Raw genomic sequence first — 225,686 nt, 5'->3', positions numbered from 1 at the left:
GGCCCGCGCTGGAAGACTGGCTGGGCGTGCAAGCCGTCAACAGACAAGCGCCAGCGGCCCATGCCATGACCAACCAACGCAGGGGCTTTGAAACAATCGTGCGGTTCATGGTCATGTCCTCAATGCGGGAAGGGCTTGGCCTTCGGGCACAAACGCCAAGGCCACGCCGTTGTTGCAAAAGCGCTGGCCCGTGGGTTTGGGTCCGTCATCGAACACATGGCCGTGGTGCCCGCCACAGCGCGAGCAGTGGTATTCGGTGCGCGGGTAGATGAGCTTGAAATCGGTGGACGTGCCCAAAGCACCCGGCAAGGCTTGGAAAAAACTGGGCCAACCCGTGCCGCTCTCGTATTTGTGGGCCGCGCTGAACAAGGGCAAGTTGCAGGCCACGCACACAAAGGTGCCGGGCCGTTTCTCGGCATTGAGCGGGCTGCTGCCTGGGCGCTCGGTGCCGTGCTCGAACAACACCGCATACGCACCCGGCGCAAGCAACTTGCGCCACTCGGCTTTGGTTTTTGTCAATGGAAAAGCGGCAGCCACCGCCCTCATGGGCACCAAGGCGCTGGCCAGCCAAGCTGAAATGATTTTGAACATGTGGCGTCGTTTCATGGGAGTGTCCTGGTGGGTTGCTGAAACACGGGGCTTCATGAAGCTATTCGTGCGGCCAGCCGAAAAGTTACAGCACCATCCGCATGGATGGGCTTGATTGTCCTGGTTTTGGACACAAGAAACATCGGTTGATGTGCCATAAACCCCCAATGGTTCAACTGCTCCCAGGCCTTATCCAGCAGCTTCATGCACACAATCTGTAGGAATGCAGTTTTTCAAGTAAAAACGCAGCCCCAGTCTCCCGAGTGCTGCGTTTTGACTTGCAAGCCCTTCCGGGCCTGTGCCTCAATACACCGGCTGATGCTGCTTCAAACTCGCGATCACATCGGCTGTCAGCGCAAAGCCCTGACCGTATGCGGCAGCCAATTCAGCACACCGCTTGGCAAACGCATCCACGCCCTGGCCATAGATGAATTGCAGCGCACCGCCCGTCCAGGCCGGGAAGCCGATGCCGAAGATCGAGCCGATGTTGCCGTCGTGCACCGAGGTCAGCACGCCTTCTTGCAGGCAGCGGGCGGTTTCCACGGCTTGGCGGTACAGCAGGCGGTCTTTGATGTCTTGCTGGCTGTAGGCCACGTCGGCTTTTTCAAAGTGGGTTTTCAGTTCAGGCCACAGCGTCTTTTTCTGGCCTGCGGGGTAGTCGTAAAAACCACCGCCTGCGGCGCGACCAGGGCGCTTGAGTTCTTTGACCATGCGCTCGACCAGCAACTCGCCGGGCGTGGCGGTGTGGGCCCGGCCTTCTTTGGCGAAGTCCTCGCGGGTTTGGTCCAGCACATGCACCGACAGCGACAGCGCGGTTTCGTCCAGCACGGCCAGCGGGCCGACTGGCATGCCCACTTGCATGGCCAGATTTTCGATCACGGGGGCTGGGATGCCCTCGCCCAGCATGGCCGCGCCTTCCATCACAAAGGTGCCAAAAGTGCGGCTGGTGTAAAAGCCGCGCGAGTCGTTCACCACAATCGGCAGCTTGCCCAGCGCCTGCACATAGTCGTACGCACGGGCAATGGTCTCGTCGTCGGTCTGTGCACCGCGAATGATCTCCACCAGCTGCATCTTGTCTACGGGGCTGAAGAAATGGATGCCGACGAATTTGTTGGCATTGGCGCTGGCCGTGGCCAAGCCGCTGATGGGCAAGGTGGAGGTGTTGCTGGCAAAGAAGCCGCCTTCGGCCAGCATGGGCTCGGCCTCTTGCGTGACGCGGGCTTTGAGTTCGCGGTTTTCAAACACGGCTTCGATGATCAGGTCGCAGCCCTTCAGGTCTGCGGCGCTGGCCGTAGGCTGGATGAGTGACAACAATGCCGCTTGTTTGTCTGTGGTCATGCGGCCTTTGTCCACGCGCTTTTGCGTGAGCTTGTGGCTGTAGGCCTTGCCTTTTTCGGCGGCTTCTTGGCTCACGTCTTTGAGCACCGTGGCGATGCCCCGGCTGGCTTGTGAATACGCAATGCCCGAGCCCATCATGCCTGCGCCCAAGATGCCCACTTTTTTGGGCTTGTAGCGCGGTGCAGCCTTGGGTCGGCTTTGGCCACCCTTGATGCTGTTCATGTTGAAGAAGAAGGTGTTGATCATGTTGCGCGCCACCTGGCTGGTCATCAGACCCGCCAGATATCGGCTTTCGATGCGCATGGCGGTGTCAAAGTCCACCATCGCACCTTCGACCATGGCGGCCAACGCCGCTTCGGGCGCAGGGTACAGACCGCGTGTTTTTTGCTTGAGCACGGCCGGGGCCACGCTCAGCATGCCCGCGATCTTGGGGTTGCTCGGCGTGCCGCCGGGCATTTTGTAGTCCTTGCGGTCCCACAGGTGTTGGGCCGCTTCGGGCTGGCCTTGGCTTGCGGCAATGTGCGCCAGAGCGCGGGGGCGAAGCTGGTCGTCACTGGCCACGATCTCGTGCACCAGGCCCAGCTTTTGTGCTTCTTCGGGGCCAAAGAGTTTGCTCTCCAGCACATAGGGCTGCGCGGCCAGCAAGCCCAGTTGGCGCGTCATTTTGGTGATGCCACCACCACCGGGAATCAAGCCCAGCGTGACCTCGGGCAGGCCGAATTGTGTTTTGGGGTTGGCAGTGGCGATGCGGTGGTGGCCGATCAGCGCCACTTCCCAGCCACCCCCCAGGGCCGAGCCATTGAGGCAGCTGACCACGGGCACGCCTTGCGTCTCAATGGTGCGGAAAGCTTTCTTGATGCCTTCGATGTCGGCAAAGACACGCGGGCCGTCCGAGGCTTGTGAGCGCATCACGCCCTTGAGGTCGGCTCCTGCAAAAAAGGTGGACTTGGCCGAGGCCAGGACGATACCTTTCAAAGCCGCCTTGTCTTTGGCCACTTGCTCGGCCGCCTGAGTCAGGTCGGCCTGCCATTGCAGGCACATGGTGTTGACCGGCGAGCCCTGCTCGTCAAAGGTGATGGTGGCGATGCCGTCAGCCAGTTCGTAGCGCAGTGTTTTCAAAATCATGTTTTGTCTCCTTCAGGTCATTGGTGATTGCTCATGGCGGCTTCATTTTTTCCGTGATTGCGAGCTTGATACGTCATTGCGAACTTGAAACGTCATTGCGAACTTGAAACGTCATTGCGAGCGAAGCGCGGCAATCCAGTGCTTGAACGAGCGTTGCAGCTGGATTGCCGCGTCGCTGCTCTCCTCGCAATGACGGCGAGGGTGTGTTGTGCTTCGATTTCAATCCACAAAAAATTGGCTCCTCGCCATGACGGTATGAATAGCGACTGCTTGACTTAAACCCGCTCCACAATCGTGGCAATGCCCATGCCGCCACCCACACACAAAGTGGCCAAGCCGTAGCGCAAATTGCGGCGGTGCAGCTCGTCGATCAGGATGCCCAATATCATTGCGCCCGTGGCCCCCAGCGGGTGGCCCATGGCAATGGCGCCGCCGTTGACGTTCACCTTGTCGTGCGATACGCCCATCTCTTGCATGAACTTCATGGGCACGGCGGCAAAGGCTTCGTTCACCTCGAACAAATCGATCTGGTCAATGGTCAGGCCCGCCTTGGCCAGCGCTTTGCGTGCGGCGGGCATGGGGCCTGTGAGCATGATGGTGGGGTCAGCGCCCGACAAAGCCACCGACACGATGCGCGCACGCGGCGTGAGGCCGTGGGTTTTGCCTGCGGCCTCCGAGCCGATGAGCACCGCAGCCGCACCGTCCACAATGCCCGACGAGTTGCCCGCGTGGTGCACATGGTGGATGCGCTCAACCTGCGGGTAGCGCTGCAAGGCCACCGCGTCAAAGCCCATGCTGCCCAGTTGTTCAAACGAGGCTTTGAGGCCGCCCAGTGTTTCCACCGTGGTGCTGGGTTTGATGAATTCGTCTTGCGCCAGGATGACTTGGCCCAGCTTGTCTTTGACCGGCACGACCGAGCCATCGAAATAGCCCGCAGCACGCGCAGCCGTGGCGCGCTTTTGCGACTCGACTGCAAAAGCATCCACATCGTGGCGGCTAAAGCCATTCATGGTGGCGATCAGGTCGGCGCCAATGCCTTGCGGCACAAACAGCGTGGCGCTGTTGGTCTCGGGGTCTTGCGCCCACGCACCGCCGTCAGCACCAATGGGCACGCGGCTCATGCTTTCAACGCCGCCAGCGACGACCAGGTCTTCCCAACCGCTGCGCACTTTCATGGCGGCCATGTTGACCGCTTCCAGCCCCGAGGCGCAAAAGCGGTTGAGCTGCACACCCGAGCAGCGCCAGTCCCAACCGGCCGCCAGCGCCGCCACTTTGGGGATGACCGAGCCTTGCTCGCCAATGGGCGAGACCACGCCCATGACCACATCGTCCACCGCAGCGGTGTCGAACTGGTTGCGGCTTTGCAGCTCGCGCAGCACGCCTGAGAGCAGGCTAATGGGCTTGACCTCGTGCAAGCTGCCGTCTTTTTTGCCCTTGCCACGCGGGGTGCGTATGGCGTCATAAACAAATGCTTCGCTCATGCTGTCTCCTGGGGGTCATCAGGGGGTTTGCCCTGTGTTGCGGGGGTTTTTAAACAGTATAGACTTTTACCAAGCAACCGCTTTGTATAAATCAAACCCCACAGTCCAACAGGTGACAGCCATGATCGAACGCACCCTTTTCACCCCCGACCACGAAGCCTTCCGCGACAGTTTTCGCCGCTTCATGGACAAAGAAATTGCCCCCCACCACGACGCCTGGGAAGAGCAGGGCTTCGTGGACCGCGCCGTCTGGGACAAGGCCGGTGACAACAGCTTTTTGTGCATGACCCTGCCCGAGGCCTATGGCGGGTCAGACGCCGACAAGCTGTATTCGGTGGTGCAGATGGAAGAGTTGGCACGCGCCGGTTTCAGCGGCATTGGCTACGGCCTGCACAGCGAGATCGTGGCCCCTTACATCCTGCATTACGGCACCGAAGCGCAAAAGCAAAAATACCTGCCCATGCTGGCCAGCGGCGAGATGGTGGGCGCGATCGCCATGAGCGAACCAGCGGCGGGCTCTGACTTGCAGGGTGTGAAAACCACGGCCATGCTGCAAGCAGATGGCACGTATTTGATCAACGGCAGCAAGACCTTCATCACCAACGGCTGGCACGCCGATCTGGTGATCCTGGTGGCCAAGACCGACCCGGCCGCTGGTGCCAAAGGCACCAGCTTATTCCTGATTGAACGCGGCATGCCAGGCTTTGAAAAAGGCAAACGCCTCAAAAAATTGGGCCTCAAAGCGCAGGACACGTCCGAGCTGTTCTTTGACAACGTCAAGGTCAGCGCCGACCAGCTGCTGGGCGGCACGGCCATGCAAGGCAAAGGCTTCATTTGCCTGATGGAGCAGCTGCCCTGGGAGCGCCTGCAAATCGCGATTGGTGGCATTGCCGCAGCGCAAGCGGCCATCGACTGGACTGTGCAATACGTGAAAGACCGCAAGGTGTTTGGTCAGGCCGTGGGCAACTACCAAAACACCCGCTACACCCTGGCCGAATTGCAGACCGAGGTGCAGGTGGCCCGCGTGTTTGTGGACAAATGCTCAGAGCTGCTGCTGCAAGACAAACTCGACACCGCCACCGCCAGCATGGCCAAGTACTGGTGTTCGGATTTACAGTGCAAAGTGATGGACGAGTGCGTGCAGCTGCACGGCGGCTACGGCTACATGTGGGAATACCCCATCACCCGCGCCTATGCCGACGCGCGCGTGCAACGCATTTACGGCGGCACCAACGAAATCATGAAAGAAGTGATCTCGCGCAGCATGGGCTTGGCAGGACGCTGAGATTGATGGCACAGCGACCCTCCCCTGTAGGAGCCCACCCCTGTGGGCGATTGACCACGCAAGGGCGTGTTCCACGCCCATCGCCCACGGGGTGGGCTCCTACAAATGTGACTACACATGTCTGAGTTGGCTGAACCCAAGCGAGCACGGGGGCGGCCGCGCAAGACCGAGGGCGAGCGCGACGACGGCAACCGGCGTCAGGCGCTGATTACGGCGGCGGCGCAGCTGTTTCACCGCCAAGGCTATGACGCGACCAGCACGCGTGAGATCGCGGCGCAAGTGGGCATGCAACCGGGCTCACCGTTTTATCACTTCGGCAACAAACAAGACCTGTTGCTGGCGGTGATGGTCGAAGGCATGAAGCAAGCCAGCCAGCGCCAAGAAGCCGCCCGCGCGTGTCTGGCCGATGACCTGCCGCCACGAGAACAACTGCGTGCCCTGATCCGCAACCAGTTCGATGTGCTGCTCGGACCGGACAGCGACTTCATCCCGGTGATGCTTTACGAATGGCGCTCGCTGAGCGCAGAGCAGCGGCAGACCATCACACAAATCAAAGACGACTACGAAGCCGCGTGGACGCCTGTGCTGCAAGCGCTGCACGCCAGTGGCCAGTTGCAAGCCCCGGTGCAGCTGGCGCGTTTGATGATTTTTGGCGCGCTCAACTGGGCGGTGCAGTGGTACCAAGCGCCAACTCAAACACCTGTCAAACGTTCAGTTAAAGCAGCAACCCAAACAACACCCAAAAGCCCCGCTCGCGCATCGCTGGATGATTTGACCGATGCCGCACTGGCCTTGTTTTTGAGAGACCCGACATGACAACAACCACACCCTACCGTTCGGTCTTTTCCCCCGGCCTGCTGAGCGGTCAAGTCATCCTGGTCACCGGCGGTGGCTCGGGCATTGGCCGCTGCACCGCACACGAGCTGGCCAGCCTGGGCGCACATGTGGTGCTGGTGGGCCGCAACCCCGACAAGCTGACCGCCACCGCGCAAGAGATCACCGATGACGGCGGCCAGGCCAGCTGGCACAGCACCGACATCCGACGCGAGGACGATGTGAAAGCCATGGTCGCGCAGGTGGTGCAGAAGCACGGACGCATCAACGGCTTGGTCAACAACGCGGGCGGGCAATACATCTCGCCCCTGGCCAAGACCAGCGCCAAAGGCTGGCAAGCAGTCATCGACACCAACCTCACCGGTGGCTTTTTGGTGGCGCGTGAATGCTTCAACCAAAGCATGCAAGCGCACGGCGGCGCGGTGGTCAACATCGTGGCCGACATGTGGGGCTCGATGCCCGGCATGGGCCACAGCGGCGCAGCGCGGGCGGGCATGGTCAGCTTCACCGAGACCGCGGCACTCGAATGGGCGGCGCAAGGCGTGCGCGTGAATGCTGTCGCCCCGGGCTACATCGCCAGCAGCGGCATGGACCATTACCCACCCGAAGCCGGTCCCATGTTGCGCGAAATGCGCAACACGGTGCCGCAAGGCCGCTTTGGCACCGAAGCCGAAACCTCGGCGGCCATTGTGTTTTTGCTGTCACCCGCCGCCAGCTTCATCAGCGGCACCGTGCTGCGTGTGGACGGTGCACGCCCGCAAATGCGCATGGGCTGGCAGCAGGCCGTGGCCCAAGTCGATGTGCAAACACGCGACGCCGTCAAACCGTTTGACGGCTTTCACCGCGCCGTGACTCCCAAGGTATTCCAATGACTTTCGAATCCACCTGGAACCTGCACAGCCCTGTGGCGCAGCAAAGGCGCGAAGCCGCGCTGGCCCGACTGGCGCAGTGGCATGCCCTGCAAAACCGCGCAGCGCTTGCCTCTGCCCAGTCCAAACCCGTGTTTGACAAGCGCGGCCAGTTGCTGCCGCGTGAACGCGTGGCCTTGCTGCTGGACCCTGGCGCGCCTTTCTTGCCACTGTGCGCGCTGGCAGGCTTCATGCAAGACACGCCCGACCCGGCCAAGTCGGTGCCCGGCGGCGGCATGATCGCGGGCATTGGATTTGTCGAAGGCGTGCGCTGCATGGTGGTGGCCAGCGATTCGGGCATCGAGGCCGGGGCCATTCAGGCGCGGGGCCTGGAAAAGATCTTGCGGGTGCAAGAGCTGGCCCTTGAAAACAAACTCCCCTTTGTGCACCTGGTCGAAAGCGCTGGGGCCAACCTGATGCAGTACAAGGTCGAGGGCTTTGTGCTGGGCGGCAGTCTGTTTCGCAACCTCGCCCGCTTGTCGGCGGCGGGCTTGCCGGTGCTCACCGTGCAACACGGCTCGGGCACCGCAGGCGGGGCTTACATGCCGGGCTTGAGTGACACCGTCATCATGGTGCGCGGCAGGTCACGCGCCTTTCTGGCCGGGCCGCCATTGCTCAAAGCCGCCACCGGCGAAGTGGCCACCGAAGAAGAACTGGGCGGCGCCGAGATGCACACCAGTGTGTCGGGCCTGGGCGAATACCTGTGCGAAGACGACCGCCACGCGCTGGGCACGGCCCGCGATGTGGTGGCGCGTTGGGACTGGCCAGCACACAAGACACAGCGAGAGGCCAAGCCCCCGCGCTTTGACGCCGAAGAGCTGCTGGGCCTGATGCCCGCCCACCACCGCGAACCGATCGACATGCGCGAAATCATCTTGCGTCTGGTGGATGACTCAGACTTTCTGGAGTTCAAACCACTGTTCGGCTCGGCCACGGTGTGCGCACAGGCGCGCATCGGCGGGCACGCAGTCGGCATCATCAGCAACAACGGGCCGATTGACGTGGCCGGGGCCAACAAGGCCACGCACTTCATCCAGTGGATGTGCCAGTTGGGCCACCCCATCGTCTATTTGCAAAACACCACCGGCTACATGGTGGGCAAAGACAGCGAACAAGGCGGCATGATCAAACACGGCTCCAAGATGATACAGGCCGTGACCAATGCCACCGTGCCGCAGATCACCATCCAGTGCGGGGCATCGTTTGGTGCGGGCAACTACGGCATGTGCGGACGGGGTTATGCACCGCGCTTTTTGTTCAGCTGGCCAGGGGCCAAGACTGCGGTGATGGGCGGCGAGCAAGCGGCCCGCACCATGCAGATCGTGGCCGAAGCGGGCATGGCCCGCAAAGGCATCACGCCCGACCCCGACAAAATGCAAGCCCAGTTCGACAAGATCGTGGCCCTGTTTGAAGCGCAAGCCGACGCGTTCTACACCAGTGGCCTGGTGCTCGACGACGGCGTGATCGACCCGCGTGACACGCGCAGCGTGCTGAACTTTTGCCTCGACACCTGTGCTGAGAGTGCTGCCCGCCAACCCCGCGCCACGAGCTTTGGCGTGGCCCGCATGTGAAGGCGCAGACATGGCCACCGATTTGAAGCACATGCTCTCGCTGGACGCGGCCCACCAGTTGGCTGAGCAGCTGGCAGCCGCCGGTGCCACGGTGCATAGGGGCCAATGGCAAAAGGCCATGGGAGCCGACTTTGAAGCCCTGGGCCTGATGGACCGAGGCCGCCGCATGGCCCAAGTGATGGCGCAATTTATGCCGCCTGACTTTGCGCAGGCCGCCCCTTTGCTGGTGCGTGCCATGGGCCGCCCCATGGGGCTGGACAAACACGGCGAACCCACCGCCAGTGGCGATGTGCCCAGCAGCTTCTTTTACCTGCCGCACAGCATGTACATCGCCAGCCATGGCCTGCAGCATCTGCCCGAGGCCCTGCGCGCGCAACACGCACTGACCCAGCGCTTCACCGCCGAATTCAGCCTGCGGCCGTTTTTGCAGCAACACCCTGAGGCCACCTTAGGCCACCTGGCGCAGTGGGTTCAAGATGACAACGCGCATGTGCGCCGCGCCGTCAGTGAAGCCACACGCCCGCGCTTGCCCTGGGCTGCGCGTTTGCCTGATTTTGTGCGTAACCCCAAGCCCGTGCTGCCTTTGTTGGCCCGATTGCGTGACGACAGCTCGTCCTATGTGCGCCGCTCGGTGGCCAACCACCTGAATGACATTGGCAAAGACCACCCGGAGTTACTCACGGGCACGGCCCGCCAATGGCTGGACGATCCGCCGGTACCCGCCTCGCGGCAGGCCTTGCTGCGCCATGCCCTGCGCACCGCCATCAAGCGCGGCGATACACAGGCGCTGGCCTTGTTTGGGCATGGGCAAGTGAGCCCCTTACAGGTTCACAGCGCGAGCATCAGCCCTTCAACAGCCCGAATCGGCGAAAGCGTCACCCTGCACTGCACCTTGCACAACCCCAGTGCACAAGCGGCCAGCGCTCTGGCCGATTGGCGCGTGTTTTACGTCAAGGCCAACGGCACGCTCAGCCCCAAGGTATTCAAAGGCAGCACCGTGCAGATTGATGCACACGGCCGTGGCGTGCTCGAAAAAACTCTGTCCCTGCGCCAAATGAGCACACGCACCCACCACCCGGGCCGCCACACCGTCGAGATCGTCCTCAATGGACACGCCCACAGCATTGGCCACTTCGATCTGCACCCCTAGAACCACCCCACGGAGACACACCATGCAATACACCCACGAACACCGCGAAATCCAGAACACGCTCAAGCGCTTCATCGAGGCCGAGATCAACCCCCATGTGGACGAGTGGGAGGCGGCCGAGATCTTTCCGGCCCACGAGGTCTTTAAAAAAATGGGCAACTTGGGTCTGCTGGGCCTGACCAAGCCCGAGGCCTATGGCGGCGCGGGGCTGGACTATTCTTACGGCATGGCCATGGCAGAAGCGCTGGGGCACATCGACTGCGGCGGCATTCCCATGGCCATTGGCGTGCAAACCGACATGGCCACACCCGCATTGGCGCGCTTTGGCAGCGATGAATTGCGGGCACAGTTCTTGGCCCCGGCCATTGCGGGCGACATGGTGGGCTGCATCGGCGTGAGCGAACCGGGTGCGGGCAGCGATGTGGCAGGCATCAAGACCGTGGCGCGCAAGGACGGTGACGACTACGTGATCAGCGGCCAAAAAATGTGGATCACCAACAGCTTGCAGGCCGACTGGATGTGCATGCTGGTCAACACAGGCGAGGGGCCCATCCATAAAAACAAGAGCCTGGTCATGGTGCCCATGCGCGAAAACGGCAAGCTGCTGCCCGGCATCGAGGTGGGCAAGAAGATCAAAAAAATCGGCATGAACAGCAGCGACACCGGCCTGATTTATTTTGATGAGGTGCGTGTGCCGCAGCGCTACCGCATCGGGGCCGAGGGCCAGGGCTTCATCTACCAAATGCAGCAGTTCCAAGAAGAACGCCTGTGGTGCGCGGCCAGCACCCTGCAATCACTCACCAACTGCATCCAGTGGACCGTGGAATGGGCGCAAGAGCGCAAGCTCTTTGGTTCAACCTTGGCAGACCAGCAGTGGGTGCAGTTCAAGCTGGCCGAACTCAAGGCCGAGGTGGAAAGCCTGCGTGCCCTGACCTACCAGGCCTGCGAGCACTACATCGCGGGCGAAGACGTGACCGAATGGGCCACCATGGCCAAACTCAAAGCGGGCCGCCTGAACCGTACCGTGCCCGACACTTGCCTGCAATTCTGGGGCGGTATGGGCTTCACTTGGGAGAACAAAGTCTCGCGCATGTACCGCGATGGCAGGCTGGCCTCGATTGGCGGCGGTGCCGACGAGGTGATGCTGGGCATCTTGGCCAAGATGATGGGCATTGCCAAGCGGCCCCAAAAATGAGCAGCACTTTGTTGATCGAGCGCCAAGGCGCGATCGAAACTTGGACGATGAACGATCCGGCCACACGCAACGCCTTGAGCGATGCGGTGGTGGACGCCTTGCTGCAAGCCTGCGCGCGTGCCGCGCAAGACGCCACGCTGCGCATCGTGGTGCTGACCGGCGCAGGCGGTGCTTTTTGTGCGGGGGGCAGCTTGGGCGGCTTTGCCAACCTGATCGGCCAGCCTTTGCAAGAGGGGCAATCCGACCCGCTGCTGGCCATGAACAAAAGCTTCGGCGACCTGCTGCATGCCCTCTGCGCCCTGCCCCAGTTGCTGGTGTGCCGCGTCGATGGTGCGGCCATGGGCGGGGGCTTTGGCCTGGTGTGCTGCGCCGACCATGTGGTGGCCACAGCGCGTTCGGTGCTGGGCACGCCCGAAGTGACGTTGGGCCTGCCACCTGCACAGATCGCGCCATTCGTGTGGCAGCGCCTGGGCGAGAGCGCGGCACGCCAGTGTTTGCTGCAAGGGCTGAGCTACAACGCCACGCAAGCAATGCAAGTGGGCTTGGTCAACGAAGTGATCGAACACAACAGCGATGCGGCTTGGCAAGTGACACTCACGCGCCTCTTGCGTGCAGCGCCCGGCGCAGTGGCCAGCACCAAACAACTGCTGCGCAACTTGCGCAGCCCTGTGCCCGACTTGCGCGATGCTGCTGCACAAGCTTTTGCGCAAGGCTTGCGCAGCACTGAAGCCGCCCAAGGCCTGACTGCTTTTGCGCGCAAACAGCCCGCGCCCTGGACACTTTCTGGCAAGGACACCGCATGAACACCCAGGTCACCCGCCTGCTGATCGCCAACCGAGGCGAGATCACCCGCCGCGTGATCCGCACTGCACGCCACATGGGCATCCAAACGGTGGCCGTTTACTCAGACGCTGACCGCAACGCCCTGCATGTGCACGAAGCCGACACCGCCGTCGCATTGGGCGGCACCTTGTCGGCTGACTCGTATTTGCGCATCGACAAACTGCTGGCAGCCGCGCAGGCCAGCGGGGCCGATGCGGTGCACCCGGGTTATGGCTTCTTGAGCGAAAACGCCGAGTTCGCGCAAGCGGTGATCAATGCGGGCCTGACTTGGGTCGGACCACCGCCTTCGGCCATCCGCGCTCTGGGCAGCAAGTCGGCCGCCAAAGCGCTGGCATTGAAACACGGCGTGCCTTGCCTGCCGGGCTACTTTGGGGCTGACCAAAGCGATGCCACATTCACGGAACAAGCACAACGACTGGGCTTGCCTCTGATGGTGAAAGCCGTGGCCGGCGGCGGTGGGCGCGGCATGCGCCTGGTGACCGACATGGCGCAACTGCTGCCCGCCCTGCACAGTGCGCGCTCTGAAGCACTGGCGGGTTTTGGCAACGGCGACTTGCTGATGGAGCGCGCTTTACTGCGCCCCCGTCACATCGAGGTGCAGATCATGGCCGACACGCACGGCCAATGCATCCACTTGGGTGAGCGCGACTGCTCGGTACAACGCCGACACCAAAAGATCATCGAAGAATCGCCCAGCCCAGCGGTGAATGCTGCACTGCGCGCCCAGCTTGGGCAGGCAGCCATTGCGCTGGCCCAATCGGCCGGCTATGTGGGCGCAGGCACGGTGGAGTTTTTACTGGACGAAGCCCAAGCGGACAAGCCGTTTTATCTGATGGAGATGAACACCCGCTTGCAGGTGGAACACCCGGTGACCGAGATGCTCACGGGGCTGGACTTGGTGGAGTGGCAGCTGCGCATCGCACGGGGTGAGCCACTGCCGCTGGCGCAAGCCGATGTGCAGCTGCAAGGCCATGCCATCGAAGTTCGCCTGTGCGCCGAAGACGAACACTTCACACCGCAGACTGGCACGGTGCAAGCCTTTGCAGAACCCGAAGGGTTGCGCTTTGACCATGCGCTGCATGTGGGTGCGGTGGTCACGCCGCACTACGATTCGATGCTGGGCAAGCTGATCGCCCACGCGCCCACACGCCACGAAGCGATCGATCGCCTGTGCGCAGGCCTGCACCAAACCACGCTGCTGGGCTTGCCGACCAACCGGGCGTTTTTGGCCGCTTGTTTGCAACACCCCACGTTTACAGCAGGCGAGGCTCTGATTCCGTTTTTGGCCGAGCAAGCCGACATGGTGCGCAAACGCCTGCAAGCCCATGGCGACGCACGCACCGTGGCCGTGCTGGCTGTGCTCTACGCAATCCAAGCGCCCGCAGCCGCGATGCCCAATCCGTTCATGCGACCCGTGCGCATGGGTCTGGGTGAAGAGGTCTTGGCGCTGAGCTTGCAGGAGCTGGGCCAAGGGCAAGTGCGCGTCCAAATGGGCGACACCACACACGAGGCCCGCATGCACCGCTGCGGCGATCTGCTGCACATCACGCTGAACGGCCGCATCTGGCAAGCCCGCGCAGTAGCCTGCACGGGTGCGGTCCAGCGCTGGCATGTGCAACTGCAAGGCCCCGAATGCGTGGAACTATGGCTCACCGACCAGAGCCTCAACCAGCCCAGCACTGGTGCCAGCGCACAAGCTGCGCAGGCTTTGCGCGCACCCTTCAACGGCAAGCTGATCGCGCTGCATGTGCAAGAAGGTCAGCAGGTCAAGCAAGGCGAAGCCGTGCTGGTCATCGAGTCGATGAAGCTCGAACACATTTTGTGCGCACCACGCGATGCGGTGGTGCACAGCCTCTCGGCCAGCGTGGGCCAACAAGTGGGGCCCGGCCAGGTGCTGGTTCAATGGAAGGACGCAGCATGAGCACCGCTGGATTCACAACCGATTTCACCAACGAAGATCTGCTAAGCCTGCAGACCACGGTTGAGCGATTTGCCAAACAAGCCATCGCCCCGCATGTGCCCGCGTGGGAAGAAGCCGGTCAATTTGACCGATCGCTTTACACCCAGGCCGCCGAGCTGGGCCTGCTGGGCCTGGGCTACCCGGAACACCTGGGCGGCACACCCGCGCCCTGGCGTGCGCGCAACCTGCTTTCACAAACGCTGGCGCGTTACGGCGGCAGCGGCGGCGTGATGGCCAGCCTGTTCTCGCTCAACATCGGCCTGCCCCCAGTCATGGCCCATGGCAGTGCCGAGCTGCAGACCGAAGTGGTGCCCCTGGTGCTGCGCGGCGAACGCATTGCGGCCCTGGCCATCACCGAGCCCGGTGGCGGCTCAGACGTGGCCGACCTGCGCACCACAGCGCGTGCCGACGGCACGGACTACGTGATCGACGGTGAAAAAGTCTTCATCACCTCGGGCCTGCGTGCCGACTGGATCACGCTGGCCGTGCGCACCAACCCGTCCAGCAAAGGCGCCAGCGGCATCTCCATGGTCGTGGTGCCGGGTGACACGCCCGGCATTTCGCGCACGCGCCTGCACAAGATGGGCTGGCACAGCTCCGACACGGCGCAGCTGCACTTTAACGGCGTGCGCGTGCCGCAGCGTTACCGCCTGGGTGACGAAGGCGCGGGTTTCAAGATGATCATGGGCAACTTCAATGGCGAGCGCCTGGCCATGTCGGCCATGGCGCTGGGTTTTGCGCAGGCTTGTTTTGACGAAGCCCTGGACTGGGCACGCCAGCGCCAGACCTTTGGCGCAGCTTTGATCGAGCGGCAGGTGATTCGCCACAAACTGATGGACATGCAAATGCGCATCTCATCGACCCAAGCCTGGGTCGATGCCGTGACGCAACAAGCCGATGCAGGACAGACCGGTGCCGAGTGGGTGACACAAGTCTGCCTGCTCAAAAACCACGCCACCCAAACCATGCAGTTTTGCGCCGATGCCGCGGTGCAAATGCTGGGCGGCATGGGCTACATGCGCGGCACGGTGAGCGAGCGGGTTTACCGCGAAGTCAAGGTGATGATGATCGGCGGCGGGGCCGAAGAGATCATGAAAGAGTTGGCGGCCAAGCAGCTGGGGATTTAAAACCAGATCCGGGCAGACTCCATGGGCAAGCGTGTCAGGCAGGTCTGGGCTGACCTGGCGGCAACTCGGCGCGCAGCGCAAAGGCCATTTGCACCATGCCCGCCAATAGCCCCACCAGCACCCCCACCTGCACGGCCCGGTTGTACGAGCCCATGGCATCGAACACCAGCCCACCGCCCAAAGCCCCCAAGAAACTGCCCAACTGGTGGCTCATGAAGGCGATGCCGCCCAGCATGGCTTGCCAGCGCAGACCAAAGGTTTCGCCGATGTAGCCCGTCACCAAGGGTGCCACGCCCAGCCACAAAAAGCCCATGATGGCGGCGAACACCAAGGTGTTCTCGGGCGTTGGCACCGACAGAAAATACCAGGCCAGCCCGAATGAGCGCAGCACATAAATGCCCCCCAACAACAGCAGCTTGTTGCAACGCCCACCCGCCCATCCGAAAAACAAGCTGCCCAGGACGTTGAAGCCACCAATCATGCCCAGTGCTTGGGCACTGAGCATGGGGTCCATGCCGCACAAATCGAGGTAAGACGGCAGATGCGTGGTCAAAAAAACCAGCTGCATGCCGCACACAAAGTAGGCCAGTGTCATCACCGCAAAGGGGGGGTGCTTCAAGGCCAATCGGGCCATGTCCGGGGCATTGTCTTTTTCGCCCAAAGGGGAAGGCGGCACCGGCAAGGCGTCTACCCGCCCGGCATACCAAGCGGCGGGCAAGATGATCAGGGCCATGATGACAAAACCGCCCACACCCACGCGCCACCCGTGCGCCTGTGACAGCAGCTGGCCAATGGGCGCCGCCATCAAGGCACCCAAAGAGCCCGCGGCGGACACGATGCCCAGCACTGTGCTGCGCAAGGCCGGCGACACCGGCCGCGAAGCCACCGCCATGGCAATGGCCGATCCGTTGCAGGCCATGGCCGCGCCAATCGCCACCCCAGCCCCCAAGATCACGCCTAACAATCCCTGTGCCAGACAGAGCAAGCTCATGCCCAGGATGTACAGCACAGCACCGGTCATCATCAGGGGCCGGTAACCGATGCGCACCGCCAAAGCCCCCGCAAAGGGCTGCAAAAATCCCCAAGCCAGGTTTTGCACCGCAATGGCCAAGGTGAACTGGGACACCGAAATGCCGATGTCCTGGGTCAAGGCCGGCATGAACACACCCAGGCTTTGCCGCAAACCCATGCTGACCGACAACATCAGCGCAGCGCCGATCAGGATGGGCAAGCCCGGGCGCAGGGCAATCAATAAGTTCATGGTGTACTTCAGTGGTGCTTGAATACACTTTATCGACACCCACCCCAATAAGCTGGCCTTTGCGCGACAGGCTTCTCACAGCCCTGACCAGCCAGGACCCGTCGGCTCGCTGACCGGCATTGCCCAGGCCGCCAGCTGCAAAGCTCAGATCCACCTTGACTTCTAGCGCGGGCTTCATCCCAAAAAATCAGATAATCTTTGCCACATATTCTTGTAAATTCTGACTATGCGCACCACCTTCAACTACAAGCACCTGTATTACTTCTGGGTCGTGGCCAAAGAGGGCGGCATCACCCGCGCGGCCGACAAACTGGACATGGCGGTGCAAACCGTGAGCGCCCAGGTGCGTGAGCTGGAACGGTCGCTGGGTTATGCCCTGCTCAAGCCCGCAGGGCGCGGCCTGGTGCTGACCGATGCCGGGCTGGCGGCCATGCAGCAAGCCGACCAAATTTTTCAGTTGGGCGAAAACCTGCCCGCGCTGGTGCGCGATGCGGTGAGTTCCCCCACGGTGCGGCTGGCCGCAGGCATTTCGGACGGCTTGCCCAAACTGGTGGTACGCCGCCTCATGCAACCCGTCATGGGCGAGCCGCATTTGCGCTTGCTCTGCCACGAGGGCGAATTCGACGACCTGCTGGGTGACCTGGCCCTGCACCGCCTGGATGTGGTGCTCTCAGACCGCCCGGCGCCGGGCAACGCCAACATCAAGCTCTACAACCACGCGCTGGGCTCGTCTCCCGTGTCCTGGTACGGCACAGCGGCGTTGGTCAAGGCCGCCAAAAAGAAGTTCCCGGCCAGCCTGGCCGATGTGCCAGTGCTGCTGCCCACGGGCCACACCGCCGTGCGCGCCCGACTGGACCACTGGTTTGAACAGCAAGGCATTCGTCCACGTATCGTGGGCGAGTTCGAGGACAGCGCTTTGCTCAAGACCTTTGGCGAGAGCGGGATGGGTGTCTTCCCTGCCGCCGAGTGGGTCCACGACGAGCTGCTGGCGCACTACGACGTGCAGCGCCTGGGGCCTTGTGATGGCGTGAAGGAAAACTTTTTCGCGATTGGCACCGAAAAGAAAGTTCAACACCCCCTGGTGCAGCGGCTCTTGCAGGCCAGTGTCACGGCCCTTTAAGACACGGCCATACGGAGGCCAGCAAGCTGTGCAGTTTGAGAAGTCAAAAGCCCCCAAGGCTTGTGACCCTGGGGGCTTCTTCAAGAGCGCCGCGCGTCAGGCTTTGGCTGAGCGCACACTCAACAACATGGTCGCGGCCAAGATACCGACCACCACACCCAGCGAGAGGCCTACCGGAATCTTGAAGATATCGATCAGGCACATCTTGGTGCCGATGAACACCAAGATCACGGCCAGGCCGTAGTTGAGCAAGTGGAACTTGTTGGCCACCGCCGCCAGCAAGAAATACATGGCACGCAAACCCAGGATCGCGAACACGTTGCTGGTCAGCACAATGAAGGGGTCCGACGTGATCGCAAAAATCGCCGGAATCGAATCCACCGCAAAGATCACATCGGTCAAGGCGATCAGGCAGATCACCATGAACAGTGGCGTGGCGATCTTCTTGCCGTTTTCCACGGTCCAGAATTTTTCACCGTCGTAGTTTTTGCTGACGGGCAAGATCTTGCGCAGCAACTTGAGCGCGGGGTTGTCTTCCAGATCGGGCTCCTGGCCAGCAGCCCACCACATCTTCACACCCGTGAGGATCAAGAAAGCACCAAATACGTACAAGATCCAGTGGAACTCCGACAGCAACCAACCACCCACCAAAATCATGATGGTGCGCAGCACGATGGCCCCGATGATGCCGATCATCAACACGCGCTTTTGGAAGTGCGAGGGGACAGCAAAGTAGGTGAAGATCATCAGGAAGACAAAGATGTTGTCCACCGCCAATGATTTTTCGATCAGGTAACCGGTCAGAAACTCCAGCGATTTGGTGTTGGCGATCTCCACCGAGCCCGTGGTGTCGCGGATGGCGAACCAAAACAAACCGTTGAACAAAAAGCTCAAGGCAATCCAGATCAGCGACCAGTTGAGCGCCTCTTTAACGCCGATGTCATGTGCGCCCTGCTTTTTGAGCACCACAAAATCGACGAACAGCGACACCAGCACGATGGCCACAAAAGTGGCCCACAACCAAAGGGGGGCGACGGTTTCCATAAAGACCTTTCCAATCCAGCAAAAAATTCAAAGCACCGGGTCGACATGCCGCCTGAACAACAAGCCCGATGAGTGTTTGAAGTCTAGGGCAGAAGGCGCAATTTTTTTCTGATCGATAGGTCAATTTGCTTCGTAAAAAATGGAGTGTTTGGCTGAAAATTTCTGCTTCAAAATGCCTTTTCGCATGAAAAAACCGCCAGGCCCTTGCAGGCGCTGGCGGCTTTCATGCAGCAATTGCTGCTGTGTTTACTTCTTGTCGCTGAAGTAACCCGAGGTCACTTTCCAGCGGCCGTCGGTGATTTGTGACATGCGCGAAGCATTGCTGCCCAAGCGCTTGGTGGCAGTGAAGGTCATCTCGCCCGTACCGAAAATATCGGGTGGGATCACCATGGTGTCCATGGCCTTGATGATGCTCTCGGTGGTCACGTTGGCACCTGATTTCTCAACCGCACGCAGGAAAGAATCGATGGCGTTGTAACCATAAACCGAGAACACGGTCGGGTCTTCGTTGAACTTGGTCTTGTACTTGTTGGCCCAGAAACGAATAGGCTGAGCCGACTCGTCCAAGTAGGGGTGCTGGGTGGACATGGTGGCGTAAAAACCATTCATGGCAGGACCGCCCAACTTGTGGATCAAGTCGGTGTAAGACGCGCTTGAACCTAGGAAAGTGGGGTTAAAGCCCAAGCGGCGAGCGGTGGCAATGCCGCCAATGGTTTCACGAATGATGGTGCCCATGACCACAAAGTCGCACTTGGCCGAGGCCAGTTTTTGCATCTGAGAGGCAAAGTCTGTGGCACCACGTTTGTAGGTCGTGACTTCGGCGAATTTCATGCCCATGGTCTGCAGGCCGGCTGAGGCACCACGAAACACTTCCAGACCGAATTCATCGTCCTGGTGCATGGCGCAAATTTGCTTGGCGTTCTTTTCCTTCACCAAGATCGGCACACCCAGGCGCATCTGGTCGTAGTAGGTGGCGGCAAACGAGTACTTGAGCTTGTGGAAGGGCTCGTACATTTCACGTGCGGCCGTGACGGGGAAGAAGTTGATCACGTTCTTCTGGAACTGCACCGGCATGGCGGCCATGTTTTGTGCGGTGCCGATGTGACCGATCATGGCAAAAATCTTGTCCTGGTTGACCAGCTTCTGCGCGGCCAAAACGGCACGGCGTGGGTCATAGGCCGAGTCTTCGACCAGCAGTTTGAACTTGCGGCCGTTGATGCCGCCTTGCTCGTTGGCTTCATCCACGCGCAGCATCATGCCCAAGCGCACCTGTTTGCCAAAGCCCGCCAAGGGGCCCGACAAATCCTGGATCGAGCCAAGGGTGATTTCGGTTTTGGACACGCCTTGCGTCTGGGCCGTGGCCGCGCCAGCGGTCAAGGCCATCGCAGCGGCGATGAGGCTGAGTTTGATTTTCATGTTGCAGGTCTCCTGTTGTAGAAAAGGGTGAGTTGAATCAGCGGTACATCGCCTCGATCTGGGGCGTATATTTCTTCTCGACCAGTTTGCGCTTGAGCTTCATGGTCGGGGTCAGTTCTTCATCTTCGGCGCTCAGCTGCGTGTCGAGCAACCAGAATTTTTTGATTTGCTCGACGCGGGCAAACTTCTTGTTGACGCGGTCCACTTCGGCCTGGATCAAACCTTGCACCTCGGCGCTGTGCGTGAGGCTGGCGTAATTGGAGAAGGGCACGTCGTTGTCCTGGGCGTATTTCTCCACGTTTTCCTGGTCGATCATGATGATCACAGTCAGATAGGGCCGCTTGTCGCCAATCACCACCGCATCGGTGACATAGGGCGAGAATTTGAGTTCGTTTTCCAGCTCGCTCGGGGTGATGTTCTTGCCACCGGCTGTGATGATGATGTCTTTCATGCGATCGGTGATGCGGAAAAACCCTTCCTCGTCCACCACACCCACGTCGCCCGTGTGCAGCCAGCCGTCGGCGTCGATGGTCTCAGCGGTTTTTTCGGGCAAGTTCAGGTACCCCATGAACACGTTGGGGCCACGCACCAAAATCTCGCTGGTCACCGGATCCAGACGCATTTCGTTGTACTCGGCGGCGGGGCCAATCGAGCCGGGCTTGATGCGGTCAGCGGGCACGCCCGTGGCCGCACCGCAGGTCTCGGTCATGCCCCAGACCTCGAGCATGGGCAAGCCCAGCGCCAAATACCAGCGCACCAAATCGGGGGAGATGGGGGCTGCACCCGTCACCAAAAAGCGCGCACGGTGGATACCGATCATCTTGCGCACGTTGTTGAGTGCCAACAAACGCGCCACATGAAAGCGCAGCTTGAGACCGGCGGGCACCGGCTTTTGTGCCAGCACCAAATCGGCCACTTGCTGGCCCACGCCAATCGACCAGCCGTACACCGCTTGCTGCACGCCGCCCGCTTCCTTGAGCGCAATCATCACACCCGAGTAAAACTTTTCCCACACACGGGGCACGGCGGTGAACACGGTGGGCGCGATTTCACGCACGTTTTCGGGCACCGTTTCGGGGTTTTCAACAAAGTTGAGTTTGGCCCCGGTGTACATCGAAAAATACTCGCCCCCCATGCGCTCAGCGATGTGGCACAGCGGCAAAAAGCACATGCACTCGTCGCGCTCGTCGCGGGCAATCAAGGTGTTGTAGCCGCGCACGGTGTACACCAAGCCGTGGTGGCTGTGCATGCCTCCTTTGGGTTTACCGGTGGTGCCTGAGGTGTAGACCAAAATGGCCAAGTCTTCCGGTTTGCAGGCAGCGCTGCGCTGCGTGAGCATGTCGGGGTGTTGCTGGGCATGTTCGCGGCCCAAGGCTTGCAGCTGCTTCAAGCTGATCACCATCGGGTCATGGAAGTCACGCAAACCGTCCATGTCGAACACCACGATTTTTTGCAACAAGGGCAAAGTCTCGCGCACGGCCAGGGCCTTGTCGAGCTGCTCGTCGTCTTCGACAAACAGCACGCGGGTGCCCGAGTCTTCGCACAGGTAATGCACCTGCTCGGCCGCGTCGGTCGGGTAGATGCCGTTGGACACGCCGCCCGCACTGAGCACAGCCAGGTCGCACAGCACCCATTCGATGTTGGTGTTGGACAAGATGGAGGCGGTGTGGCGCGCCTCAAAGCCCAGCGCCATCAGGCCGTGGCCGATCTCGCGCACAGCCTGGGCGGTTTCGTTCCAGGTCCAGCTGCGCCAGATGCCCAGATCTTTTTGGCGCATCCACACGTTGGGTCCGCGTGCGGCCACTGCGTTCCAGAAAATGGCGGGGATGGTCTCGCCCGCCATGACGACATTTTTTTGCGGCACGATGCCGGAGGTGTCCCAGAGTTGGCTCATGTCTTATCTCCAGGTTTTCTTCTTTTTCCAGCGGCGATCGGCGCGCACGCCCTCTTCCTTCATACCCAAGTAGAACTCCTTGATGTCGTCCTTTTCACGCAAACGGGCGCAGGTGTCTTCCATCACAATGCGGCCGTTTTCCAGCACATAGCCGTAGTCGGAAGCGTTCAGCGCCATGTTGGCGTTTTGCTCCACCAGCAAGATGGTGGTGCCGCGTTCGCGGTTGATGCGCACTACGATTTCAAAAATCTCTTTGGTCAGCTTCGGGGACAGGCCCAAGCTGGGCTCGTCCAGCAAGATCAAATCGGGGTTGGCCATGAGGGCGCGGCTGATCGCCAGCATCTGCTGCTGCCCGCCCGAGAGCAAGCCCGCGTCTTGCGCCGCCCGCTCGCGCAGGATGGGGAAGTAGTTGTACACCGCTTCCATGTCGCGGGCCACGCCGTCACGGTCCTTGCGGGTGAAGGCGCCCATGAGCAGGTTGTCGCGAATCGACAGCAGCGGGAACACCTCGCGGCCTTCGGGCACATGCATCAGGCCGCTTTGCACAATGAAGGCCGGGTCTTGTGCGGTGATGCTCTGGCCCTTGAACTCGATCGAGCCCTTGCGCGGGTCGATGATGCCGCTGATGGTTTTGAGGATGGTGGTCTTGCCAGCGCCGTTGGAGCCGAGCACGGTGGCGATTTCGCCTTGGCGCACCTGCAGGCTCACGCCGCGGATCGCCTTGATCGGGCCGTAGGCGCTTTCGACGTTGAGCAGCTTGAGCATCACGTTGTCAGCGACCGGCGCTGCAGCAGCGTTCAGGATGGGGTTGGCTGCGCTCATGCGGCACCTCCGGGCACGTAGTTTTCGCGGCGCAGGCTGGAGACATCATCCACAGAGCCCAGATAGGCCTCGATCACGCCGGGGTCGCTTTGCACCTGGCTGGGCGTGCCGGTGGCGAGTTCTTCGCCCTGGCTCATGGCCAGCACACGGTCCGACACTTTGGACACCAGGCTCATGTCGTGCTCGACCATGAGCACGGTGATGCCCAGCTCGTTTTTGATGTCCGAAATCCAGAAGGCCATGTCTTCGGTTTCTTCGACGTTCAGGCCCGACGAGGGCTCGTCGAGCAGCAGCAATTTCGGCTCGGTGCACAGGGCCCGCGCCAGCTCGACCACTTTGCGCACGCCGTAAGGCAGGCCCGCCACCATCGAATCGCGGTGGTGTTGCAGGTCCAGAAAATCGATGACCTCTTCGACCTTTTCACGCGCCTCGATCTCGGCCGCGCGGGTTTTGGAAGAGAAAAACATCTCGCTCCAGACGCCCGTCTTGCGGTGCGTGTGGCGGCCAATCAGCAGGTTTTGCAGCACGGTGGCGTGCTCAAACAATTCAATGTTCTGAAACGTGCGGGCAATGCCCAGGCCTGCAATCTGGTGCGGCTGCTGGTCGGTCAGGCGCAGCGTGCCTTGTGGCCCGGCGTAGTCGATCACGCCCGTGGTGGGCGTGTAGATGCGGCTGATCAGGTTGAACACGGTGGTCTTGCCAGCGCCGTTGGGGCCGATCAGGGTGAAGACCTCGCCGCGCTTGACGTCGAAGCTGACCTTGTTCACGGCCAGCACACCGCCAAAGCGCACGCTCAGGTCTTGAGCGGATAAAAGGATGTCTGCGTTCATTTCAGGCGGTCCGATTTCTGGAACGATTTCTGGCGCTTGAACAGGCCACGGCGGTAAAACGGGAACAACTGGAACCAGGTGCGCACCTTGAGCCAGCGGCCATACAGACCCATGGGCTCGAACAACACAAACGCGATCAGCACCATGCCGTAAACCGTGCCCTGCAAGCCGGCAGCGCCACCAATGGCAGCTGGCAAAAAGTCCTTGCCCAAGGAGATCAGCTGCGGCATGACGATCAGGAAAATCGCGCCGAGGAAAGCCCCGTGGATCGAGCCCAAACCGCCGATCACCACCATCAAGAGCAAGTCAATCGACTGGATGATGCTGAACTGCTCGGGCGAGAGGAACTGGATCTTGTGCGCGTACAAAGCGCCGCCGATGCCCGCCAGTGCGGCCGACAAGGCGAACGACAAGGTCTTGTAACGCGCCAAGTGGATGCCCATGCTTTGCGCCGAAATTTCGGAATCACGAATGGCCACAAAAGCGCGGCCTGTAGACGAGCGCAGCAGGTTGACGATGGCCAGCGTGGCACCCACCGTCACCACCAAACAAAGGAAGTAGAACTCTTCGGTGCTGTCCAGTGTCCAGCCGCCCAGTGTGGGGTAGGTGACCATCAGGCCCGCATTGCCGCCCGTGACGCTTTCCCAGCGGGCCATGCCCTCTTCGACGATGAAGCCAAACGCCAGTGTGGCCATGCCGAGGTAAATGCCTTTGACGCGCAGCGCAGGCAAGCCCACGATCACGCCCGCGATGGCCGAGAACACACCCGCACAAACCAGCGCCAGCGGAAACGGCACCCCGGCATTGACCATGACGGCCTGGGTGTAAGCCCCCACGCCCAAAAATGCGGCGTGACCCAGAGAGAACAGACCCGTGAAACCCGCCAGCAGCATCAGGCCTAGGCCCACGACGGCGTAGATCAGCACAAAGGTCAGCTGCGCCAGCCAGTACTCGGGCACGGCCCAGGGTGCCACCACCAAAAAGATGGCGAGCAAGCTGTACCAGAACACATGGCCGCCGTGTTTGGCCAGCGTGATGTCCTGGTTGTATTCGGTTTTGAAGATGAATCGCATGCCGGAGCCTCAGACTTTCTTGCGCAGTTGCTCGCCGAACAAGCCATTGGGCTTGAGCACCAGCATGAGCAACACCACGATGTAGGGCGCGATGTCCTTGAAGCCTTCGGGCAAATAAAAGCCCGAGAGCGACTCGACAATGCCGATCACCAGACCGCCCACAATCGCGCCGGGCAAGCTGCCAAAGCCGCCCACCACCGCCGCGGGAAAGGCTTTGAGGCCAATGAAGCCCATGTTGGCGTGCACAAAGGTGATGGGCGCCAGGAGGAGACCGGCCACAGCCGCCACACCGGCCGCCAGGCCCCAGACCAGGCCGTTGATGCGCTTGACCGGGATGCCCATGTAATAAGCGGCCAACTGGTTTTGCGAGGCCGCTTGCATGGCGATGCCCAGCTTGCTGTACTTGAACATGGCAAACAGGCCCAGGCACAAGATGCCGGTGGCGCCGATCACCACCATTTGCTCGGCCGCGATCACCAAGCCACCCAGGCGAAACACCTCACCCGCATAAGGCACGGGCATGGTGTGGGTGTCGGTGCCCACATCGGGGATCATGGTGATCAGGCCGCGCAGCACATAGCCCACACCAATGGTCAGCATGACGATGGAAAAAGCCGGTTGCCCGAGGATGGGGCGAATGACCAGGCGCTCGACCAAGACACCAAAAATGCCCATGGCCACGATGGCTGCGGGCACCGCAATCCAGAACGGAAAACCCAAAAGGGTCATGGCGGCCAGGCCCGAAAAAGCCCCCACCATCATCAGGTCGCCCTGGGCAAAGCTCACCGTTTCGGTGGCCTTGTAAATCAGCACGAAACCCAGGGCAATGAGTCCGTAAATACAGCCCTGGGCCACACCGCTGATCAGCAGTTGCAGCAATTGCACGCCTATCTCCTCTTGGTTCTTTTTAGCCTTGTTCGCTCTGACTGGACACTGTGGGTGTGCCGCAAAAAGCATTTGCGAACGACCGTGCGATTGTGCATGTCTTACACGAGACTTTCCCTAGGGGTTGACCCCCATTCAAACTCACACACAAGGCTTCAATATCCCTTCATGACAAATGCCATTCGCATCGGATCGGGACTCGGTTTCTACGGTGACAACTGGGAGCCCGTGGCCGCCAGCATCGAACGCGGCCAAGTGCAATTCATCGCCAGTGACCACCTGGCCGAGTTGACGTTGGCCATCTTGCAAAAAGACCGGCAGCGCGACCCGGCTTTGGGCTATGCCCGCGATGTGGTGCCCATGCTGATGCGCCTGTGGCCCTTGATGCAACCGCGTGGCGTGCGCTTCGTTTGCAACGCAGGCGGTCTCAACCCCATGGGCGCGGCGCAGGCGGTGCAAAAAGCCTTGGCCACCGCAGACTGGCACCCGCGCATTGCGGTGGTGAGCGGCGACGATGTGCTGACGCTGCTGCAAGCGCCCGACACCGGCTTTGACCACATGATGAGCGGTGCGGATGTGACGAGCGTGCGCGAACGGCTGGTGTTTGGCAACGCTTATCTGGGCGCACAACCCATCGTGGAGGCGCTAGACCTTGGGGCTGACATCGTGATCACCGGGCGCGTGGCCGACGCCGCGCTGTTTCTGGGGCCGCTGGTGCATGGCTTGGGCTGGAAACTTGGTGACGCACAAACGACTGAAGACTTCAACCGCCTGGCTCAGGGCCTGACGGTGGGGCATCTGCTCGAATGCTCTGGCCAGGGCAGCGGCGGCAACTTTGGCAGCCAAGGCAGCTGGCAAAACATCCCGGATCTGGCGCACATCGGCTACCCGATCGCCGAAGTTTGGGCAGATGGCACGGCCTTCATCACCAAAGCCCCGGACACCGGGGGTCTGGTCAACTTCGACACCGTGCGCCAACAACTGCTGTACGAGGTGCACAACCCACATGCGTATTTTTCGCCCGACGTGGTGCTCGACATGGGCCAGATTCAGTTGCACGACGAGGGCCAAAACCGCGTGCGTTTAACGGGCGCAAAAGGCCACGCGCCGACCGACCAACTCAAGGTGGTGGCAGGCTTCAAGGATGGATTCAAGGCCGAGGTCACTTGGGGCTTTTCATGGCCCGACGCTTGGGACAAAGTGCAAGCGGCCGAGGCCATGATCCGACACCAACTGCAAGCGCGAAAGATGCCCTTTGACGAGCTCTTTGTCGAATACCCCGGCCTCAACTCGGCGCATGGCCCATTGGCCCCGCTGCCGCCTGAGGGCGAGCTGAATGAACGCGCCGAAATTTGGGTGCGCATGGTACTGCGCACGCCTGTGAAAGCGGTGGCCGATGGGTTCGGGCGACTGTTCCCGTGGATGGCGCTGAGTGGCCCCGCCTACACCTGTGGTTTTCAAGGCCTGAACAACACCAGTGAGTTGCTGGGCATTTGGCCCACCCTGATTCCGCGCAACCGGGTGCAAGCCCGCTTGGAAATGCTGGAGCCCAGCGCATGAACACCACACCGACCATCAAAATTCCTCTGGCCCGCATCGCCCACGCCCGCAGCGGCGACAAAGCCGACTGGGTGGACTTTGGGCTGTTCGCTTGGAACGAAGCGGGTTACCAAATCATGGCCCGCGAAGTGACCGCAGCCAAAGTCCAAGCCCACTTCGCCCCCTGGCTGCCGGGCCAGGTGGATGCTTGGCCTTTGCCGAACATTCTGGCCCTGAAGCTGGTGCTGCACGGCGCGCTGCAAGGCGGCGGTGCACGCAATCTGCGCTTGGACAACTTGGGCAAGGCCATGGGTGCAGCGCTCTTGCGCCTCGAAATCGAAGTCACTGAAGAAGAATTTGAGCAGGCACAAAAAAGCCCCCGAAGGGGCTGGTGGCCGGAGATGTCTGCCTAGAAACCTGAATGAATGGTCACCCCGGACTGGATCCGGGGCCACTGACTCACACGCGCTCGATGATCAACGCTATGCCTTGGCCCACGCCAATGCACATGGTGCACAGCGCATAACGACCTGCGGTTTGCTGCAGGCGGTTGATGGCCGTGGTGGCCAAACGGGCACCCGATGCACCCAGCGGGTGACCCAAGGCAATCGCACCACCCCAGGCATTCACACGGGCGTCGTCGTCTTTGAGGCCCAACATGCGCATCACGGCCAGGCCTTGCGCAGCAAAGGCTTCGTTCAGTTCGATCACGTCCATGTGGTCGATCGTCAGACCAGTTTGGGCCAACACCTTGAGTGTGGCCGGCGCAGGGCCAATGCCCATGACGCGCGGAGCCACACCGGCGGTGGCCATACCCACGATGCGTGCCTTGGGGGTCAGGCCGTTTTTGGCGGCCGTGGCTTCATCGGCCAACAACAAAGCGCAAGCGCCGTCGTTGACACCCGAAGCATTGCCTGCGGTCACGGTGCCGTCCGGGCGCACCACGCCTTTGAGCTTGGCCAACGCTTCCAGACTGGTTTCGCGGGGGTGCTCATCGGTGTCCACCATGATCGCATCGCCCTTTTTCTGGGGGATGCTCACGCCCACGATTTCACGTGCCAGGTGGCCGGCTTTGATGGCAGCGACAGCGCGCAGCTGGCTGTTGTAGGCCATCAGGTCTTGCGCTTCGCGCTCGATCTTGTAGTCGGTAGCGACGTTCTCGGCCGTCTCGGGCATGGAGTCCACGCCGTATTGGGCCTTCATCAGTTTGTTGACGAAGCGCCAGCCAATGGTGGTGTCGTACACGGCGTTGGCACGGCTAAAAGCCGTTTCCGCTTTGGGCATGACGAACGGCGCGCGGCTCATGCTTTCCACACCGCCAGCAATCATCAAACCGGCTTCACCCGCCTTGATGGCGCGCGCGGCGGTGCCAATGGCGTCCAGTCCCGAGCCGCACAGGCGGTTGATGGTGGCACCGGGCACATCAATGGGCAGACCGGCCAGCAAGCTGGCCATGTGGGCCACGTTGCGGTTGTCTTCACCCGCCTGGTTGGCACAGCCGTACAGCACGTCGGTCACTGCAGCCCAGTCCACGTTGGGATTGCGGGCCATCAGGGCACGCAGGGGCACCGCACCCAGGTCGTCGGTGCGCACGCTGGACAGGGCTCCGCCGTAGCGGCCAAAGGGGGTCCGGATCGCGTCGCAAATGTAGGCTTGGTTCATGTGACTGGTCTCTTGAGGGTTGTGAATGTGCATTATATTGCACACCATACAGGGATTGATGTCATTTTAGAGGTGGTCATTGGTCTGGCATGAGCGTTTGGCGACTGCCAAGTGAAAAGATCTCGGGTGTCTGTCCGCAAGGCGGGGCGGCTGCTCTGGTCGGGCTCCGGGGAAGTCTGTCCGTTGATCAAGTGCCTGGTGTCTGTCCGCAAGGCGGGACGGCGGCGCTGGCCGGGCTCAGAGGCGCTTCGCTTTGCCACATCGCCCGACCAGCGCCGACGTCCCGCCTTGCTCGGGTGTTGAGGGGCGCGACTTGCCGGTTTTTACACCCGAGTCAAACATTCCACGTTGAAATGGACCCGGGTGTTGCCGCCCGACGCGAAACGCCCACGTGAGAGGCCGGGGTGCGGGGCCGGGGCGATGTGGCAAAGCGAAGCGCCTCTGAGCCCCGGCCCCGCACCCCGGCCTTTCACTACCCCAAGCCACAACACCAAAGAACAAAAACAAAAGCAAGTCCACAAACACTTAAGAGACAATCCACCACATGCTGATACAACCCTCACAAGCCGATGTCCGGCGCTTTTTTTGTGGTGTCTACGCCAAAGCCCGCACGACTGCAACGCTCGAACCCATGGAAATGCTGGTCAGCCAATGGATCGACGAACACCCCGAATACCATGCCGAACTCGCCGACGTTGATGCCGCCCTGGCCAACATGCTGAACGACGACCCCAACCGGACCAACCCGTTTTTGCACCTCTCGATGCACCTGTCCATCAGCGAACAATGCAGCATCGACCAACCCCGGGGCATTCGCCAGGCGGTGGAACTGCTCACGCACCGGCTCAACTCGCTGCACGACGCGCACCACCAGGCCATGGAATGCCTGGGCCGCATGATTTTTGAAAGCCAGCGCTCGGGCCGCATGCCCGACGGCGAGTCCTACATCGCCTGCGTGCAGCGCAACGCCACCCAAGACTAAGACCCAGCGGCCCCAAAAATGGCCAACAGACAACAAAAACCCGCCGAAGCGGGTTTTTTGTTGTGTGGACTCAGAAGGATCGGATCAGCGGAAACGCGACTGAGGAATGACCTTCATCTCGCCGTCCAAAGAGGCGATGTAGGCCGAAATGGCCTTCAACTCGGCGTTGGTGAACTGCTTGGCAATGCCACCCATCACGCCATTGTTGCGGCCCCAAGTGGACTGGTTTTCCACTTTGTAGGACTTGAGGGCTACGAACAAAAAGTCTTTGTGCTGACCCGCCAGCTTAGGGTAGCTCGGGTCGATGGGCTTGCTGAAATTGTCACCGTGGCAGGAGAGGCAAGCACCTTTTTGCAGCAGGGCCGCGACTTTGGCATCCGGGGCTTTGGGCGTCTTGGTCACGGGCTGAATATTGCCATGCTGCTCGTAGTAGGCGCCCAGATCGGCCATGTCCTGCTCGGTCAGGGTGTCGGCAATGCCACGCATGGTGGGGTGCTTGCGCTCGCCTTTTTTGTAGGCGTTGAGCGAAGCCACGATGTACTTGCCGTTTTGGCCGGAGATCTTGGGAACGCTGTAGACCTCGGGGAAACTGGATTTGTAGCCGTGAATGCTGTGGCAACCAATGCACATGGCAATTTTTTGCTCACCAGCTTTGGCGTCGCCCTTGATTTCTTGGGCATGGACAGAAACAGCGGTCACAGAAGCGACAGCCAAGGCAAACATCGAGTTCAACAGCTTGTTCATTTTGCTCACACAATCCAAATGATTGATAAAAATCAACTGAGGATTATATCGGGCTGGCCCTCATAATCCTGACAAGCCCTTTTACCTTTTCAGAGAAGTTGTTGCCATGAAATTCCAAGGTACCGAAAACTACGTCGCCACACCCGACCTGATGCTGGCCGTGAATGCCGCCATGACCCTCAAGCGCCCCCTGTTGGTCAAGGGCGAACCCGGCACCGGCAAAACCATGTTGGCCGAAGAAGTGGCCGAGGCTTTGGGCTTGCCACTGCTGCAATGGCACATCAAATCGACCACCAAAGCCCAGCAAGGCCTGTACGAATACGACGCCGTCAGCCGACTGCGCGACAGCCAACTGGGGGATGAAAAGGTCAAGGACATCGAAAACTACATCATCAAGGGCGTGCTCTGGCAGGCTTTCACATCCGAGACGCCCGTGGCCATCCTGATCGACGAGATCGACAAGGCCGACATTGAATTCCCGAACGACCTGCTGCGCGAAATCGACCGCATGGAGTTCTATTGCTACGAAACGCGTCAGCTGATCAAAGCCAAAACCCGTCCACTGGTGTTCATCACCTCCAACAACGAAAAAGAACTGCCCGACGCCTTTTTGCGCCGCTGCTTCTTCCACTACATCAAGTTCCCCGAAGCGGACACCATGAAGCAGATCGTGGACGTGCACTTCCCCACGCTCAAAAAAGACCTGCTGGCCCTGGCGCTCAAGACCTTTTACGACGTGCGCGGCTTGCCCGGCCTGAAGAAAAAGCCCTCCACCAGCGAATTGCTCGATTGGCTCAAACTGTTGGTGGCCGAAGACATTCCGCTCGAAGCCCTGCAAAGCGCCGACCAAAAAGTGTCTGTGCCGCCGCTGGTGGGCGCCTTGCTCAAGAACGAGCAGGACGTGACTTTGTTCGAGAAGCTGGTGTTCATGAACCAGCGCAACCGCTGAAGCCATGACCGCCTTTGCCTCGCCTGTGACCCTGACTGGCGCACACGTGCGGCTGGAGCCCTTGCGGGCTGAGCACCACGACGCGCTGGTGCAGGCCGTGCGCGATGGCCAGTTGTGGCAGCTTTGGTACACAGCCATCCCTACGCCCGAAGGCATGGCAGCCGAAATTGAGCGACGCCTGGACCTGCAAGCCAAGGGCAGCATGTGCCCCTTCGTGGTGATCGATCCGGTGACCCACCAGGCCGCGGGCATGACCACATACATGAACATCGATGCCGCCAACCGCCGGGTGGAAATCGGCTCGACCTGGTACCGCCAAAGCGTACAGCGCACACCGCTCAACACCGAAGCCAAGCGGCTTTTGTTGGCCCATGCCTTTGAGCAACTGAACTGCATTGCGGTGGAGTTCCGCACGCATTTCTTCAACCAGCAAAGCCGCCGCGCCATCGAGCGCCTAGGGGCCAAGCTCGACGGCATCTTGCGTAGCCACCAAATCAACCCCCACCCTTTGGGCGCTGGCGCACTGCGCGACACCTGTGTTTACAGCATCATTGCCAGTGAATGGCCCAATGTACGCACCCACCTCGACTTTCAATTGAGCCGCAACAGAACCGAGGAACCCCGGTCATGCTGATCGACTTTTTCTACACCCTTCGCGCCGCCAAACTACCCGTCTCGGTGCGCGAGTACCTGACGCTGCTTGAGGCGCTGCAGGCCAATGTGGTGGGCCCGGCATCTGACGCCTGCAGCATCGACGATTTTTACCACCTGGCCCGCACCGTGATGGTCAAGGACGAAAAGCACTTCGACAAGTTCGACAAGGCTTTCGGCGCCTACTTCAAGGGCGTGGAGATGCTGACCGACTTCACCAAAGAGGTGCCCCTGGACTGGCTGGAAAAAATCCTGCAAAAGGAACTCACGCCCGAGCAAAAAGCTGCCATTGAGAAGATGGGCTGGGATGAGTTGATGGAGACGCTCAAAAAGCGTCTGGAAGAACAAAAAGAACGCCACGAAGGCGGCAACAAGTGGATCGGCACGGGCGGCACCTCGCCGTTTGGCAACGGGGGGTACAACCCGCAGGGTATCCGCATTGGTGGCAAAGGTGGCAACAAGAGCGCCGTCAAGGTCTGGGACCAGCGCGCTTACAAGGATTACGACGACAGCCAAGAGCTGGGCACACGCAACATCAAGGTGGCGCTGCGCCGCCTGCGCCGTTTTGCGCGTGAGGGCTCGCAAGAAGAGCTGGACCTGGACGGCACCATCCGCAAAACGGCGGCCAATGCCGGGTATCTGGACATTTTGATGCGCCCGGAGCGGCACAACAATGTGAAGGTGCTGCTGCTCATGGACGTGGGCGGCACGATGGACGAACACATCGCTCGGGTCGAGGAAATGTTCTCGGCCGTCAAGGCCGAGTTCAAGCACCTGGATTTTTATTACTTCCACAACTGCGTCTATGACTTCATGTGGAAGAACAACAAACGCCGCTATGCCGAGAAGTTCCCGACCTGGGACATCTTGCGCAAGTACAACAAGGACTACAAGCTGATCTTCATTGGCGACGCGACCATGAGCCCTTATGAGATTTTGCAAAAAGGCGGCAGCGTTGAATACAACAACGAAGAAGCTGGGGCCGAATGGCTGCAGCGCCTGACGCACACTTTTCCCAAGTTTGCCTGGATCAACCCCGAGCCTCAAGGCGTGTGGCAATACCGTCAGAGCATCTCCATCATCCAGCAGCTGATGAGCAACCGCATGTACCCGCTGACCCTCAAGGGGCTGGAAGATGCGATGCGTTTGCTGAGCAAATGAGGCGGCCCGCGCGGCCTGATGGTCGGCACTGCATGGCTGTGGCTGTGCTGATGGCTGCGCTCTGGTTTGCGGCCCTGGCGCCCACGTCGACTCTGGCACAGACCACCTCAACGCCCGCAAACCTCTCCGCCAACCCGTCCCCGGCCACCCCGCAGGCCTTTGGCTTGGAAGTACGCAGCAGCAACGAGGGCATCCGTGACTTTCTGACACAACATCTGAACCTGCAGCGCTACCGCAGCCTCAGTGATCTGGACGAGATGGAGCTGGCCCGGCTGCTGCGTGACGCCGATGTGCAGGCCCGCGAGCTGCTGGGCACACTGGGCTTTTTCAAGCCCACGCTGAGCTGGTCGCAAGACAAAAGCGGCAAAAACGCCAGCATCGGGAACTTGGGCCTGGTGCTGGTGGATGTGGACCCCGGACCCGCGGCCCGCGTCTCCGAACTGCAATGGCAGTGGCTGGGTGATGTGGCCGACGACACCGAGGCGCGAGCACAACTCAAAGCCATCGAACAGCAATGGGCTTTGCCCGTGGGTGCGACCTTCAGCCAAGACGCGTGGAGCCAGGCTAAAAACCAGGCACTGCGCCAGCTGCTGGCCGAGCGTTACCCATGGGGCCGCATCTTGCACAGCCTGGCATTGGTGGACGAGCCCAACAACCAGGTGCGCCTGTGGCTGACCCTGGAATCCGGCCCAGCCGTGCGTCTGGGGGCTTTGCAAATCTCCGGAGCAGAGAAATACAAGGTCACGCAGGTCGAGCGCTTGGCTCTTTTGCCGGTCGGCCAGGTCTACCGCCAAAACGATTTGCTCGAAGCACAGCAGCGCTTGGTCAGCAGTGGTTTTTACGATTCGGTGTTTGTCAGTCTGGATGCCGAGGGCAGTCCGGCGCAGGCACCGGTCAAGATTGAGCTCAAAGAAAGCCTGCGTCAGAAATGGGTGCTCGGCTTGGGTGTGCGCAGTGACAGCGGTGCCCGCGTCAGCGCGGAGCACACCCACCACAGCGTGCCGGGCCTGCGTTGGCGCTCGGTCAGCAAGCTGTCTGTGGACAAGGACTTGCAAAGCCTGAGCCTGGACCTGCTGGCCCCGCCCGACAGCAGCCTGTGGCGCTTGAACACCTCGGTGCAGTTTGAGCAGGAAAAGCGCGGCGATTTTCAAGTCAACAGCCAGCGTTGGAGAGCTGGCCGCATCCAATTGGGCGAGCGCATTGACCGCTCGTATTTCGCGCAATACGACGCAGCCCGACAACAGGGGGATGGGCAAGGTGCACTGGAGTCCGTCAGTGGCAACCTGGCCGGTACCTGGCGTAACTTTGACTCCCTGCCTTTCCCCAGCCGTGGCCAAGGTGTGGGCCTTGAACTGGGGGCAGGCGTGACCCTGGGCCCTGATCGCGAGCCCTATGTGCGTTGGAGAGCAAAAGGCCTGGCCCTGTTGCCCCTCGGGCGTACCAGCGGTCGCTTGGCCATGCGGGCCGAATTGGGCAGTGTGATCAGCCGAGACACCTCAAGCCTGCCGACCACTCAGTTGTTTTTGACGGGGGGGGACAACAGCGTGCGCGGCTATGCGCCCAACAGCATCGGCGTACAACAAGACGATGGACTGACGGTGGCAGGGCGTTACTTGGCCCTGGCCAGTTTGGAGTGGCAACAACCCATCCGCTGGCGCAGCCAACGCACAGACTGGGAAAGCGCCGTGTTTGTTGATGCGGGCGCGGTGGCCAATGACACGGGGCAACTTCAGCCTCAAATCGGCTATGGCGCGGGTGCCCGCTGGCGCAGTCCGGTCGGGCCGGTGCGCATCGATTTGGCTTATGCGCAAGCGCTGCACCAGCTGCGCCTGCACCTGAGTGTGGGATTCACATTTTGACGATGAACACCCACCCCGAGAACCCGAGCGACAAGGATGCCACGGCGCAGACCGTGGACGCGTCTTTCAACTCGACGGCGGATGACACCGCACCGGCGCACGCGCCTTCTCGCTCGCTCTTGCGGCGCATGCTTGCCGCCTTGGGGGCTTTGTCGGCCGTGAGCCTGTCGGCTTTGCTGGGGCCCTTGGTGCTGGCTGCAGCGATCTGGGGGTTGTGGGCCTGGACAGGCACCCCCGGGTCTTTGGGCACCGCCCTGAACATGCTCCACTGGGCCCTGCCCGCGGGTCAACAACTGCGCAGCACCGATGTGCAAGGCAACTTGCAGCAAGGCGGGCGCATTGGCCAAATCAGTTGGCAAAGCGATGGCTTGCAGGTGCAGGCCCAAGATGCACAACTGGTGCTGGACTGGTCGCAGCTGTGGCGCCAGGCCTGGCCCCTCAAGAGCATCCACATCAGGAGCCTTCGGGTGCAAGACCAGCGCCCCCCTCAGCCCCTCACACCCCTGACAGAGTTGCGCCTCCCACTGCCCTTGCAACTGGCGATGCAGGTGGACCAATTGAATTGGCAAGGCCGCACGGCGTTGACACTGTCCGATATTCGGGCCCAATACGCCTTTGACGGGCAGGAGCACCGCCTGGATGTCGAATCGCTCGCACTGGCCCAAGGCCGTTACACCTTACAAGCGCGTTTACAGGGCGCAGCGCCCATGGCCTTGCACATCACGGCCCAAGGCCAGGTGCAAACCCCAGCCAGTGGCCGCACACCAGCCCTGCAGTTGCAGGGGCAGTCCACGGTGCAAGGCCAGTTGTCAGGCCCTCTTGCCCAACTCGCGGTGCAGGCCGAGCTGGAACCCACACCCGGCCAAGGCGCTTTGGGTCGCGCTCAAGACAAGGTCCATCTGACGCTGCAGGCGCAAATCCGACCCTGGCAAAAACAAGCCGTGGTGCAAGCCGAGGGCCAGTGGCAAGCGCTGGACATGGCGCCGCTGTGGCCCGGTGCGCCGCAAACCCGCTTGCAAGGCCAAGCTCGGCTGTTGCCCGATGGCGCGGCCTGGCAACTCGAAGCGCAAGTGGCGAACCTGCTGCCCGGCCCCTGGGACCAGCAGCGTCTGCCCCTGGCGCAGCTGAGCCTGAAAGCCCGCCATGCACAAGGGCTGTGGCAAATCCAGCAAGCCGGGGCCCGCGTAGCCGCCGGCCAATTGCAAGGCCAAGGCCAGCAAACCCCCACAGGCTGGACAGGGCAGCTGGACATCCAGAACCTGCAGCCCGACTTGCTGCACAGCGCCTGGTCTGGGCCTGCCGTGCAAGGTCGCCTCAAAGCCGAGGCCTCAGGGGCAGACAGCATCGCGCTGAGCGCAGACTTGCAAGCGCTCAAGGCACAGGCCCCCGACCTACCCACCAGTCCTGCCGCTTTGCAATGGGAACAACTCCAGCTCTCTGGCCAATGGCACCCCGATCGCTGGGACATCGACAGCCTGCGGCTGCAGGCCGCTCAGGCCGCTTTACAGGCACAGTTCCAATGGAAGCCGGGCCAAGAGGCGGTGCAAGGGCGCATGACGCTGGCGCTGCCCGGCATGCAAGCCACCGCTCAAGGAACGCTGGCCCCCTCCTCCGGCTTAGGCCGTCTGGACGTGCAGATGCAAGACGCCGCCCTCAGCCAGGCTTGGCTGCAAGGCCTGCCGGGATGGGCCACACCACTGCAATCTTTCAAGGCCTTCAAAGTCAGCGGACCGGCCCAGTTGCAACTCCAATGGCAAGGGGGCTTCGCACAAGCCGATGCGCCGCTGTCCCTGCAGCTGCAATGGCCGCGCATCGAGTGGGCACAGTCCACCAGCCCCAGCAGCGCAGCCACAAGCCAACCCACCACCCGACCAGCACCCTGGTTCCTGGCGCCAGGTCAAATCCACATGCAAGGCACCCCCCTGGCGGTGCAGGCCGATTTGAAAGCCCAACTGGGCCAGGGCGCGCACATGGCCCAACTGCAAAGCACCTGGCGTGCCAGCCGCGAAGATGTCCGCAGCCCCATCTGGCAAGGCCGCATCGAACAGTTGGCGCTGAGCACGCCCAACACCCAAAGCCCAACGGCTGCGCCCTGGCGTCTGGCCTTGCAGTCCAAGCTCGACTGGCAAGCTCGGCTCGACCCGCTGGCCCTGACTTGGGAGCCATCGAACTGGTTGCTGCAAGGCCCCGGCCCAGGCCGCCCTCGCTTACAAGCCCAAGCCGGTGGCTGGACTGCGCCCAACGCGGGCCAACCCCAGCAAACACACGGCGCCCTGAATTGGTCAGACCTGCCCGTTTCCTGGGCGCAGGCCTGGCTGGGCACCGACCTGCTCAACGACATCACGCTTCAGGGCCAGGCCCTGTGGCGCATGGACCAAAACCTGAACTTGAGCGTGACGGCTGAGCGCAGCCAAGGCGATTTGCGCATCCAGACCGACAGCGCATCAGGCCAAAGCACGGCAGCAGGATTGCGCCAGGCCAAGGTCTTCTTGCAGGTACAAAACGAGCAAATGCTCACAGAGTTGAACTGGGACAGCGCCAAAATGGGCCAAGCCCAGGCCCAGCTGAAAAGCCAATTGCGTCGAACCGCTGACGGCTGGCAATGGGCCGAGCAGGCGCCTGTGAGCGGCAGCGTCAAAGCCAACTTACCGCAGATCGGGGCGTGGTCGGTGCTGGCCCCGCCCGGCTGGCGTGTGCAAGGCACGCTGGATGCAGACCTGGTGCTGAGCGGCACGCGCGGCCAACCCCAATGGCAGGGACGCTTGCAGGCAGATCAACTCGCTGCGCGTTCTGCCGTGCAAGGCCTCGAATTCAGCCAAGGGCAAATGCTGGCGCGCCTGCAGGGCCAAAGCTTGGTGCTGGAGCGCTTGAGCCTGCGCGGGGCCGGCGCACAAGGGGGAGAACTCCAGGCTCGGGGACAGATTCAATTCAATGCGGCACCGGGTGCCTCATCCAACAGCCTCAACAACCCATTGCGCAAAGCTGATTTGGCCTTGCAGATCGAGGCCAAAAACCTGCGCGTGAGCAACCGGGCCGATCGTCGATTGAGTGTGTCGGGTGATCTGACAGCACGCATGGCACAAGGCCAATTGCTGCTGCGCGGTAGCCTTAAAGCCGACCAAGCCCTGTTCATCTTGCCCGACGACAGCACGCCAAGTCTGGGCGACGATGTGGTGGTGTTCCGTCCAGGGATGGGCGAGCTGAACCTGAATATGCTCAGTGCCCCACCTGACCCCAATGCGCCCACTCGCTCATGGTTGGGCGTTCCGGATGTGCGCGTGATGCTCCATCTGGGGTCTGACTTTCAACTTCAAGGTCAGGGTCTTGTGACCCGTTTGAGCGGTCAGGTGGAACTGATCAGCAACGCATCCACGCGGGGCCTGCCACGCCTGAACGGACAGTTACGCACCGAGGGCGGTCGCTACAAAGCCTATGGCCAGCAGCTGAACATCGAGACCGGTGTGCTGCGCTTCACGGGCCCTTATGACAACCCCAGTCTGGACATCATTGCGCTGCGGCCCAACCTGCCCCAAAACGTGGGCGTGCAAATCACGGGCACCGCTTTGCTGCCACGCATCCGTTTGTATGCCGACCCAGACTTGCCCGATGCCGACAAACTCGCCTGGCTGGTGCTGGGCCGCTCAGCGGCCAACGGCGGTGCCGAATCGGTCGTGTTGCAACAAGCCGCCGTCGCCCTGTTCAGCGGCAACGGCAAAAGCCTCAGCGGCGAGTTGGCCAGCAGCCTGGGGCTGGACGAAATCTCGCTGGCCAGTGGCAGCCGCTCGGACGCCACCGCCACGGGCGCGGCCTTGACCCTGGGCAAACGCTTGTCCAAAGACTTTTACCTGGCCTATGAAACCAGCCTGAGTGGCGCTTTTGGCAGTTTGTACATTTTTTACGACCTCTCGCGCCGCCTGACTCTGCGGGCACAAGCTGGAGAGCAAAGTGCGCTGGACTTGATATTCACCTTACGGCGTGATTGAGCTGCTTGTCAAGTGAAGCGACCCCCGTGAAAACGATAGGTCCTCACCGTCAAAATCAATACTAAAATACCAATACAATAAACCAAAATACTTTCAATACTTTAAAAATGGCAATTGACAAGCACCCCACGGCTTGAAACTTGAAGCACCTGATGCCCGCACCTCTCAATCCGCCTCAAACTCAGCGCGACAAGGTCAGGGTTTCCAATCCGATAAAGCATCTGGCCTCTAACGGATCAAACAAGATCAGCTGCCTAACTGTTTTTATTTACAAATTTAGAAAAAATATATTAATATTTGAAAATGCCCTTTTTTGGGGCATGACAAAGACTAAAGTTGGCATTCACCTATGAACAAACCATCATGGCGTTCTGAAGATGGGCAACTCTTGCGAAGTTTGCGGGAAGCAGCAGGCATCGATGAACTGGTTTTTGCACGCCGCAATACGGTCTCCGTGGCCCAACTCAGAGAGCTTGAGATGGGAGGCAGCAGCAGTTTTTATAACCCCGCCATCAAACGCAGCACAGGCCTCAAGCTGCTGAAAAATCTTGGGCACGAGCTACCCTTGCCAGAGCCCGTCATGCTCGCCGACCCGCATGAGCCAGCGCCTGCCTCCACAGCCCCCACAAAACACGATGCGAGTTGGCCCGCCAATGTGACGGATGCACAGCCACACAGTATCGCGTTGCCATCTGTCACCGCTCGCCGTGGCATATTTCTGCAGCCTGTTTTTTGGTTGCTGTGCTTGCTCAGCTCGGTCGCTTTGGTCGCCTTCAAACCTTGGGCCGCAAAAGAAAATCCACCCACCTTGTTGGCCAGTGCAGCGCCTGCTGAAGCTAAAGCTCCATTGCTACAGTCCTCCACCCCGCCCTCACAAACCGAGCTGTTGGTCGCTGCCGCGCCCAAAACAGATCATTCCAATCTTCAAGCCAAAGGCTCCGCATCAGCCGTGTCCGACTCTTGCGATTGGCAGCACCGCGACAACAGCAAAACCCACACCCCCACTCAGCCTCTCAAACCCGGCAACTATGTCTATTTGGAGGCCCAAGCTGACACAGAAGTTTGTGTGCTGGACAGCCAAAACAAGAAAACTCTGCTGCAGCTGAAAGCGGGCATGACCAAAAGCGTTTACGGTTCGGGCCCCTTCCTGGTCCACAGCCAGGATTGGACCACTTTCAAACTTTTCTTTCAGGGCCGTCGCGTCCATGAGAAGCTGACCGATGTACATCACCTGCTGCTGAACAGCCAAGCTTTTTAAGGCCATCACCGCCTTGCACAGGAGGGGCTCGTTGCATTTCGGTGGGGGCTCTATTTAGAAAATCAAACAACCCCATGACTCAAGATTGTGGCCATTACAATCCTTGTCGTGTGCCACCGTAGTTCAATGGATAGAACTCTCCCCTCCTAAGGGAGTGATACAGGTTCGATTCCTGTCGGGGGCACCAATGCTGAATCCGCACACGTTCAAAACGGTGCGGATTTTTTGCTTTTAAAACGCGATTTTTTCAGCTTCCAAGTAAGCCAAGCTGATGTATTTGCCAATGTTGCCATCAAACCCATCCATGGTCTTGGCCCTTGAGGCCACACGCGGGTCTTTCATCACAGCAGCCTTGGCTTCGGCCTCAGACTTGCCGTCTTCGACCGCTTTGAGGCACGGCTCCCAGATGCCGGCCATGAATTCGCCATAGGTCTTGAGCAAGTCTTTACGGGCGTGGCCGTGACCGGGCACCCAGAGCTGATCGCCCGTAGCGGCTTGCAGGGCTTTGTAATATTTGAAGGTGCCGGGGTAGGAGCCTTCGTCCATGTTGGCGATGCGGTTGGTCATGGCGATGTCGCCCAACGCCGTCACCTTGTCCTGCACCACTTCGACACACAAATCCGAAGGGGTATGGGCTGTGCCGTAATGGTGAAGACGCAAACTCACGTCACCGAACTGCAGGACTTGACCATGCTGCACAGGCGTGTTGGGCAAGACCACCTGAGTGCCCAGTGTCGACTGGTTGGTCCAACGCTCCATCAGGCTGCGCCACAAGTTGCCTTCTGCGCCTTTGAGCTTTTCAATGGTGCTGGGCAGTGCGTAAATGGGCAGCTTGTCGCCGTAGGTTTTGACGAAGGCGTGGTTGCCCAGCCAATGGTCGCCGTGGTAGTGGCTGTTGAACACGGCCACCACGGGTTTGTCGGTCACCTTGCGGATCATGCGGATGGCCATTTGGCCAATTTGGAGCGAGGCCCCCGAATCGATCACCACCACCCCGGCCGTGGTGACCACAAAGATCACGTTGGCCATCATGCCCCGGTTTTCTGGGGTGGGAAATCCGTCTGGGGAGTAGATCATCCACACATGGGGAGACAGCTGTTGCGCCGCAATGTCGGCAACGGGTGGCCCTTGGATAAAGTCCTGCGCTTGCTGCGCCAACAATCGCGCCTCGGGCCACATGGCCACGCCACCGATGGCCGCACTGGCCCATAACAGTTGTCTTCTTTTCATGGTGATCCCTCCTCAAACAGTGCAGCGCCAAATGGCACTGCACGCCCTGTTCAAACCGCGTAGCCTTTGTTGGGCAAAGCGCCCATGATTTTGGGGGCGTTGAGCTGGCGTGGTTTGATACGGCCGCCTTGCGCCTTGAGCCAGGTCTCGACCACTTCCCAAACTTGCTTGTTGCCCTGGTTGCGGGCTTCTTCGGCCACAGGGGCCCAGCCAGCGACCTTGTACTTTTTGCCCGCCTCGATGAGCTGGCCTTTCAGGCGCAAATCACCAATGCGCTTGCCAGCGCTCTCCACAGGGTTACAGCTGTAGCTCAAGCCGCCCACACGCACCATGTCGCCACCTTGCTGGTAATAAGGGTCTGGGTTGAACAGGTTGTCGGCCACGTCTTCAAGCACGGTCTTGATGGTCTCGCCCGTCATCTCGGTCACGGTGGCATACGAGTAGGTGGTGGCAGTCATGTCGAGCAGCCATTCGCGCGTGATGGCCTGACCCGGCAAGAGCGTGGTGCCCCAACGGAAGCCGGGCGAGAACGCGATGTCAGCACCTTGCACGTCCAGCAGCGCATCAACCAGCAACTGGTCACCCGTGCCGTTGAAGTTGCCACGGCGATAGAGCAAGCCATCGGTCACGGCCAGTTTTTCGGCCAACTTGCTTTCGTAGGGTGCGCGGATCTTGGTGATCAAGGCGTCCATCTCTTTGTCGGCGGGCAGCATGTTGGAGAACACGGGCAGCAGTTTGTAGCGGAAGTCGCTGACTTTTTTATCCTTAACTTCAAAGTCGAGCACGCCCAGGAACTTGCCATTCGAGCCGGCATTGGTCACCAGGGTCTTGCCACCCTTGTTGGACACGATCGAGGCCACAGGCATACCGTCGTGTGTGTGGCCGCCCATGATGGCGTCGATGCCACTGACGCGGCTGGCCATTTTCAGGTCCACGTCCATGCCGTTGTGGCTGATGACGACCACGACCTGGGCACCTTTGCCACGGGCTTCGTCCACCATCTTTTGCATGTTCTCGTCCTGGATGCCGAACTCCCAATCGGCCACCATGTAACGTGGGTTGGCAATCGGGGTGTACGGGAAGGCCTGGCCAATGATGGCGCAAGGCACGCCGTTGATCTCGCGGATCACATAGGGCTTGAACACTGGATCGCCAAAGTCGTTGGTCTTGACGTTTTGGGCCACAAAGTCGACCTTGCCTGCAAAGTCCTTTTCAACGATTTCCTTGACGCGCTCCATGCCCAGGGTGAATTCCCAGTGGCCGGTCATCACGTCCACGCCCAGCAGTTTGCAGGCGTCAACCATGTCCTGGCCGTTGGTCCACAAGCTGGTGCCAGAGCCCTGCCAAGTGTCACCACCGTCCAGCAACAAAGCGCCTGGGCGGCTGGCCTTCATGCGCTTGACCAGTGTGGCCAAATGCGCAAAACCACCGACCTTGCCATAACGCTTGGCAGCTTTCTCATAATCCAAATAAGTCAGGGCATGAGCCTCTGCAGTGCCCGGGCGGATTTTGGCCACTTTCAACAAATACTCACCCACCAAATGCGGCAGGTTCCCCTGCATGGAGCCAATGCCCAAGTTGATGCTGGGCTCGCGGAAATAAATCGGCTTGAGCTGCGCATGGCAATCGGTCATGTGCAAAAAGGACACATTGCCGAACTTGGGAATGTCATACAGGCCGTTGGCTGCTGTGCTGGCACTGGATTGGGCATAAGCGCCCATGCTCATGCCAGCCATCGTGCCGGCGCCCATGACTTGGATAAATTCGCGTTTGGAGAGATTCATATTTGCAATCACTGATATATGTAAACCAAAAAAAGTCCAACCCCGAAAGGTTGGACTTGAGCAAGGTCAGTTGTTGACAGGTGACTTAGGGTCCATCAACAAAGCCATCACATCTTTCAACTGCGATTCGGTCAGGCCCTTCAAGTGGCCAAACCGTGGCATGTTGGTGCAAGCGTTATAGGCTTTGGCGTTGTACAACTTACCCCATGTGTATTTCACGATCGCTTCGGAATCTCCGCGCAATTTACCGTAGTGGTAAAGACTGGGACCCAAGGTGCCGTAAGAAATTTCCTTCTTGCTCAACTGGTGGCATGCGTAGCAATTGCCGCCATTGACCGTATCGGCCTTGTTTGACCAAGCCATGCCCCTACCGTTTTGGGCGATCTTCTCGCCCTTGGCCCAATCTCCAAAGTACTGACCGTTGGCAGGGTATTTGACCTTCGCCAACTCTTGCTCTTCAAGACGCTTGCGAGTGGCCTCGCTCAAGTCTTTGCCGGTCAACTCCGCTTCAGAGCAAGCTGCCTGGATTTCATCCTGATTGAGTCGATCAATCGTGGCAATGCCTTTGGTTTGAAACGACGAAAACAACATGTCTTTGGTCATTTTTTTGTAGTCAGTTGGCATCATGGATGCGCAACCAGCCAAAAAGACCGCTGCCACCGGCAGCAAAATGTAAGTGGATTTTTTCATGTGATTACTCCAGTCCTGATCAACGTTTGATGGCAGGGGCCAAAGACTTTACGCCTTTACCATTGACACCCATGTAAACAGACAATGCGATGGTGGCTTCCGAACCAAACTTTGGAGCAGGAAAACGCTGCAGACGCAAGCAATCATCAATTCGTTTCTGCATGGGCCACAACTGAGCGTTGCTGACACGGTATGCAGGCCACGAAGTGAATGCACGGCCAGCTGGCTCGTTCTTGGTCAGGTTAGGGAGGCCTTGAAGACGAATTCGCTTGTCATCTGCGTTGTGACAAGTGGCGCAGGAAAAGTCATAGGGGCCAGCGCGGTAGAAGAAAGCAATCTTGCCTGTTTCGTACATGCGCTTTTCTTCGGGGTGCGACTGAGGCACGTTGACTGGCATGCCTTGCGAAGCTGCCGCCACGTAGGTTGCCAGTGCAATGATGTTTTTGTGATCGCCTTTGTTGTAATCCTGATCTTTGACGTCAATGCCCTGCAAAGTCTTCATGCAGTAGGACAGTCGCACTTCCAAGTCCATGACTTTGTTGGCGTCGGCAAAATAACGAGGAAGACTGACATAAGCACCCTTGACAACACCTGGGCCAAGACCCAAGTCACATTGCTCAAGAGAAGCGTTCTTAGGGCCCGTTTTTTTCTTCCAGAGGGCCTCGCCTTTGGCGTCCCACAGATCAGCGGGATTTCCGTCCGCGATCATTTCACGGTATTTGTCAATGTCTTTCTCAGCCTGAGTTTGGGCCGAAGCCAAACTTGAAAACATCAAAGGCAAAGCAGCCAGAAGGACTGCTGTTTTGTTGTGCTTATTCATTGTCTTCCTCTTTTTAAAAATGAATAAACGCGGCATCTTACGATGACCGCGTTTGCTACCTGGTTCTAAACGATCACGACACCGTGGCTTCGTCTGTGCGGGTTTCGCCCTTGTTGTCTTTCCATGTCACTGCAATTTTGTCACCGGCTTTGGCGCCTTTGACTGCGAACTGCAGGAAAGGGTTCTTGGACACTGCGGGGCCCCACTCAGCCGAGAACACATCCTTGCCGTTGAGCTTGGCTGTGACTTCTTGGATGTACCATGCGGGCACGGTTTTGCCGGAAGCGTCTTTGCGCTGGCCGGATTCCATTTCGTGGCTCATGAGCACACGAACGGTTGCTTTTTCGCCCGATGCTTGGGCACGGATGCGCATTGGATCTGCCATTTTTTTCTCCTAAATCTTTCAATGAATCAATGTGGGTTCGAAGTGAATGTCGGGGATTAACCGCCGCAACCACCCAAAGTGACTTTGACTTCTTTCTTGGCCCACATGGCCTTGCCGTCGTTCATGATGGCCACGGCGTAGACATCAGAAGACTGGCCCATCTTGGCGCGGGTTGTGAAAGCGGCTTCCACAGCATCGGTCACATGGAACATGGCCACCAAAGCGGCTGGGTTCTTCTCGACCAAAATCAACATGTGCTTGACGCCTGCCATAGCTGTGCTGGCACCCAAAGGCACCACAGCACCGTTTTCAGCAATGTCTGGACCGGTGATGGTCACGTCTTTGCTCTCGACCAAGCTGCTGCCACCGGCTGCTTTGATCGCGTCTTGCACCGACTTGGCGTCGAATGCGGCTTTGTTGAATGCTGCGTGGGCGAACTGTGGGAAGCCCGCAGTGGCCAAGAGGCCAGCCACAACAGCTGTTTGCTTGAGTGTCTCGCGACGGTTTTGCATCTGATATCTCCTTGATGATTGATTGATGCTACAGAAACAGGTTCAGCGGTACAACGGGGAAACCCCGAATTACTTGCTGGCCCCCTTGGAAATCCATTCGGCAATTTGCTTGGCATCGGCGTCAGGCAGCGATTGTGCGGGCATAGGGATTTGACCATACACACCCACACCACCGGCCTTGATTTTGCCCACCAAGTAGTCGGTTTTTCCGGCTTGCTTTTTGGCAACTTCATTGAAGCCTGGGCCGACAATTTTCTTGTCCACGCCGTGGCAAGCGGTGCAACTGTACTTGTTCAGGAGTGCAATCGCAGCCTTGGCTTCGTTATTTTCAGGCTTGGCAGCAACCACCGCTGGGGCTGCGGCTGACACTGGCATTCCTGCTTTGGCTTCAGGCTTGGTGGTGTCAGCACCGCGTTGTGGACCCACGATGCGGTTTTGCTCTTGCAAATTGCCGTGGGCATTGCGCGCAAAGTCAGGCAAGAACGAGGCCACTTTTGGCTCTGGCGTGCAGTCCTTCATGCAAATCTTGTTGTTGGTGTCAATCTTTTTGACACCGCCAAATTCATTGCCTGGCCACATCGCATGGGCTGTGGTCATGCCATTGCGGTTGGGCATACGAGCCTGCACTTCAGCGATATTTTTGTCTGACAACACATAGTTCTCAGGCACGATATTCGCCAGGTTCAACAAGAACGCCGTAACGGCATAGACCTCTTCCGTGGTCAATGTCTTGGGGTTGGTCCAAGGCATGGCGCGGTTGATGTAGTCCCACAAAGTCGAGACTGTGGCCACCTTCATGATGGTGGTGCGGCCAGGGTAATCAGTACGGTTCAGATTGGCCACACGACCCGTTTTGATGTCTTCGGCAGTGACGCCACCAATCAAAGGGCTGAAAACTTCGCCAGACTCACCAAAAACACCGTGGCAATGGGCGCATTTGCCCTCCCACACGTCTTGGCCTTTGGCAACCGAACCAGAACCGGCAGGCAAACCCTTGAAGTCAGGGCGCACATCGATGTCCCACTTGGCCACTTCTTTGGGCGTGGCATCTCGGCCCACACCGGGGTATTTGGCGCTTTGTGCGGCGGCCACACCAGCCACCGCCAAGAGTGCAACCGTCAAAACGGCATTACGAAACCTGGACATTTTTCACCTCACCGTTTTCCTGCACCAACCACGACTGGATGGCGTTGTTGTGATAAATCGATCGTGTGCCACGAACACCACGCAGTTGCTGGTATGTGGGCTGCACATGGCCCGTGTCGTCTTGCGCACGGCTTTGAATGATGGCGGGCTTGCCGTCCCACACCCAATCGAGGTTGAAGCGCGACAATGCTTTGGACAACACAGGGGTTTCCAGACGCGCTTGACGCCAGTTGCGACCACCGTCAGTGGACACATCCACGCGCTTGATCTTGCCTTTGCCCGACCAAGCCAGACCGGTGATGTTGTAAAAACCTTTGTCGAGCAAAACTTGACCGCCGGAGGGCGTGGTCACCACACTCTTGACTTCTTGCAAGTTGGAGTACTGACGGTGCAGGCCGCCTGGCTGCAAGTCGATGTAGTGAATCGCTTCGTCTTTGGCGGCATAGGGTTTGTCACCCACTTCGACACGGCGCAGGTACTTGACCCAGCTCACGCCTTGCACGCCAGGCACCACCAAACGCAGGGGGTAGCCGTTTTCAGGGCGCAACATTTCACCGTTTTGACCATAGGCCACGATGACTTCACCCGATGTGATCAGGCTCATGGGGATGGTGCGGGTCATGGACGAACCGTCACCACCTTCGGCCAGCACAAACTTGCCGTTTTTCAGGTCAGCGCCAGCCAACTCGAGCAAGGTGATCAAGGGCACGCCCGTGAATTCGCTGCACGACAACATGCCGTGGGTGTATTGCACTGTTGGCACAGCCACGTTGCCCCACTCGGTAGCGCTGTTGGCGCCGCACTCAATGAAGTGGAAACGCGAGACCGAAGGCAAACGCATGATCTCGTCCATGGTGAACACCATGTTCTTTTTGACCATGCCGTTGATCATGAAACGGTGCTTGGACGGGTCGATGTCCCACCAGCCTTGGTGGTGACGCTCGAAGTGCAAACCGCTCGGGGTGACGATGCCAAACAAGGACTGCAGGGGCGCGAACGACACCGAAGCCTGTGTGGTTTGTGTCAGGCCGGGGCTTTGGCGGCGCTGCAAGTTCGCTTCGAACTTGGAGGGCTTGCCATAACCTTCAACGGCCACACCCTGACCCAGACCCACAGCATGCTCGGGCAAGTTCAGAATATTGGGATCGCCACCTTCGGTGGGCACCGGATTGCCCTGGGCCATGGCCATGGGGGCTGCGGCGCCTGCAGCAGCGGCTGCAAAGGCATTGCGAATGAAATCACGGCGACCTTTTTTGCCTTCGGCAAAGACCTCCTTGATGCCACTTTGGGTCAGGAAGTTTTCAGGTGCTTTTTGCACCCTTCCTGAGTTGATGCTGTCTTCTTTCACACAAACTCCTCGTTTTGAGTTGTCAATTCACGGCAGTGTCGATGGCGACTTGCGTGCACACGGCACGACACACCACCACGGCTGTTTGGTCTGCAATCCGGTAAAACATTTGGGCCCCTTGACGACGTTTACCCAAAATGCCCGACCTGTACATGATGTTCAGGTGCTGGGACATGTTCGGTTGAGCCACGTCAATTTGGTCCAACAATTGCCCTACATTTTTTTCCCCTTGGCACAACTCGCTGATGATTCGCAAGCGAATAGGCGTAGAAAGAACTGCAAACATTTCTGCTGCCTTCTCAAACACCGCTTCGGTCTCGTCACTCATGCGTGATTTGCTGTTAGGTTCGTATATTCGGATGTGCGAATATATACGATAAACAATGAACCTGAATCAGGGATTACACGGAGCATGCATCCTGATCAGGATAAACCCTGATCAGGAACACACTGGCATTGGGTTCAGAACTTCCAGCTGTACTGCACACCCAATGATTGCTGGGACATGCGGATGGTTTCGGTGATGACGTTCGTTTGCATTTGCATGTTGTACATCGATGGACCGGTGACAGTGTTTTTGGGCGCGTACATGTAGGCCCAGGTGAACTCGGCATCCTTGCTCAGGGCATAGGTACCCCCCACGGTGTAGTGCTGCTTGATCACACCGGGCGCCAGAATGTTGAAGGTCACGTTTTCGGGTTTGACCGGATTGGTGCTTTGGTTGTAACCCGCGCGCAACACCATGGTCGGTGTGGCTTGCCACTGCACACCCAGCTTGATCACACTGACGTCAGACCAGCCAAATCCGGGGCCATTGGGCGAGCCCATGGGGTTACCCGCCATCAAATTGCTCATGGGGTTGCCAATCGATGGCACGCCGCTGTAATTGATGCGTGAGTAATCAGCCGCCACCGACAAAGCGGGTGTGACCTGGACGTTCACGCCCAAGGCATAGTTTTCGGGAATGTCAAAAGAGCCCGCACCCGCAAACAAACCCGCGTACTCGTCAAATTTTCCCATCTTGATTTTGGGCGAATAGGTCGCACCGAACTTCAAGGTGTCGCTCAACTGCCCCAGGTAGCCCAAACGAACCCCCAAGCCTGTGCTGCGGTCGGTACCTGTGTTGGTAACTTTCGCTGGATTCACCGACATTTGTGACTGTGGATCAGTCGATGTAAATGCTTGAAGCCCTGTGGCCTTGAACTGCTGCACCACCAAGAGCGGCGACACACCCACAGAATGCTGCGCATCAAGTTTGTAAGCAAAGGTCGGCGCGATGATCAGCTGCATCAAATCGACACCCAACTTGCCCTGCCCACACAGCAAGTTACCTTGATAAGTCGTCACGCCACCGTCGGCAGAACAAGTCACATTGCTACCGGGGTATTCGGTGTTCATGCCGCCATTGCCATAAACAGTGACACCCCAACTTCTGCGGTCATCGATCCGAGCGTTATATGCAAATTCAGGCACCGCAAAGGCACTGCCATCGCTTTTCACGTCGCCTTCAAGCATGCCGCCAAAGCCGGGGGCCGAGCGTGCGGCGCTGCGCTTGGGCATGAATATGTCCACCCCCAGATCGGCGCGGTTACCCGCCCAAACAGACGCAGCCGGGTTGTTGATGCCTGCAAAAGCGTTGTCGGTTACGGCCACTGAAGCGCCGCCCATGCCCTTGGACTTCATGCCAAAGCCGTGCGGAAAGTAACCGTCGGTCGCCCACGCTGCAGAACCCGTGGCCAAAACAGCCGCCACCACGGTGGCGCGCAAAGTGTTGATTTTTTTCATTGATTTCTCCTGTTGATGCCGGATCAGAACTCACCCTTGTGACCGCGTTCCATCATTTCCCAGATGGTGTCGCGCACGGCTTTGGCTTCTTCTTTCAGGGGCGAGGGCAGCTTGCGGCCCATCTTGACCATCATGTCCATGTTGAGGGTGTAGAGCCAGAGGCCGTCCTCTTTTTCCACCATGGAAATGCGGCATGGCAGATAGGCGGCCATGTGAGGACTGAAGTCCACCATCTTGCGGGCCGTGGTGGGTGAGCAGAACGAATAGACCGTGAGGAGCTTTTCTTTTTTGCCGGAGCGGGCTTCAAGCTCTTTGGACAGGGGCAGCGTGCCGACATCCCGCATGTTGCGCTCAGTGGCAACTTGTTTGAGGACCTGTTCAACCTCTTGAGCCGTCACACCCTTCTTGACTTTGCGCTCCCAGGTGGTGGCCACGGCAATGTCACCCTCACCTTCCACCCAGCGGTCCCACATGCGGCTGGCTTCTGAACCTGCGCCCGATTCAAGTTTGCCGAGGGTGCTGATGGTGCCGCAACCGGTGAGCCAGATCGAGCTGGCGAGAACGGCCCATTTCATCCAAGTGAAAGATTTGCGCATTGGTTTTTCTCCTGAGTTCATGCATTGATGCAATCCAGCGAGACACACCATGTGTCGCGATGGATTGACAACCATCATCAATTCCCCAGGAGAAATAAGGAATTAGCAGATACCCTATACCCTATGGGGTAAGGTATTTGTCAGGCAAATCAGTCGCGAGTCCTAAAGACCTCACTTGAACTTGTAATGGTCACGGTTGAGCACCGCAGCGACCGAAGTAACGTCCTCTGGAAACATGCCCAAATTCAGTTCGGTGTTGCATTGCTCCACCATACCGCGCAGTAAGGAAGCATTATTGATGCGTCCCTGCGGTTTGTAGATGGCGCTACCGTTGCCACCGACCTTGGAGACATGGCAAGCCACACACTTGCTTTCGGCGATCAGTTCCTCGCCAAGTTTGTAATCCGCCTCTTTGAAAATAGTGGGCTGCGCATGGGCAAATGTTGCGAAAAAGAAACTGATCCAGACCGCTGCGATCTTGTGGGGGGTTTTCATACGAGTCTCCAATCAAAAAAGCCGCTCAAGGGCAGGCCCTTGAGCGGCAAACAAAAGCCACGAGTACCAATCGAGCTTTCTAAATCATGCCATGTTGTTCAAGTCAATGGGCTTGAAATTATTTGGCACCGGCCAAAATCCACTTGGCCAAAGTCAGGGCATCGGCTTCGCTCAAAGCGGCCTGAGCGGGCATAGGGATAGGACCCCACTTGCCCGAACCACCGGCCTTGATGCTCTTGGCCAAAGTCGCTGCGGCGTCTTTCTGGCTGCCATATTTCTTGGCTACGTCTTGGTAGGAAGGACCCACCACCTTTTTGTCCACGGCATGGCAGGCCATGCAGGCGTTCTTCTTGGCCATGTCCATGTTGGCGAAGGCAGGGGCTGACATCAGGGCGGAGACGGCAGCAGCAGCAAAAATCAGTTTCATGAGAGCTCCATGTGAGGGGGTTTAAATATAACCAGTCGCTAATTTAACCGAAATCAAGGCGCTTTTGTCAAAAAAACGCTTCAGTTCAGGCTCGGGGATTCTACTGAGGCTCAAGCCAATAAAGGCCCAAAGCCATCCCCAAAAAGCGGTCATCGGGCTCAGTCAAAGGTCGGCTGCTCAGGCTTGATCACCGCTTTGCCTGCAGCGGCCCAAGCATCAAAACCTCCTGCAATCGATGAAACGTTCAGATAACCCATGCTCTGCATGGCTTGCGCGGCCAAAGCTGCGCGGCCGCTGGTCTTGCAGTACAGCACCACCTTCAGGTCGCGCCCCGACAAGGCAGGTGTGCCGCTGAGCTTGAACTCCAGCAAACCACGGGGCACCAACACAGCACCCGGCAGGTGGCCAGCAGCAAACTCATCGGCTTCGCGCACATCCAACAAGACATCGGCTTGGCGAATGGCATCTTCGGCGTCTTGCAAGGGGATTTCGCGAACATTGGCCTTGGCTTGCAGGACCAGGTCGTGGGCTGTTTTCATGGTGTCTCCGTTAGGTTCAATCAAGGGGTCTCAGGGTGCCAATTGGGCGTTCAGGGCTTGCAGGCTTTGCACCGACATGCTGCCAGTCAAGGCGTCGAGCTGTAAGCGGGTGAGCAGCAACTCGGTTTGTGCGCGCAGCCAAGCCAGCTCAGCCTGCGCTGCATCGTTTTCGGCTTGCAACAACGCCAACGTGGTGCGGTCGCCCACTTGGCGCCCCAAACGGGTGGCCTCCAGACGTGCCGTACTCGCCTGCCATGAAGCTTTGAGGGCAGCCAAACGGGCGGGCCCGGTCTCCAGCGCCAGCCAAACCGAGCGGGCTTGCTGCTGCGCTTGTTGCACAGCCAAATCCACTTCGGCCGCAGCCCGCGTTTGGGCATCCACCGCTTCTTGCAGTTTGGCGCTGCGCCAGCCGCCCGTGTACAGAGGGACATTCAGGCTCAAGCCCACCATCTGCTGCTTTTGTGTGTTGGTCGATGGGCCAAAGTCACCGTCACCGCTCAAGCGGTCGCGTCCGGCCGAAGCCACCAAATCCAAGGTGACGCCGCCACTGCGTTCGTGCTTTCGCAGCTCCTGACGGGCCACGTCCTGTTGGGCTTTTTGCAAGCGCACGCCCGTATTGGCCTCGCGCACCTGCTCCAGCACTTGCGCCAAAGGGGGCACGGCGGTGACCGCCGCATCGCCCTTGGGTGAAAGTGGCTTCAAAACATCGGCAGCTAGGCGGGTGGAGTCGGTCAGCACACTGCGGGCCATTTGCACTTCGCTGACAGCAGCCAGCAACTGCGCCTTCAGGCCTTCGGCACGGGCAGCGGCCTCGTGCGTGTCGGTGACCGGCAAATCGCCCAAGGCAAAGCGGTCTTTGGCTTCAGTCAGTGAGCGACTCACAGCGGCGTACTGGTTTTTCAGCACCTGTTCCTGGCGCTCGGCCAGCAGCAGATTGAAATACCTTTGCGCTGTGAGCAGCATGAATTGTTGCTGGGCCAGGTCGGCACGCAGCTCGGCCACGCTTGCAGCGGTATTCAACTGCGCTTGCTGAGCCTGGCGCTCGGGACTGTAGAGCGGCTGCTTGGCCTGCAGCGACCAACGCGTGGAGGTGGCCGCATTGGCCGAGGTGGCGAATCCACCTGTACCGCCCATTGAAAACTGGGCTCCAGTCGTGCTGGTATCGGCCGACATGGCGCCCACGGTGGCGCTGCCCATCAGCACAGGTCGCCACAAAGCTTGGGCTTGCGCTTCAAAGGCTTGCACCGATGAGCGCGTGGCGGCCACCACCTGCATTTGCGGGTCGTGCGCACGCGCCAGCTCCCAGGTTTTCACCAAATCCAGAGCCTGCACAGAAGGGGTGGCCAGCAGGGCCGCCAGCACCCAGCCGCTCAGGGGCCGGGGTTTGAACAAGGGCGAACGCATGGTGGGCATGGCGGTCAGATCAGCAGCCGCACTCGACGCCGAATTTGCGCAAGATGGTCTCCATCAAGCACCACTTGGTCAGGGCGCTTTGCAGCAAATTCAAACCCACAAAAGCGGTGAAAGCCAACCACCACTCGTTCACAAAAACAGGGCTGGCCTGCACGCCCAAAGCCAAAGACAACAAGACAAAAAAGCCTGCGACCAAACGAACGATTTGCCAAGATTTCATGATGATTTACTCCAGTTGATGAACGAAAAAATAACTCAAGCGCCGAACTTTTTGCGGTACGCCACGTAATACAGAGTGGGGATGACGACCAGCGTCAGGACCGTGGACACAAAGATGCCAAAGATCAAGGAGATGGCCAAGCCATTGAAAATCGGATCATCCAAGATGAAGAAGGCACCGATCATGGCCGCCAGGCCTGTGAGCATGATGGGCTGGGCACGGGTGATGGCCGATTGCACAATCGCCCGCTTGAAGTCCATGCCGCTGTTCACTTGCAGGTTGATGAAGTCCACCAACAAGATCGAGTTGCGCACGATGATGCCCGCCAGCGCGATCATGCCGATCATGCTGGTGGCGGTGTATTGGGCGTGGAGCAAGGCGTGGCCTGGCATCACCCCAATGATGGTCAGCGGAATGGGCGCCATGATGATCAGCGGCGTGAGGTAGGAGCCAAACTGCGCGACCACCAGCAGATAGATCAGGATCAGGCCCACACCATAGGCTGCGCCCATGTCGCGGAAGGTCTCATAGGTGATTTGCGACTCGCCATCCCACTTGATGCTGTAGCCGCGCCAAGCGTCGTCGGGCTGGCTGATGAAGTACTCTTCAATCCGCTCACCGTCCGGGCCGATGATCTGGGTCACGTCACCACGCATCTTGAACAAACCGTACAAGGGACTGTCCACTTTGCCAGCCATGTCGGCGTTGACGAAGTTCACGGGCATCATGTCTTTGTGAATGATGGGCTGCTCGCGCAAGGTATCGCTCACCGTGACCAGCTCGCGCATGGCCACCACCTTGCCTGTGGCGCTTTTCACACCCAGCTGCAGCAAAGCGTCCAGATCGCCATGCAAGGTCTCAGGCAGCTGGATCAAGGCGGGCACCGGGTACTTGCTGCCGTCGTGCAAATAGGTCACCGACTCGCCCGCCAAACCGGCACGCAGTGTGGTCACGATGGCTTGTTGCGACACGCCCAACACGGCCGCTTTGCGGCGGTCAACCAGCAGCAGTTTGCGCGGCGCATCGGCAATCGAGCTGTCGTCGATGTCCACCACGCCTTCGGTCTTTTCAAACACGGCGCGCACCGACTGAGCCACCTGGCGGCGACCTTCGGCGTCAGGCCCATAAATCTCGGCCACGATGGGCGACATCACGGGGGGGCCCGGTGGCACTTCGACCACTTTGACATTGGCACCGTGTTTGCGACCGATCTCTTGCAAAGCCGGACGCACACGCGTGGCAATCACATGGCTCTTGTCGCTGCGCTCGGATTTGCCCACCAGATTCACCTGGATGTCACCCAGCTCAGCGCCTGCACGCAGGTAGTACTGGCGCACCAGACCGTTGAAGTTGATGGGCGAAGCCGTGCCCACATAGGCTTGGTAATGCCTGACCTCGGGCACGGTGGCCAAGTGGCCACCCAGCTCGCGCATCACAGCAGCGGTTTTCTCAAGCGGTGTGCCCGCAGGCATGTCCACCACCACCTGAAACTCCGACTTGTCGTCAAAGGGCAGCATCTTGAGCATGACCAGACCCGTGGCAGGCAAAACCAAAGACAAGGCAATCAGACCCGCCACACCCAGCCCCAGAAGCTTGCGGTTACGCCCACCCGATTGGGTGTCGAGCAAAGGCTTGAAGATTTTTTCGAACAGCGGTTCGAGCTTGGCGCTCAGACCGCTGTGGCCGCCACCCGTTGAATTCTCGTCGTGCGCATGGCCAGACGGCTTCATCCACATGCCCGACAACCAAGGCGTGATGACAAAGGCAATGGCCAACGACAACAACATGCCCAAGCTGGCATTGATTGGAATCGGGCTCATGTAAGGACCCATCAGGCCGCTCACAAAGGCCATGGGCAACAGGGCCGCAATCACGGTGAAGGTGGCCAAGATGGTGGGGCCACCGACTTCGTCCACCGCACCGGGGATGATCTCGCGGATGGTTTTGCCGGGGTACAGCTGCTGCTGGCGGTGGATGTTCTCCACCACCACGATCGCGTCGTCCACCAAAATGCCGATGGAAAAGATCAGGGCAAACAGCGACACACGGTTGAGCGTGAAGCCCCAGGCCCAAGAGGCGAACAAGGTCGCGGTCAGCGTCAAGACAACGGCCACGCCCACGATGGCAGCTTCGCGTCGGCCCAGCGCCATGAACACCAGCGCCACCACCGAAGCGGTGGCAAACAGCAGTTTCTGAATCAGTTTTTGTGCCTTGTCGTTGGCGGTTTCACCGTAGTTGCGGGTCTCCACCACCTGCACGTTGTCGGGGATCACCGTGCCTTGCAGCGTTTCGACACGGCTCTTGACGCCATTGGCCACATCGATGGCGTTTTCACCCGACTTTTTGGTGATCGACAGCGTCACGGCGGCGAACTCTTCGCCACCGTTTTGGGCATTGTTGCCGTGCCAGACATAACGCTCGGCGGGCATGGGGCCGTCTTTCACGTCTGCCACGTCTTTCAAGAAGACAGGCTTGCCCTGCACCACTTGCACGACCAGTTCGGCCACGTCGCTGGCTTGCGTCAGGTGTGGGCCGGCTTCGATGGCCACGCTCTGGTTGGCACCCAACAATTCACCCACGGGCAGGCCCAAATTGGCCGACTGCAAGGCCATGCGCAAGTCGTGCACCGTGACGCCCGAGCCGTTCATGCGCTGCGGGTCAATCTGCACCAACACCGCGCGGCGCGGGCCACCGATGGTGACCACATCGCGGGTGCCGGGCACGCGTTTGATGTCGGCCTCGATGCTGTGCGCCACGCGCTCCAGATCAAAGGCGCTCACGTCTGCGGTTTTTCCGTGCAAGGTCAGGGACAAGATGGGCACATCGTCGATGCCTTTGGGCTTGATCAAAGGCTCAGGCAGACCTAAGTTGGTGGGCAACCAGTCGGCGTTTTCGCGAATCGTGTCGTGCAACTTGACCAGCGCCTCGGTGCGCGGCACACCCACCTTGAACTGCACCGTCAGGATGGCCACGCCGGGGCGAGAGACCGAATACACATGCTCGACACCCGCGATCTTGGAGAGTACCTGCTCGGCCGGGATGGCCACCATTTGCTCCACTTCGCGCACCGACGCACCCGGGAAAGGCGCGATCACGTTGGCCATGGTCACGTTGATTTGCGGCTCTTCCTCGCGGGGCGTCACCATCACGGCAAACACGCCCAGCAAAAACGCCACCAGCGCCAGCAAGGGCGTGATCTGCGCACTCTGGAAGGCCGCTGCGATGCGGCCCGAAATGCCCATTTTTTGTTCGCTCATGGGTGTCGCTTTCAGAGTTTCTTGCCAAGGGTGGCGGGTTCGGTCACCACCTGCTCACCCGCGCTCACACCCGACAACACCTCGACGGTCTGCCCCGTGGTGCGACCCAAGCGAACCTGGCGCAAACGCGGTTGGCCTTGTGCATCCTTCACGTAAACCCCCGTCATCTCGGCGCGGCGCACGATGGCTGTGAGCGGCAAGAAGACGCGGCCCGCTGGGGCTGCATCCTTGGCACCGTTCTGAGCCGCAGCGCTGGCCGAGCTGCCAGGCACCCAAACCCGGGCGAACATGCCGGGCACCAAGCCCTCAACCCCTGCAGGCAAAGCCAAGCGCAACTGTGCGGTGTGCGTCACCGGGTCCACTGCGGGCAGCAATTGCACGCTGGCCGCGGCCACGCTGGTGTGGCCTGCGATCTCGTAACGCACAGCTTTCAACTGGTTGCGAACACCTGGAATCATCGACTGCGGCACGGCTGCACTCACGCGCAAAGCCGAGGGATCGTGCAAGGTCACCAAGGGGCGGCCCGGCATGGCCATGTCACCCAAAGTGACAGGCACATCGGTCACCACGCCATGAAAAGGGGCACGCACGCTGAAGAAACCCGTCTGGGTTTGGGCCGCGCGGGTTTGGGCTTGCTGGGCCTGCACCTGGGCCTGGGCTGCGTCGTACTGGGCTTGAGCGCGTTCGAGTGCGCCTTGGCTGATGTATTGCTTCTGGAAAAGTTGCTTTTGGCGGTCAAGCTCTTTACTGGCCACACGCAAATTGGCCTGTGCGGCTTCGAGCTGGGCAGTGCTGCCGACCACATTTTGCTGGGCGGCGCTGGCGTCGATGCGCAGCAATTCTTGGCCGGCACGCACCCTGTCACCGGCCTTCACGTTCAAACTGACGATGGCCCCTGGGACCTGGGCCGACAAAGTGGCTTGGCGCACCGCCTCGACCACCGCGTCCAAACTCGCCTCTTGGGCACCCGCCGCGCTGGCTTGAGCGGCCACACTTTTGACCGCTGCCGCATCGGCATTGGCCCAAACCGGGGCGCTGGTCAAGCCTGCAAAAGCCATGGCCGCAGCCAAAATTGATCGTCTGTTCATCCAAGCTTCTCCATCAAACCGTTGATTTTGCACATTTGGTTGTTTGCGCACATGCGCAATGATACAATTAATTCCATCACCACGTCAAACAGTGTTCGTCATTGTTGAGATTTGTTGTGTAATGGAGCGCCCATGAAAGACCTGCCAGCCAAAGCACTCGAACAGATTGCCGCCTATTTTCAGGCGCTGTCGGAGCCCACACGCCTGCAAATCCTGAACCTGCTGCGCGACGTCGAGCACAACGTGGGCGAATTGGCCCAACTGTCGGGTTACTCGTCAGCCAACGTGTCGCGCCACCTGTCTTACCTGGCGCAACACGGCATTGTCGAGCGCGAAAGCCGAGGCGCGAGTGTGTTTTACAAAGTGAGCGATCCGTCCATCTACGCCCTGTGCGATCTGGTCTGCGCCAACATCGCGCGGCAATACGAACAAACCTCTAGCGACCGGGCCCTGTTTACTCCGGGCTGAACCCATCGCCGCTCATGGCCAGGGCATTTGGGCCATTCGCCTGCCGGCCCGTCTCTTGCCCGCCAATTTCAAGCCTCATCGCAAAAAGCTATCATGATGCTCCAACGGCTCCGCCATCTCATCAGGGGCCAATCAGGAGACCTGCATGAGCCGCATCGTGAACGCCGAGAAAAAGAAAAACCTGTGCGCCCGCCTGGCCCGCATTGAGGGCCAACTGCGGGGTTTGCAAAAACTCATCGAAGGCGATGCCGATTGCGAGAAAATCGCCCAACAAATGGCCGCTGCCCGCAAGGCACTCGACAAATCCTTTTTCTCCATGGTCGGCTGCATGATCGAGCAGGGCGACCAGTCGCCCGAGCACGTGGCAGAAATGCTGACCAAGTTCGCCTGAAATCAGGGTGCAGTCCGCTCAGGACTTGAGCACCACCCCATCGGCATCGAGCACCCTGACCTGAATCGGGATGCCCTGCCCCACGCTTTGGGTCACCGTGCAAAAGCCTTCAAACTGACCCAGCACACGTTCGAGCTGCTCAAGTTGGGCGGCGCTTACCCCCAAGTGCAAAGTGGCCACCATCTCGAGCACGCGCATGCGGCCGTCTGCGTTGCGGCCCACTTGGGCTTGCACCTCGCAGCGCAAAGGCTCGGGCGCTTGCTTGAATTTGCGCAAGGCAAACAGCAGTGAATCGCTCAGGCAATTGCCCACTGCAGCACACAGCAACTGCACGGGCGATGGCCCCAAACCCGTGCCCAATGGCGCGGGCTCGTCGCTGGTCAGCACCGGCATGCTGTCGTCAAAACGGATGTCAAAACGGTAATCGTGCTGCTGGGTCAGCGTGACAGAGATCAGTTTTCACTCATGGTTCAGCCCTGCGGCACTTGCAGGTCATCCCAGGCCTTCACGGCTTCTGCGGCATACATCAAGGCCGGACCGCCGCCCATGTACACACAGACCGCCAGCATTTCCTCCAACTCGGCTCGTGTGGCCCCGAGTTTGATCAAGGCTTTGACGTGAAAACCGATGCAACCCGAGCAGCGCTGCGTCACACCAATGGCCAAAGCCATCAGTTCCTTGTGTTTGGTACTCAATGCGCCCTCGGCCATGGCCGCCTGGGCCAATTGGCCAAAACCTTTCATCGCATCGGGCTGGCTTTTGCGAAAAGGCACCAGGCACTCGTTGATGTCTTGCATCAAGCCGGGGTGGTCAAACGTACTCATGGGACTTACCTTTCAAACGGAGACGACAAACTGAACCCAGACCCGGTGCATTGGGATGCACCCAAAGGCCTTATATAAGTCTCAGTTTATATCCGCCACTGAAATCCCAATTTGCTCTACATCAAGATTTGGACGGTCCTACCAAATCTTGCGGCTTGACCATGGGCCAGCCGCGCTTGGCCCACTCGCTCATGCCGCCGTTGACATAACGGATGTTGGTGAAGCCTTGCTCTTGCAGGGCTTCGGTCACGGCACGCGAGCGGTTTTGGGTGTTGCAGATCAACAAAACTGGTTGGTCGGCTTGCTTCGGGATCTCGGCCACGCGCTGCGCCACCTGGCTCATCGGCAGCAAGACCACGCCTTGTGCCACACCCGTGGCGTGCTCTTGGGGCTCACGGATGTCGATCATCAACACCTTGCCCGCCTCGTACTCGGCACGGGCTTGCTCCAGAGATACGTTGGGTAGTGCCACTTCAGGGCTACAAGCTTGCAATCCCAGAACAATCGTGATCCCACACAAAAAACGCTTCAAGCTTGTAGACATTCAATGACCTTCGTTTATATCAGCGGCAAATTATATTTCCACCTCGGTTGACCCTCAGTGACCTCGAAAAGGCAAAACCTTTCGGGAAATCTCCGTTCCGATTCAACCCAATGGGCCCCAGTGGTCCAAGGTCACAGCTTGACCTATAGGATGCGATCCAGATCCAGATCCAGACAAGACCGACAACAAAGACATGCCGTGAATCTGCCAGCACACACTCAAGCACTCTCTAGCCAACTGTCTCGGCACATGGTGCGCGAACTGCGCTCCGATCACGCGGGCGAGACTGGGGCCGTCTACATCTACCAGGGCATCAGGGCCGTGGCCCGCTGGCGCAAAGATGCCGAGTTGCTGGCCTTTGCCAAAGAACACGGCGACACCGAAGCCGAACACCTGCGACTGCTCGAATCTTGGTTGCCCGCTTACTCCCCGAGTCGCTTGCTGCTGCCTTGGCGCTTGGCGGGTTGGCTGACCGGGGCGCTGCCCGCGCTGTTCGGCCGCCGCGCCGTGTACGGCACCATCGCCGCGGTCGAGACCTTTGTGGATGTGCATTACCAACAGCAAATAGACCACCTGCAGGTGCACGGCGGCCCCGAAGGCCTGCTCCCTTTACTGCTGCGCTGCCAAGCCGACGAACAGCACCACCGCGACGAAGCCGCAGCCCTGGCAGGCTCGCACACCCCCTGGCTGCTGCGCCTGTGGTGTGTGGTGGTCGGCTCGGGCTCAGCGGCTGCGGTGGTCTTGGCCCGGCGCGTTTAGCGGGGCGGCTTCACGCAAATCAATGCCCTCGTGTTGCGCGATTTTTTCGAGAGCGTTTTCAAACAAGCTGCGGGCGGAGCCGGAGATGGCGCGCAAATACGAATGCAGATGGGCGTCTTCGGTGTTCTTGTTCAGGCACTCCTGGCTGTAGGCCTCAAAACTGGCCAGCTGCGCGATCAGCTCGGCCACGTGCTTGGGGCACTCGCACAAGACATTGGTGGAAATGCCCGCCACGCGCCGCAAGGTGTCGTCCGAGTATTTACGTCCGGCAATCACCGAGCCCTGGTGACCATAAGCTTGGGCCCGGTCGCGGTCCACAAACAAAATCGACTGCAGCAATTCGGCCAGCTCGCTGTCCGAGATCGGGTCACGGCGGACCGTCAAACCCGCCAGCTTCATGTTTTGCACGATCTTGTCGGGTGCGAAGTGGTAGAGCACGATGGTCTGCGCAAACGGCTGGCGCTGCACCAGCGCCTGGATCGACTCGAACACCGAGTCTTGCAAGGAGTTGACCTTGATCAGCAGCACTTGCGGCTTGTCTGACAAAGGCGCTTGACGCGCAGCGGCCAAATCATCGAGCACATCGGTGACTTGGATGCGGTGCTGGCTCAACACGGCAGCAAATTGTCGTGACTCGATGCGGTTGGCCAAGCCCAAACCCACCACCGCCAAACACACGGGCTGGGCCAAGGCCTGAGGGGCCTGCGCTTGATGGTCAGGGTGGCACAACTGGCGCAACTGGGTCAGATCCAGACGGGCAATGCTGCCAATGCCATGCCCCGCAGCCGACAGCTGTTTGAGCAAAAGTGCCTTGGACACATCGTGTTCGGCAAACAGGCGCTGGTTGCCCTCGGACTTGACGGGGGTGAACGCCCCATACCGTGTTTGCCAAATGCGCAGGGTGGAGACCGGAATGTCGGTGGCCTTGGAGACGGCACCGATGCGGTAGAGCGGTGACTGAGCGCTGGGAATGTGGGGCACAGAGGCTTTCTTTGTTCAGGTATTGCGTAGATCTTATGTCGAAATACTCTAAAAAACCAAAAAACCATAGATCTGAGGAGTTATTGGCCGCAAAATTCTCCTCACTGGGGGTTCAACACATGATCTCAAACAAAACCATCAACGCCATGGATGTGTGCGTATTCATCGCTGCGCAGCAAAACTTGGGCCGCGTCTCCACGACCGAATTGGCCCAGCGGCTGCATCTGTCCGTCTCCAATTTGGAAAGCATCCTCAAACCGCTCAAAGACCATCAAATCGTGACGTCACGCAAAGGCCCGGGCGGCGGCTATGAAATCCGGGGCGACCTGGCGCTGATCACGATGTGGGACATCGCGTCTGTTTTTGAACCCACCCTGACTCAACAAGGCGGCGATGAACAAGCCATTGAGGCTGCTGACTACGAGTGGGGACTTGAAAAGGTGATCGTCGACACGCTGAGCCAGGCTGCTTTGTCCGATTTTGTACCTGTGCAGTCACTTCAAACACACGTTGAAACACCTGTCATCAACCGCTTCAAGTTCAAACCCCTGGCCACCCCCCTGCTGCCCAAGGCCCCCAACTCGGTGTTTCAGTGGCACATGGCGGTGTAGGTTCTGGTAGCCTTGCCGCAGGAAGGAAACCCCCATGAGTACATTCAACAACCCCCAACAAACCTGGAACCAACGCTTTGCTGCCGAGCACTATGTCTTTGGCGAAGCGCCCAATGCGTATTTGTTATCCCAAGCGGCGCACCTGTCACCCGGCAACGCGCTGGCCGTGGCCGATGGCGAGGGCCGAAACGGCGTGTGGTTGGCGCAACAAGGCCTGCAGGTCGACGCCTTTGATTTTTCGGACAATGCCATCCGCAAAGCCCATGCTTTGGCCCAAAACCGTCAAGTGGCCGTGAACTTTGTTTGCAGCGACTGGCAGTCGTTTGACTGGCAGCCTGCGCATTACGACAACTTGGTGGGCATCTTTTTTCAGTTCGCCACACCCGAGGAGCGGGCTGCCCTGTTTGCGCGCATGCTCAGCAGCCTCAAGCCCGGTGGCACCCTGATCATCCAGGGCTACACGCCGCGCCAGCTGGACTTCAACACGGGCGGCCCCGGCAAATTGGCGCACCTGTATGACGAATCCCTGATGCTGGACGCCTTTGGCGAACTGGACATCCTGGACCTGCGCACTTACGAGGCCGAGATCAACGAAGGCACAGGACACCAGGGCATGTCGGGTCTGCTGGGTCTGACCGCGCGCAAGCGCCTGGGTTGACTTGCTGCTGGCGGCATTGGGGACTTTGTAAAAAAAGGGGGCTCCTGTGACAGAGCCCCCCAATCAGGATGTGAGTACCAAACACACCCTTAACCACGATCATTTAACTGTATAAGAAATCACTTCATTCGCATTGATCTGTCTCATGCCGTGTAACGAGCGGCCATGGTATCGAGGTTGACAGGGCGGATTTTGTGGGCCTGGCCAGCGCAGCCAAAAGCCTCAAAACGGGCCTTCACAATGCCCGCTGCCGCTTTTTTCGCAGCGGCCAAAGCTTTGCGTGGATCGAACTCCGAAGGCTGTTGTGCAAACACCTGGCGCATGGCACCGGTCATGGCCAAACGGATGTCGGTGTCGATATTGACCTTGCGCACACCGCTTTGGATGCCACGCACGATCTCTTCAACTGGCACACCATAGGTTTCCTTGATGTCGCCGCCATATTGGCGAATGATCTGCAACCACTCTTGCGGCACGCTGGAGCTGCCGTGCATCACCAAGTGGGTGTTGGGAATGGCCGCGTGAATGGCAGCAATGCGGTCCATGGCCAAGATGTCGCCTGTAGGTGGTCGGGTGAACTTGTACGCGCCATGGCTGGTGCCAATCGCAATGGCCAACGCATCCACACCGGTTTGGGCCACAAAATCCTTGGCCTGTTCTGGGTCGGTCAGCATCTGGTCGTGGCTGAGTTTGCCTTCGGCACCCACACCGTCTTCCTCACCCGCTTCGCCGGTTTCCAAAGAGCCGAGGCATCCCAATTCGCCCTCGACCGACACGCCCACAGCATGGGCCATCTCGCAGACTTTTTGTGTCACACCCACGTTGTACTCGTAGCTGGCGGGCGTCTTGGCGTCGGCCATGAGCGAGCCGTCCATCATCACACTCGAAAAGCCCGAACGGATGGACTGCTGGCACTGCGCGGGCGTGGCGCCGTGGTCTTGGTGCAAGACCACCGGAATGTCAGGGTGCGTCTCAATGGCGGCCAGCACCAAATGGCGCAAATACGCCTCACCCGCGTATTTGCGGGCCCCGGCAGAAGCTTGCAAGATGACTGGACTGTCGGTGGCTTGCGCCGCCTCCATGATGGCCTGCACCTGTTCGAGGTTGTTGACGTTGAAAGCGGGAATGCCGTAGCCAAACTCGGCCGCGTGGTCGAGTACCTGGCGCAATGAAACCAATGCCATGAAAATTCTCCAAAAAAATAAAAACTACAGTGTTCAGCAACTCATTCTGCTGCCGTGCGCTGACTCAAAATCTCAAACGCAGGCAAGGTTTTGCCTTCGAGCACCTCGAGGAAAGCGCCGCCGCCCGTGGAGATGTAGCCCACGTCATTCTCGATGCCGTACTTGGCGATCGCCGCTAAGGTGTCGCCACCACCAGCAATGCTGAACGCACTGGACTGGGCCACGGCGTCTGCAATGGCTTTGGTGCCGCCTTCGAAGGCCGCGAACTCGAACACCCCCACGGGGCCGTTCCACACGATGGTGCCGGCCTTCATGAGTTGCGCGGCCAGTTTGGCGGCGGTCTCTGGGCCGATGTCCAGGATCAGATCGTCGTCGGCCACGTCCGTGGCGCGCTTGACCGTGGCCACCGCGTCGGGGCTGAAAGTCTTGGCCGTCACCACATCGGTCGGGATCGGCACCTCGGCACCGCGTGCCTTCATGGCGGCGATGACCGCTGTGGCCTCGCCCACCAAGTCGGGCTCGGCCAAGCTCTTGCCGATCTTCAGGCCGGCGGCCAGCATGAAGGTGTTGGCGATCCCGCCACCCACGATCAAACCGTCCACGTTCTTGGCCAGGCTTTGCAAAATGGTCAGCTTGGTGCTCACCTTGGAGCCCGCCACGATGGCAATCAGTGGGCGTTTGGGCGCGGCCAAAGCTTTGGAAATCGCGTCCATCTCAGCGGCCAGCAAAGGGCCGGCGCTGGCGATGGGCGCAAAGCGAGCGATGCCGTGGGTCGTGCCCTCGGCGCGGTGCGCGGTGCCAAAGGCATCGTTCACATAGATATCGCACAGCGCGGCCATTTGGCGCGACAGGGCTTCGTCGTTTTTCTTCTCGCCTTTGTTGACGCGGCAGTTCTCGAGCAAGACCACTTGGCCGGGCTGCACGTCCACACCGCCGACCCAGTTGGCCACCAGCGGCACGTCGCGGCCGAGCAACTCGCTCAGTCGCTTGGCCACAGGGGCCAGCGAATCTTCGGGCTTGAACTCACCCTCGGTCGGGCGGCCCAAGTGGCTCGTGACCATCACGGCCGCACCGGCATCCAATGCCATCTGGATGCAAGGCACGCTGGCGCGGATGCGGGTGTCTTCGGTGATGCTGCCGTCGTCGGCTTGCGGCACGTTCAGATCGGCTCGGATGAACACGCGCTTGCCGGCGGCAAAGCCGTTGGCGCACACATCAGAAAATCGCAGGAAATGCATGTCTGCCTCCCGATCAATGGGTGCCGACGTGCTTGACGAAGCGCATCATGTTGCAGGTGTAGCCGTACTCGTTGTCGTACCATGCCACAACCTTGACAAAGGTCTTGTCCAAAGCGATGCCCGCGTCGGCATCAAAAATGGAGGGCATGGAACAACCGCGAAAGTCGGTGGACACGACCTTGTCGGTGGTGTAACCCAACACGCCTTTGAGTGCACCTTCGGAGGCGGCTTTCATGGCCTTGCAGATGTCGTCGTAGCTGGCTTCTTTGTTCAGCTCGACCGTCAAGTCCACCACCGACACGTCGGAGGTCGGCACACGGAAGGCCATGCCGGTGAGCTTTTTGTTCAGCTCAGGCAAGACCACGCCCACAGCCTTGGCCGCACCAGTGCTGGAGGGAATGATGTTTTCCAAGATGCCGCGGCCACCGCGCCAGTCTTTGCTCGAAGGGCTGTCCACGGTTTTTTGGGTGGCAGTGGCGGCGTGTACCGTGGTCATCAAACCGCGTTTGATGCCGAAGTTGTCGTTGAGCACCTTGGCCACAGGAGCCAAACAGTTGGTGGTGCAAGACGCGGCCGACACAATGGCTTGGCCTGCGTAGCTGCTGTGGTTGACGCCGTAGACGAACATGGGGGTGTCGTCTTTGGAAGGCGCAGACTGCACCACTTTTTTCGCGCCCGCATTGATGTGTGCTTGGCAGGTGTCACCGGTCAAGAAGAAGCCAGTGGCTTCCACCACCACGTCTACACCCACGTCGCCCCACTTGAGGTTGGCGGGGTCACGCTCAGCGGTCAATCGGATCTTTTTGCCATTGACCACGAGGTCTTTGCCGTCAACGGCCACAGAGCCATCGAAGCGGCCGTGCACCGAGTCAAACTGCAACATGTAAGCCAAGTAGTCGGGCTCGAGCAAGTCGTTGATCGCAACGACTTCAATGTCTTTGAATTCAGCTTCTTGCGTGACGGCGCGAAACACCATGCGGCCGATGCGGCCAAATCCGTTGATACCGATGCGAATGGTCATGAAAAGTTCTCTCTTTCTCTGTCTTTCAGTTCAAAATAAAAATCAAGGCAAGATGGCCCGGCACATGCTTCACAACAGCGCCGAAAAATCCTCAATGACGCGGTCAGGTGAGCACGTGTGCACCGACTCGCCCATGTTGTAGCCATAGGGCAGCAACCAGACGGGCACACCCGCATTGCGAGCAGTTGCAGCGTCGATCGACGAGTCCCCCACAAACAGGGCTTGTGTGGCCTTCAGGTCCCAACGCTTCAAGCAGTCCACCACGCTGGTGGGATCGGGCTTTTTGACTGGGAAGGTGTCGCCGCTGACCACCACATCAAAGGCCTCATGAAGCCCGTGTACGCGCAGCACCGTGTCGGTGTAGCGGCCTTCCTTGTTGGTCACCACCGCCAGCTTGCAGCCTCGCGTACGCAGCGCCGCGAGCACTTCGCGCACCTGTGGGTACAGGTTGCTGCGTGTGCCACAACGGTCTTGGTAGTAGCGGTCAAAAATCGGCAGCGCCTGCTTCAGGTCAGCCCCTTGCCGCACGGCGGCCACCGGGGTCTGGGTGACGCTGGCCAGCGCCTGAATCAACAGCTCTTTGGTGCCGTGACCGATCCAGTCGTTGACTTGCTGTTGTGATACCTCGGGCCAATCGAAATAGCGCAAGGTGTCGTTCACTGCGTCGGCGATTTCGGGCGCGGTCTCGACCAAGGTGCCGTCGAGGTCAAAAAAATAGGCTTGTGGTGTTGGCATTTTTTCTCTTTCCAGTGGGCTGGCATCTCAATTGTCGGAAGGCACGATGTGCGCGGGCAGAGCTTGAGCCTGGCGGTGGGTGTGGCGATGCACCAGGGTGCGTACCGCTTCACACACGCGCTCGGTGGTGATGCCAAAGTGCGCATACAAAGCAGGGGCCGGAGCCGACTCACCAAAGCTGTTCATACCAATCACCATGCCGGTACGGCCCACGTATTTGCGCCAAAAATCCGGGTGCGCGGCTTCCACCGCCACGGTGGGCAAACCCAACGGCAAGACCATGTCCTGGTAAGCCTCGCTTTGCCGGTCAAACACATTGGTGCAGGGCATGGACACCACCCGTGTGGCCACGCCTTGGGTGGCCAGTTCGGCTTGCGCTTTCATGGCCAAAGAGGTCTCGGACCCTGTGGCCACGATGATGGCTTGGGCCCCCGGCATGTCGCTCAGGATGTAGCCGCCTTGGCGCACCTTGGCCGCATCGGCGGCGTCGGTCAACAACTGCGGCAGGTTCTGGCGCGACAGCGCCAAAGCGCTCGGGCCATCGCGGCGTTCCACCGAACAGGCCCAGGCCACAGCCGTTTCCAAGCCATCGGCGGGGCGCCACACATCCAGCCCCGGGATGATGCGCAAGCTGGGTACATGCTCCACGCTTTGGTGCGTGGGGCCGTCTTCGCCCAACCCAATCGAGTCGTGCGTGAAGACATGGATCACGCGCTTTTTCATGAGCGCTGCCATGCGGATGGCATTGCGCGAATAGTCCGAGAACGTCAGGAATGTGCCGCCATAAGGGATGTATCCCCCATGCAGCGCCATGCCGTTCATGATGGCGGCCATGCCAAACTCGCGCACGCCATACGAGAGGTGGTTGCCCCAGGTGTCGCGGCCCGCTTTGGTACAAGTTTTGAAGTTGGTCAGGTTGGAGCCCGTCAGGTCGGCGCTGCCGCCAAAAAACTCGGGCAACAAGGGGGCCAACACATCGAGCGCATTTTGGCTGGCTTTGCGGGTGGCCACGGCATCGGGTTTGGCCACGATGGCCGCCAAAGCTTTTGCCAGCCCCTGGGCGTAGGCCTCACCCAAGTCGCCTTTCATGCGACGCTCAAATTCAACCGCCTCTTCCGGGTAGCGACTTTGATAGGTGGCAAAGCGCTCCCGCCATTGGCTTTCGGCCCGTGTGCCACTGGCCCGGGCATCCCATGCAGTGGCCACATCGGCAGGCACTTCAAAGGGCGCGTAAGGCCAGTTCAGCGCTTCGCGGGTGGCGGCCACTTCGGCAGCGCCCAGCGCTGCGCCGTGCACATCGTGGGTGCCCGCTTTGTTGGGTGAACCCATGCCGATCACGGTTTGGCAGCAAATCAGCGTGGGTTTGCCGTTCGCACTGTGGGCTTGCGCCTTGGCCGCTTCGATGGCGGCGTTGACCGCTTGCGGGTCATGCCCATCCACCTTGGCGATCACGTTCCAGCCATAGGCCTCAAAGCGCTTGGGCGTGTCGTCCGTGAACCAGCCTTCCACATGGCCATCGATCGAGATGCCGTTGTCGTCGTACAGCGCCACCAGTTTGGACAGGCGCAAGGTGCCCGCCAGCGAACAAGCCTCGTGGCTGATGCCTTCCATCAGGCAGCCATCGCCCAGGAACACATAGGTCATGTGGTCCACGATGTCCAGGCGCTGACCGTCTTCTTCGCGGTTGAATTCATCGGCCAGCAGCTTTTCGGCCAGCGCCATGCCCACGGCGTTGGTGATGCCTTGGCCCAGTGGGCCGGTGGTGGTTTCCACGCCAGGCGTGATGTCCACTTCAGGGTGGCCAGGGGTCTTGCTGTGCAGTTGGCGGAACTTTTTCAGCTCATCCAAAGGCAGGTCGTAACCTGTCAGGTGCAGCAAGGCATAAATCAGCATGGAGCCGTGGCCGTTGGACAACACAAAACGGTCGCGGTCAGCCCATTGCGGGTTGAGTGGGTTGTGTTTCAGGTGCCGGTTCCACAGCACTTCGGCGATGTCGGCCATGCCCATAGGGGCACCGGGGTGGCCAGACTTGGCGGCTTCGACGGCGTCAACGGCCAGCATGCGCACGGCGTTGGCCATGCGGCGCGCCATCTCGGGAGTGGGGTGTTTTTCAACGGTGTTCATGGGCTTTTTCTCCGCTTCAAACCTGACCCAGCGCACGTTTACGGCGCTCCATCATCCGCCAGACAAAAGGCGTGAAGATCAGCTGCATGGCGATTTCCATCTTGCCCCCGGGCACCACGATGGTGTTGGCACGGCTCATCCAAGAGTCATTGATCATGTTGAGCAAGTAGGGAAAGTCGATGCCTTTGGGGTTGGCAAAACGGATCACCACCACGCTTTCATCGGCCGACGGAATGTCGCGCGAAATGAAGGGGTTGGAGGTGTCGACCAAAGGCACTCGTTGGAAATTGACATGCGTGTGCTCAAACTGCGGCACGATGTAGTTCACATAGTCGGGCATGCGGCGCAAGATGGTGTCGGTCACGGCCTCTGTGCTGTAGCCGCGCTGATGCTTGTCACGCCAGAGTTTCTGAATCCATTCGAGGTTGATGACGGGCACCACACCCACGCGCAAGTCGGGGTGCTGCGCGATGTTGTGCTCGGGCGTGACCACGGCGCCGTGCAAGCCCTCGTAAAACAGCATGTCGGTGTCGTTCGGCAAGTCTTCCCAGGGTGTGAACGTGCCGGGGTCTTGTTGATAAGGCGCGGCCTCTTCGGCGTTGTGCAGGTATTTGCGTGACTTGCCCTGACCCGTGGCGCCGTAGGTGCGAAACAGATTTTCAATTTCGCCAAACAGGTTGTTCTCGGCGCTGAAATGGCTGAAATGTTTGTTGCCATCTTTTTCAGCTTCAGCGCCACGTTGCTTCATTTCTTTGCGGTCAAAGCGGTGAAAGCTGTCGCCTTCGATGATGGCCGCTTTCACGCCTTCGCGGCGGAAGATGTTCGAGAACGTGCGTGTCACCGTTGAGGTGCCTGCGCCCGAAGAACCGGTGATGGCGATGATGGGGTGGCGTTCAGACATGGGAATCTCCTTGTTGTTTTTTCAATCGTTTTGAAATCGGGCTCAGTCCCGGAACAGGCTGCGTTCGGCAAACAGCGGTGCAAAACTGTCTTGCTTGGGCGGCTCGGCGTGGTAACGCTCGATGCGCTCGACCTCGTTTTTGGAGCCAAACACCAGGCCAATGCGCTGGTGCAAGCTGGTGGGCTGCACACTCAACATGGGCACCTGTCCCGTGCTGGCGCGTCCACCGGCTTGTTCCATGATGAAGCCGACTGGATTGGCCTCGTACAGCAGGCGCAGACGGCCGGGCTTGCTCGGATCTTTGGTGTCACGGGGGTACATGAACACACCGCCGCGCATCAGAATGCGGTGGGCTTCGGCCACCATGGAGGCGATCCAGCGCATGTTGAAGTCCTTGCCACGCGGGCCGGTTTTACCGGCCAGGCATTCGTCCACATAGCGCTTGACCGGGGCTTCCCAAAAGCGGCTGTTGGAGGCGTTGATGGCGAACTCTTGGGTGTCTTCGGGCACGCGCAATTCGGGGTGCGTCAGCATGAACTCGCCCATCACCGGGTCCAGCGTGAAACCCGCCACGCCATTGCCCACACTGAGCACCAACATGGTGGTGGGGCCATACAAGGCGTAACCGGCAGCAATCTGGCGGGTTCCCGGCTGGAAGAAATCAGCCTCGGTCAAAGGCCCGCCTTCGGCGGTGGCATCCGGTGCACGCAGCACACTGAAAATGCTACCCACCGACACGTTCACATCGATGTTGCTGGAGCCATCCAGCGGATCAAAAACCAGCAGGTATTTGCCCCGGGGGTGTTGCGCTGGAATGTCATAGGGCAAATCCATTTCTTCAGAGGCCATGCCCGCCAAATGACCGCCCCACTCGTTCATGCGAATGAACAATTCATTGCTCACCACGTCCAGCTTTTTCTGAGTCTCGCCTTGTACGTTGATGCTGCCGCCTGCATCAGCCGCGTGGTTGCCATACATGTCGGCCAAAGCGCCGTAGGCGACCGATTTGGCGATGGCTTTACAGGCCATGGCCACATCCAAAATCAGGGCATTGAAGTCACCACTGGCATCGGGATAACGGCGACGCTCTTCGATCAGGTACTGCGTCAAGGTGGGTGTGGTGCGGGGGCTCAAGGACATGGGGTCAACACTCTCTGAAGTTTTAAAAATTCTGGAATTCGGAATTCAATTCAAGGCACAGCGGCTTGCTTGAGGGCTTGCATCACACCCCGATAGCCCCCATCGGCGTCGGGCGCACCGAACACGGCGCTGCCCGCCACGCAGGTGTCGGCACCGGCCGCCACGATCTGGGCGATGTTGTCGGTCTTCACGCCGCCGTCCACCTCCAGCACGATGGGCTGACCACCCCGGGCCACATGGGTGTTGATGCGCTGGCGGGCCGCTTGCAGCTTGGGCAAGGTCGAGGGGATGAATTTTTGGCCACCAAAACCAGGGTTGACGCTCATGAGCAAGACCACGTCCAAGCGGTCCATCACATGGTCCATCCACTCCAGCGGCGTAGCCGGGTTGAACACCAGGCCCGCTTTGCAGCCGTGGTCGCGGATCATTTGCAAAGTGCGGTCCACATGGCGGCTGGCTTCGGGGTGAAAGGTGATGATGTTGGCCCCGGCCTTGGCAAACAAGGGCACCAGCGCATCTACGGGCTCGACCATCAAATGCACATCGATCGGGATCTGGACATGCGGGCGGATCGCCTCGCACACCAACGGGCCAATGGTGAGGTTGGGCACGTAATGGTTGTCCATTACGTCAAAGTGCACCCAATCCGCGCCTGCGGCTTCAATGGCGCGGACCTCTTCGCCCAAACGGGCAAAGTCGGCGGACAAGATGGAGGGGGCAATGCGGACGGTGCTCATGCGGTGGCCTTGAAAGCGGATTGGTGCCATTCACGCAACTGCGCCAGCCCCACGCCATCGAGGCTGGGGACAATGCGCAATGCGCCTTTGAAATCGTGATCGGCAGTGAAATCGTTGGGGGTGATGACCGTTGACAAACCTGCGGCCACAGCGGCGTGCAGACCGTTTTCGGAATCCTCAAACGCCAGGCAATGCTCTGGCGCAAGCCCAAGGCGGGACAGGGTTTGCTGGTAGACCATCGGATCGGGTTTTTTGCGCGGTGCAGTCGAAGCGTCTTCGATGACCGAGAAATTCAACTTCCAATCTGGACCGATGGCTTGTCGCAGCAAAGCCGCGATGTTGACGGGCGAGGTGGTGGTGGCAATGGCCAGCCTGAGCCCCGCCGCACTGGCCGCTGACAGCAGCGCCAGCACCCCGGGGCGCATCTGCACCGCACCGTCTTGCACGGCTTGCTCGTAAGCGGCGGTCTTGATCTCGTGCAGGTGATCAATCGTCTCCTGCATGCCCGCACCCGTGATGTCCTTGGGCTGGGTCCCCAGGGTTTGCCAATACGCCTTGATGCGCTCTTTGCCGCCTGAGACGGCCAACAAGCGGGTGTACAGCGGCACATCCCAGCGCCAGTCCATCCCCATCTCTGCAAAGGCGTGGTTGAACGCTGCCAAATGGGCCATTTCGGTGTCGGCCAAGGTGCCGTCGACATCAAAGATCAGTGCTTGGAGCATGGGGTGGAGCCCTTCGTGAGGAAGAAGGGCTCCACTTTAAAAAGGTCTGAGGCTCAGGACAATTCAATATTGGCAATCGATTAATTAAGCAATGGCTTAACGTATTCGGGTGCGAACCTCTCATTCAGATGAATATGCCAAAGTAACTGCCAAATCACCCAATTGACCGCCAATTTTGACAGTCAACCAACACGCCTACCCTTTGCGCGCTTGAGAAGGCAAGCTAAACGACTCGGCACGTTTAATGCTTCAACACGAGTACTCAACTTTGGGACGTCTCACACATGATCGGTCTTTACCCCACTTGGTTCGAACCGGGCGTGGGCAGTGGTTGGGTGGTGGGCTTGATTGCCACCATCCACGTGCTGTTCTCACACACCTCGGTCGGCGCGGCCATCTTCTTTGCTTGGTTGGCCAACCACGCACACCGCCACAACAAACCCGAGTTGCTCGAATTCATCAGGCGCTACGGCCTGTTCTTGCTGGTGTTCAGTTACGTCTTGGGCTCCATCACCGGCCCCGGCATTTGGTTCGCCACCACGGTGGCCAGCCCGCGCGGGATCTCGGCGCTGATCCACAGTTTTGTGTGGATGTGGGCCACCGAGTGGGTGTTCTTTGTGATCGAGGTGGTGGGCGTCTACATGCTGGTCTATTTGGCAGGTCGCATCGACGTCAAAACCCACACCCGCATCGCCGTGATCTTTGGCTTGACCTCCTACACCACCATGTTGGTGATCGTGGGCATCTTGAGCTTCATGATGTGGCCGGGCAACGCCAACTGGACCGAGACCGGTGGTGTGCTCAACGCCTTCTTTGGCCCCAACACCTTTGCGCAGCTGGGCATGCGCACGGCCTTTATGTTCACCATCACCGCCGTGGTGGGTGGCATTGTGGTCGGTAGCTTCAAAGACCTGGCGGTGAAAAAACAGATCGGCCGCCAGTTGGCCGTGCTGGGCATGGCCGCTGCGGTCATTGGCGCGCTCATGCTGCAGTGGTACTTGGCCACCTTGCCCGAAACCGCTGAAGTGGTGTTGGAAAACCGCTTGCCCGCGCACTTCCCCATGGCCTTGATGGCCGCAGTGGGCGGCACCATCGCTTACTTCTTGCTCACCTTGGTGCAGCCCCGGGCCATCGTCTCGGGCTTGGCCGGTGTGATGACGGTGGTGATTTTGGTCTTTGGCCTGTGGCCCGAAGAGGTGGCGCGCGAGTCCATCCGCAAGCCTTGGGTGGCCGGTCAGTACGTCTACTCCAACCAAGTCGTGGGTCGCGACGTGCCCGGCATGGGCGTGAAGTCCGAGATCCCGACCATCGAAGCCCACGGTTTCTTGAAGACCCATGTGTTCATGCCCGAGCACCTGCGCACCGTGACGGACGCCAACCGCGTGGAAGCCGGTCGTGCTTTGGCCTTGGCCACTTGCTCGAACTGCCACTCGCTTTCCAGCACCGGCATGCGTCCCTTGGCCCAATACTTTGTGGGCACCCACAGCGAAGCCGACGTCGCCACGTACTTGCAAGCCGCTTTGTCGGGTGGCAACACCTTGTACATGCCCCAGGTGCCGTTGAACGACGTCGAAGCGCGTGCCTTGGCCGCCTTCATCCAGTCCATTGCCAAGCCACTCGCCTCAGTGCAAGCGGTGCAGGCCAAGGAGTAAACCCATGACCCCTGAAATGCTCTACGCCTTGCGCGATCAAGCGGGTGTGCCTTCGCACCCGGTGATCTTCCTGATCTTGGGTGTGCTCACCTTCGCCCTGCACATCGCAGCGGTGCAGGTCATGCTCGGTGCGGCCACGTTGACCTTGCGCGGCGCCTTCCAAGCCGATGTGAAATGGCGCCGCTTGGCCAGCGCCATGCTCGTGACCGCCAAGATCGCCGTCTCGGTGGCCATCGTGATCGGTGTGGCCCCGCTGCTGTTCGTGCAGGTGGTCTACGACCCCTTCTGGTACACGTCCAACGTTTTGTCGGCTTGGTGGGTGATCGGCTTCATCGTCTTGCTCATCGGTGGCTACATCGCCATGTACGCCTTCTACTGGAAGAACCACGACATCGTGGCCGACGGTGGCCGTGGTGGCTATTGGATGGTCTTGTCCATCGTGCTCTTGTTGGCGGTGGGCTTCATCGTGCACAGCTTGAGCAACCAGATGTTCTACCCCGAGCGTTGGATCGAGTGGTACGCCCCCGGTGGTCAGATTGACCCCAGCGGCCACAGCTTGCACCAGTGGCACATGGCGCGTTTCTTGTTCTTCATCGCTTTGTCCGCGCCCGTCACCGGTGCCTGGTTGTTGGCCTACCGCCGCTACCTGCAAGGCGCCAAAGAAACCGACGCGGCGTATTTGGGTTTTGTGCTGAGCTTGGCCCAGCGCTTGATGGTCATCGGCGGTGTGGTCAGTGTGCTGATCGGCGCGGCTTGGATGATGACCCTGCCCGAAAAAATGCAGTGGTTCGCCGGCTCCGTGTGGATGTGGCTGGCCGTGGCGGCCTTGTTGGCCGTGGTGGCCATGCCCCTGGCTTTGCGCGCACGCCTGGACCGTGGTGTCTGGGGCTATGCCGTGTTTGGCGCCGGTGCGGTGGCTTTGATCGTGGTCGGTGCGGCGCGTGAAGTGCTGCGCTTCGTCACGCTCTTGGGCAGCCACGGTTACGACGCGATGGACTACCGCATCAACATGGACTGGTACAGCACGGTCTTGTTCTTCGTCACCTTTGCGGTGATCGGCGGCACCACGCTGGCTTACTTGCTCACCGTGGCGTGGCAAGCCGGTCAACACAAAGACGGTGTCTACACCCCCAGCCCCGCGGTGACCCGCATGGGCCAATGGTCGGTGAGTCTGTTGGTGGCCTGGACGGTGGCGTATTTCGCCATCGGTTTTTGGGTCTGGGCGCGTTGATCGCCCTGGAGTGAACACATGAACACAAAGCAAACCCCCGTCCGCGCCTTGCCGCGCGGCACGCGCCGCACCGTGGTGGCTTGGAGCGTGATGATCGCCCTGAGCGCCACCGTGGTGGCCTCTCTGACCGCGCGTGCCTTGGCACAAAACGCCGCCGCCCCTGCGCCAGCACCCGTGCCCAACAGCGCGCCCGTGCCGGCCAGCACCATGGCCCACAGCTGCGCGGCGTGCCACGGCACCAACGGCCAGTTGGGCGACGAATCGTTTGCGCCGCTTGCGGGCATGCCCGCTGGCCAATTCGTCAAGACCATGATCGATTTCCGCGAAGGCCGCCGCCCCGCGACCCTGATGGGCTACGTGGCCAAGGGCTTCAGTGATGAAGACCTCAAAGGCATGGGCGCGTTTTTTGAAGCACAAGGAGCGCAACGATGAACCCCACGCACGACACGTCTCGCCGAGAATGGCTCACCCAGGCCTTGGGCCTCTTGTCCGTGGCCGCTGCACCCAGCTTGGCATTTGCCAACAACGCCGCCCACATCGTCATCGTCGGTGGCGGTGTCGGTGGTGCCACCGCCGCCAAATACCTCAAGCTGTTCAACCCGCAACTGCGCGTGACCGTGATCGAAAAGAACCCGGTCTATGTGCGCCCCTACGGTTCATCCGAAGTGCTCAACCAGCACGCCAAGATGGACGATCTGAATGTGAGCTACGACGGCCTCAAGAGCCGCTATGGCATTGAGTTTGTGTTCGACACCGTGACTGGCCTCGACCCACAAGCGCGGGTAATCAGCACCCTGGGCAAGAAGAAAATCGGCTATGACCGCCTGATCGTTTCGCCTGGCATTCAGCTGATGTACAGCGCTTACGAAGGCTACAGCGAAGCCGTGGCCAACCAATCGGTGCCTTCGGGTTGGATCCCGGGTCAGCAAACCGCCTTGTTGGCCAAGCAGCTCCAAGGCATGCGCCAAGGCGGCACCTTTGTGCTGGCCGCGCCACCCAACCCCTACCGCTGCCCGCCCGGCCCCTACGAGCGCGCTGCGCTCATGACAGAGTGGTTTGCCAAGCACAACCCCACGGCCAAGGTCATCATCGTTGACCCCAAAGACAGCTTCGTCACCGACGAGACCATGATGCTGGGCTGGAACCGCTTGTACAACTTCAACCTGCCCGACGACTACGTGCAGAAAATGTCGAGCCAAGTCGAGATGACCCAACACAGCAAGCCCAGCATGCTGAGCTGGGTGCGCGGCAAAGACGGTGGCCGCACGCTCAAGATCGATGCCAAAAACATGCGCATCGAAACCGAAGGCGAGACCATCAAGGCCGACGTCATCAACGTCATTCCTCCCATGAAAGCCGGTCAAGTGGCCGCCACTTTGGGGCTGGCCGACAGCAGCGGTTTTTGCCCGGTACAGCGTCGCACCTTTGCCTCGACCTTGGTGCCCAACGTCTACGTCATTGGCGACGCGAGCATCGCCGACGCCATGCCCAAGAGCGGCTTCTCGGCCAACACCCAAGCCAAGGTGGTGGCACGCGCCATCGTGGAAGAGCTGGCTGGCAAAACCGCGCCCGAACCCCTGTGGGAAAACACCTGCTACGCCTTGGCCGGCAAAGACTACGGCCTGTTCGTGGCCGACGTCTTCAAGATCCAGGCCGACGGCAAGATCGGTCGCATCAACGGCAAAGGCCGTTACCTGCCCCTGAACGCCACCCCCGCGCAGATCAAGCTCGGTGCGCGCTACCAACAAGCTTGGTTGCGCACCTTCACCGCCGATTGCTTTGCCTGAGATGAAGATGCTGGAACGCAACATGACACAAGATCCTCATTCCCACGATCCTTACTTGCAAGAGCTCACCGCCGTGACCGACGGTTGGGCACGCCGTGCGCGCCAGGTGTTCACCGTGGCCGCGGCCGCGGCCTTGGTGGTCGGTGTGGTGGCCAGCCCCTCGCGCGCGTCTGAAACCCAGGCCCCAGCGGCGGCGGCTTGGACGCCCGCCACCTTGCGCACGGCCTTGACGGCCTTGCCCAAAGGCGACGCCGAACGTGGTCGTGTGGTCAACCAGCAGATGTTTTGTGCCTCGTGCCACGGCGAAACCGGCGTGGCCCCCACCCAAAACTGGCCCCACTTGGCCGGCCAAAAAGCCGCCTACACCGCCAAGATGTTGATGGACTACCGCGACCGCCGCCACGTCAACAACAAGGGCGCCGAGTTGATGCACGACATCGCTGTGATGATGACGCCGCAACAAATCGCCGATGTGGGTGCTTATTACGCGGTACAAAAAGCCCCACAAGGCGATGGCACCCCCCGCCCCGTGGCCAAGATCAACCCCGAACAACTGGTGCGCAAAGGCGATCCATCGCGCCTCATCACCCCCTGTGCCAGCTGCCACAGCACGCGTGGCCAGGGCGGCAAGCTGGAAGCGCCTGCGTTGGCTGGCCAAAACCCGCTGTACTTTGTGCGCACCATGCTCGACTACCAAACCGGCCACCGCACCAACGACGCCGCCCAAGGCATGCGCACGTTTGCCATGCGCTTGAGCCGCGAAGAAATCGAAGCCCTGGCCACCTACTACGCCGACTTGCCGGCGCAACGCTGAGGCGGCTGGCGTCATTCGACACAAGCTTTTTGATGGGAGGAATGCCACAGGCGAGCTCATCAGTTGTAGACCCCTCAACCCCATCGATAGAATGAACACCCGTCCCTGAACAGCCCACCAGAGCTTCCCATGAATACCCTGCCAGTAGATGATCCTTTGCGCATTGCGCTGCACAACGAGGTGCATGCCCGACCGAGCGCCCGCATCCGCTTGCCAGCTTTCATCGTCTTGGTGGGTGTGTTCAACAACGGGGTCAGCCGCGAGCAGGAGTGTGAGCACCTCAAGCGACTCCAACCCGATTTGAAGCTCGAGGACATGCAAGGCAACTTTGTTCGCTTGCGCCTGGGGGCCTACACACTCAAGTGGGAGCGGCACACCGAATTCACCCGCTACTCGCTGGTACAGCCGCTGCCTCAAGACGCGGGCCTCGAGGCACAGGACCCAGAACTGTTGTCCTTCCTGGCCTTGCCTGACGGTTGGCTGGCCGCCATTCCCGGGCGCACCTTCGCGGCTGTCAAGCTCATCATGCTGCACGATGACCTGATCGACCCCCAGAAATCCTTGCGCAAAGCTCGACATTGGTTTGGCGAACACACCGTGGTCGCCTCGCGCATGGGCAATCCCGCACACTCGCTGGTAGTGACGGATTTCCGTTTGCGCCCCAGTGGTTTTGAGCGCATCTTGGTGCTGGCCCCCGAATCCACCAGTGACACCCGTGGTGGCCGCATTTCCCAGCGCTTGCTTGAGCTGGAAACTTATCGCCTGATGGCCCTGCGAGGCTTGCCTGTGGCCAAAGCCGTGGGTGCGCAATTAGGTCAGGCTGAGCGCGAACTCGCCGACATCACCGCAGCCTTGCAAAACAAGGCCGCACAAGACCAAAACATGCTGGACCGCCTGATCGGTCTGGCCGCATCGGTCGAACTCATCACCGCCGAACATGCGTTTCGCTTTGCTGCCACCGCCGCTTACAACAAGTTGGTGCGCGAGCGCATTGCGGAGCTGCGCGAGTCGCCCATCAGCGGCACGCAGACCATCGGTGAATTCATGCAACGGCGCTTGTCGCCCGCCATGGCCACGGTGGCTGCCACGGGGCAGCGACTGTCCTCGCTGTCCGAGCGCATCAGTCGCACAAGTGCTTTGCTGCGAACGCGTGTGGACATCGCCACGGAAGAGCAAAACAGCCAATTGCTGGAAAAACTCACCAAAGGCCAGGCGCTTCAACTGCGCTTGCAAACCACAGTGGAAGGCCTGTCGATCGCGGCCATCTCGTATTACGTCATCAGCTTGTTGCTCTACCTGGGCAAAGCCGCCAAGGCCGCAGGCCTGCCCATCCATCCCGAAATGGCCGCAGGCGCATTTGTCCCCCTGGTGCTGTGGCTGGTCTGGCGCACCAACAAGCGCATCCACGACAAGCTGCACCAAGAGCACTGAAGCGAAGCCATTAGCCCAAAGACTTGAGCTTACGGTACAGCGTGCGCTCGCTCATGCCGAGTTGTGCAGCCAGTTCGGCGCGGCTGCCTTGATGGGCCGCAAGCAGTCGACGCAGCTCTGCAGCACTGGCTTCTTGCAAGCTGCGCATGGGCATGCCCAGAGGTGGTTCAGGAATGCGCTCGCGTTCGCTGCCCCCCGTACTCAGGGCCAAGGTGATGTGCTCAGCTTCCAGGGTTTGTCCATCACACAACAAGGCGCTGCGCTCGAGCAGGTTGCGCAATTCGCGCACATTGCCCCGAAAGTGTTGACACTCCAACACCGCCAAGCCCGCCGCTGACAAGCGCAAGCGCCGCTGTGGTGCCACACGTTCGAGCAAAGAAGGCACCAACAAGGCCAAGTCACCATGGCGCTCACGCAACGGCGGCACTGCAATCGGAAACACACTCAATCGGTAGTAAAGGTCTTCGCGGAAATCACCTTGTGCCACCATGCCCGCCAAATCACGGTGCGTGGCAGCCACTATGCGCAAATCGGTATGGCGTAACTCGGTGCTGCCCACGCGGCGGTGTGTACCAGACTCCAACAAACGCAAGAGCTTGACTTGCATGGCCAAAGGTATGTCGCCCACCTCGTCCAAAAACAAAGTGCCCCCATGCGCCACCTCCACCAAGCCGGGCTTGGCTTGGTTGGCACCGGTAAAGGCCCCTCGCTCGTGGCCAAACAGCTCAGACTCGAACAGGCTCTCGGTCAAACTGGCGCAGTCCACCACCACCAGGGGTTTTCGCGCGCGTGGACTGGCTTCGTGGAGGGCTCGGGCCAGAAGTTCTTTGCCCGTTCCGGATTCGCCCAACAACAAGACGCTGGCCTTGGCGGGAGCCACCCGCGCCAACAATTCCAGCATGCGCTGGAATGCAGCCGAGCGACCAATCAGCCCTTGCGCAAGAGGGGCCGAACTGGCCAAGGGCATGGTGGCCATTTTTTCAACGTAAAAAGCAGGCTGCTCATCCTCTCCCAAGATGGGGGTCAATTCAATGTTCACGTACTCCTCGCCATGCGCCGTGTGGTGCAGGTGCAAAACCCGTTCGACCTGCCTGGATTGACGCGAACGGGCCATAGGACACGATTCACCGGCTTGGTCGCAGGGCACGTCGATGTGGTGCGAGACTTGATAGCAGCAGCGCCCCACCACAGTTTGGCCTTGGCCGTAATCGCGCTGGTAGGCGGTGTTGGCCGCAATGATGCGGTAGTCGGGGTCAAAAACGATGTGCGGTTCAGGCAGGCCGTCAAGGTAAGCAATGAGTTCTTTGGGCGTGGGCATGGTCAATCCAAAATGGCTGCCCGAAGTATGACATTGACCGTCATATTTGACAGAACCTGTCAGCAAATATCGGTTCATTTCAAGGACTCGCCTGCACCTTATGGTTGGCATGGATATTGAGTACCTCATTTTCATCCGCCAATGCGTGTTTTTTGCAACGGGCAGCAGGCCCACTTCGTCACTTTGGAAATCAAGCAACCCGTGTTCTCTTCAGATCTGAATTTGTTGTTATGGATGGCCATCTTGGGCAGCGCAGGGGCCATGCTCGGTTACTGGATGCTCAGCGACATCAAAGCCTGCGTGCCCTACCTGTTGGCCGTCTCGGGGGCCAGTTTTTTGTACATCGCCTTGGGCGATCTCTTGCACAGTTTGCACATACGCCAACAGCACAGCCTCTTGTCCCTTTTGATGCTGCTTCTGGGCATTCTGACCATTGTGTTGATTCGCGCCGGGAAATCATGAGCGCCGTCATGTTCATTCACCCTTCAACCCATTGATCCATGAAACTCTTTCCATTCATTCGCGGCGCCATCGTCGCTTTGGGCTTGCAACTTATGGGCGCCGCCTACGCTGAGCCCGTCTCTACTGGTCAAGTTTTGCCCACATTGCCCATCCATGATCAACATGAGCGCCCCTGGCAAGTGACCCACAACACGCGCCTGCTGATTTTGGCCACCAACCGCGCAGCATCCGGTGTCCTGCAAAACCTTCTGAACACGCAAGACAAAAACTTTCTGCACAGTCGACAAGCCGTTTATGCCGCCGATCTCAGCCGCATGCCAGGCCTCATCACACGCAGCTTCGCCTTGCCTGCATTGCGCGAACTTGCCTACCCCGTGGGCATCGTCATGAACGGTCAACTGCTCAAAGACTGGCCACGCCATGACAAAGCCATCACCTTGCTTTGGTTAAACAAGGGAACGCTCGAACGCATCGAATTTGCCCAAGATGACACCCAGTTGCGCCATGCGCTGGGCCTTTGATTTTTCACCCAACCAGGAGTCTTTCATGAAAAAAACCCTCGCCCTGATCACCGCCCTCAGCCTCATGGGTGCCGCTCACGCTGAAGATCTGTTTGTCAACATCCATAGCGGCCAGGCCATGGCCCAAGGTGCGGGCTTGGTGCTGGCCGGCCAGGCCTTGGAGCAAAAAGCCCAGGTGCGCGTGCTGCTGTGCGATGCCGCTGGCGACATCGCCTTGGTCGGCAAAGAAATGTCCACGCTCAAGCCCCGCAACGTCACGCCCCAACAGATGCTGCAAGGCCTGATCAAAGGCGGTGCCAAAGTGGAAGTCTGCGCCTTGTACTTGCCCAACACGGGCAAACAAGCCAGTGACTTGATCCCCGGCGTCACACCCGCCAAACCCGCTGACGTGGCGGCCCACCTGCTCAAGGCCCATGTGAAAACTCTGGGCTTCTGATTCACTACTGCGCGGTAGCGTCCAAACGCCTGGCGTTCACCCGCCAGGCGTTTTTTCATGGCGCGTCATGACGGCAGCAAACCATATGACACCGACTGCCATGAATGACAGAAACCACCATGGAAAGAAACTTTTTGTATTACAACAAAGCCAATGCAAGTTGGCACGGATCTTGGATGACATGGCTCATGATGAATCTCCATCCAACTGAAAGCGCCACATGACCACACCTTACGATGCTTTGGGCGGTGCACAAGCTGTACGGACGTTGGTCGATCGCTTTTACACCTTGATGGACGAGTGGCCTGAGACTGATGCCTTGCGCCAGCTTCACCCACAAGACTTGAGCGGCGCACAACAAAGCCTGTTTGACTTTTTATCAGGCTGGCTCGGTGGTCCCGCGCTGTACACCGAGAAAAACGGCCACCCACGCTTGCGCATGCGCCACATGCCTTACGCCATTGGCTTGGCTGAACGCGACCAGTGGATGATGTGCATGCGTCAAGCGCTCACAGAACAAGTCAGTGACAGTGTTTTGCGCACTGCTTTGATACAAGCGTTTGAACAAATGGCTTCCCACATGGTCAACGTCTGTGCGGCCACACCCCTTTCTTCTTCGACCGCAGAGCTGCAACCATGACATCTTTACCAATGCCTTGCATCCTGATGGCCGACATGCAGACATCAACGCCCTCTGTCGCAGCGACGACATGGGCGGCATGACTGGCTATGCATTTTTCAGACAAAAGCCTCGTTAGAAAACTGGCCATCGTGCTGGTTTTGAAACTCACCGTGCTCATGGCGCTGTGGTGGTTTTTTGTCAGAGAAAACCGCGTGGCTGTTGACGAGAACAGCGCAGCCACGCAACTGCTGACCTCCACGCCCGATACAACCCCAAGGACCCAACCATGATCTCTGAACAACTGGTGGATCTGTCGCGCCTGCAATTTGCAGCCACTGCGATGTACCACTTTCTTTTTGTCCCGCTGACGCTCGGCATGGTCTGGCTCTTGGTGATCATGGAAAGCGTCTATGTCATGACGGGCAAGGTGGTTTGGAAAGACATGACACGGTTTTGGGGCAAGCTGTTTGGCATCAACTTTGCGCTTGGCGTGACGACGGGCATCACACTGGAGTTTCAGTTCGGCACGAATTGGGCGTATTACTCGCATTACGTGGGCGACATCTTTGGTGCCCCCTTGGCCATCGAGGGTTTGATGGCTTTCTTCCTTGAGTCCACCATGATTGGCCTCTTCTTCTTTGGCTGGGACCGGCTCAGCAAGACACAGCACTTGCTGGTGACTTTGCTCATGGCGGTCGGAACCAACCTCTCGGCGTTGTGGATTTTGATTGCCAATGGCTGGATGCAAAACCCGGTGGGTGCAGAGTTCAGTTATCTGACCATGCGCATGGAAATGACCGATTTTTGGGCCGTGGTCTTCAACCCAGATGCACAGGCGAAGTTTGTCCACACGGTGTCGGCAGGTTATGTCACCGGTGCCATGTTTGTACTGTCCATTTCAAGCTGGTATTTGCTCAAAAGACGCGATGTAGAGTTTGCCAAACGGAGCTTTCGGGTCGCTGCCGCTTTTGGTCTGGCGTCCGTTTTGAGTGTCATTGTGCTGGGTGACGAGTCAGGCTACACCGTGGGTGAAGCGCAGCAAACCAAAATGGCCGCATTGGAAGCCATGTGGGAAACCAAACCCGCACCAGCAGGGCTGACCCTGGTGGCCAGCATCAATGAAGCCGAGCAAAAAAACAACTGGGAAGTCGAAATTCCCTGGGTCATGGGCCTGATTGGCACGCGCTCGATCAGCAAGGAGATCCCCGGCATTCACGACATCAAAGCCAAGAACCGCCTGCGTATCCAAGAAGGGGTCATCGCCGTCAATGCGCTCGAAGCCCTGCGCGCCAATCGTGAAGATACAGTGGCCAAGCAAGTGTTTGAACGCCACAAGGCAGATCTGGGCTTTGGTCTTTTGCTGAAGAAATACGTGAACGATGTGAACGCTGCCACACCGGACATCATCGACCGTGCGGTCAACGACACGGTGCCTCGTGTGACCCCCATGTTTTGGGCATTTCGAGCCATGGTGGGGCTCGGCTTTGCCATGCTTGTGCTGTTTGGCCTGGCGTTCTGGAGCACACTGAAGATGACCTGCATGGAAAAACCCTGGTTGCTCAAAACGGCGCTGTGGATGTTGCCAGCCCCTTGGATCGCTTGCGAATTGGGTTGGTTTGTGGCCGAGTACGGCCGCCAACCCTGGACGATTTACGGCGTGCTGCCGACCCATCTGAGTGTCTCCACGCTCAGCGTGAACAGCTTGTATGGATCACTGGCAGGCTTTATTGGCTTTTACACCGTGCTGTTGGTGGTCGAGATGTACCTCATGGTCAAGTTCGCACGCATGGGCCCTGGCAGCTTAGGCACGGGACGCTATGAGCACGAAACACCTTTGCACGCATAACAAGGACTCGCCATGATGGATTACTCAACCCTCAAGATGATTTGGTGGCTGCTGGTCGGTGTTCTGCTGATCGGCTTTGCGATCATGGACGGGCACGACATGGGCGTAGGCACCTTGCTGCCCTTTGTGGGTCGCAACGATGTCGAACGCCGTGTTGTCATCAACACCGTCGGTCCGCATTGGGACGGCAACCAGGTCTGGTTCATTACCGGAGGCGGGGCCATTTTTGCGGCATGGCCCTTGGTCTATGCCACCGCATTCAGTGGTTTTTACTGGGCCATGTTGGTCGTCTTGTGGGCCTTGTTCTTCAGGCCTGTCGGTTTCGACTACCGCAGCAAAATCCACAACGCCACCTGGCGCAGCACTTGGGACTGGGGTTTGTTCATCGGAGGCTCAGTGCCTCCACTGATCTTTGGTGTGGCCTTTGGCAACTTGCTGCAGGGCGTCCCCTTTCAGTTCGACGCTTATTTGGTCTCCACCTACAGCGGCAACTTCTGGCAACTGCTCAACCCTTTCGCCCTGCTCGCGGGGGTGGTGAGCAGCGCCATGATCACCATGCAAGGCGGTGCCTATTTGGCCCACCGCACGGAAGGCGTGATTCAAGAGCGGACCATCAAGGCCGCCACTGGCGCTGCATGGCTCATGGTTGCAGCATTTGTTGGCGCAGGCTTTTGGCTACAAAGCATCGAGGGCTACCGCATCACATCCACGATCGACATGAATGCTTTGCCAGACCCCCTGTCTAAAACGGTGGTGCGCGAGGCGGGTGCCTGGATGCGCAACTACACACAACAACCGCTGCTGTGGCTTTTGCCTGGCTTGGCTGTTGCCGGCGCACTGGTGACGTCCCTGCTGCTGCGTCTGCGCTACACGCTCAGTGCATTCGTCACGTCTTCGTTGGCGCTGGTCGGTGTGATCGGAACAGCAGGAGCGTCCATGTTCCCATTTGTCATGCCTTCGAGTTCCATGCCCAATGCCAGCCTCACGGTGTGGGACAGCGCCTCCAGCCAACTCACCTTGAGCCTGATGTTCTGGGCCACCGTGATTTTCATGCCACTCATCGTCGGCTACACCTCTTGGGCGTACAGCGTGATGCGAGGCAAGGTGACAGCGGCCTACATCCGAGAAAACGACCATGCGGCCTATTGAGTTAGCGCTGATTGGCCTGCCTGTAAAACTGAAAAAGGAATTGACATGTGGTACTTGACTTGGATTTTGGGCGTCGGCTTTGCCGTGTTGCTGGCGATCCTGAATGCCATGTGGGGCGAGAACGAAGAGGCCCGCACAGCCGCACGCCAACAGGATGCGCCATGAGCCCATCCATGGCCCGGGCCGCCGAAGCCGCACCCGCCAAAGGCACTGCGATGCACTACCCCTGCTTGATGGTGGGTCTGCTGATCATGCTGACAGGCACCATCTACCCTTTGCTTTTCACGAGCGCAAACGGCAAAGCACATCACGGCTTGGCCATGGCTTTGTTTTGGGCCATGAGTGCGGGCTTGGTGCGCGGTGTTGGTTTTGTTCCCAGAGCGTGGGTCTGGAAACTGCTGTTCAGTGCTTGGTCTTGTGGGGTGTCGCTGGGTCTGGCTGCTTATTTGCGCTGGAGCACCTTTGCAACGCCATGGCTGGGCTGACAGGATGACCCTGCTGTCAGGCTTCGCTGTGGGTGTGGTCTGTGTTTTGGGCATGCGCTACTTGGCTCATGCCCTGATCTTGCGGGGTCTGCGCGCGCCGCGCCTACCGCACCTGCAAACGCCTGCCGACCAAGGCTATCGCTGCACTGAGGTACGCCTTCCCACAGCACGGGGGCAACTGTTTGCGTGGTTTGTACCGGCGAACTCATCAGGCCCATCACCTGCGGTGGTGGTCATTCATGGCTGGGGGGCCAACGCCAGCTTGATGCTGCCCGCACTCCACCCACTGCATTCTGCGGGTTATGCGGTGCTGCTGGTCGATGCCCTGTGCCATGGCCAAAGCGATGGTGCCGCCTTCACCTCTTTGCCGCGTTTTGCCGACGACATCGCGGCGGGCCTGGACTGGCTGAAAGAACAACCCTCGGTGGATGCGGCCCGCTTGGCCATCATGGGGCATTCGGTCGGGGCGGGCGCTGCCCTGCTGTGCGCCACACGTCGCCCCGACGTGCGCGCCGTCATCAGCATGAGCGCGTTTGCGCACCCTCAAGACATCATGCGCAGCTTCCTGCAGGAAGCGCGCATTCCTTATCTGCTGGTGGGTTGGTATGTGATGCGGCATGTGCAACGGGTCATTGGTGCACGGTTTGATGACATTGCCCCCGTCAAAAGCATCCGCCAATTGCACTGCCCGGTGTTGCTGGTCCACGGCACCGAAGACAGCGTGGTGCCCATTTCTGACCTGCACCGTTTGATGCAAGCTGGGGCAGCAGGCCAGGTGCAGTGCCTGTGCGTGAACGGTGGGCACGATCCCAGCGCGGCCTTTGAAGCAGCGGACTTGCAAGCGCTGACCGGCTTTTTGCAACAAGCTTTTGGCGTGGTGCATGGGCGCGAGTTGTCCCCACTTAGAAAGCCCATGTCTGAACAACCGGCCTGAGAAAATGCGCAGCCACTTCGGCGGGCTTGACTCGAAACAACACAATTCATGAAAAATTCACACCCCATTCCCCATGCACACCCCGAGACCGTTGCCGACGATTTGCCGTTGTGGGGCGACGAACTGGACCTGATGGACGCCTTGCTGCCCTTGCACACGGGCCAGTTTGTCGAGCTGGGCTGCGGCGGCGCGCGGCTAGCACGTGAATGGCTGGCGCGTCATGCGCAAGCGCACATCACCGCACTCGAAGTGGACGCGGTGCAAATGGCCAAGAACTTGCAAGCCGTCACAGATCGACTGAATTTTTTGACTGCAGGCGCACAAGCCATTCCGATGCCCGCACTGCATTTCGATGGTGCCTTGATGCTCAAGTCGCTGCACCATGTGCCCTTGCCCGACATGGATACGGCCCTGAGCGAAGTGGCGCGGGTGCTCAAGCCGGGCGGCTGGTTTTATGTGTCGGAGCCAATCTACGCCGGTGCACTCAACGAGATCGTGCGCCTGTACAACGACGAAGGCAAGGTGCGCCCAGCGGCACAAGCTGCGCTCGACCGTGCCGTGGTGCAAGGCCTGTTTGAGCCGGTGTCAGAACACCGTTATGCACAAGCGGTGCACTTCGCCAACTTCGAAACTTTTGCCCAGCGCATGCTCTACCCCAGCTTTGCAGACCACCGCGTCACGCCCGAACTGTTGGCCAAAGTGGCTGCTGCCTATGCACCGCACCAGCATGAAGACGGGGCGCACTTTGTGCGCCCCATGCATGTGCGGGTGATGCGCCGCAGCGCTACCACACGGCCTTAACCGCAGGTTTTGCAGCCAGTGCTTCCCAATAGGCGGCGTTGGTAACCCACCAAAATGCGCTTGACCCATTTCAAGGGCCAATGTCTGACCCTCGCAGGCAACCATCCCGAAGTGTTGAACGCGAAAGCAGCAGCCCACCGGGTGAATGGGCGCAGCCACGCTGTGGCTGCCAGAAACTCATTTTGTTGTTGGCTGTTCATGGTTTGCTTTGAGGTAGACGGGTTTGATGGTGGCCGTGTCGGGTCATCAATTGTGGGGACTTAAAGGGTGCACGATGTGTGTAACGGCTTGATGGTGCGTCAAAAACACTTGCCCACTCAGTTGGGCCAAAAAGTGGCTGCGCTGCAAACGGTCGAGCACGGGGCCTTTGACTTCTGACAGGTGCAGCTGCACGCCCGAAGTCTGCAAGCGCTCGTTGATGGTCTCCAGGCTTTCCAGCGCACTGGCATCGATGTCGTTGATGGCCGAGCACTGCAGCACCACATGCCGCACACCTGACCGTATTGCCACCTGGACTGCGATGGTGTCTTCAAGGAATCGGGCGTTGGCAAAGTACAGGCTTTCGTCCACGCGCAGGCCCAAAATGCCCGGCTGCTCCAGCACCGCGTGACGCAGCACATTGCGGTAATGCTCGGTGCCCGGCACCTGCCCCACCACCGCGATGTGCGGGCGGCTGGTGCGGTACAGCAGCAACAGCACCGAGGCGCTCACGCCCGCGATCAACCCGGCCTCCACTCCCACCGCCAAGGTCAGACCAAAGGTCAGGAGCAGAGCTATGAAGTCGGCCTTGGCGTAATGCCAGGTGCGGGCAAACACCCCGACATCGACCAAGGTGACCACGGCCACCATGATGGTGGCGGCCAAGGTGGCTTGGGGCAAATGAAAGAGCCAAGGCGTCAAGAACAAAGCCGCCAGCGCCAGCCCGACAGCGGTGTAGATGCCTGCGGCAGGCGTGCGTGCACCCGCATCAAAATTGACCACCGAGCGCGAAAACCCGCCCGTGACCGGAAAGCCGCCGGAGAGGCCTGCGCCCAAATTGCTCAGGCCCAGCGCACGCAACTCGGCATCGGGGTCGATGCGTTCGCGCCGCTTGGCCGCCAAGGACTGCCCCACCGACACCGACTCCACAAAGCCCACCAAGGAAATCAACAAAGCGGGCACCCACAAAGCCTGGGCCAGCGCCCATGTGGCTGCCCACCCACCTGTCGATCCACCCGGCAGCGTGAGAGGCGGCAAGCCTTGAGGCACCGTGCCCACCACCCGCACGCCCTGCTCAGCCAACTGCCACACGGCTGACAAAGCAATGCTCAAGAGCAGCACCACCACCGGGGCCGCCTTGGCCGCCAAATCGGCCGCGCCCGCGGACACCCCCAAGCGCTTGAGCCCGGGCTTGAGCTGACGGCGCACCAGCAGCAGCAAAGCCAAGGCACCCACCCCCATCACACTGGTCGGCACATGCAGGCTGGACAAGTTTTGCCACAGCTGCGGCAGCAGCTGCAAGAGGTTCTCGCCATGCAAGGGCACACCCAACAAATGTTTGAGCTGGCTGGCCGCGATCAACAAACCCGATGCCGAGACAAAGCCCGAGATCACCGGGTGGCTCAAAAAATTGGCCAAAAAGCCCAACCGCGCCGCGCCCATCACCAGCATGATGGCCCCGCTGAGCAGCGCCAGCATCAAAGCCGCCTCGGTGTAAGCCACGCTGCCTTGCGCCGCCACCGCGCCCACACTGGCCGCCGTCATAAGCGAGGTCACCGCCGCAGGCCCCACGGCCAAGGTGCCGCTGCTGCCCATCAAGGCGTACAGCACCAAGGGGGCCATGCTGGCGTACAGGCCCGCTTGTGCAGGCAAGCCCGCCAACAGCGCATAGGCCAGGCTTTGCGGGATCAGCATCAGCGTCACCACGGCAGCGGCCACGCCATCGGCCGTCAACAGCGAACGGTTGTAACGCCGCCCCCAATCCAGAATGGGAAACCAGCGCTGCCATGCAGTGGGTGTGGAGAGGTCCGCCATGGTTATGCCTTTGCGCGGAACAAAGAGCCCACAAAAAAGGCACCAAAGGGCACAAAGGCTGCGATCGTCAGCAAGGGCACGGCATGCGCACGCAAATGCCCTTTCCAGAAATAAAACAAGACCATCAGCACATAGGCCACAAAGGCCGCGCCGTGGATCGGGCCCATGAGGCTCACCGCCTCGGGCATGTCAGCCAAGCGTTTGAGGGGCACGGCCACCAGCATCAAGAGCAGCAAGGTGGCCCCTTCGGCCCAAGAGGCCAAGCGCAAAGGAAGCAATGCAGGGTTCACAGCGCGTCCACCGGGATCTTCAGGTAACTCTGGCCATTGTCTTCGGGCGGCGGCATTTGACCGGCACGCATGTTCACCTGCACCGAAGGCAAGATCAGCACGGGCATGGACAAAGTGGCATCTCGCTTTTCACGCATGGCCACAAACTCGGCCTCGCTCACGCCTTGGTGCACATGCACATTGGCCTTTTTTTGCTCGGCCACAGTGGTCACGCATTGGGGCTGGCGGGTCTCGGGCGGGTAGTCATGGCACATGAACAGCTCGGTGTTGTCCGGCAAGCTGAGCACTTTCTGGATCGACTGGAACAACACGCTGGCACTGCCCCCAGGAAAGTCGCAGCGCGCCGTGCCGTAGTCGGGCATGAACAAGGTGTCGCCCACAAAGGCCACCTGCCGCGCAGGATCGACACTGGCATCTGTGACCACATAGGTCATGCACGCCGGGGTGTGGCCGGGGGTGTGCAGAGCCTGGGCCTGCAAAGCACCAATCTGAAATGTTTCGCCGTCGCCCAGCAAGCGGTCGAACTGGCTGCCGTCGCTGGCAAATTCGGTGCCCGCGTTGAACAGCTTGCCAAACACGTTTTGCACCGTGGTGATGTGCGAACCAATGGCCAATTGGCCGCCCAGCTGCTTTTGCAAATAGGGCGCAGCCGACAAATGGTCAGCGTGCACATGCGTCTCCAAAATCCACTGCACACGCAGGTCCAGCGCCTTCACGCGCGCCACCAACTGGTCGGCGCTGGCGGTGTGGGTGCGGCCCGACTTGGGGTCGTAGTCCAGCACGCTGTCGATCAAGGCGCACTGCCGGGTGCTCAGGTCGGCCAGGATGTGGCTGAAGGTGAACGTGGCCGGATCAAAAAACGATTCAATGTGCATGTGGGCTGAACTCATGGTGACTTCCTTGGCAATGGAACAACAAAGGTCCTTGACACCCCCTGCCGCTGGGCGGCAAGGGGGCAAGCCTTGAATTTACAGGGACTTGGTAGAGAAATACCAGTCCTTCATGGCATAACCCTCGCCTTTGCGCTTGGCAATGGCTTCGGGTGTTTTAGGCGGTGGCACGATGACGTCGCAACCAGGCGTCCAGCCCTCAGGGGTGGCGATCTTGTTGGCATCGCTGGTCTGCATGGCTTGCAACAAACGCACAAACTCTTCAATGGAGCGGCCGTTGCTCATGGGGTAATACACCATGGCGCGCAGCTTGCCTTCGGGGTCAATGAAGAAAGTGGCACGCACGGCTTGGGTGTCGGCAGCGCCGGGGTGGATCATGCCGTAGGCTTGGGCCACTTCCATCTTGATGTCGTCGATGATGGGGAAAGGAATCTCCACACCAAAGTTGTTCTGAATGCTTTGCATCCAGGCCAAGTGCGAGTAGATGCTGTCGATCGACAGGCCGAGCAATTCGCAGTTCATGCTCTTGAACAACTCGGCACGCTTGGCAAAACCGATGAACTCGGTGGTGCACACAGGCGTGAAGTCGGCAGGGTGCGAGAACAAGATGAGCCACTTGCCTTTGTAATCGGCGAGGCTTCTGGGGCCGTGGGTGGTGTTGGCGCTGAAGGCGGGAGCGGCTTCGTTGATGAGGGGCATGGACATGGCAGGTTTCCTTCGAGGTTGACTATCGGTTTTCGAAATCTAGAGATTTATTCAATCGACAGGGTCAACTGTACATACCCCAACAGGTATTTGTTATGAGTTATCGCAATGACGGGCATAGTGACAATTGCGACCTTCAAATCGTACAAATTGATCCATCGCAAGCCCTCAGCGCCTTGGCCGTGTTTGCTCTCAAAACCACACGTTCAATGCTTGGCAGGCCCTGCGGCTTTGGCCGCCGCGTCAAAACCGCCTTTGGCCTGCCACTCTGCCATGCCGCCTTGCAAGATGCGCACGTTCTCCCAGCCCGCCACGCGCAGCGCAAAACCGGCCTGGGCCGACAGCGACCCGGTGTTGCAATAAATCAGCACAGGCTTGTTTTTGGGAATGGTGTTGCGCTTGGCCAGCACCTGACGCCAGTCCATGTTGACCGCGCCAGGAATGTGCCCCTTGGCAAATTGCGCCGGATCGCGCGCATCGATCACCACCATCTTGGGCCATTCGTCTTTGGGAATTTGCTCGGCAAAAATCACGCCGCCGCCGTAGTCCACAAAATCCAGATACGCCTCCATCTCGTCGGTGGCAATGGCTTTGTTGTCGGCGTGAGCCGCCGGGGCCAGCAGCAAGCTGCCAACAGTTGCTGCAGTCAGAGCGAGGGTGCGAAAGCGCATGGGTGTCTCCACTTCGTCAGGTAATATCAGTCAAAACGAATATTGTCGCCGAACGGTGGCAAGACCGCCAACAAACGCCACGGCGCCCATGCCCAGAGACAAAAACTTCATCGCGCTGTTGCTCACGCTGGCATTGCATGCAGCCGTGTGGCTGCTGGCAAGTGGCTACCCGTTCCAACACGTCAGCCCACCGCAATCGCCCAAAACAGCCGAAAAAATTGTCTTTTTGGAACTGATCCCGCCGCCGCGCAAGCCGCTGCCTGAACCACCATCAGCGCCCCCCTCAACACCCATCACGGCGCCCCCGCCCGACACAGCCTTAGCGGCTCAGGCTACGGCTCCGGCCCCAGCGCCCTCACCCGATCGTCCCCGCGCCAGCATGGCCGCGCCCCCGCCACCCACCGCCGAAGAATGGGCTTTTGCCGCCCAGTACACGAACAAAAACAGCAAGGGCTACCGCTACAGCTGGGGCCAGCAAGTGCGCAGCATGATGGGCACCGCTGTTGAGGGGCCCCACCAGGGCGTGGTGCGATTTCGCATCGAGATCGCCCCCGATGGCCGCTTGACGCAATTGCAAACGCTGTGGACCACCTCGGACAAGGCCGAACAACTCGCACGGCAAGCCATTGAAAACATGCCACCGCTGCCGCCCACCCCTACGGGCAAACCGCTGATTTTTGACAAGACAATTTCGTTTTCACCTTTTGCCAACGACGGGCCGCCCCTGTACAGAGACGACTGCCTGCCCGAGCCGCCCGTGTTCCGCAACCCTTTTGCTTGGGACGGCAAATCGCCCCAAGTGGTGGCCTCACCCACCCCAACTGCCCCAATGGACCCGCAAGCGCTGGCCGACTGCCTGCGCCAGCTGCCCCAAGACAGCGTCGAAGCTGAAACCGCCCGCGACCAGCGCCTGATGGACCAATGGGGATCAAGCAAGACTGGACGCTGAACGATTCGCGGCACTGGGCCCCGCTTGAACACCCACTCAGTCGTCGTCGCCCAACTCGGCATCCCAACCCATGCCTTTGGCGCGTTGCAGGGCCTCGTCGTGGATGCGGGCGTGTTTGGCGGCCAGCTCGGGCGGCAAGCGGCTGGGCAGCTGGCCATACGGCTCCCAAGCAGCGTGCACCGCCTCAAACAGCCGCTGCAAATCGCCCGCGTGTTTGCCAGCAAAACCATCGCCTTCGGGCAACAAACCAAACACCCAAGCGTCGCGGATGATGCGTCCGGTCATGGTCATGCCGTGGTGCTCTTCGTGGTCGATGCCGCTGTAGGTTTTAGTGCGGCTTTGGATGATGCTCATGGGGGGTCCTGTTCAACGGGTCAGTCCAGCATACAGGACGGGGAGTTTTTCGGGCAGGCGCTCGACCTTGTCGACCACCAGGTAATGGCGTTCGCCAAAAATGCGGCTGACGTATTGGTCGGCCCGGGGGTCCAAGCTCATGCAGTAGGTGGTCACACCATTTCGAGCGGCCGCCTCAACGGCTTTTTTGGTGTCGTGGCGCAGGTACTGCGGGTCGCGCACATCCACATCGGCGGGCTCGCCGTCGGTGATGACCAGCAAGAGCTTTTTGCTGCTGCGCTGGGCTTTGAGCGCGGCTGTGGCGTGCCGTATGGCCGCGCCCATGCGGGTGGACAACTGGCCTTGCATGCCTGCCAAGCGGGCCTTGGCCAGCTCATCGTAGGGCTGATCAAAATCTTTGAAGCGCCAGTAGTTCACATCGTGGCGGCCATCCGAACAAAAGCCATGGATCGCAAACGGGTCGCCCACTTTCTGGATGGCGTCGGCCAGCAAAGCACAGGCCGAGCGGGTCAGGTCCAACACCGTGTGTTCTTGCCCTGCCACCTTGTCGTTCGTGGAGTGCGACAGGTCAAGCAAGACCAGCACCGAAATGTCACGGGTTTTGCGCACGCTGCGCATCATGATGCGCGGGTCGGGCTGCCGGCCCATGCGCATCTCGATCACCGAAGCCAACGCAGCGTTGAGGTCAATCTCGTCGCCATCTTCGAGCTTGCGGATGCGCTGCACACCTTGCGGTTGCATGGCATCCAAAATGAATTTCATGCGGCCGATCAAACGGCGGTGCTCGCTCAAGATGCCATCGATCAGCGTCGGGTCGCCCGCTTTGGGCCGCCGCTCTTGCACCGTGGCCCAAGCGGGACGCTCGAGCTGGATCATGTGGTCCCACTCGCCGTAATGCACGGGCGGCAACACCGGTTCGCGACCTTCGCTTTCATTGAAGGACACGCCCAGGTCTTCATAAGGGAACAACTCGGTGCCCAGCACCCAAACCTCTTGCGCATCGTCGCCCGCGCCCTCCACTTCCAACTCGTTGACGAACTCCATCAGGTTGACTTGCTTGCGCACCTGTTGGGGCGGCTCGTAACCCGCAGCGACCGAACGCTCAAAGTCGTAGCCGTCAAAGGCCCAAAAGTAGCGGTTGTCGTCGCGGTACACGGCGGCTTGACCATCCGTTCGGGGGGCGAAGGCAGGGCCTTGGGTGAGCTCGCGGTAGCTGTGCGCCAACTGCACACCCATGGCCCACGATTCGCTGTTGTCATGGGGCTGTGCCAGCAGGCGTGGCATGGCCTCAGCCATCAAGGCACGGCCTTGGTTAATCCAAGGGTGATCGTCGTCATACGTAGGGTCGATCCATGCCCGCGCCATGCGGGCCAACCAATCGCCTGCTGTGGCTTGCTGTGTGGCGGGGGTGGTGTGAAACTGTGCCCACAAAGGCCGCATGCCGGGAAAGCGCGCCACCGCCAAGGCTTCCACCCGCGCGTCTTCGGCCAAGGCCACCATGGCCATCTGCCACGGGTTGAGCGATTCGGCCGAGATCGGTTGGCGCGTGAACACCACATGGGCCGCAGCATGAACACAAGCCGCACGGTAGAGCTGGGTGGCGTCCACCAGGCCGTCGTTGCCCTGCACGGCATCCAAAGCGTCGGGCAAGTGGATGAAATAGTCCTCGATGAAGGGGCGCAAGCCTTCCCGGTTTTCAAAGTCACCGGCGGTGGGGCGCATAAAAAAGTCGCGGCCCCACAAGGCACGCAGGTACATGTTGATGCGCCGCTGCACATCGACCAACAAGGTGCCTTTGCGCTCCTGTTGCAGCATGGCCAAAGACTCTTTGGACTGCAAACCGAAATAAGCGATTTGGGCCTCGAATGCGGTACGGTGGGCTTGTGCGCCCCAAGTCGCCCATCGGCGCAAGCCCCCCAAAGTCAGCTGGCCCAACAGCGCATCGAGCTGCCCCAGCATGGGCCTCAAGCCGCGTGGGGCTTGCGACACCAAGGTGTTGAGGAACTGCAGGTACTGCATAAAGAGTTCAGCGTCGGCCAATCGCCTGGCTGCAGTCGGTGCGGTGGCCAGCACCAACTCGATCACCGCACCCGAGGTTTTGGATGCCAGCATGAGGGCGGTGGTGGCCAACTCCCCGACCACATCCTCACCAATCTCTTTGGCCACTTGCGGAGCGCCATCGATCCAAGCGTTGACCAAGGCATGGCCGCGGCCCAAACCGCGCAAGGCAGCAGCGCCCTTGACGTAGTTGTCGAGCCCACGGGCAGAAAACACCTTGGTGGCCTCGGGCCAGGTGTGTGTGAGCAAGTCCACCGAGGACGGGTCGAGTTGCTCGACCCACTCGGCGTGGTCTTGAAGCTGCACCGACATGGAGGTGCCTGCGTCAGAAGAAAGTGGCGACTGCGGCGTCCAAGGCGTCGCGCATGTCGGGGTCGTCCGTGATTGGGCGCACCAAGGCCACACGGCAAGCGGCTTGTGCGGCCACGCCTTGAGCAATCAGGCTGCCCGCGTAAATCAACATGCGTGTAGAAATACCTTCGTCCAAACCGTGGCCTTTGAGGTTGCGCGCCCGCTCGGCAATGCCCACCAGCTTGGCCGCCACCTCGGCGCTGACACCGGTTTCGTGGGCGACGATTTCGGTTTCGATGTCGTGTTCGGGGTAGTTGAAGTCCAGCGCACCAAACCGTTGTTTGGTCGACTGTTTCAGGTCTTTCATCAGGCTTTGGTAGCCCGGGTTGTACGAGATGACGATCTGGAAATCGGGGTGGGCTTGCACCAACTCGCCCTTCTTCTCCAAGGGCAAAACACGGCGGTTGTCGGTCAAAGGGTGGATGACGACGGTGGTGTCTTGACGCGCCTCGACGACCTCATCGAGGTAACAAATCGCACCATGGCGGGCGGCCACAGCCAAAGGGCCGTCTTGCCAGCGAGTACCGTTGGCGTCCAACAAGAAGCGGCCCACCAGGTCGCTGGCGGTCATGTCCTCGTTGCAAGCCACGGTGATCAGGGGCTTGTTCAGCTTCCAGGCCATGTGCTCGACAAAGCGGGTTTTGCCGCAGCCGGTGGGGCCTTTGAGCATCATGGGCATGCGCACCGAGTAGGCGGCTTCAAACAGCTCGACCTCGTCAGCCACGGGGCGGTAATAAGGTTCTTGGGCGACGCGGTAGGCGTCAAGTGGCTCGCTCATTTTCTCGTCTCCGTTGTCTCAATGGCCGCGCTTCGCCGACCGCACCGCGCCATACGGATGTGCGCGGCGCGGGCGGCGGGCATTAAATCGTCTTGCCGCGGTAAATCACCATCGCCGTGCCCTGCGATTGGGTGAAGTTGTTGTAACCAATCAAACGGATGTGGTTGTCCGGATTGGCTTGGCGGCAAGCAGCGGCTTCAGCCAAGACCTTGTCCACATCGGTCTCACCGAACATGGGCAGCTTCCACATGTACCAGTAAGAGTCGCTCAGGTAGCGCGGCTCGGTGTGCTCAATGGCGGGATTCCAACCTTTCTTGACCAAGTACTCCACCTGTTTGCGGATCTCCGCATCGGTCATGGGTGGCAGGTAAGAAAAAGTCTCGAACTTTCGGCTGGCGGGGTCGGACAGGCGTGAGGTGTAGTCTTGCATGAGTGGCTCCTAAAAATAATGGGTTCAATCACTTGTGGGCGATATCGAGCTTGTCGACGGTGTCGAATTCGAACTTGATCTCTTTCCAGGTTTCCATGGCGATCTTGAGTTCGGGCGAGTGCTTGGCGGCCTCGCTCAGCACAGCCTTGCCCTCTTTTTCAACGGCCACACCCTCGTTACGCGCTTTGACGCAGGCCTCGACCGCCACGCGGTTGGCGCAAGCGCCTGCGGCGTTGCCCCAAGGGTGACCCAAGGTGCCACCACCGAACTGCAAACAGGAGTCGTCGCCAAAAATATTCACCAGCGCAGGCATGTGCCAGACGTGGATGCCGCCCGAGGCGACGGGGAACATGCCGGGCATGGAACCGAAGTCTTGGTCGAAGAAGATGCCGCGGCTGCGGTCTTCCTTGATGAAGCTATCGCGCATGATGTCGATCCAGCCCAAGGTGGCTTCGCGGTCGCCTTCGAGCTTGCCCACGACGGTACCCGAGTGCAGATGGTCACCGCCAGACAGGCGCAAGCACTTGCTGAGCACGCGGAAGTGGATGCCGTGGTGGGGGTTGCGGTCCAGCACCGCGTGCATGGCGCGGTGGATGTGCAGCAGCATTCCGTTGTCGCGGCACCAGTTGGCCAAACTGGTGTTGGCGGTGAAGCCACCCGTCAAGAAGTCGTGCATGATGATCGGTGCACCCAGCTCCTTGGCGAATTCGGCCCGCTTGAACATTTCTTCCACCGTGGGCGAGGTCACGTTGAGGTAGTGGCCTTTGCGTTCACCGGTCTCACGCTCAGCCTTTTGACACGCTTCCACCACAAATTCAAACCGGTCGCGCCAACGCATGAAAGGTTGGCTGTTGACGTTCTCGTCGTCCTTGGTGAGGTCCAAGCCTCCGCGCAAGCATTCGTAAACGGCACGGCCATAGTTTTTAGCCGACAAGCCCAACTTGGGTTTGATGGTGCAACCCAACAAGGGGCGGCCATATTTGTTGAAGCGGTCGCGCTCGACCTGGATGCCTGCGGGCGGGCCGCCACAGGTTTTGACGTAAGCGATCGGGAAGCGCACGTCTTCCAATCGCAAGGCACGCAGCGCCTTGAAGCCAAACACGTTGCCCACCAAGGAAGTCAACACGTTGACGATGGAGCCCTCTTCGAACAGATCGATGGGGTAGGCCACAAAGGCATAAAAACAGGTGTCGTCGCCGGGCACGTCTTCAATGGCGTAAGCACGGCCCTTGTAATGGTCCAGATCGGTGAGCAAGTCGGTCCACACCGTGGTCCAGGTGCCGGTGGACGATTCAGCGGCCACAGCAGCGGCCACTTCTTCGCGGGGCACGCCCGCTTGCGGCGTGATCTTGAAACAGGCCAAGATGTCGGTGTCCTTGGGCGTGTAATGGGGTTCCCAGTAAGTGCTGCGGTATTCCTTGACACCGGCGTTGTAGGTTTTGGTGGCCATGCGTTGTGCTCCTGATGAAAGTTGAATGTCTGGCTGATTGGCCCAAAGTGACCGAGGCTTTGCTTGGGGCAAAAGGGACCGTGGTGCTCTGAACTGATGCGAATTTTTAGACAGACTGACAATAAGTAAAAGTAAAATGTTTAGATCATCATCATTTACTTTAATAAAACAATGAACCTGAGACATGCCACCTTGCACCAGCTGCGAATTTTTCAGGCCGTGGCCGAACACAACAGCTTTGCCCGCGCCGCCGAGGCTTTGCACCTCTCGCCCCCGACCTTGTCGCTGCAGGTCAAGCAACTGGCTGAAACCGTGGGGCAGCCCTTGTTTGAGCAACTGGGCAAAAAGATTTTTTTGACGGCCGCAGGCAAGATCTTGGCCGAGGCCTGCCAGGACATCGCACGGCGCATGGACCTGCTCAGCGATGACCTGGCCGCGTTGCAGGGCGTGGAGCGCGGCAGCCTGAAAATTGCCATCCTCACCACAGTGAAGTACACCGTGCCCAAACTGCTGGGAGGCTTTTGCGCAGCGCACCCCGGCATCGACGTGGCCATGGTGGTGGGCAACCGCGAAAACCTGCTGCAACGTCTGTCGCAAAACCAAGACGACCTCTACATCATGGGCCAGCCACCTGAGCACATGGATGTGTTTTGTGAAGCCTTTGCCGACAACCCCTTGGTCATGGTGGCACCGCCCACCCACGCGCTGGCGGGCAAACGCCGCATCCGCCCGGAGCGGCTGCGCCACGAGCCTTTCATCATGCGCGAGCCCGGTTCGGGCACGCGCTTGACCATGGAGCGGTTTTTCAGTGAACACGGCGTCACGCCCATCAACCGGTTAGAGCTGGGCAGCAACGAGGCGATCAAAAAAACCGTCTCTGGCGGCCTGGGACTGGCCGTGCTGTCGGCCTCCACACTCGACGCCGAATTGGCTTTGGGCGAACTGGTTCAGCTCGACGTCATGGGCTTTCCGCTCATCCGGCGCTGGCACCTGGTCTACCCCCGGGGCAAGAGGCAGTCGCCAGCGGCTTTGGCCTTCAAGGCCTGGTTGTTTGAGCACCGTCCATAATTTGCACTTACCCGGCCCCGCTTGATCCAGGACCTGCCCGATGAAAAACGCCACCTTCCGCCAACTTCGCGTGTTCAACGAGGTGGCCCGTCACCTGAGCTTTGTGCGTGCTGCTGAAAACCTGCACCTGACCCCGCCTGCCGTGACCATGCAAGTCAAGGAGCTCGAAGGCCATGTGGGCATGCCCCTGTTTGACCGCAAAGGCAAACAAGTGAGCCTGACCACCACGGGCGAGTACATGCTGGTTTATGCCCGCAAAATCTTGGCCACGGTGAAAGACGCCGAAGACGCCGCGGCCCGTTTGCAGCGGGCCGAAACCGGGGTACTGACGATTGGCTTTGTCAGCACGGCCAAGTATTTCCTGATGCGCTTGCTGGCCGAGTTTCGGATCTTGCACCCCGGCGTGGACATCCAGATCTCGATCGGCAACCGCGACCAACTTGTCAGCATGCTGCAAAACAGCGAGGTCGACATCGCCGTGATGGGCCGCCCCCCCAAAGAGCTGCAGACCCGCGCCGAGCCTTTTGCGGCGCACCCGCATGTGTTTGTCTCGGCCGTTGACCACCCACTGGCCCAGCGCGATCACCTGCGGGTAGAAGACCTGCGACCCTATGACTTCATCGTGCGCGAAAAAGGCGCGGGCACCCGCGCCGCCATGGAAAAGTTCTTTGAAGACACACACGTCGAGCCACGCATGAAGATCCAGCTGCACAGCAATGAGATCATCAAGCAGGCCGTGATGGCGGGGCTGGGCCTGGGCTTTTTGTCGCTGCACACCATTGGCCTGGAGCTCGAGCACAACCTGATTCGCATGCTCGATGTGGAAGGCGCGCCCGTGGTGCGCTCATGGAACGTGGTGCACACCCAATCCAAAATGCTCTCGCCTGCGGCCGAGGCGTTTCGCTACTTCATGCTCGAAGAAGCCGAAAGCCACCTGGCCCAGCGCTTTGGCATGCACTGGCCCAAAGCCGCCTGAACGGCTGGCGCTTTCAGGGCCGGCGCAGGGCCAGCACGGGCCACAACAGCACAGCCGCCGCCACGCCCACAGCAGCGCCAAAGGTAACAGCGCAGGCCACAGGTCCAAAACAATTTCGTAGGCGATGTTCATCGCCCGCCAGATTTCATACATGTGCGTCTCCTGATGTTGTGAGTGGGCTTCAGACCCGGCCCTTGAGCGTCGCCATGTAGGCGGGCTGGAGCATGCGGTACTTCACCAGCCAGGCAAAGTAGCCCGCCTGCGGCGGCTAGATCATGGGAAGCGTTGGTGTGAGATTGCCTGCATAGTCGAACTCGATCAGCATGGCCGAGCCCTCTTTCACGATCAGCGGGCACGAGGTGTAGCCATCAAACTTTTGGCCGGGCGTGCGGCCCGCGATCACGTCCACCACATACTCGGCCACGATGGGTATGCTCTTTTTGACGGTGGCCGCCGTCTTGCCACGCGGCGTGCCGTTCAGATCTCCAATGCCAAACACGTTGGGGTAGCGGCGGTGTTGCAGGGTGTCCTTGTCCACCTCCAGCCAGCCACCTGCGACAAAGGGGTCCTCTTTCCAAGACAGGTCGGAATTCTTGACCGCATCGGGTACACGCATGGGCGGAACCACAAGGTGATCGAGCTAGGCGAAAAACAATTGGCCGATCAATTTGGGCGATTTCTGCCCATTTGACCAGCCAATTGAGAGTGTCATTTTTGAAAGGTTTACTTTTTGCCTTTCAGCTTGACGATGCCCATCATGTCCATGACCATTTTTTCGTAGAACGGCTCGGATGTGCCTTTTTGCATTTTGCGCATGAAGTACTTTTCAAACGCCACTTTGGCCAAGTGAACCCACTTGCCTTCTGCAAACCAGCTCACATTGCGTGGCGGGATCTGCGGCAAAGCCACAAAAGCAGCACCCGTGTCGCCAAAGTCAGCCAAACACACGGTATTCCAAGTGGCTTTGTGCGTCGGCTCTTTCCCGTCCAACATCTCGCGAATATTGTGCGCCGTGGCCGTGACCATGGATTCGATCATGAAACCCGTCTTGGGTGTGCCCAATGGTACTGGTGTCGCCTCCACCGGAGGTATGGCCACACACACACCCACACTGAAAATATTGGTGAATTTGGGGTTACGTTGGTGTTCATCTATCGTGATGAAGCCCCGCGGGTTGGTCAGGCCCTCAATACCAAACACTGCATCGACGCCCTTGAAGGCAGGCAGCATCATCGAATGCTTGAACGGCAGCACATGTTCTTTTTTGGGCTGTCCGTTGTCGTCATGCTCGGTGACAAACATTTGACCATCTTCAATCTTGGTGGTCTTGGCATTGCAAATCCACTTGATATGGCGGTCGCGCATGGCCGACTCCAGCAAGCCTTTGGAGTCTCCCACCCCACCCAAACCCAGGTGGCCGATGTAGGGCTCTGAGGTGACGTAGGTCATGGGCACCTTGTCGCGGATTTTGCGACGACGCAAATCGGTGTCCATGATCATGGCGTATTCATAAGCAGGACCAAAACACGACGCGCCTTGCACCGCGCCCACCACGATGGGGCCCGGATCGGCCGTGAATCTGTCCCAATTGAGCTTGGCTTTTTCTGCATGAGACACATGGCAAATGGACTGTGAATAGCCGTCTGGTCCCATGCCAGGGATTTCATCAAAGGCCAATTTAGGGCCCGTGGCAATGACCAAATAGTCGTAATCGACCACTGTGCCGTCAAGCAATTCAACTTGGTTGCGCTCTGGGTGCACGCGCTTAGCGCCTTGAGTGATGGCTTCAATCCCTTTGCGGTGGAGCGTGGGCTCGATCTCCATCTCGATGTCTTTGCGCTTGCGCCAATCCACCGCCACCCAAGGGTTAGAAGGCACAAAGTGGAACTTGGGCGAATCACTGATGACCGTGACCTGGTCTTCTGCCCTCGCCTGCTCTTTCATTTCAAATGCCATGGGCATGCCACCAATGCCTGCGCCAATGATCACGATATGGGCCATGTGTTTGTCTCCTTGTTTTGAATTGCACTGAATGATCCCACACGCGTCTCAAATGACGTTGACATGCATCAACCTCACCCCCCTTGTTTACCCTCGGTTATCACATGCGCCATCGGCCTCTATCAACAAGCGAAAAAACTCAGTACAGCGCGCGCTAATTGACATGCATCAAACCATTCACTGGGGCTATTTTTAAAATTCCAAAGATCCAAAAAATTTGGTTCTTTTATTCACTTCTGTCGGAGCAACAAATGAAAAACATCGCAGCCTGGATTTTGGGCATGAGCCTGTCTGGACTGGCCTTTGGTCAAGCCGCCACCATCGCCGTGGGCACGCCGCTGAACATCATCGACACCCAAAAATCGGTTGTGGTTCAAACCGCCAAAGGTCCTGTCACCATCACCCGCACCATGACCGCTTGTGCCAAAAACGGTGGCAACTTGCAGCCTTTGGTGCCCGTACCCGGCGTGCACCCTGTAGGTGAAATCGAGATCCTCGAAGCCTTGAGTGACCGCAACGCCATCGTGCTGGACATGCGTGACACCAATGACCGGGTCAAAGGCACGATTCCCGGCTCGGTCGGCATCCCCTATACCGAAGTGGCGGCCCGCATGAACGAGTTGGGCTGCAAGAAAAATGGCAGCCAGTGGGATTGCGCATCGGCCAAAAAGATCTACGCCTTTTGTAACGGCCCGGTCTGCCCCCAAAGCCCCACGGCCATCAAAGCCATGACCCGCGATGGCTTTCCGGCCCACAAGATTTATTACTACCGCGGCGGCATGCTGGACTGGGACGCACTGGGCCTGACCAGCATCAAAGACGAGTTTTAATCAGCTGCCTTGAATCACTGGCGCTGCAACAAAACTTCGTTGGTGATTTCATAGCGCCGGCCCTGTTTGTCGCAGGGCTTTAAGGCGCCATCGCGCACTAGGCTGCTGATTTCGCGACTGACGGTTTCGAGTTTGATGTCGAGCATGGCACCCATGTCGTCTCGTGCAAAAAACGAAGTGAAGTCAGGTTGATCGGGGTCGCGCATCTTCAGGGCCAGGGCCGCCACACGCTGGCGGGCAGAGCCGAAGTTCAAATCAGCCAGCCAGTCGTCGGCGTCTTTCAGGGCGCCCTGCCACTTTTGCATCAGGCGTTTGTGCAGGCGTGGCGAATTGGAAGACAAGTGGTGCAGCACCGACAAGGGGATGCGGCAGACTTGGGCTTCAACCAGGGGTATGGCTTCGCTGTCATAGCGGGCGGTGGCCAGCGCTTCGAGGCCGATCACGTCACCGGGGCGCAGCACGCGCACGATGCGTTCGCGGCCATCGGCGGTGGCCCGCACCAGCTTGACCATGCCTTTGCGCAGGGTGAATACGCCCACGGCGGTTTCACCTTCGGTGTACAGCGCCGTGTCGGGCGCGAACACCATGTCGTCGATGGGGGTGTGGATTTCGCCAAAGTCCTGTTCGTTCAGGTCGGCAAAGAGCACCATGTCGCGGATGCCGCAGTTGCGGCAGTCCGAGGTGCCTTTCCAAGCCGAGTCAATCTTGATGGGGATCATGTTTTGAATTTAGCACGTCCAACGTGCCCCCAACTGACACATGGTCTAGCTTTAGAAGGCTTTGCGCCCTTGCGCCATGCGGTCTTCGAGGTAGGGACCATAAAAATCAGGTTGGTACGCGCCCTCCATGCGCTCAGCCACCTCTTTGCCACCGGGCCCAAAAAACAGCAGGGTGGGCGTGATGGAGACTTTCCACCGCCGGGTCAGCTCATCGTGGGTGGTCAACTTGCCCGCAAAGTCGAGTACGGGTTGGTTGTTGCGCATGTCCACCTGCACGATGGTGGTGCCTGCCCGCGCCATGGGCGAGAGGTGGCTCTGCCGGGCCTGGCGGCAAAACACACAGCCATCCAGGCTGACCATGACGATCAAGGGTTGTTTGTTTTTGAGTGCTTGGGCCAGTTCGTCGGGCAGCGATTGGGCCGCAGGCAAGGTAGCGGCGCGGCCCGATTGCGCCCAGACGGGTGCAGAAGAAAGTGATACCCCCACCCGTAAAAGCCAGTCACGACGGCGCATATCTAACAACGAAAACATAGTCGGGTTGGAAGCCATGAATTGCAGACCGTGGACAATATCGGGTTTTGCGCAGCGGGCTGACGCATCGCCAAAGTCGCATTTTGAATATAAGAAACCAATGAATTATTGGAGAAATCCGTGAATCTCGCAAGCTTGCTCGAAACCTGGGGAGACTCGAATGTACTGGCTATGGCCGGTGCATTGGTGGGCTTCATCTTTGGCCTGGCCGCGCAGCGCACCCGGTTTTGTGCCCGTGCGGCTGTGGTGGAGTGTTGCGAAGGCCAAACGGGTGACCGTTTCAGCGTCTGGTGGCTGGCTTTTGGAGCGGCGCTGGTGGGTGTGCAAGTGCTGGTCTTGGCGGGCGGTCTCAAGCCTTCAGATGCCCGCTACATTGGCGCAACAGGCACTTTATCGGGTGCGGTACTGGGCGGCTTATTGTTTGGTGCGGGCATGATTTTGACGCGCGGCTGCGCCAGCCGTTTGCTGATTTTGTCGGCCAATGGCAATTTGCGCGCCTTGCTGGCCGGTTTGGTGTTTGCCGTCACCGTTCAGGCCAGCATCGCCGGATGGCTTGCGCCTGCCCGCCAAGCCTTGGCCAGTTGGTGGCCCATAGACGGTGGGCCCGGACGAGATTTATTGCACATCACAGGCATCGGACCGACAGGCGGCCTGGTGCTGGCCCTGATCGCTTTGGGTACTGGATTTTACTTTTTCTTCAAGACTCACCAGCGCCGATGGGGCCTTGCACTGGGGGCCATCATCACGGGCTTGAGCATTGCGCTGGGCTGGGGGCTGACACAGGCGATTGCCTCGCAGTCCTTTGAAGCGGTGCAGATTCAGGGGCTGAGCTTCAGCAGCGCATCGGCGGAGATGCTGATGCGGGTACTGTCCAGCGCCACATCGCCCAGCCTAGGTTTTGATGCGGGTTTGCTGCCCGCCACCTTTTTGGGGTCTTTGCTGGGCGCGTTGGTTGGGCGCGACTTCAAATTCGAGGGCTTCAAGACCGAGAACAAGCTGGGCCATTACCTGATCGGCGCAGTACTGATGGGTTTTGGCGCGGTCCTGGCGGGCGGCTGCACCGTGGGCGCAGGCATGACCGGAGGCTCGGTGTTCTCGCTCACGGCCTGGCTGACCCTGATCGCGATCTGGCTGGGCGCGGGCCTGGCCTGGCGCATCAACCGCAGCATGGGCTGGCCCATCTGAGTTGGATGCAAGCCAGCATCATCTGAGCACCAAAAAAAACGCCGCCAGTCTCAAGGACTGCGGCGTTTCTTGTGGCGTGGCAAGCCGCCACGCGCAGGGTGCATCAGGCCAGTGTGTCGGCCCAGATGTTTTGAGCCCAAGCCCATGCATACACGCCTTCGAGTTCGTTGGCGCCTTTAGATACACCACCTGAACCAGGCACGGTCAACATGGTTTTCTTTTCTGCGTCATAGCGGTGCACGCTGGCCACGTGGACCACGTCTTTGCTGCTGACATAGCTGTAGCAGGTGTTGTTGTAGATCGGCATGGGGTTGACTTGTTTGCCCATCAGCAAGGCCACCACAGCAGCAGCGCAGGTTTTGCCATGCTGGTTGGCCATGTGGCCCGACTTGGGCATGCCTGGCGCGACCTGGATGGAGTCACCCAAAACGTGCACGTTCTTGGCTGCCTTGGATTCGAAGGTGAGGAAGTCCACTTCGCACCAGCGCTTGTTGGCGGTGGCCAGACCTGCGTTGACGGCGATGTCACCGGCACGCATGTTGGGGATGACGTTGAGTACGTTGGCCTTGATGTCGTCGTTGAACTCGAACTTCAAGGTGTTGGTGGCTGCATCGACATCGGTGACGCGGTGCTTGCCACGGTACTCGACGATGCCTTTGTAACGCTCGGCCCAGGCTTTTTTGAACAAGGGGCCTTTGGAGGTCACATCGTCGTTGGCGTCCAGGATGAGCACTTTGCTCTTGGGCTTGGCCTTGCTGAAGTACTCGGCCACTTGGCAAGCACGCTCGTAAGGGCCGGGGGGGCAGCGGTAGGGGGCCAATGGGATGGACATGGCGAACACGCCGCCGTCGGGCATGGCTTCGAGTTGCTTACGCAGGGTGAGGGTTTGTGCGCCGGCCTTCCAGGCGTGCATGACTTTGTCTTTGGCACCGGCTTTGTTCATGCCGGGCAGGGTTTCCCACATGAAATCCACACCAGGCGAGACGATCAGGCGGTCATAGCTGAGCTCAGTGCCTCCGGCGAGCTTGACAACACGCTTGTCGGCGTCGATGGTGTTGACGCGGTCTTTGATGACCTTGACACCGTGACGCTTGGTCAGGTTGTCATAAGGCGTGGTGATGTCGGTGATGGTCTTGCTGCCACCGAGCACCAGGTTGGACATGGGGCAAGAGATGAAGGCATCGCTGGGCTCGACCAAGGTGACCTGGATCTTGTGCTCAGACCACATGCGCAGGTATTTGGCGGCCGTGGCACCGGAGTAGCCCCCGCCAATGACCACCACCTTGGGGCCACTGCCACCGCCCACGGTGGCACAACCCGAAACCAGTCCCATGGCGCCCAAAGCGGAGCCAGTCTGCAAAAAATGACGACGTTGCATGGCAGTTATTCCTTATCTTTTTTGAGCGGCAAAGTAGCCAGCAATGGCAGCAATCTGCTCATCTGAATAGCCCTTGGCGAGCTGGTGCATGATGGTGGCAGCAGGCACGCGACCGGCTTTGTAATCCAGCATTTTTTGGGTGGTGATTTCTTTGGGAACACCGGCCAGAGAAATCATGCCCGGTTGAGCGCGTCCATCGGTACCGTGGCAGGCCGCGCAAGATGCGGCCCAGCTGCGCGCTTGCAGCGGATCAACCTGGGCTTGGGCCAGGCCAGACAAGGCGACCAATGCGGCCGCTGTCAAAGCGTGTTGAATCTTCATAGGTTTTCCTCGTAAAAAATCAGTCAAGCGCTGACGTCAAACGTCAGCAAGCTCAGGGGCGCAAGTAAACAAATTTGTCGTTGGCCTGCAGTTTGGCGACTTCAGCCACACCGGAGGGCACCACTTTGGCCTCCATCAGCAGCTTATCGGCAGAGATTTTGCGAGCTTTCAATGTGTTGTTGCAGACACGAAACTCCACACCTTTGTTGACCAAGTCAGCAACACCTCCCGCAAAAGGTTGGTCCAACTGGTTGGTGGCACCGCTGATCAAAAAGTCGATGCCCAAGCCGTGGGAAACCACCACGATTTTGGCGGTTGGGTCGGCATTGAGGTGGTTGCGGATGTTGCCAATGGCCCGTGAGGCCTGAGGGATGCCTTCGCTCAGGTGGTAAACCACCTTGATCTCGGCCCAGCTCAGGGTGCAGGCCAAGAGGCCGGAAATTAACAGCAGATGTTTCTTCATTCATTACTCCTTATGTATGGATGTTAGCCGGGTCCACTGCGAAAGCGTGCCCGTGAAAACCCGGCCTGAAACTGACGTCTATCTTTCAATCGCTCTCGCTGGCGATTTGCACGCATACCGCGCGGCACAAGGTGACCACGCGGTCGTTGATGATGCGGTAATAGATTTGTACGCCTTCGCGGCGCTTGCCCAGCACGCCCGACTGGTACAGGGTGTTCAGGTGCTGCGACATGTTGGGCTGCGTAGTATCAATCTCAGCGAGCAGTTCACCGACGTTCTTTTCGCCATTGCACAGGGCACTGATGATGCGCAAGCGCATGGGGGCCGACATGACACGAAAGACCTCGGCGGCTTTTTCAAAAACCTCTTCCGATTCGGTCAGGACGTTGTCTTCTATTGGGGCTGTTTTGGCCATGGTGTCTTTTCTTCGAATGTCTCAAATACCGCACGATTGTCCCGCAAAAGGCCACGGGGTCGGTCTGAACCACCCTTGACTGCCCGGGGTGGGCCGATCTTGCAGCCAACTAGTTTGGGCATTGTGGTCAATTTTGTCGCAGTTTCAAACCATTGATTTGTTCTTTGCTTATGCGCAAATACAGATAAGTGACCAGCACGGCGTCTGACGAATCGCCCATTTGCGCTAGCGCAAAGGTCCGCGCTCATGAGGTGTTCATACTGGATTTTTTAAACTGGAACCCCCTCATGCCCCTGCCGCCCGGCCTGGCCGAACGCCTGCAAGACCCCAGCCTGCACGCCAAAGTGATGGGGGCTGACGAGGCGGCGGCCCTGATCGCTGTCGGCGCGAATGTGGGCATGAGCGGCTTCACGGGCGCGGCTTACCCCAAGGCGGTGCCCCAGGCGCTGGCCGCGCGGCTGGCGGCTTTGCATGCGGCGGGGCACACGCAGGCGCGTATCGGTTTGTGGACCGGGGCATCCACAGGGCCCGAACTCGATGGCGCTTTGGCCAGCGCCCAGGGCATCGAAATGCGCCTGCCCTACCAGTCCGACCCGACCTGCCGCCAACAGATCAATGCCGGGCAGATGCTCTACAACGACATGCATTTGTCCCATGTGGCGCAAGCCGCGTGGTACGGCCTGCTGGGCCACCTGGACGTGGCCGTGGTCGAGGTGGCGGGTGTTTTGCCCGGGGGACGCCTCATTCCATCAACCTCGGTGGGCAACAACAAGACCTGGCTGGACCAGGCCGACCAGATCATTTTGGAAGTGAATCTGCACCAGAGCCTGGCGCTGGAGGGCATGCACGACATCTACCACAGCACCCACTTGCCCCCGCACCGCCAACCCATAGGCCTCACACAGCCGCAGGACCGCATTGGCGACCCCTATCTGCGGTTTGACCCGGCCAAGGTGGTGGCTGTGGTGGTGACCGACCAGCCCGACCGGAACGCGGCCTTTGATCCGCCCGGCGAGGTGTCGGCCCGGATTGCTGGGCACATCCTCGCGTTTTTGCAGCAAGAGGTGCGCCTGGGCCGCTTGCCCGCGCAACTGCTGCCACTGCAGTCGGGCGTGGGCAACATCGCCAACGCGGTGCTGGACGGCCTGAACCAAGGGCCGTTTGAGCAACTGAGCGCTTACACCGAAGTGCTGCAAGACGGCATGCTGGCCATGCTGCGCTCGGGCAAGCTGGCCTTCGCCTCGGCCACGGCCATTTCGCTCAGCCCCGAGGCCAATGCCGAGTTCCGGCAGAACATCGACTTTTACCGCCCGCGCATCGTGCTGCGCCCGCAAGAGATCAGCAACCACCCGGAGCTGATCCGCCGCCTGGGCGTGATCGCCATGAACGCCATGATTGAGGCGGACATTTATGGCAACGTCAACTCCACCCACATCATGGGCTCGTCCATCATGAACGGCATCGGCGGCTCGGGCGACTTTGCGCGCAACGCCTATTTGTCGATTTTCATGACCCCCTCGCTGGCCAAGGGCGGCAAGATCTCGTGCATCGTGCCCATGGTCTCCCACCACGACCACACCGAGCACGATGTACAGGTCATCGTGACCGAGCACGGCTTGGCCGACCTGCGGGGCCTAGCCCCCACGCAAAGAGCCGAGCGCATCGTGCAGCAGTGTGCACACCCGAACTTCCGGCCTGCTTTGCGCGACTACATGGCCCGCGCCCGGCGCAGCGGGGCGGGCTTGCACACCCCCCACCTGCTCGACGAGGCACTGAGCTGGCACAGCCGCTATTTAAAAACCGGGCAGATGTGAAGCTGAGCGCCGAGCCGTCATCGGTTGCCTGCGTGCAAAATGCTGGCCGGTCCAAGACCTCATCCAACCCGCCCAGCTGGACACCCACATGCCCATGTTCGTCGACACCTCACCACCCGGCAGCTGCATTTTTTGCAAGCTGGTGGCCCAGGAAATTCCCGCCGCCATCGTTTTTGAAGACGCGCAAACCCTGGCCTTCATGGACTTGGGCCAGGTCAACCCTGGCCATGTGCTGGTGGCCAGCAAACGCCACGCGGCGAACCTGCTGGAACTGAGCGCCGACGAGGCCGCCGCCGTGATGCGCACCGCCCACCACGTTGCTGGCGCGGTGATGGCCAGCTTTGAGCCACCCGGCCTGACCTTGCTGCAAGCCAACGGCAAAGAGGGTGATCAAACCGTGTTTCACTTCCACATGCATGTGGTGCCACGCCACGCGGGCGATGGCATTACCCTGAGTTGGCCACGCAAAGACCCACCACGCGAAGTTTTGCAAGCGCATGCACTGCGCTTGCGACAGGCACTTCAGGGTTGAATGCTGGCTCGGGCAAGCCCCGGTCGCACGAGGCTGGCCCTCTTGGAATGGCCGTCATGGGCGTCATGACTGCTGAACGCAGAGAGCTCAGGTCTTGGGCAGCGTCACACCCACTTGCCCTTGGTATTTGCCGCCCCGGTCCTTGTAGCTGGTCTCACACACGTCGTCTTTGTCGCTCTCGAAAAACAACACCTGGGCGCAGCCCTCACCGGCATAAATTTTGGCGGGCAATGGCGTGGTGTTGCTGAACTCCAGCGTCACATAACCTTCCCACTCGGGCTCGAAGGGGGTCACGTTGACGATGATGCCGCAGCGGGCGTAGGTGCTCTTGCCCAGGCAAATGGTCAGCACGTTGCGGGGAATGCGGAAGTACTCCACGGTGCGCGCCAGCGCAAAGCTGTTGGGCGGGATGATGCAGACATCGCTTTCGATGTCCACAAAGCTGCGTTCATCGAAGTTTTTGGGGTCCACCACGGTGCTGTAGATGTTGGTGAACACCTTGAATTCAGGTGCGCAACGGATGTCGTAGCCATAACTGCTGGTGCCGTAGCTGACGATTTTTTGGCCGGCTGCGTCCTTGCGGATCTGACCCGGCTCAAACGGCTCGATCATGCCGTGCTCTTCGGCCATGCGGCGGATCCATTTGTCGCTCTTTATGCTCATGGTGTGCCTTTGTTGAATCAGATTATTCTAGGGGATGACCAGTTTGCCATTGGCTGGGACGAGCTTGCAGCCCCAACGAGACTCAGCGCGTCACACGCCCCTGCACGCCCTGCACCAGATAGTTCATGTTCAAGATCTGGGCATCGCTCAGGCTTTGCCCTGCAGGCAACAGCAACTTGCCTTCGTTGTCGGTGATGGGGCCGGCAAAAGGCAACAACTTGCCCGTGCCCACCAGCCCTTGCTTGGCCATCAATTCGTCTTGAACAGCCTTGGGCACCTTGGGGCCAAAGTCGCCCACGCGGATCATGCCGTCCTTCACGCCACCCCACACGTTGCCCGATTTCCACTGACCGGACAGTGCGGCCTTGACGCGGGCCGTGTAGTAATCGCCCCACTGGTGGGTCACGGCGATGATCTGCGCATCGGGTCCAATCTTGCGCATGTCAGAGTGGTAGGCCACAGCCATCTTGCCGCGCTCTTGCGCCGCGGCCATCACGGCAGTCGATCCCGTGTGGAAAGCAATCACGTCCACATCCTGGTTGAACAAGGACATGGCCGCTTCGCGCTCTTTAGGTGGGTCAAACCAGGCGTTGAGCCAGACCACCTTGACGGTGGCCTTGGGGTTGACCGAGCGCATGCCCAAAGTGAAGGCGTTGATGCCCTGCAGGACTTCAGGAATCGGAAAGCCCGCCACATAACCGGCCACATTCATTTTCGTCATGCGACCTGCCGCGATGCCCGCCAGATAGCGCCCCTCGTAATAGCGCGCGTTGGAGGCCGCCACGTTGGGCGCGGTCTTGAAGCCAGTCACCGACTCGAACTTCACGTTGGGAAAATCTTTGGCCACCCGAAGTGTGGGCTCCATGTAGCCAAAGCTGGGCGTGAAAATGATTTGGTGGCCTTGGCTGGCCAGATCGCGGATCACGCGCTCGGCGTCAGCGCCCTCCGCCACATCGGCCACAAAGGTGGTCTTGACCTGATCGCCCAAAGCCCGCTCGACGGCCTTGCGACCCTCGTCGTGCTGACGCGTCCAGCCCGCCTCGGTGATGGGCGAAACATAGACAAAACCGGCCTTGATGGGCTCGGTCACTGGTTTGGGATTTTGCGCCTGAACGGCAGGAAGAAAAAAACAGGCGACCACGAAGGTGGCAGCGAGGTTTTTATACATGGTAGTCCTCTACATGGCCCCGAGATTGAACAAAACAAAGCCCACCGGGGCGGCAGGCTTCGGGGGTAGATTTTACATGGCAAGCCAGTCTTGCTTGTCAAAAGCTCAGCACAAATCCAAATCTTCTACGCGCCACACAGAAACCGGGGCAAGGCCTCCTGATAAATGTCGCAGCCCCGACAGCGCATCCGCCAAAACATCGCCTGAGAGCGATGGCGTCAAGACCACCCAAGCATCACGCAAGGCATCCTCGGGGTGCTGAACATGCGAGCACTGCTGTGCATCCACACCCAAATTCTGCAGCCATACGGTCAGACAGGCCCACTGCTCAGGCTGCCCATGCAGCGCAAAGCGCAGGTAATGCCGCGAGGCCACCTGCCCGATGGGCAAGATGGGCAACGACCGAATCACGCCCGAGGGCACCGAGCGATGTGGCACCCGTGCAGACAAGCCAGCAGACCCCAGCCGTGCCACATCGATCAAATCGGCCACGACCGCTGAGGCCGTGGTTTGTGAGCCTGCGCCGGCACCGTAATGGAACGTGGGCCCCGCCGCATCCGCATTCACCCAAATGCCATTCATCGCGCCATGCACTTGCGCCAGCAAATGTTTCTCGGGCACCAGGGCCGGATGCACCCGCACCTCCAGGGCGTCGGACCGCTGACTGGCCATGCCCAACAACTTGATTCGGTAACCCAGCGCTTGGGCGCACACCATGTCAAACGGATCCAAGGCGCTGATGCCTTGGACATTCACCTGATCCAAAGGCACATCAGCCCCAAAGGCGATGGCGGCCAGCAAGGCCGTTTTGTGGGCTGCATCCATGCCCGATATATCTAAAGTCGGGTCGGCTTCGGCATAACCGAGCTCAGTGGCCAAGCGCAAAGCCGCCTCAAAGCTCAGCCCCACCTCTTGCATCTGGGTCAGGATAAAGTTGGTTGTGCCGTTCACGATGCCCACCACCTCCAAGATGCGGTTGGCAGCCAATCCCTCACGCAGGGCTTTGATAATGGGGATGCTCACCGCCACGGCCCCTTCATAGGCCACGATCACGCCTCGCGCATCGGCCGCAGCAAAAATCTCTGTCCCATGTTCGGCCAGCAGCGCTTTGTTGGCCGTGACCACATGCTTGCCGTGGGCAATGGCTTCCAGCACCAGTGTCCTGGCCAGGGTCACCCCGCCCATGACCTCCACAACGACATCGATGTCCGGGTGATGCACCAAGGTCAAAGGATCGCTGACCAAGGCCACATCCGGCCCCAGCACCTGAGCCGCTTTGTGCAGATTGCGTGCAGTGGCCATGTCCAGCCGGATCGACCGACCCGCGCGTTGGGCAACCAGGTCGGCATTGCGTGCCAGCACCTGGCCAGTGCCAGAGCCCACCACACCCGTGCCAATCAAACCCACACGCAATGCGCCATCGCCAGACACATCGGCAGCATCCGATGCTGCAGAAAACAAAGAACCATGAATCATGAAAATCTCCAAACAGTGAAATCCAGCTGCCGGGGCTGGTTTGTTTGGAAATCCACCAGTGGGCAGCCAGTAAGGCCACCCGCGCGAACTTAGGTGGCCGCGTTGGTTGTGGTGGTAATCATGTTGAACCGTTTGCGCAAATAAACCCCTGAAGACAGGCCACGCACTGGTTGAGCGCAGACCATACACACAAGATTTATCAATACAAATGTATTCAACATGCGCTGAAGTTTATCGCAAATTCGCACCCATCCACAGACGCCAACAAGCCCCTCACACCAACACCTGCTGGTCCAGCGCTTTGCTCCAATGCAAAACTTCCACGCGCTCAACCCTCTGTCACTCAAACCCTGGGCAAGCACCCAGTTCTCAAAGCATGCGACCAATCAGGACGGTCACGCTTGTCTGCCAAAAGCGCCATGGATTCATGGTCATAATGCACGCTGATCAACTCACAACGCCAATCCGCACCCGATTTTTCGACCACCGCATAACGCGCATCGGGGCTGCCGGTCTCAATGCGATGGAACTTGGAAAAAAGGTAAGGGTGATCGTCATCGTAAGCAGGCAAACCGACACTGCCCGGATTGATGATGAGCAGCTTGGATCGCCAACGAACTGTCCTTGGCACATGGCTGTGTCCGCAGGCCAGCAAGCTGATGTTTTCAGGTATCAGTCCCGCCAAACGCTCTTCAATCTCTGTCTCGTTCGCCAATCGGGCCGACTCACCTTCGGGTGTTTCCAACAAATACTCGATGTCGCTGCGCGGACTGCCATGGCACAGAGCCACATCATGTCCCAATTGTTCAGGCCAAATTTTTGCATTGTGCAGCCGGGGGTCCGCTGGGTCAGCGTGTGACGTCAACCAATTTTTGACCAACGGATTCAATTGGGTCGATGTGTATGCATCCGACAAATTTTGACGTTCGATCGGCAAGCTCAATAACTGGCGCTCATGGTTACCTGCGACATGCAGCCATGGCAAACTTTGAAGTCGGGCTGCGGTCTCAAGGGGAAGCAATGGACCACTCAAGCTGTCGCCCAAATTCACCACGCACTGAATTTTTCGATGACTCATGTCTGCAATCACAGCGTCTAAAGCCGCCAAATTGCCATGAATATCTGAAACAAATGCCAATCGCATCACGCCCCCTTTGGGTATGTTTTAAGCCTGTCTGGCAAGCCAGCGTCGACCTGCTGGCGTCAGTCTGTATTTTTGAAGACGACTCTGAGGCTTGTCGGGGACCGTCATCTGTATCAGTTGGGCCACCAAAGCTGGGCGCAAATGCAGCGCCAAAAAATTGGGCCGGTGGGACAAACCCAAGGTCTGCATCAACTCCTGCAGGCTCAATGTCTGATCGCCCAGCGCAACAAGCAGACGCGTGACTTGTTCGGTGACTTGTTCGGTGACTTGTTCGGTGACTTCGGGGGTGACTTGTTCGCCCTGTCCCTGCCCCGCCCTGAGGACCTTCAAATACGCAGGGTCAAATGGGAACTCCATCCACATGTCGAACGGTTGGTAGCGCAGCAATGGCTTGGGCGTGCCCGCCGCTGCGCATGCCGCAAAGATGCGCTCCACCCCACGGCCCCAAGCTTCGATTTCGCCTGCCCTGAAAAAAGCATTCGCAATGGCCGGGTTGTAGGGGCTGGAGGAGTGTGCTCCCAGCAACGTGTCCAGGGTCCAGCCTTCGGGCAAGACCGCAGGGTTCCAGATGCGCAAGCGGTTTTCGTACACACGAATCTGCACGGGTGCGGTCACCGCATAGTCGCGGTGCACCAGCGCATTCAGCAATGCCTCGCGCAGCGCAGCACGCGGCACTGGAAAGGTCTCCACCCGCACAATCCCGTCGTAAGAAATGACCGCCTTAAGGTATTTGGTCAGCAGCAAGTCCAGCGTGTTCTTGACTTGGTGGAACAAATCGCCTTCGACCTCGTCGTGGTACAGCAACTCGGTCTCTGACTCGAAATAACCCACCTTCACAAAGGCACCCGTCACAAAACGCTGGGGGTCTGCGGCAAACAACAAAGCTGTGGCCCGTTGGTAATAGGCGCCCTCTTTCAGGCGCAGCTTATCGAGCAAGTTGGCATCGCTCTCGGCCAATGTCTCGGCATCGAGCCGACCGCTGCGCTGGGCCAGCTGGCGAAACCGTACCATGGCCGGTGCCGACACATCGGCGAGGCCAAACTGGGGCAGCGGTACGCCGTCCCAAGTGCGCCCATGGCGACCCAACAGAAAGCGGTCCAGCGCCGCGCCCTTGAGTTCTTGCAGCGTGCTGCCGCTGCGCATGTAGTAATGACCCCGGTAGCTGATCGGGTTGGGATAAGCCTGCACCACCACCTCGATGTAGTGCAACTCGCCTTCGGTGTGCAGGTTCACGTCCACCACAATGCCCAGCAGGTCGCGTACTTTGTTGGGCAAGTCTTCCAGCAGCTTGGCCGCATCGGGCAAGCCCACCACTTGCCCCTTGTCATTCACCCCCAGCAGCAAACGACCGCCCTGCGCATTGGCAAAGCCGCACACCCAGCGCAGGTAGTCATCGCGCCAGGTTTCTTTCCATTCGGTGTGCTGGGATTCTTCCTTGAGCATCGTGGCATTTTGACAGGCAAACCACTCAATCCTGCTCCGCAAACCCCTGAAAACACGCTTTCAGCTCATGCATCCATCGGCACTTATCCGCCTCGGACGCAAAGCTCGCTTCGATGCTGTTGGCGGCCAATTGGTAGGCCTGTTGTGCATTCAGGTGCAGAGCGGCAAAGGTCTGCAGGTAGTTGTCGTTGAGGTAGCCGCCAAAATAGGCCGGGTCGTCCGAGTTGATGGTCACGCACAGTCCGGCGTCCAGCATCTGGCCCAGGTTGTGGTCGGCCAGGCTTTTGAACACACACAGCTTGAGGTTGGACAGCGGGCACACGGTGAGCGGCATGCGGCTGTCGGCCAGGCGTTGCATCAATGCGGCATCGTGGATGGCTTGCACGCCGTGGTCGATGCGCTCGACCTGGAGCTCGTCCAAAGCGCCCCAGATGTAGGCGGGCGGGCCTTCTTCGCCCGCGTGGGCCACGCAGTGCAAGCCCCGCTCGCGGGCGCGGGCAAAGACGCGGGCAAACTTTTCGGGCGGGTGGCCTAGCTCGCTCGAATCGAGCCCCACGCCGATGAAGTGTTCGCGCCAGGGCATGGCTTCTTCCAAGGTGGCCAAGGCCTCTTCTTCTGACAAGTGGCGCAAGAAACACAGGATCAGATCGGCGCTGATGCCCAGCTGCGTTTGCGCATCGCGGCAAGCGCGGCTCAGGCCTTGGATGACCGCGCTCATGGCCACGCCGCGCGCTGTGTGGGTTTGGGGGTCAAAAAAGAGCTCGGCCCGCACGACATGGTCGGCTGCAGCTTTTTCAAAATAGGCCCAGGCCATGTCGTAAAAGTCTTGCTCGTGCAGCAGCACACTGGCCCCGGCGTAATACAGGTCCAGAAAACTTTGCAGGTTGGTGAAGGCATAGGCGTTGCGCAAGGCAGCCACATCGGCATAGGGCAGCGACACACCGTTGCGCTGGGCCAGTGCAAAGATCAGCTCGGGCTCCAGCGAGCCTTCGATGTGGATGTGCAGCTCGGCCTTGGGCATGACGCGCAGCAACTCGGGCAAGCGCTCTGGGGCAATGGCGTGAACTTTGAACATGGTCAATCCTGAAAAAATTGAGCGCGGATGGTGACTTCGTCCAATTGCGCGAAACAGGTGTTGTGCCGGTCGGTCAAAGGCCCGTGGCCCGGCATCACTTGGCCTGCAGGTCCGTAGCCCACGGCCTTGAATTTCCATTGGCCATTGACCCAGTTGAAGTTGCCCACATGCAGGCCCGATGGGTCATGCAAGGCGCAAACGCCTTCGTTGATTTTTTGAATGTGCATGCTCGCTGCTCTGTAGGGTCTTCAGCGGTGCTGAAAATCGCCCCGCTCCATCCACCACGACACCGCGAACCCGGCGACAAGGCCCCAAAAAGCCGCGCCAATGTTGAACAAGCCGATGTCGGCCACCGTGACCAGCAAACTCACCAGTGCACCGAGCGAAAACTTGCCTGCACCAAACGAAGCCACAAACGCGCCTTGAAGCACGCGCAGCATGGCCAAGCCGCCCAGCACCATGATGAACTCCTTGGGCGCGGCCAGCATCAAACCGGTGAAGGTGGGCGCCATCAGGCCGAACAACAGCGCCAACACGCCGAACATCAGCGCCCCAGTGTAGTGGCGTGGTTTCTCGCCGGACGAGGTGAGCAAGCCATTGGTCGGCCCCGTGAGGCAAGTGCTGACCGCGCCAAAAACCGCGCTGATGGCGGCACCTATACCGCAGGCCACAGCGATCATGTTGACGGGTGGCTCGTGCCCGGCGTTTTTGAGCACGGCCACACCTTGGCCGTTTTGCACCACCAGCACCGTGATGGCCAGGGGCACCACCAGCTCCAGCATTGCGGCAAACGACCACACCGGAGCCTGAATCACCGGCTGCGCCAAGGTCAGTTGCCCCAAGGCAGCCGCATCGAGACGGCCCGACACCGCCACCGCCAAAGCCCCCACCAGCAAGGCACCAATGACCGGCGGCAGGCGCTTGCCCCAATCGGCCCGGGCAGACAGCAACAAAAAGACCGCCACCATGGGCGCTGCAATGGCCACGTCGCTTTGCAGCGCCCGCACGATGTCCAGGCCAAAGCGCAAAAACACCCCGGCCACCATGCCCATGACAATCGGCATGGGCAGCGCCGCCATGACGCGCTTGACCCAGCCGCTCAGACCCAGCACCAAGATCAGCGCACTGGTCGCATAAAAAGCGCCAATCACCTCAGCAAAACTCAGGTGCTGCAAAGCCGGCCCCACCAGCACCGTGCCGGGTATCGTCCAGCCAAAGGCCAAGGGCGTGGTGAAGCGCCAGCTCATCAACAAAGTGACCAAGCCATTGACAAAGAACACCCCGAACACCCAGGACGCCAGCTCCTCGGGCGACAGCCCACCGCCAGTGCCCACCGACAAAATGATGGCCACCGGGCCAGTGGCAGCGAAGATAAAACCAATCAGGGCATTGGCGGCGTAGGTGCTGCCAAAGTCTGACAAGATTTGCCGCCAGCTTCTGCGTGCGGCGGTGGGGGCTTCGAGGTGGTTGAACAAAGCTTGGGCCTTGAAGGTGTGAGCGAGGGTCTCAGGGTATCAAAAAAAAGCCGCCCGACTTGCATCGGGCGGCTTCGTTCGTTCAGCGCCGTTGGGGCGCCTTCTATCACTTGCCTGGGATCTTGCCTTCCACGCCCTTGACGTAGAACATCACGCCACCCAAGAACTTGTCGTCGGCCACAGCGTCTTTGGCCAGCACTTCTTTACCGGCTTGGTCCACGATCGGGCCTTTCCAGATGGAGAAGCTGCCGTCTTTCAGACCGGCTTTGATGTCAGCGATTTTCTTCTGGGTGTCTTCAGGCACGTCAGCGGCCACGTTGACCATGTCGATCGCGCCTTCTTTCACGCCCCACCAGCTTTGACCGGTGCTCCACTTGCCTTCCAGGGCTTCACCCACGGCCTTGACGTAGTAAGGGCCCCAGTTGATCACGGCCGAACCCAGGTGGGCCTTGGGGCCGTAGGCGGTCATGTCGGAGTCCCAGCCAAAGGCACGCTTGCCCATTTTTTCGGCGGTCTGCAACACGGCCGACGAGTCGGTGTTTTGCATCAGCACGTCCGCGCCGCCGTTGATCAGCGAAGTAGCGGCTTCGGTTTCTTTCGGTGGGTTGAACCACTCGTTCACCCAGACCACTTTGGTCTTGATCTTGGGGTTGACCGATTGCGCGCCCATGGTGAAGCTGTTGATGTTGCGCACCACTTCAGGGATTGGGATGGAGGCGACCACGCCCAAGGTGTTGGTTTTGGTCATCTTGCCCGCGATCACGCCAGCCATGTACGCGCCTTCGTAGGTGCGGCTGTCGTAAGTGCGCATGTTCTCGGCCGTTTTGTAGCCGGTGGCGTGTTCGAATTTCACTTCTTTGTTGTCAGCAGCCACTTTGAGCATGGGCTCCATGTAGCCAAAAGTGGTACCAAAAATCAGCTTATTGCCTTGAGCGGCCATGTCGCGGATCACGCGCTCAGCGTCAGCGCTTTCTGGCACTTTTTCAACAAAAGTGGTGACCACTTTGTCGCCGAAGGCTTTTTCGATTTCCTTGCGGCCGTTGTCGTGCGCAAAGGTCCAGCCGCCGTCGCCCACAGGGCCGACATAAGCAAACGCGATCTTCAGCGGCTCGGGCTTGGCGGGCGCAGCAGCCGGGGCTTCAGCCTTGGGGGCTTCTTCTTTTTTGCCACAGCCGACCAGTGCGGCGGCGGCCACAGCGGTCAGGGCCACCATCTTGACGATGGAGCGCTTGGAGAGGTCTGTCATGTCAGGTCCTTTGGATCAGGGTTACAGGGGTTGAAAAAACGAGATTATGAACCGGGATAAAACGGTTTACCCAGCGACGCCGGCATGTTCACGCGAATCCAGGCTGGGTTGCGCGAGATCAGGGCCAGCACCACGATGGTGGCGATGTAGGGCAGCGCCGTGAGCAACTGGCTGGGCACTTGCACGCCCATGCCTTGCAAATGGAACTGCAGCATGGTCACGCCACCAAACAGGTAAGCACCGAGCAAGACCCGTGCCGGACGCCAGGTGGCAAAGGTGGTCAATGCCAGGGCAATCCAGCCCTTGCCTGCCACCATGCCCTCGACCCACAGCGGGGTGTAAATCACCGAGATGTAGGCCCCGGCCAGGCCGCACAGTGAGCCCCCGGCCACCACCGCCGCAAGGCGAATGCGGCGCACCGGGTAGCCCAAGGCGTGTGCCGAAGCGGGCGATTCGCCCACCGCCCGCAGCACCAAACCGGTGCGGCTTTTGTACAGGAACCAAATCAGGGCCAACACCAGCGCCATCGCCCCATAAACGAGCGGATGCTGTTTGAACAAGGCGGGCCCCACCAGCGGAATGTCGGCCAGATAAGGCACCGCAAAATGGGGCCGCTCGGGCAGTTTTTCTTTCACATAACCAATGCCCACAAAGGCAGAAAAGCCCACACCAAAAAGACTCAGCGCCAGCCCCGTGGCGTATTGGTTGGTGCCCAGCCAAATGACCAGCACCCCAAAAATGGCCGCCAACACCGCGCCCGCGCCCATGCCCGCCGCAAAGCCCAGCCAGTCGTTGCCGGTGTGCACCACAGCCGCAAAGCCCGCGATGGCCGCGCACAGCATCATGCCCTCGGCCCCCAAGTTCACCACGCCTGCTTTTTCATTGATCAGCAAACCCAAAGCGGCAATGGCCAGCACCGTCCCCGCGTTCAGGGTGGCCGCGATCAGCAATGCATATGACTCCATCACACGCCTCCTTTCTTGACCGCCACCCAGCGCAAGCGGTAGGCCACCAGCGTGTCACACGCCAACAAACAAAACAGCAGCAAACCCTGGAACACGCCAGTGATCGACTTGGGCAGACCCAGGCGCGACTGCGCCAACTCGCCGCCGATGTAGAACATGCTCATCAGCACCGCCGACAGCACCATGCCCGCCGGGTGCAAGCGCCCGACAAAGGCCACGATGATGGCGGCAAAACCATAGCCCGCCGGTACATAAGGCGTCAGCTGTCCGATGGGCCCAGCCACCTCCAAAGCGCCCGCCAAACCCGCCGCGCCGCCCGACACCATGAGCGCCACCCACAGCGCCTTACGCGAAGAAAAACCTGCGTAGCGCGCCGCATCAGGGGCCAGACCGCCCACTTGCTGGGCAAAGCCCGCCCGTGTGCGGAACAAGAACACCCACAGCAAGCCAGCACCCACCAGCGCCAAGAGCAAGCCCACGCTGACGCGCGAGCCGTCCATCAAACGCGGGATCTGCGTGACCGCCTCGAAGGTTTTGGACTGCGGAAAATTGAATCCGGCTGGGTCTTTCCAAGGACCATAAACCAGGTAACTCAGCACCATGTCGGCCACGTAAACCAGCATCAGGCTGACCAAAATCTCGCTGGCATTGAAGCGGTCGCGCAGCAGCGCTGTGATGCCCGCCCACAACATGCCGCCCAGCACACCCGCCAGCAACACGGCCAGCACAATCCAGCGACCTGTGTCTTTGTCGGCCAAGAGCGCCACGCCCCCGGCGCACACCGCGCCGATGACAAACTGGCCCTCGGCCCCGATGTTCCAGACGTTGGACCTGAAACACACCGACAAACCCAAAGCGATGACCAAGAGCGGCGTGGCCTTGACCATCAACTCGCCCAGGGCGTAACTGGTTTTGACCGGCTCCCAAAAGAACATTTGCAGCCCGCGCACCGGGTCTTTGCCCAGCGCCATGAACAGCGCCACGCCCAGCAGCACGGTGAGCACCAGCGCCAGCAGGGGCGATGCATAAGTCCACAGGCGCGAGGCCTGGGGACGGGGTTCAAGCTTGAGCATGTTGCGCCTCCTGTGACTTGTCGTTCTGGGAGACAGGCCACAAGCCGCTCATCCACTCGCCAATCAGCGCCACCGTGGCCTCGGCCCGCGCCACAGACGGCGACAAGCGCCCCTTGGCGATCACATGCAATCGGTCAGACAACTCGAACAATTCTTCCAACTCCTCACTCACCACCAGCACTGCACAACCCGCGTCGCGCAGCGCCAAAATCTCGGCGCGAATCTGCGCCGCCGCGCCCACGTCCACACCCCAAGTGGGCTGCGAGACGATGAGCAACTTGGGCGAAGCGCTGATCTCGCGCCCCACGATGAACTTTTGCAAATTGCCGCCCGACAGCGACTGCGCTGGGGCATCTGGGCCAGACGCCTTGACCTTGAAGCGGTCGATGATGCTGCGCGCCTGATCGGCCAACGCCCCCATGCGCACCCAACCGCCCGCGCCCACGGCTTCGCTGCGCGTGAGCAACAGGTTTTGCGACAGGCTCAGCGACGGCACAGCGCCGCGCCCTAAGCGCTCTTCGGGCACAAAGTGCAAGCCCATTTGCCTGCGTGGAACCGGCCCCATGGCCGCCACCGGCTGACCCAACAAACTCACACTGGCCGCGCCGCACTGCACGCCCGCCCGGGTGTCTTCACCCGACAAGGCCCACATCAATTCTTTCTGGCCATTGCCTGACACCCCGGCCAGGCCCACCACCTCGCCCGCCCGCACCTGCAAGTTGATGCCCTCCAGGTCCACGCCAAACGGGTCTTGCCGCATAAGGCTCAGGCCCTGCACCGATAACACCACCTCGCCCGGCGCACGCGCCACATGCTGCAAGGCCGGGGGCTCGGCGCCGATCATCAAGCGGCTGAGCGAAGCGTTCGTTTCTTCTCGCGGGTCACATACACCCGTGAGCCTGCCGCCACGCAGCACCGTGCAGGCACTGCACAGCGCCCGGATCTCGTGCAACTTGTGCGAGATGTACAAAATGCTCACGCCCAGGCCGACCAGCTTGTGCAAGACCACAAACAATTTCTCCACCGCCTGCGGCGTCAACACCGAAGTGGGCTCGTCCAAAATCAACAACTTGGGTTCAGTCAACAGCGCACGGATGATCTCGACCCGCTGCATCTCGCCCACGCTCAGGGTGTGCACCGGGCGCTCGGGCTCCAGGTCCAGGCCGTACTCGCTGGCTTTGGCCACGATGCGCTCGGTCACTTCGGCCAAGCTCAGCGACTTGTCCAGACCCAGCCAAACGTTTTCAGCCACGGTGAGCGTGTCAAACAGGCTGAAGTGCTGAAACACCATGCTGATGCCCAGCTTGCGCGCCTCTTGCGGGTTGCGGATGCTGACTGGCTGGCCGTTGAACACCACCTGGCCCTCGTCAGGCTTGACCGAGCCGTAGATGATTTTCATCAGTGTGGACTTGCCCGCGCCGTTTTCGCCCAGCACAGCATGGGCCTGGCCGGGCATCACGGTCAGCGACACGTCCTGGTTGGCCACCACGCCCGGGTAGCGCTTGGTGATGCCTTGCAAAGACAAAAGGGGTGTGGTCATGTCTGTAGATGTTCTTGTTGGTTTTGTCGTCAGGAAGGTTCAGGCAGCTGTCGGGGACGACAACTGCAAAGCGCTGATTTTCACCTGTTCTCGCAGCCACCGGGCCGCCTCGGCGTTGTGGCTGCGTTCGTGCCAAAGCTGGTAATAGACCATCTTGGGAAAAGGCACCGGACACTGCAGCAAAGCCAAGTCCGAAGGCACGTCGCCTTCCAGAAAGCGCTGGCAGTAGTGTCGCCCCGTGGTCAGCACAAGCAAACTCGATGCCACCATGCGCGGCATCAGGCCAAAGTGGGCACACCGCGCCGAAATGTGGCGCTCCAGCCCCAAGCGGTCCAGGTGCTCATCGATCACGCCGCGCCAGCCCGGATAGGCCGGCGTGGGCGCGATGTGCTCGCAGGCCAGCCAGTCATCTTGCGTCCATCCCCGGCGCACAGCCGGGTGTTTGCTGCTGACGAGGCTCATGATGTCGTCTTCAAACAACTGGGCGCGGTGCAACTCCTCGCTGGGCTGGGCCCAGTTGCCAATCACCACGTCGATCAGGCCCTGGCCCAGATCGTGTGCGTATTGCGCCTGCGCTGACAAGGCATGCACCTCGACCCGGCAATCCGGCGCCAATGACTTGATGCGAGCCATGACCGAAGGCAAAAACAGCGGGTCCAGCGTGTCGCTGGCGGCAATTCGAAATGTCTCTTGCGCGTGGGCCGGATCAAACGCCCGAGCGGGAGAAAACAGGCTTTCGGCCGATTGCAAGATTTGCGTGACAGGCCCCAGCATGCGCAAGCCAACATCGGTGGGCACCATGCCGGTGCCCGAACGCACCAAGATCGGGTCACCGGTCAGCTCGCGCAGACGCCGAAGCGCCACCGACACAGCCGGCTGCTGCTGGCCCAGCCGCATGGCGGTTTTGGAGACACTGCGTTCGATGAGCAAGATGTGAAGGGTTCGAATGAGTTGAAGGTCGATCTTGTCGAAAAGATGCGGCTGCTTCATATCGAAACCCAAATAGACTTTATGGCTTGGCGCAAGCAGGCATCAGGGTTTACCCGGGGAAATATGTACACCACCCATGCTGTCTGATCACTCACGTCCATGAATTTGCCTCTGATTTCTATGTGTGGGTCAGGCTCTTTTTGATCTCAAGATGCCAGTGGAATGCGGGCGAATGTACCACCTAAGCCTGTCACGAAAATCTGAGCAAACTCGACAGCCCGCCTTAATGCATCGACATCATTTACTTGATACTGGCGCATACCTAGAGCGTTGATGGCCTCAGTTGAAGGCATCACATCGTCTGGATTGAAGTCGTATTCGAAATGGCTTTATCTAGGGTTAGCCCTATATTTTCAATTGTTTGCAGCGTTGGACAACGCTGAGTTAAGCTGAGTTGAGGGTGAGATGACTGTGCGAATGAAGGTTATTCAATATGGGAAGCCAAAATGAAGCCTCATTCATCTAAAAATGTGATAGTTGAAAAATTTGAAAATGGTGATTTCTGATGGGGAAAATTGTCACAGCGAAGGCAAATCAACTTCCCGTTGGGCTTGTTGGTTCGTCATGTCCACAAGATCTTGCGCAACAGCTCTTGGCGCGATCGCCTGCTTTCAATACCTGTTCGCAAACAGTACTGAATGCATTGATCAACATTGGAAGAGCCAAGCAAGTTGCAAAAGGTGAATATGTGTGCAGATCTGGCATGCCCGTTACACGTGTCTGCATGCTCCTGGATGGCGTTTTAGAAATTGCACGAATCCAGTCCGATGGCCATCGCCATTTGGTCGGTCTGGCACTACCTGGAGACTTTATAAGCTTCACAGGGATGATTGACGGGGGCGCACATTTACATGATGTGCTTGCCCGCAACGATGCGTTAGTCATGGAGTTCAATGCACAAGAATTGACAGATTTGCGTCACCAACACATCAGTTTGGTCATGGCGTGTGAACGTTTATTGGTGCGTCGCATGCGTTTGATGTACGACCGATTGGCGGCCGATCCAGCATGGGTTTTGGAAAATAGACTGGCTCATATTCTGTGCATGTGTGCCGATCTCTTTGCAAAGAAGTCGTCTCTCGTTTCAACTGACGTGGACATTGGTCTTTCACAAACCGATGTCGCTGACATGCTCGGCGTCAGCCGTCAAAGTGTGAATTTTGCGTTGAAAAAAATGGAGGCTGAAGGGTTGGTGCGATTGCATTACTCCCGAATTTCTATCACCAACATGACTGCGCTAAAACAACTTTCGGAAAGCTGATTGTTGCCGGTCATGCGCACATCACTGGCGTTTTCCCTAACACCAATTCTTGATCGAATTGTCTGAGTTCTGACAGACTTGACGGGGGAGATCGACCAGACTCTGAGCAACTAATTAACTGGAATTGCTCATGAGTCTTGGTGATTTTTCCATTTCTGCGAGTGCATGTGTGAAGGCACTCACACGCAATCAAGTTGACCATGTGGTGACCGTGCCGGACTGGATCCAGCTGTCACTTCACGATCGCCTGAACAAGGGGGTTGAAGGCATTCGCGTGATCAATGCCTGCAACGAGAATCAGGTCGTCACCGTTGCCGCAGGCCTGACCATTGGCGGCAAACGTCCGCTGGTGATGATGCAGAACCAAGGCCTTTACAACTGCTTCAATACCTTACGTGCGGTCTGCCTTGATGCGCACATCCCCATGGTCTTCCTGGTCGGGCAGTTCGGCCGCGAGTTCAGCAACATCGGCCACCCCACATCAGAGTCTGCCCGCACCATGGTGCGCATTGCTGAGCCATTCCTTCAGTCCATCGGCGTCCCTTTTCACATTCTGGACAAGGAGGCGGACCTGCTGAAGTTAGACCAGGCCTATGAACAGGCACAAGAGCAGCGCACAGCAGTGGTTTTGCTGGTGGGTGCGCCCATGGCATGGCGTTGAAACAAGCAGGAGCGAGACGATGATGAATTTTGTGCAAGCTGTGGGTGTGGTCGCCAAGGGCAAGGGGGACGGCATCGTCGTCGCCACCATGGGCGCCATGTTCATTTTTGACCGCATCGAAGGCGCTGATGGCAATGCCAACGGTGTACCACTGATGAGCGGAAAAGCCGGGCTGGTGTTGGGTTTGGGTGTAGCCAAAATCAAGACCGTGCTCAAGCCCGCGCACGCCGAAGCCGCCAAAGGCTCGTTTGCCGGGCGCATCAACTCGGTGCCGCTGATGGGCGGCGCCGCCGGCTTAGCCTTGGGTTTGGCTCTGGCACGGCCAGATAAAAAAGTGATCGTCATGGACGGTGACGCCAGCTTGCTGATGGAGCTCGGCGGATTGGCCACGGTGGCCCAACAGGCGCCCAAAAACCTGCTTCACTGTGTGGTGCACAACGGCACGCAGTTCACAGGACTCGACAACATGTCGACCCCAACGTCTGATTTCCAGTTCGCCGAAGTGGCACTTAAGTGCGGCTATGTGCATGCCGAGCGCATCACCGATGGCGCAACCTGGGCCGAGCGCTTCCCCCTGCTGCTGGCCATGCAGGGTCCGGTGTTCGTCGAGCTGATGGTGGAGCCCGTGCCCAAACAGACCAAGGATGGTTTTGAACCCTGGGAGCTGCCAGCCAACCAGTACACCCGCATGGGCGATGAGGCACTGGCTTTGCAGGACTGGCTGGCCCAGGATGCCGCATGAACATGCCCACCGACACCTACGATTTCATTGTGGTGGGAGCGGGCTCGTCTGGCGCGCCGTTGGCCGCACGCCTGAGTGAGAACGGCAAGCACAGCGTGCTGCTGCTCGAAGCGGGCCCGGCAGACACCAATCTGTGGACCCGCATCCCTGCGGGGGTTGTCAAGGTGTTGCAGCAGGGCAAGGTCATCCGGGACTTTTTTACCGAACCTGATCCGCAAATGAAGGACCGCAAGATCTACTGGCCACGCGGCTGGGTGGTGGGTGGCTCCAGCACAGTGAACGGCATGATCTGGGTGCATGGCACGCCACACGAATACGACAAATGGGCGCAGGACGGCTGCCCCGGCTGGGCCCATGCCGACCTGCTGCCATGGTTCAAGAAAATCGAAAGCTTCACCGGTGGTGATCCTGACCGTCGAGGCCGCAATGGGCCCGTCACGGTCACCGAGTTCAAGCCGGTAGACGCCTTGCCCGACGCCTTCTTGGACTCACTGGAACAGGCCGGTGTGACGCCACGCGTGAAGGACTACAACGAACGCGGTTATGGCGGCAGCTATTTGCAATTCAACACCCGTAACGGCGTGCGCTGCAACACCCGCATGGCCTACCTCGACGACGCCATCGGGCGCCCCAATCTGACTTTGAAAACTGGCGTGCTGGTCGGGCGCGTGCTCATCGAAGGTGGCCGTGCCACCGGCGTGCTGGCCAAAATCGACGAAGCCGATGTCACGCTGCGTGCGCGGCGCGAAGTCGTTCTGTGCGGCGGGGCGTTCAACTCGCCCCAGTTGCTGGAGCTGTCAGGCATAGGCCGACGGGAGGTGCTGGCGCAAGTCGGGGTGCCGCTGCTGCACGAGCTGCCCATGGTGGGCGAAAACCTGAGCGAACACGTTTACAGCCCAGTGATGTACGAAGCCACGCGCGACGTGAGCTGGAACCGAGACCTGAGCAGCCCCCTTGGGCAAGCCCGACTGGCTTTGCGCTGGTTGACACAACGCGATGGTCCGCTGTCGTCAGTCACCATCACGGCTCAAGCCTTTGCAGCGATGCAGCCCGGCAGCACCGATGCCGACCTCAAGCTGCAAATACAGCAGGTCAGCAGCCCAGGAAACCGTGGCGCAGGCAAGATCGAGCTGGACACGTTCGATGGCATCACCCTCGCCTCATTCCAGATCCGTCCGCGCTCGCGCGGGCATTCGCACATTCGCAGCCGTGACCCCGCAGCCAACCCGGTGCTGGTGTCCAACCACTACACCCACCCAGACGACCTGAACGCCTGTTTGCAAGGGCTCAAGCTGTCGCGCAAAACCGCCGAAACCGGACCGTTGTCGCAACTGATTCGGCGCGAGGTACGACCGGGCCCGGAAAAGGCCAGTGACGAAGCCCTGGTGGACTACCTGCGCGCTACCGGCGCAACGGCCTACCACCCGGTGGGCACTTGCCGCATGGGCACAGACGCAGCGCAGTCGGTGGTCGACCCGCAATTGCGCGTGCATGGCATCCGCGGACTGCGAATAGCCGATGGCTCCGTCATGCCCAGCATCGCATCCACCAACACCAACGCCATCTGCATCGCCATAGGCGAGCGCGCGGCGGATTTCGTCCTGAACGACTAAGCGCTTTTCATGGCCTAACCCACTTCCGCAGGAAAACAGAATTCATGACCCATCCAGACAGCAGCCGAAACGGTGACCCCGGAGCGAATTTTCCGGGGCACATCGAGCAGCTTATCAAGGACTCGAAGGCTTGGTGGCCCCAGACCAAAAGCCAACGTGTGCACGGCAAGCCCAACGTGGTGGTGGTTTACCTCGACGACTTGGGTTTTTCCGATCTGGGTTGTTATGGCAGTGAAATCGCCACACCCCACATCGATGCCCTCGCCGCAGGTGGCCTGCGATTTGCCAACTACACCACGGTGCCCATGTGTTCACCCGCGCGTGCGGCATTGTTGACAGGTAAAAATCCTCACTCCGTGGGCTGTGGATGGATCGCTCACGCCAACCCCGGTTACCCTGGGTACTCAGGCGAGATCGCGCCCGATGCGCCCACCCTTGCCGAAATTTTGGGCGCTGAGGGTTACACCACCATGATGGTGGGCAAGTGGCACAACACTTGGAGCCACAACGTACACGAAGCTGGTGATCACAGCTCGTGGCCACTGCAACGTGGCTTTCAGAAGTTTTATGGCTTCATGGATGCCGAGACCAGTTACTTCCAGCCCGAACGCCTGTACGAAGGCAACAACCCGGTCGAGGTCGATGCCTATCCCGACGATCACTTCGCCACCGACGACTGGACCAGCCGCGCCATCCGCTGGATGAAAGAGCACCACGCCAGCGAGCCCGACCACCCGTTTTTTCTGTACACCGCGTTCAACGCACCACACATGCCGATCCAGGCCAAAGCCCAGGACATCGCCAAATACAAGGGACGCTACAACCAAGGCTGGAACGTGTTTCGTCAGGCCCGCTTTGAGCGTCAGCGTGCCATGGGTCTGCTCGATGAGCGCCATCAGCTTGCCCCCTTACCACCCGGCGTGCCCGCCTGGGACAGCCTACCGGCAGAACGCCAGGAGCTGTTCGCCAAGTACATGGAGTTGTATGCCGCCCTGGTGGACAACATCGACCAAAATGTGGGCCGCATTGTCGGTTTCCTCAAGGACGCCGGCCTGCTGGACAACACCATCATCGTGCTCAGTTCCGACAACGGCGCCAGCGCCGTCGGTGGGTTGGAAGGAACACCCAACTATGTGGACCAGCGCGAAGGCCAGCCTGTTGACCACGCCCGCGCCCTTCAGATGACGCGTGATGGCAGCTTGGGTCAGGACGAATCGTTACCCGCTTACCCAACTGGCTGGGCACAGGTGTCCAATACACCGTTTCGTTTATTCAAACGCACACCCTTGAATGGTGGCATACGTGTTCCCTTTGTTTTGCATTGGCCAGACAAGGTCAAAGACTCTGGGGCTATTCGCCAAGAATGGATTCACGTCACCGACGTCACACCGACGCTGCTCGACTTATTGGGTATCTCACATCCGTTATCGAGCCATGGCTTTGATGCACGAAAGCCCGACGGCGTGAGCTTCGCGACCATGCTCGTGGATGGCAGTGCGCTTTCGCAGCGCAACAGTCAGCATTACGAGTTAGAAGCCAACCGCGCCTACATCGAGGGTCACTGGAAAATTGCATCACTGCAACCACGTGGCGGCGTGATCGCCTCCTTGGACAACTGGATGCTGTTTGATTTAGCGACGGATCCTTGCGAGACCACCGATTTGGCCTCGCAGCAACCCGAGCGGGTCGCTCGAATGGCTGCCGTGTTCGATGCCGAAGCGCGCGCCAACTACGTCTACCCCTTGGACAACCGGGCCCTAGAGCGTGCGGTGACCATACCGCCCTTCATGGCTGAAACGGTCAACCAGCCACGCACTTTTTTTGCAGGCACACCGACCGTAGCGCGCGCCGTGGTGGCCCCGCTACTGGGGGACCGCAACTTCACCATCCGAAGCAAATTCGATTGGCAACCAGGTCAAGAAGGTGTGATCTTTGCCATTGGCGAGGCTTTTGTGGGTCTGGTGCTCTATGTCATGGGCGGACAACTGCACTTCGTGTTCCACCGCTGGATGTCACCCGTGGAGCTGCCGCCTGTTGCGATGACCGGGGGCACACAAGATGTGGTGCTTGAATACCGCGCACTGGGTCAACGCCGTGGAGAGGGTCGACTGCTGGTCAACGGCACAGAGGCCGTGCCCTACACCGGCATGTCACCCACCATCATTGGCATCCACGTTGAAGGCATCGACATCGGCATGGACCGCCGCCAGCGTGTGTCGCACCGTTATGCACACAAGCGCACCTTTCCCTACAACGGGACGATTGACCGTGTGGTGATCGAACCAGGCCCACAGGCTCCCGGTTCGATCATCAATTCGATCGAAGCGAACATCCATCGCCAGCGCGATTGATGGACTGTCAGAAAAACCAACCAGGAGACAACTATGCAATTATCCAAACTTCGTCGCACATTGACAGGCCTCACCGCTGCGGTGGTATTGGTCTCAATAACACCGATGGCCATGGCTCAGACCGCATCTGGGCCTGACACGTACAAAATTGTTGTACCTTTGCCTGCGGGTGGTGGCGTTGACGTATTTGTTAGAAAGTTGGGCGAAGCACTCGCCAAAAATCTGAACAAAACAGTGATCGTGGACAACAAGCCAGGTGCTGCCGGGATGATCGCGGTACAGGCCGTGACCAGCGGTCCGACCGATGGTAGCTCTATCCTATACATGCACTCGGGCATCCTGACGGTTCAAGAGATAACAGGCCGTATGAACGTGTTGCGCGACTTCAAGCCCATCGGGAAAGTCAGTTCGTCTCCGCATGTGCTGGTGGTTTCTGCGACATCACCCTACGCCACACTGGCCGACCTGATCAAGGCGATGCAATCTGCACCTAACAAGCTCAATTACGGCAGTGGCGGCAAGGGCTCGCCCACCCATTTGATGTTCGAGCAAATGGATGAAAAATTCCCAGGTGGATTGAAGGCCACGCACGTGCCCTTTAAGGGTGCGATCGAGGGCGTTTTCGCCGTAGTGAGTGGATCGATCGACTTCGTCTTTGCGCCACCCGGTGCGGTGATCGAACAAATGAAGGCTGGCAAACTGCGAGCGCTGGCAACCACCGGGGCCGTGCGCATGCCACAGTTGCCTAACGTACCCACCGTGGCCGAGGGTGGCGTCTCCAACTACCAAGATGAGCCTTGGGGTGGTCTGGTGGTCCCTGCCGCAACGCCAGATGCCCAAGTCAACCGTCTCGTCAGTGCACTGAAAGCCGCTGTGGCCGAACCCGCGGTAATGGACATGATCAGCAAGGTGGGTGGCAAGTTGGAAGTCAATCCAACACCCGCTGCCTTTGCGACTCAGATACGAGACGAGCTTGTTGTCAATAAAGCAATGGTCGTCAAACTCGGACTGAAAGCACCATGAACATGCTGGACACCCTCATCAAAGGCGGCACCGTCATCGACGGCACAGGAAGCGAGCCCTTCGTTGCGGACGTAGGCATTCGAGATGGTCGAATCACTGCCGTGGGCCAAATCGACGGACCAGCACAACGCACCATTGATGCCACGGGCCTGCACGTGCTGCCGGGCTTTGTGGACATCCATACACACTACGACGGCCAAGCCTCATGGGACGAAACCTTTGCACCGAGTATTTACCACGGTGTGACCACCGTTGTGATGGGCAACTGCGGCGTCGGCTTTGCGCCCGTTCGCCCCGGAGATCGAGACGTTCTGATTGACCTGATGGAAGGTGTAGAGGAAATCCCTGGAACCGCGCTCACCGAGGGCATGAAATGGAACTGGGAAAGTTTTACCGACTATGGCCGAGCTCTCGACGCCCAGCCGCATTCCCTCGATTTCATGACGCTGGTGCCGCATGACACGCTGCGCCTGTATGTGATGGGCGAGCGCGCTGCACGCGGCGAGCCGGCCAAGGCCGATGACATCGTGCAGATGCAGGCTCTGCTGCGTCAAGCACTGCTGGATGGGGCCTGCGGACTGGCTGTGGGCAGCACCGAGACCCATCGCACCGCACAAGGCCGGATGACCCCATCCTTTGAGGTGTCGCCGGTCGAGCTCAACAGCCTTGCAGCCGTGCTCAAAGACCTGCCTTACCGCGTTCTGCAAGGCATCAGCGACTTCGCCAGCCCACGGGGCGCGCCTGCGGAAGAGAAAGCTCGATTTGACCGTGAGTACAGCAAACTCGAAGACATGGCCAAAGTCGCAGGGCGGCCCATTTCCATCACTTGGATGGACCGCGTCATCGCACCCCAGCAAAGTCAGTGGCTGGGCGACGCTTCACTGGCCAGCGCTGCCAAGGGAATCGACGTTAAGTTGCAGGCATCGCCTCGCGGAATCGGCGTGTTCAACGGACTCGACACCACTCTCAACCTGCTGGCCGCATTCCCGAGTTACCAAGCCATTGCTCACTTGCCAGCCAAAGAGCGTGCGGCACAACTGCGCGACCCCACCACGCGGGCCCGCATCCTGTCGGAAGCGCCAGTGAGCCTGTCGGTGGAAGGTTCATCCGTCCCACCATTGGCAGACTTCGTGATTCAGCGCTTTGAGCAAATCGCCTTCACACTGTTTCCGCTGCTGCCCGGCTCGGACGGCAGCATGGATTACGAGCCGCTGCCCGAGCTGTCTTTTGGGGCTCAGGCCAAAGCGCGCGGCGTCACTGCACGTGAGCTGATGTACGACCACCTTGCGCAAGGCGATGGCAATAACTTGGTCTATTTTCCGATCCACAACTACCTCAACGGATCGCTAGACAGGGTGCGCGAAATGATGATGCACCCCCAAGTACTTTGCTCGCTGGGAGACGCAGGTGCCCACGTGGGCACCATCTGCGATGCCAGCATCTCAACCACGATGCTTGCGCATTGGGGACTGCAACGCACCCGGGGTGAAAAAATCCCGCTTCCACAAGTCGTGCAGATGCTGACGCAGCGCAATGCCGCGCACATGGGATTGAATGATCGGGGTGTCATTGCGGCCGGCATGAAGGCCGACATCAATCTCATCGACTTTGATCGCTTGGCCCTGCCCATGCCCGAAATCGTGCGCGACTTGCCAATGGGCGGACGCAGGATGATCCAAAAGTCGATGGGTTATGTGGCGACCCTGGTTTCTGGGCAGCCAGTGATCGAAAATGGACAAATCACCGATGCGCGGCCCGGACGGTGGACACACGGGGCAGCAGCATAGGACAGGTTTTTTCATCGATTGCATTCGCAAAAGGTCAAATCAGTCAGTCCAAATTTCCTGCCGATGTTTGGCTTGAAGTCGGTGCTGGCTGCGCCAGCCGATCGCGACTCGTTTTAGCAACTTAATCTGCAAACGATGGTGCTGGTGCCAAAACAATCGGCAGCCACCTCATTCGAATTCGACTCCAGATGAACATGGGTGCCACACGGTTGCTTCAACTTTTGCATCGGATTGCACACGGTGTGGCCGATGCCAAGCTGCGGCGACGTGTTTGGCATCTCTCGCTATCCATTGAACAGTGAGTTTGTACATGGGTGACGTCAGCCCGATAGGCCTGCTATGGCTTGGAACATCCATGCTATTGGCCTCAGTTATTCGAGCCATGACCGGTTGGGCTTTTTCAATCATCGCGGTCCCCATGCTGAGTTTGGTGTTTCCACCCGAGCAGGCCGTGGTGCTGAACATCCTGCTTGCCTTGGCCGCCACTTTGAAGAATGTACCGGCAATGCGGGGCAAGATCTCTCGCCGGATTTTTCTGCCCTTGCTGCTCTCGGGTTTGGTGGGCACGCCGGTGGGGTACTGGTTGCACACCGCCATAGGCGAAGCTGGACTGCGCCTTGTGATGGGTCTGTTGGTTCTGGCGCTGTCGGCAGCCATGCTCCTGATACCGCCCCGCCCCCAAGCCTTGACTTTGCCAGCACTGACTCTGGCAGGGCTGGCTTCAGGGGTGTTGGGTGGCGCCGTGGGCATTGCCGGGCCGCCAGTGGTGGTGTTATTAATGCTCACCGCAACCGACATGGGCCAGGCCCGCGCGACCCTAGCACTGGGGCTGTTGACGGTGTGCCTGATGGCGGCATGCGCTTATTTGTTTGGCGGCCACATCACTGCGCCGGTGCTGCTGCTTTTTGCTCTGGCCTTGCCAGTGGTGTTGCTGGGCGACACGCTTGGCAACAGGTTGTTTGTCCGCTACGGCGGCCAAGCTGCTCGCCTGGTGAGCGTGGTATTGACCTGTGTTTTAGGGATTTTGAGCATAGCCCGTGCCCTGCTCGGACCGTGAGTCGCGATGTGCCGTATTGATTATTCACGGCACCATCACGCCAAACAACAGCGCGAATCCTTGCAAGGGTCTTGTTCAATTCTGTCTGGCCATAGCCCGCAGCCGGGCCTGCACGGCCGCTTCATCCAGCACCATTGGCGAGTCGGCCGGTTGGTCACCTGGCTCAAGCCTCACCCGGTCAATCTGACCGCTGTAGCGGAACGCACCCCGATCGGCATAGCGTTCGCTGATGGCTCGGCGCTTGTTGATGCCCACGCTCAGACCGCCCGAGGGCAGCCTCACCATCGTGGGCGAAAGGTCAGCCCCTGCAGCCACGACCTGTCCGTTCAATGTGAAATGGCCCTGCCCTTGACGATTGCCGAGGGCACGGTAATTCAACACGAAGTCCTGTGTCCCTGGCGTCAACAGGATCGGGATCAACTCAATGGGGCGATACCAAAGCTGGTAGGTGAAATGCAGTGCACCGTCCATGACAAACAGCACCATGCCGCTGAAGTGGTCGCCCATCGCCACAATCACACCTTCGTCGCCGGTGCGCCAGTCGAACTGCGCGCGCAACACGAAATTCCGGTCAGCGATCATGGGCGAAACAGTCACACCAGGTATGGCTTCGCTTTCGCGATAAAAGTCACGCGGAAGAAGGGCTTGAGCAAGCTCATGCGGCGGCAACGTGATGGCGCGCCGGTCGTCACGGTTGTCAATCGGGTAGACATAGTTCGCGGTGGCTTCGGCCTCAAACTCAGCCATCAGACGTTGCAGCACCTCGGGCTGGCTGGCAGCCAGGTCCTGCACCTCAGTGGGGTCGCTGGCGATGTGGAACAGCATCCAGTTGTTCAAGTCGAGTGGTTGCAGTGGCGGTTGAAGCGAAACGATTTTCCATTCACCGCTGATGTAGCCTCGGTTACCTTGCAGCTCGTAATACTGGCGCTGTCGCTGCACGGGGGCATCGAGCTGGTGCAGCGAGGCCGCGAAGCTCTTTCCATCCATGTGGCGAGTGCGGTATCCGTTATGCACTTGAGGGTAGTTGCCGCCGGTCAGATCTAGCAAAGTCGGCAGCACATCGGTGACGTGAATCCATTGCGATCGCAGCCCCCCCGGGTCGGCAAGGCCCTGTGGCCAATGCACAACAAAAGGCACCCGGATGCCGCCGGCCATGGGCGTGCGCTTGTAGAAGCGGTAGGGAGTGTTGGACAACTGCGACCAGCCGCTGGGGTAAGCCGCGTAGGTGGCGTCGTTGCCGACGGCGTTCGTCTCTACCAGCCGGCGTACCAGTGCAGCGTCTTCCGGAAAGCCCTGGCGACGGTCCTGTAGGTTCATCACACCGGTCGGGCCGCCAATGGAATTGGCACCGTTGTCCGACGTGATCATGATCAGCGTGTTGTCGAGTTGACCGCTTTTTTCCAGAAAGGCCAGTAAGCGACCCACGTTTTGATCGACGTTGTCCACCAGTCCGGCGTAACACGCCATGTAGCGTGCGTACAGTTCTTTTTGCTCGGTTGGAAGGGTGGCCCACTCGGGGATGCCGGGATTGCGCGGTGGCAATACGGCGTTGGGTTCGATCAGCCCCATGGCCCTCTGGCGCTCGAAACGCGCCAGCCGCAAGGCGTCCCACCCCGCCTCGTACACACCGCGGTATTTGGCCTGGTCTTCGGGCTTGGCCTGGTGCGGCGTGTGCGGCGACTGGAAGGCGAGGTAGGTGAAGAAAGGTTTGTCCGGTGCGCTGGCGCGGTTTTCCGCGATCCAAGCAATGGCCCGACTGGTGTAGTCATCAGGGGCAAAGTAGCCCTCTGGATACCCGTCCACTTGTGACAGCTGATTGCCTTCGAGCATGCGATCGGGCTGGTAGTAGCTGGTCTCGGCGCCCATGAAGCCGTAGAAGCGATCAAAGCCTCGTTGCAGGGGCCAGCCGCTGTTGTCAGCGGCGCTGTGCAGGTTGCGGTCGTAAGTGTTGTGCCATTTGCCGAGGGCCATGGTCGACCAACCCTGTTCGCGCAAAAGCTCTGACATCAAGGGCGCATCCTTGGAGATTTCGCCGCGATAGCCCGGATAGCCCGGGTCGTTGTGCGTCAGCCAACCACAGCCAACGCTGTGGGGGTTCTTACCCGTCAGCAGCGCGGCACGAGCAGGTGTGCACATGGGCACTGTGGTGTAGTGGGTGTAGCGCAATCCCTGGGCAGCCAGACGGTCGATATTCGGCGTGTGAATCTCACCACCGTAACAACCAAAGTCAGAAAACCCAAGGTCGTCGAGCAGGATCACGATGATGTTCGGACTGCCTTGTGGCGCACCCAAACGAGGCGACCAACTTGGCGTGGATTCTGGCAAAGTTTGGCCGATGCGCCCGGAAAAAAGAGCCCCTGGATCGGCGACTTTCAACGATGACGAGTCTTTGGAGGGCATGCAGGCTCCTTGTGCATAAATGGGCATTCGGTAAAGCCAAATGCCATCAATAGATCGATGGCTCATTTTATGGAGCGCGATGGATCGTGAATGTCAAAACACCGACATATGGTTGCCTTAGCGCTAGTGGTTCGCCCTAGGAGGTCGACAACGCATTGGGGCTGTGATGAGTTGAGCGCTGCACTGGGGAAACGCACTTTGCCAGCACGCAAACACTCCGGTGGTCCTTGACATCCTTGATTTGAAACATGGGAAGTCCAGCCATGATCACGCCATGCCCCAAACCCCATAACCCGTATCAGGATTTGTGCATATTCCCCAGGCGACTTTGCACTAGCATGCAGCACGCACTGGACGATGCCTATGAACCGAACTCTTCACCCTGTTACCGAGGCCCCACTGCGCTTTTGGCACCGCAATGCCATGGTGGAGCGACATCACGTTCCCCCAGACCGCACCCTGCTCGACCTGCTGCGAGAGAACCTGCGCCTGACCGCCACGAAAGAGGGCTGCGCCGCTGGCGACTGCGGGGCCTGCACCGTGGTGGTGGCCGAGGCGGTGGACGGGCGTTTGCAATACCGCGCTGTCAACAGCTGCATCAAACCGGCCCAGTCCATCGACGGCCTGGCGCTGTGGACCGCTGCCGACTTGGCCCGGCCTGACGGCACGCTGCACCCGGTGCAGCGTGCCATGGTCGCGTGTCACGGCTCGCAGTGCGGCTTTTGTACCCCCGGTTTTGTGATGAGCCTGTTTGCGCTCTACCAGCGCACGGTAGCGCAGGGCCAGGCCGTGGACAGCCACAGCGCCCATGAAGCTTTGTCGGGCAACCTGTGCCGCTGCACCGGCTATCGGCCCATCGTGCAGGCCGCTTGCAGCTTGCAGGCCGATGCCGCGCAGGCCGTGGATGAGACGCCCATCGTGGCGGCACTGCGCCAACTTGCGGTCACACCCCAAACCGATGGCGATTACCTGCGCCCGAGCACCCTGCCCGCTTTGCTGCAAGCCCGCGCCAAACACCCAACTGCGCAGCTGATCGCCGGGGCCACCGACGCCGGGCTGTGGATCACCCAAGGCCTGCGCCGCATGCCGCAGATCATTGACCTGACCCGCGTGGCCGAGTTGCGCCGGGTGGAGCATTACCCGCAGCACATCGCCATTGGTGCAGCCGTGAATTTGCAAGACGCGTTTGAAGCGCTGGCCGCGGACCGGCCCGTGATCGCGCCGTTTGGCGAGCGCTTTGCAGGCTGGCCAGTGCGCCAATCGGGCACGCTGGGCGGCAACGTGGCCAACGGCTCACCGATTGGCGACAGCATGCCGTTGTTGATCGCGCTGGGCGCACAGGTGGTGCTGATGGCTTGGAGAAAAGGGCGAGCTGTGCATCGCCATGTGCCGCTGGACCGGTTCTACACGGGCTACCGCCAAAGCCTGCTGGCCCCGGACGAGTTGCTGGCTTGGGTGGTGGCGCCCCGCCCTGCCCCGGGTGAATGGCTCGGCGTTTACAAGGTGTCCAAACGGCAAGAAGACGACATCTCGGCCGTGTGCCTGGCGGTGCAACTGCATGTGGAGGGTGGGCGCATCACCGCAGCACGCATCGGCGCAGGCGGTGTGGCCGCTACGCCTGCGCGTGCCGTGAAGACCGAGACCGCGTTGATTGGCCAACCGTGGAACGAAGCCACTTTGGCAGCGGCACAACAAGCCATCGCGCAAGAGTTTTCACCGCTCAGCGATTTGCGCGCCAGCGCCGATTACCGCCGCCAAATCCTGGGCCAACTGTTGCGCCGCGCCTGGCTGGAGAGCACCGGGCACAACACCGTTCGGCTGGAGACACTCGCATGAACACGCCATCCAGCACCCACCGCTTTCACGAAAGCGCCACCGCGCAGGTGCAAGGCCGCGCCAGCTACATCGACGACCTACCGCTGGTCGAGGGCACGCTGCACGCCGCGCCGCTGATGAGCCCCTTGGCCAACGCACAACTGATCGCCATGGACCTGGGGCCGGTGCTGGCCACGCCCGGTGTGGTGGGCACGGTCACCGCACAAGACATCCCCGGCGACCCGCTGCTGGCCACCTTTGTGCACGACGAGACCATCTTTGCCGGACCGCAGCTCATGCACGTCGGTCAGGTCATGGGCTTGGTGGTGGGCCACAGCCACACCCAAGCGCGCCAAGCGGCCCGCCAGGTGCGGCTGCAAACCACACAAGCCACGCCCTTGCTGCATGCCCGCGAGGCCCTGCAAGCAGGCAGCTTTGTGCTGCCCAAAGTCACGGTGCAGCGCGGCGATGCGGCGCAGGGGCTGGCGCAAGCCCCACACCGCCTGCAAGGCTCGCTGGAGATAGGTGGGCAAGAGCACTTCTATCTGGAAAGCCAGATCGCCTATGCGATTCCGCAAGACAACGGCCACTGGCTGATCCACAGCGGCACGCAGCACCCGGGCGAGGTGCAGCACTGGGTGGCGCATGCGCTGCACATCCCGCTGTCGCAGGTGCGGGTGGTGTGCCGGCGCATGGGCGGCGGCTTTGGCGGCAAAGAAACACAAGCCGGGCATTTGGCCGTGTGGGCCGCGCTGGCCGCGCACAAGTTTGGGCGGCCCGTCAAGATGCGTTTGGACCGGGGCGACGACATCCTGATCACCGGCAAACGCCACCCCTTCAGCCACGACTGGCAGGTGGGATTTGACGCACAAGGTCGGGTGCTGGGGCTCGATTCGGTGCAGCTGGCCCACTGCGGCCACAGCGCCGACCTGAGCGGCCCGGTGGCCGACCGGGCGATCTTTCACACCGACAACGCCTATTACCTGAGCGACCTTCACATCACTTCGCACCGCTGCAAAACGCACACCCAAAGCCACACCGCATTTCGCGGCTTTGGCGGGCCGCAGGGCGTGCTGCTGATCGAGACCGTGATGGGCGACATCGCAAGGCACTTGGGGCGGGACGCGCTTGATGTGCGCTTGGCCAACCTCTACGGTGCGGGGGAGCGCGACACCACGCCCTACGGCATGAAAGTCGAAGACAACATCCTGCACCCGCTGATGACACAGTTGGCCGAGCGTTGCGATTACCGCGCTCGCCGCCAAGCCATCACCGACTGGAACGCCCTGCACAGCGTGATCAAAAAAGGCCTGGCGCTCACGCCGGTCAAGTTCGGCATCAGCTTCACCGCCACGCAGTTCAACCAAGCGGGTGCCGTGGTCTCGGTCTACACCGACGGCAGCGTGCGCGTGAACCACGGCGGCACCGAAATGGGCCAGGGTCTGCACACCAAGGTCTGCGGCTTGGTGGCCCGTGTGTTGGGCTTGCCCGCCGCCCAAGTGCAAGCCAGCGCCAGCGACACCGACCAAGTGGCCAACGCCAGCGCCACGGCGGCCTCCAGCGGCACCGACCTCAATGGCCGCGCTGCCGAAAACGCCGCGCTGCAAGTGCGCCAGAACATCGCCGAGTGCATCGCCAAGGCCGATGGGTGCGAGGTCGATGCCGTGCGTTTTGAAGGCGGGCAAATCTTCACACCCGCTCGCCAGCGCAGCTTCACCGAGGCCGTGCAACACGCCTACGGCCAGCGCGTGCAGCTGTGGAGCGACGGCTTTTACGCCACACCCAAAATCCACTACGACCGCACCACGCTGACAGGCAGGCCGTTTTATTACTTCGCCTACGGCGCGGCCTGCAGCGAAGTGGCCATCGACACACTGACGGGCGAATACCGCGTGCTGCGAACCGACATCCTGCACGATGTGGGGCATTCGCTGCACCCCGAGATCGACATCGGCCAGATCGAAGGCGGCTTTGCGCAAGGCTTGGGCTGGCTCACCACCGAAGAGCTGGTTTGGAACGCCAAAGGCGAGCTGCTCACCAAGGGCGCGAGCACCTACAAGATCCCCACCGCCGCCGACATGCCCGCGCAACTCAACATTGCGCTGTGGCACGAAGCCAACCGTGAGGACAACGTGGGCGGCAGCAAGGCCGTGGGCGAGCCGCCCTTCATGCTGGCTATCAGCGTGTTCGAAGCCCTGCGCGACGCCATCGGCGCCACCCGCCCGGGCCGCACGCCCATCCACCTGGACACCCCCGCCACGCCCGAGCGCGTGCTGAACGCTATCCTTACCCCATGACTGTTTCGTTATTTGGGGTCAGATCCCAATTAAATTTAATTGGGGTCAGATCCCAATTAAATGACCATTTGATGACCTGCCTCTCCGCTTCATGACACTCGACTCCCTCTCCAATTTGCAAGGCTGGCGCGCAGGCCTGCTGTGGTTTCCTGACCCGCAAAACCCAAAGGCCCGCCACGAAAGCGACGGCTTGCTGGTGACCGCACGCGAGGCCGACGGCATCGTGCGCATCCAGGCCATCGGCCCCTACAGCGAGTTGGCTGCGCAATACCCCGATCTGCTCACCACCCACTGGCCTGGTCTTTGCATCGCGCCGGGCTTTGTCGATCTGCACATCCATTACCCGCAAACCGACGTGATCGGATCGCCCGCAGACGGCTTGCTGCCTTGGCTGGAGCACTACACCTTTCCCCACGAAAAGCAGTTTTCTGACCCCGCCTACGCGCACGAAGTCACCGGATTTTTTCTGGACGAGCTGATGCGCCACGGCGTGACCACCGCGCTGTGTTTTGCCACCGCCCACCCCGAGTCGGTCGATGCCTTCATGGCCGAAGCCCAAAAGCGCCGCCTGCGCATGATCACCGGCAAGGTGCTGCAAGACCGCCACAGCCCCGACGGCCTGCGCGACACCGACACGGCCTTGAGCCTGCGCCAGACCGAAGACCTGATCCGCCGCTGGCATGGGGTGGACCGCCTGGGCTACGCCATCACACCGCGCTTTGCGCCCACCAGCACCCGCGAGCAGCTGCATGGCGCAGGCGAGATCGCGCAGCAGTTTCCCGATGTGTGGATCCAGTCGCACGTGGCCGAAAACCTGGATGAAATCCGCTGGGTGCAAGAACTTTTCCCCGAGGCGCGCAGTTACCTCGATGTGTACGACCGCGCAGGCCTTTTGCGCCAGCGCTCGGTGTATGCGCACTGCATTTACCTGGATCAGACCGACCGCCGCCGCATGTCCGAAATGGGCGCGACCGCAGCCGTCAGCCCCACCAGCAACCTGTTTTTGGGCAGCGGCTTTTTTGACTACACCGCGTCAGACGCGGCGGGTCTGCGCTATGGCCTGGCCAGCGATGTGGGCGGCGGCACCAGCTTCAGCCCTTTTCAAACCATGCACGCGGCCTACACGGTCGCTCGGCAAAGTGTGGGCCGTCCCGGCATCAGCCTCGCACCCGAGCACCTGTGGTGGCAACACACGGCGGGCGCAGCCGCATCATTGGACCTGAGCGGAAAAGTGGGCAACTTGCTGCCCGGTTGTGAAGCCGACTTTGTGGTGATCAACCCCAAAGCCACCCCGCTGCTGGCCCGCCGCTCCGCGCAAACCGAGACCCTGGCCGAATGGCTGTTCGCCATGATCGTGCTGGGCGACGAACGCTTGATTGCGCACTCGGTCATTCAAGGTCAAAGTGTGAAGCTCGACCCATAGCTCAGCGACTTCAGCTCTACAAAAAATAGGCTTGCCTTGTCAGACAATACGGCATGAGCGCCGAGAACGAACACCCCATCATCGACCCCTACGAATCCCAACGCGCGTCTGTGCGCCGGGGCATTGCGCAATTTCAGGAGCGCCTGCAGGCTGCAGGCCACGACTTCCGCGACCCACCTCCCGAGCCGACTTCCTGCTGCGGCCGCGGTTGTAACGGTTGTGTGTGGGAAAGCTACGACGCCGCGCTGATGTTTTGGTACGAGGACGCAGGCGCTTTGCTGGCTTAAGCGGACCCAGCCCCTGTTGAATTAAGCAACGGCTGGCTGTTGAAACACCCGAATGCGTGGCGCAATCGTGTCAGTGAGCGTTCTTGCGGCATGACGCATGTCATATTCGGTTTGCAGGTTCAGCCAAAAGCGGGGCTCCATGTTGAAAAACAGGCCCAAACGCAGGGCGGTATCTGCCGTCACGGGACGGTTGCCATTGACCAGATCGCTGATTCGACTGGGCGATACATCAATGTCAGCGGCCAGCTGACGCGCAGTGATGCCCATGGGTTTCATGAAGTCTTCCAACAAAATTTCGCCGGGGTGGATTTCGTCAAGTAATTGGCTCATCTTCAACTCCTCAGTGGTAGTCCACGATTTCGACTTGGTAAGCGCCGTTGTCGTGCCAAACAAAACAAATTCGCCATTGATCGTTGATGCGGATGCTGTGCTTCCCTTTTCGATCGCCCTTCAAGGCTTCCAAGTGGTTGCCAGGTGGTACTTTCAAACTGACCAATTCAGTCACCGCATGCAACTGCAACAACTTGCGCCGAGCCACGCGCTCTATGTTGTTGAACCTGGGTACCACCTGGCTTCGAAACAAAGCCTCGGTGTCGGCGCAAATGAACGAATGGATCATGGCGCAATTTTATTCCGCGTCACGGAATCCGTCAAGAAGATCGAAAGACACGTATCTGATGCGCCTCCACCCCATCATGTCGATGAAACCAAGACTTCAATGTCCGAAGCGGCTGCAGGCCGCACCAGCCGCCCCAACTCCTGCCCATCGCGCAAAACCACCAGCGTGGGCCAGAGCTTCACGCGGTAATGGCGACCCAGCGCACGGCCCGGGCCGTCTTCGATTTTGAGGTGCTGACAAGGCAGCTCTGTGTCGGTGTGCGAGGCCAAAGCCTGTGCGATCAAGGGCTGGGCGGCACGGCAGTGGCCGCACCATTCGGTGCCAAATTCCAATAGGGTAAGGCCAGCCAGCGCCTGCACCTCGGCCAGGCTGGGCGCTTCGATGGCGCTCAAGTAGGGTTTGAAAGTGCTCATGGCTTGACCTCCAGGGTGTTGGGGATGGTGCTGAACAGACTGGACACCGTGCCCCGCAGCCACTGCAGGCAGGGGTCTTTGTCAAAGCGCTGGCTCCAGTGCATGGAGACGGTGAAATCGCGCAAGGGCAGATCGGGTTCGATCAGGGCCAACGCACCGGCTTCGGCAAAGCCTTGCGCAAAATTGCGTGGCATCAAGACCGCCAAATCGCTGCCGCGCACGATGCCGGGCAGTGACAAAAAGTGACTCACCGTCAGGCGCAGGCGGTGCTGCCAATGCATCAATTCCAAAATGCGCAGCGTGTCCGAATGGGTGCGCACGGCGGCGAATTCCAACTCGGCCAGCAAGGCATGCGCGGTGTCGGGCGCAGTCCCTGCATTTTGAAGTTGCTGCCAACGCGCCGCCACCGGGTGACCTTGGCGCATCAGCACCACATAGCGGTCGCTCAGCAAGGGCTGTTGCAAGGTGTCGTTCACCTCGGGCAAAAAACCGATGGCCAAGTCCAGCTGGCCGTTGTCCAGCGCGGGGGCAATTTTGTCGTGTGGCAGCGGCAGGGCTTCGAGCCGCATGCCCGGCGCGTGGTACTGCAACGCCAGCACCAACTCGGGCAAAAAACGCGCCTCGCCAATGTCACTCAGGTGGACTCGCAGCACACGGGCAGAGCGCTGCGGGTCAAACACCTGCGAAACATTGAGCGCATCCTCGATCGTGCCCAGCGCCAATTGCACCGCCTGCGCCAGCCGGTCGGCACGCGGCGTCGGCCGCACGCCCGCGCCGCTGCGCTCGAACAAGGCATCACCCAGCACAGCCCGCAAACGCGCCAGGCCCTGGCTGGCCGCAGGTTGCGACATGCCCAGTTGCTGCGCGGCCAAGCTCACGCTGCGTGTGCGCCAGACCGCGTCAAACAGGCGCAGCAGGTTCAGGTCCAAGTCTTTGATATTCATTTAGCGCATACCGTTTATTCGGAATATTTTATGTACTTATACGTAAGATGGTCTTTGGCCTGCCCCATGCGGGCGCAACAACGCAAGGAGCGTGCTTTGGAAGTTTCATTTCACGAAGAAATCAAGGCCCTGCGCATGGGCGCGGGCGAGGTCTTTCATGGCGAAGGCATTCTGGCCATCACCAAGGGCCTGCTGCAGTCGGGCGTGAGTTATGTGGGCGGCTACCAAGGTGCCCCGGTCTCGCACCTGCTCGATGTCATGGTGCAGGCCAAGCCCTACATGGACGAGCTGGGCGTGCATGTGGAGGCGTGTTCCAACGAAGCCTCGGCTGCAGCCATGCTGGGCGCATCCATCCATTACCCGATTCGCGGCGCAGTCACCTGGAAATCGATTGTGGGCACCAACGTGGCGGCCGATGCGCTGTCCAATTTGTCCTCACCCGGCGTGACAGGCGGCGTGCTGATCGTCGTGGGCGAAGACTACGGCGAAGGCGCGAGCGTCATTCAAGAGCGCACACACGCCTACGCCCTCAAGTCGGGCATGTGCCTGCTGGACCCCCGGCCCGAGCTGGGCCAGATGGTCAACATGGTGGAGCACGGTTTCAGGCTGTCTGAGGCGTCCAACATGCCGGTGATGATGGAGCTGCGCATCCGCGCCTGCCATGTGCGCGGCCAGTTTGTGGCCAAGGACAACCAAGCCCCCAAACTCTCCAAAAAGCACCTGATCAACGAGCCGGCCGGCTTCAACTACATGAAGCTGGCGCACCCGCCGGTGACGTTTGCGCAAGAAAAACGCAAAGTCGAACACCGCCTGCCAGCTGCCCGCCAATACATTGCCGAGCAGCGCCTGAACGAACACTTTGAAGGCAACCAACACCGCCACCTCGGCCTGATCGTGCAAGGCGGTCTTTACAACACCCTCATGCGCACCCTGCAGCAGTTCGACTTGGCCGATGCCTTTGGCGTGACCAGCCTGTCGGTGCTGGTGCTCAACGTGACCTACCCGCTGGTGCCGGGTGAATTGGTGAATTTCTGCAAAGACAAATCGGCGGTGCTGCTGCTCGAAGAAGGCCAGCCCGAATACATCGAGCAAGAACTGGCGCTGATGCTGCGCCGCCTCGATCTGCAAACTCCGCTGCACGGCAAAGACATGCTGCCTTCTGGCGGCGAGTACACCGCCGAGGTGATGGCCCAAGGCCTGCTGAAGTTTCTGGACCACCACCAAGCCGATGCCGTGCCAGAAGCCACGCGCCAATGGCTGCACACCAACGGCGAGCGACGCCAGCAAGTGCAAACCCTCTTGGGCAGCCCCGTGCCGGCACGGCCACCGGGCATGTGCATTGGCTGCCCCGAGCGCCCGGTTTTTTCTGCGCTCAAACTGGCGCAACAAGACGTGGGCCCAGTGCACATCGCGGGCGACATCGGCTGCCATGCCTTGGCCACCTTCGAGCCATTTTCTTTTGGCCACTCCATCCTGGGTTACGGCATGAGCCTGGCCAGCCGGGCGGGTGTGTCGCCGGTCATGAAGCGCCGTGTGTTGTCGGTCATGGGCGACGGCGGTTTTTGGCACAACGGTTTGCTCACGGGCGTGCAAAGCGCACTGTTCAACGGCGACGATGCGGTGCTGCTGATCTTCAAAAACGGCTACACCTCGGCCACCGGAACGCAGGACATCATCAACACGCCCACCGACATCGCCAAGGAGTTGGCGGGTGACAAGCGCCAGAGCATGGTGCACACCAACCAGACCATCGAGTCCACGCTCAAAGGCCTGGGCGTGCAGTGGCTGCGCACGGTGCACACCTACGAAGTGAGCCACATGCAGGCCACTTTGACTGAGGCCTTCACCACCGAGTTTCAGGGCCTGAAAGTGATCGTGGCCGAAGGCGAATGCCAGCTGGAGCGTCAGCGCCGCATCAAGCCCTGGTTGGCCTCGCTGCTGTCCAAAGGCGAACGGGTGGAGCGTGTGAAATACGGCGTGGACGAAGACGTGTGCAATGGTGACCATGCCTGCATTCGCCTCTCGGGCTGCCCTACATTGACGCTGAAAGACAACCCCGACCCGCTGAAAGTGGACCCGGTGGCCACCGTGATCGACGGCTGCGTGGGCTGTGGCTTGTGCGGCGAAAACGCCCACGCGGCCACGCTGTGCCCATCGTTTTACCGCGCCGAAGTGGTGCAAAACCCCAAGTGGCACGAACGCCTGTGGGCCCGCTGGCAAGGCCTGGCCACACGTTGGCTGCAACCTGCTTGAAACGCCCATTTCAGAGACACACCATGACCCAACCGATTTCCATTTTGTTGTGCGCCCTGGGCGGCGAAGGCGGCGGCGTGCTGGCCGACTGGCTGGTCGATGTGGCCCGCCATGCAGGCCACCCGGCGCAAGCCACCTCCATTCCCGGCGTGGCGCAGCGCACCGGCGCCACCACCTATTACCTCGAGGTCTACCCCCTGCCCCACAGCCAACTGCAAGGCCGCTTGCCGGTGCTGGGCCTGAACCCGCTGCCGGGCCGGCTCGATGCACTGGTGTCTTCGGAATTGCTGGAAACCGCTCGGCAGATCGGCAACGGTCTCGCCTCTGCCGACCGCACGCTGGTCATCAGCGCCTCATCCCGCGCCCTGACCACCGCCGAAAAAATGACCATGGGCGATGGCCGCCGCCCCGAAGGACCGCTGCTCGACGTGGTGGCCGCGCACAGCCAGCGCCACCATGTGATGGACATGGCCAGCCTGTGCCAGCAAAGCGGCACCATGGTCAGCGCTGTCATGCTGGGGGCGATAGCAGGCAGTGGCTTGCTGCCTTTTTCGCGGGCGCATTACGAGGCCGTGTTGGCGGGTCCCAGCAGCTCGGCCAAGGCCAGCTTGCGCGGCTTTGCGCTGTCTTTTGACCTGGTCACGCGCCAACGCGAGCAAGCGCAGTATGTCGAGCAGGTGATGAAGCCGGCTGCAGCTGCACCCTCTGCATCGGCGGCTTTGCCTTCAGATGTGGCCGCCAAGTTTCCCTCCGTGCTGCACCCCCTCATGGGCTTGGCGCACCAGCGTTTGGTGGAATACCAAGGCCCCGCTTATGCCCGCCTGTATGTTCAACGCATCGAACGCTTGCTCAGTGCTGAAGGCAATTCAAAAGACACCAGCCACCCCGTCACAGCCGAAGCGACACGTTGGCTGGCCTTGTGGATGGCATTTGACGACATCATCCGTGTGGCCGACTTGAAGAGCCGCGCCAGCCGCTGGGACCGCGTGACACAAGAGGTCAAAGCCAAAGAGGGCGATGTGCTCAAGGTGTACGACCACTTCAAACCCGGCGTGCCGGAGCTCGCTGCCCTGTTGCCGCAAGGCCTGGCCAACAAACTGTTGCGCTGGGACCGCGCCCGCGTGGCCAATGGCAAAGCGCCATGGTCCATGCCACTCAAAGTGGCGCGGCATGCGCTGTGGGGCATGGCCAGCTTGCGCCTCTTGGCCAGCCTGCGCGTGCTGCGCCCGCTGGGCAGCCGCTATCAGACCGAGCAAACCTTGATCGAAGAATGGCTGGGGGGCATCGAAGCCGCCACGCGCCTGACACCCGCACTGGGTCTGGAGCTGGCGCGTTGCGGTCAACTCATCAAAGGCTACGGCAGCACCAACGAACGCGGCAAGGACAACCTGCTGCACATCCTGCGCCATGTGTGCGGGCCAGCCTCCAAAGTGCCTGTGGCTGAGCAAGCGCAGGCCGTGGCCCGTATTCGCAACGCGGCATTACAAGACGAAGCCGGTCAAGCGCTCGATCAAGCCTTGCTGCAACACGGCGCGCCCGCGCGCCCGGTCAAGGAACAACCCGTGCTGTGGATGAAAAATCCCAGGCTGCAAAAATGAAACTGCCAACAACGGCCAACGCCTTGGCCCGATCATCCAAGAACGCAAGATCAGCGGAGATTGACGCAAAAGACACCCAGTAAGAGCGGTCTCCGTCCGCGAAGCCCCCTATCGCGGTCAGAGACCGCTCCTACAGGTAAAGGCCTGATCGCGGTCAGAGACCGCTCCTACAGGTATGGGCATGATCGCGGTCGGAGACCGCTCCTACAGATGTTGTTCAAACCCCGGCCAGCTCGCGCAGGGCTTGGGGGTTGGGAAGACCCAACACACGCCCGCCACCGCTGATGAGTTCGCGTTCGCGCAGATGGCGCAGCACCCGAGAAAAGGTTTCGGGCGCGATGCCCAGTTGCGCCGCGATCGTGCGTTTGCGCTCTGTGAGTTTCACAGCCAGGCCACCCGACTGATCGGTGGGTTCGGCATGGCGCAGCAGCCATTCGGCGCAACGTGCATCGGCGTCCTTGGCCAGGCGGCTGACGGCCATTTCGGTTTGTTGGCGTTGCGAACGGGCCATGTCCATGAGCAAATTTTGCGAAGCCTCGGGCAAAGCTTGCACCTCGGCCACGAAGTCGCCCACGCTCACGCAGTGCAGCTGCACCTCGGTCTCTGCCACCGCATCGACCACGTGTGGCAGCGCCAACAGGCCAGAAGCGGCTTCGAGCCAGAAAGGTCCCTCGACCACGCCCAACTGGTGCGCCATGTGGCCATCCGCCATCACGCCCAGCACCACCCGCCCCTGCATGACGTGCACGATGCGGTCTACCGCATCGCCTCGGTGAAGCAACACAGTGCCTGCAGCAACGGGGGCTGCAGACTCGGACAAAGGGGGCAAAGAGGTATCCAACATGGTGGACCCGAATGTGCCAGAGCCCTAACCCTTGGGCTTTGACACAAATCAATAACGCCGCATCACCGAATCAAAATGGCCCTGAAGTCGTTCACATTGGTGTGTGTGGGCCCGGTGATGACCAGATCGCCCAAGGGCTCGAAGAAGCCATAGGCGTCATTGCGCTGCAGGTGCTCGTCCACCTTGTGCCCCAGCGCCAAGGCGCGGGCCAGCGTGTCGGGGCTCACTTGCGCCCCGGCGTTGTCCTCGATGCCGTCAATGCCATCGGTGTCCGCCGCCAGGGCCCAGACGCCACTTTGGCCCTGCAGGGCTTGTGCCAGGCCCATGCAAAACTCGCCCGCCCGGCCCCCGCGCCCCTTGGGCACACCTGCAGCTTGGGGCTTGATCGTCACGGTGGTTTCGCCACCGCTCAAAATCACACACGGCTTGGTGAAGGGCCCCAGGCCCTTGGCCGCCGCACGGGCGAGCGCCGCGTGCACTTTGCCCACCTCGCGCGATTCACCTTCGATCTCGTCGCTCAGGATGTAGGCGTTCAGCCCAATCGCTCGGGCGGCATCGGCAGCGGCCTCCAGCGACTGCTGAGGGGTGGCGATCATGTGCACGCTGTGCCCCGCAAACACCGGCGAGTCGGGCTTGGGCGTCTCCCAAACACCCGACTGCAAAGCCTGCAGCACCGAGTCGGGCACCGTGATGGCGTAGCGCCGGAGGATGGCCAGCGCATCAGCGCAACTGCTGGCATCGGGCACGGTGGGGCCGCTGGCGATGATGGACGGGTCGTCGCCCGGTACATCGCTGATGGTGAGTGTGACCACCCGCGCCGGGCTGCAGGCCGCCGCCAGACGCCCGCCTTTGATGCGCGAGAGGTGTTTGCGCAGGCAGTTCATCTCTGAAATATTGGCGCCGCTCGCCAGCAGCTGGCGGTTGATGTCTTGCTTGACCTGCAAGTCCATGCCGTCAGCTGGCAAGGTCAGCAGCGACGAGCCGCCGCCCGAGATCAGGCACAGCACCAAATCATCGGCCGTGAGGCCTTTCGTCAATTCCAAAATGCGCTCGGCCGCTTGCAGCCCCGCTGCATCGGGCACAGGGTGAGCGGCCTCGACCACCTCAATGCGCTCGGGCAATCCTGCCGGACGCGGCGGTGTGTGGCCATAACGCGTGACGACCAGGCCCGACAGTGGCGCGTCCTGGGGCCACAGGGCCTCAACGGCTTGTGCCATGGCGCCGCCCGCCTTGCCAGCACCCAAAACCAGGGTGCGGCCCTTGGCAGGATCTGGCGGGGTGGGCAAATGGACGGCGGTGTTATGAAGGGGCAAGGCCCGCAGTACGGCTACATCGTAGAGTTGGCGCAAAAAAGTCAGGGGCGAATCTAGCGTCGATTCAAGGGGTGAACCTCTGCGTGAAGGGGTCAAAGGTGTCGGTGCATTCATACGAAGATGTTAACTTCTCCAGCGGCGATGTCATGACCCGCCATCAGCTCCAGACTGCGGCACAAGGCCGAATGGTCCAACCCCGCCAAGCCATGGGCTACACACACTTGCATCAACTGCGCTGCGCTGGCGGTGTGGGGCAAAGCCAGCCCCATCTCTCGCGCACCTTGAAGGGCCAAACCCAGATCTTTCTGGTGCAACTCGATGCGGAAACCCGGATTGAAGGTGCGCTTGACCATGCGTTCACCATGTACCTCCAGAATTCGGCTAGCGGCAAACCCACCCATCAGCGCCTGGCGCACCTTGGCGGGATCGGCGCCGGCTTTGCTGGCAAACAGCAGCGCTTCAGCCACCGCCTCAATGTTGAGCGCCACGATGATCTGGTTGGCAACTTTAGTGGTTTGACCATCGCCATGTCCACCCACATGGGTGATGTTCTTGCCCATGGTTTCAAACAAGGGCTTGGCGCGCTCGAAGCTGCTCTCCAAACCGCCCACCATGATGGTCAGGCTGGCCGCCTTGGCACCCACTTCACCGCCCGAAACGGGTGCGTCCAGGTGTTCGCAGCCCAGTGCATGAATGCGTTCTGCCATCTTTTTGGTGGCCATCGGGCTGATCGAACTCATGTCAATCACCAGTTTGGGCTTCCCCCCGCTGCCCAGTGCTTGGGGTTTCAGGCCTGCCACAACACCGCGATCGCCAAACAGAACGTCCTCCACATTGGGGGTATCCGGCAGCATGGTGATGATCACATCGGCGCGTTTGGCCACTTCTTCGGCACTGGTACACAAGGTCGCCCCGCCGTCCACCAAATCGGTTGGAACTTTGCTGCGCGTTTGCACAAACATCATGTGCCCGGCCTTCATCAGGTTCAGGGCCATCGGCGCGCCCATGATGCCCAAACCAATGAAACCCACCTTCATACCGCTTTTGGTCATTTGCTTTCCTTGTTCAATTTTGATTTTTTCAATATTTCAGGCCGCGCAAGCCTGGGGGTTGGACGTCAGCGCTTGAAACCAGTCCAGACCGGCCTCGGTCCCGCCTGGCCCGGCGTTGCGGGGCTTGTATTCACAACCCACCCATCCGCTGTAACCTATTTGGTCAAGCCACTGAAAAATATGCGCGTAATGGATCTCGCCCGTGCCGGGCTCGTGACGTCCTGGCGTGTCGGCAATCTGCACATGGGCTATGCGGGCCAACTGCTTTTGCAAAGTGGCCGACAACTCGCCCTCCATGCGTTGCGCGTGGTAAAGGTCGTATTGCAGAAACAAGTTGTCAGAAGCCACCTCGTCCATGATCTGCAAGGCCTGCGCAGTGCGGTTAACAAAAAAACTGGGAATGTCATAGGTGTTGATCGGCTCGATCAGCAAACGCACACTTTTACGCCCTAAGATGGCTGATGCGTGGCGCAAATTGCTCACCAACGTGGCGCGCGCCAGCGTCGGGTCTACCCCCGCTGGCAAGATACCCGCCAGACAATTGATCTGGGGTGTGCCCAACACCCGCGCATAGTCCAACGCTTGGTTCAGACCTTCACAAAACTCCCGGACCCGATCTGGGTGGCAGGCGATGCCGCGCTCACCTGCTGCCCATTGGCCTGCCGGCAAGTTGTGCAAGACCAGACGCACACCACTGTCCTTGATAGCTTTGGCCACTTCTTCGGCAGGGTGGTCATAGGGAAACAAAAACTCCACAGCTTCGAAACCCGCGCGCGCAGCGCTGTCAAAACGGTCCAGAAAAGGCAGCTCGGTAAAAAGCATCGACAAATTGGCAGAAAAACGGGGCATGACAAAACTCCTGTGCTCTAAAAAATGAACCGATTACTCCAGCAAGCCCGCCAACTCCAAGCCCTTTAGGCCTTCAGGGTGGCGGCAGTCAATGGCTTCAAATTCATTGATGCGGTCAATCTCTGTACCCATGGCCACATTGGTCACTTTTTCCAAAATCACCTCCACCACCACGGGCACGCGAAACTGCCGTGCCATGGCTTGGGCTTGCACCAAGGCATCGCCAATTTTTTCAGGGTCAGTCACGCGCAGCGCCTTGCAACCCAAACCCAGCACCACGGCGTGGTGGTCCACACCAAAGCCTTTCAGTGCCGGGTCTTCAACGTTCTGGTTGTCAAAGGCCAGTTGCACGCAATAGTCCATGTCGAACTGACGCTGCGCCTGGCGAATCAAGCCCAGATAGCTGTTGTTGACCAGCACATGCACATAAGGCAAACCAAACTGCGCCCCCACCGCCAGCTCTTCAATCAGGAACTGGAAGTCATAGTCACCCGACAAACCCACCACGGTGCGCGTAGGGTCCGAAGCCACCACCCCCAGAGCGGCCGGAATGGTCCAACCCAAAGGCCCCGCCTGACCACAGTTGATCCACTGCCGTGGACCAAAAACGTTCAGAAACTGCGCACCGGCAATTTGCGACAAACCGATGGTGCTGACGTAAATGGCATCGCGTCCGAAAGCCTTGTTCATCTCTTCGTAAACGCGCATGGGTTTGATCGGGGTTTCGGTGTAATGGCTTTTGCGCAGCATGAGGCGCTTTCGCTCGGTACAGCGCTCAGCCCACTCGGAATAATCGTGCAAAGTACCGGCGGCTTGACGTTCGCGCGCCACCTGCACAAACAGGGCAAGGGCGGCCTTGGCGTCCGACACGATGCCGTAATCGGGCATGAACACACGGCCAATCTGGGTCGGCTCGATGTCGACATGGACAAAGCGGCGGCCCTTGGTATAGGTGTCGACCGAGCCGGTGTGGCGATTGGCCCAGCGGTTGCCAATGCCCAGAACAAAGTCACTGGCCAGCATGGTGGCGTTGCCATAACGGTGGCTGGTTTGCAAGCCACACATGCCCGCCATCAGAGGGTGATCGTCCGGGATGCTGCCCCAGCCCATCAAAGTCGGGATGACCGGAATGCCCGTGATCTCAGCGAACTCGACCAGCAAATCGCTGGCATCGGCGTTGATGATGCCGCCACCGGCCACAATCAGCGGCTTGTCGGCACTCATCAGCATGTCAAACGCCTTGTTGATTTGGGCCAAGCTGGCGGCAGGCTTGTAAACCGGCAGCGGTGTGTAAGTGTCGATGTCGAATTCGATTTCTGCCAATTGCACGTCAATCGGCAAATCGATCAACACCGGGCCGGGACGGCCCGAACGCATCAGGTGGAAAGCCTGCTGAAAAGCCCATGGCACCTGGGCCGGTTCGCGCACCGTCACCGACCACTTGGTCACGGGTTTGGCAATGCTTTCGATGTCAACTGCCTGGAAATCTTCTTTGTACAAACGCGCCCGGGGGGCCTGCCCGGTGATGCACAAGATCGGAATGCTGTCGGCAATGGCCGAATACAAACCTGTGATCATGTCGGTCCCGGCGGGCCCCGAGGTGCCAATGCAGACCCCGATCTGACCGGCATGGGCCCGGGTATAACCCTCGGCCATGTGCGATGCCCCCTCGACGTGCCGGGCCAGCACATGGGCAATCTGGCCACGCTTGCGCAGTGCGGCATACATCGGGTTGATGGCGGCCCCAGGCACACCAAAGGCCTGGGTAATGCCTTCTTTTTCCATCACGCAAATTGCGGCTTCAACAGCGGTCATGCGGGTCATCGGGTTTCCTTTTGAAAGTTGAATCAAACTGGGGACGATGCTATTGATGGACATGAAGTTTGGGAATAGCATTGCAGGTACTTTCATTCAATACTCTGGGTATTGAACCAACGGGAGGCCAAAGTGGACCGCTTCAAGGAAATCGACGCATTTGTTCAGGTCATGGACCATGGCAGTTTGGCTGCCGCTGCACTCGCAGAGGGGGTCACGCCGGTCATGATGGGCCGCCGCCTGGACGCCCTTGAGCAACGACTGGGGACGCAACTGGTGATTCGCACCACCCGTCGCCTCACTCTGACCGATCAGGGGGCCAGCTATCTGGACGAATGCCGCCAATTGCTGGCCCGCTGGGACGAGGCCGAACGGGCTGTTTCCTCGCAACACCAACGCGCCAGCGGCCACTTGATCGTGTCAGCCCCTGCCGCGTTTGGGCGCTTGCACGTTGCCCCACATGCCAGCGCATTTTTGGCGGCCAACCCGGCAGTGCAAATTTCCTTCAACCTTACCGACCGTGTGGTGGATCTGGTGCGCGAAGGCTACGACCTGGGGCTGCGCATCGGGGGACAAATTGACCCCAACTTTGTGGCCATCAAGCTGGCCACCAACCAGCGGGTGGTGTGCGGCACACCCGCTTACTTTCAGCGCCGCGGCAAACCCCAAACCCTGGACGATCTGCGCCAGCACAACTGCCTGGCCTTTAACCTACAAGGAGGGCAACAACGGGGTTGGTACTTTCAAAAAGACGGCAAAGCCGTCACGGTCAAAGTCGAGGGCAACCTGGATTGCAACGACGGCGAACTTCTGCACCGCTGGGTCAGCGAAGGCCTGGGGCTGGGCTGGCGTTCCACCTGGGAGATACAAAAGCAGCTGCAAAGCGGCGAACTGGTGACCGTGTTGGACGACTTCGCCCTCCCCGCCTATGACATTCTTGCCGTCTATCCGCAACAAAAGCACTTGCCTGCCAAAGTACGGTTCTTCATTGAGCACCTTAAGAAAATCTACGCCAAACCCGGCTATTGGCTACAGAACTGATGAAGCGGTTCCGGTCCGTCCACCCCCTACAAAAGGCCCCTGTGCTTGCGGCACAATCAGGCCCGTGCAATGACAAACTGCACAACCAGCACAGCCCGGTCCGCTCGGCAACGCGGTGCTCGCCCAGGCGCCTTGAAATTTAAAGGACAGCGGGGATTCGGCCGTGAATTATTCATACGATTGATGAACCCGTTTGATTCATACGCCTGATTCATTGCCCACAAGGACACGTCCATGCCCACCCTGCTGATTCACCGCGCCCGCTGTATTGCCACCCAAGACGATGCCAACACCGAACTAAAAGACGCTTCGCTTCTCATCCGCGATGGACGCATTGAGCGCATCATCCAAGCCGCTGAAAGCACCGACGCCCTGTTGACCCAAGTGGACGAGGTCATTGACGCCCACCACCATGTGGTGGTGCCCGGCCTGATCAACACCCACCACCACATGTACCAGTCGCTCACGCGGGCGATTCCGTCGGTGCAAAACGCCGAGCTGTTTTCTTGGCTCAAGGGGCTGTACCCGATCTGGGTGGGCCTGACACCCGAGATGGTGCGCGTGTCGGGCCAAGTGGCCATGGCAGAACTCCTGCTGAGCGGCTGCACCACCAGCAGTGACCACCTCTACATCTACCCCAACGGCGTGCGGTTGGACGACAGCATTGAAGCGGCGCACACCATCGGCATGCGCTTCACGGCCACACGCGGCAGCATGAGTGTGGGCGAGAGCCAAGGCGGTTTGCCACCCGACCGTGTGGTCGAGCAAGAACCTGCCATCCTGAAAGAAACCCAGCGCCTGATTGAAAGATGGCACGACGCCAGCTTCGGTGCGATGACGCATGTGGCCGTTGCCCCCTGCTCACCTTTCAGCGTGAGCCAGGACCTGATGCGCGAATCGGCAAAGCTCGCCCGCGCCCAAGGTGTTCGCTTGCACACCCACTTGGCCGAAAACGACCACGACATCGCCTACACCCGCGAAAAGTTCAACTGCACCCCCGCGCAATACGCCGAAGATTTGGGCTGGGTGGGCCACGATGTGTGGCACGCCCACGGCGTCAAACTCGACGACGAAGGCACCTATTTGTTTGCACGCACGCGCACGGGCATTGCCCACTGCCCGTGCAGCAACATGCGCCTGGCCAGCGGCATCTTGCCCCTTCGAAAAATGCTCGACGCGGGCGTGCCCATTGGCCTGGGTGTAGACGGCAGCGCCAGCAACGATGCGGCGAATTTGCTGAACGAAGCCCGCCAGGCCATGTTGTTGGCGCGTGTGGGCAGAGCATTGGAACCCTTCGGCTGTGACCACGGCCCCGCCGAGATGACACCCCGCGACGCCCTGCGCCTGGCCACTCGCGGCGGCACCGAGGTGCTGGGCCGTGCCCACGAGTTGGGGCAAATCAAAGAGGGGTTTTGCGCCGACATCGCCATGTTCCGCACCGACACGCTCAGCATGGCGGGCGGCGCGGTGCACGACCCGGTGGGGGCACTCTTGCTGTGCGCCAGTGACAACGCCGACTACACCATCGTGAACGGCCGCGTGGTGGTGCGTCAAGGCCAGATCACCACGGTGGACATGGGGCCGCTGGTTGAGCGTCACAACCAACTGGCGATGCAGTTGGCCTTGGGTGTGAACTGACAAGCGCTAATCAATGCACGCCAGAACCCAGGGGCAACCGCCCCTGCCGATAGGCCGCCGGCGTGGTGCCCGTCCAGCTTCTAAAGGCCCGGATGAAGGAGTTGCTTTCCTGAAAGCCCAGCAGCCACGAAATCTCGCCGGCTGAAATGTCGGTGCGGCTCAGGTAATGCCGCGCCAGTTCATGGCGCACCTCGCTGAGCAGTTCTTGAAACCCCACCGACTCGTCGGCCAACTGCCGCTGCAAAGAGCGTTTGCTGATGGCCAAGCGCTGGGCCACAGCGTCGATGCTGCTGATGCCGGCCGGCAGCGTCTCCAGCAAAACAGCCCGCACCCGCTCGCGCAAGCTCGCTTGCACATCCAACTCAGACAGCCGGCTGTTGAGGGCAGGCTCAAACGTGGCCCACATGGCCATGTTGTCGGTCAAAAAAGGACGCCGCGCATCTTGCGCCGAAAACGTCACTTGGATCTGTTCAGAGGCCCCCAAAGCACAGCCCAGGTACGCCTGATAGGGCGCCAGGTTCAAGGGCACATCGGGAACCGAGGCGGACAAGGGCTCGATGCGCTCGCGCGAGCCCAAGCGTGCCAGTTGCGTGAAAAACGCCAGTTCCGACACCCCCAAGCTGCGGGGAATCGGTTCGTCGCTGCCGTAGCAGCTGAGCGTGACCCGCGTGCGGTCTGCTTGGATGTCGACCACCATGTGCAAGGGACACATCAGGCGTTTGTAATGCGCCAGCCGCTGCAGCGCCGTGTTCAGGTCGGGGCTGCACAGGCAGGCGAACATGGCCGGGTCAAAGGCCTCCACCGACATGGCTTGCGCGAGTTTGAGGGCCAACTCGTCGCCAGCGGCGGCCTGCTCCAGTCCGCGCCACAGGTCAAAGTACTGCGCGGGCGACAAACTCGCACCCCCCGGGCGTGCAAACAGGTCACCCGGCAGCCGCGCCAAGCTCAGCACATCGGCGGGGGCGTAGCCCATGTCGAGGATGAGCAGTTTCCAACCCATCTGCACAGAAAAGCGTGTGGCCTGTTTCACGGTAGGGGGCTTTCTGGCGTGTATTGTGGATGAGGCTTACTTGGCCTGGCTCATGATGGCCATGTCAAAGAAGCGGTCCCCGAAATACTTGCGGATGAACATCAAGGGCTTGGCCATTTTGCCGATGACGTAACGGGTTTTGGGGCGGCGCGAACGCACAGCCTGCAGTATGGCATCGGCTACCACCGAAGGGGGCGAGGCGGCGCCCGCTTTGGCATAGGTGCTGCGCATCGCCTTGGCCATGCCCTGCGCCATAGCTTGGTAAGGGCCTTGGCCCGAACGCGCCAGCATGGGCTCGAGCATCACGCCACCCCATTCGGTGGCAATCACACCGGGCTCGATGATCACCACCTGAATGCCAAAGGGGGCCAGCTCGAGGCGCAAGCAATCGCTCCAGCCCTCCACCGCATGCTTGGTGGCGTGGTACCACGAGCCCAGCGGGGTGTACATCTTGCCGCCCATGGACGAGATGTTGATGACCTTGCCCGCCCCTTGGCGGCGCATGTGCGGCAGGGCCAATTGCGTGAGCCGGGCCATCCCAAACAGGTTGACCTCAAACTGGTAGCGGGCATCGGCCAAGGTCGAATCTTCCATCGCGCCGTACATGCCAAAGCCCGCGTTGTTGACCAGCACGTCGATGCCCCCATGGCCTTGGGTGATGGTGTTCACGGCAGCGACGATGTCGGCATCCACCGAAATGTCCATCTGCAGCGGTATCGCGCCCAAGGCCCGCAGGTCTTCCATTTGCGCCACACGCCGGGCCGCGACGTAAACCACCAAGCCCTCTTGCAGTAAGCGCTTGGCCGTTTCTTTGCCCATACCGGACGATGCGCCGGTGACGAGCGCCACTTGTTTTGCGGGGGATGTGGATGCCATGGAAAACTCCGTTCGTGATTGTGTTGCGAATGGACCCATGGTCGCCGCTAGGGAGCGAAGCGTCACCATCGGATCGCGCCAATGCGCATGCCGAAGATGCCAAGTCGCCATCACAAAGTCTTGTTTGGATGTTGTGCCGGCCCTTGTTGTGCTTTAGCTAAAATAGCCATCCACCGGGAGATCAGACCATGCAAATCACCGCCACAGAAGCCAAAAACCGTTTTGGCAGCATTTGTGCCCTCGCCAAGGTTGAGCCCGTCTTCGTGGAAAAGGCGGGCCAGATCGATACCGTCATCCTGTCAGCCGATCACTATCGCGCTTTGCAAGCCAACCAAAACAAAACCAGCCTGGCGACGCGAAAAAAAGAATTTGAAAACGAATTTGGTGACTGGATTGCGGCTCAGAACAGCTGGGTCGAAAAAAACGGCATACCGGGTGCAGACCTGCGCCCTTGGTGAACCGCGATGGCTCAGTTCGACGTTTATGTGAACCCCAGCGAAAGCGCTTCACTCGGCATCCCTTATGTGGTTGTCGTTCAAAGTGACTTGCTCGATGCCTTGGCCACGCGCTTGAGCATCCCTCTGGCCTCCATTGATTTTTCTGAAAAATCCCCGGAAAAGCTTTGCCCAATGGTCATGGTGAACGGGCAAAGCCTGCGTGCCTTGGCGCACTATTCAGCGCCCTTACCCACACGCAGTTTGCGCGAACGGGTAGGCAATTTGGCACCACAAGCCAGCGTGTTGATCGCAGCAATGGACTTGGTGGTTTCAGGCGTTTAACCAAGGCACGCGATGTCGAGCGCGGCGGTCAACCGCGGCGAGCATGTCGCACTGTTGGCGTCGGACTCACAAGTGTTTTGCCCTCAACGCAAATTCAAGCTGTCCTACACTGAGGCCATGATCCAAGGCCTCGTTCAACTCTTCCTCTTCCAAGCGCTCGGCGAGCTGCTCTCCAAGTTCGCCCTGCCTTTTATCCCCGGGCCCGTGCTGGGTCTGGTCTTGCTGTTGGCGTTTTTGGCCCTGCGCGGCCATGTGCCCGCGTCCATGGACCTGGTGGGCAGCGGCATCTTGCAGCACCTGGGGCTGTTGTTCATTCCCGCGTCGGTGGGCGTGGTGCTTTACCTGCCCGTCTTGCAGGCCAACGCTTGGGCCATCACGGCGGCGCTGGTGCTGAGCGTGGCGGCCACGGTGGCGGTCACCGCGTTGGTGCTCAAACTGTTGGCCAAAAAGGACAGCGCGGCATGAACAACACCTTGCCGCCCATTTCCGACATTTGGGTCTACCTCTCAGGCAGTCCGCTGCTGGCTTTGGTGCTCACGCTCAGCGCTTACCTGCTGGGCCTGACCTTGTACGAGCGCAGCCAGCGCAACCCGCTGGCCAACCCGGTGCTGATCGCGGTGGTGGTGGTGTGCATCGGCATCAGCGTGATCGACATGCCCTATGCGCAATACTTTGAAGGCGCGCAGTTTGTGCACTTCTTGCTGGGCACGGCCACGGTGTCGCTGGCCATTCCGATTTACAAAGGCTTTGCCTCGCTCAAGGGGCGCATGGGGGTGTTGCTGCTGTCGCTCATGGCAGGTGGCATCACCTCGGTGCTGACGGCGGTGGGCATGGCGCGTTGGCTGGGCGTGGACGAAGCGCTGGTGCGCGGCCTGGTCGCCAAATCGGTCACCGCGCCGATTGCCATGGGCATTGCCGAGCGCGTGCAAGCCTCGCCCACCCTGACCGCCATTTTTGCGGTGAGCACCGGCATCTTGGGCGCGGTGCTGGGCCGCTATGTGCTCGACGCCCTGCGCGTGACAGCTTGGTGGCAACGCGGCTTTGCCCTGGGTGTGGCCGCGCACGGCATTGGCACCTCACGCGCTTTCAGCGTGAATGCCGAGGCCGGGGCCTATGCCAGCCTGGGCATGGGACTGCATGGCATTGCGGGGGCGATGCTGATCCCGTATGCGGTGGCTTGGTGGTACTAACGCGGTGGCCAGTGGCGACACCTTGGCGCCATTGCAGGTAATTTGCCAGACATAATCAAGATTCTCCGAGCCATGCGCACCCGCGTGTCGCCCTCGCCGATTTCCGATGACCGACCTTGCGCCATGCACCGCACCATTTTTGACACCCCCATCGTCAACAGCGCCTTGCGCAGCATGTCGCTGGCCTTTCTCAAAGCCACAGGCTGGAAAATTGAGGGCCAACTGCCTGAAGGGGTGACCAAATGCGTGCTCATTGCCGCGCCCCACACCAGCAACTGGGACTTGCCCTACACCTTGATGGTGGCCTTTGCCTTGCGCCTGCAAATTTACTGGATGGGCAAAAGCAGCATCTTTTCGTTCCCGTTTGGGCCGGTCATGCGCTGGCTGGGCGGCATTGCGGTCAACCGCTCACAAGCATCCAACTTGGTGGACTCTTGTGCACAAGAATTGGTCAAGGCCGAAGGCTCGGTGCACCTGGTGGTGCCGCCTGAAGGCACGCGCAGCAAAACCCGCTATTGGAAAACCGGCTTTTATTACATCGCCCTGCAAGCGCAAGTGCCCATCGTGATGGCCTACATGGACTACTCGCGCAAAGTCAGTGGCCTGGGCCCTTTGTTTGTCCCGTCTGGCGACATCGACAAAGACATGATCGCCATCAAGGCGTTTTATGCGCCCTTTAAGGGCAAAAATGCAGACCAGTTTGAGACACCCCCAGAAAATCTATAGGTCTCTCACGCAATGGGCTAAGCACCCTTAGCAACGGCTGTTAGTCCGATGGCGTGGGGCAGCTGGTACCCCATCGCCATTCACTCACTCGGTTTTGGCCCCAGCCTGAAACCAACGGCCGAACAAGGCACGGTCCTCTTCGGTCAAACCTGTGGCGTTGCCCATGGGCATTTGCTTGGTCACCACCACTTGTTGGTACATGTTTTGAGCGTTTTGCTTGATCAACTCAGGGCTGTCCAAGCGCACGTTCTTCATTTGCACCTGAGCACCATGGCATGACAGGCAGTGCTGCCCCACCAAGCTTTGCACTTGTGCAAAGCTCACGGGCATAGCAGGCACTGTAGATGCCTTAGGGGGGGCGGGACGCAAGGCCACAATCACACCCAAGATCATCACCACACCCACAGCCGCGAAAGGCCAAGGGTTGGCCGCGCGGCCCAAGTGGTAGCCGTGGCGCTGCACAAAGAACTGGCGAATCAGGGCACCGGCCAACATCATCACAAACAACAGCACCCAGCGCTGCTCGTGCGTGTACAAAAAGCTGTAGTGGTTGCTCAGCATGGCAAAGATGACGGGCAGCGTGAAATAGGTGTTGTGCACGCTGCGCTGCTTGCCGCGCTTGCCGTGGATGGCCAGAGCGTTGGCGTCATAGGTTTCGCCGCTGGTCATCGCGGCCACGACTTTGCGTTGACCGGGAATGATCCAGAAGAACACATTGGCGCTCATGGCGGTGGCGATCATCGCGCCCACCAACAAGAACGCGGCACGGCCTGCAAACAGCTCATTGGCCAACCAAGAGCAAAACGCCACCACCACAATCATCAGGCCCGCAACGATCAGCTCGCCGTTTTTACGGAAGCCAAACACACGGCAAATGATGTCGTACACGACCCAAAAGGCGACCAACATGCCCACGGCGGCCGAACCTGCCATCACAGGCGTCCAGTCCATGAGCGATTTGTCGATCAGGAAGGTGCCCGCGTTGTAGAGGTAAAGCACCGTGAAGAGCGCAAAGCCGCTCAGCCAGGTGGAGTAACTTTCCCAATAGAACCAATGAAGTTTGGTGTGTATCTTTTTAGGGGCCACCATGTACTTTTGGGGGTTGTAAAAACCGCCGCCGTGCACCGCCCACATGGCGCCGCCCACGCCTTTTTCGAGCAGGTCGGGTGAGTTGGGTTTTTGCAGATTGTTGTCGAGGAAGACAAAGTAGAACGAGGAGCCAATCCAGGCGATGGCGGTGATGACATGCACCCATCGCAACAACAAATTGGCCCATTCCAGAAAATACGATTCCATCAGGGATTCTCCAACCCCCTCACCACCGCGGGCCCTGTGAGCGGGTATTCGGTCGCGAACATGTTCCCGGGAGAACCTGCGCCGCTGCGACCAGTGCACCGAAGTGTATACAGTTTATGTTCGGGATTCCAGTCCCCTTTTGGCTTGGCGGCCTAGGGGAAACCAGCATCTCACCCTCAAAGGGTTTGCAAGAGTTGTGCCGCCACCGCCACAGCAATGACCTCAGGCTCTTTGCCCGTGATGCCCGGCACCCCAATCGGGCAAGTAATGCGGGCGATCTCCTCGGCCGTGAAACCCCTGTCTTCCAAGCGGTGCCGAAAGGTGGCCCATTTGGTGGCACTGCCGATCAGGCCCACAAAGGGCAAGTCGTCCTGCACACGCAGACGCTTGAGGCAAGCCACCACAATGTCCAGGTCTTCAGCGTGGCTGAAGCTCATGATCAGCACCCGGCTGCCTGGGGCCAAATCCGCCACCGCAGCCTGCACCGGGTTGGAGTGTTCGCAATCGACATCCACAGGCACATCGTCCGGAAAAATCTCATCGCGGCTGTCGATCCAGCGCACCGCAAAAGGCAAAGGCGCCAGGGTGTTCACAATCGCCCGGCCCACATGGCCGCCCCCAAACAGCGCCAGCGGGGTGTGCGGGGGCATCAACAAGGTGCGCAAACGCGCCACGTCGTCCGCGTCCACCCGCTCCATGGTCAATTCAACCACCCCGCCGCAGCATTGCCCCAAACTGGGCCCCAGCACCTGACGCAAGTGCGTGGTCACCAACTCTCCGGCCAGCAAACGCCGAGCATGCGCCAGCGCCTGAAACTCCAAATGCCCGCCCCCAATCGTGCCGGCCTCGCCCACGGCAAACACCAACATGTGTGTGCCCGGCCCACGCGGCACCGAGCCCTGGGTGGCTTGCACACTCACCCGCACCGCCGCCTCATCGGCCAACCGATCCAACGCTGCCATCATCCAGTTCACACACGCACCCCTCTGTCAAATTGTTGCTCGCCAAGGCCCGTGTCCAATGCCACAATCACGCCCAAATACCGAGTATGCCAAGTAGAGGACCCGACCCATGCCACAGGCACCCCAGAACAAGCGCCCAAAACACACGGTTTTGTCACGCACCTTGCTGGCCCTGAGTGCCCTGGGCCTGGGCTGGTTGAGCGGCTGCAGCACCCAACCCAACGGCAAGCCCACACCTGGCCCAGCCACCAGCCAGGCGCCCAGCAGCCCCAGTCAAGCGGCATCCTCTCGGTACGAAGCCATGCCACAAGCTGTCGTCCCGGCCGCCTCACCGGCCTCAGGTTCTGTCAAATCCACCGCACGCAACGCCCAAGACTACCGCAAGGACGCGGCCAGCCACCTGTATGCCCTGCACAGCCAACACATCTACAAAGGTCGCCTGCCCCCCATGCTGGAGGCGGTGGGCGTGCTCAACGTGGACATCGACCGCCACGGCTCGGTCAAGTCGGTGCAATGGATGCGTGCGCCCCGGCATGTGCCCCAAGTCATGCAACAAATCGAGCGCATGGTCAAAGCCGCCGCGCCCTACCCTGTGCCCCAACACATGAGCCAAGTCACCTACACCGACGTGTGGTTGTGGCACCAAAGCGGCAAATTCCAGCTCGACACCTTGACCGAAGGTCAAGACTGAACGGCCCCGAGCGGCCACCTCTCAGGGGGCAAATGCCCCCAATTTGAAGGCGACTCAAGCCGAGACCAACTGCCCGGCCTTGGCCTTGTCGCGGGCCAAGGCTTCGCGGTCGCTGCGGCGGCGAAAGACCAGCGTCACAAAGCTGCTGCTGATCACGATGAACAGGGAATACAGCACCGGGATCAGCAAGATGTCTTGCTGCATGGCCCCTGCAAAGCTCAGCGTCACGATCAAGACCGCCAAGGGCCCGTTCTGAATGCCGGTTTCCAGCGCGATGGTGCGGCTTCGCTTATGATCCTGACGCAGCAAACGAGACAGGCCGTATCCCAAGGCCATGCCGACCAGGCCCAAGCCAATGGCCGCCAAATAAACGGTCAAGGGCGTCGTGGCCAGCAGCTGGTGGTTGCGCGGAATCCAAGTCACCACCAAGAACAAAATCACCAGGATGCCCAAAAATCCCCCCAGCAACTCGATGGTGGCGCCGATGTTGGGGCTCATTTTGCGCAGCGCCATGCCAATCAAGGTGGGCACCAAAAGCACCATCAGCACCTGCGCCACGTTGCTGGCCGGAATCTTGAAGTCACCGCTGATGCCCGCCGCTTGCGAATAAAACTCCAGCAAGGCGGGCACCATGACCAGTGCCACCAAGGTGGACACGCTGGTCATCATGATGGACAGCGCCAGCACACCTTTGCTGAAGTAAGCAAAGATGTTGGAGGTGGTGCCGCCGGGCATGCAGGCCATCAAGATCAGGCCCACCGCCAACGCGGGTGGCAAGTCAAGCAGAACGGCCATGGCAAAGCCCAAGAAGGGCATGATGCCGTACTGACAAAAAACGCCCACCAGCACGCCCTTGGGCTTGCGAAAGGCGATCAAAAAATCGCGCCAGGTGAGCGATGCGCCCATGCCCATCATGATGACCATCATCATCACGCCCAGCAATTTGGTTTCAAATTCGGTGACCATATCTAACTCCGCTGTGGCGCTCAGGCGCGTTTGAATTCGTGGTTAACTTCGGCTTTCAGGTCCTTGCGCAGCACCTTGCCAATCGGGGACTTGGGCAGCTCATCGCGCAGCACCACCGAGCTGGGCCGCTTGTAGGCCGCCAGGTGTTGCTTGCAGTGCGCCAACACGTCTTCGGCGGTCAATTGACCTGCATGGTCGGGGTTGGGCACCACATAGGCCCGTACCGCCTCGCCTGTGCGATCGTCGGGCGTGCCGACCACCGCCACTTCCAGCACCACGTCCATCTGCGCGATCACGTCTTCCACCTCGTTGGGGTAAACGTTGAAGCCCGAGACCAGCACCATGTCTTTTTTGCGGTCCACGATGCGGAAAAAGCCCGCCTTATCCATCACACCGATGTCGCCCGTCGCAAACCATCCGTCATGCATCACGTTGGCGGTTTCGGCCTCGTTTTGCCAATAGCCTTGCATGACCTGCGGGCCACGCACCCAGATCTCACCAGGCTCGCCCAAGGGCACGTCTTGACCGGTCTCAGACACCAAACGCACATCGGTGCCGGGAGCCGGGATGCCGATGCTGCCCACACGCGGCTCGCCGCTGAGCGGGTTGAAGCTCACCACAGGCGAGGTTTCGGTCAGGCCATAACCTTCGGCGATGGGGGTGCCGGTCACTTCGCGCCAGCGCTGGGCCACGGCGCTGTGCAAGGCGGTGCCGCCTGCGATCGAGGCCTTCAGGTGCTTGGGCGGGTAAGCCAAAAACCACTCTTCATTGAGCAGGCCATTGAACAAGGTGTTCACACCCGTCATCCAAGTGAGCGGGTAGTTTTCGACAGCGCGTTGCAGGTTTTGCACTGGGCGCGGGCTGGGCACCAAAATGTTGTGCGCACCGATGGCCAGGAAGCCCAGCAAATTGGCCGTGAACGCGAAGATGTGGTACAGCGGCAGCGCGGTCAGCACGCACTCTTGGCCGGGGGTCATGTGGGTCGCGCCCATGGCCAGCATTTGCTGCACGTTGTGCAGCAAATTGCCATGGCTGATCATCGCGCCCTTGCTCACACCCGTGGTGCCCCCGGTGTATTGCAGCAAGGCCAAATCGTGTGGCTGCAAATCTTGCCAATAACCTTTGGCAGGCTGCTGAGCCAAAGTGGCGCGGCCTTGGGCCAGCGCAGCCTGCAGGCGCACATGCGGCACCGTCACGGGCGGCAGCACCTTGCTCCAGACCTTTTGCACACCCCGGATGATGCCGCGCGGAATCGCCGGGAAAAACTCGGGCACACCCGCGAACACGATGTGTTTCACACCCGTTTGCGCCAGCACCTCGGGCAGCTTGTCTGCAAACATGTCCACCACCACCAAGGCCTTGGCCTGGCAGTTGTTGAACTGGTGCACCATTTCGCTCACGGTGTAGAGCGGGTTGGTGTTGACGAGCACACACCCGGCTTTGAGCACACCAAAAGCCACAACCGGGTAAGACAAACTGTTAGGCAACTGCACCGCCACACGGTCACCCCGGGCCAAGCCCAGTGTGCTGCGCAGGTATCCGGCAAAGGCATCCGACAAGGCATCGACCTGCGCAAAACTCAAACTGCCGTTCATGCCGTTGGGCACCACGCAGGTGAAGGCTGCCTTGGCCTGGCTGTCACGCGCCCAGCGGGTGCAGTGGTCGTGGATCAAATGCGCCAGACTCTGGTGCTCGGGCGTGGGCAACTCGGGCGTGATGCCCACTTGGGGGTAAACCGCTTGCCACGGGCGCTCAGCGCTCGTGGGGTCTGGGGTGAAACTCATGAAGGTCCTTGGGGGCAGAGATGAAACAGCAGGGATGGTCAAGGCGGTGCAGCGGAGGCTACAGAGTGAGACTCGACACTGGGTACGGGTGTGGCACACACAAAAAAGGCCGCCTGAGAGAGCGGCCATTATTGACGCGATTGGACTGAAAAACCCCTGAAACACCGTCTCAAATCAGGGTGTTTTCCCTGATCAAAAACCCTCTGTCATGCAGGTGTTTGCTGCTCGTGGGCTGAGCTGGGCAACAAAGTCAAAATGAGCGTGGTGGCCACCGAAAAACCCGCCAGCAGCATGAGCGAGCTGCCAAAGCCCATGACCTTGACCACCGGCCCCAAGGCCCAGACCGACAAGGAACTGACCGCGAACGACACACCCAATCGCATGCCCGACACGCGCGAGCGCAGGCGGTCGTCGACATAACGGGCGATCATGAAATCGGTGAAGGGAATGGCGCCGAAGATGAACACCATGACCCCAATGAGCGCCGCAAACAACCACCAGCCCTGGGCCTGCGAGGCCAGCACCAGCATAGGGATTTGCGCCAACACCATGAACATGAAAAAGCGCTTGAGCGGGAAACGGTTGATGAGGTGCCCCACCACCACCTGGGCCACGGAAGCCACGGCATAGACCAAGGCCAACAACAGGCCCAAGCTGGCGGGGTCTTCCATCACGCCCGCAAAACGCTCGGCCAGTAAGAGGCCGTTGCCGTTGGTCGTGAAGTTGAACAACACGCTGCTGGTCACCGCCGCCGCCGTCATGACCACCATGGCCCGCATCAGCAAGGGCGCGGGCAGGCTCACCTTGGCCCCACCCTTGCGTTTGGCAGGCGACGAGACCTCTGGCGGGCAGGTGCGGGCAAACACCCAGCCGCACACCAGCGCCAGCACGCCCGGCACCACAAAGGCCGCACGCCAGCCTTGCCACTGGATCAAAAAACCCGTGAGCAAAGCGGCGACCGCCACGCCCAAATTACCGGACAGGCCATTGAAGCCAATGGTGGCCCCCGGGTTGGACGCGCGCTCCAGCAGCATGGGAATCCCCACCGGGTGGTAGATCGAGGCGAACACGCCGATCAGCGTCAGGCAGGCGGCCAGTTGCCAAGGCGTTTGCGCGAGGGCCGTGAGAATGGACGCTGCGCCAATGCCAAAAAAGAAAACCAGCATCATGCTGCGGCGGCCCCACAAATCGCCCAAGCGCCCGGCAGGCAAAGAGCCCAGCCCAAACATGAAAAACGCGCCTGCGCCATAGGGCATCAGGTCTTGCCACTGGGCCAGGCCCATGTCGAGGGCGATGGTGCTGACCGCCGCCGCAAAAATCAGCAAGAACAAATGATCCAGCGCGTGCGCGATGTTGAGCAAGCCGCGCACCACGCGGGGGTGGTCGGCGTTAACTTCAAGTGACATCACACTCCCCCCACAACACAGGCTTGAAATTCAGGCTTGTGCCTGACCATCCGAATCGGATGCGGATGGCTGCTCAGCAGATGCACGGGCAGGCTTGGCTTGTGAAGTGGGCTCAGGCATGAAACACATCTTCTCGCCATCCCAGCGCTGGCCGCACCAGCACAGGCCTTCGGCATTGATGATGCAAGTGCCGGTGCCGCAGCACCGTGGATCGTCTGACATGGGGCTGCTCCTGTGGGGCTCTGGGGATCAAAGTGACAGGATGCCTGAAACGGCTTCAGGTATCCGGCTCAACCCATCACAACCCTGCAGTGGCCTTGGCTTTTTCGCAAGCCATCAAGATGCGCTCGGGCGTGGCCGGGGCATCCATGTAGACCACGGCTTTGTGGTCGGCGCTGGCGGCCACCGCATCGCGCAAGGCGAAGAAGGCCGACAAGCCCAGCATCAAAGGCGGCTCGCCCGTGGCTTTGCTGTTGAAAGGCGTGGGCTTCAAGTTGGCGTTGTCGAACAGGGTCACCTTGAAGTGCTCTGGGATGTCGCCTGCCACCGGGATCTTGTAAGTGCTGGGGCCATGGGTGAGCAGCTTGCCCTTCTTGTCCCAGATGCACTCTTCCATGGTGAGCCAGCCCATGCCTTGCACATAAGCGCCTTCGATCTGGCCTTTGTCCAAGGCGGGGTTGATGCTGCGGCCCACGTCGTGCACGATGTCCACGGCCTTGAGCCACCACTCGCCCGTGCGGGTGTCGATTTCCACTTCGCTCACGGCAGCGCCGTAGCAGTAGTAATAGAAAGCGCGGCCATTCAGGGTCGCGAAGTCGTATTTGATTTCGGGCGTCATGTAGAAACCCGTGACCGACAAGCCAACACGTTCCATGTACGCTTGCTTGGTCACATCGGCCCACTTGACGGACTTGCCGCCGCCGTGCAGCTCGTTGTTGGAGAAGCTCACCTCTTCGGCGGCGCAGCCCAGCATGCGGGCCGCCACGGGCTTCAAGCGCTCGCGCATTTGCGCGGTGGCATTCATGATGGCCGCGCCGTTGATGTCGGCACCGCTGGATGCCGAGGTGGCCGACGCGTTGGGCACTTTTTGGGAGTCGGTGGCGGTGATGCGGACATGGTCCACGCTGATGCCCAGACCATCGGCACACACCTGCGCCATCTTGGTGTTCAGGCCCTGGCCCATCTCGGTACCACCGTGGTTGCAACTGACCGAGCCATCCATGTAAACCACCAGCAATGCGCCGCCCTGGTTCAGGTGCGTGGCCGTGAAGCTGATGCCGAACTTGAGGGGCACCAAGGCCAAACCGCGCTTGCGGGTTTTGCTCTTGGCGTTGAAGGCATGCACCGCGGCGCGGCGCTCGGCGTAGTTGGATTCCTGCTCCACCTGGTCGATCACCTTGTCGCCCACCCAGTCTTCAATCAACTGGTTGTATTGGGTGGTCATGGTGTCGGGCGTGCCGCTGATGGCCGGGTCTTTGTAGAGGTTGAGCTTGCGCACTTGCAGTGGGTCTTTGCCCAAGGTCATCGCAATCTCGTCCATCACCGTCTCGATGCCGAACATGCCTTGCGGGCCGCCGAAACCACGGAATGCGGTGGCGCTTTGGGTGTTGGTTTTGCAGCGGTGGCTGACCAGCTTCAAAGCGGGGATGTGGTAACTGTTGTCGATGTGCAAGCAAGCGCGGTCGTTCACAGGGCCGGAGTAATCTGTGCTGTAGCCGCAGCGCGACATGAGCGTGATGTTGGCACCCAAAACGCGGCCATTGTCGTCAAAGCCCACTTCGTAGTCGATGCGGAAATCGTGGCGCTTGCCGGTGATGGTCATGTCGTCGTCGCGGTTCACACGCAGCTTGACGGGCTTTTGCAGCTTGTGCGCGGCCAATGCGGCGCTTTGGCTGAAGATGCTGGCGTTGCCTTCTTTGCCGCCAAAGCCGCCACCCATGCGGCGACAGATCACCTCCACATCGTTGGTGTGCAGGTTCAGGGCGTGTGCGGCTTCGCGCTGGTTGCCATCGGGGTGCTGGGTCGACACGTACAGCGTGAGCTGACCGTCTTCCTTGGGCACAGCGTAAGTGATCTGGCCTTCCAGATAGAACTGCTCTTGCTGGCCGGTATTGGTGCTGCCCTTGATTTTGTGGGGCGCGTTGGCAATGGCGGCAGCGGCGTCACCACGCGTGATGCCCTTGGGCGGCATGATGAAGCTGTTGGCGGCCATCGCGTCTTCGATGGTCAAGATGGGCGTGAGTTCTTTAACCAGCACCTTGGCTTTTTTGGCGGCTTCGCGGGCGTAGAGCATCTCGCGTGCCACCACCACAGCCACGGCCTGGCCGACAAATTCAACCTTGCCTGCGGCCAAAAACGGATCGTCGTGGATGATGGGGCCGCAGTTGTTTTCGCCGGGAATGTCTTTGGCGGTGTAGACCGCAACGACGCCGTGCTCCTTGAGGATGGCTGCGCGGTCAATGCCGTCACCAATCAACTCGCCATGCGCCACGGGCGACAAGATGAGCGCAGCATACAAAGTGCCCGCGTGCTCAGGGATGTCGTCAATGTAGGTGGCCGAGCCCGTGACGTGCAGGTGGGCGGACTCGTGAACGATGTCGGTGCCTTGCTGAACGCCCGATGCGGGCAACAGGTTTTTGATGGGGGTAGGAGCGTTCATTCAAGCCACCTCTTTCTGTTCTTCAATGAATTCGAGCACCAGGTTGCGGGCAACCAGGGCGCGGTAGGCCCAAGTGGCACGCAGACCGTCGCGGGCGGTGAAGCTGGCGGCAATCGCGGCGTCCAGGTCGGCCGATTTCACGTCGGCAGGCGCACGGCCTTCCAGAACGGCTTCAAGCTTGGGCGCACGGCAAGGCGATGGGGCCAGGCCGTTGTAGGCCAGTTTCACGCCGCTCAGCTTGCCGCCTTGCAGTGTGTAGCTGATGGCCGCGCAAGTGGCCGAGATGTCTTGTTCAAAACGCTTGCTCACCTTGTGGGCGCGGAACACCTGGCCTGCCACGGGCTTGGGCAGTTCGATGGCTTCGATGAACTCACCGGGCTCCATCACGTTTTTCTTCATGCCGGTGTAGAAGTTGTCCAGCAGCACCTTGCGAGTCTTGTCGCCACGGCGCAGCACCAAGCTGGCACCCAACGCCATCAGGCAAGGCATGGTGTCGCCAATCGGCGAGCCGTTGGCGATGTTGCCCGCCAGCGTGGCCGTCGAGCGGATGGGGGGCGAGCCAAAGCGGCGCAGCACTTCGGTGAAGTCGGGGTAAGCCTGGGCCACCAGAGCCTCGACTTGCGTGAGCGACACGGCCGCACCAATGCGCCAAGCGCTGGAAGTTTCGGTCACTTGGCGCAGTTCTTTGACGTTGCCCAAATACATGATGTGATCGGGACGTGAGAACTGCTTGTTGACCTGCAGACCGATTTCGGTGCTGCCTGCCAAGAGCGTGGTGGTGGGGTTCTTGACCAGGTAGTCGGCCACTTCAGCCAAGGTGGCGGGCGACACAAACTCGTTGCCTTTGCGGGTGCGCACCACCGGCTGGACGATGATGTCGCCGTCCAGGCTCAGTGTGGGCACGCTGGCGCGTTTGATTTCTTTGAGCAAAGGCACATCGGCGCTGTCGTCCAGCTTCAAGGCCTCGGGCTTGGCACAAGCCTTGGTGGCCGAATCGATGATCGGCTTGTAGCCGGTGCAGCGGCAGAGATTGCCACTGAGCGAATCGGTGATCTGCTGGCGGTTGGGCATGGGCAGCACCTGCACCAGGTTCACCAGACTCATCACGATGCCGGGGGTGCAAAAGCCGCACTGCGAGCCGTGGCACTTGATCATTTCTTCCTGCACAGGGTGCAGCGTGCCGTCGGCTTTTTTCAGACTCTCGACAGTTTTGACCGATTTGCCATCCAACGAAGGCAGCAACTGGATACAGGCGTTGGTGGCCACGTAGTCCACGCCCGTGCCAGCGGCATTGAGTTCGCCCACCATGACCACACAAGCGCCGCAATCGCCTTCGGCGCAGCCCTCTTTGGTGCCGGTGCGGTGCATTTGCTCACGCAAATAGTCCAGAACAGTGGTGGTGCGGCGCTCGCCTTGGGCTTCGACGATGCGGCCGTCGAGCACAAAGCGCACGGTGTTGGTGACTTGGGTCATGGTGCGGGGGGTGGGGTAGATAAACGGGAAGACCCCCGATTCTAAGGAACCGCGGGCTAAGGTGGCGGATTTTTAGAGGATTTGTAGGGGTCGCTGGCCGAATCACACAGACTCACTCGCCTCAAACGTGGCACTTTGCAACACCCTGGGTCTTGCACAAACATCTTGGGTCAAGACAAAGCGCCCCGTCCATCCGAAGCCGCATCCCCATTGGGGCAAGAAGAGGGCACTTTGGCCTCCACCCCATTGCGGTACACCCAAGGGGCCACAGCGGCGTTGGCCCACAAGCCTTTTTTGGTGGTGCGGGCCGAGGCATGCGCTGCTGCAAAGGCTTGGCGTTGCCGGAGGTCGATGTCGCATTGGTAGGCTTCGTAATACCAGGCTGCGCCCGATGCGACTTGGCTCAGGTTGACCTGGCTGCAATCGGGCTTGAAAACGGTGCCCAACACCCGGTCGTACCGGTCTGTGTGCGCGTAGGTGACGGTGACGCTCTGGCCCAAGACCATGGCAGCCAAATGCGCCCGTGACGATGGGCCATAGGCTTGATCCAACTCTGGGGCGTCGATGCTGGCCAACCGGATCGATTCACCACCCACGGTGAACGTGTCGCCGTCGTGCACCGAAGTGACCGTGCCGATGATGCGCTGCGTGCCCACGCTCACGCCGCAATGCGTATGGGCCGATCCAGGCGCAAAACTCGCACCTTCCCCGCCGCCGCATGCCGACAAAACCACTGCAACCATGAATAACAAAGGCCTCAACATGGTGGCAGCTTAGCCCAGCCAGGAGCGCGCGCAAAGCCCAAAAGGAGCGCCCACCCCATCATGGCGGCGCAAAACCATGCCCCCCCCAAATAGCCCGATGCGCCAATCGATCGGATGACGTTCTCCGAGCGCCTACACTGTCCCCATGCCAAAAACAGACTACACCCCTTGGTATGTTTTGCCCCAAGGCAAATGCCAACTTTCGGACTTTGACACCAAGCCCCCTGCCGAAGGGCAGGCCTCTGCCAAAGAGTTTGAGGAGCACTTGGCAGACATGGGTGAAAAGCTCGACAAACTGCAAAGCACCCTTCACGCAGCCAAAACCCGGGGCTTGTTGGTGGTGTTTCAGGGCATGGACACCGCAGGCAAGGACGGCGTGATCCGCAGCGTTTTCACCCACGTCAGCCCCTTGGGCGTTCGGGCCGAAGCCTTTGGCGTGCCCACCGATCTGGAAAGCCGCCATGACTTTTTGTGGCGCATCCATGCCAAAGCGCCAGCGCGGGGCGAAATGGTGATTTTCAACCGCAGCCACTACGAAGATGTGTTGGTCACCCGCGTGCGGGGCCTGATTGATGAGGAAACCTGCCAACAACGGTACAACCACATCTTGCACTTCGAGTCTTTGCTGCAAGACGCGGGCATCACGGTGTTGAAGTGCTATTTGCACATTTCCAAATCCGAGCAAAAGAAACGCCTGCAAGCGCGGCTGGACGATCCTCGCAAACATTGGAAGTTGCAGCCCTCGGACTTTGACGACCGCGATGTGTGGCCCGAATTCACCCGAGCCTACGAAGAGGCTCTGAGCGCCACCAGCACACCCGAATCCCCTTGGTACGTGGTGCCCGCCGACAGCAAGCCCTACCGCGACAGCTTCGTGGCCGGGCTGATCGTGCAAACCCTGGAAAACATGAAACTGAAAACGCCTAAACCCACATTTGACCTCTCCAAAGTCAAACTGAGTTGAGTCCCACCTCGGGTCAGCTGGCCCGTTGGGGTCGATTCATCGGGGACATGCCCCGGTGAGTTTCAAGAGCCGCGATAGGTCGAATAACTCCAGGGGCTGGCCAGCAAGGGCACATGGTAGTGCTGGTCTTCGTGCGCCACGCCAAAGTCCAAGCTCACTTTGTTCAAAAAGTTCGGCTCGGGCAGTTCTACGCCTTTGGCTTTGAAGTAGTCGCTCACATTAAAGACCAAACGGTACGTGCCTTTGCGCAGGCTGGCGTGGTCATAGAGCATGCCGTCGGGGTTGCGGCCGTCGTGGTTGAGGGTAAAGCTCTTGACCAAAGTGGCCTGATCGCCTTGGGTGGTGTAGAGGGCCACTTGCATGCCCGCAGCGGGGCAGCCGTGCATGGTGTCCAAAACGTGTGTGCTCAATCCCATGGTGTGCTCGCTTGTCTTGAATGGGTGTGAAAAAGGGTGGTTTTGACAAGGCTTTGAAAAGCCCCTTCAACCGGTCGACCGAAGTGTATACAATTTTGCTTTTGGTGGCTATGATTTGCGCCACCTACACAAAAACACCCGAAAAAGGGACCGCGAGACATGGAAACTTCCACCACGCACCACATCGTCGAATCGCTCACCCGCGCCATCGTGGAGCATCGGTTGTTGCCCGGCTCCAAACTGGCCGAGCAAAAGCTGGCCGACCATTTTGGCGTGTCGCGCACGCTGGTGCGCCAAGCCTTATTTCAGCTGTCGCAAAACCGCTTGATCCGGCTCGAACCCGCTCGAGGTGCTTTTGTGGCGGCGCCATCGGTCGAAGAGGCGCAACAGGTCTTTGCCGTGCGCCGGATGCTCGAAGCCGAGATGACCCGCGCCTTTGTGCAGCAGGTCACGCCCGAACAAATCGTGGCCCTCAAAGAGCACATCCAACAAGAGCGTGAAGCCGTGACACAAGGCGACATCACGGGCCGCACAGAGTTGCTGGGCGACTTCCATGTTCGCATGGCCGAGCTCATGAACAACGATGTGCTGGCCCAAGTGCTGGGCGAGTTGATCTCGCGCTGCGCCCTGATCACGCTGATGTACCAGTCGCGCAATGAGGCCGAGCACTCCACCGATGAGCATGTGGCCATCGTGGCCGCGCTCGAAGCGCGAGATTCTGACTTGGCTGTGCGCCTGATGCACGAGCACCTGCTGCACGTGGAAGAAAGCCTGACCTTCGACCGCAAAGTGCCCACGCACGACATTTCTTTGGCCCTGGCCTGAACCCCTGAGTACCCGCATGAGCACCTACGACAGCACCCTCCCCTACCCCCGTGACTTGAAGGGCTACGGCCGCCATGTACCGCACGCGCAGTGGCCCGGCGGCGCACGCGTGGCGGTGCAGTTTGTCTTGAACTACGAAGAAGGCGGCGAAAACTCGGTGCTGCACGGCGATGCCGGCTCCGAGCAGTTTTTGTCTGAAATGTTCAATCCCGCATCCTTCCCTGAGCGGCACATCAGCATGGAAGGCATTTACGAATACGGCTCGCGGGCGGGCGTGTGGCGCTTGTTGCGCGAGTTTGAAAAACGTGGCCTGCCGCTCACGGTGTTTGGCGTGGCCACCGCGCTGCAAAAGCACGACGACGTGACGGCCGCCTTCCAAGAATTGGGCTACGACATCGCCTGCCACGGCCTCAAGTGGATCCACTACCAAAACATCGACGAAGCCACCGAGCGTGCCCACATGGCCGAGGCGATGGCCATTTTGCAAAAGCTGACCGGTGAACGCCCCTTGGGCTGGTACACCGGGCGCGACAGCCCCAACACCCGCCGCTTGGTGGCCGACTTTGGTGGCTTTGAGTACGACAGCGACTATTACGGCGACGACTTGCCGTTTTGGATGAAGGTGCGCAAATCAGACGGCACCGATGCGCCACAACTCATCGTGCCCTACACCCTCGACTGCAACGACATGCGCTTTGCGCTGCCCCAAGGCTATTCACACGCTGACCCGTTCTTTCAGTACATGAAAGACACTTTTGACGCGCTCTATGCCGAAGGTGACCCGAGCGGCGACAACGCGCCCAAGATGATGAGCATCGGCATGCACTGCCGCCTGCTCGGCCGCCCGGGCCGCATCACCGCGCTGCAACGCTTTTTGGACCACATCCAGTCGCACGACAAGGTCTGGGTGGCGCGGCGCATCGACATTGCGCGGCATTGGAAGGCGACGCACCCTTATGCAGGATGAAAGGCATGGATCGCCGCGCTTCGCTCGCGATGACGATGGATGGCTCGTCACGCTTGGCTCGCGATGCCGAAGGGTGGACCGTCACGCTTGGCTCGCTATGCCGAAGGGTGGATCGCCACGCTTCGCTCGCGATGACGAAAGGTAGATCGCCACGCTTCGCTCATGATGATGAAAAAAATACATCCCAACGACACGCCAACCGTCATTGCGAGGAGCGCAGCGACGTGGCAATCCATGCGTCATTGCGAGGAGCGCAGCGACGTGGCAATCCATGCACTCGATCAATCACCCAAGACATAAACCATGCCCCTGACGCTTGAACAACTCAACAACGCCAGCCGTGAAGACGCCGCCCAGATGCTCGACGGCCTTTACGAGCATTCGCCTTGGATCGCCGAGCAGGCGCTGGCGCAACGCCCTTTCACCTCGCTGGCCCACCTCAAACACGCCATGTGCGAAGTGCTGGCACATGCCGGGCGCGATGCGCAGCTGGGCCTGATCCGCGCCCACCCTGAGTTGGCGGGCAAAGCCATGGTGAGCAAATCACTCACGGCCGAATCCACCAACGAACAAACCAAGGCAGGCCTGACCGATTGCACGCCCGAAGAGTTCGCCAAAATCCAGAAGCTCAACGCCGACTACAACGCCAAGTTTGGCTGGCCCTTCATCTTGGCGGTGCGTGGCCCGCGTGGCGTGGGTTTGAACAAAAAACAAATCATCGAGGCCTTCGAGCGCCGCCTGTTCGGTCACCCCGACTTTGAATTGGCCGAGTGCCTGCGCAACATCCACCGCATCGTCGAGATCCGGCTGAACGACAAGTTCGGTGTCGAGCCCACGCTCGGCCATCAGGTCTGGGACTGGCAAGAACAACTGGCCCAACACTCGGACCCCGGCTTTGCCGAGTTGGGCCAACTCACCGTCACTTACCTCACCGACGCCCACCGCGCCTGCGCACAGCGCATCACACAAAACATGCGCGACTGCGGTTTTGACGAGGTCTACACCGACGCCGTGGGCAACGTGGTGGGCCGATACCACGCAGCCACCCCAAGCGGCAAATACCTGATGACGGGCAGCCACTACGACACCGTGCGCAATGGCGGTAAGTACGACGGCCGCCTGGGCATCTTTGTGCCCATGGCCTGTGTGCAGCAGCTGCACCAACAAGGTAAGCGCCTGCCCTTCGGCATCGAAGTTGTGGCCTTTGCCGAAGAAGAAGGCCAGCGCTACAAAGCCACCTTCTTGGGCTCTGGCGCACTCATTGGCCAGTTCAACCCCGCCTGGCTGGACCAGCAAGACGCCGACGGCATCACCATGCGTGCGGCCATGCAGCACGCGGGTTTGAACATCGACGACATCCCCAAAATCCAGCGCGACCCGGCGCAGTATCTGGGCTTTATCGAAGTGCACATCGAGCAAGGTCCGGTGCTCAACGAAGTGAACATCCCGCTGGGTGTGGTCACATCCATCAACGGCAGCGTGCGCTACCTGTGCGAAATCATCGGCACAGCCAGCCACGCCGGCACCACCCCCATGGACCGCCGCCGCGACGCGGCCTGCGCCGTGGCCGAACTGGCGCTGTACATGGAGCAACGTGCTGGCCAAGACGGCGACAGTGTGGCCACCATTGGCCAGCTGCAAGTGCCCAACGGTTCGATCAACGTGGTGCCCGGCCGCTGCCTGTTCAGCCTGGACATGCGTGCGCCCACCGATGCACAGCGTGACGCGCTGGTGGCCGACGTGATGGCGCAACTCGACCAAATTGCCGAGCGCCGAGGTGTGCGCGTCAAAGCCGAACTCACCATGAGCGCCGCCGCCGCGCCCAGCGCCCCCGAGTGGCAAGCCCGCTGGGAACGCGCCGTGAGCGCCTTGGGTGTGCCGCTGTTCAAACTGCCCAGCGGCGCAGGCCACGACGCGATGAAGCTGCACGAAGTCATGCCACAAGCCATGCTGTTTGTGCGCGGCGAAAACGGGGGCATCAGCCACAACCCACGCGAATCCACCACCAGCGACGACATGCAACTGTGCGTCGACGCCTTTACCCATGTTTTGAACCAACTCTCTCAGGAACTGTCATGAGCGCTACCGAAATTCAATACCAACAACTCGACGCCTGGATCGACGCGCACTTCGACGAGCAGGTGAAGTTCCTGCAGGCTCTGGTGCAAGTGCCGACCGACACCCCACCCGGCAACAACGCCCCGCACGCCGAGCGCACCGCAGAGTTGCTCGCGCCCATGGGCTTTGAGGCAGAAAAGCACCCTGTGCCCGCCTCCGAAGTCAACGCCTATGGTCTGGAGTCGATCACCAACCTGATCGTGCGCCGCAAATATGGCGAAGGCAAAACCATCGCCCTGAACGCCCACGGCGACGTGGTGCCCCCAGGCGAAGGCTGGACACACCCGCCCTACGGCGGCGAGATCCATGGGGGTGCCATGTACGGCCGCGCCACCGCCGTGAGCAAGTGCGACTTTTCCACCTTCACCTTTGCCACGCGGGCACTCGAATCACTCAAGGCCCCACTCAAAGGCGGCGTGGAACTGCACTTCACCTACGACGAAGAGTTTGGCGGCGAAATGGGCCCCGGCTGGCTGCTGGCCAAAGGCCTGACCCAACCCGACCTGATGATCGCGGCCGGTTTCAGTTACCAAGTGGTGACCGCGCATAACGGCTGCCTGCAAATGGAAGTCACCGTGCAAGGCGAGATGTCGCACGCCGCCATCCCCGACAGCGGCACCGACGCGCTGCAAGGCGCGGTGCACATCCTGAGCGCCCTGCTCGCACTCAACACGCAATACCTGAAGGTCACGTCCACGGTCGAGGGCATCACCCACCCCTATCTGAACGTGGGCCTGATCGAAGGCGGCACCAACACCAACGTGGTGCCCGGCAAAGTCAGCTTCAAGCTTGACCGCCGCATGATCCCCGAAGAGAACCCGGCCGAAGTGGAAGCCAGCATCCGCCAAACCATTGCCGACGCCGCTGCCAGCTTCAAGCCCCCACGCGGTGGCCATGCGCTGAACGTGGATGTGCGCCGCATGCTGTTGGCCAACGCCATGAAGCCGCTGGCGGGCAACCAACCGCTGGTCAGCGCCATCCAGAAACACGGCGAACAAGTCTTCGGAGAAGCCATCCCAGCTCTGGGCACGCCGCTGTACACCGACGTGCGCCTGTACGTGGAGCGCGGCATCCCCGGCGTGATCTACGGCGCAGGCCCCCGCACCGTGCTCGAGTCCAACGCCAAACGTGCCGATGAGCATGTCGAGCTGGAAGACCTGCGCCGCGCGACCAAGGTGGTGGCGCGCACGTTGTTGGATTTGTTGGCCTGAACATGAGCGCGCCGCAGCTTGAAACCCTGCGCCAGCGCGTGCAGGCCTGCACCACCGACCAGGACGTGGCCGACTACCAGCGCGACGGTGCGGTGTGCATCCGCAACCTGTTCACGCCAGACGAAGTGGAATTGCTCAAAAGCGGCATCGAGGCCAACCTGGCCCACCCCAGCCCGCGCGGCATGGTGGCCAGCCGGCCTGACGATCCGGGTCGCTTTTTTGAAGACTTTTGCAACTGGCAGGACATCCCGCAGTTCAATCGCTTCATCTTCGACACGCCCCTGGCCGCACTGGCCCAGCGGTTGATGCAAAGCCAGACGGTGCGCCTCTACCACGACCACCTGTTGGTCAAAGAGCCCGGCACGCGCCAGCGCACGCCTTGGCACCAAGATCAGCCGTATTACAACGTGGACGGTCTGCAAAACATCAGCTTCTGGATTCCGGTGGACCCGGTGTCACGCCCCTCCACGCTGGAGTTCATCGCAGGCTCACACCGTGGCCCTTGGCTCATGCCGCGCACCTTCATGACGAACCAGGCCAAATGGTTCCCCGAAGGCTCGCTGACCGAATTGCCCGACATCGAAAACCACCGCGACGACTTTCCCATCCTGGGCTGGGACTTGCAGCCGGGCGACTTGGTGTGTTTTCACATGCTCAGCCTGCACGCTTCGGCCGGGGTGGACGGCACGCAGCGCAGGCGCGTGTACTCGGTGCGTTTTTTGGGCGACGACATGACACACGCGCCTCGCCCCTGGGTAACCTCACCGCCCTTCCCCGGGCTGGACCAGGAACTTCCCGCAGGCGTACCGATGAACCATGCGCTGTTTCCGTTAATGGCGGTTTGAGCGTTTCGCCACCGCCCCAAAAATCCCTCTAAAAATCAGGGTTTCCACTGCATTGAAATGGTGCAATGGCTCGTTAAAATTTGTATACACTTTTGTGTATCAGTTCGAATACTTAATTGGAGCGAGACATGACCGACCGTTCATTGGGCAGCCCTGAGCAGCTGCGAGACCCAGACTACACCCCGCCTTTGGGCAAAGCCGTGCCGCTAGGTATCCAGCATGTGCTGGCCATGTTTGTGAGCAACGTGACGCCCGCCATCATCGTGGCGGGCGCAGCCGGGTTTGGCTTTGGCTCGAATTCGCCAGACTTCCACAACATGGTCTACATGATCCAGATGTCGATGTTCTTGGCGGGGGTGGCCACTTTGCTACAGACCGTTGGCTTTGGGCCTGTGGGCGCTCGTTTGCCCATCGTGCAGGGCACCAGCTTTGCCTTCATCCCGATCATGATCCCGGCCGTGGCCGGCGCAGGTGTGGCCGGTATGGCAGGTTTGATGACGGGCGTGGTGATCGGCGGCATCTTCCACTTCTTCATCGGTACTTTCATTGGTCGCATCCGCCATGCCTTGCCCCCACTGGTCACAGGCCTGATCGTGCTGATGATTGGCTTAGCACTGGTCAAGGTGGGTGTGGAGTACGCCGCTGGTGGTGTGCCCCTCAAAGGCAAGCCCGAGTTTGGCAATCTGGAAAACTGGTCCATCGCCCTGGTGGTGATCCTGGTGACATTGCTGCTGAAGTTTTTCACGCGCGGCATGCTGTCGGTGGCCGCGGTTTTGCTGGGCATGGTGGCCGGTTATGCCTACGCCTTCGCGATTGGCAAGGTCAGCTTTGTGGCGGTGGGCCGGGCGTCCTGGTTCACTGCGCCCGAGCTGTTCAAGTTCGGCTGGGAAATCAACTGGGCCATCATCATTGGCATGTGCTTCATGGCCGTGGTGTCGGCGATTGAAACCGTGGGCGATGTCTCCGGGATCACCAAGGGCGGTGCCAACCGCGAAGCCACTGACAAAGAAGTTCAAGGCGCAACCTATGCCGACGGCTTGGGTACCGCCGTGGCCGGTTTGTTTGGCGGCTTGCCCAACACCAGCTTCAGCCAAAACGTGGGCTTGGTGGCCATGACGGGCGTGATGAGCCGCCATGTCGTGACCATGGGCGCGGTGTTTTTGATCTTGTGCGGCCTGGTGCCCAAGTTTGGTGCCGTGATTGCCAGCATGCCCATCACGGTGCTGGGCGGTGGCGTGATCATCATGTTTGGCATGGTTACCGCCTCTGGCGTGCGCATGCTAGCCGATGTGGACTGGAACAGCCGCAACATGGTGATTTTTGCCCTTTCCTTGTCGGTGGGTCTGGGTCTGCAACTGGCACCCGAGGCGCTGCAACACCTGCCCGACACCATCCGCGTGCTGATGACCAGCGGTTTGTTCCCCGCAGCCGTGCTGTCCATCGTGCTCAATTTGATCTTGCCCCAGGATCTGGACGACAAATCCTGAAACTCAAGTGGGCCTTTTGGCCTGCTTCGCATCCCCAAAAGCCAAGCCCAGCGCTTGGCTTTCTTGCTTTTTATGCAGGTAATCCGCATGTTATTGGGCCCTCCAAATGGGTTACGCTTTCTAATGGATTCCCTTACTGAGCCAAAGAGACACTTGCCATGAGCCAAAAACCACTCTCCCCCGCCGAAGAAGCCCTGCGCGACGCGGCCCGCGATTACCACCGCTTTCCCACGCGCGGCAAGGTCTCGGTCAACCCCACCAAGCCCCTGTCCAACCAACGCGATTTGTCACTGGCTTATTCGCCCGGTGTGGCTTATCCGTGCCTGGACATCGAGGCAGATCCTTCCAAGGCGGCCGAGTACACCTCGCGTGGCAACCTGGTGGCCGTGATCACCAACGGCACAGCCGTGTTGGGCCTGGGCGACATTGGCCCGCTGGCGGCCAAGCCCGTGATGGAGGGCAAGGGCTGCTTGTTCAAGAAGTTCGCGGGCATTGACGTGTTCGACATCGAGCTGGCCGAGCGCGACCCGGACAAACTGGTGGACATCATCGCCGCCATGGAGCCCACGCTGGGCGGCATCAACCTCGAAGACATCAAGGCGCCCGAGTGCTTCTACATCGAGAAGAAGCTGCGCGAGCGCATGAACATCCCGGTGTTCCACGACGACCAGCACGGCACGGCCATCATCGCCTCGGCCGCCATGCTCAACGGCCTGGAGCTGGTGGGCAAGGACATTGGCAGCATCAAGCTGGCCGTCTCGGGCGCAGGGGCTGCATCCATCGCCTGCCTGGACGTGATGGTGGGCCTGGGCGTCAAGATCGAGAACATTTTTGTCTGCGATTCCAAAGGCGTGATTTACGAAGGCCGCCCCGGTGGCTACGACGAATCCAAAGCACGCTACGCGCAAAAGACCGACGCCCGCAGCCTGGCCGACGCTGTCAACGGCGCCGACGTGTTCCTGGGCTGCTCGGCGCCCGGCGTGATGACGGTGGACATGATCAAAACCATGGCCCGCGACCCGGTGATCCTGGCGCTGGCCAACCCCGAGCCTGAGATTCGCCCCGAGCTGGCCAAAGCAGCCCGCCCCGACTGCATCATCGCCACGGGCCGCTCGGACTATCCGAACCAGGTCAACAACGTGCTGTGTTTCCCCTACATCTTCCGGGGCGCACTGGACTGCGGCGCGACCAAGATCACCGAGGCCATGAAGCTCGCCTGCGTGCGCCAGATCGCCGACCTGGCCAAGGCCGACATCAGCGAAGAAGTGGCCAGCGCTTACGCAGGCAAAGAACTGTCTTTTGGGCGCGATTACCTGATCCCCACGCCTTTTGACTCGCGCCTGATTTTGCGCATCGCCCCCGCTGTGGCCCAGGCTGCTGCCGATTCGGGTGTCGCCACGCGCCCCATCACCGACATGGACGCCTACCGCCAGCAGCTGCAAAGCTTTGTGACGCAAACCGGCATCCTGATGCGCCCCATCTTCAATGCCGCCAAGGCGGTGCCACCAAACGCGAAGCGCGTGGCCTATGCCGACGGCGAAGACGAACGCGCCTTGCGGGCTGCCCAAATGGCCATCGACGAAAAAGTGGCCCACCCGATCCTGATCGGCCGCCCCGGCGTGATCGCCGCCCGGATTGAAAAAGCCGGCCTGCGCATGCGCCTGGGCGTGGACGTGGACAACGTCAACCCCGAAGACGATGGGCGCTTTCGCCAGTATTGGGAGCACTACCACCAGCTGATGAAGCGCAACGGCGCCACACCGGCGGTGGCCAAGGCGGCGGTGCGCCGCTCCAACACCATCATCGGTGCCTTGATGGTGTCGCTGGGTGATGCCGATGGCCTGATCTGCGGGCTGACGGGCAGCTACATGACGCATCTGGAGCGCATCGACAGCATTTTGGGCAAACGTGCAGGCGTGACCCACTACGCCGCGGTGAATGCGCTCATGAGCGACTTCGGGCCCCTGTTCATCACCGACACCTATGTTCAGGAGGACCCCAGCGCCGAGCAGCTGGCCGAGATCGCGGCCATGGCGGTCCAAGAGATTCAACGCTTTGGCATCGTGCCCAAGGTGGCTTTCCTCTCGCATTCGAGCTACGGCTCGTCCAAACGCGCATCGGCGCGCAAGATGCGTCTGGCTCGTGACCTCTTTGTGGCACAACACCCCGACATCGAGTGCGATGGCGAGCTGCATGGCGACGCGGCCCTGCAGCCCGAAATTCGCAACGTGTACCTGGAAGACAGCACGCTCAGCGGCTCGGCCAATTTGTTGGTCTGCCCCAACCTGGACGCGGCCAACATTTTGTACAACGTCCTGAAAACCACCACCAGCGGCGGTGTCACGGTGGGCCCGATCCTGATGGGCGCGGCCGGCACAGCGCACATCCTGACACCTGCAGCCACCGTGCGCCGGGTGCTCAACATGACCGCACTGGCTGCAGCCGGCGTGCGCAGCTGAGCTGAGCTGAGCTGAAAAAACAGGCTCAGCACGTTAAAAAACCCCAATTTGGTGCTCATTTCAGCCGGAATGGGCACCAAAACAGGGGTTTTCTAGGGGATCAACCTGACATACACCGTCAGGTACTTGTTTGATAATGGCATCGATTTTGCTAGACAAGATTCACCGTTTATCAGACCCTGGAGCCCCTCATGAACAAGCGTTTCTTCCTCAAGGCCACGGCCGCACTGGCCGCAGTCGCCTCTTTTGGCCTGGCACAAGCCCAAACCACCCCCATCAAGTTCCAGCTCGACTGGCGCTTTGAAGGCCCATCGGCTTTATTCTTGCTGCCTGCAGCCAAAGGCTATTTCAAGGACGCGAAACTGGACGTGACCGTGGACTCGGGCAACGGCTCGGGTGGCGCAGTCACCCGCGTGGCTTCGGGCACCTATGACCTGGGCTTTGCCGACTTGGCCGCCCTGATGGAATTCCACGCCAACAACCCCGACGCCCCCAACAAGCCCGTGGCCATCATGATGGTCTACAACAACACCCCCGCTTCGGTGATGGCGTTGAAGAAGTCCGGCATCAAAACCCCCGCCGACCTGGCTGGCAAAAAGCTGGGCGCCCCCGTGTTTGACGCTGGCCGCCGCGCCTTCCCCATCTTCCAAAAAGCCAACGGCATCGGCAACGTGGCCTGGACCGCGATGGACCCACCTTTGCGTGAAACCATGCTGGTGCGCGGCGACGTGGACGCCATCACTGGCTTCACCTTCACCTCGTTGCTCAACATCGAAGCGCGTGGCGTGAAAGCCCAAGACGTGGTGGTCATGCAGTACCCCGATTTCGGCGTGAAGCTCTATGGCAACGCGATCATCGCTTCGCCCAAGATCCTGAAGGAAAACCCAGCCGCTGTGAAAGCTTTCCTCTCCGCTTTCACCAAGGGTGCCAAAGACGTGATCGCTGATCCTGCCAAAGCCATTGAATCGGTCAAGGCCCGCGACGGCATCATCAACGTGGCGCTAGAAACCCGCCGCCTGCAACTGGCCATCGACACCGTGATCAACAGCCCCTCGGCCCGCGCCGAAGGCTTCGGCCAGATCAATGGCCCACGCATGACGCTGATGGCTTCACAAGTGTCGGACGCTTTCAACACCAAGACCCGCGTGAAAGCCGAAGACATCTGGAACGGCTCGTTCTTGCCCACCGCCAAAGAGCTGGACATCCTGCCCAAGGGCAAGAAGTAAACCAGCCACCGCTTCGGGGCATGCCGCCCCAGCGTTCTGAGCCCACCCCCACCCTGCTCGGGTCGGTGGGCTTTTACAGGGCGTAGCGTGTATACACTTTCGAACACCATTTTCGAGCTCTCACCATGACCCAAGAATCATTCGTTGATTTCCAGAATGTCTGGCTGGCCTACAACGACGAGTTGCTGGCACAAAACCACTTCGCGGTGGAAGACATCAACCTGCAGGTCAAACAAGGCGAGTTCATCGCCATCGTCGGCCCGTCCGGCTGCGGCAAATCGACCTTCATGAAGCTGACCACGGGCCTGAAGATGCCCAGCAAAGGCCGCATTCTGGTGGACGGCCAACCCGTGACCGGCCCGCTCAAGATCAGCGGCATGGCGTTTCAGGCCTCATCGCTCTTGCCTTGGCGCACCACACTCGACAACGTGCTCTTGCCGCTCGAAATCGTGGAGCCTTACCGCGCCAACTTCAAGCAGAAAAAAGCCGAATACGTGGATCGCGCCCGCAAGCTGCTGAACACGGTGGGCTTGGGCGGCTACGAAGACAAATTCCCCTGGCAACTGTCAGGCGGCATGCAGCAACGCGCCAGCATCTGCCGCGCCTTGATTCACGAACCCAAGATGCTGCTGCTGGACGAGCCCTTTGGCGCGCTCGACGCTTTCACGCGTGAAGAGCTCTGGTGCATCTTGCGCGACCTGTGGACCGAGCAAAAGTTCAACGTGATTTTGGTCACGCACGACCTGCGCGAATCGGTGTTTTTGGCCGACACGGTGTACGTGATGAGCAAGAGCCCCGGCCGCTTTGTGGTCAAGCGCGAGATCGACCTGCCGCGCCCGCGTGATCTGGAGATCACCTACACCCCCGAATTCACCAACATCGTGCACGAGCTGCGCGGCCACATCGGTGCCATGCGCAAAACCGGTGCGGCGATCAACCAATAAGCGGGAGCCCCCATGAAACAAAAGTCACTGGAAAAATGGTCCCCCTGGATCTTGTTGGTGCTGACCATCCTGATCTGGGAAGTGCTGTGCCGCGCCTTCAACGTGTCGGAATTCGTCTTCCCCAGCCCTTGGCGCATCGCAGAGCAAACGGTGGAATACCGCGACGTGATCGCGGGCCATGCCTGGCGCACCTATTGGGTGACCATGGTGGGTTTTGGCATCGCCATCGTGGTGGGCGTGTTGCTGGGCTTCATCATCGGCAGCTCGCGCCTGGCTTATGCCGCCGTGTACCCGCTCATGACGGCCTTCAACGCGCTGCCCAAAGCGGCCTTTGTGCCCATCTTGGTGGTGTGGTTTGGCATCGGCATCGGCCCGGCCATCCTCACAGCTTTCCTCATCAGCTTCTTCCCGATCATGGTGAACATCGCCACGGGCCTGGCCACGCTGGAGCCTGAGCTGGAAGACGTGCTGCGTGTGCTGGGTGCCAAGCGCTGGGACGTGCTGGTCAAAGTCGGCCTGCCCCGCTCCATGCCTTACTTTTATGGTTCGCTCAAAGTCGCGATCACGCTGGCCTTTGTGGGCACCACCGTGTCCGAGATGACGGCGTCCAACGAAGGCATTGGCTACCTGCTGATCTCGGCCGGCTCGGCCATGCAAATGGGCTTGGCGTTTTCTGGCTTGGTGGTGGTGGGTGCGATGGCCATGGCCATGTACGAACTGTTCAGCGCCATCGAAAAGCGCACCACAGGCTGGGCACACCGCGGCTCGCAAGGCGAGTAAAGCGCCCACTGTTTTGCGCGTGAAGCAGTCGGTCCATCCAAGGGAGTGCATCAAATGACTTGGTTGGCCCGACTCGATTTGGACTACACGCTCGAAGCCGAGCGCAGCGTGGCCCGCTACCTGCACCAAGGCCCGCTGCGCATCTTGCAAAGCCTCTACCCCGAAGGCGATCAGGTGTGCCACAACGTACTGGTACACCCACCCAGCGGCCTGGTAGGCGGCGACACCCTCGACATGCATGTCTCTGTCGGCGCAGGTGCCCACGGCTTGGTGACCACACCGGGTGCCACACGCTTTTACCGGTCTGAAGCAGGCCTGGCCACGCAGCAAGTGCATGCGCGTGTCGAGTCTGGCGCTCGTTTGGAATGGCTCCCTTTGGAAGCCATTGCCTACAACGGCTGCGATGCGCTCAACCGCGCCGTGTTTGACCTGGCCCCCGGGGCCGAAATGATGACCTGGGACATCACGGCGCTGGGCCTGCCTGCGGCCGACATGCCTTATGTGCAAGGCAGCTTCCGGCAACACCTGGAGATTCCTGGTGTGTGGCTGGAGCGCGGCACACTCAATGCCACCGACACCCGCTTGATGAACAGCCCCCTGGGCTTGGCAGGCCAACGCTGCATGGCCACGCTGGTGTTTGCAGCGGGCAGCGCCATCGCGGCTGAACGCTCAGACCGTGCCTTGGCCTGTGCACGCGAACTGCTCGAAGCATCTGAACTGCGCCTGACCGCAGGGGCCACATCGCCACACCAACAGGTCATCGTGCTGCGGGTGCTGGCACCGGTGACCGAGCCTGCGATGCAACTGCTCAGGCAAGTGTGGGCGGCTTGGCGGTATGAGATGTGGGATTTACCGGGGGCTGTGCCTCGGTTGTGGAATATGTGATTGCAGCGGCTTCGTGTAAGAGCCACAGCCACCAACCAGCCTGGTCACCCACCTTTCGATAGAAAGGCGATGCCTTGGGCTGCAATGGATACCCGCCCTCTCGGGCGCGACAAAAACAAGCATCTCCCTTCGTCTTGTCACCCCCGACTTGATCGGGGGTCCATGGCTTCGGCACACATGGATTCCCGCCTTCGCGGGTATGACAACCGGGCCACCTCAAATTGCCACCAACTGCTGAATGTTCTTGTCCTTCATCTCGCTGCCCGGCCCGCGCGCAATCACCTCACCACGCTCCATCACCAAGTACTGGTCAGCCAGTTCTTCGGCAAAGTCGTAGTACTGCTCGCACAGCAGCACCGCCATGCGTTGGCCTTGCAGGCCCACGTCGGCCAGTTGGCGGATCACGCGGCCGATGTCTTTGATGATGCTGGGCTGGATGCCTTCGGTGGGTTCGTCCAGGATCAGCAAACGCGGCTTGGCGGCCAGGGCGCGGGCGATGGCCAGTTGTTGTTGCTGGCCGCCTGACAAGTCGCCACCGCGGCGGTGCAGCATTTGTTTGAGCACTGGGAACAGTTCAAACAATTCGGGAGGAATCGGCGTGCTGCCAGGCTGTGTGGCCAGGCCCATGCGCAGGTTGTCTTCCACCGTGAGGCGGGCAAAAATTTCGCGGCCTTGCGGCACATAACCCACGCCCGCCGCGGCGCGTTCATAGGGCTTGGCGGTGGTCAGGTCCTGCCCATGCAGCGCCATGCTGCCGCTCTTGATGGGCACCAGCCCCATGAGTGATTTGAGCAAGGTGGTTTTGCCCACGCCGTTGCGGCCCAGCAGCACCGTGACTTGGCCCAGCTCCGCACTCAGACTCACATCGCGCAGGATGTGCGAGCCGCCGTAATACTGGTGGATGTTTTGGACTTCAAGCATAAAAAATTCTTTCAAATGTCATGGCGAAGCCGACGGCTGGGGCCATCCGTCGACTGCCGCGCATCGCTGGCAGTGACAAGACCTGACGCTCGCGCTGTTATGCATCAGCGTCCCAAATAAACCTCGATCACCCGCTCATCGGCCTGCACCTGGTCGAGCGTGCCTTGGGCCAGCACCGCGCCGTCACACAACACCGTGACGATGTCCGAGATGGTGCGGATGAAGCTCATGTCGTGCTCCACCACCATGAGCGAGTGTTTGCCCTTGAGTGTGAGGAACAGTTCGGCGGTGCGCTCGGTCTCATGGTCGGTCATGCCCGCCACCGGCTCATCCAGCAACAGCAACTTGGGCTCTTGCATGAGCAGCATGCCGATCTCGAGCCACTGCTTTTGACCATGACTGAGCAAACCCGCCTGCTTGGTAACGCTGTCCGCCAAGTGGATGGTGTGCAGCACTTCGGCCAGTCGGTCGCTTTGGCGCGAGTCCAACTTGAACAACATCGAAGCCTTCACGCCCTTGGGCGTTTTCAGCGCGAGTTCGAGGTTTTCAAAAACACTCAGGTGCTCAAACACGGTGGGCTTTTGAAACTTGCGGCCAATGCCCAATTGGGCGATTTCGGGTTCGGTGTGGCGCAGCAAGTCGATGGTGCTGCCAAAGAACACGGTGCCTTCGTCGGGCCGGGTTTTGCCGGTGATGATGTCCATCATCGTGGTCTTGCCAGCGCCGTTGGGGCCGATGATGCAGCGCAGCTCGCCGGGCGCGATGTCGAGCGACAGCTTGTTGATGGCCTTGAAGCCGTCAAAGCTCACGCTCACGTCGTCCAGATACAAGATGCGGCCGTGGGCCAGATCGACTTCATTCGCGTCTTTGACCACACGGCCATAACCTGCGGTGCGCCCACCGGATTCGGTGGACTCCAAACGCTCTTGGCTCAAACGAGCCACACGCTCAGCGCCTTTTTGGAGCAGATCGGGCGTCATGCAGCACCGCCTTTCTTGTTGCGCAATTTGGCCCACAAGCCAATCACGCCATGGGGCAAATACAGCGTCACCACAATGAACAGCGCCCCTAAAAAGTACAACCAAAACTCCGGCGCGGTGACCGTGAGCCAGCTCTTGGCGCCGTTGACCAAAAACGCACCCACGATGGGGCCAACCAACGTGCCGCGCCCGCCCACCGCCGCCCAGACCGCGATCTCGATCGAGTTGGCCGCGCTCATCTCGCCGGGGTTGATGATGCCGACCTGCGGCACATACAAAGCACCCGCAATGCCGCACATCACCGCCGAGATCACCCAAATGCTCAGCTTGTAGGGCAGTGGCGAATAACCCGAGAACATGACCCGCGTTTCGGCATCACGAATCGCCATCAACACCCGGCCGTATTTGCTGCCCACCAACCAGCGCGAGAACAAATAAAAACCCAGCAGCGTCAAGCCCGTCAACACAAACAGCACCATGCGCATGCCGGGTGTGGCGATCGGCAAGTCCAGAATGCGTTTGAAATCTGTGAAGCCGTTGTTGCCGCCAAAGCCGGTTTCGTTGCGGAAGAACAGCAGCATGGCGGCGTAAGTCATGGCCTGGGTGATGATGGAAAAGTACACCCCTTTGATGCGCGAGCGAAAGGCAAAGTAGCCGAACACAAAAGCGATCAAACCCGGCACCAACACCACCAAGAGCAGCGTGGCTACAAAGCTGTCGGACAGCGCCCAGTGCCAAGGCAGCTCTTTCCAGTCAAGGAAGACCATGAAGTCGGGCAGCTCGCTTTTGTAGTTGCCGTCTTGCCCGATCTGGCGCATCAGGTACATGCCCATGACATAGCCACCCAAGGCGAAAAACAGGCCGTGGCCCAGCGACAAAATACCGGTGTAGCCCCAGATCAAATCCATGGCCAAAGCGCAAATGGCAAAGCACATGATCTTGCCGACCAAGGACACCGCAAAGTCACTCAGGTGAAAGGGGCTGCCCTCGGGCACCAGCAAGTTGAGCATCGGGGCCAAAACGCCCACCGCGATCAGCGCCAGCACAAAGCCCGTCCAGGCTTTGCGTCCGAGCAAGGGTGCATGAGAAGGTAGTTCGAATTTCGTCATGTTCATGCTCCTGTTCACGCTTCGGCGCTGCGCCCCTTCATCGCGAAGATGCCTTGCGGGCGCTTCTGGATGAAGACGATGATGAACACCAACACGGCAATCTTGGCCAGCACCGCACCGGTCCAGCCCTCCAGCAGTTTGTTGGCCAACCCCAGGCCCAGCGCGGCATAGACCGTGCCCGCCAGCTGGCCCACGCCGCCCAACACCACCACCATGAACGAGTCCACGATGTAGCTTTGGCCCAAGTCAGGCCCCACATTGCCCACCTGGCTGAGCGCACAACCGGCCAGGCCCGCGATGCCCGAACCCAAGGCAAAGGCATAGGTGTCAATGCGCGCAGTGTTCACACCCATGCACGAGGCCATAGGGCGGTTTTGCGTGACGCCGCGCACAAACAGGCCCAGCCGGGTTTTGCTGATCAAAAGCGCCACGCCGATCAGAACGGCTGCGGCGAACACAATGATCAACACCCGGTTCCAGGGCAGTTGCAAATTGGGCAGCAGCTGCAGCGAACCGCTCATCCACGAGGGGTTTTCCACGCCCACGTTTTGTGCGCCAAACAAGCTGCGCACGCCTTGCATGAGCACCAGGCTGATGCCCCAAGTGGCCAGCAGGGTTTCGAGTGGCCGGCCATACAGGTGCTTGATCACCGTGCGCTCCATCGCAGCACCCACCAGCGCCGAGGTGATGAAGGCCACCGGAATGGCCACCAACAGGTAAGCATCAAACGCTTGCGGCAGGTGCTCGCGAAACAGGGCTTGCACCACATACGTGGCATAAGCGCCGATCATCATCAACTCGCCGTGCGCCATGTTGATGACGCCCATCAGCCCATAGGTGATGGCCAGGCCCAACGCCACCAGCAGCAAGATGGAGCCCAAGCTGGCCCCTGTAAACAAGGTGCCCAAGCGTTCGCCCCAACGCAAGCTGTCCTGTACGGTGGCCAATGATTTTTGAATTTGTTTTTGAACCGAAGGCTCTTGCTCTTGCGCCAGTTGTTGGTTCAGCAGCAACAGGGTCTCGGGTTGCCTGCTGCCAGCCAATTCACGGGCGGCCAGCAAGCGGTCGTTGGCCACATCACTTGTCAGCAGTGCCGCTGCACGGGCTTGGCGCACCAAGCTTTGTACAACGGGGTCTTTTTCTGAGGCCAAAGCTTTTTCAAGCAAAGCGGCGCGGCTGGCATCGGGTTCTTTGAGCAGCGACAGTGCGGCTTGCCTGCGCACCTTCACATCCGCACTGAAAAGCTTCAGCGCAGCCAGGGCCGTGTCGATCTCGCCGCGCAGGCGGTTGTTCAGCATCACGTCTTCGGCATCTGGCGGCACGCTGACTGCTTGGCCCGTCACCGGGTCTGTGCCTTGGCCGTCTCGCACCACCAGCACCTGGCCGCTGGCGATTTTGACCACATCGTCGGCCAGCGCCTGTAAATACAAGGCGGTTTTGTCACCGCCTTGCGCCACGGCTTGGGTCAGTGCTTCGATGCGTGCATCGCTCTCTCCCACGGCAATGCCTCTGGCTTCGTCCATCGTGAGGGCTTGCGCGGCCGTCAAACCCCACATGGCACAGGCGATCAACGCGCCTTTCACAATCCATCGTTTCATCTTGCTCATTTCTTGGATTCATGTCGGGGCTCAAGTCGCCGACCTACAAAGTCACCCCGTAGGTCGGCGCTTGAGCTCCGACAAGCATTCACGCTTTCAAACGATCACTTCTTGGCGGGCTCGTCAGGCTTCTTGTCGTTGCCAGGGATGTAAGGGCTCCATGGCTTGGCTTTGACCGGACCGGGCGTTTTCCACACCACGTTGAACTGACCATCGGCCTTGATCTCACCGATGAACACCGACTTGTGCAGGTGATGGTTCTTCTCGTCCATCTTGCTGGTGATGCCGCTTGGGGCTTTGAAGGTCTGACCGGCCATGGCTGCGATCACTTTGTCGGTGTCGGTGGTCTTGGCTTTTTCCACCGCTTGCTTCCACATGTTGATGCCGATGTAAGTGGCTTCCATCGGATCGTTGGTCAGAGGCTTGTCTTTGTGACCGGCAATGTTTTTGGCCTTGGCATAAGCGGCCCACTTTTTGGTGAACTCGTCGTTGGCGGGGTTCTTGATGCTCATGAAGTAATTCCATGCCGCCAAGTGACCGACCAATGGTTTGGTGTCCACGCCGCGCAGTTCTTCTTCACCCACCGAGAAAGCGACCACAGGCACGTCTTTGGCCTTCAGGCCCGCGTTGCCCAGTTCTTTGTAGAAAGGCACGTTGGAGTCGCCGTTGATGGTGGAGACCACAGCCGTCTTGCCACCGGCTGAAAACTTCTTGATGTCGGCCACGATGGTCTGGTAATCGCTGTGACCAAACGGGGTGTACTTCTCGTCGATGTCACTGTCTTTCACGCCCTTGCTTTTCAGGTAAGCACGCAAGATTTTGTTGGTGGTGCGGGGGTACACATAGTCGGTGCCCAGCAAGACCCAGCGCTTGGCCGAACCGCCGTCTTTGCTCATCAGGTAGTCCACTGCGGGGATGGCCTGCTGGTTGGGCGCAGCACCGGTGTAGAACACGTTTTTGCTCAGCTCTTCACCTTCGTACTGCACGGGGTAGAACAGCAGGCCGTTCATTTCTTCCACCACTGGCAAGACCGATTTGCGGGACACCGAAGTCCAGCAACCGAAGATCACCGAGACTTTGTCTTGGCCGAGCAGCTGCTTGGTTTTTTCGGCAAACAAAGGCCAGTTGGAGGCCGGGTCCACGATCACGGGTTCAAGCTTTTTGCCCAGCACACCGCCCTTGGCGTTGATCTCATCGATGGCCATGAGCACGGTGTCTTTCAACACGGTTTCAGAAATGGCCATGGTGCCCGACAAGCTGTGCAGCACACCGACTTTGATGGTGTTGCCTGCTTGCGCTTGGGCTTGGTTCACGAAAGTTAAGCTGCCCGCAACGATGGCGGCGGCGGTTGCGAGGGCTTTGAGGTTGCCACGACGGTTCATCATGAGATCACTCCATTCAGGAAGGTAGGTTGTTCAAACACGCACCGAAAAACAGCGCTGCCCCACAACTTGCAATCAACGTGCCAACCCTAGGGAGAACCCTGAAAACCGTATTTTTTCTAAGGAATTTTTCGCACTCCCTATAAAGGGCATGCAATTTGCTTGATGCCTTCTATTCAATGCACCAAGACGCTCACCGCGCACCAATATGGAACTCACTCCCCGCGAAAAAGACAAGCTGCTGATCTTCACAGCCGCCCTGCTGGCCGAGCGCCGCAAGGCCCGAGGCTTGAAACTCAACTACCCCGAAGCCGTGGCCCTCATCAGTGCCGCCGTGATGGAGGGCGCACGCGACGGCAAGACCGTGGCCCAACTCATGAGCGAAGGCCGCAGCGTTTTGACGCGTGCCGATGTGATGGACGGCATCGCCGAGATGATCACGGACATCCAGATCGAAGCCACGTTTCCCGATGGCACCAAATTGGTGACCGTGCACCAACCTATCGTCTGACCCGGACCCGGAGATCCCCATGAAAAAAATCACCCTGATGCTCACATCCGCCATCGCCACTGCCGCCGTCGCTCACGATGGCCATGGCTTGGGCGGCAGCCCCCACTGGCACGCCACCGACGCGCTGGGCTTTGTGGTCGCAGCAGCCTTGATCGCTGTCGCTTTCTACTTTGGCAAAAAGTGAGGCCTGTATGACCCCTGGTGAACTCTTGATCGACCCCGGCCAGCACGACTTGAACGCGGGCCGCCGCACCTGCACCCTGGTAGTTCAAAACGCCAGCGACCGCCCGATTCAGGTGGGCTCGCATTACCACTTTGCCGAGACGAATGCGGGTTTGCGCTTTGACCGCAGCGCCGCACAAGGCATGCGCCTGAACATCGCCTCGGGCATGGCCGTGCGTTTTGAGCCTGGCCAGCAACGCACGGTGGAGCTGGTGGACTATGCGGGCGACCGCGTGGTGTACGGCTTTCGCGGTTTGACCCAAGGTGCACTCGACGCCAACACAGCAAAAGGCAACTGACATGGCCCACATCGACAAACGCGCTTATGCCGAAACCTTTGGCCCCACCGTGGGCGACCGTGTGCGCCTGGCCGACACGGCCCTGGTGATCGAGGTGGAAAAAGACTTCACGCTGCAAGCCGGAAGCTATGGCGAAGAGGTGAAATTTGGCGGCGGCAAAACCATCCGCGACGGCATGGCGCAGTCACAAAGGACAAACGCAGAGGGTGCGATGGACTGCGTGCTCACCAACGCCCTCATCATCGACCACTGGGGCATCGTCAAAGCCGACATCGGCCTGCGCGGCAACCGCATCGCGGCCATTGGCAAAGCGGGCAACCCCGACACCCAACCGGGTGTGGACATCATCATCGGCCCCGGCACCGAGATCATCAGCTGCGAGGGCTTGATCGTCACCGCTGGCGGTATCGACTGCCACATCCACTTCATCTGCCCCCAGCAAATTGACGAAGCCCTGACCAGCGGCGTGACCACCATGATGGGCGGCGGCACAGGCCCGGCCACTGGCACCTTTGCCACCACCTGCACGCCTGGGCCGCACAACATCGAGCGCATGCTGCAAGCGGCAGATGCCTTTCCGATGAACCTGGGCTTTTTTGGCAAGGGCAACGCCAGCTTGCCAGCCGCCTTGCACGAGCAAATCAACGCGGGCGTGATCGGGCTGAAGCTGCACGAAGACTGGGGCAGCACCCCATCGGCCATCAGCAATTGCCTGGATGTGGCCGACGAGACGGACATCCAGGTGGCGCTGCATTCGGACACGCTCAATGAATCGGGTTTTGTGGAGAACACCATCGCGGCGGCCCGGGGCCGTGGGTTGTGTGCCTTTCATACCGAAGGCGCAGGCGGCGGCCACGCGCCCGACATTCTGAAGGTGGTGGGCCAGGCGAATTTCTTGCCCAGCTCGACCAACCCGACCATGCCCTACACCCACAACACGCTCGACGAGCATGTGGACATGCTGATGGTCTGCCACCACCTAGATGCCAGCATCGCCGAAGACCTGGCTTTTGCCGAAAGCCGCATCCGCAAGGAAACCATTGCGGCCGAAGACATCCTGCACGACCTGGGCGCCATCAGCATGATGAGCAGCGACAGCCAGGCCATGGGTCGGGTGGGCGAGGTCATCATCCGCACTTGGCAAACCGCCCACAAAATGAAGCAGCAGCGCGGCAGCCTGCCCGGCGACACCGACCGACACGACAACGCCCGCGTCAAGCGCTACATCGCCAAGTACACGATCAACCCGGCCATTGCGCACGGCATCAGCCACGATGTCGGCAGCATCGAAGTGGGCAAGTGGGCCGACCTGGTGATCTGGAAACCCGCCTTCTTTGGCGTCAAACCCGCCATCGTCATGAAGGGCGGCTTCATTGCTCTGGCCGCCATGGGCGACCCCAATGCGTCCATCCCCACGCCGCAGCCGGTGCACTACCGCCCCATGTTTGGCAGCTTTGGCGGAGCCCTCAAGCGCAATGCGCTGACCTTCGTGTCCAACGCAGGATTGAAAGCGGGCATTGGCGAGCGTTTTGGCCTGCAGAAACCACTTTCAGTGGCGCGCAACATCCGGGAGGTGCGCAAGCAACACATGGTCCACAATGCCTACCTGCCCCACATGGAAGTCGATGCACAAACCTATGCAGTGCGCGCCGACGACCAGTTGCTGGTGTGCGAGCCCGCCACCAGCCTGCCCATGACCCAACGCTACTTTTTGTTCTGAAACACTCCCCTGTAGGAGCCCACCCCGTGGGCGATGGGCGTGGCACACGCCCTTCAAACCATCGCCCACAGGGGTGGGCTCCTACACAAACTAAGACTCATGACCTCGCTTTTACATTGCTCCAAACTCATGCCGCAAGGCCGCGGCCTGGCCCGTGTGCTGGTCCAACGTGCCAGCAGCATCACCCTCGACTGGGACACCCGCCAAAAAAGCCGCTTTGACGCGACCGACAGCGCAGGCCGCCAACTCGGCGTGTTTTTGCCCCGTGGCACCGTGGTGCGCGGCGGCGATGTGCTGGTGGCCGAAGACGGCTCGCTCGTGCGCGTGCAAGCCGCGCCGCAAGCCGTGCTGCGCATCACCGCTTGCGCAGAGCACGGCTCGCCTTTTGACTTGACCCGCGCCGCTTACCACCTGGGCAACCGCCATGTGCCGATTGAGCTCAAACCCGACCACCTGAAGATCGAGCCCGACCATGTGCTGGCCGACATGCTGCGCGCCATGCACATGACGGTGGTGCAGGTGTCTGAGCCTTTTGAGCCCGAAAACGGGGCTTATGGCGACCATGGCGCGTCTGCACATGGGCATGGGCATGGGCACAGTCACGAACAGGGTCATGCGGGTCATGCGCACGCAGCCCAAGCCGAGCCCCATGTGCACGGCCCGGATTGCCAGCACGAACATCCGGCCCCAGCAGCCAAGCCGCCAGCTGGCAAACGCATCGCCATCCCCGTTCGTGCGGCACCTGCTGCACCGCATGTGCACGGCCCCGGCTGCGGTCATGAGCACTGAGACCGCGCCGACAGGCCTGCTGCAACTGATCTGGCTCGCATCGCCTGCGCTGCCGATCGGCGGCTTCTCATATTCAGAGGGACTCGAAGCGGCCATCGAACAAGGCCTGGTGCACAACGAAGCCAGCGCCACCGACTGGGTGGTGGACCAACTGCACCTGACGCAGTCGCGCGGCGACATGGCCGTCATGGCGCAAGCCATACCCGCTTGGCAGTGCATGGACACACAGCGCCTGCAAGCCCTGAACGATTGGGTGATGAGCACCCGCGAAACCGCCGAAATGCGCTTGCAAGCCGAGCAGATGGGCCGATCCTTGCTCGACTGGCTGCGCAACCTGCAGCAAGCGAGCGACGCACAGCTGCAATGCTGCGCCCAACTGCCCCCCACTTACCCGCTGGCCATGGCGCTGGCCTTGTCTCTGGCGCAAGCCCCGCTGGACCAAGCCCTGCAAGCGGTCGCCTTTGGCTGGGCAGAAAACATGACCCAAGCCGCGCTCAAAGCCGTGCCCCTGGGCCAAAGCGCAGGCCAGCGCATGCTGTCACGGCTGGCCCGCGAAATTCCGCAGGCGGTGCAAACCGCCTTGCACCTGAACTATGAGGACCGCCAGGCCTTCAGCCCCATGCTGGCGATCTTGTCGGCCCGCCACGAAACCCAATACTCCCGGATCTTCCGATCATGAACACCTCGTCTGCACTGCACCACATCCCGAACCGCACGAAAAAACTGCCGCCCCTGCGCGTGGGCATTGGCGGGCCTGTGGGCTCCGGTAAAACCACCCTGCTCGAGATGTTGTGCAAAAACATGCGCGAGCGCTGGGACCTGATCGCCATCACCAACGACATCTACACCAAAGAAGACCAGCGCCTGCTCACCGTGAGCGGCGCGCTGCCCGCAGAGCGCATCATGGGCGTGGAAACCGGCGGCTGCCCGCACACGGCCATTCGCGAAGACGCGTCGATCAACCTCGAAGCGATCGACCGCATGCTGGAGAAGTTCCCCAACGCGGATGTGGTCTTCATCGAGAGCGGCGGCGACAACCTGGCCGCCACCTTCAGCCCCGAATTGAGCGACCTGACCATTTATGTGATCGACGTAGCCGCTGGCGAAAAAATTCCACGCAAAGGCGGCCCCGGCATCACCAAAAGCGATTTGTTCGTCATCAACAAAACCGATCTGGCCCCGCATGTGGGCGCCGACCTGCAAGTCATGCGTGACGACACCCAGCGCATGCGCCCCAACTCCGAAACCCGCCCTTGGGTCATGACCAACCTCAAAACTCTGGATGGACTGACCGAGGTGGTGGCCTTCATCGAAAAGCGCGGCATGCTCGGCCAGGCTTGAACGACTGTTTTAGTCGTTACAATTCACCCCCAAGGAAGCGTGGCAGAGTGGTCGATTGCACCGGTCTTGAAAACCGGCGACTCGAAAGGGTCCGTGAGTTCGAATCTCACCGCTTCCGCCAAAAAGTCAAGTAAATCAACGCCCTTCAACGGGACAATGTGGCAATCCCCACATTATTCCCCACATGGCTCAACAGCAAAGCTGCATTGAAGTGACAAACCGCACTCTCTCTGCATACAAGCGACGTCCAACGCCGACCCGGTCTCAGTCTGAGCCAACCCGATGGCACCAGAGGGTGAGGAAATTAGGGCGCCGCGGCCCCCACCGTACCCCCCCAACTTCTAGTTGGGTCCCTCCAGCTATAACTTGCACCATGTTCTGCACGAACGCCGAGCATTTTTGAATAACTGCGGTCGTATCAAGATTTCGAATCCTCCTCAGCCCCAAAGAAAACGAACAACGTCAGCTAAATCTGAAGGTCCAGCTCAAAACACGCGGTCTGAGTTTTACGAATGGCATTGGCCAACACCCCAGCAACGATTGGCCGGGAGAGCCCAGCGTCTTGATCCTGAATCTCAACCGCGAAAGCGCCAAAGTACTGGCTGCGCAATATGAACAGAACGTTTTTGTTTGGGCGGGTGAAACGGGGGTGCCGGAGTTGGTGCAGCCCTAACAAATTACCTTTTGCATAAGGCTGGTTAAAAAAGCCCGGAGTGATTGACGGTCATGGTCACTTTCACAAGTCAAAAACCACGACTTCCGCTGGTGCTCCAAAAAGTATAGGCAGCATCGACGTGCCAACGCCCCTTGAGACAATGAGTGGCAACAAGGTACATCGTAGAAGCCCGCTACAAATCGCCCACTGGTGTGTTGGGTCCTATCCGACCAAGGCCAACTGCCATCCATGCGTGCGACCTGCCAAGTACAGGCTAAACCGCTGCTTGGTCACAGCTCCGCGACGCTGATATCGGCCAACACACCATCAAAGATGTCGCGGGCATCCTCGGCCGTGACTTGCAAAGAATTGCGGCCGCGCACGTTGAAGGCCCACTCGTCTTGCGAGAACTCGCCATCCACAGAAAAGCCCTGCCCTTGGACCGGCAAGGCCTCGCCAACTTGAATCTGCAGCCAGGTACTTGCAGGCACTTCAATCGAATGAATGTCATAGCCGTAATTCACAGTCAGGCGAACACGCCCGTTTTGATGTTTGATCATGTAGTGATTTTCGTGGTGTCTGAAAAATGCCAACGGCTTTAAGTCAAGCGTTTACAACGTAAATGACGCAGCGGTTAGTTGAGTATTGACTATCACTACTCATTCCCCTTTTTCAAAATTTCAGCGGCATAGATAGCGGCCACTCTTTTGCCAAATTATTTGGATTCAATATGCTTGGCACTTTCAACGAGATTTTCATGAAGAAGAATTTGATAATGTCGAAATACTTCGGAGGTCAGGCTGACGGCTTTTTGATCTTTACCAACAAGCATCAACACCGTTCAGAGGTGGAAGTGGTCTGATATTTAGGCTAGTTCCAGATGCCAGCGGCGCGCGCTGCTGCGACCACCGCGCGCATGTGCTTGTTCGTGTGCACGGCGTCCATCACCGCTTTCGCTGGAGCGGCGAGCTTGCCGCCCTCACTCAAGACGTCACTGTACGGATCAATGAGCAGCACAGCGGTGTGGACTGCTGAATAGTCGGGGGCGGTCATGAAAGGCCCCCTCAGGTTTCGGTTTACAAGTGGGAGACGGATGCCAGCGCCGGCAAAGACATCGCTTCGTTTTCTCGCTCAGACAGGCCATTCAGACGAAGTCGATTTCGCTGTTGAAAGGCATGCGCCGCAGTCGCTTGCCGGTGGCAGCGAAGATGGCGTTGGCCAGGGCGGCTACCGCCGGTGCAGAACCTGGCTCCCCCAGCCCGCGTACCTTGGTCGCTTGCCCAAGCAGGCGCACATGGATGCGCGGCGTCTGCGGCAACCGCATGCCCTGGAACTGGTGGTAATTGGTCTGCGTGGGTGCATGGTCTGCGTAGGTGAGTTCGCAGTTCATGGCATGACCCAACGCCCAGACGACAGACCCCGTGATCTGGGCTTCAGCGTTCACCGGGTCGAACACCGTCCCGCAGTCGGCTGCTACCCAGACATCGTCGATGCGGATGCCGCTATCGGTGAGCGTGACGTCCACCACTTCGGCCACTGGCACACCGTGTGTGTAGGACAAGGCCACGCCGCGTCCCCGCTTCTCGCCGATGTTCGAGCCTTGCCATTGGCTCATCTCGGCCACCGCCTGCAGCACGCGACGCGAGTCGTCGTGGTCGATCAGGCGCAGCCGCTCTTGCAAGGCGTCGGCACCAGCGGCGTGGATGAGCTCGTCCAGGAACGATTCGTGGAAGAAGCTGTTGGAGCAAGCCCCTGGAGACCGCCATGACCCGATGGGCACCAGCGGTGGCGCGGCATAACCTGATACCTGGTAGTTCGGGATGGCATAGGGCTGGTCAAAGGCGCCCCAGACCAGCATCACGTCAGGCCCAGGCGGCACGATGAAGACGCGGCCGAACCAAGACGCAACCAGTGAGGGGCTGATACTGTCCAGCAGCATCGATTCCACCTGCCCGTCGCGCACTGTGCCGCTGCAGCGTGCCAGGTGCAGCGGCCGTGGAAAGTCGTGGGCCATGTCCTCTTCGCGGCTGAGCGTCATCTTCACTGGCGTGCCAGGCACGGTCATGGCCAGCTCGATGGTCGGCCGCACGTAGTCGGCGTCCAGTCGCCGGCCAAAGCTGCCTCCGGCCGGCAGCACATGCAGCCTGACATTGGCCCGGTCGACGCTGGTCATCTGCGCAGCCCAGTCGCGCACCACATGCGGTATTTGGGTCGCGGTCCAGATGTCAACGCTGTCCTTGTTGACCAGCACCGTCGCGCTCAGTGGCTCCAGCGCCGCGTGGGCCAGAAACGGCGTACGGTATTCGGCGGTCACCACGCGCGCAGGCTCAGCGGCGCTCAGCGCTGCTTCTGCGTCACCGTCGTCGCGCAAGCGGCTGTTGCGGCGGTCGGGCACCTGGCTGGCTTCCAGCACCTTCCACATCTCCTCAGACGTGGCCGGGTAGTCGGGCTTGGCCCATTCGATGTCAACCGCCTGGGCCGCACGGAAGGCGCGCAAGGTGTTGTCGGCCAACACGCCCACGCCGCCTTCAACCGGCACCACCGCGCGCACGCCGCGCATGGCGCGCGCCGAGGTGGCGTCGAAGCGCACGACCGTACCGCCGATGCCTGGATTGCGTCGCACAGTGGCATGCAGCATGCCTTTCAGCCGCACATCGATGCCGTAGCTCTGTTGGCCTGTGGATTTGGCGATGATGTCCGTGCGCTGGAATGGCTTGCCCAGCCGGCGCCACTCAGTTGGCGGTCGCAACACCACATCGCTCACAGGTTCGAGCAGGGCCGCTTCGGCGGCCAGCGCGGTGTAAGCAATGCGCTGGCCTTCGGGCAGCAGCACGGCGCCATCTTCGGTGCGCAGCGCGCTGCGCGCGACGCCCGTTCTGCGGGCGGCGGCCTCCTTCAAGGTCTCGCGTGCGGTTGCACCGGCCAGACGTAGCGTCTCGTGCAGGTCTGCTGTGGACGATGAACCACCGGTGAACTGTGAGGCTGTGAGCTTTGAGATGTGCACCATCGCGCGCCGCGCCGTTTCTGCAATGAAACCTTGGTCGGTCAGCCTAAAGGGCAGACTGTCGGCAGCAATGTTGCCGTTGAAGTAAGCCCTGTCCGGTTGCCCAGGGTCCAGGCGCGCAGTGTGGGGGTCGATGTCCAGTTCTTCGGCGATCAGATGGGCTTGCGTTGAAGCGATGCCCTGTCCGATGTCGGCCCGCGGCACGATGAGGGTGATGCCTTGTGGCGTGATCTTCACGAAGGGCGTGATCGCGGCCTCACCCGGTTGCAGTCCATCAAACAAGGGGTTGGGCACAGGTCGTCGAACGATGTACGCACCGAAGGCCACGCCACCGGCGACAGCGACCGACCCGATGAGCAAGGCGCGGCGTGTAATGGCTCTAGCTTTGCTCATGGTTCAGGCGCCTCGCAGTGTGGCAGCGGCCGTTTTCACAGCCAGGCGGACGCGTGGGTAGGTGCCACAGCGACACAGGTTGCCAGCGAGCGCAGCGTCAATATCGGCGTCGCTAGGGTCTGGGTTTTTGGACAGCAGATCCACCGCCTGCATGATCTGCCCGGACTGGCAGTAGCCACATTGCGCCACCTGATGTTCGATCCATGCGGCTTGCACCGGGTGCAGCGCGCCCGGTGTGCCCAGCGCTTCGATCGTTTTCACCGGACCCCATACCGCGCTCGCAGGGATCTGGCAGGAACGCACCGCCTGACCAGCGATGTGCACGGTGCAGGCTCCGCATTGCGCGATGCCACAGCCGTACTTCGGGCCGGTGATGCCCAGTTCGTCGCGCAGCACCCACAACAAAGGCATGTCGCTCTCGACATACAAGTCATGGGCAGTTCCGTTGACCTCTAAACGCATTTGTCACTCCTGTCTGAAAATAGAACTGCACCAAGTGTCTGTGCGAAGGCGCGCTTGTGCACTAGCCAAGGCGGTCAATCACTGGCTTTTTGGGTCAATCCGCTGGCTTTTCCTGGCCTACGGACTGGCAACAATAGACAATTCACCCAACGACTCAACCACAGGCCCGCCATGCCAAGCGAAGACCTCTATTCACTGACGATCGGTACCGACGTGGCGGCACGTATCCTCGGTATTGATCCGGCACACACGCTTCAACGTGCCGGGCTTGGCGCCAACGGGCTGGCCCAGGCGGCGCGGGGTGTTACCGCCCGCCAGTACTTTGATGTCTGGAATGCCATGGTCGAGTTGGCCGACCGAGAAGACCTGGCCGAGTACTTGGGCGTGGCCATCGCCCGTGGGCCCGTCGTGCCTGTGTTCCTTGCCTTGTCCTGCGCTCCAGACCTCGAGTCAGGGCTGCATCGGCTGTCGAGATTCAAGTCCTTGATCGGCCCCGTGTCCATGAGCGTCATGAAAGACGCTCATCAGTTGGTGGTCGAGTATCAGTCTGTTGATCCCGCGGTCGAGATGCCGGCCACGATGGGGGCTTTGCATCTGGTGTTTTCAGTCGAGAAGGCGCGCGGCCTAATGGCCCATCCACTGAGACCGCTGGCGGCAACCTTGAAGGCGACCGAAGCCTACCGCCGCACACTCGGACAGTACCTTGGAGTGATGCCCGAGTACGGGGAGACAACGAGCCTGCGCTACGCCTTGCTGGACGCACAACGGCCCTTCATCGGCGGTAACGATCGGCTCTGGGCCGATCTGGAACGCGACCTCGAGCAGCAGTTGATGTTGCGTGGCGAGCGCAGCGCCATGAGCGCACGCGTGCGCAGCGCGCTGTTGGACCTGTTCACCAGTGGGCGGTCGGGTGCCGAGGAGGTGTGTCGCCATATCGGCGTCAGTCGCAGCACGATGCAGCGGCGCTTGCGCGAGGAGGGCCTATCTTTTCAGGATGTGCTCGACGACACCCGCAAGGACCTTGCCATTCGGTACCTGTCCAAGAGCGCTTTGTCGAATTCTGAGGTCGCATATATGCTCGCGTATCAGGACCAGGGCAGCTTCTTTCGCAGTTTTCGACGCTGGACAGGCACCACGCCGGAGAAGTTTCGCCGATCTCTGAAGCTGGCTCTACCCTCGCACATGTCTGTCAATTGATTGGTGCCTAGAGGCCTTGTGCCGCGATGGTGCAGCGAGCTTTGAAGCTGCGACACTTGAAACGTTGCAGACCTTTCCAGTGAAAACACACCAGCCGCGAGACTGGGGGCCTGGGACTGGGTGATGTCGTGCTTAAGCGCCACAGCTGCAAGCTTGCCCGGCATGTGATTGGTCTTGCCCATATCCCCGATCCTGTGAGCCATTCTGTAGGCCATATGTTAGGGGATGTTATGGAATTACAAGGATCTATCTGGAACTAAAATTTAGCTAAGCATCTGACGAGTAATATATTTATTTGATTTTGGGTCTGTATGAGACTTCATGGTTATGGCGGATGGTTTCCACCGCTTCCGCCATAGGGCAGCCAACCTAAATTGGCTCAATCACCCAACAATGACTGTTCAAGGCGGCTGCTTGGACTCGTCTTGCGCCTTGGCATATTCTTTTTGCAACTGTGTCGTCAGACTCCGCACCAAACCCTCGGACAAGTTGAACTCTGCGCGAAGCAACTCTATGGCCAACAGCTCCTCTTTGGACAAAACACCGTCTTTCAGGGATTGGCGAATTTGCTCTTGCATGAGCACTTTCCGACGGGCCATCTGATTGGAAAAGGCCGATGCCACGATACCCGTGAGCAAAGCAACCGTGCACACACCCAAAAATGCCGTGAAAGGCGCAACGATCTGGCCGATCCAAGTTATGGGGGCCACGTCGCCGTAACCCACAGTGGTCAAAGTGATGATGGCCCAATACATGCTGGCCGGGATGGAGGAGAACTTATCTGGCTGCGCCTCACCCTCAGCAAAGTACATCAAGCTGGAACTCAAAAGCACGGCCAGCAACAGGAGGTAGAGGGTCGCAATGAACGACTTGCGCTCTTGATAAATGGCTTCAAAGAGATCTTCGATGGCGCTGCTGTAATGAGAGATTTTGAGAGCACGAACCAATCGCAAAACTCGCAAGATTCGCAAATCGACTCCCGGAAAGATCATCTGCAAGTAAAAGGGTGCAATTGCGATCACGTCAACCAATCCGTGAAAGCTCAACATGTAACTGAGACGGGCCCGCCCTGTAGGGCGGCGCTCAGCTTTTCGCGCAGGCGCTGACCAAACTCGCAACAGATATTCAGCAGAAAACACCACCACGCTGAACAGCTCTATGGTGTCAAAAATCGCTTGATGCGCTTGCCGAAGAGAGGCGACCGATTCAAGAATAACCGCAGCAACATTCACCAACACCAAGACCAATAGGCCCCAATCACAGATTTTGCTGGTCAAGTCACCGTTTTCATCTTTGTCCAAAATTTCAGCGGTCCGACGCTGTACAGCGGCAAGTTGCATGAAGTGCCTTTGTTGAATTTAGGCGGACACTAACACCAAAATTCAGGCTTGTCTAACGCACACCAAGTCAGCGACACACCATCCAGCGCCCTCGCTTTTGAGCTTGAAAACACATCAGTTCTTGCCCACCAACATCGCCTCCACCAACTCCTGCACTGCCAGCGCTTCTTCGGCTGTGGCCAGTTTGTGAGGCTGCCCACGTAACCACAAATCTACTTCGCTCAACTGACGCTGCAAAGCGCTGGTGCGCGGGTCTTCGTTGCTCCAGTCGAGGGCCTCAACCCAAGGGCCGCCGTCTGAGCGCCACAGTTGGTAAAACTCCCTGAACTGATGGTTCATGCGGCTGCCGCGCACCGTGACTTCTTGACGGTCGGGCTGCTGACCTCCTGTGGTGGCCATGACGGTGACGGGTTTGCCATCGGCGGTGGTCAATCGGGCCAGCATGTCGAGCTCGCACAAGGCCGGGTCTTGCGGGTAGCGCGGCAAGGCTTGCTGCAAGTTCAGCGGCCCCAAAAAGCGTCCGGCCAAAAACAGGAAATGCGAAATCACTTCTCGGGTGTAGCCGCCCTCATCGCGCATGCGCAGCCAGTCGGCGTCTTTTTGCCAGGCGCGAGGCCATGCAGGGTAGTTCACCACGATGTCTATGCCCAACAGCTCACCCGTTTCACCCGCCGCGATTGCGCGGTTCAGTTCATCAAACCCACGCGAGGCGGCTTGCGTGAAGTTGACCACGCCGGGCAAGCGGGCTTGGGCCAATTGGGCTACCAAGTCGCGGCTTTGCGCGTTGTCGGTGCCCAGAGGTTTTTCCATGAACACCCCCTGCCCAGCCGCAGCAGCCTGCAAGGCATAGGTTTTTCGCGGCCCTGGCGGGCAGGCCAGGTACACCACATCGGCCTCTGCCATGGCCGCCTGTGCATTGGGCGCGACGGTCACACCAGGGGCCATCTCCAGCGTTTTGGCAAGGGATGCAGGAGAAGGATCCCAAACACCGCAAACCTCGAAAGCGGAATGCCGTAAGGCGTTTTCCAGCATGCGCCGGCCCATGATGCCCAGCCCGATGATGGCGATTTTGTGTGTCATGTCTGTCTCCTCAGGTCGCACAAGCTTAACCACTTCAAGACACATCCAAGCACCCGGGTGACGCAGACCCGACAACGGATTTGGTGACCTTGTAAGGTTTGGAAATAATTCGATAAAATCACAACCATGGAAAAAACCCAAAGCCCTTTTGCTTCTGCTTATCTGCGCTTTTTGCAGTTGGCCACGGTGGTTCAAGCCTTGCCCGATGGCCAGGAGATGGACGCCAACGAGTCGGCTTTGCTGCAATCGGTGGTTTTGCGCTGGTACGAGAACGAGCCCATGACCGTGCGCGAGGCCATTGGCTTGGCCGCCTTGGGCTCGCCCGCCACCTTGCACAAACGCATCACGCGACTGCGCGAAAAAGACATGCTCAGCACACTGAACCAGGAAGGCGACCGGCGCGCCAAGTTCCTGATTCCCACCCAGCGCACACTGGACTACTTCCAGAACCTGGGCAAATCCATGCAGCAGGCTCATCAAAACCAGATCGCATGAGTACAAACTTACGAAATGCCTTTGAAAAAACAGCGCTGACATTCATCAGCGCTGTTTTGTTTGTGGGCTTCTTCAAGCTCAATGGCTGGATTTTTTCCAGCTTTCAGTACAGCGAAGGCATCAGCTGGGTATTTCTGCCGGCGGGCTTTCGGGTGATCTTGGTGCTGACGATGGGTTTACCAGGCGCCATCGGTCTGACGTTGGGCAGCTGGTACATCGACAACACGTCCATGACGGGCACCGCTTGGTTTTTCCCGTTCATCAATGGCGTGGTGTCTGGACTGACCCCTTGGCTGGTCATGAAGTACTTGATACGGCAGGGCTGGCTGGCGCCGCAGTTGGGGCAAATGACCGCAACAAGGCTGCTGCAAATGACCCTCATTTTCTCAGCGGCCAGCGCCATGAGTGACCAACTGGTGTGGTGGTCCCTTGAAAAACCCGATGCCAACATTTTGGTGGATGTTTGGCCCATGTTTGTGGGCAATGCCGTCGGTGCTTTGCTGATGCTTTACGTCATGAAGTTTGTGATCGACCGCTTGTACCAGCGCCAAAAGTCAACGCACTGAAGATGTGAGGTCACGGTGCTTCGGCCAAAAACAGCGCCTGCAGGTCACTCAAAAAATCAAAACCCCTGTCTGTCGGCCAGACCCGGTGCAGGTCACGCCCGATCAGGCCCAGTTTTTCAGCCTCCGCCAGACCCTTTTGGATGCTGGTCATGGCCAAGCCCGTGCGGTCCACAAAATCAGCCAAAGCAAAGCCATCACGCAAACGCAGTGCGTTGAGCATGAATTCAAAAGGCAAATCTTGGCGCGAGACCTCGGTGCTTTGCGTGACGGGCTCGCCCTTCATGGCCTGCTGCATGTACAGCGCAGGTTCCCGGTAACGCACTTGCCGCAGCACGCGGTGCGCAAAACTGAGCTTGCTGTGCGCCCCGGCGCCAATGCCCAGATAGTCCCCAAACTGCCAGTAGTTCAGGTTGTGGGCGCATGGATGTCCCGGCTTGGCATAAGCCGACACTTCGTAGCGGTTCAGCCCCGCCAACCCAGTGAGCTCAGTCATGCGGTCCATCATCTCGTAGGCCAGATCGTCTTCGGGCAGAGTGGGCGGAAACTTGGCGAACACCGTGTTGGGCTCGATCGTCAGGTGGTAGATCGAGATGTGCGGCGGCGCAAAAGCCAGCGCGGTCTGGATGTCTTGGCTGAGGCCTTCGAGCGTCTGGCCCGGCAAGGCGTACATCAGGTCGAGGTTGAAGGTGTCAAACACCTGAGCGGCTTCGGTGACAGCGGCCAAGGCCTGGTCACGGTCGTGCACGCGGCCCAAAGCTTTCAGGTGCGTGTTGTCAAAGCTTTGCACGCCGATCGACAAACGGGTGATGCCCGCTTGGTGGAAGGCCTTGAAACGGTCTTTCTCAAAGGTGCCGGGGTTGGCTTCCATGGTGATTTCGGCGTCCGGTGCCAAGCGCACGCGGGCGCGGATGCCCGAAATCAAACGGTCAATCGCTTCGGGCGAAAACAAACTGGGCGTGCCGCCGCCCAAAAACACCGTCTGGATGCTGCGGCCCCAAATCAGGGGCAGGCTGGCTTCAAGGTCGGCAAAGAGTGCGTTGATGTAGGCGTCTTGCGTCGACACCGGGTCAGCGCCTTCGCGGAATTCATGCGAGTTGAAGTCGCAATACGGGCATTTTTTGATGCACCAAGGCAGGTGCACATACAGCGACAGGGGCGGCAGAGCATTCAGTTGCAGTACGCCTGGGCGCATGGCGTGCACCGGGTCCATCATGGGGTTCATGGCGCGGCGCTGTCCAGCCAGCGTTCGCGCATCAGCGCCAGCATGGCTTGCGCGGCGCGGCCCCGGTGGCTGTTGGCGTTTTTCACCTCAGGGGGCAACTCGGCAAAGGTCTTGCCAAATTCGGGCAAAAACATGACCGGGTCAAAACCAAAACCATTGCTGCCCCGGCGCTCGGGCGTGATCTGCACCACGACCCGGCCCACCGCGATCAGCGGCTCCGGATCGTCGGCGCTGCGCACGGCCACCAAGGTGCTGACCATGGCGGCGCGGCGGTTGGCCATGCCCTGCATCTGTTCCAGCAAAGCGGTGACGTTGGTGTCGTCGCCCTTGGGGTAGCCAAATCGGGTGGCGTAGTAAGCCGTGTCCACGCCGGGCTGGCCGCCAAATGCGTCCACACACAGGCCCGCGTCATCGGCCAGCGCGGGCATGCCGCTCAATTGAGCGGCGTGACGGGCTTTGGCCAAAGCGTTTTCAACGAAGGTTTTGAAGGGCTCTGCCGCCTCGGGGATGTTCAGCTCGGACTGGCGCACCAGCGTCATGCCCAGCGGCGCAAACAGGGTTTGCAACTCGGCCAATTTGCCCGCATTGTTGGAGGCGAGGACGATTTTCATGGACCAGATCGCCCGCGCTTCAAGCGCTGAAGGTCAGGGTTTGAGGCTCGTCGTGCGCCTGCTTTTGCAGCTGCACCAACTGCGCAATGCCTTTTTCGGCCAGCGCCAGCATGCGGTCCATCTCGACGCGGGTAAAAGCCACGCCTTCGGCCGTGCCCTGCACTTCCACAAAGTTGCCCGCGCCGGTCATGACCACGTTCATGTCGGTGTCGCAGGCCGAGTCTTCGGGATAGTCCAAGTCCAGCAAAGCGGTGCCGCTTTTCAGACCCACCGAGATGGCGGCCACACGGTCGATGATGGGCGACTCGCTCAGTTTGCCCGTGGTCATGAGCCAGTTGACGGCGTCTTGCGCCGCCACAAAAGCGCCCGTGATGCTGGCGGTGCGGGTGCCGCCGTCGGCTTGCAGCACGTCGCAATCGAGGTGGATCGTGCGCTCGCCCAGCTTTTTCAGGTCAAACACAGCGCGCAGCGAGCGGCCAATCAAGCGCTGAATCTCTTGCGTGCGGCCGCTTTGTTTGCCGCGTGCTGCTTCGCGGTCGCCCCGGGTGTGCGTGGCGCGGGGCAACATGCCGTATTCGGCCGTGACCCAGCCTTCGCCGCTGCCTTTTTTGTGGCCCGGCACCTTCTCTTCGACCGAGGCGGTGCACAGCACGCGGGTCTGGCCAAACTCGATCAAAACCGAACCTTCGGCGTGCACGGTGTAACCGCGGGTGATGCGCACAGGGCGCAGGGCGTCGGCGGAGCGACCGGTTCGGCTGTAGGAGCTGGTGGTGTTCATGGTGGCGCTGAATGGGTTGACCCCTGAGTCCTGGCCGTGCACACGGCAGACAGCGGGCGGGGCGGACACAAGAGTTTGAGATAATGCCTCGTTTCATGCTCAGCCAAGCTGGGCATCAGCAGCGCATCATGGCCAATCGGGCCAAGCGCTGTCACAAGGAACTTGATCCATGCCAGTTTACAGTATGACCGGATACGCCAGCGTGCAGCACAGCCCGCTGGCCGCAGACGGTGAAACCCCTGCCATTGCGGCCCATACAGCCCGGCTGGGGTTGGAGATCCGCTCGGTCAACAGCCGTTTTCTGGACCTGAGTTTTCGCCTGCCCGAAGAGCTGCGCCAGCTTGAACCTGGCCTGCGCGAGCTGATCACACGCCAGATCAAACGGGGCAAAGTGGAAGTGCGCGCCAGCCAGGACGCAGGCGACGGCGCTGCCCTCCAAGCGCCCAACCACCAAGCCCTGCAAAAAATCGCGGCCCTGCAAGACAAGATCCAAGACTGGTTACCCGAAGCCCGGTCCTTGAGCGTGGCCGATGTGCTGCGCATGACGGCGGGCCACTCGGGCCAAGCAGCGCCCGACGAAGCCGCCTGGATGCAACTGGCCACCCAAGCGGTGGACGCGCTGCGCGAAGCCCGCGCCCGCGAAGGCGCCCGCCTGACCGATATGCTGCAAGGCCACATTGAGCAGCTGCGCGGCTTGGCCGAGCAGGCCGTGCCGCTGGTGCCGCAACTGGTCGAGCAACAGCGCCAGCGCTTTTTGGAGCGATGGAAAGACGCCATGGCTTTGGCCGATGGCAGCCACTTGCCCGAAGCCGCGCAAGACCGGGCTCTTACCGAAGCCACCGCATTTGCCATCCGCATCGACGTGGCCGAAGAGCTGACCCGTTTGCGCTCGCACCTGGACGAACTCTCGCGCCTGCTCACCAAGGGCGGCGACATTGGCAAGCGCTTGGACTTCCTGATTCAGGAACTGCACCGCGAAGCCAACACGCTGGGCTCCAAATCGGCCGTGCTGGAGATGACCCGCATCTCGGTGGACATGAAGGTGCTGATCGAGCAAATGCGCGAACAAGTTCAAAACATCGAATAAAGAGCACCAGCATGGATTACCCCGGAAACCTGTTTGTTGTCGCCGCCCCCAGCGGGGCTGGCAAATCCAGCCTGGTCAAAGCCTTGATGGAACTCGACTCTCGCGTTCAGCCCACCGTCTCGCACACCACACGCGCCCCGCGCGGCCAGGAAAAGCATGGCCGCGAGTACTTTTTTGCCTCGTCGCAAGAATTTGATGCCATGGTGCTGGGCGACGCCTTTGTCGAATGGGCCCATGTGCACGGACAGCGCTACGGCACCTCCAAAAAGATGATTGAAGAGCGCATGGCGCAAGGCGCCGATGTGATTTTGGAGATCGACTACCAAGGCGCGCTGCAGATCAAAAAGATGTACGCCAACGCCGTGCTGATCTTCATCTTGCCCCCCAGCTGGGAAGAGTTGCGCTCGCGCCTGGAGCGTCGAGGCGAAGACACCGCCGAAATCATTGAGCTGCGCCTGCAAAACGCAGCCATCGAGATGGCCCAGGCCCCAGAATTCGACTTCGTTATAATCAATGAAGTATTTGATCGTGCTTTGTTTGACCTGAAAGCGGTTGTTCACGCTCAGCGTCTCAAGTACCACGTCCAGCGCCGCGCCCGGCCTGACACTTTTCAAGCCCTCAAGATGGCTTGACTCCCAGCACAGACATTTTCAAGGAAAACTCATGGCCCGCATCACTGTTGAAGATTGCCTGGAACAGATCCCTAACCGCTTTCAGCTGGTTTTGGCCGCCACGTACCGCGCCCGCATGCTGAGCCAGGGTCACACACCCCGCATCGAGAGCAAAAACAAGCCTGGCGTGACCGCCTTGCGCGAAATCGCCGCTGGCAAAGTGGGCATCGAGATGCTCAAGCGCGTTTCCTGAAACGCCCCAACCCGAGTCTGGCTCTTCCGCCAGACCTGAAAATGCCCCTTCATGGGGCTTTTTTTTGGCTTTTTTTCCAGCCTGCCAAGGCTTGCGTTACATTGATGTCATGAGCGCTGTCCTGCCCAAAACCCCCAAAACTGGCTCCAGTCGCCCCAACGCGCCGGACCCGGCGGCTGCCAATGCGGCGGCCGCCAGTTTTGCCGTGCTGGAGGCTCAGCTGGGCTATCTGAGCGACACCGACACCGACATGGTGCGGCGGGCCTATAAATACGCCGACGAAGCCCACCTGGGCCAAATGCGCAAAAGCGGTGAACCCTATATCACCCACCCGATCGCGGTGGCCGGTTTGTGCACCGAGTGGAAACTCGACGCCCAGGCACTGGCGGCAGCACTGCTGCACGACGCGATGGAAGACTGCGGCGTGACCAAGATCGAGCTGATTGAGCGCTTTGGCTCACCAGTGGCTGAGCTGGTCGATGGTCTGACCAAACTGGACAAGCTGGAATTCAACACCCGCGAGGAAAACCAGGCCGAGTCCTTTCGCAAGATGCTGCTGGCCATGGCCCGCGATGTGCGCGTCATTCTTATCAAGCTGGCCGACCGCACCCACAACATGCGCACCATGTCGGACATGCCGCGCAGCAAGTGGGGCCGCATCGCCTCCGAAACCCAGGAAATCTACGCCCCGATCGCACACCGCCTGGGCCTGAACCAGATCTACCGCGAGCTGCAAGACCTGTCGTTCAAACACCTGCTGCCCTGGCGCTACGCGGTGTTGTCCAAGGCCGTGTCCCGCGCCCGCAACCGCCGCCGTGACCTGATCCAAAAAGTACAGGCCGATGTGGAGGCCGTCTTTGCCCAAGCCCATATGGATGTGCGCATCAGCGGCCGCGAAAAAACGCTCTACTCCATCTACAAGAAGATGGATGAAAAGCACTTGAGCTTTGCGCAGGTGACCGACATCTACGGCCTGCGGGTCATCGTGCCCTCGGTCATCGATTGCTACACCGCTTTGGGTTTGTTGCACCAAATCTACAAACCCCTGCCCGGCAAGTTCAAGGACCACATCGCAATTGCCAAGGTCAACGGCTACCAGTCGCTGCACACCACGCTGGTGGGGCCATCGGGCGTGAACGTGGAGTTCCAGATGCGCACCGAACCCATGCACCTGGTGGCCGAATCGGGCGTGGCCGCGCACTGGCTCTACAAAGAACATGAGTCGGCCAGCGCCCAGTCCGAGCGCTTAGGCACGCAGTGGCTGCAATCGCTGCTCGACATTCAGACCGAAACACGTGACGCTGCCGAATTCTGGGACCACGTCAAAGTCGACCTGTTCCCTGATGCGGTGTATGTGTTCACCCCCAAGAGCCAGATCATGGCCCTGCCTCGGGGCGCCACTGTGGTGGACTTTGCTTACGCCATCCACAGCCGGGTGGGCGACCACGCCATGGCCGCCCGCATCAATGGCGACCAAGTGCCGCTGCGCACCGAGCTCAAAAATGGCGACGTGGTCGAGGTGATCACCGCGCCCGTATCAGCCCCCAACCCGGCCTGGCTGGGCTTTGTGCGCACTGGACGCGCCCGCTCCAAAATACGCCACCACCTCAAGACCATGGCGCAAACCGAGTCGGTGGGCCTGGGCGAAAAATTGCTGGCGCAAGCTTTGCGCGCCGAAGGCATCAACCAGCTGCCCGCCAACGACGAAGCGCACCATGCGCTGTGGGAAAAATTGTTACGCTTCACAGGCAACCGCAACCAAGCTGATTTGCTGATGGACATTGGCCTGGGCAAACGCATCGCCACCATTGTGGCCAAGCGTCTGACTGCCCTCCTGTCCGAATTGGGTCAAAAACCCGACGCGCTGCTGATGACCCGCGAACGCTTCACGGCGCACGAGTCCATCTCGCAAGGTGCCATCACCTTGGACGGCAGCGAAAACGCATCGGTCGTTTATTCACGTTGCTGCCGCCCCTTGCCCGGTGACGACATCGTGGGCTATCTGGGGCGCGGCGAGGGCCTGGCCGTGCACACCCGCGATTGCGCCACCGCCCGCAAGCTGGAACACAAAGACAGCGAACGCTTCATTGGCGTGGAATGGTCGGACGAATTGAGCCGCAGCTTCGAGACCGCCATCACCGTCACAGTCGTCAACGGCAAAGGCGTTCTGGCCCGAGTTGCGGGCGCTTTGGCCAGCGGCGAAACCGACATCGTGCATGTGGACATGGGGCAAGAGACCCCCCAAGACACGGCCGAATTGAAGTTCGTGGTCGCTGTGCGCGATGCAGCGCACCTGGAGCAGGTGCTTCGTCACCTCAAACGCACCCCTTCGGTGATCAAGGCCGAGCGCCAAACCAACAAAGGTCACATGCCTGGCTAGATCTCAACCCGGCTTGCGCCTGAACGATATCAACACCGATCAGCGTACGGCCGGGTAGCTCACCTTCAGCACCTCAATGTCGATCACGCCAGCGGGTGTGAGCAACTTGAGTTCATCGCCTTCGCGTGACTTGAGCAAGGTACGTGCAATCGGCGAGACCCAGCTGACTTGGCCTTGCAGACTGTCGGCCTCGTCGATGCCCAAAATCGTGACGGTGCGCTCTGTGTCTGAGGCCTCGGCGTATGTGACGGTGGCCCCAAAGAACACCTGGTCGCTGCCGTGGTGCACTGCAGGGTCCACCACTTCAGCCATCTCCAGCCGCTTGGTCAAAAAGCGGATGCGGCGGTCGATCTCGCGCAAACGTTTTTTGCCATACAGGTAATCACCGTTTTCTGAGCGATCTCCGTTGCTGGCCGCCCAATGCACGATCTCGACCACTTTGGGTCGCTCGTCGTCGATCAGGGTGAACAGCTCGGCCCTGAGGCGTGCGTAGCCGCCTGGCGTCATGTAGTTGCGCGCACCCACAGGCAAAGCCGGCAAACCCAACTCTTCGTCATCGTCGCCGTCTGACTCTTTGGTGAAGGCTTTGCTCATGTTCAGGTGTTCAAGTGCAAAAAATATGGACCGCCAAAATGGCAATGTTTTGGAGACCGATGTTTTGGCGAGCGGAAATAGAAAAAGCCCACAACTTGCGTTGTGGGCTTTCTAATTTTTGGTGCGGCTGGCAGGAATCGAACCCACGACCCCTTGGTTCGTAGCCAAGTACTCTATCCAGCTGAGCTACAGCCGCATCATGCATCGAATTATAGCAAGCTTTTGAGGGCACTTTCGGGCTGCCCATCAATTTATTGCCAAGACACTGCCGACATGTCGTTTGCAAAAATCGGCGAGCTCGACCACAGGCCTTTGAGGCCTTTGCGGTAAACCGCTGTGTTGGTCGCGTTGAACAAGAACACATTGACGGCGTCCTTGGCGATCATGCGCTGCATGTCACCAAACAACTGCGTGCGCTCTTTGGCCCCAGTGGTGGCCGCGTGTTTGGCCGCCAAGTCGCGGAAAGCCTTGCTGTCGTAACCCCAGTAGTACTGCGGATTGGCATAAGCCATGTAGTCCAAGGGCTCGACGTGGTTGATCACCGTCAGATCAAAGTTGCCCTTGAATGTGCCGCCCAGCCACTGCGCCCATTCGACGTTTTCAATTTTGGCCACAACGCCCACCTTGGCCAGCTGCGCGGCCAAGATTTCGCCGCCCTTGCGTGCGTAAGGCGGAGGGGGCAAGGTCAAGGTCACATTCAGTGGGGTTTGCACCCCGGCTTCCTTGAGCAGGGCCTTGGCTTTTTCGGGGTCGTAGGCATAGGTGTTGCTCAACTCCACATAACCCGCATCGGTGGGGGCCATGTGGCTGCCAATCGGTTTGGCCAGGCCTTCAAACACACCGTCGATGAAAGCCTTTTTATCGACCGCGTGCGACAGGGCACGGCGCACGCGCACATCGTCAAACGGCTTTTTGCGGTTGTTGATGGTCATGATGCCCTTGCCGGCCGTGCTGCCCATCTCCACCACAAAGCGCTTGTCTTTCTGGAACTGGGCCAGGCTTTGCGGCGACTGAAAGCGCGGCATGCCGTCGATGTCGCCCGCCAACAAGGCGGCCACTTGGGCGGCCGAATCGTTGATGAAGCGGAAGGTGACTTTCTTCACTTTGACAGAAGCGGCGTCGCGAAAGCCATCCCACTTGGACAGAGTCACCGCTGTGCCTTTGGCCCAGTTGTCGAGTTTGTAGGGGCCTGTGCCCACGGGCTTGGTAGCGGCGCTGGCCGCGCTGTCCGGGTGCAAGATGACCGCGGTGTTCTCGCCCATGCGGAACAAGAAATTGCCGTCCGGGTTGGTCAGCACCAGCACCACAGTGTGCGCATCAGGCGTAGAGATGTGGGTGATGTTGTTGAACACTGCGCCTTTGGCCTTGTTGGTGCTCTTGGCGTCTTTGGCCCGCTCGAAGCTGAATTTCACAGCGGCAGCGTCGAATGGCGCACCATCGGAGAACTTCACGCCTTTGCGCAGTTTGAAGGTGTAGGCCTTGCCGTCGGCGTCCATTTTCCAGCTCTCGGCCAGCAAGGGGGTAATGGAGCCATCAACGTTGATTTTGGTCAGGCCCTCCAAGATGTTGTAGTGCACCACTTCACCGATGGCGGCAGCCGGCGCCATGGTCGGGTCCAGGCTGGTGGGCTCCAGGATCATGCCCAGCGTAACGGTGTCTTTGCGCGACTGGGCTTGCGCTTGCAAAGGCGCTGCCACCAAGCTGGCGACCAACACGGCCGCTGAGGTCAAAGCGAGGGAGCGGCGGGTCAGGGAAGAACTGTTTTTCATGGGGTCTCTTGTGTCAAAAAAGAAGGGGGCTGGCCTGGAACGGCGGCCAACAAAGCCCGAGTGTAAGGGTGCGCGGCTTGCTTAAAAATATGCTCAGCGGATCCTTGTTCAACCACACGACCTGACTGCAACACCAGCACATCGTCGCACATCAAATTGACCACTGCCAAATCGTGGCTGACGAACAAATAACTCAGGCCGTAGCGGTCTTGCAGGTCCATCATCAGGTTCAAAACCTGGGCCTGCACCGACACATCGAGCGCACTCACGGGCTCATCGGCCACGATCAAGGCAGGGCGAGTCATCAAGGCGCGTGCAATCGCAATGCGCTGGCGTTGACCGCCCGAAAACTCGTGCGGGTATTTGTCCAGGTCTGCCGTTCTCAGGCCGACTTCGCTCATCGCTTGCGCAGCTCTGTCGTGCCATTCAGATCGGCTGTCCGAAACAGGTTGCAAGGTACGTATCGGCTCGGTCACGATGGCCAGCACTTTTTGGCGCGGGTCCAGCGAACCATACGGGTCCTGAAACACCATCTGAAAACCGCTGCGCAACTGACGCAAGGCTTGCCCGTGGGTCTGGTGCACGTCCACACCTTTGAAAAGCACCTGCCCTTCACTGGGCGTATCCAAGGCCATGACCAGCCGCGCCAGCGTGGACTTGCCCGACCCTGACTCGCCCACAATGCCCAAACTTTTGCCCGGCTGCAGGGTGAAGCTCACGTCCGACAATGCCTGCAAAGCGCCTGCAGGTTGGAACAAACCCGCGCGGGGCAAAGCAAAGCGCCGCCCCAAGTGCTTCACCTCCAGCAGCGGTGCAGATATGGGCATCGCGTTCATGGCAGCCTCCAACGCGGGCAACTGACCACATGGGGCGCATCACCAGGGGTTTTGCGGTCGATGCTTTCAGCTTGAGGCGGTGTGTGGCGGCAATCGTCAACCGCCAAACTGCAGCGATCCGCAAACGCACAACCTGCCGGAAAATCCATCAACTCGGGCACGCTGCCGGGGATCGTGGCCAAGCGTGTGCCGCGTGCCAAGCCCAGACGCGGACGCGCCGCAAACAAGCCCCGCGTATAGGGGTGCGCCCGGTGCGCAAACAGCTCGGGCGTGGCCGCGCTTTCGACCACTGCCCCACCGTACATCACCATCACACGCTCCACCTGGTCCTGCATCAGGCCCAGGTCGTGGCTGATCAAAAGCAAGCCCATGCCGTCTTCGCGCACCAGTTGTTGGATGAGCGCCAGCACCTCTTTTTGCACCGTCACATCCAGCGCGGTGGTGGGCTCATCGGCAATCAGCAAGTCGGGGCTGCAAGCCAGCGCGATCGAGATCATCACGCGCTGGCGTTGCCCGCCCGACAGCTCATGGGGATACGCCTCCAACCGCTCACGCGCCCGGGGCAGCTGCACGCGTTCGAGCAGTTGCAGGGCGCGGGCTTTGGCGGCGCTGGCGCTCATGTGTTGGTGCAGGCGCAAGGGCTCAGCGATCTGCTTCCAGATGGGGTGCAAAGGGTTGAGCGCCGTCATCGGCTCCTGGAAGATCATGGCCATGCGGGCCCCGCGCAGCTGGCACATCTGTGGCTCGGCCAGACCCACCAGCTCTTGGCCTTGCAGCGCAATAGACCCGCTCACGCGTGCGCGCTCGGGCAACAAGCCCATCAGGGCCAAGGCCGTGAGCGATTTGCCGCTGCCGCTCTCGCCAATCAGGCCCACCGTCTGGCCCCGTTCCATGCGCCAAGACACGCCGCGCAGGGCCTGGGCCCAGCCCCGGGCCGTGGGCAGGCTCACGCGCAAATCATCGACTTGCAGCAAAGGCTTGGCGCTTGAAAGATCGCTCATGTTCACCTTTGTCGCGCCAAACGGGGGTCGAGCACATCGCGCAAGCCATCGCCCAGCAAATTCAGCCCCAGCACCGCCAACGCGATGGCCGCGCCTGGATACACCGCCAGCATGGGGGCCTGGAACATCTGCGACTGCGCCTCGTTGAGCATGCGGCCCCAACTGGGTTGCGGCGGTTGCGTGCCCAGACCCAAATAAGACAGAGCCGCCTCGGCCAAGATGGCGATGGCGAACTGGATGGTGGCTTGCACGATCAGCACGCTGGCGATGTTGGGCAGCACATGCGTCAGTGTGATGGCCAGCGGGCCCTGGCCTGCAGCGCGGGCAGCTGCGGTGAAGTCGCGCGCCCAGACCGCGTTGGCCGCGCCCCGCGAAATGCGGGCAAACACCGGGATGTTGAAAATGCCAATGGCCACAATGCTCACCACCAAGCCCGGCCCGTAAATCGCCGTGAGCATGATGGCCGACAACAAGGCCGGAAAGGCGAAGGTGAAGTCCGAAGCCCGCATGATGACCTCTTCCACCCAGCCGCGCCGCGCCGAGGCCAGCAAGCCCAAAGGGACACCCACACCCAAGCCAATACCAACGGCAATAAAACCCACCAGCAAAGAGTTTTGACTGCCCACCAGAAGCAAAGAACCGATGTCGCGACCCAGGCTGTCGGTGCCAAGCCAATGCGCTGCGCTGGGCGAGGCCAGTTTGTTGGGGATGTCGATGTCACCCACCGGGTAAGGTGACCAAAACAAAGACAGCACCGCGCACAGCACCATCAGCAGCACCATGGCTCCACCCGCCACCAAACTCGGGTGGCGCAAGGCCCGTCGCCAAAACGTGTGGTTATCCCGCATGGCCCGCCTTCAAGCGTGGATCGATCCACGCATACAGCACGTCGATGCAAAAGTTGATCAGGATGACCAGCGCCGACAGCAACATGACTACATCGCGCACCACGATCAGGTCGCGGTTGGCAATGGCCTGAAAAATCAGCCGCCCAATGCCGGGCAGCACAAACACGTTCTCAATCACGATGGCGCTGGTGATCAAGTTGCCAAACTGCAAGCCCATCACCGTCAGCACCGGAATCATGGCGTTGCGCAGCACATGGCCCCACAGCACCTGACGGCGTGACAGGCCTTTGGCCTGGGCCGTGCGCACAAAATCTTCGCGCAAGGTGTCAAGCACGGCCGAGCGGGTCACCCGCGTCAAAATAGCCGTTTGCACCGCCGCCAATGACATGGCGGGCAAGAGCAAGGCCTTGATGCCCTCGCCCACTCCGCCGCCATCGTCCTCGGACCAACCTGGGAAACCGCCCGCGCTCACCCACTCCAGGTGCACCGCAAACAACAAGATCAAAAGAATGGCCAGCCAGAAATTGGGCAAGGCCAGGCCCAGTTGGCTGAGCGTCATGACGCCCACATCGCCCGCCTTGTTTTGCTGCGAAGCGGCGTAAATGCCCATCGCCAGCGCCAGCGCTACGGTCAGGCCCATGGCCATCACGGCCAGCGGCAGGGTCACCTGCATGCGCTCGGCCATCAATTGGGCGGTGGGGGTGTCATAAGAAATGCTCAGGCCCGTCTGACCCTGGAGCATGCCGCCCATCCAGCTCAGGTAACGGGTGGCCGCGGGCTGGTTCAGGCCCAATTTTTCTTCCATTGCGGCAATCGACTCGGGCGTGGCCGTTTCGCCCAAAATGACCAGTGCGGCATTGCCCGGCAGCAACTCCAGCACCGCAAACACCACGACCGATGTGGCCAGCAGGGTCAGCACAAAGCTCAGCAGCCTTCTCAAAAAAAACAGGGGCACGCGCTATCCTTGGGGTCTGTGAGCAACGATGAACAGGGTTTCCAATGGCATCTCAAACAATTGTAAACAGCGCCTCCAAATCCCTTGCGGGCTCGATTGTGGATGTCCCTGGCCTGCAGGTCGGTCACTTCACTCTGAACGAACGGCTGACGGGCTGCTCGGTGGTCCTGGCCCCCGGTGGTGCCGTGGGTGCGGTGGATGTGCGCGGGGCCGCCCCGGGCACCCGCGAGACCGATTTGCTGGACCCGGCCAATCTGGTCGACAAAGTGCACGCCGTGGTGCTCAGCGGCGGCAGCGCCTTTGGGCTCGACGCTGCCACGGGTGTGGTGCGCTGGCTCGATGAGCAGGGCATCGGCTTTGAAACCGGCTACGGCCGGGTGCCCATCGTCCCAGCGGCCGTGTTGTTTGATTTGCCCGTGGTGCGTCCGGGCGACGACCCTCAAGCCCGACCCGGCGCAGATGCAGGCTACGCCGCCTGCCAAGCAGCCACAACGGCCCCACCCGCTGCTGGCAATGTGGGTGCCGGTGCAGGGGCCTGCGTGGGCAAACTCTTTGGCTTGGATCGCTGCATGAAAGGGGGCATCGGCAATGCCAGCGTGCGCGTGGGGCCGTGGGTGGTAGGTGCCTTGGTCGCTTGCAACGCGGTCGGCGATGTGATCGACCCGGCCACAGGTCAGGTCCTGGCCGGAGCCCGTACGTCCGATGGAAAAAATTTACTGAACACCCAACGCGCCTTGCTGGCGGGCGAGCGCGGCAGTCGCCCCCTGCCCGGCACCAACACCACGATTGGTGTGGTCGCCACCAACGCGACGCTCACCAAAGCCCAGGCCAAACGCCTGGCCATGAGCGCGCACGACGGCCTGGCCCGCAGCATCCGCCCGGCCCACACCACGCTGGATGGCGACACCTTATTTGCCTTGGCCACGGGTACAGAAGCCGGTCCGGTGGACCTGATGCTGCTCACCGTGATGGCCGCCGAGGCCACGGCGCTGGCCACGGTGGATGCGATTGAGCAGGCGCGAACTATTTCAACAGGCTGGGGGACTGTGCCAGCGCATTTGGACGTGCTTGTGTGATTTCACATTTGTGCCTTTATTTTGTTGAGCTTTGTCTTATTTAGAAATAAATGCTGTTTCAATATAAGCCAATATAACTTACTCTTGAGGTCAATTAATACCTATGAAATTCATATTGCACGCCACGCTGGGCTGCTTCTTGAGACCAAAAAGTGCTTCATCGCCGTCCAAAGTGGTGCAACGAAGAGCCTGAAAAGGGTGATGCAAAACACCACAATGCCCAAACCCAGCTTAAAGTCCATCACAAATACAATGATGACGTTGGAGACCAATCGTCGACAAACCAAACTCACAGGCGCGAAAAACAACCGCCCATTGCTTTCACTTTCGAGATCAACCGTAACTCTTACCGTTACCCGCTTGGAAATGACATCGAAGCACGTCACGCAGTGGACTTGATCATGCATTTTGCGACATTAGTGTTGCCGCCGACCGAAAACTGACCATCTAAACCTAGGAGTGCCGACTCAAAATTGACCAGGGTGTTCAACTGACCTGCTGAAATATTCAGCAGGAGAGATAGAAGGTGATCACCATGGAAATGAT

The 225,686-nt window shown here is 60.1% G+C and carries 217 protein-coding genes and 3 tRNA genes (1 of these 220 running past the window's edge); 100 read left to right on the top strand and 120 right to left on the bottom strand.

Annotated features, from left to right (window positions below):
- From msrA to B9Z50_RS13975, 4 genes are all read right to left on the bottom strand, one after another.
- Positions 1-109 carry the beginning of a peptide-methionine (S)-S-oxide reductase MsrA gene (gene msrA / locus B9Z50_RS13990; RefSeq protein ID WP_233249882.1) on the bottom strand. Its footprint begins 578 nt before the window's first position, so the window shows 109 of its 687 coding nt (coding positions 1-109); it begins with the start codon at positions 107-109; the stop codon falls past the left edge of the window.
- Positions 110-111: 2 nt separating this feature from the next.
- Complete coding sequence (gene msrB / locus B9Z50_RS13985; protein WP_108365355.1) at positions 112-606, bottom strand: peptide-methionine (R)-S-oxide reductase MsrB; 495 nt, start codon at positions 604-606, stop codon at positions 112-114.
- A 285-nt stretch (positions 607-891) separates the two neighbouring features.
- Positions 892-3,045 carry a 3-hydroxyacyl-CoA dehydrogenase NAD-binding domain-containing protein gene (locus B9Z50_RS13980; protein WP_108365454.1) on the bottom strand — a complete coding sequence of 718 codons (2,154 nt, stop codon included), beginning with the start codon at positions 3,043-3,045 and terminating at the stop codon, positions 892-894.
- A gap of 281 nt (positions 3,046-3,326) precedes the next feature.
- Positions 3,327-4,532: an acetyl-CoA C-acetyltransferase gene (locus B9Z50_RS13975; protein ID WP_108365353.1), complete on the bottom strand. Its 1,206-nt coding sequence runs from the start codon at positions 4,530-4,532 to the stop codon at positions 3,327-3,329.
- 121 nt (positions 4,533-4,653) lie between these two features.
- On the opposite strand from B9Z50_RS13975, the gene B9Z50_RS13970 reads away from it, so the two are divergent.
- The 9 genes from B9Z50_RS13970 (at position 4,654) to B9Z50_RS13930 (ending at position 15,405) form a co-directional block, all read left to right on the top strand.
- Positions 4,654-5,817: an acyl-CoA dehydrogenase family protein gene (locus B9Z50_RS13970; RefSeq protein WP_108365453.1), complete on the top strand. Its 1,164-nt coding sequence runs from the start codon at positions 4,654-4,656 to the stop codon at positions 5,815-5,817.
- 117 nt (positions 5,818-5,934) lie between these two features.
- Entirely contained in the window at positions 5,935-6,633 is a 699-nt protein-coding gene (locus B9Z50_RS13965) for a TetR/AcrR family transcriptional regulator (RefSeq protein ID WP_108365351.1), read from the top strand.
- The gene (locus B9Z50_RS13960) at positions 6,630-7,523 is read left to right on the top strand and encodes an SDR family oxidoreductase (RefSeq protein ID WP_108365349.1); all 894 of its coding nucleotides are present in this window, start codon (positions 6,630-6,632) and stop codon (positions 7,521-7,523) included. Before B9Z50_RS13965 ends, B9Z50_RS13960 begins: the two co-directional genes overlap by 4 nt.
- Positions 7,520-9,130: an acyl-CoA carboxylase subunit beta gene (locus B9Z50_RS13955; protein WP_108365347.1), complete on the top strand. Its 1,611-nt coding sequence runs from the start codon at positions 7,520-7,522 to the stop codon at positions 9,128-9,130. Before B9Z50_RS13960 ends, B9Z50_RS13955 begins: the two co-directional genes overlap by 4 nt.
- A gap of 10 nt (positions 9,131-9,140) precedes the next feature.
- On the top strand, positions 9,141-10,280 hold the full coding sequence (locus B9Z50_RS13950; protein WP_146183220.1) for a DNA alkylation repair protein: 1,140 nt from the start codon (positions 9,141-9,143) through the stop codon (positions 10,278-10,280).
- Positions 10,281-10,302: 22 nt separating this feature from the next.
- Positions 10,303-11,475: an acyl-CoA dehydrogenase family protein gene (locus B9Z50_RS13945; RefSeq protein ID WP_108365343.1), complete on the top strand. Its 1,173-nt coding sequence runs from the start codon at positions 10,303-10,305 to the stop codon at positions 11,473-11,475.
- Positions 11,472-12,278 (top strand): enoyl-CoA hydratase/isomerase family protein, encoded by an 807-nt coding sequence (locus B9Z50_RS13940; protein WP_108365341.1) that lies wholly within the window; start codon positions 11,472-11,474, stop codon positions 12,276-12,278. The genes B9Z50_RS13945 and B9Z50_RS13940 overlap by 4 nt, the downstream gene beginning before the upstream one ends.
- Positions 12,275-14,239 carry a biotin carboxylase N-terminal domain-containing protein gene (locus tag B9Z50_RS13935; protein ID WP_108365339.1) on the top strand — a complete coding sequence of 655 codons (1,965 nt, stop codon included), beginning with the start codon at positions 12,275-12,277 and terminating at the stop codon, positions 14,237-14,239. The genes B9Z50_RS13940 and B9Z50_RS13935 overlap by 4 nt, the downstream gene beginning before the upstream one ends.
- Positions 14,236-15,405, top strand: a complete 1,170-nt coding sequence (locus B9Z50_RS13930) for an acyl-CoA dehydrogenase family protein (protein WP_108365337.1) — start codon at positions 14,236-14,238, stop codon at positions 15,403-15,405. The genes B9Z50_RS13935 and B9Z50_RS13930 overlap by 4 nt, the downstream gene beginning before the upstream one ends.
- A 34-nt stretch (positions 15,406-15,439) precedes the next feature.
- Here the strand turns inward: B9Z50_RS13930 and B9Z50_RS13925 are convergent, their stop codons facing one another.
- On the bottom strand, positions 15,440-16,666 hold the full coding sequence (locus B9Z50_RS13925) for an MFS transporter (RefSeq protein WP_108365335.1): 1,227 nt from the start codon (positions 16,664-16,666) through the stop codon (positions 15,440-15,442).
- Positions 16,667-16,892: 226 nt separating this feature from the next.
- Here B9Z50_RS13925 and B9Z50_RS13920 point away from each other — a divergent pair, with 226 nt between their 5' ends.
- Positions 16,893-17,786 (top strand): LysR family transcriptional regulator, encoded by an 894-nt coding sequence (locus B9Z50_RS13920; RefSeq protein ID WP_108365333.1) that lies wholly within the window; start codon positions 16,893-16,895, stop codon positions 17,784-17,786.
- A 96-nt stretch (positions 17,787-17,882) separates the two neighbouring features.
- Here the strand turns inward: B9Z50_RS13920 and B9Z50_RS13915 are convergent, their stop codons facing one another.
- The 7 genes from B9Z50_RS13915 to B9Z50_RS13885 all read right to left on the bottom strand — a co-directional run bounded on the left by B9Z50_RS13915 (position 17,883) and on the right by B9Z50_RS13885 (position 25,750).
- Entirely contained in the window at positions 17,883-18,830 is a 948-nt protein-coding gene (locus B9Z50_RS13915; protein WP_108365331.1) for a TerC family protein, read from the bottom strand.
- A 246-nt stretch (positions 18,831-19,076) separates the two neighbouring features.
- A complete protein-coding gene (locus B9Z50_RS13910; RefSeq protein WP_108365329.1) occupies positions 19,077-20,246 on the bottom strand; it encodes an ABC transporter substrate-binding protein in 1,170 nt (389 codons plus the stop codon).
- Positions 20,247-20,283: 37 nt separating this feature from the next.
- Positions 20,284-22,140 (bottom strand): long-chain fatty acid--CoA ligase, encoded by a 1,857-nt coding sequence (locus B9Z50_RS13905; protein WP_108365327.1) that lies wholly within the window; start codon positions 22,138-22,140, stop codon positions 20,284-20,286.
- 3 nt (positions 22,141-22,143) lie between these two features.
- The gene (locus tag B9Z50_RS13900; protein ID WP_108365325.1) at positions 22,144-22,962 is read right to left on the bottom strand and encodes an ABC transporter ATP-binding protein; all 819 of its coding nucleotides are present in this window, start codon (positions 22,960-22,962) and stop codon (positions 22,144-22,146) included.
- Positions 22,959-23,792, bottom strand: a complete 834-nt coding sequence (locus B9Z50_RS13895; protein WP_108365323.1) for an ABC transporter ATP-binding protein — start codon at positions 23,790-23,792, stop codon at positions 22,959-22,961. Before B9Z50_RS13895 ends, B9Z50_RS13900 begins: the two co-directional genes overlap by 4 nt.
- Complete coding sequence (locus tag B9Z50_RS13890) at positions 23,789-24,865, bottom strand: branched-chain amino acid ABC transporter permease (protein WP_108365321.1); 1,077 nt, start codon at positions 24,863-24,865, stop codon at positions 23,789-23,791. Before B9Z50_RS13890 ends, B9Z50_RS13895 begins: the two co-directional genes overlap by 4 nt.
- Positions 24,866-24,874: 9 nt before the next feature.
- Positions 24,875-25,750, bottom strand: a complete 876-nt coding sequence (locus B9Z50_RS13885) for a branched-chain amino acid ABC transporter permease (protein WP_108365452.1) — start codon at positions 25,748-25,750, stop codon at positions 24,875-24,877.
- Positions 25,751-25,918: 168 nt separating this feature from the next.
- On the opposite strand from B9Z50_RS13885, the gene B9Z50_RS13880 reads away from it, so the two are divergent.
- A complete protein-coding gene (locus tag B9Z50_RS13880) occupies positions 25,919-27,310 on the top strand; it encodes an acyclic terpene utilization AtuA family protein (protein WP_108365319.1) in 1,392 nt (463 codons plus the stop codon).
- Entirely contained in the window at positions 27,307-27,702 is a 396-nt protein-coding gene (locus tag B9Z50_RS13875; RefSeq protein WP_108365317.1) for a hypothetical protein, read from the top strand. The genes B9Z50_RS13880 and B9Z50_RS13875 overlap by 4 nt, the downstream gene beginning before the upstream one ends.
- Before the next feature lie 46 nt (positions 27,703-27,748).
- On the opposite strand, the gene pcaF is transcribed toward B9Z50_RS13875, so the two are convergent.
- Positions 27,749-28,951 carry a 3-oxoadipyl-CoA thiolase gene (gene pcaF / locus B9Z50_RS13870; protein WP_108365451.1) on the bottom strand — a complete coding sequence of 401 codons (1,203 nt, stop codon included), beginning with the start codon at positions 28,949-28,951 and terminating at the stop codon, positions 27,749-27,751.
- 547 nt (positions 28,952-29,498) lie between these two features.
- Between pcaF and B9Z50_RS13865 the strand changes: the two genes are divergently transcribed.
- A complete protein-coding gene (locus B9Z50_RS13865) occupies positions 29,499-29,933 on the top strand; it encodes a DUF1841 family protein (protein ID WP_199221756.1) in 435 nt (144 codons plus the stop codon).
- Between the two features lie 84 nt (positions 29,934-30,017).
- Here the strand turns inward: B9Z50_RS13865 and B9Z50_RS13860 are convergent, their stop codons facing one another.
- Positions 30,018-30,677, bottom strand: coding sequence for a cytochrome c (locus B9Z50_RS13860; RefSeq protein ID WP_108365313.1), 660 nt, complete (start codon positions 30,675-30,677; stop codon positions 30,018-30,020).
- 106 nt (positions 30,678-30,783) lie between these two features.
- Between B9Z50_RS13860 and B9Z50_RS13855 the strand changes: the two genes are divergently transcribed.
- The 7 genes from B9Z50_RS13855 (at position 30,784) to B9Z50_RS13825 (ending at position 40,725) form a co-directional block, all read left to right on the top strand.
- A complete protein-coding gene (locus tag B9Z50_RS13855; protein ID WP_108365311.1) occupies positions 30,784-31,626 on the top strand; it encodes a MoxR family ATPase in 843 nt (280 codons plus the stop codon).
- 4 nt (positions 31,627-31,630) lie between these two features.
- Positions 31,631-32,260: a GNAT family N-acetyltransferase gene (locus B9Z50_RS13850; protein ID WP_108365309.1), complete on the top strand. Its 630-nt coding sequence runs from the start codon at positions 31,631-31,633 to the stop codon at positions 32,258-32,260.
- Positions 32,254-33,438, top strand: coding sequence for a VWA domain-containing protein (locus B9Z50_RS13845; protein WP_108365307.1), 1,185 nt, complete (start codon positions 32,254-32,256; stop codon positions 33,436-33,438). The genes B9Z50_RS13850 and B9Z50_RS13845 overlap by 7 nt, the downstream gene beginning before the upstream one ends.
- A gap of 32 nt (positions 33,439-33,470) precedes the next feature.
- The gene (locus tag B9Z50_RS13840; RefSeq protein ID WP_158270688.1) at positions 33,471-35,297 is read left to right on the top strand and encodes an autotransporter assembly complex family protein; all 1,827 of its coding nucleotides are present in this window, start codon (positions 33,471-33,473) and stop codon (positions 35,295-35,297) included.
- 2 nt (positions 35,298-35,299) lie between these two features.
- Positions 35,300-39,280, top strand: a complete 3,981-nt coding sequence (locus B9Z50_RS13835) for a translocation/assembly module TamB domain-containing protein (RefSeq protein WP_108365303.1) — start codon at positions 35,300-35,302, stop codon at positions 39,278-39,280.
- 349 nt (positions 39,281-39,629) lie between these two features.
- On the top strand, positions 39,630-40,538 hold the full coding sequence (locus tag B9Z50_RS13830) for a hypothetical protein (RefSeq protein ID WP_108365301.1): 909 nt from the start codon (positions 39,630-39,632) through the stop codon (positions 40,536-40,538).
- Between the two features lie 112 nt (positions 40,539-40,650).
- A tRNA-Arg gene (locus tag B9Z50_RS13825) sits at positions 40,651-40,725 on the top strand.
- Between the two features lie 44 nt (positions 40,726-40,769).
- Here B9Z50_RS13825 and B9Z50_RS13820 read toward each other — a convergent pair.
- The 18 genes from B9Z50_RS13820 to B9Z50_RS13735 all read right to left on the bottom strand — a co-directional run bounded on the left by B9Z50_RS13820 (position 40,770) and on the right by B9Z50_RS13735 (position 58,273).
- Entirely contained in the window at positions 40,770-41,768 is a 999-nt protein-coding gene (locus tag B9Z50_RS13820) for an MBL fold metallo-hydrolase (protein WP_108365299.1), read from the bottom strand.
- A 50-nt stretch (positions 41,769-41,818) separates the two neighbouring features.
- Positions 41,819-43,552: a thiosulfohydrolase SoxB gene (gene soxB, locus B9Z50_RS13815; protein ID WP_108365297.1), complete on the bottom strand. Its 1,734-nt coding sequence runs from the start codon at positions 43,550-43,552 to the stop codon at positions 41,819-41,821.
- Between the two features lie 66 nt (positions 43,553-43,618).
- The gene (soxX, locus tag B9Z50_RS13810; RefSeq protein WP_108365295.1) at positions 43,619-44,242 is read right to left on the bottom strand and encodes a sulfur oxidation c-type cytochrome SoxX; all 624 of its coding nucleotides are present in this window, start codon (positions 44,240-44,242) and stop codon (positions 43,619-43,621) included.
- 19 nt (positions 44,243-44,261) lie between these two features.
- Complete coding sequence (soxA, locus tag B9Z50_RS13805) at positions 44,262-45,062, bottom strand: sulfur oxidation c-type cytochrome SoxA (protein ID WP_108365293.1); 801 nt, start codon at positions 45,060-45,062, stop codon at positions 44,262-44,264.
- 73 nt (positions 45,063-45,135) lie between these two features.
- Positions 45,136-45,447 (bottom strand): thiosulfate oxidation carrier complex protein SoxZ, encoded by a 312-nt coding sequence (gene soxZ, locus B9Z50_RS13800; RefSeq protein ID WP_199221746.1) that lies wholly within the window; start codon positions 45,445-45,447, stop codon positions 45,136-45,138.
- Positions 45,448-45,503: 56 nt separating this feature from the next.
- Positions 45,504-45,959: a thiosulfate oxidation carrier protein SoxY gene (gene soxY, locus B9Z50_RS13795; protein WP_108365289.1), complete on the bottom strand. Its 456-nt coding sequence runs from the start codon at positions 45,957-45,959 to the stop codon at positions 45,504-45,506.
- A gap of 69 nt (positions 45,960-46,028) precedes the next feature.
- Positions 46,029-47,105: a c-type cytochrome gene (locus B9Z50_RS13790; protein ID WP_108365287.1), complete on the bottom strand. Its 1,077-nt coding sequence runs from the start codon at positions 47,103-47,105 to the stop codon at positions 46,029-46,031.
- Positions 47,089-48,453, bottom strand: coding sequence for a sulfite dehydrogenase (gene soxC / locus B9Z50_RS13785; protein ID WP_233249881.1), 1,365 nt, complete (start codon positions 48,451-48,453; stop codon positions 47,089-47,091). The genes B9Z50_RS13790 and soxC overlap by 17 nt, the downstream gene beginning before the upstream one ends.
- Before the next feature lie 22 nt (positions 48,454-48,475).
- A complete protein-coding gene (locus tag B9Z50_RS13780) occupies positions 48,476-48,781 on the bottom strand; it encodes a helix-turn-helix transcriptional regulator (protein ID WP_108365285.1) in 306 nt (101 codons plus the stop codon).
- A gap of 134 nt (positions 48,782-48,915) precedes the next feature.
- The gene (locus B9Z50_RS13775) at positions 48,916-50,238 is read right to left on the bottom strand and encodes an OmpP1/FadL family transporter (protein WP_108365283.1); all 1,323 of its coding nucleotides are present in this window, start codon (positions 50,236-50,238) and stop codon (positions 48,916-48,918) included.
- A gap of 23 nt (positions 50,239-50,261) precedes the next feature.
- Entirely contained in the window at positions 50,262-50,834 is a 573-nt protein-coding gene (locus B9Z50_RS13770) for a DUF302 domain-containing protein (protein WP_108365281.1), read from the bottom strand.
- Between the two features lie 171 nt (positions 50,835-51,005).
- Positions 51,006-51,329, bottom strand: coding sequence for a hypothetical protein (locus B9Z50_RS13765; protein WP_108365279.1), 324 nt, complete (start codon positions 51,327-51,329; stop codon positions 51,006-51,008).
- 118 nt (positions 51,330-51,447) lie between these two features.
- Positions 51,448-51,756, bottom strand: a complete 309-nt coding sequence (locus tag B9Z50_RS13760) for a c-type cytochrome (RefSeq protein WP_108365277.1) — start codon at positions 51,754-51,756, stop codon at positions 51,448-51,450.
- Positions 51,757-51,914: 158 nt separating this feature from the next.
- The gene (locus tag B9Z50_RS13755; RefSeq protein ID WP_108365275.1) at positions 51,915-52,295 is read right to left on the bottom strand and encodes a rhodanese-like domain-containing protein; all 381 of its coding nucleotides are present in this window, start codon (positions 52,293-52,295) and stop codon (positions 51,915-51,917) included.
- A 30-nt stretch (positions 52,296-52,325) separates the two neighbouring features.
- On the bottom strand, positions 52,326-53,708 hold the full coding sequence (locus B9Z50_RS13750; RefSeq protein ID WP_233249880.1) for a TolC family protein: 1,383 nt from the start codon (positions 53,706-53,708) through the stop codon (positions 52,326-52,328).
- Positions 53,709-53,718: 10 nt separating this feature from the next.
- Positions 53,719-53,928, bottom strand: a complete 210-nt coding sequence (locus tag B9Z50_RS13745; RefSeq protein WP_108365273.1) for a DUF2892 domain-containing protein — start codon at positions 53,926-53,928, stop codon at positions 53,719-53,721.
- Between the two features lie 35 nt (positions 53,929-53,963).
- Positions 53,964-57,185 carry an efflux RND transporter permease subunit gene (locus B9Z50_RS13740; protein ID WP_108365271.1) on the bottom strand — a complete coding sequence of 1,074 codons (3,222 nt, stop codon included), beginning with the start codon at positions 57,183-57,185 and terminating at the stop codon, positions 53,964-53,966.
- Positions 57,186-57,196: 11 nt separating this feature from the next.
- Positions 57,197-58,273 (bottom strand): efflux RND transporter periplasmic adaptor subunit, encoded by a 1,077-nt coding sequence (locus tag B9Z50_RS13735; RefSeq protein ID WP_108365269.1) that lies wholly within the window; start codon positions 58,271-58,273, stop codon positions 57,197-57,199.
- Between the two features lie 132 nt (positions 58,274-58,405).
- Here B9Z50_RS13735 and B9Z50_RS13730 point away from each other — a divergent pair, with 132 nt between their 5' ends.
- Both B9Z50_RS13730 and B9Z50_RS13725 read left to right on the top strand, forming a co-directional pair.
- Positions 58,406-58,741 carry a helix-turn-helix transcriptional regulator gene (locus tag B9Z50_RS13730; protein WP_108365267.1) on the top strand — a complete coding sequence of 112 codons (336 nt, stop codon included), beginning with the start codon at positions 58,406-58,408 and terminating at the stop codon, positions 58,739-58,741.
- Between the two features lie 145 nt (positions 58,742-58,886).
- A complete protein-coding gene (locus tag B9Z50_RS13725; RefSeq protein WP_108365265.1) occupies positions 58,887-59,132 on the top strand; it encodes a metal-sensitive transcriptional regulator in 246 nt (81 codons plus the stop codon).
- Positions 59,133-59,150: 18 nt separating this feature from the next.
- Here the strand turns inward: B9Z50_RS13725 and B9Z50_RS13720 are convergent, their stop codons facing one another.
- The 3 genes from B9Z50_RS13720 to B9Z50_RS13710 all read right to left on the bottom strand — a co-directional run bounded on the left by B9Z50_RS13720 (position 59,151) and on the right by B9Z50_RS13710 (position 60,428).
- Entirely contained in the window at positions 59,151-59,525 is a 375-nt protein-coding gene (locus B9Z50_RS13720; protein WP_233249879.1) for an OsmC family protein, read from the bottom strand.
- A gap of 77 nt (positions 59,526-59,602) precedes the next feature.
- Positions 59,603-59,956 carry a carboxymuconolactone decarboxylase family protein gene (locus B9Z50_RS13715; RefSeq protein ID WP_108365261.1) on the bottom strand — a complete coding sequence of 118 codons (354 nt, stop codon included), beginning with the start codon at positions 59,954-59,956 and terminating at the stop codon, positions 59,603-59,605.
- A 121-nt stretch (positions 59,957-60,077) separates the two neighbouring features.
- Positions 60,078-60,428 carry a rhodanese-like domain-containing protein gene (locus B9Z50_RS13710; protein WP_233249878.1) on the bottom strand — a complete coding sequence of 117 codons (351 nt, stop codon included), beginning with the start codon at positions 60,426-60,428 and terminating at the stop codon, positions 60,078-60,080.
- Between the two features lie 270 nt (positions 60,429-60,698).
- Here B9Z50_RS13710 and B9Z50_RS13705 point away from each other — a divergent pair, with 270 nt between their 5' ends.
- Positions 60,699-61,259 (top strand): demethoxyubiquinone hydroxylase family protein, encoded by a 561-nt coding sequence (locus tag B9Z50_RS13705; RefSeq protein WP_233249877.1) that lies wholly within the window; start codon positions 60,699-60,701, stop codon positions 61,257-61,259.
- On the opposite strand, the gene B9Z50_RS13700 is transcribed toward B9Z50_RS13705, so the two are convergent.
- Complete coding sequence (locus tag B9Z50_RS13700) at positions 61,224-62,240, bottom strand: MerR family transcriptional regulator (protein WP_108365255.1); 1,017 nt, start codon at positions 62,238-62,240, stop codon at positions 61,224-61,226. The genes B9Z50_RS13705 and B9Z50_RS13700 overlap by 36 nt on opposite strands.
- Positions 62,241-62,359: 119 nt before the next feature.
- Here B9Z50_RS13700 and B9Z50_RS13695 point away from each other — a divergent pair, with 119 nt between their 5' ends.
- Together B9Z50_RS13695 and B9Z50_RS13690 are read left to right on the top strand one after the other, a co-directional pair.
- Positions 62,360-62,851 (top strand): Rrf2 family transcriptional regulator, encoded by a 492-nt coding sequence (locus B9Z50_RS13695; protein WP_158270687.1) that lies wholly within the window; start codon positions 62,360-62,362, stop codon positions 62,849-62,851.
- 34 nt (positions 62,852-62,885) lie between these two features.
- Complete coding sequence (locus B9Z50_RS13690) at positions 62,886-63,509, top strand: bifunctional 2-polyprenyl-6-hydroxyphenol methylase/3-demethylubiquinol 3-O-methyltransferase UbiG (RefSeq protein ID WP_108365251.1); 624 nt, start codon at positions 62,886-62,888, stop codon at positions 63,507-63,509.
- A gap of 143 nt (positions 63,510-63,652) precedes the next feature.
- Here B9Z50_RS13690 and fba read toward each other — a convergent pair whose 3' ends face one another.
- The 9 genes from fba to B9Z50_RS13645 all read right to left on the bottom strand — a co-directional run bounded on the left by fba (position 63,653) and on the right by B9Z50_RS13645 (position 73,311).
- A complete protein-coding gene (gene fba, locus B9Z50_RS13685; RefSeq protein WP_108365249.1) occupies positions 63,653-64,693 on the bottom strand; it encodes a class II fructose-bisphosphate aldolase in 1,041 nt (346 codons plus the stop codon).
- Positions 64,694-64,734: 41 nt separating this feature from the next.
- Positions 64,735-65,931 carry a phosphoglycerate kinase gene (locus tag B9Z50_RS13680; protein WP_108365247.1) on the bottom strand — a complete coding sequence of 399 codons (1,197 nt, stop codon included), beginning with the start codon at positions 65,929-65,931 and terminating at the stop codon, positions 64,735-64,737.
- A 13-nt stretch (positions 65,932-65,944) separates the two neighbouring features.
- Complete coding sequence (gene gap, locus B9Z50_RS13675; RefSeq protein ID WP_108365245.1) at positions 65,945-66,952, bottom strand: type I glyceraldehyde-3-phosphate dehydrogenase; 1,008 nt, start codon at positions 66,950-66,952, stop codon at positions 65,945-65,947.
- A 69-nt stretch (positions 66,953-67,021) separates the two neighbouring features.
- A complete protein-coding gene (gph, locus tag B9Z50_RS13670; protein WP_108365243.1) occupies positions 67,022-67,687 on the bottom strand; it encodes a phosphoglycolate phosphatase in 666 nt (221 codons plus the stop codon).
- A gap of 27 nt (positions 67,688-67,714) precedes the next feature.
- A complete protein-coding gene (tkt, locus tag B9Z50_RS13665) occupies positions 67,715-69,811 on the bottom strand; it encodes a transketolase (RefSeq protein ID WP_233249876.1) in 2,097 nt (698 codons plus the stop codon).
- A gap of 16 nt (positions 69,812-69,827) precedes the next feature.
- Positions 69,828-70,712 carry a phosphoribulokinase gene (locus tag B9Z50_RS13660; protein WP_108365241.1) on the bottom strand — a complete coding sequence of 295 codons (885 nt, stop codon included), beginning with the start codon at positions 70,710-70,712 and terminating at the stop codon, positions 69,828-69,830.
- Between the two features lie 42 nt (positions 70,713-70,754).
- Entirely contained in the window at positions 70,755-71,852 is a 1,098-nt protein-coding gene (locus tag B9Z50_RS13655; protein ID WP_108365239.1) for a class 1 fructose-bisphosphatase, read from the bottom strand.
- A gap of 50 nt (positions 71,853-71,902) precedes the next feature.
- The gene (gene rpe / locus B9Z50_RS13650) at positions 71,903-72,589 is read right to left on the bottom strand and encodes a ribulose-phosphate 3-epimerase (protein ID WP_108365237.1); all 687 of its coding nucleotides are present in this window, start codon (positions 72,587-72,589) and stop codon (positions 71,903-71,905) included.
- Positions 72,586-73,311, bottom strand: a complete 726-nt coding sequence (locus B9Z50_RS13645) for an HAD-IA family hydrolase (protein WP_108365235.1) — start codon at positions 73,309-73,311, stop codon at positions 72,586-72,588. Before B9Z50_RS13645 ends, rpe begins: the two co-directional genes overlap by 4 nt.
- A 284-nt stretch (positions 73,312-73,595) precedes the next feature.
- On the opposite strand from B9Z50_RS13645, the gene B9Z50_RS13640 reads away from it, so the two are divergent.
- From B9Z50_RS13640 to B9Z50_RS13615, 6 genes are all read left to right on the top strand, one after another.
- Entirely contained in the window at positions 73,596-74,963 is a 1,368-nt protein-coding gene (locus B9Z50_RS13640) for a c-type cytochrome (RefSeq protein ID WP_108365233.1), read from the top strand.
- Between the two features lie 4 nt (positions 74,964-74,967).
- Positions 74,968-76,194, top strand: a complete 1,227-nt coding sequence (locus B9Z50_RS13635) for a hypothetical protein (protein WP_108365231.1) — start codon at positions 74,968-74,970, stop codon at positions 76,192-76,194.
- A gap of 18 nt (positions 76,195-76,212) precedes the next feature.
- On the top strand, positions 76,213-76,626 hold the full coding sequence (locus B9Z50_RS13630; RefSeq protein ID WP_108365229.1) for a cytochrome c class I: 414 nt from the start codon (positions 76,213-76,215) through the stop codon (positions 76,624-76,626).
- Complete coding sequence (locus B9Z50_RS13625; RefSeq protein ID WP_108365227.1) at positions 76,623-77,981, top strand: FCSD flavin-binding domain-containing protein; 1,359 nt, start codon at positions 76,623-76,625, stop codon at positions 77,979-77,981. Before B9Z50_RS13630 ends, B9Z50_RS13625 begins: the two co-directional genes overlap by 4 nt.
- Before the next feature lie 22 nt (positions 77,982-78,003).
- A complete protein-coding gene (locus B9Z50_RS13620; protein ID WP_108365447.1) occupies positions 78,004-78,795 on the top strand; it encodes a c-type cytochrome in 792 nt (263 codons plus the stop codon).
- A 129-nt stretch (positions 78,796-78,924) separates the two neighbouring features.
- A complete protein-coding gene (locus B9Z50_RS13615) occupies positions 78,925-80,226 on the top strand; it encodes a DUF3422 family protein (protein ID WP_108365225.1) in 1,302 nt (433 codons plus the stop codon).
- A 10-nt stretch (positions 80,227-80,236) separates the two neighbouring features.
- On the opposite strand, the gene B9Z50_RS13610 is transcribed toward B9Z50_RS13615, so the two are convergent.
- On the bottom strand, positions 80,237-81,544 hold the full coding sequence (locus B9Z50_RS13610; RefSeq protein ID WP_108365223.1) for a sigma-54-dependent Fis family transcriptional regulator: 1,308 nt from the start codon (positions 81,542-81,544) through the stop codon (positions 80,237-80,239).
- Positions 81,545-81,685: 141 nt separating this feature from the next.
- Here B9Z50_RS13610 and B9Z50_RS13605 point away from each other — a divergent pair, with 141 nt between their 5' ends.
- From B9Z50_RS13605 to B9Z50_RS13555, 11 genes are all read left to right on the top strand, one after another.
- Complete coding sequence (locus B9Z50_RS13605) at positions 81,686-82,006, top strand: hypothetical protein (RefSeq protein ID WP_108365221.1); 321 nt, start codon at positions 81,686-81,688, stop codon at positions 82,004-82,006.
- Positions 82,007-82,044: 38 nt separating this feature from the next.
- On the top strand, positions 82,045-82,527 hold the full coding sequence (locus tag B9Z50_RS13600) for a hypothetical protein (RefSeq protein ID WP_108365219.1): 483 nt from the start codon (positions 82,045-82,047) through the stop codon (positions 82,525-82,527).
- Between the two features lie 25 nt (positions 82,528-82,552).
- Positions 82,553-82,963 carry a hypothetical protein gene (locus B9Z50_RS13595; protein ID WP_108365446.1) on the top strand — a complete coding sequence of 137 codons (411 nt, stop codon included), beginning with the start codon at positions 82,553-82,555 and terminating at the stop codon, positions 82,961-82,963.
- 220 nt (positions 82,964-83,183) lie between these two features.
- Complete coding sequence (locus B9Z50_RS13590) at positions 83,184-83,603, top strand: group II truncated hemoglobin (RefSeq protein WP_108365217.1); 420 nt, start codon at positions 83,184-83,186, stop codon at positions 83,601-83,603.
- Positions 83,604-83,692: 89 nt separating this feature from the next.
- Entirely contained in the window at positions 83,693-83,875 is a 183-nt protein-coding gene (cydP, locus tag B9Z50_RS13585) for a cytochrome oxidase putative small subunit CydP (RefSeq protein ID WP_108365215.1), read from the top strand.
- The gene (locus B9Z50_RS13580; protein WP_108365213.1) at positions 83,872-85,431 is read left to right on the top strand and encodes a cytochrome ubiquinol oxidase subunit I; all 1,560 of its coding nucleotides are present in this window, start codon (positions 83,872-83,874) and stop codon (positions 85,429-85,431) included. Before cydP ends, B9Z50_RS13580 begins: the two co-directional genes overlap by 4 nt.
- 12 nt (positions 85,432-85,443) lie before the next feature.
- Positions 85,444-86,580, top strand: a complete 1,137-nt coding sequence (cydB, locus tag B9Z50_RS13575) for a cytochrome d ubiquinol oxidase subunit II (RefSeq protein WP_108365211.1) — start codon at positions 85,444-85,446, stop codon at positions 86,578-86,580.
- Positions 86,581-86,625: 45 nt separating this feature from the next.
- Positions 86,626-86,745 (top strand): cytochrome bd-I oxidase subunit CydX, encoded by a 120-nt coding sequence (gene cydX, locus B9Z50_RS13570; RefSeq protein ID WP_108365209.1) that lies wholly within the window; start codon positions 86,626-86,628, stop codon positions 86,743-86,745.
- On the top strand, positions 86,742-87,065 hold the full coding sequence (locus B9Z50_RS13565) for a cyd operon YbgE family protein (protein WP_233249875.1): 324 nt from the start codon (positions 86,742-86,744) through the stop codon (positions 87,063-87,065). Before cydX ends, B9Z50_RS13565 begins: the two co-directional genes overlap by 4 nt.
- Positions 87,066-87,069: 4 nt before the next feature.
- Positions 87,070-87,999: an alpha/beta hydrolase gene (locus B9Z50_RS13560; RefSeq protein WP_233249874.1), complete on the top strand. Its 930-nt coding sequence runs from the start codon at positions 87,070-87,072 to the stop codon at positions 87,997-87,999.
- 48 nt (positions 88,000-88,047) lie between these two features.
- The gene (locus tag B9Z50_RS13555) at positions 88,048-88,800 is read left to right on the top strand and encodes a class I SAM-dependent methyltransferase (protein ID WP_199221745.1); all 753 of its coding nucleotides are present in this window, start codon (positions 88,048-88,050) and stop codon (positions 88,798-88,800) included.
- Positions 88,801-89,046: 246 nt separating this feature from the next.
- On the opposite strand, the gene B9Z50_RS13550 is transcribed toward B9Z50_RS13555, so the two are convergent.
- The 5 genes from B9Z50_RS13550 to B9Z50_RS13530 form a co-directional block, all read right to left on the bottom strand.
- Positions 89,047-90,813, bottom strand: coding sequence for a SulP family inorganic anion transporter (locus tag B9Z50_RS13550; protein WP_108365207.1), 1,767 nt, complete (start codon positions 90,811-90,813; stop codon positions 89,047-89,049).
- 2 nt (positions 90,814-90,815) lie between these two features.
- Positions 90,816-91,103: a DUF3817 domain-containing protein gene (locus B9Z50_RS13545; RefSeq protein WP_233249873.1), complete on the bottom strand. Its 288-nt coding sequence runs from the start codon at positions 91,101-91,103 to the stop codon at positions 90,816-90,818.
- Positions 91,100-91,978: an MBL fold metallo-hydrolase gene (locus B9Z50_RS13540; protein ID WP_108365441.1), complete on the bottom strand. Its 879-nt coding sequence runs from the start codon at positions 91,976-91,978 to the stop codon at positions 91,100-91,102. Before B9Z50_RS13540 ends, B9Z50_RS13545 begins: the two co-directional genes overlap by 4 nt.
- Positions 91,979-92,071: 93 nt before the next feature.
- Positions 92,072-92,698 carry a peroxiredoxin gene (locus B9Z50_RS13535; protein ID WP_062402895.1) on the bottom strand — a complete coding sequence of 209 codons (627 nt, stop codon included), beginning with the start codon at positions 92,696-92,698 and terminating at the stop codon, positions 92,072-92,074.
- Between the two features lie 206 nt (positions 92,699-92,904).
- Positions 92,905-93,369, bottom strand: a complete 465-nt coding sequence (locus tag B9Z50_RS13530) for a rhodanese-like domain-containing protein (protein WP_108365205.1) — start codon at positions 93,367-93,369, stop codon at positions 92,905-92,907.
- A gap of 88 nt (positions 93,370-93,457) precedes the next feature.
- On the opposite strand from B9Z50_RS13530, the gene B9Z50_RS13525 reads away from it, so the two are divergent.
- Positions 93,458-94,318, top strand: a complete 861-nt coding sequence (locus B9Z50_RS13525) for an energy transducer TonB (protein WP_108365203.1) — start codon at positions 93,458-93,460, stop codon at positions 94,316-94,318.
- Between the two features lie 36 nt (positions 94,319-94,354).
- On the opposite strand, the gene B9Z50_RS13520 is transcribed toward B9Z50_RS13525, so the two are convergent.
- The 5 genes from B9Z50_RS13520 to B9Z50_RS13500 all read right to left on the bottom strand — a co-directional run bounded on the left by B9Z50_RS13520 (position 94,355) and on the right by B9Z50_RS13500 (position 99,739).
- Entirely contained in the window at positions 94,355-94,672 is a 318-nt protein-coding gene (locus tag B9Z50_RS13520) for a hypothetical protein (protein WP_108365201.1), read from the bottom strand.
- A 12-nt stretch (positions 94,673-94,684) separates the two neighbouring features.
- Complete coding sequence (locus B9Z50_RS13515) at positions 94,685-97,042, bottom strand: nitric oxide reductase activation protein NorD (protein ID WP_108365199.1); 2,358 nt, start codon at positions 97,040-97,042, stop codon at positions 94,685-94,687.
- Positions 97,043-97,055: 13 nt separating this feature from the next.
- The gene (locus B9Z50_RS13510; RefSeq protein ID WP_108365197.1) at positions 97,056-97,859 is read right to left on the bottom strand and encodes a CbbQ/NirQ/NorQ/GpvN family protein; all 804 of its coding nucleotides are present in this window, start codon (positions 97,857-97,859) and stop codon (positions 97,056-97,058) included.
- A gap of 82 nt (positions 97,860-97,941) precedes the next feature.
- The gene (locus B9Z50_RS13505) at positions 97,942-98,289 is read right to left on the bottom strand and encodes a ribulose bisphosphate carboxylase small subunit (RefSeq protein ID WP_108365195.1); all 348 of its coding nucleotides are present in this window, start codon (positions 98,287-98,289) and stop codon (positions 97,942-97,944) included.
- Positions 98,290-98,317: 28 nt separating this feature from the next.
- The gene (locus B9Z50_RS13500; RefSeq protein WP_108365193.1) at positions 98,318-99,739 is read right to left on the bottom strand and encodes a form I ribulose bisphosphate carboxylase large subunit; all 1,422 of its coding nucleotides are present in this window, start codon (positions 99,737-99,739) and stop codon (positions 98,318-98,320) included.
- 171 nt (positions 99,740-99,910) lie between these two features.
- Between B9Z50_RS13500 and B9Z50_RS13495 the strand changes: the two genes are divergently transcribed.
- Both B9Z50_RS13495 and B9Z50_RS13490 read left to right on the top strand, forming a co-directional pair.
- On the top strand, positions 99,911-100,807 hold the full coding sequence (locus tag B9Z50_RS13495; RefSeq protein WP_108365191.1) for a LysR family transcriptional regulator: 897 nt from the start codon (positions 99,911-99,913) through the stop codon (positions 100,805-100,807).
- Positions 100,808-100,847: 40 nt separating this feature from the next.
- Positions 100,848-101,783, top strand: a complete 936-nt coding sequence (locus B9Z50_RS13490) for a LysR family transcriptional regulator (RefSeq protein WP_108365189.1) — start codon at positions 100,848-100,850, stop codon at positions 101,781-101,783.
- A 268-nt stretch (positions 101,784-102,051) separates the two neighbouring features.
- Here B9Z50_RS13490 and B9Z50_RS13485 read toward each other — a convergent pair whose 3' ends face one another.
- Both B9Z50_RS13485 and B9Z50_RS13480 read right to left on the bottom strand, forming a co-directional pair.
- Positions 102,052-102,399: a hypothetical protein gene (locus tag B9Z50_RS13485; RefSeq protein WP_233249872.1), complete on the bottom strand. Its 348-nt coding sequence runs from the start codon at positions 102,397-102,399 to the stop codon at positions 102,052-102,054.
- Positions 102,400-102,506: 107 nt separating this feature from the next.
- Complete coding sequence (locus B9Z50_RS13480) at positions 102,507-103,784, bottom strand: NAD(P)/FAD-dependent oxidoreductase (RefSeq protein ID WP_108365187.1); 1,278 nt, start codon at positions 103,782-103,784, stop codon at positions 102,507-102,509.
- Between the two features lie 251 nt (positions 103,785-104,035).
- Between B9Z50_RS13480 and B9Z50_RS13475 the strand changes: the two genes are divergently transcribed.
- Positions 104,036-104,614, top strand: coding sequence for a rhodanese-like domain-containing protein (locus B9Z50_RS13475; protein ID WP_108365185.1), 579 nt, complete (start codon positions 104,036-104,038; stop codon positions 104,612-104,614).
- Positions 104,615-104,628: 14 nt separating this feature from the next.
- Here the strand turns inward: B9Z50_RS13475 and B9Z50_RS13470 are convergent, their stop codons facing one another.
- Positions 104,629-105,333, bottom strand: a complete 705-nt coding sequence (locus tag B9Z50_RS13470; protein ID WP_108365183.1) for a Crp/Fnr family transcriptional regulator — start codon at positions 105,331-105,333, stop codon at positions 104,629-104,631.
- Positions 105,334-105,384: 51 nt separating this feature from the next.
- Positions 105,385-105,819: a thioredoxin fold domain-containing protein gene (locus B9Z50_RS13465; RefSeq protein WP_108365440.1), complete on the bottom strand. Its 435-nt coding sequence runs from the start codon at positions 105,817-105,819 to the stop codon at positions 105,385-105,387.
- Positions 105,820-105,984: 165 nt separating this feature from the next.
- Here B9Z50_RS13465 and B9Z50_RS13460 point away from each other — a divergent pair, with 165 nt between their 5' ends.
- The gene (locus B9Z50_RS13460) at positions 105,985-107,049 is read left to right on the top strand and encodes a YeeE/YedE family protein (protein WP_233249871.1); all 1,065 of its coding nucleotides are present in this window, start codon (positions 105,985-105,987) and stop codon (positions 107,047-107,049) included.
- 103 nt (positions 107,050-107,152) lie between these two features.
- Here the strand turns inward: B9Z50_RS13460 and B9Z50_RS13455 are convergent, their stop codons facing one another.
- The 4 genes from B9Z50_RS13455 to B9Z50_RS13440 all read right to left on the bottom strand — a co-directional run bounded on the left by B9Z50_RS13455 (position 107,153) and on the right by B9Z50_RS13440 (position 109,626).
- Positions 107,153-108,427, bottom strand: coding sequence for an FCSD flavin-binding domain-containing protein (locus B9Z50_RS13455; protein ID WP_108365179.1), 1,275 nt, complete (start codon positions 108,425-108,427; stop codon positions 107,153-107,155).
- Between the two features lie 12 nt (positions 108,428-108,439).
- Positions 108,440-108,748: a c-type cytochrome gene (locus B9Z50_RS13450; protein ID WP_108365177.1), complete on the bottom strand. Its 309-nt coding sequence runs from the start codon at positions 108,746-108,748 to the stop codon at positions 108,440-108,442.
- A 52-nt stretch (positions 108,749-108,800) separates the two neighbouring features.
- Positions 108,801-109,211 (bottom strand): DsrE family protein, encoded by a 411-nt coding sequence (locus B9Z50_RS13445; protein ID WP_108365175.1) that lies wholly within the window; start codon positions 109,209-109,211, stop codon positions 108,801-108,803.
- An 85-nt stretch (positions 109,212-109,296) separates the two neighbouring features.
- On the bottom strand, positions 109,297-109,626 hold the full coding sequence (locus tag B9Z50_RS13440) for a helix-turn-helix transcriptional regulator (RefSeq protein WP_108365173.1): 330 nt from the start codon (positions 109,624-109,626) through the stop codon (positions 109,297-109,299).
- A gap of 287 nt (positions 109,627-109,913) precedes the next feature.
- Between B9Z50_RS13440 and B9Z50_RS13435 the strand changes: the two genes are divergently transcribed.
- Together B9Z50_RS13435 and B9Z50_RS13430 are read left to right on the top strand one after the other, a co-directional pair.
- A complete protein-coding gene (locus B9Z50_RS13435; protein ID WP_199221744.1) occupies positions 109,914-111,440 on the top strand; it encodes an acetyl-CoA hydrolase/transferase family protein in 1,527 nt (508 codons plus the stop codon).
- Between the two features lie 88 nt (positions 111,441-111,528).
- On the top strand, positions 111,529-111,972 hold the full coding sequence (locus tag B9Z50_RS13430; protein ID WP_108365171.1) for an HIT family protein: 444 nt from the start codon (positions 111,529-111,531) through the stop codon (positions 111,970-111,972).
- Between the two features lie 87 nt (positions 111,973-112,059).
- On the opposite strand, the gene dcd is transcribed toward B9Z50_RS13430, so the two are convergent.
- The 13 genes from dcd to B9Z50_RS13365 form a co-directional block, all read right to left on the bottom strand.
- Entirely contained in the window at positions 112,060-112,635 is a 576-nt protein-coding gene (gene dcd / locus B9Z50_RS13425; protein WP_108365169.1) for a dCTP deaminase, read from the bottom strand.
- Between the two features lie 82 nt (positions 112,636-112,717).
- Positions 112,718-113,803, bottom strand: coding sequence for a BMP family ABC transporter substrate-binding protein (locus B9Z50_RS13420; RefSeq protein WP_108365167.1), 1,086 nt, complete (start codon positions 113,801-113,803; stop codon positions 112,718-112,720).
- Between the two features lie 105 nt (positions 113,804-113,908).
- A complete protein-coding gene (locus tag B9Z50_RS13415; protein WP_108365165.1) occupies positions 113,909-115,279 on the bottom strand; it encodes a homoserine dehydrogenase in 1,371 nt (456 codons plus the stop codon).
- Positions 115,280-115,622: 343 nt separating this feature from the next.
- Entirely contained in the window at positions 115,623-116,423 is an 801-nt protein-coding gene (locus B9Z50_RS13410; RefSeq protein WP_108365163.1) for a metallophosphoesterase, read from the bottom strand.
- A 21-nt stretch (positions 116,424-116,444) separates the two neighbouring features.
- Positions 116,445-117,866 (bottom strand): Fic family protein, encoded by a 1,422-nt coding sequence (locus B9Z50_RS13405; RefSeq protein WP_108365161.1) that lies wholly within the window; start codon positions 117,864-117,866, stop codon positions 116,445-116,447.
- Between the two features lie 25 nt (positions 117,867-117,891).
- Complete coding sequence (locus B9Z50_RS13400) at positions 117,892-118,941, bottom strand: adenosine deaminase (protein WP_108365159.1); 1,050 nt, start codon at positions 118,939-118,941, stop codon at positions 117,892-117,894.
- Positions 118,942-118,943: 2 nt separating this feature from the next.
- Positions 118,944-119,168, bottom strand: coding sequence for a hypothetical protein (locus tag B9Z50_RS13395; protein WP_108365157.1), 225 nt, complete (start codon positions 119,166-119,168; stop codon positions 118,944-118,946).
- A gap of 21 nt (positions 119,169-119,189) precedes the next feature.
- Positions 119,190-120,416 carry a benzoate/H(+) symporter BenE family transporter gene (locus B9Z50_RS13390; RefSeq protein ID WP_108365155.1) on the bottom strand — a complete coding sequence of 409 codons (1,227 nt, stop codon included), beginning with the start codon at positions 120,414-120,416 and terminating at the stop codon, positions 119,190-119,192.
- Positions 120,417-120,522: 106 nt separating this feature from the next.
- Positions 120,523-121,662 carry a BMP family ABC transporter substrate-binding protein gene (locus tag B9Z50_RS13385; RefSeq protein ID WP_108365153.1) on the bottom strand — a complete coding sequence of 380 codons (1,140 nt, stop codon included), beginning with the start codon at positions 121,660-121,662 and terminating at the stop codon, positions 120,523-120,525.
- Positions 121,663-121,706: 44 nt separating this feature from the next.
- Positions 121,707-122,627, bottom strand: coding sequence for an ABC transporter permease (locus B9Z50_RS13380; protein ID WP_108365151.1), 921 nt, complete (start codon positions 122,625-122,627; stop codon positions 121,707-121,709).
- Positions 122,627-123,700: an ABC transporter permease gene (locus B9Z50_RS13375; protein WP_108365149.1), complete on the bottom strand. Its 1,074-nt coding sequence runs from the start codon at positions 123,698-123,700 to the stop codon at positions 122,627-122,629. The genes B9Z50_RS13380 and B9Z50_RS13375 overlap by 1 nt, the downstream gene beginning before the upstream one ends.
- Positions 123,687-125,240 carry an ABC transporter ATP-binding protein gene (locus tag B9Z50_RS13370; protein ID WP_108365147.1) on the bottom strand — a complete coding sequence of 518 codons (1,554 nt, stop codon included), beginning with the start codon at positions 125,238-125,240 and terminating at the stop codon, positions 123,687-123,689. The genes B9Z50_RS13375 and B9Z50_RS13370 overlap by 14 nt, the downstream gene beginning before the upstream one ends.
- A gap of 39 nt (positions 125,241-125,279) precedes the next feature.
- Entirely contained in the window at positions 125,280-126,230 is a 951-nt protein-coding gene (locus tag B9Z50_RS13365; protein ID WP_108365145.1) for a LysR family transcriptional regulator, read from the bottom strand.
- Between the two features lie 505 nt (positions 126,231-126,735).
- Here B9Z50_RS13365 and B9Z50_RS13360 point away from each other — a divergent pair.
- The 8 genes from B9Z50_RS13360 (at position 126,736) to B9Z50_RS13325 (ending at position 136,725) form a co-directional block, all read left to right on the top strand.
- Positions 126,736-127,491, top strand: a complete 756-nt coding sequence (locus tag B9Z50_RS13360) for a Crp/Fnr family transcriptional regulator (RefSeq protein WP_108365143.1) — start codon at positions 126,736-126,738, stop codon at positions 127,489-127,491.
- Between the two features lie 130 nt (positions 127,492-127,621).
- The gene (locus B9Z50_RS13355; RefSeq protein ID WP_108365141.1) at positions 127,622-128,152 is read left to right on the top strand and encodes a thiamine pyrophosphate-binding protein; all 531 of its coding nucleotides are present in this window, start codon (positions 127,622-127,624) and stop codon (positions 128,150-128,152) included.
- Between the two features lie 22 nt (positions 128,153-128,174).
- Positions 128,175-128,894, top strand: coding sequence for a thiamine pyrophosphate-dependent enzyme (locus B9Z50_RS13350; RefSeq protein ID WP_233249869.1), 720 nt, complete (start codon positions 128,175-128,177; stop codon positions 128,892-128,894).
- The gene (locus B9Z50_RS13345) at positions 128,891-130,507 is read left to right on the top strand and encodes a GMC family oxidoreductase (RefSeq protein WP_108365139.1); all 1,617 of its coding nucleotides are present in this window, start codon (positions 128,891-128,893) and stop codon (positions 130,505-130,507) included. The genes B9Z50_RS13350 and B9Z50_RS13345 overlap by 4 nt, the downstream gene beginning before the upstream one ends.
- Before the next feature lie 44 nt (positions 130,508-130,551).
- Positions 130,552-132,858 carry an arylsulfatase gene (locus B9Z50_RS13340; RefSeq protein ID WP_108365137.1) on the top strand — a complete coding sequence of 769 codons (2,307 nt, stop codon included), beginning with the start codon at positions 130,552-130,554 and terminating at the stop codon, positions 132,856-132,858.
- A 33-nt stretch (positions 132,859-132,891) separates the two neighbouring features.
- A complete protein-coding gene (locus B9Z50_RS13335) occupies positions 132,892-133,881 on the top strand; it encodes a tripartite tricarboxylate transporter substrate binding protein (RefSeq protein WP_108365135.1) in 990 nt (329 codons plus the stop codon).
- Positions 133,882-133,883: 2 nt separating this feature from the next.
- A complete protein-coding gene (locus B9Z50_RS13330; RefSeq protein ID WP_233249868.1) occupies positions 133,884-135,668 on the top strand; it encodes an amidohydrolase family protein in 1,785 nt (594 codons plus the stop codon).
- 355 nt (positions 135,669-136,023) lie between these two features.
- A complete protein-coding gene (locus B9Z50_RS13325; protein ID WP_158270686.1) occupies positions 136,024-136,725 on the top strand; it encodes a sulfite exporter TauE/SafE family protein in 702 nt (233 codons plus the stop codon).
- Positions 136,726-136,800: 75 nt separating this feature from the next.
- Here B9Z50_RS13325 and B9Z50_RS13320 read toward each other — a convergent pair whose 3' ends face one another.
- Complete coding sequence (locus tag B9Z50_RS13320) at positions 136,801-139,125, bottom strand: arylsulfatase (protein WP_108365437.1); 2,325 nt, start codon at positions 139,123-139,125, stop codon at positions 136,801-136,803.
- A 357-nt stretch (positions 139,126-139,482) separates the two neighbouring features.
- Between B9Z50_RS13320 and xdhA (B9Z50_RS13315) the strand changes: the two genes are divergently transcribed.
- The 4 genes from xdhA (B9Z50_RS13315) (at position 139,483) to B9Z50_RS13300 (ending at position 144,947) form a co-directional block, all read left to right on the top strand.
- The gene (gene xdhA / locus B9Z50_RS13315) at positions 139,483-140,961 is read left to right on the top strand and encodes a xanthine dehydrogenase small subunit (RefSeq protein ID WP_370463082.1); all 1,479 of its coding nucleotides are present in this window, start codon (positions 139,483-139,485) and stop codon (positions 140,959-140,961) included.
- Positions 140,958-143,237 (top strand): xanthine dehydrogenase molybdopterin binding subunit, encoded by a 2,280-nt coding sequence (gene xdhB / locus B9Z50_RS13310; protein ID WP_108365127.1) that lies wholly within the window; start codon positions 140,958-140,960, stop codon positions 143,235-143,237. Before xdhA (B9Z50_RS13315) ends, xdhB (B9Z50_RS13310) begins: the two co-directional genes overlap by 4 nt.
- Positions 143,238-143,328: 91 nt before the next feature.
- Complete coding sequence (gene guaD, locus B9Z50_RS13305) at positions 143,329-144,660, top strand: guanine deaminase (protein WP_108365125.1); 1,332 nt, start codon at positions 143,329-143,331, stop codon at positions 144,658-144,660.
- Positions 144,661-144,713: 53 nt separating this feature from the next.
- The gene (locus B9Z50_RS13300; RefSeq protein ID WP_108365123.1) at positions 144,714-144,947 is read left to right on the top strand and encodes an oxidoreductase-like domain-containing protein; all 234 of its coding nucleotides are present in this window, start codon (positions 144,714-144,716) and stop codon (positions 144,945-144,947) included.
- Positions 144,948-144,968: 21 nt separating this feature from the next.
- Here the strand turns inward: B9Z50_RS13300 and B9Z50_RS13295 are convergent, their stop codons facing one another.
- From B9Z50_RS13295 to B9Z50_RS13280, 4 genes are all read right to left on the bottom strand, one after another.
- Positions 144,969-145,277 (bottom strand): HigA family addiction module antitoxin, encoded by a 309-nt coding sequence (locus B9Z50_RS13295; RefSeq protein WP_108365121.1) that lies wholly within the window; start codon positions 145,275-145,277, stop codon positions 144,969-144,971.
- Between the two features lie 10 nt (positions 145,278-145,287).
- Positions 145,288-145,566, bottom strand: a complete 279-nt coding sequence (locus B9Z50_RS13290; protein ID WP_108365119.1) for a type II toxin-antitoxin system RelE/ParE family toxin — start codon at positions 145,564-145,566, stop codon at positions 145,288-145,290.
- Positions 145,567-145,640: 74 nt separating this feature from the next.
- Positions 145,641-145,979, bottom strand: coding sequence for a thioredoxin family protein (locus tag B9Z50_RS13285; protein ID WP_108365117.1), 339 nt, complete (start codon positions 145,977-145,979; stop codon positions 145,641-145,643).
- Positions 145,976-146,923: a LysR family transcriptional regulator gene (locus B9Z50_RS13280; protein ID WP_108365115.1), complete on the bottom strand. Its 948-nt coding sequence runs from the start codon at positions 146,921-146,923 to the stop codon at positions 145,976-145,978. Before B9Z50_RS13280 ends, B9Z50_RS13285 begins: the two co-directional genes overlap by 4 nt.
- A 96-nt stretch (positions 146,924-147,019) precedes the next feature.
- Between B9Z50_RS13280 and B9Z50_RS13275 the strand changes: the two genes are divergently transcribed.
- Together B9Z50_RS13275 and B9Z50_RS13270 are read left to right on the top strand one after the other, a co-directional pair.
- The gene (locus B9Z50_RS13275; RefSeq protein WP_108365436.1) at positions 147,020-149,176 is read left to right on the top strand and encodes an indolepyruvate ferredoxin oxidoreductase subunit alpha; all 2,157 of its coding nucleotides are present in this window, start codon (positions 147,020-147,022) and stop codon (positions 149,174-149,176) included.
- A gap of 23 nt (positions 149,177-149,199) precedes the next feature.
- The gene (locus B9Z50_RS13270; RefSeq protein ID WP_108365113.1) at positions 149,200-150,774 is read left to right on the top strand and encodes an indolepyruvate oxidoreductase subunit beta family protein; all 1,575 of its coding nucleotides are present in this window, start codon (positions 149,200-149,202) and stop codon (positions 150,772-150,774) included.
- Between the two features lie 217 nt (positions 150,775-150,991).
- Here B9Z50_RS13270 and B9Z50_RS13265 read toward each other — a convergent pair whose 3' ends face one another.
- From B9Z50_RS13265 to gcl, 5 genes are all read right to left on the bottom strand, one after another.
- Positions 150,992-151,618 carry a Crp/Fnr family transcriptional regulator gene (locus B9Z50_RS13265; RefSeq protein WP_108365111.1) on the bottom strand — a complete coding sequence of 209 codons (627 nt, stop codon included), beginning with the start codon at positions 151,616-151,618 and terminating at the stop codon, positions 150,992-150,994.
- A 62-nt stretch (positions 151,619-151,680) separates the two neighbouring features.
- Entirely contained in the window at positions 151,681-153,045 is a 1,365-nt protein-coding gene (locus tag B9Z50_RS13260) for a glycerate kinase (RefSeq protein WP_233249867.1), read from the bottom strand.
- On the bottom strand, positions 153,042-153,983 hold the full coding sequence (locus B9Z50_RS13255) for a 2-hydroxy-3-oxopropionate reductase (protein ID WP_199221743.1): 942 nt from the start codon (positions 153,981-153,983) through the stop codon (positions 153,042-153,044). Before B9Z50_RS13255 ends, B9Z50_RS13260 begins: the two co-directional genes overlap by 4 nt.
- 36 nt (positions 153,984-154,019) lie before the next feature.
- Positions 154,020-154,832, bottom strand: a complete 813-nt coding sequence (gene hyi / locus B9Z50_RS13250; protein ID WP_108365109.1) for a hydroxypyruvate isomerase — start codon at positions 154,830-154,832, stop codon at positions 154,020-154,022.
- 33 nt (positions 154,833-154,865) lie between these two features.
- A complete protein-coding gene (gcl, locus tag B9Z50_RS13245; RefSeq protein WP_108365107.1) occupies positions 154,866-156,656 on the bottom strand; it encodes a glyoxylate carboligase in 1,791 nt (596 codons plus the stop codon).
- A 123-nt stretch (positions 156,657-156,779) separates the two neighbouring features.
- On the opposite strand from gcl, the gene B9Z50_RS13240 reads away from it, so the two are divergent.
- Together B9Z50_RS13240 and B9Z50_RS13235 are read left to right on the top strand one after the other, a co-directional pair.
- A complete protein-coding gene (locus B9Z50_RS13240; protein WP_108365433.1) occupies positions 156,780-157,688 on the top strand; it encodes a LysR family transcriptional regulator in 909 nt (302 codons plus the stop codon).
- A 234-nt stretch (positions 157,689-157,922) separates the two neighbouring features.
- A complete protein-coding gene (locus B9Z50_RS13235; protein ID WP_108365105.1) occupies positions 157,923-159,326 on the top strand; it encodes an 8-oxoguanine deaminase in 1,404 nt (467 codons plus the stop codon).
- Positions 159,327-159,336: 10 nt separating this feature from the next.
- Here B9Z50_RS13235 and B9Z50_RS13230 read toward each other — a convergent pair whose 3' ends face one another.
- Both B9Z50_RS13230 and B9Z50_RS13225 read right to left on the bottom strand, forming a co-directional pair.
- Complete coding sequence (locus tag B9Z50_RS13230; RefSeq protein ID WP_108365103.1) at positions 159,337-160,356, bottom strand: AraC family transcriptional regulator; 1,020 nt, start codon at positions 160,354-160,356, stop codon at positions 159,337-159,339.
- A gap of 36 nt (positions 160,357-160,392) precedes the next feature.
- The gene (locus tag B9Z50_RS13225) at positions 160,393-161,232 is read right to left on the bottom strand and encodes an oxidoreductase (RefSeq protein WP_108365101.1); all 840 of its coding nucleotides are present in this window, start codon (positions 161,230-161,232) and stop codon (positions 160,393-160,395) included.
- A 188-nt stretch (positions 161,233-161,420) separates the two neighbouring features.
- Here B9Z50_RS13225 and B9Z50_RS13220 point away from each other — a divergent pair, with 188 nt between their 5' ends.
- The 5 genes from B9Z50_RS13220 (at position 161,421) to B9Z50_RS13200 (ending at position 163,927) form a co-directional block, all read left to right on the top strand.
- On the top strand, positions 161,421-161,690 hold the full coding sequence (locus B9Z50_RS13220; RefSeq protein WP_108365099.1) for a type II toxin-antitoxin system Phd/YefM family antitoxin: 270 nt from the start codon (positions 161,421-161,423) through the stop codon (positions 161,688-161,690).
- A gap of 6 nt (positions 161,691-161,696) precedes the next feature.
- A complete protein-coding gene (locus tag B9Z50_RS13215; protein ID WP_108365096.1) occupies positions 161,697-162,011 on the top strand; it encodes a CcdB family protein in 315 nt (104 codons plus the stop codon).
- Positions 162,012-162,128: 117 nt separating this feature from the next.
- Positions 162,129-162,476, top strand: a complete 348-nt coding sequence (locus B9Z50_RS13210; protein ID WP_108365432.1) for a CidA/LrgA family protein — start codon at positions 162,129-162,131, stop codon at positions 162,474-162,476.
- Positions 162,473-163,201: an LrgB family protein gene (locus B9Z50_RS13205; protein ID WP_108365094.1), complete on the top strand. Its 729-nt coding sequence runs from the start codon at positions 162,473-162,475 to the stop codon at positions 163,199-163,201. The genes B9Z50_RS13210 and B9Z50_RS13205 overlap by 4 nt, the downstream gene beginning before the upstream one ends.
- Positions 163,202-163,324: 123 nt before the next feature.
- A complete protein-coding gene (locus tag B9Z50_RS13200) occupies positions 163,325-163,927 on the top strand; it encodes a lysophospholipid acyltransferase family protein (RefSeq protein ID WP_108365431.1) in 603 nt (200 codons plus the stop codon).
- Positions 163,928-164,011: 84 nt separating this feature from the next.
- Here B9Z50_RS13200 and B9Z50_RS13195 read toward each other — a convergent pair whose 3' ends face one another.
- Both B9Z50_RS13195 and xdhC read right to left on the bottom strand, forming a co-directional pair.
- Complete coding sequence (locus tag B9Z50_RS13195) at positions 164,012-165,223, bottom strand: urate hydroxylase PuuD (RefSeq protein ID WP_108365092.1); 1,212 nt, start codon at positions 165,221-165,223, stop codon at positions 164,012-164,014.
- Between the two features lie 176 nt (positions 165,224-165,399).
- The gene (gene xdhC / locus B9Z50_RS13190) at positions 165,400-166,188 is read right to left on the bottom strand and encodes a xanthine dehydrogenase accessory protein XdhC (protein ID WP_199221752.1); all 789 of its coding nucleotides are present in this window, start codon (positions 166,186-166,188) and stop codon (positions 165,400-165,402) included.
- Between the two features lie 106 nt (positions 166,189-166,294).
- Here xdhC and B9Z50_RS13185 point away from each other — a divergent pair, with 106 nt between their 5' ends.
- Positions 166,295-166,876 carry a hypothetical protein gene (locus tag B9Z50_RS13185; protein ID WP_108365088.1) on the top strand — a complete coding sequence of 194 codons (582 nt, stop codon included), beginning with the start codon at positions 166,295-166,297 and terminating at the stop codon, positions 166,874-166,876.
- A 54-nt stretch (positions 166,877-166,930) separates the two neighbouring features.
- Here B9Z50_RS13185 and B9Z50_RS13180 read toward each other — a convergent pair whose 3' ends face one another.
- The 7 genes from B9Z50_RS13180 to B9Z50_RS13150 all read right to left on the bottom strand — a co-directional run bounded on the left by B9Z50_RS13180 (position 166,931) and on the right by B9Z50_RS13150 (position 175,928).
- Positions 166,931-167,842, bottom strand: coding sequence for a bile acid:sodium symporter family protein (locus tag B9Z50_RS13180; protein ID WP_108365086.1), 912 nt, complete (start codon positions 167,840-167,842; stop codon positions 166,931-166,933).
- A gap of 20 nt (positions 167,843-167,862) precedes the next feature.
- Positions 167,863-169,626, bottom strand: a complete 1,764-nt coding sequence (locus tag B9Z50_RS13175) for an AMP-binding protein (protein ID WP_108365084.1) — start codon at positions 169,624-169,626, stop codon at positions 167,863-167,865.
- 206 nt (positions 169,627-169,832) lie between these two features.
- Positions 169,833-171,032, bottom strand: coding sequence for an MFS transporter (locus B9Z50_RS13170; RefSeq protein ID WP_108365082.1), 1,200 nt, complete (start codon positions 171,030-171,032; stop codon positions 169,833-169,835).
- 30 nt (positions 171,033-171,062) lie between these two features.
- Positions 171,063-171,254, bottom strand: a complete 192-nt coding sequence (locus tag B9Z50_RS13165) for a hypothetical protein (protein ID WP_108365080.1) — start codon at positions 171,252-171,254, stop codon at positions 171,063-171,065.
- Between the two features lie 76 nt (positions 171,255-171,330).
- Positions 171,331-173,691 (bottom strand): xanthine dehydrogenase molybdopterin binding subunit, encoded by a 2,361-nt coding sequence (gene xdhB, locus B9Z50_RS13160; protein ID WP_108365078.1) that lies wholly within the window; start codon positions 173,689-173,691, stop codon positions 171,331-171,333.
- A complete protein-coding gene (gene xdhA / locus B9Z50_RS13155) occupies positions 173,692-175,164 on the bottom strand; it encodes a xanthine dehydrogenase small subunit (protein ID WP_108365076.1) in 1,473 nt (490 codons plus the stop codon).
- Positions 175,165-175,334: 170 nt separating this feature from the next.
- Positions 175,335-175,928, bottom strand: coding sequence for a thermonuclease family protein (locus B9Z50_RS13150; RefSeq protein ID WP_108365074.1), 594 nt, complete (start codon positions 175,926-175,928; stop codon positions 175,335-175,337).
- 145 nt (positions 175,929-176,073) lie between these two features.
- Between B9Z50_RS13150 and B9Z50_RS13145 the strand changes: the two genes are divergently transcribed.
- Positions 176,074-176,892: a PPK2 family polyphosphate kinase gene (locus B9Z50_RS13145; protein WP_108365072.1), complete on the top strand. Its 819-nt coding sequence runs from the start codon at positions 176,074-176,076 to the stop codon at positions 176,890-176,892.
- Positions 176,893-176,954: 62 nt separating this feature from the next.
- On the opposite strand, the gene uraH is transcribed toward B9Z50_RS13145, so the two are convergent.
- The gene (uraH, locus tag B9Z50_RS13140; RefSeq protein WP_089952974.1) at positions 176,955-177,308 is read right to left on the bottom strand and encodes a hydroxyisourate hydrolase; all 354 of its coding nucleotides are present in this window, start codon (positions 177,306-177,308) and stop codon (positions 176,955-176,957) included.
- A 159-nt stretch (positions 177,309-177,467) separates the two neighbouring features.
- Between uraH and B9Z50_RS13135 the strand changes: the two genes are divergently transcribed.
- From B9Z50_RS13135 to B9Z50_RS13085, 11 genes are all read left to right on the top strand, one after another.
- A complete protein-coding gene (locus B9Z50_RS13135; protein WP_108365070.1) occupies positions 177,468-178,133 on the top strand; it encodes a GntR family transcriptional regulator in 666 nt (221 codons plus the stop codon).
- A gap of 16 nt (positions 178,134-178,149) precedes the next feature.
- Positions 178,150-179,100 carry an allantoinase PuuE gene (gene puuE, locus B9Z50_RS13130; RefSeq protein ID WP_108365068.1) on the top strand — a complete coding sequence of 317 codons (951 nt, stop codon included), beginning with the start codon at positions 178,150-178,152 and terminating at the stop codon, positions 179,098-179,100.
- A gap of 303 nt (positions 179,101-179,403) precedes the next feature.
- A complete protein-coding gene (gene uraD, locus B9Z50_RS13125) occupies positions 179,404-181,179 on the top strand; it encodes a 2-oxo-4-hydroxy-4-carboxy-5-ureidoimidazoline decarboxylase (RefSeq protein ID WP_108365066.1) in 1,776 nt (591 codons plus the stop codon).
- Complete coding sequence (locus B9Z50_RS13120) at positions 181,176-182,429, top strand: M20/M25/M40 family metallo-hydrolase (RefSeq protein ID WP_108365064.1); 1,254 nt, start codon at positions 181,176-181,178, stop codon at positions 182,427-182,429. Before uraD ends, B9Z50_RS13120 begins: the two co-directional genes overlap by 4 nt.
- A gap of 2 nt (positions 182,430-182,431) precedes the next feature.
- Positions 182,432-183,274 carry a phytanoyl-CoA dioxygenase family protein gene (locus tag B9Z50_RS13115; protein ID WP_108365062.1) on the top strand — a complete coding sequence of 281 codons (843 nt, stop codon included), beginning with the start codon at positions 182,432-182,434 and terminating at the stop codon, positions 183,272-183,274.
- Positions 183,275-183,402: 128 nt separating this feature from the next.
- Entirely contained in the window at positions 183,403-184,761 is a 1,359-nt protein-coding gene (locus B9Z50_RS13110; protein WP_108365060.1) for a uracil-xanthine permease family protein, read from the top strand.
- Between the two features lie 158 nt (positions 184,762-184,919).
- Positions 184,920-187,220 (top strand): NADP-dependent malic enzyme, encoded by a 2,301-nt coding sequence (locus B9Z50_RS13105; RefSeq protein WP_108365058.1) that lies wholly within the window; start codon positions 184,920-184,922, stop codon positions 187,218-187,220.
- Between the two features lie 191 nt (positions 187,221-187,411).
- On the top strand, positions 187,412-188,446 hold the full coding sequence (locus tag B9Z50_RS13100) for an ABC transporter substrate-binding protein (protein ID WP_108365056.1): 1,035 nt from the start codon (positions 187,412-187,414) through the stop codon (positions 188,444-188,446).
- A gap of 125 nt (positions 188,447-188,571) precedes the next feature.
- On the top strand, positions 188,572-189,390 hold the full coding sequence (locus B9Z50_RS13095; RefSeq protein WP_108365054.1) for an ABC transporter ATP-binding protein: 819 nt from the start codon (positions 188,572-188,574) through the stop codon (positions 189,388-189,390).
- Positions 189,391-189,402: 12 nt separating this feature from the next.
- Positions 189,403-190,170 carry an ABC transporter permease gene (locus B9Z50_RS13090; RefSeq protein ID WP_108365052.1) on the top strand — a complete coding sequence of 256 codons (768 nt, stop codon included), beginning with the start codon at positions 189,403-189,405 and terminating at the stop codon, positions 190,168-190,170.
- Between the two features lie 54 nt (positions 190,171-190,224).
- Positions 190,225-191,055 carry an urease accessory protein UreD gene (locus B9Z50_RS13085; RefSeq protein WP_108365430.1) on the top strand — a complete coding sequence of 277 codons (831 nt, stop codon included), beginning with the start codon at positions 190,225-190,227 and terminating at the stop codon, positions 191,053-191,055.
- A gap of 216 nt (positions 191,056-191,271) precedes the next feature.
- Here B9Z50_RS13085 and urtE read toward each other — a convergent pair whose 3' ends face one another.
- From urtE to urtA, 5 genes are all read right to left on the bottom strand, one after another.
- Positions 191,272-191,976 (bottom strand): urea ABC transporter ATP-binding subunit UrtE, encoded by a 705-nt coding sequence (urtE, locus tag B9Z50_RS13080; RefSeq protein ID WP_108365050.1) that lies wholly within the window; start codon positions 191,974-191,976, stop codon positions 191,272-191,274.
- Between the two features lie 104 nt (positions 191,977-192,080).
- Complete coding sequence (gene urtD / locus B9Z50_RS13075) at positions 192,081-192,956, bottom strand: urea ABC transporter ATP-binding protein UrtD (protein WP_108365048.1); 876 nt, start codon at positions 192,954-192,956, stop codon at positions 192,081-192,083.
- Positions 192,953-194,065, bottom strand: coding sequence for an urea ABC transporter permease subunit UrtC (urtC, locus tag B9Z50_RS13070; protein WP_233249866.1), 1,113 nt, complete (start codon positions 194,063-194,065; stop codon positions 192,953-192,955). The genes urtD and urtC overlap by 4 nt, the downstream gene beginning before the upstream one ends.
- A gap of 14 nt (positions 194,066-194,079) precedes the next feature.
- A complete protein-coding gene (gene urtB, locus B9Z50_RS13065; protein WP_108365429.1) occupies positions 194,080-195,663 on the bottom strand; it encodes an urea ABC transporter permease subunit UrtB in 1,584 nt (527 codons plus the stop codon).
- A 104-nt stretch (positions 195,664-195,767) separates the two neighbouring features.
- Positions 195,768-197,045 (bottom strand): urea ABC transporter substrate-binding protein, encoded by a 1,278-nt coding sequence (gene urtA / locus B9Z50_RS13060; protein ID WP_108365428.1) that lies wholly within the window; start codon positions 197,043-197,045, stop codon positions 195,768-195,770.
- A gap of 208 nt (positions 197,046-197,253) precedes the next feature.
- On the opposite strand from urtA, the gene B9Z50_RS13055 reads away from it, so the two are divergent.
- From B9Z50_RS13055 to B9Z50_RS18175, 9 genes are all read left to right on the top strand, one after another.
- Positions 197,254-197,556, top strand: coding sequence for an urease subunit gamma (locus B9Z50_RS13055; protein WP_108365044.1), 303 nt, complete (start codon positions 197,254-197,256; stop codon positions 197,554-197,556).
- A gap of 19 nt (positions 197,557-197,575) precedes the next feature.
- A complete protein-coding gene (locus B9Z50_RS17630) occupies positions 197,576-197,740 on the top strand; it encodes a hypothetical protein (protein ID WP_158270685.1) in 165 nt (54 codons plus the stop codon).
- A gap of 7 nt (positions 197,741-197,747) precedes the next feature.
- Entirely contained in the window at positions 197,748-198,077 is a 330-nt protein-coding gene (locus tag B9Z50_RS13050) for an urease subunit beta (RefSeq protein WP_108365042.1), read from the top strand.
- Position 198,078: 1 nt separating this feature from the next.
- Positions 198,079-199,797, top strand: coding sequence for an urease subunit alpha (ureC, locus tag B9Z50_RS13045; protein ID WP_108365040.1), 1,719 nt, complete (start codon positions 198,079-198,081; stop codon positions 199,795-199,797).
- A 99-nt stretch (positions 199,798-199,896) separates the two neighbouring features.
- Positions 199,897-200,586 (top strand): urease accessory protein UreE, encoded by a 690-nt coding sequence (gene ureE, locus B9Z50_RS13040; protein ID WP_108365038.1) that lies wholly within the window; start codon positions 199,897-199,899, stop codon positions 200,584-200,586.
- Complete coding sequence (locus tag B9Z50_RS13035) at positions 200,576-201,265, top strand: urease accessory protein UreF (RefSeq protein ID WP_108365036.1); 690 nt, start codon at positions 200,576-200,578, stop codon at positions 201,263-201,265. Before ureE ends, B9Z50_RS13035 begins: the two co-directional genes overlap by 11 nt.
- Complete coding sequence (gene ureG / locus B9Z50_RS13030; RefSeq protein WP_108365034.1) at positions 201,262-201,927, top strand: urease accessory protein UreG; 666 nt, start codon at positions 201,262-201,264, stop codon at positions 201,925-201,927. The genes B9Z50_RS13035 and ureG overlap by 4 nt, the downstream gene beginning before the upstream one ends.
- A 33-nt stretch (positions 201,928-201,960) precedes the next feature.
- Positions 201,961-202,048 (top strand) — tRNA-Ser (locus B9Z50_RS13025).
- Between the two features lie 282 nt (positions 202,049-202,330).
- Positions 202,331-202,600 carry a DUF3293 domain-containing protein gene (locus B9Z50_RS18175; protein ID WP_108365032.1) on the top strand — a complete coding sequence of 90 codons (270 nt, stop codon included), beginning with the start codon at positions 202,331-202,333 and terminating at the stop codon, positions 202,598-202,600.
- A gap of 272 nt (positions 202,601-202,872) precedes the next feature.
- On the opposite strand, the gene B9Z50_RS13015 is transcribed toward B9Z50_RS18175, so the two are convergent.
- The 4 genes from B9Z50_RS13015 to B9Z50_RS13000 form a co-directional block, all read right to left on the bottom strand.
- Entirely contained in the window at positions 202,873-203,142 is a 270-nt protein-coding gene (locus tag B9Z50_RS13015) for a hypothetical protein (RefSeq protein ID WP_108365030.1), read from the bottom strand.
- A gap of 310 nt (positions 203,143-203,452) precedes the next feature.
- A complete protein-coding gene (locus B9Z50_RS13010; RefSeq protein WP_108365028.1) occupies positions 203,453-203,635 on the bottom strand; it encodes a hypothetical protein in 183 nt (60 codons plus the stop codon).
- A 91-nt stretch (positions 203,636-203,726) separates the two neighbouring features.
- The gene (locus tag B9Z50_RS13005) at positions 203,727-205,979 is read right to left on the bottom strand and encodes a xanthine dehydrogenase family protein molybdopterin-binding subunit (protein WP_108365017.1); all 2,253 of its coding nucleotides are present in this window, start codon (positions 205,977-205,979) and stop codon (positions 203,727-203,729) included.
- Between the two features lie 3 nt (positions 205,980-205,982).
- Positions 205,983-206,441 carry a (2Fe-2S)-binding protein gene (locus B9Z50_RS13000; RefSeq protein ID WP_108365015.1) on the bottom strand — a complete coding sequence of 153 codons (459 nt, stop codon included), beginning with the start codon at positions 206,439-206,441 and terminating at the stop codon, positions 205,983-205,985.
- A gap of 171 nt (positions 206,442-206,612) precedes the next feature.
- Here B9Z50_RS13000 and B9Z50_RS12995 point away from each other — a divergent pair, with 171 nt between their 5' ends.
- Positions 206,613-207,638: an AraC family transcriptional regulator gene (locus B9Z50_RS12995; protein WP_108365013.1), complete on the top strand. Its 1,026-nt coding sequence runs from the start codon at positions 206,613-206,615 to the stop codon at positions 207,636-207,638.
- A gap of 401 nt (positions 207,639-208,039) precedes the next feature.
- Here the strand turns inward: B9Z50_RS12995 and B9Z50_RS12990 are convergent, their stop codons facing one another.
- Together B9Z50_RS12990 and B9Z50_RS12985 are read right to left on the bottom strand one after the other, a co-directional pair.
- Entirely contained in the window at positions 208,040-208,978 is a 939-nt protein-coding gene (locus B9Z50_RS12990; protein WP_108365011.1) for an ion transporter, read from the bottom strand.
- A gap of 114 nt (positions 208,979-209,092) precedes the next feature.
- A complete protein-coding gene (locus tag B9Z50_RS12985) occupies positions 209,093-210,058 on the bottom strand; it encodes a Gfo/Idh/MocA family protein (protein ID WP_108365009.1) in 966 nt (321 codons plus the stop codon).
- Between the two features lie 126 nt (positions 210,059-210,184).
- On the opposite strand from B9Z50_RS12985, the gene B9Z50_RS12980 reads away from it, so the two are divergent.
- Entirely contained in the window at positions 210,185-210,553 is a 369-nt protein-coding gene (locus B9Z50_RS12980) for a hypothetical protein (RefSeq protein WP_108365007.1), read from the top strand.
- The gene (locus B9Z50_RS12975; protein ID WP_108365005.1) at positions 210,550-211,119 is read left to right on the top strand and encodes a hypothetical protein; all 570 of its coding nucleotides are present in this window, start codon (positions 210,550-210,552) and stop codon (positions 211,117-211,119) included. The genes B9Z50_RS12980 and B9Z50_RS12975 overlap by 4 nt, the downstream gene beginning before the upstream one ends.
- Before the next feature lie 10 nt (positions 211,120-211,129).
- Here B9Z50_RS12975 and hemW read toward each other — a convergent pair whose 3' ends face one another.
- Genes hemW through rph form a run of 3 tightly spaced genes read right to left on the bottom strand, consistent with a single transcriptional unit; the run spans position 211,130 to position 213,730 of the window.
- Complete coding sequence (hemW, locus tag B9Z50_RS12970) at positions 211,130-212,341, bottom strand: radical SAM family heme chaperone HemW (protein ID WP_108365003.1); 1,212 nt, start codon at positions 212,339-212,341, stop codon at positions 211,130-211,132.
- Positions 212,338-212,952: an RdgB/HAM1 family non-canonical purine NTP pyrophosphatase gene (gene rdgB / locus B9Z50_RS12965; RefSeq protein ID WP_108365001.1), complete on the bottom strand. Its 615-nt coding sequence runs from the start codon at positions 212,950-212,952 to the stop codon at positions 212,338-212,340. Before rdgB ends, hemW begins: the two co-directional genes overlap by 4 nt.
- Before the next feature lie 19 nt (positions 212,953-212,971).
- Entirely contained in the window at positions 212,972-213,730 is a 759-nt protein-coding gene (gene rph / locus B9Z50_RS12960; RefSeq protein WP_108365427.1) for a ribonuclease PH, read from the bottom strand.
- Positions 213,731-213,914: 184 nt separating this feature from the next.
- Here rph and B9Z50_RS12955 point away from each other — a divergent pair, with 184 nt between their 5' ends.
- From B9Z50_RS12955 to B9Z50_RS12940, 4 genes are all read left to right on the top strand, one after another.
- Entirely contained in the window at positions 213,915-214,817 is a 903-nt protein-coding gene (locus tag B9Z50_RS12955; protein ID WP_108364999.1) for a YicC/YloC family endoribonuclease, read from the top strand.
- A gap of 11 nt (positions 214,818-214,828) precedes the next feature.
- Positions 214,829-215,449, top strand: a complete 621-nt coding sequence (gene gmk / locus B9Z50_RS12950; protein ID WP_108364997.1) for a guanylate kinase — start codon at positions 214,829-214,831, stop codon at positions 215,447-215,449.
- 31 nt (positions 215,450-215,480) lie between these two features.
- Positions 215,481-215,681 carry a DNA-directed RNA polymerase subunit omega gene (gene rpoZ / locus B9Z50_RS12945; protein WP_062402588.1) on the top strand — a complete coding sequence of 67 codons (201 nt, stop codon included), beginning with the start codon at positions 215,481-215,483 and terminating at the stop codon, positions 215,679-215,681.
- 109 nt (positions 215,682-215,790) lie between these two features.
- Positions 215,791-218,061: a bifunctional (p)ppGpp synthetase/guanosine-3',5'-bis(diphosphate) 3'-pyrophosphohydrolase gene (locus B9Z50_RS12940; protein ID WP_108365426.1), complete on the top strand. Its 2,271-nt coding sequence runs from the start codon at positions 215,791-215,793 to the stop codon at positions 218,059-218,061.
- 39 nt (positions 218,062-218,100) lie between these two features.
- Here B9Z50_RS12940 and greB read toward each other — a convergent pair whose 3' ends face one another.
- From greB to B9Z50_RS12905, 7 genes are all read right to left on the bottom strand, one after another.
- Positions 218,101-218,655 (bottom strand): transcription elongation factor GreB, encoded by a 555-nt coding sequence (greB, locus tag B9Z50_RS12935; protein ID WP_108364995.1) that lies wholly within the window; start codon positions 218,653-218,655, stop codon positions 218,101-218,103.
- Positions 218,656-218,774: 119 nt separating this feature from the next.
- Positions 218,775-218,851 (bottom strand) — tRNA-Arg (locus B9Z50_RS12930).
- Positions 218,852-218,906: 55 nt separating this feature from the next.
- Positions 218,907-220,424, bottom strand: a complete 1,518-nt coding sequence (locus B9Z50_RS12925; protein ID WP_108364993.1) for an ABC transporter substrate-binding protein — start codon at positions 220,422-220,424, stop codon at positions 218,907-218,909.
- Positions 220,421-221,260, bottom strand: a complete 840-nt coding sequence (locus B9Z50_RS12920) for an ATP-binding cassette domain-containing protein (protein ID WP_108364991.1) — start codon at positions 221,258-221,260, stop codon at positions 220,421-220,423. The genes B9Z50_RS12925 and B9Z50_RS12920 overlap by 4 nt, the downstream gene beginning before the upstream one ends.
- Positions 221,257-222,261, bottom strand: coding sequence for an ABC transporter ATP-binding protein (locus B9Z50_RS12915; protein WP_108364989.1), 1,005 nt, complete (start codon positions 222,259-222,261; stop codon positions 221,257-221,259). The genes B9Z50_RS12920 and B9Z50_RS12915 overlap by 4 nt, the downstream gene beginning before the upstream one ends.
- Positions 222,262-222,263: 2 nt before the next feature.
- Positions 222,264-223,109, bottom strand: a complete 846-nt coding sequence (locus B9Z50_RS12910) for an ABC transporter permease (RefSeq protein WP_108364987.1) — start codon at positions 223,107-223,109, stop codon at positions 222,264-222,266.
- Positions 223,099-224,064: an ABC transporter permease gene (locus B9Z50_RS12905; protein WP_108364985.1), complete on the bottom strand. Its 966-nt coding sequence runs from the start codon at positions 224,062-224,064 to the stop codon at positions 223,099-223,101. Before B9Z50_RS12905 ends, B9Z50_RS12910 begins: the two co-directional genes overlap by 11 nt.
- Positions 224,065-224,108: 44 nt before the next feature.
- On the opposite strand from B9Z50_RS12905, the gene B9Z50_RS12900 reads away from it, so the two are divergent.
- Positions 224,109-225,140, top strand: a complete 1,032-nt coding sequence (locus tag B9Z50_RS12900; RefSeq protein WP_108364983.1) for a P1 family peptidase — start codon at positions 224,109-224,111, stop codon at positions 225,138-225,140.
- Positions 225,141-225,686: the final 546 nt, after the last annotated feature.

This window comes from Limnohabitans sp. Bal53, from assembly GCF_003063355.1.
Lineage (GTDB): Bacteria > Pseudomonadota > Gammaproteobacteria > Burkholderiales > Burkholderiaceae_C > Limnohabitans_A.
Note: the sequence above shows the minus strand (reverse complement) of the source record. Positions and strands in the feature narration are given on the sequence as shown.

What these genes read in the sequence shown, in the direction of transcription:
- msrB (WP_108365355.1), bottom strand. Translation starts at nt 606, where the DNA reads ATGAAACGACGCCACATGTTCAAAATCATTTCAGCTTGGCTGGCCAGC.
- B9Z50_RS13975 (WP_108365353.1), bottom strand. Translation starts at nt 4,532, where the DNA reads ATGAGCGAAGCATTTGTTTATGACGCCATACGCACCCCGCGTGGCAAG.
- B9Z50_RS13970 (WP_108365453.1), top strand. Translation starts at nt 4,654, where the DNA reads ATGATCGAACGCACCCTTTTCACCCCCGACCACGAAGCCTTCCGCGAC.
- B9Z50_RS13965 (WP_108365351.1), top strand. Translation starts at nt 5,935, where the DNA reads ATGTCTGAGTTGGCTGAACCCAAGCGAGCACGGGGGCGGCCGCGCAAG.
- B9Z50_RS13960 (WP_108365349.1), top strand. Translation starts at nt 6,630, where the DNA reads ATGACAACAACCACACCCTACCGTTCGGTCTTTTCCCCCGGCCTGCTG.
- B9Z50_RS13955 (WP_108365347.1), top strand. Translation starts at nt 7,520, where the DNA reads ATGACTTTCGAATCCACCTGGAACCTGCACAGCCCTGTGGCGCAGCAA.
- B9Z50_RS13950 (WP_146183220.1), top strand. Translation starts at nt 9,141, where the DNA reads ATGGCCACCGATTTGAAGCACATGCTCTCGCTGGACGCGGCCCACCAG.
- B9Z50_RS13945 (WP_108365343.1), top strand. Translation starts at nt 10,303, where the DNA reads ATGCAATACACCCACGAACACCGCGAAATCCAGAACACGCTCAAGCGC.
- B9Z50_RS13940 (WP_108365341.1), top strand. Translation starts at nt 11,472, where the DNA reads ATGAGCAGCACTTTGTTGATCGAGCGCCAAGGCGCGATCGAAACTTGG.
- B9Z50_RS13935 (WP_108365339.1), top strand. Translation starts at nt 12,275, where the DNA reads ATGAACACCCAGGTCACCCGCCTGCTGATCGCCAACCGAGGCGAGATC.
- B9Z50_RS13930 (WP_108365337.1), top strand. Translation starts at nt 14,236, where the DNA reads ATGAGCACCGCTGGATTCACAACCGATTTCACCAACGAAGATCTGCTA.
- B9Z50_RS13925 (WP_108365335.1), bottom strand. Translation starts at nt 16,666, where the DNA reads ATGAACTTATTGATTGCCCTGCGCCCGGGCTTGCCCATCCTGATCGGC.
- B9Z50_RS13920 (WP_108365333.1), top strand. Translation starts at nt 16,893, where the DNA reads ATGCGCACCACCTTCAACTACAAGCACCTGTATTACTTCTGGGTCGTG.
- B9Z50_RS13915 (WP_108365331.1), bottom strand. Translation starts at nt 18,830, where the DNA reads ATGGAAACCGTCGCCCCCCTTTGGTTGTGGGCCACTTTTGTGGCCATC.
- B9Z50_RS13910 (WP_108365329.1), bottom strand. Translation starts at nt 20,246, where the DNA reads ATGAAAATCAAACTCAGCCTCATCGCCGCTGCGATGGCCTTGACCGCT.
- B9Z50_RS13905 (WP_108365327.1), bottom strand. Translation starts at nt 22,140, where the DNA reads ATGAGCCAACTCTGGGACACCTCCGGCATCGTGCCGCAAAAAAATGTC.
- B9Z50_RS13900 (WP_108365325.1), bottom strand. Translation starts at nt 22,962, where the DNA reads ATGAGCGCAGCCAACCCCATCCTGAACGCTGCTGCAGCGCCGGTCGCT.
- B9Z50_RS13895 (WP_108365323.1), bottom strand. Translation starts at nt 23,792, where the DNA reads ATGAACGCAGACATCCTTTTATCCGCTCAAGACCTGAGCGTGCGCTTT.
- B9Z50_RS13890 (WP_108365321.1), bottom strand. Translation starts at nt 24,865, where the DNA reads ATGCGATTCATCTTCAAAACCGAATACAACCAGGACATCACGCTGGCC.
- B9Z50_RS13880 (WP_108365319.1), top strand. Translation starts at nt 25,919, where the DNA reads ATGACAAATGCCATTCGCATCGGATCGGGACTCGGTTTCTACGGTGAC.
- B9Z50_RS13875 (WP_108365317.1), top strand. Translation starts at nt 27,307, where the DNA reads ATGAACACCACACCGACCATCAAAATTCCTCTGGCCCGCATCGCCCAC.
- pcaF (WP_108365451.1), bottom strand. Translation starts at nt 28,951, where the DNA reads ATGAACCAAGCCTACATTTGCGACGCGATCCGGACCCCCTTTGGCCGC.
- B9Z50_RS13860 (WP_108365313.1), bottom strand. Translation starts at nt 30,677, where the DNA reads ATGAACAAGCTGTTGAACTCGATGTTTGCCTTGGCTGTCGCTTCTGTG.
- B9Z50_RS13855 (WP_108365311.1), top strand. Translation starts at nt 30,784, where the DNA reads ATGAAATTCCAAGGTACCGAAAACTACGTCGCCACACCCGACCTGATG.
- B9Z50_RS13850 (WP_108365309.1), top strand. Translation starts at nt 31,631, where the DNA reads ATGACCGCCTTTGCCTCGCCTGTGACCCTGACTGGCGCACACGTGCGG.
- B9Z50_RS13845 (WP_108365307.1), top strand. Translation starts at nt 32,254, where the DNA reads ATGCTGATCGACTTTTTCTACACCCTTCGCGCCGCCAAACTACCCGTC.
- B9Z50_RS13840 (WP_158270688.1), top strand. Translation starts at nt 33,471, where the DNA reads ATGGCTGTGGCTGTGCTGATGGCTGCGCTCTGGTTTGCGGCCCTGGCG.
- B9Z50_RS13835 (WP_108365303.1), top strand. Translation starts at nt 35,300, where the DNA reads ATGAACACCCACCCCGAGAACCCGAGCGACAAGGATGCCACGGCGCAG.
- B9Z50_RS13830 (WP_108365301.1), top strand. Translation starts at nt 39,630, where the DNA reads ATGAACAAACCATCATGGCGTTCTGAAGATGGGCAACTCTTGCGAAGT.
- B9Z50_RS13820 (WP_108365299.1), bottom strand. Translation starts at nt 41,768, where the DNA reads ATGAAAAGAAGACAACTGTTATGGGCCAGTGCGGCCATCGGTGGCGTG.
- soxB (WP_108365297.1), bottom strand. Translation starts at nt 43,552, where the DNA reads ATGAATCTCTCCAAACGCGAATTTATCCAAGTCATGGGCGCCGGCACG.
- soxX (WP_108365295.1), bottom strand. Translation starts at nt 44,242, where the DNA reads ATGAAAAAATCCACTTACATTTTGCTGCCGGTGGCAGCGGTCTTTTTG.
- soxA (WP_108365293.1), bottom strand. Translation starts at nt 45,062, where the DNA reads ATGAATAAGCACAACAAAACAGCAGTCCTTCTGGCTGCTTTGCCTTTG.
- soxZ (WP_199221746.1), bottom strand. Translation starts at nt 45,447, where the DNA reads ATGGCAGATCCAATGCGCATCCGTGCCCAAGCATCGGGCGAAAAAGCA.
- soxY (WP_108365289.1), bottom strand. Translation starts at nt 45,959, where the DNA reads ATGCAAAACCGTCGCGAGACACTCAAGCAAACAGCTGTTGTGGCTGGC.
- B9Z50_RS13790 (WP_108365287.1), bottom strand. Translation starts at nt 47,105, where the DNA reads ATGTCCAGGTTTCGTAATGCCGTTTTGACGGTTGCACTCTTGGCGGTG.
- B9Z50_RS13780 (WP_108365285.1), bottom strand. Translation starts at nt 48,781, where the DNA reads ATGAGTGACGAGACCGAAGCGGTGTTTGAGAAGGCAGCAGAAATGTTT.
- B9Z50_RS13775 (WP_108365283.1), bottom strand. Translation starts at nt 50,238, where the DNA reads ATGAAAAAAATCAACACTTTGCGCGCCACCGTGGTGGCGGCTGTTTTG.
- B9Z50_RS13770 (WP_108365281.1), bottom strand. Translation starts at nt 50,834, where the DNA reads ATGCGCAAATCTTTCACTTGGATGAAATGGGCCGTTCTCGCCAGCTCG.
- B9Z50_RS13765 (WP_108365279.1), bottom strand. Translation starts at nt 51,329, where the DNA reads ATGAAAACCCCCCACAAGATCGCAGCGGTCTGGATCAGTTTCTTTTTC.
- B9Z50_RS13760 (WP_108365277.1), bottom strand. Translation starts at nt 51,756, where the DNA reads ATGAAACTGATTTTTGCTGCTGCTGCCGTCTCCGCCCTGATGTCAGCC.
- B9Z50_RS13755 (WP_108365275.1), bottom strand. Translation starts at nt 52,295, where the DNA reads ATGAAAACAGCCCACGACCTGGTCCTGCAAGCCAAGGCCAATGTTCGC.
- B9Z50_RS13750 (WP_233249880.1), bottom strand. Translation starts at nt 53,708, where the DNA reads ATGCCCACCATGCGTTCGCCCTTGTTCAAACCCCGGCCCCTGAGCGGC.
- B9Z50_RS13745 (WP_108365273.1), bottom strand. Translation starts at nt 53,928, where the DNA reads ATGAAATCTTGGCAAATCGTTCGTTTGGTCGCAGGCTTTTTTGTCTTG.
- B9Z50_RS13740 (WP_108365271.1), bottom strand. Translation starts at nt 57,185, where the DNA reads ATGAGCGAACAAAAAATGGGCATTTCGGGCCGCATCGCAGCGGCCTTC.
- B9Z50_RS13735 (WP_108365269.1), bottom strand. Translation starts at nt 58,273, where the DNA reads ATGAACAGACGATCAATTTTGGCTGCGGCCATGGCTTTTGCAGGCTTG.
- B9Z50_RS13730 (WP_108365267.1), top strand. Translation starts at nt 58,406, where the DNA reads ATGAAAGACCTGCCAGCCAAAGCACTCGAACAGATTGCCGCCTATTTT.
- B9Z50_RS13725 (WP_108365265.1), top strand. Translation starts at nt 58,887, where the DNA reads ATGAGCCGCATCGTGAACGCCGAGAAAAAGAAAAACCTGTGCGCCCGC.
- B9Z50_RS13720 (WP_233249879.1), bottom strand. Translation starts at nt 59,525, where the DNA reads ATGCCGGTGCTGACCAGCGACGAGCCCGCGCCATTGGGCACGGGTTTG.
- B9Z50_RS13715 (WP_108365261.1), bottom strand. Translation starts at nt 59,956, where the DNA reads ATGAGTACGTTTGACCACCCCGGCTTGATGCAAGACATCAACGAGTGC.
- B9Z50_RS13695 (WP_158270687.1), top strand. Translation starts at nt 62,360, where the DNA reads ATGATCTCAAACAAAACCATCAACGCCATGGATGTGTGCGTATTCATC.
- B9Z50_RS13690 (WP_108365251.1), top strand. Translation starts at nt 62,886, where the DNA reads ATGAGTACATTCAACAACCCCCAACAAACCTGGAACCAACGCTTTGCT.
- fba (WP_108365249.1), bottom strand. Translation starts at nt 64,693, where the DNA reads ATGGCATTGGTTTCATTGCGCCAGGTACTCGACCACGCGGCCGAGTTT.
- B9Z50_RS13680 (WP_108365247.1), bottom strand. Translation starts at nt 65,931, where the DNA reads ATGCATTTCCTGCGATTTTCTGATGTGTGCGCCAACGGCTTTGCCGCC.
- gap (WP_108365245.1), bottom strand. Translation starts at nt 66,952, where the DNA reads ATGACCATTCGCATCGGTATCAACGGATTTGGCCGCATCGGCCGCATG.
- gph (WP_108365243.1), bottom strand. Translation starts at nt 67,687, where the DNA reads ATGCCAACACCACAAGCCTATTTTTTTGACCTCGACGGCACCTTGGTC.
- tkt (WP_233249876.1), bottom strand. Translation starts at nt 69,811, where the DNA reads ATGAACACCGTTGAAAAACACCCCACTCCCGAGATGGCGCGCCGCATG.
- B9Z50_RS13660 (WP_108365241.1), bottom strand. Translation starts at nt 70,712, where the DNA reads ATGTCTGAACGCCACCCCATCATCGCCATCACCGGTTCTTCGGGCGCA.
- B9Z50_RS13655 (WP_108365239.1), bottom strand. Translation starts at nt 71,852, where the DNA reads ATGTCCTTGAGCCCCCGCACCACACCCACCTTGACGCAGTACCTGATC.
- rpe (WP_108365237.1), bottom strand. Translation starts at nt 72,589, where the DNA reads ATGAGCACCGTCCGCATTGCCCCCTCCATCTTGTCCGCCGACTTTGCC.
- B9Z50_RS13645 (WP_108365235.1), bottom strand. Translation starts at nt 73,311, where the DNA reads ATGCTCCAAGCACTGATCTTTGATGTCGACGGCACCTTGGCCGACACC.
- B9Z50_RS13640 (WP_108365233.1), top strand. Translation starts at nt 73,596, where the DNA reads ATGATCGGTCTTTACCCCACTTGGTTCGAACCGGGCGTGGGCAGTGGT.
- B9Z50_RS13635 (WP_108365231.1), top strand. Translation starts at nt 74,968, where the DNA reads ATGACCCCTGAAATGCTCTACGCCTTGCGCGATCAAGCGGGTGTGCCT.
- B9Z50_RS13630 (WP_108365229.1), top strand. Translation starts at nt 76,213, where the DNA reads ATGAACACAAAGCAAACCCCCGTCCGCGCCTTGCCGCGCGGCACGCGC.
- B9Z50_RS13625 (WP_108365227.1), top strand. Translation starts at nt 76,623, where the DNA reads ATGAACCCCACGCACGACACGTCTCGCCGAGAATGGCTCACCCAGGCC.
- B9Z50_RS13620 (WP_108365447.1), top strand. Translation starts at nt 78,004, where the DNA reads ATGACACAAGATCCTCATTCCCACGATCCTTACTTGCAAGAGCTCACC.
- B9Z50_RS13615 (WP_108365225.1), top strand. Translation starts at nt 78,925, where the DNA reads ATGAATACCCTGCCAGTAGATGATCCTTTGCGCATTGCGCTGCACAAC.
- B9Z50_RS13610 (WP_108365223.1), bottom strand. Translation starts at nt 81,544, where the DNA reads ATGCCCACGCCCAAAGAACTCATTGCTTACCTTGACGGCCTGCCTGAA.
- B9Z50_RS13605 (WP_108365221.1), top strand. Translation starts at nt 81,686, where the DNA reads ATGCGTGTTTTTTGCAACGGGCAGCAGGCCCACTTCGTCACTTTGGAA.
- B9Z50_RS13600 (WP_108365219.1), top strand. Translation starts at nt 82,045, where the DNA reads ATGAAACTCTTTCCATTCATTCGCGGCGCCATCGTCGCTTTGGGCTTG.
- B9Z50_RS13595 (WP_108365446.1), top strand. Translation starts at nt 82,553, where the DNA reads ATGAAAAAAACCCTCGCCCTGATCACCGCCCTCAGCCTCATGGGTGCC.
- B9Z50_RS13590 (WP_108365217.1), top strand. Translation starts at nt 83,184, where the DNA reads ATGACCACACCTTACGATGCTTTGGGCGGTGCACAAGCTGTACGGACG.
- cydP (WP_108365215.1), top strand. Translation starts at nt 83,693, where the DNA reads ATGCATTTTTCAGACAAAAGCCTCGTTAGAAAACTGGCCATCGTGCTG.
- B9Z50_RS13580 (WP_108365213.1), top strand. Translation starts at nt 83,872, where the DNA reads ATGATCTCTGAACAACTGGTGGATCTGTCGCGCCTGCAATTTGCAGCC.
- cydB (WP_108365211.1), top strand. Translation starts at nt 85,444, where the DNA reads ATGATGGATTACTCAACCCTCAAGATGATTTGGTGGCTGCTGGTCGGT.
- cydX (WP_108365209.1), top strand. Translation starts at nt 86,626, where the DNA reads ATGTGGTACTTGACTTGGATTTTGGGCGTCGGCTTTGCCGTGTTGCTG.
- B9Z50_RS13565 (WP_233249875.1), top strand. Translation starts at nt 86,742, where the DNA reads ATGAGCCCATCCATGGCCCGGGCCGCCGAAGCCGCACCCGCCAAAGGC.
- B9Z50_RS13560 (WP_233249874.1), top strand. Translation starts at nt 87,070, where the DNA reads ATGACCCTGCTGTCAGGCTTCGCTGTGGGTGTGGTCTGTGTTTTGGGC.
- B9Z50_RS13555 (WP_199221745.1), top strand. Translation starts at nt 88,048, where the DNA reads ATGAAAAATTCACACCCCATTCCCCATGCACACCCCGAGACCGTTGCC.
- B9Z50_RS13550 (WP_108365207.1), bottom strand. Translation starts at nt 90,813, where the DNA reads ATGGCGGACCTCTCCACACCCACTGCATGGCAGCGCTGGTTTCCCATT.
- B9Z50_RS13540 (WP_108365441.1), bottom strand. Translation starts at nt 91,978, where the DNA reads ATGCACATTGAATCGTTTTTTGATCCGGCCACGTTCACCTTCAGCCAC.
- B9Z50_RS13535 (WP_062402895.1), bottom strand. Translation starts at nt 92,698, where the DNA reads ATGTCCATGCCCCTCATCAACGAAGCCGCTCCCGCCTTCAGCGCCAAC.
- B9Z50_RS13530 (WP_108365205.1), bottom strand. Translation starts at nt 93,369, where the DNA reads ATGCGCTTTCGCACCCTCGCTCTGACTGCAGCAACTGTTGGCAGCTTG.
- B9Z50_RS13525 (WP_108365203.1), top strand. Translation starts at nt 93,458, where the DNA reads ATGCCCAGAGACAAAAACTTCATCGCGCTGTTGCTCACGCTGGCATTG.
- B9Z50_RS13520 (WP_108365201.1), bottom strand. Translation starts at nt 94,672, where the DNA reads ATGAGCATCATCCAAAGCCGCACTAAAACCTACAGCGGCATCGACCAC.
- B9Z50_RS13515 (WP_108365199.1), bottom strand. Translation starts at nt 97,042, where the DNA reads ATGTCGGTGCAGCTTCAAGACCACGCCGAGTGGGTCGAGCAACTCGAC.
- B9Z50_RS13510 (WP_108365197.1), bottom strand. Translation starts at nt 97,859, where the DNA reads ATGAGCGAGCCACTTGACGCCTACCGCGTCGCCCAAGAACCTTATTAC.
- B9Z50_RS13505 (WP_108365195.1), bottom strand. Translation starts at nt 98,289, where the DNA reads ATGCAAGACTACACCTCACGCCTGTCCGACCCCGCCAGCCGAAAGTTC.
- B9Z50_RS13500 (WP_108365193.1), bottom strand. Translation starts at nt 99,739, where the DNA reads ATGGCCACCAAAACCTACAACGCCGGTGTCAAGGAATACCGCAGCACT.
- B9Z50_RS13495 (WP_108365191.1), top strand. Translation starts at nt 99,911, where the DNA reads ATGAACCTGAGACATGCCACCTTGCACCAGCTGCGAATTTTTCAGGCC.
- B9Z50_RS13490 (WP_108365189.1), top strand. Translation starts at nt 100,848, where the DNA reads ATGAAAAACGCCACCTTCCGCCAACTTCGCGTGTTCAACGAGGTGGCC.
- B9Z50_RS13485 (WP_233249872.1), bottom strand. Translation starts at nt 102,399, where the DNA reads ATGCGTGTACCCGATGCGGTCAAGAATTCCGACCTGTCTTGGAAAGAG.
- B9Z50_RS13480 (WP_108365187.1), bottom strand. Translation starts at nt 103,784, where the DNA reads ATGGCCCATATCGTGATCATTGGCGCAGGCATTGGTGGCATGCCCATG.
- B9Z50_RS13475 (WP_108365185.1), top strand. Translation starts at nt 104,036, where the DNA reads ATGAAAAACATCGCAGCCTGGATTTTGGGCATGAGCCTGTCTGGACTG.
- B9Z50_RS13470 (WP_108365183.1), bottom strand. Translation starts at nt 105,333, where the DNA reads ATGATCCCCATCAAGATTGACTCGGCTTGGAAAGGCACCTCGGACTGC.
- B9Z50_RS13455 (WP_108365179.1), bottom strand. Translation starts at nt 108,427, where the DNA reads ATGCAACGTCGTCATTTTTTGCAGACTGGCTCCGCTTTGGGCGCCATG.
- B9Z50_RS13450 (WP_108365177.1), bottom strand. Translation starts at nt 108,748, where the DNA reads ATGAAGATTCAACACGCTTTGACAGCGGCCGCATTGGTCGCCTTGTCT.
- B9Z50_RS13445 (WP_108365175.1), bottom strand. Translation starts at nt 109,211, where the DNA reads ATGAAGAAACATCTGCTGTTAATTTCCGGCCTCTTGGCCTGCACCCTG.
- B9Z50_RS13440 (WP_108365173.1), bottom strand. Translation starts at nt 109,626, where the DNA reads ATGGCCAAAACAGCCCCAATAGAAGACAACGTCCTGACCGAATCGGAA.
- B9Z50_RS13435 (WP_199221744.1), top strand. Translation starts at nt 109,914, where the DNA reads ATGCCCCTGCCGCCCGGCCTGGCCGAACGCCTGCAAGACCCCAGCCTG.
- B9Z50_RS13430 (WP_108365171.1), top strand. Translation starts at nt 111,529, where the DNA reads ATGCCCATGTTCGTCGACACCTCACCACCCGGCAGCTGCATTTTTTGC.
- dcd (WP_108365169.1), bottom strand. Translation starts at nt 112,635, where the DNA reads ATGAGCATAAAGAGCGACAAATGGATCCGCCGCATGGCCGAAGAGCAC.
- B9Z50_RS13420 (WP_108365167.1), bottom strand. Translation starts at nt 113,803, where the DNA reads ATGTATAAAAACCTCGCTGCCACCTTCGTGGTCGCCTGTTTTTTTCTT.
- B9Z50_RS13415 (WP_108365165.1), bottom strand. Translation starts at nt 115,279, where the DNA reads ATGATTCATGGTTCTTTGTTTTCTGCAGCATCGGATGCTGCCGATGTG.
- B9Z50_RS13410 (WP_108365163.1), bottom strand. Translation starts at nt 116,423, where the DNA reads ATGCGATTGGCATTTGTTTCAGATATTCATGGCAATTTGGCGGCTTTA.
- B9Z50_RS13405 (WP_108365161.1), bottom strand. Translation starts at nt 117,866, where the DNA reads ATGCTCAAGGAAGAATCCCAGCACACCGAATGGAAAGAAACCTGGCGC.
- B9Z50_RS13400 (WP_108365159.1), bottom strand. Translation starts at nt 118,941, where the DNA reads ATGTTCAAAGTTCACGCCATTGCCCCAGAGCGCTTGCCCGAGTTGCTG.
- B9Z50_RS13395 (WP_108365157.1), bottom strand. Translation starts at nt 119,168, where the DNA reads ATGCACATTCAAAAAATCAACGAAGGCGTTTGCGCCTTGCATGACCCA.
- B9Z50_RS13385 (WP_108365153.1), bottom strand. Translation starts at nt 121,662, where the DNA reads ATGACAGACCTCTCCAAGCGCTCCATCGTCAAGATGGTGGCCCTGACC.
- B9Z50_RS13380 (WP_108365151.1), bottom strand. Translation starts at nt 122,627, where the DNA reads ATGGAGTCATATGCATTGCTGATCGCGGCCACCCTGAACGCGGGGACG.
- B9Z50_RS13375 (WP_108365149.1), bottom strand. Translation starts at nt 123,700, where the DNA reads ATGCTCAAGCTTGAACCCCGTCCCCAGGCCTCGCGCCTGTGGACTTAT.
- B9Z50_RS13370 (WP_108365147.1), bottom strand. Translation starts at nt 125,240, where the DNA reads ATGACCACACCCCTTTTGTCTTTGCAAGGCATCACCAAGCGCTACCCG.
- B9Z50_RS13365 (WP_108365145.1), bottom strand. Translation starts at nt 126,230, where the DNA reads ATGAAGCAGCCGCATCTTTTCGACAAGATCGACCTTCAACTCATTCGA.
- B9Z50_RS13360 (WP_108365143.1), top strand. Translation starts at nt 126,736, where the DNA reads ATGGGGAAAATTGTCACAGCGAAGGCAAATCAACTTCCCGTTGGGCTT.
- B9Z50_RS13355 (WP_108365141.1), top strand. Translation starts at nt 127,622, where the DNA reads ATGAGTCTTGGTGATTTTTCCATTTCTGCGAGTGCATGTGTGAAGGCA.
- B9Z50_RS13350 (WP_233249869.1), top strand. Translation starts at nt 128,175, where the DNA reads ATGAATTTTGTGCAAGCTGTGGGTGTGGTCGCCAAGGGCAAGGGGGAC.
- B9Z50_RS13345 (WP_108365139.1), top strand. Translation starts at nt 128,891, where the DNA reads ATGAACATGCCCACCGACACCTACGATTTCATTGTGGTGGGAGCGGGC.
- B9Z50_RS13340 (WP_108365137.1), top strand. Translation starts at nt 130,552, where the DNA reads ATGACCCATCCAGACAGCAGCCGAAACGGTGACCCCGGAGCGAATTTT.
- B9Z50_RS13335 (WP_108365135.1), top strand. Translation starts at nt 132,892, where the DNA reads ATGCAATTATCCAAACTTCGTCGCACATTGACAGGCCTCACCGCTGCG.
- B9Z50_RS13330 (WP_233249868.1), top strand. Translation starts at nt 133,884, where the DNA reads ATGCTGGACACCCTCATCAAAGGCGGCACCGTCATCGACGGCACAGGA.
- B9Z50_RS13325 (WP_158270686.1), top strand. Translation starts at nt 136,024, where the DNA reads ATGCTATTGGCCTCAGTTATTCGAGCCATGACCGGTTGGGCTTTTTCA.
- B9Z50_RS13320 (WP_108365437.1), bottom strand. Translation starts at nt 139,125, where the DNA reads ATGCCCTCCAAAGACTCGTCATCGTTGAAAGTCGCCGATCCAGGGGCT.
- xdhA (WP_370463082.1), top strand. Translation starts at nt 139,483, where the DNA reads ATGCCTATGAACCGAACTCTTCACCCTGTTACCGAGGCCCCACTGCGC.
- xdhB (WP_108365127.1), top strand. Translation starts at nt 140,958, where the DNA reads ATGAACACGCCATCCAGCACCCACCGCTTTCACGAAAGCGCCACCGCG.
- guaD (WP_108365125.1), top strand. Translation starts at nt 143,329, where the DNA reads ATGACACTCGACTCCCTCTCCAATTTGCAAGGCTGGCGCGCAGGCCTG.
- B9Z50_RS13300 (WP_108365123.1), top strand. Translation starts at nt 144,714, where the DNA reads ATGAGCGCCGAGAACGAACACCCCATCATCGACCCCTACGAATCCCAA.
- B9Z50_RS13295 (WP_108365121.1), bottom strand. Translation starts at nt 145,277, where the DNA reads ATGAGCCAATTACTTGACGAAATCCACCCCGGCGAAATTTTGTTGGAA.
- B9Z50_RS13290 (WP_108365119.1), bottom strand. Translation starts at nt 145,566, where the DNA reads ATGATCCATTCGTTCATTTGCGCCGACACCGAGGCTTTGTTTCGAAGC.
- B9Z50_RS13285 (WP_108365117.1), bottom strand. Translation starts at nt 145,979, where the DNA reads ATGAGCACTTTCAAACCCTACTTGAGCGCCATCGAAGCGCCCAGCCTG.
- B9Z50_RS13280 (WP_108365115.1), bottom strand. Translation starts at nt 146,923, where the DNA reads ATGAATATCAAAGACTTGGACCTGAACCTGCTGCGCCTGTTTGACGCG.
- B9Z50_RS13270 (WP_108365113.1), top strand. Translation starts at nt 149,200, where the DNA reads ATGACCCAACCGATTTCCATTTTGTTGTGCGCCCTGGGCGGCGAAGGC.
- B9Z50_RS13265 (WP_108365111.1), bottom strand. Translation starts at nt 151,618, where the DNA reads ATGTTGGATACCTCTTTGCCCCCTTTGTCCGAGTCTGCAGCCCCCGTT.
- B9Z50_RS13260 (WP_233249867.1), bottom strand. Translation starts at nt 153,045, where the DNA reads ATGAATGCACCGACACCTTTGACCCCTTCACGCAGAGGTTCACCCCTT.
- B9Z50_RS13255 (WP_199221743.1), bottom strand. Translation starts at nt 153,983, where the DNA reads ATGACCAAAAGCGGTATGAAGGTGGGTTTCATTGGTTTGGGCATCATG.
- hyi (WP_108365109.1), bottom strand. Translation starts at nt 154,832, where the DNA reads ATGCCCCGTTTTTCTGCCAATTTGTCGATGCTTTTTACCGAGCTGCCT.
- gcl (WP_108365107.1), bottom strand. Translation starts at nt 156,656, where the DNA reads ATGACCCGCATGACCGCTGTTGAAGCCGCAATTTGCGTGATGGAAAAA.
- B9Z50_RS13235 (WP_108365105.1), top strand. Translation starts at nt 157,923, where the DNA reads ATGCCCACCCTGCTGATTCACCGCGCCCGCTGTATTGCCACCCAAGAC.
- B9Z50_RS13225 (WP_108365101.1), bottom strand. Translation starts at nt 161,232, where the DNA reads ATGGCATCCACATCCCCCGCAAAACAAGTGGCGCTCGTCACCGGCGCA.
- B9Z50_RS13220 (WP_108365099.1), top strand. Translation starts at nt 161,421, where the DNA reads ATGCAAATCACCGCCACAGAAGCCAAAAACCGTTTTGGCAGCATTTGT.
- B9Z50_RS13215 (WP_108365096.1), top strand. Translation starts at nt 161,697, where the DNA reads ATGGCTCAGTTCGACGTTTATGTGAACCCCAGCGAAAGCGCTTCACTC.
- B9Z50_RS13210 (WP_108365432.1), top strand. Translation starts at nt 162,129, where the DNA reads ATGATCCAAGGCCTCGTTCAACTCTTCCTCTTCCAAGCGCTCGGCGAG.
- B9Z50_RS13205 (WP_108365094.1), top strand. Translation starts at nt 162,473, where the DNA reads ATGAACAACACCTTGCCGCCCATTTCCGACATTTGGGTCTACCTCTCA.
- B9Z50_RS13200 (WP_108365431.1), top strand. Translation starts at nt 163,325, where the DNA reads ATGCACCGCACCATTTTTGACACCCCCATCGTCAACAGCGCCTTGCGC.
- B9Z50_RS13195 (WP_108365092.1), bottom strand. Translation starts at nt 165,223, where the DNA reads ATGGAATCGTATTTTCTGGAATGGGCCAATTTGTTGTTGCGATGGGTG.
- xdhC (WP_199221752.1), bottom strand. Translation starts at nt 166,188, where the DNA reads ATGATGGCAGCGTTGGATCGGTTGGCCGATGAGGCGGCGGTGCGGGTG.
- B9Z50_RS13185 (WP_108365088.1), top strand. Translation starts at nt 166,295, where the DNA reads ATGCCACAGGCACCCCAGAACAAGCGCCCAAAACACACGGTTTTGTCA.
- B9Z50_RS13180 (WP_108365086.1), bottom strand. Translation starts at nt 167,842, where the DNA reads ATGGTCACCGAATTTGAAACCAAATTGCTGGGCGTGATGATGATGGTC.
- B9Z50_RS13175 (WP_108365084.1), bottom strand. Translation starts at nt 169,626, where the DNA reads ATGAGTTTCACCCCAGACCCCACGAGCGCTGAGCGCCCGTGGCAAGCG.
- B9Z50_RS13170 (WP_108365082.1), bottom strand. Translation starts at nt 171,032, where the DNA reads ATGTCACTTGAAGTTAACGCCGACCACCCCCGCGTGGTGCGCGGCTTG.
- B9Z50_RS13165 (WP_108365080.1), bottom strand. Translation starts at nt 171,254, where the DNA reads ATGTCAGACGATCCACGGTGCTGCGGCACCGGCACTTGCATCATCAAT.
- xdhB (WP_108365078.1), bottom strand. Translation starts at nt 173,691, where the DNA reads ATGAACGCTCCTACCCCCATCAAAAACCTGTTGCCCGCATCGGGCGTT.
- xdhA (WP_108365076.1), bottom strand. Translation starts at nt 175,164, where the DNA reads ATGACCCAAGTCACCAACACCGTGCGCTTTGTGCTCGACGGCCGCATC.
- B9Z50_RS13150 (WP_108365074.1), bottom strand. Translation starts at nt 175,928, where the DNA reads ATGTTGAGGCCTTTGTTATTCATGGTTGCAGTGGTTTTGTCGGCATGC.
- B9Z50_RS13145 (WP_108365072.1), top strand. Translation starts at nt 176,074, where the DNA reads ATGCCAAAAACAGACTACACCCCTTGGTATGTTTTGCCCCAAGGCAAA.
- uraH (WP_089952974.1), bottom strand. Translation starts at nt 177,308, where the DNA reads ATGGGATTGAGCACACACGTTTTGGACACCATGCACGGCTGCCCCGCT.
- B9Z50_RS13135 (WP_108365070.1), top strand. Translation starts at nt 177,468, where the DNA reads ATGGAAACTTCCACCACGCACCACATCGTCGAATCGCTCACCCGCGCC.
- puuE (WP_108365068.1), top strand. Translation starts at nt 178,150, where the DNA reads ATGAGCACCTACGACAGCACCCTCCCCTACCCCCGTGACTTGAAGGGC.
- uraD (WP_108365066.1), top strand. Translation starts at nt 179,404, where the DNA reads ATGCCCCTGACGCTTGAACAACTCAACAACGCCAGCCGTGAAGACGCC.
- B9Z50_RS13120 (WP_108365064.1), top strand. Translation starts at nt 181,176, where the DNA reads ATGAGCGCTACCGAAATTCAATACCAACAACTCGACGCCTGGATCGAC.
- B9Z50_RS13115 (WP_108365062.1), top strand. Translation starts at nt 182,432, where the DNA reads ATGAGCGCGCCGCAGCTTGAAACCCTGCGCCAGCGCGTGCAGGCCTGC.
- B9Z50_RS13110 (WP_108365060.1), top strand. Translation starts at nt 183,403, where the DNA reads ATGACCGACCGTTCATTGGGCAGCCCTGAGCAGCTGCGAGACCCAGAC.
- B9Z50_RS13105 (WP_108365058.1), top strand. Translation starts at nt 184,920, where the DNA reads ATGAGCCAAAAACCACTCTCCCCCGCCGAAGAAGCCCTGCGCGACGCG.
- B9Z50_RS13100 (WP_108365056.1), top strand. Translation starts at nt 187,412, where the DNA reads ATGAACAAGCGTTTCTTCCTCAAGGCCACGGCCGCACTGGCCGCAGTC.
- B9Z50_RS13095 (WP_108365054.1), top strand. Translation starts at nt 188,572, where the DNA reads ATGACCCAAGAATCATTCGTTGATTTCCAGAATGTCTGGCTGGCCTAC.
- B9Z50_RS13090 (WP_108365052.1), top strand. Translation starts at nt 189,403, where the DNA reads ATGAAACAAAAGTCACTGGAAAAATGGTCCCCCTGGATCTTGTTGGTG.
- B9Z50_RS13085 (WP_108365430.1), top strand. Translation starts at nt 190,225, where the DNA reads ATGACTTGGTTGGCCCGACTCGATTTGGACTACACGCTCGAAGCCGAG.
- urtE (WP_108365050.1), bottom strand. Translation starts at nt 191,976, where the DNA reads ATGCTTGAAGTCCAAAACATCCACCAGTATTACGGCGGCTCGCACATC.
- urtD (WP_108365048.1), bottom strand. Translation starts at nt 192,956, where the DNA reads ATGACGCCCGATCTGCTCCAAAAAGGCGCTGAGCGTGTGGCTCGTTTG.
- urtC (WP_233249866.1), bottom strand. Translation starts at nt 194,065, where the DNA reads ATGACGAAATTCGAACTACCTTCTCATGCACCCTTGCTCGGACGCAAA.
- urtB (WP_108365429.1), bottom strand. Translation starts at nt 195,663, where the DNA reads ATGAAACGATGGATTGTGAAAGGCGCGTTGATCGCCTGTGCCATGTGG.
- urtA (WP_108365428.1), bottom strand. Translation starts at nt 197,045, where the DNA reads ATGAACCGTCGTGGCAACCTCAAAGCCCTCGCAACCGCCGCCGCCATC.
- B9Z50_RS13055 (WP_108365044.1), top strand. Translation starts at nt 197,254, where the DNA reads ATGGAACTCACTCCCCGCGAAAAAGACAAGCTGCTGATCTTCACAGCC.
- B9Z50_RS17630 (WP_158270685.1), top strand. Translation starts at nt 197,576, where the DNA reads ATGAAAAAAATCACCCTGATGCTCACATCCGCCATCGCCACTGCCGCC.
- B9Z50_RS13050 (WP_108365042.1), top strand. Translation starts at nt 197,748, where the DNA reads ATGACCCCTGGTGAACTCTTGATCGACCCCGGCCAGCACGACTTGAAC.
- ureC (WP_108365040.1), top strand. Translation starts at nt 198,079, where the DNA reads ATGGCCCACATCGACAAACGCGCTTATGCCGAAACCTTTGGCCCCACC.
- ureE (WP_108365038.1), top strand. Translation starts at nt 199,897, where the DNA reads ATGACCTCGCTTTTACATTGCTCCAAACTCATGCCGCAAGGCCGCGGC.
- B9Z50_RS13035 (WP_108365036.1), top strand. Translation starts at nt 200,576, where the DNA reads ATGAGCACTGAGACCGCGCCGACAGGCCTGCTGCAACTGATCTGGCTC.
- ureG (WP_108365034.1), top strand. Translation starts at nt 201,262, where the DNA reads ATGAACACCTCGTCTGCACTGCACCACATCCCGAACCGCACGAAAAAA.
- B9Z50_RS13015 (WP_108365030.1), bottom strand. Translation starts at nt 203,142, where the DNA reads ATGATCAAACATCAAAACGGGCGTGTTCGCCTGACTGTGAATTACGGC.
- B9Z50_RS13010 (WP_108365028.1), bottom strand. Translation starts at nt 203,635, where the DNA reads ATGACCGCCCCCGACTATTCAGCAGTCCACACCGCTGTGCTGCTCATT.
- B9Z50_RS13005 (WP_108365017.1), bottom strand. Translation starts at nt 205,979, where the DNA reads ATGAGCAAAGCTAGAGCCATTACACGCCGCGCCTTGCTCATCGGGTCG.
- B9Z50_RS13000 (WP_108365015.1), bottom strand. Translation starts at nt 206,441, where the DNA reads ATGCGTTTAGAGGTCAACGGAACTGCCCATGACTTGTATGTCGAGAGC.
- B9Z50_RS12995 (WP_108365013.1), top strand. Translation starts at nt 206,613, where the DNA reads ATGCCAAGCGAAGACCTCTATTCACTGACGATCGGTACCGACGTGGCG.
- B9Z50_RS12990 (WP_108365011.1), bottom strand. Translation starts at nt 208,978, where the DNA reads ATGCAACTTGCCGCTGTACAGCGTCGGACCGCTGAAATTTTGGACAAA.
- B9Z50_RS12985 (WP_108365009.1), bottom strand. Translation starts at nt 210,058, where the DNA reads ATGACACACAAAATCGCCATCATCGGGCTGGGCATCATGGGCCGGCGC.
- B9Z50_RS12980 (WP_108365007.1), top strand. Translation starts at nt 210,185, where the DNA reads ATGGAAAAAACCCAAAGCCCTTTTGCTTCTGCTTATCTGCGCTTTTTG.
- B9Z50_RS12975 (WP_108365005.1), top strand. Translation starts at nt 210,550, where the DNA reads ATGAGTACAAACTTACGAAATGCCTTTGAAAAAACAGCGCTGACATTC.
- hemW (WP_108365003.1), bottom strand. Translation starts at nt 212,341, where the DNA reads ATGAACCCCATGATGGACCCGGTGCACGCCATGCGCCCAGGCGTACTG.
- rdgB (WP_108365001.1), bottom strand. Translation starts at nt 212,952, where the DNA reads ATGAAAATCGTCCTCGCCTCCAACAATGCGGGCAAATTGGCCGAGTTG.
- rph (WP_108365427.1), bottom strand. Translation starts at nt 213,730, where the DNA reads ATGAACACCACCAGCTCCTACAGCCGAACCGGTCGCTCCGCCGACGCC.
- B9Z50_RS12955 (WP_108364999.1), top strand. Translation starts at nt 213,915, where the DNA reads ATGACCGGATACGCCAGCGTGCAGCACAGCCCGCTGGCCGCAGACGGT.
- gmk (WP_108364997.1), top strand. Translation starts at nt 214,829, where the DNA reads ATGGATTACCCCGGAAACCTGTTTGTTGTCGCCGCCCCCAGCGGGGCT.
- rpoZ (WP_062402588.1), top strand. Translation starts at nt 215,481, where the DNA reads ATGGCCCGCATCACTGTTGAAGATTGCCTGGAACAGATCCCTAACCGC.
- B9Z50_RS12940 (WP_108365426.1), top strand. Translation starts at nt 215,791, where the DNA reads ATGAGCGCTGTCCTGCCCAAAACCCCCAAAACTGGCTCCAGTCGCCCC.
- greB (WP_108364995.1), bottom strand. Translation starts at nt 218,655, where the DNA reads ATGAGCAAAGCCTTCACCAAAGAGTCAGACGGCGACGATGACGAAGAG.
- B9Z50_RS12925 (WP_108364993.1), bottom strand. Translation starts at nt 220,424, where the DNA reads ATGAAAAACAGTTCTTCCCTGACCCGCCGCTCCCTCGCTTTGACCTCA.
- B9Z50_RS12920 (WP_108364991.1), bottom strand. Translation starts at nt 221,260, where the DNA reads ATGAACGCGATGCCCATATCTGCACCGCTGCTGGAGGTGAAGCACTTG.
- B9Z50_RS12915 (WP_108364989.1), bottom strand. Translation starts at nt 222,261, where the DNA reads ATGAGCGATCTTTCAAGCGCCAAGCCTTTGCTGCAAGTCGATGATTTG.
- B9Z50_RS12910 (WP_108364987.1), bottom strand. Translation starts at nt 223,109, where the DNA reads ATGCGGGATAACCACACGTTTTGGCGACGGGCCTTGCGCCACCCGAGT.
- B9Z50_RS12900 (WP_108364983.1), top strand. Translation starts at nt 224,109, where the DNA reads ATGGCATCTCAAACAATTGTAAACAGCGCCTCCAAATCCCTTGCGGGC.